The sequence below is a fragment of the Pseudoalteromonas sp. JSTW genome (assembly GCF_013423925.1).
GTDB lineage: Bacteria > Pseudomonadota > Gammaproteobacteria > Enterobacterales > Alteromonadaceae > Pseudoalteromonas > Pseudoalteromonas lipolytica.
The window spans coordinates 871,716-1,102,401 of sequence record NZ_CP058972.1; the positions used below are offsets into that span (position 1 = coordinate 871,716).

Annotated in this window: 195 protein-coding genes, 7 tRNA genes, 1 other RNA gene and 2 pseudogenes (2 of these 205 only partly in view); 148 read left to right on the plus strand and 57 right to left on the minus strand. The window is 42.2% G+C overall.

What is annotated here, in order from left to right; all coding sequences use genetic code 11:
- Both GZH31_RS04070 and GZH31_RS04075 read right to left on the minus strand, forming a co-directional pair.
- A protein-coding gene (locus tag GZH31_RS04070) for a hypothetical protein (protein WP_036970483.1) crosses the window boundary here: on the minus strand, nucleotides 1-190 show its 5' portion. It extends 2 nt beyond the left edge of the window; only the first 190 of its 192 coding nucleotides appear in the window; its start codon is at nucleotides 188-190; its stop codon straddles the left edge of the window (only 1 of its three bases is visible, at nucleotide 1).
- A gap of 52 nt (nucleotides 191-242) precedes the next feature.
- Nucleotides 243-416 (minus strand): DUF1328 domain-containing protein, encoded by a 174-nt coding sequence (locus GZH31_RS04075; protein ID WP_036970480.1) that lies wholly within the window; start codon nucleotides 414-416, stop codon nucleotides 243-245.
- 532 nt (nucleotides 417-948) lie between these two features.
- On the opposite strand from GZH31_RS04075, the gene GZH31_RS04080 reads away from it, so the two are divergent.
- The 5 genes from GZH31_RS04080 to GZH31_RS04100 all read left to right on the plus strand — a co-directional run bounded on the left by GZH31_RS04080 (nucleotide 949) and on the right by GZH31_RS04100 (nucleotide 5,754).
- Entirely contained in the window at nucleotides 949-1,197 is a 249-nt protein-coding gene (locus GZH31_RS04080) for an OadG family transporter subunit (RefSeq protein WP_065978414.1), read from the plus strand.
- A 15-nt stretch (nucleotides 1,198-1,212) separates the two neighbouring features.
- Nucleotides 1,213-2,991, plus strand: a complete 1,779-nt coding sequence (gene oadA, locus GZH31_RS04085) for a sodium-extruding oxaloacetate decarboxylase subunit alpha (RefSeq protein ID WP_036970475.1) — start codon at nucleotides 1,213-1,215, stop codon at nucleotides 2,989-2,991.
- Between the two features lie 10 nt (nucleotides 2,992-3,001).
- Nucleotides 3,002-4,132 carry a sodium ion-translocating decarboxylase subunit beta gene (locus tag GZH31_RS04090; RefSeq protein WP_036970471.1) on the plus strand — a complete coding sequence of 377 codons (1,131 nt, stop codon included), beginning with the start codon at nucleotides 3,002-3,004 and terminating at the stop codon, nucleotides 4,130-4,132.
- 105 nt (nucleotides 4,133-4,237) lie between these two features.
- A complete protein-coding gene (locus GZH31_RS04095; RefSeq protein ID WP_162898025.1) occupies nucleotides 4,238-4,414 on the plus strand; it encodes a hypothetical protein in 177 nt (58 codons plus the stop codon).
- Nucleotides 4,415-4,513: 99 nt separating this feature from the next.
- Nucleotides 4,514-5,754 (plus strand): IS3 family transposase gene (locus GZH31_RS04100; RefSeq protein WP_374027183.1). Its coding sequence is split into 2 segments (ribosomal slippage): nucleotides 4,514-4,871 and nucleotides 4,871-5,754, totalling 1,242 coding nucleotides; the frame shifts between segments, so codons are not numbered across the junction.
- Between the two features lie 34 nt (nucleotides 5,755-5,788).
- On the opposite strand, the gene GZH31_RS04105 is transcribed toward GZH31_RS04100, so the two are convergent.
- Nucleotides 5,789-7,105: a peptidoglycan DD-metalloendopeptidase family protein gene (locus GZH31_RS04105; RefSeq protein ID WP_036970468.1), complete on the minus strand. Its 1,317-nt coding sequence runs from the start codon at nucleotides 7,103-7,105 to the stop codon at nucleotides 5,789-5,791.
- Between the two features lie 395 nt (nucleotides 7,106-7,500).
- On the opposite strand from GZH31_RS04105, the gene tyrS reads away from it, so the two are divergent.
- Entirely contained in the window at nucleotides 7,501-8,700 is a 1,200-nt protein-coding gene (gene tyrS, locus GZH31_RS04110; protein ID WP_065978412.1) for a tyrosine--tRNA ligase, read from the plus strand.
- A 55-nt stretch (nucleotides 8,701-8,755) separates the two neighbouring features.
- Here tyrS and GZH31_RS04115 read toward each other — a convergent pair whose 3' ends face one another.
- From GZH31_RS04115 to folE2, 4 genes are all read right to left on the minus strand, one after another.
- Entirely contained in the window at nucleotides 8,756-9,709 is a 954-nt protein-coding gene (locus tag GZH31_RS04115; RefSeq protein ID WP_180311412.1) for a regulatory signaling modulator protein AmpE, read from the minus strand.
- 1 nt (nucleotide 9,710) lies between these two features.
- The gene (gene mtnN / locus GZH31_RS04120) at nucleotides 9,711-10,418 is read right to left on the minus strand and encodes a 5'-methylthioadenosine/S-adenosylhomocysteine nucleosidase (RefSeq protein ID WP_065978410.1); all 708 of its coding nucleotides are present in this window, start codon (nucleotides 10,416-10,418) and stop codon (nucleotides 9,711-9,713) included.
- 103 nt (nucleotides 10,419-10,521) lie between these two features.
- Complete coding sequence (locus GZH31_RS04125) at nucleotides 10,522-11,121, minus strand: DUF2726 domain-containing protein (RefSeq protein WP_036970456.1); 600 nt, start codon at nucleotides 11,119-11,121, stop codon at nucleotides 10,522-10,524.
- Nucleotides 11,122-11,201: 80 nt separating this feature from the next.
- On the minus strand, nucleotides 11,202-12,122 hold the full coding sequence (gene folE2, locus GZH31_RS04130; RefSeq protein ID WP_075593840.1) for a GTP cyclohydrolase FolE2: 921 nt from the start codon (nucleotides 12,120-12,122) through the stop codon (nucleotides 11,202-11,204).
- 174 nt (nucleotides 12,123-12,296) lie between these two features.
- Between folE2 and arcB the strand changes: the two genes are divergently transcribed.
- The gene (gene arcB / locus GZH31_RS04135; protein WP_075593841.1) at nucleotides 12,297-14,624 is read left to right on the plus strand and encodes an aerobic respiration two-component sensor histidine kinase ArcB; all 2,328 of its coding nucleotides are present in this window, start codon (nucleotides 12,297-12,299) and stop codon (nucleotides 14,622-14,624) included.
- A gap of 6 nt (nucleotides 14,625-14,630) precedes the next feature.
- On the opposite strand, the gene arcA is transcribed toward arcB, so the two are convergent.
- The 5 genes from arcA to trmB form a co-directional block, all read right to left on the minus strand.
- A complete protein-coding gene (arcA, locus tag GZH31_RS04140) occupies nucleotides 14,631-15,347 on the minus strand; it encodes a two-component system response regulator ArcA (protein WP_036970449.1) in 717 nt (238 codons plus the stop codon).
- Between the two features lie 105 nt (nucleotides 15,348-15,452).
- Nucleotides 15,453-15,974, minus strand: a complete 522-nt coding sequence (locus tag GZH31_RS04145; protein WP_036970447.1) for a YfiR family protein — start codon at nucleotides 15,972-15,974, stop codon at nucleotides 15,453-15,455.
- Complete coding sequence (locus GZH31_RS04150) at nucleotides 15,974-17,596, minus strand: ATP-binding protein (protein ID WP_036970444.1); 1,623 nt, start codon at nucleotides 17,594-17,596, stop codon at nucleotides 15,974-15,976. The genes GZH31_RS04145 and GZH31_RS04150 overlap by 1 nt, the downstream gene beginning before the upstream one ends.
- A gap of 118 nt (nucleotides 17,597-17,714) precedes the next feature.
- Nucleotides 17,715-18,743, minus strand: coding sequence for a methyltransferase (locus GZH31_RS04155; RefSeq protein WP_065978407.1), 1,029 nt, complete (start codon nucleotides 18,741-18,743; stop codon nucleotides 17,715-17,717).
- A gap of 17 nt (nucleotides 18,744-18,760) precedes the next feature.
- On the minus strand, nucleotides 18,761-19,486 hold the full coding sequence (trmB, locus tag GZH31_RS04160) for a tRNA (guanosine(46)-N7)-methyltransferase TrmB (RefSeq protein WP_074989461.1): 726 nt from the start codon (nucleotides 19,484-19,486) through the stop codon (nucleotides 18,761-18,763).
- Between the two features lie 372 nt (nucleotides 19,487-19,858).
- Here trmB and mutY point away from each other — a divergent pair, with 372 nt between their 5' ends.
- Both mutY and GZH31_RS04170 read left to right on the plus strand, forming a co-directional pair.
- A complete protein-coding gene (gene mutY, locus GZH31_RS04165) occupies nucleotides 19,859-20,935 on the plus strand; it encodes an A/G-specific adenine glycosylase (protein ID WP_371915640.1) in 1,077 nt (358 codons plus the stop codon).
- A 15-nt stretch (nucleotides 20,936-20,950) separates the two neighbouring features.
- The gene (locus GZH31_RS04170) at nucleotides 20,951-21,223 is read left to right on the plus strand and encodes an oxidative damage protection protein (protein WP_036970432.1); all 273 of its coding nucleotides are present in this window, start codon (nucleotides 20,951-20,953) and stop codon (nucleotides 21,221-21,223) included.
- Nucleotides 21,224-21,248: 25 nt separating this feature from the next.
- On the opposite strand, the gene GZH31_RS04175 is transcribed toward GZH31_RS04170, so the two are convergent.
- On the minus strand, nucleotides 21,249-24,011 hold the full coding sequence (locus GZH31_RS04175; protein ID WP_075593842.1) for an ATP-binding protein: 2,763 nt from the start codon (nucleotides 24,009-24,011) through the stop codon (nucleotides 21,249-21,251).
- Nucleotides 24,012-24,276: 265 nt separating this feature from the next.
- Here GZH31_RS04175 and GZH31_RS04180 point away from each other — a divergent pair.
- The 8 genes and pseudogenes from GZH31_RS04180 (at nucleotide 24,277) to GZH31_RS04215 (ending at nucleotide 30,942) form a co-directional block, all read left to right on the plus strand.
- Nucleotides 24,277-24,352: transfer RNA gene (locus tag GZH31_RS04180), tRNA-Phe, on the plus strand.
- Nucleotides 24,353-24,426: 74 nt separating this feature from the next.
- Nucleotides 24,427-24,502, plus strand: a tRNA-Thr gene (locus GZH31_RS04185).
- Between the two features lie 35 nt (nucleotides 24,503-24,537).
- Nucleotides 24,538-24,613, plus strand: a tRNA-Phe gene (locus tag GZH31_RS04190).
- A gap of 57 nt (nucleotides 24,614-24,670) precedes the next feature.
- A tRNA-Thr gene (locus GZH31_RS04195) sits at nucleotides 24,671-24,746 on the plus strand.
- A 27-nt stretch (nucleotides 24,747-24,773) separates the two neighbouring features.
- Nucleotides 24,774-24,849 (plus strand) — tRNA-Phe (locus GZH31_RS04200).
- Between the two features lie 305 nt (nucleotides 24,850-25,154).
- Nucleotides 25,155-26,583 (plus strand): annotated as a pseudogene (locus tag GZH31_RS04205) (efflux transporter outer membrane subunit).
- The gene (locus GZH31_RS04210; RefSeq protein ID WP_075593843.1) at nucleotides 26,564-27,862 is read left to right on the plus strand and encodes an efflux RND transporter periplasmic adaptor subunit; all 1,299 of its coding nucleotides are present in this window, start codon (nucleotides 26,564-26,566) and stop codon (nucleotides 27,860-27,862) included. The pseudogene GZH31_RS04205 and the gene GZH31_RS04210 overlap by 20 nt, the downstream one beginning before the upstream one ends.
- Entirely contained in the window at nucleotides 27,862-30,942 is a 3,081-nt protein-coding gene (locus tag GZH31_RS04215) for an efflux RND transporter permease subunit (protein ID WP_065978401.1), read from the plus strand. Before GZH31_RS04210 ends, GZH31_RS04215 begins: the two co-directional genes overlap by 1 nt.
- A gap of 335 nt (nucleotides 30,943-31,277) precedes the next feature.
- On the opposite strand, the gene ssrS is transcribed toward GZH31_RS04215, so the two are convergent.
- A non-coding RNA gene (ssrS, locus tag GZH31_RS04220) (6S RNA) lies at nucleotides 31,278-31,461 on the minus strand.
- A 194-nt stretch (nucleotides 31,462-31,655) separates the two neighbouring features.
- Here ssrS and GZH31_RS04225 point away from each other — a divergent pair.
- The 5 genes from GZH31_RS04225 (at nucleotide 31,656) to nagP (ending at nucleotide 37,436) form a co-directional block, all read left to right on the plus strand.
- A complete protein-coding gene (locus tag GZH31_RS04225) occupies nucleotides 31,656-32,219 on the plus strand; it encodes a UPF0149 family protein (RefSeq protein ID WP_036970422.1) in 564 nt (187 codons plus the stop codon).
- Between the two features lie 20 nt (nucleotides 32,220-32,239).
- Entirely contained in the window at nucleotides 32,240-33,559 is a 1,320-nt protein-coding gene (pepP, locus tag GZH31_RS04230) for a Xaa-Pro aminopeptidase (protein WP_075593844.1), read from the plus strand.
- A gap of 15 nt (nucleotides 33,560-33,574) precedes the next feature.
- A complete protein-coding gene (gene ubiH, locus GZH31_RS04235; protein WP_180311413.1) occupies nucleotides 33,575-34,756 on the plus strand; it encodes a 2-octaprenyl-6-methoxyphenyl hydroxylase in 1,182 nt (393 codons plus the stop codon).
- Nucleotides 34,753-35,919 carry an FAD-dependent monooxygenase gene (locus tag GZH31_RS04240; protein ID WP_036970414.1) on the plus strand — a complete coding sequence of 389 codons (1,167 nt, stop codon included), beginning with the start codon at nucleotides 34,753-34,755 and terminating at the stop codon, nucleotides 35,917-35,919. The genes ubiH and GZH31_RS04240 overlap by 4 nt, the downstream gene beginning before the upstream one ends.
- A 212-nt stretch (nucleotides 35,920-36,131) precedes the next feature.
- On the plus strand, nucleotides 36,132-37,436 hold the full coding sequence (nagP, locus tag GZH31_RS04245; RefSeq protein WP_036970411.1) for an N-acetylglucosamine MFS transporter NagP: 1,305 nt from the start codon (nucleotides 36,132-36,134) through the stop codon (nucleotides 37,434-37,436).
- Nucleotides 37,437-37,542: 106 nt separating this feature from the next.
- Here the strand turns inward: nagP and mutH are convergent, their stop codons facing one another.
- Nucleotides 37,543-38,214 carry a DNA mismatch repair endonuclease MutH gene (gene mutH, locus GZH31_RS04250; protein ID WP_036971710.1) on the minus strand — a complete coding sequence of 224 codons (672 nt, stop codon included), beginning with the start codon at nucleotides 38,212-38,214 and terminating at the stop codon, nucleotides 37,543-37,545.
- Between the two features lie 540 nt (nucleotides 38,215-38,754).
- Between mutH and rppH the strand changes: the two genes are divergently transcribed.
- The 12 genes from rppH (at nucleotide 38,755) to GZH31_RS04310 (ending at nucleotide 49,011) form a co-directional block, all read left to right on the plus strand.
- Complete coding sequence (rppH, locus tag GZH31_RS04255; protein WP_036970409.1) at nucleotides 38,755-39,273, plus strand: RNA pyrophosphohydrolase; 519 nt, start codon at nucleotides 38,755-38,757, stop codon at nucleotides 39,271-39,273.
- Between the two features lie 36 nt (nucleotides 39,274-39,309).
- Nucleotides 39,310-41,586, plus strand: coding sequence for a phosphoenolpyruvate--protein phosphotransferase (gene ptsP, locus GZH31_RS04260; protein WP_036970406.1), 2,277 nt, complete (start codon nucleotides 39,310-39,312; stop codon nucleotides 41,584-41,586).
- A 75-nt stretch (nucleotides 41,587-41,661) separates the two neighbouring features.
- A complete protein-coding gene (locus GZH31_RS04265) occupies nucleotides 41,662-42,471 on the plus strand; it encodes a sulfite exporter TauE/SafE family protein (protein ID WP_074989477.1) in 810 nt (269 codons plus the stop codon).
- Between the two features lie 14 nt (nucleotides 42,472-42,485).
- The gene (lgt, locus tag GZH31_RS04270) at nucleotides 42,486-43,289 is read left to right on the plus strand and encodes a prolipoprotein diacylglyceryl transferase (protein ID WP_036970400.1); all 804 of its coding nucleotides are present in this window, start codon (nucleotides 42,486-42,488) and stop codon (nucleotides 43,287-43,289) included.
- Between the two features lie 13 nt (nucleotides 43,290-43,302).
- Nucleotides 43,303-44,154 carry a thymidylate synthase gene (locus tag GZH31_RS04275; protein ID WP_036970397.1) on the plus strand — a complete coding sequence of 284 codons (852 nt, stop codon included), beginning with the start codon at nucleotides 43,303-43,305 and terminating at the stop codon, nucleotides 44,152-44,154.
- Between the two features lie 26 nt (nucleotides 44,155-44,180).
- Nucleotides 44,181-45,062, plus strand: a complete 882-nt coding sequence (galU, locus tag GZH31_RS04280; protein WP_180311414.1) for a UTP--glucose-1-phosphate uridylyltransferase GalU — start codon at nucleotides 44,181-44,183, stop codon at nucleotides 45,060-45,062.
- 463 nt (nucleotides 45,063-45,525) lie between these two features.
- Nucleotides 45,526-46,110: an SPOR domain-containing protein gene (locus tag GZH31_RS04285; protein ID WP_180311415.1), complete on the plus strand. Its 585-nt coding sequence runs from the start codon at nucleotides 45,526-45,528 to the stop codon at nucleotides 46,108-46,110.
- A gap of 76 nt (nucleotides 46,111-46,186) precedes the next feature.
- Nucleotides 46,187-46,777 carry a hypothetical protein gene (locus GZH31_RS04290; RefSeq protein ID WP_180311416.1) on the plus strand — a complete coding sequence of 197 codons (591 nt, stop codon included), beginning with the start codon at nucleotides 46,187-46,189 and terminating at the stop codon, nucleotides 46,775-46,777.
- Nucleotides 46,778-46,844: 67 nt separating this feature from the next.
- On the plus strand, nucleotides 46,845-47,438 hold the full coding sequence (locus tag GZH31_RS04295; RefSeq protein ID WP_036970392.1) for a FlgO family outer membrane protein: 594 nt from the start codon (nucleotides 46,845-46,847) through the stop codon (nucleotides 47,436-47,438).
- A gap of 14 nt (nucleotides 47,439-47,452) precedes the next feature.
- Nucleotides 47,453-48,130, plus strand: a complete 678-nt coding sequence (locus GZH31_RS04300; RefSeq protein ID WP_036970388.1) for a FlgO family outer membrane protein — start codon at nucleotides 47,453-47,455, stop codon at nucleotides 48,128-48,130.
- Between the two features lie 8 nt (nucleotides 48,131-48,138).
- On the plus strand, nucleotides 48,139-48,804 hold the full coding sequence (locus tag GZH31_RS04305) for a FlgO family outer membrane protein (protein WP_036970385.1): 666 nt from the start codon (nucleotides 48,139-48,141) through the stop codon (nucleotides 48,802-48,804).
- Nucleotides 48,805-48,936: 132 nt separating this feature from the next.
- Nucleotides 48,937-49,011, plus strand: a tRNA-Arg gene (locus GZH31_RS04310).
- Nucleotides 49,012-49,128: 117 nt separating this feature from the next.
- Here GZH31_RS04310 and GZH31_RS04315 read toward each other — a convergent pair.
- From GZH31_RS04315 to GZH31_RS04325, 3 genes are all read right to left on the minus strand, one after another.
- Complete coding sequence (locus GZH31_RS04315) at nucleotides 49,129-49,764, minus strand: hypothetical protein (RefSeq protein ID WP_180311417.1); 636 nt, start codon at nucleotides 49,762-49,764, stop codon at nucleotides 49,129-49,131.
- Nucleotides 49,761-51,746 carry a DEAD/DEAH box helicase gene (locus GZH31_RS04320; protein WP_180311418.1) on the minus strand — a complete coding sequence of 662 codons (1,986 nt, stop codon included), beginning with the start codon at nucleotides 51,744-51,746 and terminating at the stop codon, nucleotides 49,761-49,763. Before GZH31_RS04320 ends, GZH31_RS04315 begins: the two co-directional genes overlap by 4 nt.
- A gap of 482 nt (nucleotides 51,747-52,228) precedes the next feature.
- Complete coding sequence (locus tag GZH31_RS04325; protein WP_075593848.1) at nucleotides 52,229-53,293, minus strand: zinc-binding dehydrogenase; 1,065 nt, start codon at nucleotides 53,291-53,293, stop codon at nucleotides 52,229-52,231.
- Between the two features lie 137 nt (nucleotides 53,294-53,430).
- Here GZH31_RS04325 and GZH31_RS04330 point away from each other — a divergent pair, with 137 nt between their 5' ends.
- Nucleotides 53,431-54,438, plus strand: a complete 1,008-nt coding sequence (locus tag GZH31_RS04330; RefSeq protein ID WP_180311419.1) for an AraC family transcriptional regulator — start codon at nucleotides 53,431-53,433, stop codon at nucleotides 54,436-54,438.
- 34 nt (nucleotides 54,439-54,472) lie between these two features.
- On the opposite strand, the gene nhaD is transcribed toward GZH31_RS04330, so the two are convergent.
- Both nhaD and GZH31_RS04340 read right to left on the minus strand, forming a co-directional pair.
- Nucleotides 54,473-55,906 (minus strand): sodium:proton antiporter NhaD, encoded by a 1,434-nt coding sequence (gene nhaD / locus GZH31_RS04335; RefSeq protein WP_036970244.1) that lies wholly within the window; start codon nucleotides 55,904-55,906, stop codon nucleotides 54,473-54,475.
- A gap of 318 nt (nucleotides 55,907-56,224) precedes the next feature.
- Nucleotides 56,225-56,953 (minus strand): glutathione peroxidase, encoded by a 729-nt coding sequence (locus GZH31_RS04340; protein ID WP_036970241.1) that lies wholly within the window; start codon nucleotides 56,951-56,953, stop codon nucleotides 56,225-56,227.
- A gap of 130 nt (nucleotides 56,954-57,083) precedes the next feature.
- On the opposite strand from GZH31_RS04340, the gene GZH31_RS04345 reads away from it, so the two are divergent.
- Nucleotides 57,084-57,983, plus strand: a complete 900-nt coding sequence (locus GZH31_RS04345; protein WP_065978389.1) for a LysR substrate-binding domain-containing protein — start codon at nucleotides 57,084-57,086, stop codon at nucleotides 57,981-57,983.
- On the opposite strand, the gene GZH31_RS04350 is transcribed toward GZH31_RS04345, so the two are convergent.
- Entirely contained in the window at nucleotides 57,966-59,156 is a 1,191-nt protein-coding gene (locus GZH31_RS04350) for a flagella assembly protein FlgT (protein WP_036970238.1), read from the minus strand. The two genes, GZH31_RS04345 and GZH31_RS04350, sit on opposite strands and share 18 nt — an antisense overlap.
- A 112-nt stretch (nucleotides 59,157-59,268) precedes the next feature.
- Here GZH31_RS04350 and GZH31_RS04355 point away from each other — a divergent pair, with 112 nt between their 5' ends.
- From GZH31_RS04355 to GZH31_RS04365, 3 genes are all read left to right on the plus strand, one after another.
- Nucleotides 59,269-59,727: an LPP20 family lipoprotein gene (locus GZH31_RS04355; RefSeq protein ID WP_065978388.1), complete on the plus strand. Its 459-nt coding sequence runs from the start codon at nucleotides 59,269-59,271 to the stop codon at nucleotides 59,725-59,727.
- Nucleotides 59,728-59,847: 120 nt separating this feature from the next.
- Entirely contained in the window at nucleotides 59,848-60,555 is a 708-nt protein-coding gene (locus GZH31_RS04360; protein WP_083422949.1) for a transglutaminase-like cysteine peptidase, read from the plus strand.
- Nucleotides 60,549-62,516, plus strand: coding sequence for a LapD/MoxY N-terminal periplasmic domain-containing protein (locus GZH31_RS04365; protein WP_180311420.1), 1,968 nt, complete (start codon nucleotides 60,549-60,551; stop codon nucleotides 62,514-62,516). Before GZH31_RS04360 ends, GZH31_RS04365 begins: the two co-directional genes overlap by 7 nt.
- Here the strand turns inward: GZH31_RS04365 and GZH31_RS04370 are convergent.
- From GZH31_RS04370 to GZH31_RS04385, 4 genes are read right to left on the minus strand one after another with little or no spacing between them, the layout of a single operon-like run.
- The gene (locus GZH31_RS04370) at nucleotides 62,513-63,100 is read right to left on the minus strand and encodes a response regulator transcription factor (RefSeq protein WP_036970232.1); all 588 of its coding nucleotides are present in this window, start codon (nucleotides 63,098-63,100) and stop codon (nucleotides 62,513-62,515) included. The two genes, GZH31_RS04365 and GZH31_RS04370, sit on opposite strands and share 4 nt — an antisense overlap.
- Nucleotides 63,101-63,134: 34 nt before the next feature.
- Nucleotides 63,135-64,556 carry an HlyD family type I secretion periplasmic adaptor subunit gene (locus tag GZH31_RS04375; RefSeq protein WP_065978387.1) on the minus strand — a complete coding sequence of 474 codons (1,422 nt, stop codon included), beginning with the start codon at nucleotides 64,554-64,556 and terminating at the stop codon, nucleotides 63,135-63,137.
- A complete protein-coding gene (locus GZH31_RS04380) occupies nucleotides 64,553-66,691 on the minus strand; it encodes a type I secretion system permease/ATPase (protein WP_118844080.1) in 2,139 nt (712 codons plus the stop codon). The genes GZH31_RS04375 and GZH31_RS04380 overlap by 4 nt, the downstream gene beginning before the upstream one ends.
- Before the next feature lie 29 nt (nucleotides 66,692-66,720).
- Nucleotides 66,721-68,724: a TolC family outer membrane protein gene (locus GZH31_RS04385; protein WP_227006835.1), complete on the minus strand. Its 2,004-nt coding sequence runs from the start codon at nucleotides 68,722-68,724 to the stop codon at nucleotides 66,721-66,723.
- 245 nt (nucleotides 68,725-68,969) lie between these two features.
- Here GZH31_RS04385 and GZH31_RS04390 point away from each other — a divergent pair, with 245 nt between their 5' ends.
- The gene (locus GZH31_RS04390) at nucleotides 68,970-84,947 is read left to right on the plus strand and encodes an Ig-like domain-containing protein (RefSeq protein WP_180311421.1); all 15,978 of its coding nucleotides are present in this window, start codon (nucleotides 68,970-68,972) and stop codon (nucleotides 84,945-84,947) included.
- Nucleotides 84,948-85,195: 248 nt separating this feature from the next.
- On the opposite strand, the gene flgN is transcribed toward GZH31_RS04390, so the two are convergent.
- From flgN to flgA, 3 genes are all read right to left on the minus strand, one after another.
- Nucleotides 85,196-85,627 (minus strand): flagellar protein FlgN, encoded by a 432-nt coding sequence (gene flgN, locus GZH31_RS04395; RefSeq protein WP_075593852.1) that lies wholly within the window; start codon nucleotides 85,625-85,627, stop codon nucleotides 85,196-85,198.
- On the minus strand, nucleotides 85,620-85,940 hold the full coding sequence (flgM, locus tag GZH31_RS04400) for a flagellar biosynthesis anti-sigma factor FlgM (protein WP_036970217.1): 321 nt from the start codon (nucleotides 85,938-85,940) through the stop codon (nucleotides 85,620-85,622). The genes flgN and flgM overlap by 8 nt, the downstream gene beginning before the upstream one ends.
- Before the next feature lie 79 nt (nucleotides 85,941-86,019).
- Nucleotides 86,020-86,724, minus strand: a complete 705-nt coding sequence (flgA, locus tag GZH31_RS04405) for a flagellar basal body P-ring formation chaperone FlgA (RefSeq protein WP_036970214.1) — start codon at nucleotides 86,722-86,724, stop codon at nucleotides 86,020-86,022.
- 142 nt (nucleotides 86,725-86,866) lie between these two features.
- Between flgA and GZH31_RS04410 the strand changes: the two genes are divergently transcribed.
- The 23 genes from GZH31_RS04410 to GZH31_RS04520 all read left to right on the plus strand — a co-directional run bounded on the left by GZH31_RS04410 (nucleotide 86,867) and on the right by GZH31_RS04520 (nucleotide 110,980).
- Nucleotides 86,867-87,799: a chemotaxis protein gene (locus GZH31_RS04410; protein WP_036970211.1), complete on the plus strand. Its 933-nt coding sequence runs from the start codon at nucleotides 86,867-86,869 to the stop codon at nucleotides 87,797-87,799.
- A gap of 21 nt (nucleotides 87,800-87,820) precedes the next feature.
- Nucleotides 87,821-88,651 (plus strand): protein-glutamate O-methyltransferase CheR, encoded by an 831-nt coding sequence (locus GZH31_RS04415; protein ID WP_036970209.1) that lies wholly within the window; start codon nucleotides 87,821-87,823, stop codon nucleotides 88,649-88,651.
- 133 nt (nucleotides 88,652-88,784) lie between these two features.
- Nucleotides 88,785-89,195, plus strand: coding sequence for a flagellar basal body rod protein FlgB (gene flgB, locus GZH31_RS04420; protein ID WP_036971676.1), 411 nt, complete (start codon nucleotides 88,785-88,787; stop codon nucleotides 89,193-89,195).
- A 2-nt stretch (nucleotides 89,196-89,197) separates the two neighbouring features.
- Complete coding sequence (flgC, locus tag GZH31_RS04425; RefSeq protein ID WP_036970207.1) at nucleotides 89,198-89,629, plus strand: flagellar basal body rod protein FlgC; 432 nt, start codon at nucleotides 89,198-89,200, stop codon at nucleotides 89,627-89,629.
- Between the two features lie 13 nt (nucleotides 89,630-89,642).
- Nucleotides 89,643-90,326 (plus strand): flagellar hook assembly protein FlgD, encoded by a 684-nt coding sequence (locus GZH31_RS04430; RefSeq protein ID WP_074988698.1) that lies wholly within the window; start codon nucleotides 89,643-89,645, stop codon nucleotides 90,324-90,326.
- Nucleotides 90,327-90,376: 50 nt separating this feature from the next.
- Nucleotides 90,377-91,720, plus strand: coding sequence for a flagellar hook protein FlgE (gene flgE / locus GZH31_RS04435; protein ID WP_074988697.1), 1,344 nt, complete (start codon nucleotides 90,377-90,379; stop codon nucleotides 91,718-91,720).
- A gap of 149 nt (nucleotides 91,721-91,869) precedes the next feature.
- Entirely contained in the window at nucleotides 91,870-92,634 is a 765-nt protein-coding gene (locus tag GZH31_RS04440; protein WP_036970198.1) for a flagellar basal body rod protein FlgF, read from the plus strand.
- Nucleotides 92,635-92,655: 21 nt separating this feature from the next.
- Nucleotides 92,656-93,444 carry a flagellar basal-body rod protein FlgG gene (gene flgG / locus GZH31_RS04445; protein ID WP_036970195.1) on the plus strand — a complete coding sequence of 263 codons (789 nt, stop codon included), beginning with the start codon at nucleotides 92,656-92,658 and terminating at the stop codon, nucleotides 93,442-93,444.
- Nucleotides 93,445-93,459: 15 nt separating this feature from the next.
- A complete protein-coding gene (flgH, locus tag GZH31_RS04450) occupies nucleotides 93,460-94,143 on the plus strand; it encodes a flagellar basal body L-ring protein FlgH (protein WP_036970191.1) in 684 nt (227 codons plus the stop codon).
- A gap of 12 nt (nucleotides 94,144-94,155) precedes the next feature.
- Nucleotides 94,156-95,250 carry a flagellar basal body P-ring protein FlgI gene (locus GZH31_RS04455; protein WP_036970188.1) on the plus strand — a complete coding sequence of 365 codons (1,095 nt, stop codon included), beginning with the start codon at nucleotides 94,156-94,158 and terminating at the stop codon, nucleotides 95,248-95,250.
- A 125-nt stretch (nucleotides 95,251-95,375) separates the two neighbouring features.
- Complete coding sequence (gene flgJ / locus GZH31_RS04460; RefSeq protein ID WP_118844082.1) at nucleotides 95,376-96,332, plus strand: flagellar assembly peptidoglycan hydrolase FlgJ; 957 nt, start codon at nucleotides 95,376-95,378, stop codon at nucleotides 96,330-96,332.
- A gap of 13 nt (nucleotides 96,333-96,345) precedes the next feature.
- The gene (gene flgK / locus GZH31_RS04465; RefSeq protein ID WP_118844083.1) at nucleotides 96,346-98,355 is read left to right on the plus strand and encodes a flagellar hook-associated protein FlgK; all 2,010 of its coding nucleotides are present in this window, start codon (nucleotides 96,346-96,348) and stop codon (nucleotides 98,353-98,355) included.
- Nucleotides 98,356-98,357: 2 nt separating this feature from the next.
- Nucleotides 98,358-99,590, plus strand: coding sequence for a flagellar hook-associated protein FlgL (gene flgL / locus GZH31_RS04470; protein WP_118844084.1), 1,233 nt, complete (start codon nucleotides 98,358-98,360; stop codon nucleotides 99,588-99,590).
- A 346-nt stretch (nucleotides 99,591-99,936) separates the two neighbouring features.
- Nucleotides 99,937-100,902, plus strand: a complete 966-nt coding sequence (locus GZH31_RS04475) for a flagellin (protein ID WP_118844085.1) — start codon at nucleotides 99,937-99,939, stop codon at nucleotides 100,900-100,902.
- A gap of 426 nt (nucleotides 100,903-101,328) precedes the next feature.
- Nucleotides 101,329-102,297 carry a flagellin gene (locus tag GZH31_RS04480; protein WP_180311422.1) on the plus strand — a complete coding sequence of 323 codons (969 nt, stop codon included), beginning with the start codon at nucleotides 101,329-101,331 and terminating at the stop codon, nucleotides 102,295-102,297.
- 163 nt (nucleotides 102,298-102,460) lie between these two features.
- The gene (locus tag GZH31_RS04485; protein WP_118844087.1) at nucleotides 102,461-103,426 is read left to right on the plus strand and encodes a flagellin; all 966 of its coding nucleotides are present in this window, start codon (nucleotides 102,461-102,463) and stop codon (nucleotides 103,424-103,426) included.
- 89 nt (nucleotides 103,427-103,515) lie between these two features.
- Nucleotides 103,516-103,935 carry a flagellar protein FlaG gene (locus tag GZH31_RS04490; RefSeq protein ID WP_118844088.1) on the plus strand — a complete coding sequence of 140 codons (420 nt, stop codon included), beginning with the start codon at nucleotides 103,516-103,518 and terminating at the stop codon, nucleotides 103,933-103,935.
- Nucleotides 103,936-103,962: 27 nt separating this feature from the next.
- Nucleotides 103,963-105,366 (plus strand): flagellar filament capping protein FliD, encoded by a 1,404-nt coding sequence (fliD, locus tag GZH31_RS04495; protein WP_118844089.1) that lies wholly within the window; start codon nucleotides 103,963-103,965, stop codon nucleotides 105,364-105,366.
- 37 nt (nucleotides 105,367-105,403) lie between these two features.
- Nucleotides 105,404-105,826, plus strand: a complete 423-nt coding sequence (gene fliS, locus GZH31_RS04500) for a flagellar export chaperone FliS (protein WP_118844090.1) — start codon at nucleotides 105,404-105,406, stop codon at nucleotides 105,824-105,826.
- On the plus strand, nucleotides 105,816-106,112 hold the full coding sequence (locus GZH31_RS04505) for a hypothetical protein (protein WP_180311423.1): 297 nt from the start codon (nucleotides 105,816-105,818) through the stop codon (nucleotides 106,110-106,112). The genes fliS and GZH31_RS04505 overlap by 11 nt, the downstream gene beginning before the upstream one ends.
- Nucleotides 106,113-106,118: 6 nt before the next feature.
- Nucleotides 106,119-108,221 (plus strand): 6-hydroxymethylpterin diphosphokinase MptE-like protein, encoded by a 2,103-nt coding sequence (locus tag GZH31_RS04510; protein ID WP_180311424.1) that lies wholly within the window; start codon nucleotides 106,119-106,121, stop codon nucleotides 108,219-108,221.
- 392 nt (nucleotides 108,222-108,613) lie between these two features.
- Nucleotides 108,614-109,399 carry a flagellin gene (locus GZH31_RS04515; RefSeq protein ID WP_180311425.1) on the plus strand — a complete coding sequence of 262 codons (786 nt, stop codon included), beginning with the start codon at nucleotides 108,614-108,616 and terminating at the stop codon, nucleotides 109,397-109,399.
- A 141-nt stretch (nucleotides 109,400-109,540) separates the two neighbouring features.
- On the plus strand, nucleotides 109,541-110,980 hold the full coding sequence (locus tag GZH31_RS04520; protein WP_074988678.1) for a sigma-54 dependent transcriptional regulator: 1,440 nt from the start codon (nucleotides 109,541-109,543) through the stop codon (nucleotides 110,978-110,980).
- Between the two features lie 107 nt (nucleotides 110,981-111,087).
- Here GZH31_RS04520 and GZH31_RS04525 read toward each other — a convergent pair whose 3' ends face one another.
- Nucleotides 111,088-111,675 (minus strand): DNA-3-methyladenine glycosylase I, encoded by a 588-nt coding sequence (locus GZH31_RS04525; RefSeq protein ID WP_036970153.1) that lies wholly within the window; start codon nucleotides 111,673-111,675, stop codon nucleotides 111,088-111,090.
- Nucleotides 111,676-111,802: 127 nt separating this feature from the next.
- Between GZH31_RS04525 and GZH31_RS04530 the strand changes: the two genes are divergently transcribed.
- The 31 genes from GZH31_RS04530 (at nucleotide 111,803) to GZH31_RS04680 (ending at nucleotide 142,197) form a co-directional block, all read left to right on the plus strand.
- On the plus strand, nucleotides 111,803-112,915 hold the full coding sequence (locus GZH31_RS04530; protein ID WP_180311426.1) for a PAS domain-containing sensor histidine kinase: 1,113 nt from the start codon (nucleotides 111,803-111,805) through the stop codon (nucleotides 112,913-112,915).
- Nucleotides 112,912-114,318 carry a sigma-54 dependent transcriptional regulator gene (locus tag GZH31_RS04535; RefSeq protein ID WP_036970147.1) on the plus strand — a complete coding sequence of 469 codons (1,407 nt, stop codon included), beginning with the start codon at nucleotides 112,912-112,914 and terminating at the stop codon, nucleotides 114,316-114,318. Before GZH31_RS04530 ends, GZH31_RS04535 begins: the two co-directional genes overlap by 4 nt.
- 164 nt (nucleotides 114,319-114,482) lie before the next feature.
- Nucleotides 114,483-114,815, plus strand: a complete 333-nt coding sequence (gene fliE, locus GZH31_RS04540; RefSeq protein WP_036970144.1) for a flagellar hook-basal body complex protein FliE — start codon at nucleotides 114,483-114,485, stop codon at nucleotides 114,813-114,815.
- A 20-nt stretch (nucleotides 114,816-114,835) separates the two neighbouring features.
- Nucleotides 114,836-116,551 (plus strand): flagellar basal-body MS-ring/collar protein FliF, encoded by a 1,716-nt coding sequence (fliF, locus tag GZH31_RS04545; RefSeq protein WP_036970141.1) that lies wholly within the window; start codon nucleotides 114,836-114,838, stop codon nucleotides 116,549-116,551.
- Complete coding sequence (gene fliG, locus GZH31_RS04550) at nucleotides 116,544-117,584, plus strand: flagellar motor switch protein FliG (RefSeq protein ID WP_036970138.1); 1,041 nt, start codon at nucleotides 116,544-116,546, stop codon at nucleotides 117,582-117,584. The genes fliF and fliG overlap by 8 nt, the downstream gene beginning before the upstream one ends.
- Nucleotides 117,585-117,587: 3 nt before the next feature.
- Complete coding sequence (fliH, locus tag GZH31_RS04555; RefSeq protein WP_075593867.1) at nucleotides 117,588-118,406, plus strand: flagellar assembly protein FliH; 819 nt, start codon at nucleotides 117,588-117,590, stop codon at nucleotides 118,404-118,406.
- Nucleotides 118,407-118,423: 17 nt separating this feature from the next.
- Nucleotides 118,424-119,758, plus strand: coding sequence for a flagellar protein export ATPase FliI (fliI, locus tag GZH31_RS04560; protein WP_075593868.1), 1,335 nt, complete (start codon nucleotides 118,424-118,426; stop codon nucleotides 119,756-119,758).
- Nucleotides 119,758-120,213 (plus strand): flagellar export protein FliJ, encoded by a 456-nt coding sequence (fliJ, locus tag GZH31_RS04565; RefSeq protein ID WP_036970129.1) that lies wholly within the window; start codon nucleotides 119,758-119,760, stop codon nucleotides 120,211-120,213. The genes fliI and fliJ overlap by 1 nt, the downstream gene beginning before the upstream one ends.
- Before the next feature lie 96 nt (nucleotides 120,214-120,309).
- The gene (locus tag GZH31_RS04570) at nucleotides 120,310-122,544 is read left to right on the plus strand and encodes a flagellar hook-length control protein FliK (protein ID WP_180311427.1); all 2,235 of its coding nucleotides are present in this window, start codon (nucleotides 120,310-120,312) and stop codon (nucleotides 122,542-122,544) included.
- 68 nt (nucleotides 122,545-122,612) lie between these two features.
- Nucleotides 122,613-123,134, plus strand: a complete 522-nt coding sequence (gene fliL, locus GZH31_RS04575) for a flagellar basal body-associated protein FliL (protein ID WP_036970126.1) — start codon at nucleotides 122,613-122,615, stop codon at nucleotides 123,132-123,134.
- Between the two features lie 9 nt (nucleotides 123,135-123,143).
- The gene (gene fliM, locus GZH31_RS04580) at nucleotides 123,144-124,235 is read left to right on the plus strand and encodes a flagellar motor switch protein FliM (RefSeq protein ID WP_036970123.1); all 1,092 of its coding nucleotides are present in this window, start codon (nucleotides 123,144-123,146) and stop codon (nucleotides 124,233-124,235) included.
- 22 nt (nucleotides 124,236-124,257) lie between these two features.
- Nucleotides 124,258-124,659, plus strand: coding sequence for a flagellar motor switch protein FliN (gene fliN / locus GZH31_RS04585; RefSeq protein ID WP_036970120.1), 402 nt, complete (start codon nucleotides 124,258-124,260; stop codon nucleotides 124,657-124,659).
- Nucleotides 124,656-125,039: a flagellar biosynthetic protein FliO gene (gene fliO, locus GZH31_RS04590; protein WP_180311428.1), complete on the plus strand. Its 384-nt coding sequence runs from the start codon at nucleotides 124,656-124,658 to the stop codon at nucleotides 125,037-125,039. The genes fliN and fliO overlap by 4 nt, the downstream gene beginning before the upstream one ends.
- Nucleotides 125,040-125,043: 4 nt before the next feature.
- A complete protein-coding gene (gene fliP / locus GZH31_RS04595; RefSeq protein ID WP_036970114.1) occupies nucleotides 125,044-125,784 on the plus strand; it encodes a flagellar type III secretion system pore protein FliP in 741 nt (246 codons plus the stop codon).
- A 39-nt stretch (nucleotides 125,785-125,823) separates the two neighbouring features.
- Nucleotides 125,824-126,093: a flagellar biosynthesis protein FliQ gene (fliQ, locus tag GZH31_RS04600; protein ID WP_036970111.1), complete on the plus strand. Its 270-nt coding sequence runs from the start codon at nucleotides 125,824-125,826 to the stop codon at nucleotides 126,091-126,093.
- Entirely contained in the window at nucleotides 126,094-126,873 is a 780-nt protein-coding gene (gene fliR / locus GZH31_RS04605; RefSeq protein WP_065978751.1) for a flagellar biosynthetic protein FliR, read from the plus strand.
- A 9-nt stretch (nucleotides 126,874-126,882) separates the two neighbouring features.
- Nucleotides 126,883-128,013, plus strand: coding sequence for a flagellar biosynthesis protein FlhB (flhB, locus tag GZH31_RS04610; protein ID WP_036970105.1), 1,131 nt, complete (start codon nucleotides 126,883-126,885; stop codon nucleotides 128,011-128,013).
- A 71-nt stretch (nucleotides 128,014-128,084) separates the two neighbouring features.
- Complete coding sequence (gene flhA, locus GZH31_RS04615; RefSeq protein ID WP_036970103.1) at nucleotides 128,085-130,196, plus strand: flagellar biosynthesis protein FlhA; 2,112 nt, start codon at nucleotides 128,085-128,087, stop codon at nucleotides 130,194-130,196.
- Nucleotides 130,197-130,216: 20 nt separating this feature from the next.
- Nucleotides 130,217-131,701, plus strand: coding sequence for a flagellar biosynthesis protein FlhF (flhF, locus tag GZH31_RS04620; protein ID WP_065978753.1), 1,485 nt, complete (start codon nucleotides 130,217-130,219; stop codon nucleotides 131,699-131,701).
- Nucleotides 131,694-132,554, plus strand: a complete 861-nt coding sequence (locus tag GZH31_RS04625; protein ID WP_036970099.1) for a MinD/ParA family protein — start codon at nucleotides 131,694-131,696, stop codon at nucleotides 132,552-132,554. The genes flhF and GZH31_RS04625 overlap by 8 nt, the downstream gene beginning before the upstream one ends.
- A 26-nt stretch (nucleotides 132,555-132,580) precedes the next feature.
- A complete protein-coding gene (locus tag GZH31_RS04630; protein WP_036971668.1) occupies nucleotides 132,581-133,291 on the plus strand; it encodes an RNA polymerase sigma factor FliA in 711 nt (236 codons plus the stop codon).
- A gap of 39 nt (nucleotides 133,292-133,330) precedes the next feature.
- Nucleotides 133,331-133,714, plus strand: coding sequence for a chemotaxis response regulator CheY (cheY, locus tag GZH31_RS04635; RefSeq protein ID WP_016708035.1), 384 nt, complete (start codon nucleotides 133,331-133,333; stop codon nucleotides 133,712-133,714).
- A gap of 17 nt (nucleotides 133,715-133,731) precedes the next feature.
- Nucleotides 133,732-134,499: a protein phosphatase CheZ gene (locus GZH31_RS04640; RefSeq protein ID WP_036970081.1), complete on the plus strand. Its 768-nt coding sequence runs from the start codon at nucleotides 133,732-133,734 to the stop codon at nucleotides 134,497-134,499.
- 15 nt (nucleotides 134,500-134,514) lie between these two features.
- Nucleotides 134,515-136,794, plus strand: a complete 2,280-nt coding sequence (locus GZH31_RS04645; RefSeq protein ID WP_180311429.1) for a chemotaxis protein CheA — start codon at nucleotides 134,515-134,517, stop codon at nucleotides 136,792-136,794.
- A gap of 75 nt (nucleotides 136,795-136,869) precedes the next feature.
- Nucleotides 136,870-138,006, plus strand: coding sequence for a chemotaxis response regulator protein-glutamate methylesterase (locus GZH31_RS04650; RefSeq protein WP_065978754.1), 1,137 nt, complete (start codon nucleotides 136,870-136,872; stop codon nucleotides 138,004-138,006).
- Nucleotides 137,999-138,763: a flagellar motor protein gene (locus GZH31_RS04655; RefSeq protein WP_065978755.1), complete on the plus strand. Its 765-nt coding sequence runs from the start codon at nucleotides 137,999-138,001 to the stop codon at nucleotides 138,761-138,763. The genes GZH31_RS04650 and GZH31_RS04655 overlap by 8 nt, the downstream gene beginning before the upstream one ends.
- Before the next feature lie 6 nt (nucleotides 138,764-138,769).
- Nucleotides 138,770-139,729, plus strand: coding sequence for a flagellar motor protein MotB (locus GZH31_RS04660; RefSeq protein ID WP_065978756.1), 960 nt, complete (start codon nucleotides 138,770-138,772; stop codon nucleotides 139,727-139,729).
- A gap of 11 nt (nucleotides 139,730-139,740) precedes the next feature.
- Nucleotides 139,741-140,511 (plus strand): ParA family protein, encoded by a 771-nt coding sequence (locus GZH31_RS04665; RefSeq protein ID WP_036970071.1) that lies wholly within the window; start codon nucleotides 139,741-139,743, stop codon nucleotides 140,509-140,511.
- A 2-nt stretch (nucleotides 140,512-140,513) separates the two neighbouring features.
- Entirely contained in the window at nucleotides 140,514-141,260 is a 747-nt protein-coding gene (locus GZH31_RS04670) for a chemotaxis protein CheW (protein ID WP_036970068.1), read from the plus strand.
- 21 nt (nucleotides 141,261-141,281) lie between these two features.
- On the plus strand, nucleotides 141,282-141,779 hold the full coding sequence (locus GZH31_RS04675; RefSeq protein WP_036970065.1) for a chemotaxis protein CheW: 498 nt from the start codon (nucleotides 141,282-141,284) through the stop codon (nucleotides 141,777-141,779).
- Nucleotides 141,780-141,795: 16 nt separating this feature from the next.
- Nucleotides 141,796-142,197: a DUF2802 domain-containing protein gene (locus tag GZH31_RS04680; RefSeq protein WP_036970062.1), complete on the plus strand. Its 402-nt coding sequence runs from the start codon at nucleotides 141,796-141,798 to the stop codon at nucleotides 142,195-142,197.
- A gap of 381 nt (nucleotides 142,198-142,578) precedes the next feature.
- On the opposite strand, the gene GZH31_RS04685 is transcribed toward GZH31_RS04680, so the two are convergent.
- A complete protein-coding gene (locus GZH31_RS04685; RefSeq protein ID WP_036970060.1) occupies nucleotides 142,579-142,887 on the minus strand; it encodes an EscU/YscU/HrcU family type III secretion system export apparatus switch protein in 309 nt (102 codons plus the stop codon).
- A 6-nt stretch (nucleotides 142,888-142,893) separates the two neighbouring features.
- Nucleotides 142,894-145,455 carry a flagellar hook-length control protein FliK gene (locus tag GZH31_RS04690; protein ID WP_257473678.1) on the minus strand — a complete coding sequence of 854 codons (2,562 nt, stop codon included), beginning with the start codon at nucleotides 145,453-145,455 and terminating at the stop codon, nucleotides 142,894-142,896.
- Between the two features lie 102 nt (nucleotides 145,456-145,557).
- On the opposite strand from GZH31_RS04690, the gene ccmA reads away from it, so the two are divergent.
- Genes ccmA through GZH31_RS04740 form a run of 10 tightly spaced genes read left to right on the plus strand, consistent with a single transcriptional unit; the run spans nucleotide 145,558 to nucleotide 153,273 of the window.
- Nucleotides 145,558-146,178: a cytochrome c biogenesis heme-transporting ATPase CcmA gene (gene ccmA / locus GZH31_RS04695; protein ID WP_118844096.1), complete on the plus strand. Its 621-nt coding sequence runs from the start codon at nucleotides 145,558-145,560 to the stop codon at nucleotides 146,176-146,178.
- Nucleotides 146,178-146,864 (plus strand): heme exporter protein CcmB, encoded by a 687-nt coding sequence (gene ccmB, locus GZH31_RS04700; RefSeq protein WP_036970055.1) that lies wholly within the window; start codon nucleotides 146,178-146,180, stop codon nucleotides 146,862-146,864. Before ccmA ends, ccmB begins: the two co-directional genes overlap by 1 nt.
- 1 nt (nucleotide 146,865) lies before the next feature.
- Complete coding sequence (locus tag GZH31_RS04705) at nucleotides 146,866-147,603, plus strand: heme ABC transporter permease (RefSeq protein ID WP_036970052.1); 738 nt, start codon at nucleotides 146,866-146,868, stop codon at nucleotides 147,601-147,603.
- Nucleotides 147,604-147,605: 2 nt separating this feature from the next.
- On the plus strand, nucleotides 147,606-147,809 hold the full coding sequence (gene ccmD / locus GZH31_RS04710; protein ID WP_036970047.1) for a heme exporter protein CcmD: 204 nt from the start codon (nucleotides 147,606-147,608) through the stop codon (nucleotides 147,807-147,809).
- Nucleotides 147,806-148,285, plus strand: coding sequence for a cytochrome c maturation protein CcmE (gene ccmE / locus GZH31_RS04715; protein ID WP_036970044.1), 480 nt, complete (start codon nucleotides 147,806-147,808; stop codon nucleotides 148,283-148,285). Before ccmD ends, ccmE begins: the two co-directional genes overlap by 4 nt.
- A gap of 1 nt (nucleotide 148,286) precedes the next feature.
- Entirely contained in the window at nucleotides 148,287-150,242 is a 1,956-nt protein-coding gene (locus GZH31_RS04720; RefSeq protein WP_180311430.1) for a heme lyase CcmF/NrfE family subunit, read from the plus strand.
- On the plus strand, nucleotides 150,239-150,811 hold the full coding sequence (locus GZH31_RS04725) for a DsbE family thiol:disulfide interchange protein (protein ID WP_065978760.1): 573 nt from the start codon (nucleotides 150,239-150,241) through the stop codon (nucleotides 150,809-150,811). Before GZH31_RS04720 ends, GZH31_RS04725 begins: the two co-directional genes overlap by 4 nt.
- The gene (locus GZH31_RS04730) at nucleotides 150,808-151,269 is read left to right on the plus strand and encodes a cytochrome c-type biogenesis protein (RefSeq protein WP_036970035.1); all 462 of its coding nucleotides are present in this window, start codon (nucleotides 150,808-150,810) and stop codon (nucleotides 151,267-151,269) included. The genes GZH31_RS04725 and GZH31_RS04730 overlap by 4 nt, the downstream gene beginning before the upstream one ends.
- The gene (gene ccmI / locus GZH31_RS04735; RefSeq protein ID WP_074988670.1) at nucleotides 151,270-152,532 is read left to right on the plus strand and encodes a c-type cytochrome biogenesis protein CcmI; all 1,263 of its coding nucleotides are present in this window, start codon (nucleotides 151,270-151,272) and stop codon (nucleotides 152,530-152,532) included.
- A 9-nt stretch (nucleotides 152,533-152,541) separates the two neighbouring features.
- Complete coding sequence (locus GZH31_RS04740; protein WP_036970030.1) at nucleotides 152,542-153,273, plus strand: VacJ family lipoprotein; 732 nt, start codon at nucleotides 152,542-152,544, stop codon at nucleotides 153,271-153,273.
- A 66-nt stretch (nucleotides 153,274-153,339) separates the two neighbouring features.
- Here GZH31_RS04740 and GZH31_RS04745 read toward each other — a convergent pair whose 3' ends face one another.
- Nucleotides 153,340-154,563, minus strand: coding sequence for an EAL and HDOD domain-containing protein (locus GZH31_RS04745; RefSeq protein ID WP_036970026.1), 1,224 nt, complete (start codon nucleotides 154,561-154,563; stop codon nucleotides 153,340-153,342).
- A gap of 376 nt (nucleotides 154,564-154,939) precedes the next feature.
- Between GZH31_RS04745 and putP the strand changes: the two genes are divergently transcribed.
- The gene (putP, locus tag GZH31_RS04750) at nucleotides 154,940-156,451 is read left to right on the plus strand and encodes a sodium/proline symporter PutP (RefSeq protein ID WP_065978762.1); all 1,512 of its coding nucleotides are present in this window, start codon (nucleotides 154,940-154,942) and stop codon (nucleotides 156,449-156,451) included.
- 136 nt (nucleotides 156,452-156,587) lie between these two features.
- On the opposite strand, the gene GZH31_RS04755 is transcribed toward putP, so the two are convergent.
- On the minus strand, nucleotides 156,588-156,896 hold the full coding sequence (locus tag GZH31_RS04755) for a YebG family protein (protein ID WP_074988669.1): 309 nt from the start codon (nucleotides 156,894-156,896) through the stop codon (nucleotides 156,588-156,590).
- 250 nt (nucleotides 156,897-157,146) lie between these two features.
- On the opposite strand from GZH31_RS04755, the gene GZH31_RS04760 reads away from it, so the two are divergent.
- On the plus strand, nucleotides 157,147-157,440 hold the full coding sequence (locus GZH31_RS04760; RefSeq protein ID WP_065978764.1) for a helix-hairpin-helix domain-containing protein: 294 nt from the start codon (nucleotides 157,147-157,149) through the stop codon (nucleotides 157,438-157,440).
- Nucleotides 157,441-157,465: 25 nt separating this feature from the next.
- Here GZH31_RS04760 and GZH31_RS04765 read toward each other — a convergent pair whose 3' ends face one another.
- The 3 genes from GZH31_RS04765 to GZH31_RS04775 all read right to left on the minus strand — a co-directional run bounded on the left by GZH31_RS04765 (nucleotide 157,466) and on the right by GZH31_RS04775 (nucleotide 159,582).
- Nucleotides 157,466-157,768, minus strand: a complete 303-nt coding sequence (locus GZH31_RS04765) for a DUF6170 family protein (protein ID WP_036970014.1) — start codon at nucleotides 157,766-157,768, stop codon at nucleotides 157,466-157,468.
- A complete protein-coding gene (gene dsbB / locus GZH31_RS04770; protein ID WP_074988668.1) occupies nucleotides 157,768-158,286 on the minus strand; it encodes a disulfide bond formation protein DsbB in 519 nt (172 codons plus the stop codon). Before dsbB ends, GZH31_RS04765 begins: the two co-directional genes overlap by 1 nt.
- 144 nt (nucleotides 158,287-158,430) lie before the next feature.
- Nucleotides 158,431-159,582 carry a chorismate mutase gene (locus GZH31_RS04775; RefSeq protein WP_036970008.1) on the minus strand — a complete coding sequence of 384 codons (1,152 nt, stop codon included), beginning with the start codon at nucleotides 159,580-159,582 and terminating at the stop codon, nucleotides 158,431-158,433.
- A gap of 333 nt (nucleotides 159,583-159,915) precedes the next feature.
- Here GZH31_RS04775 and GZH31_RS04780 point away from each other — a divergent pair, with 333 nt between their 5' ends.
- Complete coding sequence (locus tag GZH31_RS04780) at nucleotides 159,916-162,921, plus strand: EAL domain-containing protein (protein ID WP_180311431.1); 3,006 nt, start codon at nucleotides 159,916-159,918, stop codon at nucleotides 162,919-162,921.
- Between the two features lie 11 nt (nucleotides 162,922-162,932).
- On the opposite strand, the gene GZH31_RS04785 is transcribed toward GZH31_RS04780, so the two are convergent.
- On the minus strand, nucleotides 162,933-163,262 hold the full coding sequence (locus GZH31_RS04785) for a translation initiation factor (protein ID WP_036970005.1): 330 nt from the start codon (nucleotides 163,260-163,262) through the stop codon (nucleotides 162,933-162,935).
- Between the two features lie 133 nt (nucleotides 163,263-163,395).
- Between GZH31_RS04785 and GZH31_RS04795 the strand changes: the two genes are divergently transcribed.
- From GZH31_RS04795 to GZH31_RS04810, 4 genes are all read left to right on the plus strand, one after another.
- On the plus strand, nucleotides 163,396-163,701 hold the full coding sequence (locus GZH31_RS04795; RefSeq protein WP_036970002.1) for an STAS domain-containing protein: 306 nt from the start codon (nucleotides 163,396-163,398) through the stop codon (nucleotides 163,699-163,701).
- Nucleotides 163,701-165,371, plus strand: coding sequence for a fused response regulator/phosphatase (locus GZH31_RS04800; RefSeq protein WP_074988667.1), 1,671 nt, complete (start codon nucleotides 163,701-163,703; stop codon nucleotides 165,369-165,371). The genes GZH31_RS04795 and GZH31_RS04800 overlap by 1 nt, the downstream gene beginning before the upstream one ends.
- A 45-nt stretch (nucleotides 165,372-165,416) precedes the next feature.
- Nucleotides 165,417-166,076 carry a GAF domain-containing protein gene (locus GZH31_RS04805; RefSeq protein WP_074988666.1) on the plus strand — a complete coding sequence of 220 codons (660 nt, stop codon included), beginning with the start codon at nucleotides 165,417-165,419 and terminating at the stop codon, nucleotides 166,074-166,076.
- A gap of 73 nt (nucleotides 166,077-166,149) precedes the next feature.
- A complete protein-coding gene (locus tag GZH31_RS04810) occupies nucleotides 166,150-167,340 on the plus strand; it encodes an amino acid aminotransferase (RefSeq protein ID WP_036969996.1) in 1,191 nt (396 codons plus the stop codon).
- A 62-nt stretch (nucleotides 167,341-167,402) separates the two neighbouring features.
- On the opposite strand, the gene GZH31_RS04815 is transcribed toward GZH31_RS04810, so the two are convergent.
- From GZH31_RS04815 to GZH31_RS04850, 8 genes are all read right to left on the minus strand, one after another.
- On the minus strand, nucleotides 167,403-168,182 hold the full coding sequence (locus tag GZH31_RS04815; RefSeq protein ID WP_180311432.1) for a DUF3379 family protein: 780 nt from the start codon (nucleotides 168,180-168,182) through the stop codon (nucleotides 167,403-167,405).
- Entirely contained in the window at nucleotides 168,182-168,697 is a 516-nt protein-coding gene (locus GZH31_RS04820) for a sigma-70 family RNA polymerase sigma factor (protein WP_036969992.1), read from the minus strand. The genes GZH31_RS04815 and GZH31_RS04820 overlap by 1 nt, the downstream gene beginning before the upstream one ends.
- A 116-nt stretch (nucleotides 168,698-168,813) precedes the next feature.
- Nucleotides 168,814-170,460, minus strand: coding sequence for a BatD family protein (locus GZH31_RS04825; RefSeq protein ID WP_065978769.1), 1,647 nt, complete (start codon nucleotides 170,458-170,460; stop codon nucleotides 168,814-168,816).
- Nucleotides 170,454-172,322, minus strand: a complete 1,869-nt coding sequence (locus GZH31_RS04830) for a VWA domain-containing protein (RefSeq protein WP_180311433.1) — start codon at nucleotides 172,320-172,322, stop codon at nucleotides 170,454-170,456. The genes GZH31_RS04825 and GZH31_RS04830 overlap by 7 nt, the downstream gene beginning before the upstream one ends.
- 2 nt (nucleotides 172,323-172,324) lie before the next feature.
- Nucleotides 172,325-173,311 (minus strand): VWA domain-containing protein, encoded by a 987-nt coding sequence (locus tag GZH31_RS04835; protein ID WP_074988661.1) that lies wholly within the window; start codon nucleotides 173,309-173,311, stop codon nucleotides 172,325-172,327.
- The gene (locus GZH31_RS04840; RefSeq protein WP_074988660.1) at nucleotides 173,304-173,744 is read right to left on the minus strand and encodes a DUF4381 domain-containing protein; all 441 of its coding nucleotides are present in this window, start codon (nucleotides 173,742-173,744) and stop codon (nucleotides 173,304-173,306) included. The genes GZH31_RS04835 and GZH31_RS04840 overlap by 8 nt, the downstream gene beginning before the upstream one ends.
- Nucleotides 173,745-173,746: 2 nt before the next feature.
- Entirely contained in the window at nucleotides 173,747-174,691 is a 945-nt protein-coding gene (locus GZH31_RS04845) for a DUF58 domain-containing protein (protein WP_036969983.1), read from the minus strand.
- Between the two features lie 3 nt (nucleotides 174,692-174,694).
- Nucleotides 174,695-175,651, minus strand: coding sequence for a MoxR family ATPase (locus GZH31_RS04850; protein ID WP_180311434.1), 957 nt, complete (start codon nucleotides 175,649-175,651; stop codon nucleotides 174,695-174,697).
- A gap of 337 nt (nucleotides 175,652-175,988) precedes the next feature.
- On the opposite strand from GZH31_RS04850, the gene fadI reads away from it, so the two are divergent.
- The 3 genes from fadI (at nucleotide 175,989) to GZH31_RS04865 (ending at nucleotide 180,200) form a co-directional block, all read left to right on the plus strand.
- Nucleotides 175,989-177,299 (plus strand): acetyl-CoA C-acyltransferase FadI, encoded by a 1,311-nt coding sequence (gene fadI / locus GZH31_RS04855; protein ID WP_036969977.1) that lies wholly within the window; start codon nucleotides 175,989-175,991, stop codon nucleotides 177,297-177,299.
- Nucleotides 177,299-179,524: a fatty acid oxidation complex subunit alpha FadJ gene (fadJ, locus tag GZH31_RS04860; protein WP_180311435.1), complete on the plus strand. Its 2,226-nt coding sequence runs from the start codon at nucleotides 177,299-177,301 to the stop codon at nucleotides 179,522-179,524. Before fadI ends, fadJ begins: the two co-directional genes overlap by 1 nt.
- A 145-nt stretch (nucleotides 179,525-179,669) precedes the next feature.
- Nucleotides 179,670-180,200 carry a GNAT family N-acetyltransferase gene (locus GZH31_RS04865; RefSeq protein ID WP_036969973.1) on the plus strand — a complete coding sequence of 177 codons (531 nt, stop codon included), beginning with the start codon at nucleotides 179,670-179,672 and terminating at the stop codon, nucleotides 180,198-180,200.
- Nucleotides 180,201-180,227: 27 nt separating this feature from the next.
- Here the strand turns inward: GZH31_RS04865 and GZH31_RS04870 are convergent, their stop codons facing one another.
- Nucleotides 180,228-180,614, minus strand: coding sequence for an MmcQ/YjbR family DNA-binding protein (locus GZH31_RS04870; protein WP_118844102.1), 387 nt, complete (start codon nucleotides 180,612-180,614; stop codon nucleotides 180,228-180,230).
- A 189-nt stretch (nucleotides 180,615-180,803) separates the two neighbouring features.
- On the opposite strand from GZH31_RS04870, the gene yeiP reads away from it, so the two are divergent.
- From yeiP to GZH31_RS04905, 7 genes are all read left to right on the plus strand, one after another.
- Nucleotides 180,804-181,376: an elongation factor P-like protein YeiP gene (gene yeiP, locus GZH31_RS04875; protein WP_036969970.1), complete on the plus strand. Its 573-nt coding sequence runs from the start codon at nucleotides 180,804-180,806 to the stop codon at nucleotides 181,374-181,376.
- A gap of 218 nt (nucleotides 181,377-181,594) precedes the next feature.
- On the plus strand, nucleotides 181,595-182,323 hold the full coding sequence (locus GZH31_RS04880; RefSeq protein ID WP_180311436.1) for an RDD family protein: 729 nt from the start codon (nucleotides 181,595-181,597) through the stop codon (nucleotides 182,321-182,323).
- Nucleotides 182,320-183,270 carry a stage II sporulation protein M gene (locus GZH31_RS04885; RefSeq protein WP_180311437.1) on the plus strand — a complete coding sequence of 317 codons (951 nt, stop codon included), beginning with the start codon at nucleotides 182,320-182,322 and terminating at the stop codon, nucleotides 183,268-183,270. Before GZH31_RS04880 ends, GZH31_RS04885 begins: the two co-directional genes overlap by 4 nt.
- Nucleotides 183,260-184,717 carry a hypothetical protein gene (locus tag GZH31_RS04890; RefSeq protein ID WP_180311438.1) on the plus strand — a complete coding sequence of 486 codons (1,458 nt, stop codon included), beginning with the start codon at nucleotides 183,260-183,262 and terminating at the stop codon, nucleotides 184,715-184,717. The genes GZH31_RS04885 and GZH31_RS04890 overlap by 11 nt, the downstream gene beginning before the upstream one ends.
- On the plus strand, nucleotides 184,707-185,855 hold the full coding sequence (locus GZH31_RS04895) for a DUF4350 domain-containing protein (RefSeq protein WP_180311439.1): 1,149 nt from the start codon (nucleotides 184,707-184,709) through the stop codon (nucleotides 185,853-185,855). The genes GZH31_RS04890 and GZH31_RS04895 overlap by 11 nt, the downstream gene beginning before the upstream one ends.
- Entirely contained in the window at nucleotides 185,852-186,835 is a 984-nt protein-coding gene (locus GZH31_RS04900) for a MoxR family ATPase (RefSeq protein ID WP_036969962.1), read from the plus strand. Before GZH31_RS04895 ends, GZH31_RS04900 begins: the two co-directional genes overlap by 4 nt.
- A complete protein-coding gene (locus GZH31_RS04905; protein WP_180311440.1) occupies nucleotides 186,832-188,151 on the plus strand; it encodes a DUF58 domain-containing protein in 1,320 nt (439 codons plus the stop codon). The genes GZH31_RS04900 and GZH31_RS04905 overlap by 4 nt, the downstream gene beginning before the upstream one ends.
- 50 nt (nucleotides 188,152-188,201) lie before the next feature.
- Here GZH31_RS04905 and GZH31_RS04910 read toward each other — a convergent pair whose 3' ends face one another.
- Nucleotides 188,202-188,678 (minus strand): DUF4234 domain-containing protein, encoded by a 477-nt coding sequence (locus GZH31_RS04910; protein ID WP_036969958.1) that lies wholly within the window; start codon nucleotides 188,676-188,678, stop codon nucleotides 188,202-188,204.
- Nucleotides 188,679-188,898: 220 nt separating this feature from the next.
- Here GZH31_RS04910 and GZH31_RS04915 point away from each other — a divergent pair, with 220 nt between their 5' ends.
- Nucleotides 188,899-189,093, plus strand: coding sequence for a hypothetical protein (locus GZH31_RS04915; protein WP_036969956.1), 195 nt, complete (start codon nucleotides 188,899-188,901; stop codon nucleotides 189,091-189,093).
- Here the strand turns inward: GZH31_RS04915 and GZH31_RS04920 are convergent.
- Entirely contained in the window at nucleotides 189,090-191,207 is a 2,118-nt protein-coding gene (locus GZH31_RS04920; protein WP_371915642.1) for a putative bifunctional diguanylate cyclase/phosphodiesterase, read from the minus strand. The two genes, GZH31_RS04915 and GZH31_RS04920, sit on opposite strands and share 4 nt — an antisense overlap.
- 176 nt (nucleotides 191,208-191,383) lie before the next feature.
- The gene (locus GZH31_RS04925; RefSeq protein WP_118844107.1) at nucleotides 191,384-194,104 is read right to left on the minus strand and encodes an insulinase family protein; all 2,721 of its coding nucleotides are present in this window, start codon (nucleotides 194,102-194,104) and stop codon (nucleotides 191,384-191,386) included.
- A 192-nt stretch (nucleotides 194,105-194,296) separates the two neighbouring features.
- Here GZH31_RS04925 and sixA point away from each other — a divergent pair, with 192 nt between their 5' ends.
- The 4 genes from sixA to GZH31_RS04945 are packed head-to-tail and all read left to right on the plus strand — an operon-like array spanning nucleotide 194,297 to nucleotide 196,363.
- Complete coding sequence (gene sixA / locus GZH31_RS04930; RefSeq protein WP_036969950.1) at nucleotides 194,297-194,773, plus strand: phosphohistidine phosphatase SixA; 477 nt, start codon at nucleotides 194,297-194,299, stop codon at nucleotides 194,771-194,773.
- A gap of 48 nt (nucleotides 194,774-194,821) precedes the next feature.
- A complete protein-coding gene (locus GZH31_RS04935) occupies nucleotides 194,822-195,172 on the plus strand; it encodes a RidA family protein (protein ID WP_065978777.1) in 351 nt (116 codons plus the stop codon).
- A gap of 19 nt (nucleotides 195,173-195,191) precedes the next feature.
- Nucleotides 195,192-195,632 (plus strand): ASCH domain-containing protein, encoded by a 441-nt coding sequence (locus GZH31_RS04940; protein ID WP_075593883.1) that lies wholly within the window; start codon nucleotides 195,192-195,194, stop codon nucleotides 195,630-195,632.
- Entirely contained in the window at nucleotides 195,629-196,363 is a 735-nt protein-coding gene (locus tag GZH31_RS04945; RefSeq protein ID WP_074988650.1) for an SDR family oxidoreductase, read from the plus strand. The genes GZH31_RS04940 and GZH31_RS04945 overlap by 4 nt, the downstream gene beginning before the upstream one ends.
- A gap of 3 nt (nucleotides 196,364-196,366) precedes the next feature.
- Here GZH31_RS04945 and GZH31_RS04950 read toward each other — a convergent pair whose 3' ends face one another.
- A complete protein-coding gene (locus GZH31_RS04950; RefSeq protein WP_065978780.1) occupies nucleotides 196,367-197,287 on the minus strand; it encodes an AEC family transporter in 921 nt (306 codons plus the stop codon).
- Nucleotides 197,288-197,309: 22 nt separating this feature from the next.
- The gene (smrB, locus tag GZH31_RS04955) at nucleotides 197,310-197,867 is read right to left on the minus strand and encodes an endonuclease SmrB (protein WP_036969939.1); all 558 of its coding nucleotides are present in this window, start codon (nucleotides 197,865-197,867) and stop codon (nucleotides 197,310-197,312) included.
- A gap of 101 nt (nucleotides 197,868-197,968) precedes the next feature.
- Between smrB and prmB the strand changes: the two genes are divergently transcribed.
- Nucleotides 197,969-198,904, plus strand: a complete 936-nt coding sequence (gene prmB, locus GZH31_RS04960) for a 50S ribosomal protein L3 N(5)-glutamine methyltransferase (RefSeq protein ID WP_065978781.1) — start codon at nucleotides 197,969-197,971, stop codon at nucleotides 198,902-198,904.
- 61 nt (nucleotides 198,905-198,965) lie between these two features.
- Nucleotides 198,966-200,063 carry a chorismate synthase gene (gene aroC, locus GZH31_RS04965; protein ID WP_036969935.1) on the plus strand — a complete coding sequence of 366 codons (1,098 nt, stop codon included), beginning with the start codon at nucleotides 198,966-198,968 and terminating at the stop codon, nucleotides 200,061-200,063.
- 68 nt (nucleotides 200,064-200,131) lie between these two features.
- On the opposite strand, the gene GZH31_RS04970 is transcribed toward aroC, so the two are convergent.
- Nucleotides 200,132-202,138 (minus strand): fused MFS/spermidine synthase, encoded by a 2,007-nt coding sequence (locus tag GZH31_RS04970; RefSeq protein ID WP_075593886.1) that lies wholly within the window; start codon nucleotides 202,136-202,138, stop codon nucleotides 200,132-200,134.
- 129 nt (nucleotides 202,139-202,267) lie between these two features.
- Here GZH31_RS04970 and GZH31_RS04975 point away from each other — a divergent pair, with 129 nt between their 5' ends.
- Nucleotides 202,268-204,280 (plus strand): winged helix-turn-helix domain-containing protein, encoded by a 2,013-nt coding sequence (locus GZH31_RS04975; RefSeq protein ID WP_036969931.1) that lies wholly within the window; start codon nucleotides 202,268-202,270, stop codon nucleotides 204,278-204,280.
- Here the strand turns inward: GZH31_RS04975 and GZH31_RS04980 are convergent.
- Nucleotides 204,267-205,109 (minus strand): LysR family transcriptional regulator, encoded by an 843-nt coding sequence (locus tag GZH31_RS04980; RefSeq protein ID WP_036969929.1) that lies wholly within the window; start codon nucleotides 205,107-205,109, stop codon nucleotides 204,267-204,269. The two genes, GZH31_RS04975 and GZH31_RS04980, sit on opposite strands and share 14 nt — an antisense overlap.
- Nucleotides 205,110-205,210: 101 nt before the next feature.
- Between GZH31_RS04980 and GZH31_RS04985 the strand changes: the two genes are divergently transcribed.
- The 8 genes and pseudogenes from GZH31_RS04985 to GZH31_RS05020 all read left to right on the plus strand — a co-directional run bounded on the left by GZH31_RS04985 (nucleotide 205,211) and on the right by GZH31_RS05020 (nucleotide 214,022).
- Nucleotides 205,211-205,861 carry a glutathione S-transferase family protein gene (locus GZH31_RS04985; protein WP_075593887.1) on the plus strand — a complete coding sequence of 217 codons (651 nt, stop codon included), beginning with the start codon at nucleotides 205,211-205,213 and terminating at the stop codon, nucleotides 205,859-205,861.
- 187 nt (nucleotides 205,862-206,048) lie between these two features.
- Complete coding sequence (locus GZH31_RS04990; protein WP_180311441.1) at nucleotides 206,049-207,209, plus strand: GGDEF domain-containing protein; 1,161 nt, start codon at nucleotides 206,049-206,051, stop codon at nucleotides 207,207-207,209.
- Between the two features lie 973 nt (nucleotides 207,210-208,182).
- Nucleotides 208,183-209,772: pseudogene (locus GZH31_RS04995) on the plus strand (HD-GYP domain-containing protein); the annotation flags it as partial.
- Nucleotides 209,773-209,873: 101 nt separating this feature from the next.
- The gene (locus GZH31_RS05000) at nucleotides 209,874-210,428 is read left to right on the plus strand and encodes an elongation factor P hydroxylase (protein WP_036969921.1); all 555 of its coding nucleotides are present in this window, start codon (nucleotides 209,874-209,876) and stop codon (nucleotides 210,426-210,428) included.
- Nucleotides 210,418-211,560, plus strand: coding sequence for an ATP-NAD kinase family protein (locus GZH31_RS05005; protein ID WP_180311443.1), 1,143 nt, complete (start codon nucleotides 210,418-210,420; stop codon nucleotides 211,558-211,560). The genes GZH31_RS05000 and GZH31_RS05005 overlap by 11 nt, the downstream gene beginning before the upstream one ends.
- A gap of 2 nt (nucleotides 211,561-211,562) precedes the next feature.
- Nucleotides 211,563-211,838: a YfcL family protein gene (locus tag GZH31_RS05010; RefSeq protein WP_036969913.1), complete on the plus strand. Its 276-nt coding sequence runs from the start codon at nucleotides 211,563-211,565 to the stop codon at nucleotides 211,836-211,838.
- Nucleotides 211,839-211,986: 148 nt separating this feature from the next.
- Nucleotides 211,987-213,543 carry an AbgT family transporter gene (locus GZH31_RS05015; RefSeq protein ID WP_065978787.1) on the plus strand — a complete coding sequence of 519 codons (1,557 nt, stop codon included), beginning with the start codon at nucleotides 211,987-211,989 and terminating at the stop codon, nucleotides 213,541-213,543.
- A gap of 149 nt (nucleotides 213,544-213,692) precedes the next feature.
- Entirely contained in the window at nucleotides 213,693-214,022 is a 330-nt protein-coding gene (locus tag GZH31_RS05020; RefSeq protein ID WP_180311444.1) for a hypothetical protein, read from the plus strand.
- 126 nt (nucleotides 214,023-214,148) lie between these two features.
- Here GZH31_RS05020 and GZH31_RS05025 read toward each other — a convergent pair whose 3' ends face one another.
- The 3 genes from GZH31_RS05025 to GZH31_RS05035 all read right to left on the minus strand — a co-directional run bounded on the left by GZH31_RS05025 (nucleotide 214,149) and on the right by GZH31_RS05035 (nucleotide 217,025).
- On the minus strand, nucleotides 214,149-215,978 hold the full coding sequence (locus tag GZH31_RS05025; protein ID WP_036969910.1) for a DEAD/DEAH box helicase: 1,830 nt from the start codon (nucleotides 215,976-215,978) through the stop codon (nucleotides 214,149-214,151).
- 147 nt (nucleotides 215,979-216,125) lie between these two features.
- A complete protein-coding gene (locus tag GZH31_RS05030) occupies nucleotides 216,126-216,389 on the minus strand; it encodes a GrxA family glutaredoxin (protein ID WP_036969909.1) in 264 nt (87 codons plus the stop codon).
- Between the two features lie 117 nt (nucleotides 216,390-216,506).
- Nucleotides 216,507-217,025 (minus strand): TlpA disulfide reductase family protein, encoded by a 519-nt coding sequence (locus tag GZH31_RS05035; RefSeq protein WP_065978789.1) that lies wholly within the window; start codon nucleotides 217,023-217,025, stop codon nucleotides 216,507-216,509.
- Between the two features lie 268 nt (nucleotides 217,026-217,293).
- On the opposite strand from GZH31_RS05035, the gene GZH31_RS05040 reads away from it, so the two are divergent.
- Nucleotides 217,294-217,740 carry an Hsp20 family protein gene (locus GZH31_RS05040; RefSeq protein WP_036971655.1) on the plus strand — a complete coding sequence of 149 codons (447 nt, stop codon included), beginning with the start codon at nucleotides 217,294-217,296 and terminating at the stop codon, nucleotides 217,738-217,740.
- A gap of 72 nt (nucleotides 217,741-217,812) precedes the next feature.
- On the opposite strand, the gene GZH31_RS05045 is transcribed toward GZH31_RS05040, so the two are convergent.
- A complete protein-coding gene (locus GZH31_RS05045) occupies nucleotides 217,813-219,372 on the minus strand; it encodes a cryptochrome/photolyase family protein (protein ID WP_075593891.1) in 1,560 nt (519 codons plus the stop codon).
- Nucleotides 219,373-219,482: 110 nt separating this feature from the next.
- On the opposite strand from GZH31_RS05045, the gene GZH31_RS05050 reads away from it, so the two are divergent.
- From GZH31_RS05050 to nlpI, 10 genes are all read left to right on the plus strand, one after another.
- Nucleotides 219,483-220,262 (plus strand): DUF4124 domain-containing protein, encoded by a 780-nt coding sequence (locus GZH31_RS05050; protein WP_075593892.1) that lies wholly within the window; start codon nucleotides 219,483-219,485, stop codon nucleotides 220,260-220,262.
- Nucleotides 220,263-220,987: 725 nt separating this feature from the next.
- A tRNA-Met gene (locus tag GZH31_RS05055) sits at nucleotides 220,988-221,064 on the plus strand.
- 293 nt (nucleotides 221,065-221,357) lie between these two features.
- Entirely contained in the window at nucleotides 221,358-221,813 is a 456-nt protein-coding gene (gene rimP / locus GZH31_RS05060) for a ribosome maturation factor RimP (protein WP_036969905.1), read from the plus strand.
- Between the two features lie 38 nt (nucleotides 221,814-221,851).
- Nucleotides 221,852-223,351, plus strand: coding sequence for a transcription termination factor NusA (gene nusA, locus GZH31_RS05065; protein WP_065978792.1), 1,500 nt, complete (start codon nucleotides 221,852-221,854; stop codon nucleotides 223,349-223,351).
- Between the two features lie 25 nt (nucleotides 223,352-223,376).
- Nucleotides 223,377-226,034, plus strand: coding sequence for a translation initiation factor IF-2 (gene infB, locus GZH31_RS05070; RefSeq protein ID WP_065978793.1), 2,658 nt, complete (start codon nucleotides 223,377-223,379; stop codon nucleotides 226,032-226,034).
- A 110-nt stretch (nucleotides 226,035-226,144) separates the two neighbouring features.
- Nucleotides 226,145-226,549 carry a 30S ribosome-binding factor RbfA gene (rbfA, locus tag GZH31_RS05075; protein ID WP_036969898.1) on the plus strand — a complete coding sequence of 135 codons (405 nt, stop codon included), beginning with the start codon at nucleotides 226,145-226,147 and terminating at the stop codon, nucleotides 226,547-226,549.
- Nucleotides 226,549-227,493 (plus strand): tRNA pseudouridine(55) synthase TruB, encoded by a 945-nt coding sequence (gene truB, locus GZH31_RS05080; protein ID WP_075593893.1) that lies wholly within the window; start codon nucleotides 226,549-226,551, stop codon nucleotides 227,491-227,493. Before rbfA ends, truB begins: the two co-directional genes overlap by 1 nt.
- A 108-nt stretch (nucleotides 227,494-227,601) precedes the next feature.
- Nucleotides 227,602-227,871 (plus strand): 30S ribosomal protein S15, encoded by a 270-nt coding sequence (gene rpsO, locus GZH31_RS05085; RefSeq protein WP_036969894.1) that lies wholly within the window; start codon nucleotides 227,602-227,604, stop codon nucleotides 227,869-227,871.
- Nucleotides 227,872-228,129: 258 nt separating this feature from the next.
- A complete protein-coding gene (pnp, locus tag GZH31_RS05090) occupies nucleotides 228,130-230,262 on the plus strand; it encodes a polyribonucleotide nucleotidyltransferase (RefSeq protein WP_036969884.1) in 2,133 nt (710 codons plus the stop codon).
- A gap of 125 nt (nucleotides 230,263-230,387) precedes the next feature.
- On the plus strand, nucleotides 230,388-230,686 hold the start of the coding sequence (gene nlpI / locus GZH31_RS05095; RefSeq protein WP_036969883.1) for a lipoprotein NlpI. The gene runs 580 nt beyond the window's last position; only the first 299 of its 879 coding nucleotides appear in the window; its start codon is at nucleotides 230,388-230,390; the stop codon falls past the right edge of the window.

Sequence of the window (230,686 nt, forward strand, 5' to 3'; positions counted from 1 at the left end):
AGCAGTTAGTTTCTTCTGCTTTTACACCTTCTTTAACTTCTTCGCATGCATCTTCTACTGCATTTTGAGCGTCGGTTACTGCCTCATCAATGCGCTCACCAGCTTCTTCTGCTGTGTTGTCTTCACACCCCATAATAAATAAAGCTGAAAATAGGGCGATAGTAGCTGCTTTTAAAGTTGAATTTTTCATAATGAAATTCCTTGTAAATAAATTAGTAAAGTAAATTGCTGTTGGTTTGTTATTACTTAGGTACATTGCCTCTAAGAGCACCTGATATAAGTGAAATAACAAGTAAAACTAAGAATATAAAAAATATGATTTTAGCTATGCCTGCTGCGGCCCCTGCAATACCGCCAAAACCTAACACTGCAGCGATTAGCGCTATAACTAAAAAAGTAACTGTCCAGCGTAACATAATGTTCTCCTTGGTTATTTAATTTCGTTTCGGTTGATTAGACTGAAGCGAGTTCCATACCAAAGTTTTAAAGTCCTTATTTTTCAATTTGTTAGTTTTTTTTCGGTTTTTTTTGTGGCGTGTCGTTTGGTAATTATTACGAGTGATCATGTAACTTATTCATAGTGATAATTTTTCAACTTCTATGCTGAAAGTGGACGCCTGTGAGTATGTTTTCTTGGTAAGACCAATTTAACCTGTATGGCATACAAGTTACCAAACCCCTTGCTTTAGCTGATTTTTACGCTGCTACGTTACACAGTTAACTATTTTTACATATAACTTTTGACTATATTGAGTATTTTTATCGTCTATATTGGGTAGTTAATTGCCGTAATGGCTTGGTGTTAATTAATTGTTTGATGTGTTACCCTGTAATTAATTGGTTTTACCAATTGACAATAAAGCTTTAAAAATAAGTTTTGTTTGTTATTATGAGTGTATAAATATTCGATTTAAGTGTTTTTTTATTCTGAGTAGCGAGGGGAGCAGTATGGATATTGGTGGCTTACTTACAACCGCAGCCAGCTTAATGCTAACGGGTATGGTGGGTGTATTTATCTTTCTCAGTATTTTGATTTCAGCCGTACTGCTGATGTCGAAATTGTTGGGGCGATTTGAAAACTCTGCGAGCTCAGTTCCAGTCCGAACCGCAAAATTACAGCCTCAGCAAGGGGTACCACCGGCACATATTGCAGCTATCAGCGCTGCTATCGCTCAATTTAGAAATAAACAACAATAACGGAGCAGCTTGAACATGGCTAAATTAAAACTAACCGAATTAGTATTGCGTGATGCGCATCAATCTCTCTTAGCAACGCGTATGCGCCTAGATGATATGCTGCCTATTGCCGAAAAGCTTGATCATGCAGGTTATTGGTCTATTGAATCATGGGGGGGAGCTACTTTTGACTCCTGTATCCGTTATTTAGGTGAAGACCCTTGGCAGCGTATCCGTGAGCTAAAGGCGGCAATGCCAAACACTAAACAGCAAATGTTATTACGCGGTCAAAACCTTTTAGGTTATCGCCACTATGCTGATGACGTTGTTGAAAAATTTGTTGAACGCGCCCATAAAAATGGTGTTGATGTATTCCGTATTTTCGATGCGATGAATGATGTACGTAACTTAGAAACGGCGATTAAAGCGGCTGTTAAAGTGGGAGCGCACGCGCAAGGGACTATTTCGTATACGGTAAGCCCTGTTCATACGCTTGATATGTGGTTAAAACTTGCTAAACAATTAGAAGAGCTTGGTTGTCACTCTATTTGTATTAAAGATATGGCGGGTTTATTAAAACCGTATGAGTGTGAGCAACTCATTAAAGGGTTGAAAGAGACAGTTTCAATTCCGATTGCTATGCAATGTCATGCGACTACAGGGCTTAGCACTGCAACATATCAAAAAGCAATTGATGCAGGTATTGATATGCTTGATACCGCAATATCGTCAATGAGTATGACGTATGGCCACAGTGCCACTGAAACAATTGTGTCAATTGTTGAAGGCACAGAGCGCGATACTGAACTCGATTTAAATCAACTTGAAGAAATTGCTGCGTACTTCCGTGATGTTCGCAAAAAGTATGCGGCATTTGAAGGCAGCTTAAAAGGGGTTGATGGTCGAATTTTACTCGCACAAGTGCCTGGCGGCATGTTAACTAACATGGAAAACCAGCTTAAAGAGCAAGGTGCAGCAGATAAATTAGACCAAGTATTACTTGAGATCCCGCGTGTTCGTGAAGACTTAGGGTTCATTCCGCTTGTTACACCCACCTCACAAATAGTAGGAACACAAGCGGTACTTAATGTATTAACTGGTGAGCGTTATAAAACAATCACTAAAGAAACTGCCGGTGTACTTAAAGGTGAATATGGTGCGACACCAGCGCCAATGAATAAAGAGCTGCAAGAACGCGTCCTTGATGGTGCTGAACCGATTACTTGTCGCCCTGCTGATAAACTTGAGCCTGAACTTGAGAAATTAGAAGCCGAGCTTTTAAAAGAAGCCAAAGAGCAAGGCTTAGAGCTTGCTGATGAAGTAATTGATGATGTGCTTACTTATGCATTATTCCCGCAAATTGGCTTGAAGTTTATTAAAAACCGCCATAACCCTGATGCATTTGAAGCAGTTCCAACAGCTGAAACTGCCCAGACTGAAAGTAAACAACCTACGTCAGGCAAAAATGCCGTTAAAGCTGAGCAGTATAGCGTAAAAGTTGATGGGAAAGTTTACGATGTCGTAGTAGCGCAAGGTGGTGAGCTTAAAGAAGTTACTCTTAAAGACAGCGAATTAATTCCACAATCGGCATCAGCGTCAGCGGGTGAAACGCTCAATGCGCCATTGGCGGGTAATATCTTTAAAATTAAGGTAAAGCCGGGCCAAACGGTAAATCAAGGCGATGTGGTTATCATTATGGAAGCAATGAAAATGGAAACCGAAGTCCGTGCTGCACATACAGGCACTGTCGCTGAAATCTTAGTAGCCGAAGGTGACTCAGTTACCACTGGCGATGCTATGATTTCGTTAGCGTAGGGGATAGAAGATGGATGGTCTTTTAAACCTTTGGCATGCAACGGGTATAGCAAACTTTACCTTTCCTGCTTTGATTATGATTGCCGTAGGGTGTTTATTGCTGTATTTGGCAATTGCACGTAATTTTGAGCCGTTGCTGCTTTTACCCATTGGCTTCGGCGCTATTTTGACAAACATTCCAGTTGCTGGGTTATCTGACCCAGGTGGGCTTTTATATTATGTTTATCACATTGGTATCGACTCAGGTGTTTTTCCACTGTTGATCTTTATGGGGGTGGGTGCATTAACAGATTTTAGTGCTTTAATTGCAAACCCTCGCATGTTGTTATTGGGGGCTGCTGCTCAGTTTGGTATTTTTGCAACCTTATTTGGTGCCATTTTACTTAACTTTATTCCAGGTTTTGAGTTTACCCTGCAAGATGCATCCGCTATCGCTATTATCGGTGGTGCAGATGGTCCAACGGCAATATTTTTAGCGTCGAAATTGGCTCCTGATTTATTAGGTGCCATTGCAGTAGCTGCTTATTCGTACATGGCATTGGTTCCTATAATTCAACCGCCCATCATGCGAGCTTTAACAACGCCTGAAGAGCGCCAAATTCAAATGCCACAATTACGTGCTGTGTCGAAAACTGAGAAGATTATTTTCCCGCTTATGGTATTGAGCCTAACTATTTTGTTCTTACCAGCGGCAACCCCTCTTGTTGGCATGTTTTGTTTAGGTAATTTAATGCGAGAGTCTGGTGTTGTTGACCGTTTAAGTAATAGTGCGCAAAACGAGATCATTAACATTACCACTATTTTCTTAGGTCTTGCTGTTGGCTCAAAACTGGCTGCCGATAAGTTCTTAACTGTCGAAACGATAGGTATTTTAGTACTTGGTGCATTGGCTTTTGCCATTGGTACAGCGTCTGGTGTCTTTATGGCAAAAGGCCTCAATAAGATTTCTAAATCACCTATTAACCCGCTAGTAGGGGCTGCTGGAGTGTCAGCCGTTCCAATGGCTGCGCGTGTTGTTAATAAAGTAGGCCTTGAAAGTAACCCGCATAATTTCTTGTTAATGCATGCAATGGGGCCAAATGTTGCAGGGGTACTAGGCAGTGCTGTTGCAGCTGGTATTTTGTTAGCGATTGTAGGTTAATAAATCGATTACACATTTTACTTCCAACCGACTGGCGCAGTAATTTTACTGCGCTTTTTTTTGCCTATAGACTGGTTACATTACCGTCTACATTAGGAAGCCACCATGAATATATTTGTTATCTTACTTTGCTTGTTTATTGCCTTGGTTATTCTGGTGCCGTTACTTGAAAAGTACCATTCAAAACTGGGCCTTGATGGCGCAACTAAATACGCTAAGTACATTTGGCCTCTGGTGATGATCTCAATGGTTATTCAGCTTATTTATTTACTCGTAAGGTAATTTAGGGCCAAGCACAAAAAAGCCGCTACAACGTGCAGCGGCTTTGTCATTATTAATTTTGTCTCGTCCTGAAATGTGTTTACACATTTAGGACTTATTATGACCAAGTCAAATAATACACCGATCAAACGAACACAACGAGATTATTCATTAGGCTTTAAATTACAAGTTGTCGACGCTGTAGAAAAAGGCGATATGACTTATAAACAAGCCCAAAAAATTTATGGCATACAAGGTCGCTCAACTGTGCTTACTTGGTTGAGAAAACACGGTAAGATGGATTGGACTCAATCACCTAAGATGACTATGCCTAAATCACCTAAAGCCAAAGAAAGCCCCGCACAAAAAATCAAGCGTCTCGAACGAGAGCTCGAAGATGAGCACTTACGTAACCTGTTACTCAATGAAGTGGTTAATATTCTTGACGCTGAGCATGGGACAAACCTTAGAAAAAAGTATATTGCCAAGGAGCAAGAAGCCTTCAAAAGCAAAAAATAGTTAGCTTAGAACGTGCTTGCAAGCTGCTTGGGATAACGAGACAAGCAATATATCAACGAGAGAGCAGAGCTAAATTGCGTGCTATTGAACTTGCACCAGTTAAAGCGATGGTATTGGAAATACGACGCTTTATGCCGCGTTTAGGTGGAAGGAAATTATATTTTCTACTGAAACCCAAACTCATAGAGCAAGGTATAAGTTTAGGTCGAGATGCTTTTTTTAGTTACTTAAAAAGTGAACATTTATTGGTTAAACCTAAGCGTAGTTATACAAAAACGACGTTTAGTAAACATTGGATGAAAAAGCATCCTAACTTGCTTAAAGATAGACAACCATCGAGGCCAGAAGAGGTATTTGTAAGTGATATAACCTACGTTCAATCAACGCAAGGTGTTCACTATCTATCGCTGGTAACTGATGCGTATAGTCGCAAAATTATGGGATATGAACTCAGTGATGAAATGAAGGCGACAGATGTGGTTAAGGCATTAGATATGACCATCGCTAATCGTCAGTATCAATGCAGTACGATTCACCATTCAGATAGAGGGTTACAGTATTGCTCACGGGTATATCAAGTAAAGCTTAATGAAAATGGCATTACTCCATCGATGACCGATGGCTATGATTGCTATCAAAATGCATTGGCGGAGCGCATTAATGGCATATTGAAGCAAGAATTCTTACTCTATAAATGCCAAAATCTGAAAGAGCTACGTGAACTCGTCGAAGAATCAATAGTAATATACAATGAAATGAGGCCGCATTTGAGTTTAGGCATGGAAACCCCAAACCAAGTGCATAAAAAAGACCAGGAGCAAAAGCTACTGGCCTTCAATTAAAACCGTCAACGTATTTTAGGACGAGACATTTAGCTTATTTGTTTAAGGCTAATTGCATTTCACGGTTACGCTGTAATTGCGCTAAGAAGTTATCTGCAATAGGTTTAAACTTGGCTAACTCATCACGAGGCAAGGGTTCTGATTTAGGTAGTTTTACCGTTTTAGGGTTACGGTGTACACCATTTACCAAAAACTCATAATGTAAGTGTGGGCCTGTTACACGACCAGTGGCACCGACAGTACCAATTTTTTGGCCTTGCTTCACTTTCTGACCCGTTTTAACCATTTTTTTGTTTAAGTGTAAGTACTTAGTTACATACTGAGTGCCATGGCTAATAAAAACATAGTTACCGTTGTACTTACTGTAGCCTGCCTTAAGTACTTTACCATTACCAGCTGAAACAACCGGTGTGCCAGTGCGCGCGGCATAATCGATACCGTTGTGTGGCTTAACTGTCTTTGTTACAGGGTGTAAACGGCGTGGGTTAAAGCTAGAGCTAATATATTTAAAGTTAACTGGTGCACGCAAGAAGGCTTTTTTCATGCTACGGCCTTCAGGAGTGTAAAAGTTACCATCTGTATGACGAATTGCTGTGTAGCGCTCGCCTTGGTTAATAAATTCTGCGGCAATAATTTTACCGTCGCCAATGTATTCACCATCAACATAATGTGCTTCGTAAATTAAACCGAATTGGTCGCCATTACGAATATCATTGGCAAAATCGACATCCCAACCAAAAATATCAGCAAAGTTCATAATTTGACGTTCGCTAAGGCCTGCGGCAATACCTGATGTCCAAAAGCTGCTATTAATCTCTCCACCGGCTGATTTACTCAGCGTTTCTATCTCTTTACTATCGATAGAGGTGTCGTAGTTACCTTCTTCGTTTAAGGTAACGTATAAGGTATCTGTTTTTGAGATAACATAGCGAAGCTGTGCTAATGAGCCATCTTCTGCGGTTGCAAAGCTTAATACTTCGCCTGGATGAATTTTTGTCAGTTTACGCGTTTCAGCGTTTGTATTGATTAGCTTGTGTAATGTTTGTGCTGAAAAGCCTGCACGTTTAAAAATAAGTGCTAAATTATCGCCATTGCGAACTTCATGGTCGATAAGGTCGTATTCTGGAAGTTTAGCTGCTGCTTGCTCAGAATTTAATTCAGTTAGTTTTTCGTTATCGTCAACTTTAACTTGTAATTCGTAGCGCTTGCCAATCTCAAGTGCATTCGCACTGTTATCCTTTGATGCGGTGGCTTTTTCCGAAGGTAATAATGCTAAGCCAGCAATAGCAGAAACCAAACCGAGAATAAGCAGTTTGTGTTTTTTGGGGAGTTTGTGCACAACGTGAACCATAACGTGCCTTTTTCTGCTGTCAAGAAAATTAATTACTAATATTGCAGGATATACCTAAAATAGAGCAAATACCAGAGTTTTGTAGATTTAAACTGGCGCTATTTTACGCTAGAATTAGTAGGCGCGTTAAACTTTTTTGATTAAATTTGCAGCAGATGCCAAGAGTTAAACTAATTATGCATTAGTTAACTAAAGTACCTTCATTAAAATGCAATAACGCGGTATAAAGAACAATCACGCGCGCTGCCTTCGGGGCTTTTACTTAACACGGTTAAGTTAGCTTTATTTTTGTGCAGTATTTCTGGCGCTAACTAGCTAAATTTTAATGTTTTAGTTCTATTTTAACCCTAATAGGCCACCACGCCCGGTAAGCTGAATTTTTGGAGTAATACACAGTGGATTTACAAACCGCTCTAGCTGAGATAAAACGCGGTGCAGAAGAGATATTAATTGAAGACGAATTAGTTGAAAAATTAAAGTCTGGTAAGAAGTTAAAGATCAAAGCGGGTTTCGATCCAACTGCGCCTGATCTACATTTAGGTCACACAGTACTTATCAATAAAATGAAAACCTTCCAAGACCTAGGTCATGAAGTGATTTTCTTGATTGGTGATTTCACAGGTATGATTGGTGATCCAACGGGTAAAAACGTGACACGTAAACCGTTAACCCGTGATGACGTGCTTGCAAATGCCGAAACATATAAAGAGCAAGTATTTAAGATTCTTGATCCTGCTAAAACAACGGTTGCATTTAACTCTACGTGGATGGAGACATTAGGTGCTGCGGGCATGATCAAACTGGCTGCGCGTCAAACAGTAGCACGTATGCTAGAACGTGATGACTTTAAAAAGCGTTATGCCGGTGGCCAATCTATTGCAATCCACGAATTTTTATATCCACTTGTTCAAGGTTGGGACTCAGTTGCATTAGAAGCAGACGTTGAACTAGGTGGTACTGATCAACGTTTTAATTTACTAATGGGTCGTGAGTTACAAAAAGACGAAGGTCAAAAGCCACAAACAGTGCTAATGATGCCGCTGCTTGAAGGGACTGACGGCGTACAAAAAATGTCTAAATCATTAGGCAACTACATTGGTATTACTGATGAACCAAACGATATGTTTGGTAAAGTGATGTCAATTAGTGATGAGCTAATGTGGCGTTACTATGACTTACTAAGTGCGTTATCTATTGAAGAAATTGCTGCGCTTAAGCAACGCGTTGCAGAGGGTGTTAATCCGCGTGATATTAAGATTGAACTGGCTAAAGAATTAATTGCGCGTTTCCACAGCGCAGATGCAGCCGAAGGTGCACACCAAGATTTTATCAAACGATTCCAAAAAAATGCTTTACCAGATGAAATCCCTGAAGTGACTGTAACCATCGCTGAAGAGTCGGTCTTTATCACTAATTTGCTAAAAGAAGCAAACTTAGTAGCGAGTACGTCTGAAGCAATGCGAATGATCAAGCAAGGCGCAGTTAAAATTAATGGTGAAGAAAAAGTAACAGATACTAAGCTTGAAGTTGCAAAAGGCACCACTGAGATTTACCAAGTAGGTAAACGTAAGTTTGCAAAGATCACGGTTGCTTAATACTTCCATACTAAGCAAAACAAAAAACCAGCTTCGGCTGGTTTTTTTGTCGCAATTAGTTAACGAGCAATAGTGTGGCTATTTCGATTGCAACGATTGATAGCAGCCAGAATGCTTTTGCTTGATTTAAACGGTTTACAAGCACAGGAATATCATCGGCAGTGGGTAATCGTTCGGTGCCCACGCGCATTTTATTGTAACGTTCGCCTTGATAAAGTGCGGGGCCGCCAAGTTGTACGTGTAAGGCTGCTGAGGTCACACTTAATAACCAGCCTGTATTCGTTTGATAAAAATGTCTACCGTAGTATTTAATATAATGAATACTGTGTTTACTGGCATTGGTTGCCGCAATCGTGATGGCAACTAATCGAGTGGGTAGCCACTCAAGGACAAATAACAGCTTTGCGATAGGTTTTAAAAATGGACTATTTGGCTGTTGCTTTTTACGCCATGATTGGTGAATAAGCGTTAATAAACGATAAACGATTGCGCTAATAGGGCCGCCGATTAAATAAAAGAATATAACGGCAAAATAATGCCTCGCACTTTGCAGCACCAATGACTCCATGGTGGCTTTACAGATACCTGGCGATGAAAGTCGTGACACATCACGTGCAACCAAACTCGATAGTAGCTCTTTTGCGATAGCTTTTTGATTTTGTTTTATGAGTCTAGCAATACGCAGCGACTTCTTTTCTTGTAAGCGGCTACTTAGCAGTAAATATAAGATTAAGCCATTCAGTAACTCGGGGTAGAAAGCAAACTCTAAGAACAACACAACGAGAATGACAATCACTAAAACGGTCAAAGTAAAGGCAAGGGTAGAGGCAAGATATTGATAACTCGTGGGGTTTGAACGGTTATATAAACGCTCTCCCAAGGCTGCGAATATAATGCTTAAAAAAGTGTTGGGGTGATACCAGCTAACTAAGGGGGAAAAGCGCTCAGCAAGGAGCGCTATAAAAAATACAATAATGTCCAAATGGGTTTGAACAAAATGTGTAATCACCTTATAAACTCACCGAGGTCAGTTTTTCTAATAGGGCCACAACCATTTTTGATGAATTAATTGATGCTGTTTCAATGTACTCTTCAAATGACTGCGGTGATTCTTTACCCGCTATATCTGACATAGAACGAATAACCACAAATGGAGTTTCAAGTACGTGGCAAGCTTGAGCAATTGCAGCGCCTTCCATTTCTACGGCAAGCATTGTAGGAAATTCAGCACGTGTTTTTTCTATACGTACCGGGTCACACATAAACGAGTCGCCAGTACAAATTAGACCAATCATGGTCTTAACATCACTGATTTGGCTAACGCTTTGTTCTGCAGCTTCAATCAGTTTTGGGTGAGCTGCAAAACCAGCAGGCATTTGTGGTACTTGACCGATTTCGTAACCAAACGCAGTAACATCAACATCGTGGTGACGCACTTCAGATGAAATAACCACATCACCCACATTTAATGACGGTTCAAAGCCACCCGCAGAACCGGTGTTGATCACACAATCAGGTGTAAAGTTATCAATGAGTAACGTGGTCGCTACCGCAGACGCCACTTTACCGATACCAGACTGAACAAGTGTTACTTTATTACCTGCTAATTCGCCTGTGTAGAATGTAAACCCTGCTTTTGTCATCGTGCTTGGGTTTGCCATTGCCTCGCGTAAGATTTTTACTTCTGGCTCCATCGCGCCAATAATACCAACGTGCATAATATTTGATTCCTTAGATTGAATAGGATGATTATACCTAAAAATGTATAAAACAAACAAAAAAGCAGACCCGAAAGTCTGCTTTTGCCACTATTATGACAACTTATATTTCAGCAAGTGCGGTAGAGCTCGTATGAGCTTTTGCTTGAGATGGCGACAATACTGCAGGCTTTGTAACACGGTTGCGTGTTGGTCTTATCGGCGCTGCTGCAGGTTTCCCTAGCTTAAACATAATCGCATCACGGACTTCCCTTGGTTGATAACCCGATTTCACCTTCATACGAATATGAGGAATGCCAGCCGCTTCTAATGCGCCACTAACAAACCAATCTCGCTGTGCTTTATGACCGTCTTTGTTGGTATTATTTACTAAATCAACCGCTGCAACGATTGTTAGCTTTTCTTTATCGATAAGCACATAATCTAATTGCTTACCTTTTGCCTTCGTCATGGCTGCTCGCTTTGCTTTAACAGATAAGCCTTGCTTGCAGTCAATTAAATCGATTAGTTTTACGCGGCTTACAATTTTGTATTGATCGCCAACGGCACGTTCAAGAAGGTTTAAAAAAGCACTTTCAACTTGAGTAAAAACACTTTGTTTACGAGTGAAAGGGTACGGGTTTCCGCCATCATCGCTGAACTTTGACGCAACAACAGAAGCCACTACGACTAAAACTAAAATTGATAATAAAGCGAATTCCATAAGGTAACTCCACAACAACAAATTGACACTGAAATATAAAAGCAATATGTGTGCCTAAGTGTCGGGAGTTACCAAATTATTTAAGCAGTATAACCGCCAGCAACTCCTTTTACGGCAATTGCAACAGCATCATGCGCATGAAGTGATTCGTAGTGGTTGATTTGCAACCAGTAATCGGCATACTCTTGCTCTTCTAACAGCCCTTTGATTTTACGAGCGGCGTCTTCACAGAACATCAGGTTTTGGCCATTTAAACGTGCAAATTCTTGCTCGTCTTCACGTTTAACTGCCGCTTGCACAGGGGTTTTTAATTCACCTTCTAATGCATCTATTAAGCCAACCACATCAAAGCTGGTGAGAGCGTTATCAAGCTTCACTTTCACATTTGCAATTGATCGCTGAGAGTGGGGTGTGGCGACAATCCCTTCTGTTGTGCCCAGCCAGTTTAAAACCATTTGTTTATCAATTTGTTGCTCTGCAAATTTTTCATCAAATGCATGTTGAATTAATTGCCTTGCGAGTGCAGCTGAGCATGGGCAAGTCGATGAGTAAGTGACATCAACCATTAGCTCAAAGCTTAATACACCTTGATTAATTTTGGCTATTAGGTGGATTGGGTAGTTTTTCCAACCCACTTTGCCACTCAACAAAGACTCACGACGCAATGGAAGCTCAAACTTAAATTCAATTTGTGCTTGGTCACTTAAATCATCATGGCTACTAATAAAGGTATCAAGTGCCTGAGCAAGTGTTTGTGGGTTCACTTGCTGTTCAGTTGATAAGGTATCGAGTGCTAAAAATAAGCGCGACATGTGAATGCCTTTCGCATCTTCTTTATGTAAATTTACAAATGCGCGTGCTTTAGCAACTACATTTACAGGGGCAATATTGCGAGATTCAAAAATGAAAGGAAGTTCAATTTCGCCCATGCCAACCCAGTCTAATTTTCCTGTTCGTAAGGCGGGAGCCGTATCAGCAATATCTGGCATCGTGGTCTGCATGGTAATACTCATTCTTTGCAATTATTAAAGCGCGGTATTTTACATGAAAAAATATAAAAAACGCGGCGTTGATGAAAAAATTCTGTGTTTATCGCACAATATGAATATTTCATAAGGAATAGTGATAAAATTAGCTATGCTGTTTTTTTTAGATTATGTGCCTAAGCTTTATCTATGATTGATTCTTCTTTGAGTCCGTGGGCTCGCACACTCTCAAGCTTTATATCAAAATACGGTGAATTCAAAACCGCCGCAGCTTGCTATGCCCTGTTATTGGTTATGTCTTTAATATTGTCGTGTATGTTTTACTACGTGGCAGTTGGAACCGTAACCTTAGTTGATGTATTGGCTGTAATGTTTTTTACGGCTGTCGTATCGCCAATTTTAATTTCTGTATTGTTAAATTCTATTCGTCAGTTAGAAGCGTCATACAGTTACTTAGACAGTGCAACCAAACAAGAAAAGCTCTTAAACCAAACGTTAAAAGACAATATTAGTCGCCTTAATGAAGAAATTGACGAACGTAAAATGGCGTTTCATGCCAAGCACCGAGCAATTGAAGAGTTAAGACGAGAAATTGCCGAGCGTAAGAAAACACAACAAGAGTTAGCACAACAGGGCATGTTACTTCGCTCTATTGTCGACTCCTCACCCGATTTATTCTACTACCGTGATAACAATGGTGTGTTCGCTGGGTGTAATAAAATGTTTGAAGAGGTGATTGGTAAAAGTAGCGAAGACCTGATTGGCAAAAGTGTCGAAGAAATTTACCCAAGCGATTATCTACCTGAAGTATTACGCACCGACAAAAAAGTGTCGCAGACTCATCAAGCACTCACTTTAGACGTTGAATACCCTGTAGCAGGGGAGAAACGTTGGTTTGAAATGCGTAAATTGCCGTTTATTAATGAAAAAGGTGAATACATAGGCTTACTTGCGTTCGGTCGTGATATCACCAGCCGTAAAGAAGCTGCTCAAGCGCTAGAGGCAGCCTACAAAGATAAAGGGAAATTCATTGCTACTCTGAGCCATGAATTAAGAACCCCACTTAATGGCATTGTTGGTTTAACCCGCATGCTACTCGATACTGAGCTCGATAAGCAGCAACGAAGCTGGTGTAATACGGTGTTCTCAAGTGCTGAAACGCTGGGTAATATCTTCAATGATATTATAGATTTAGATAAAATTGACCGTGAGCAACTTGATATTGTAGCCGATTCAGTGAATGTTGCAGACTTTATTAATGATGTTGTGAACTTTGCGGGTTTAATTGCTGAACAAAAAGGCCTCGACTTTAATATCAAGCGTAAAGGCACGCTTGATGTGTATGCGTCTTTAGATCCGACCCGCCTTCGCCAAGTTGTTTGGAACCTTATTAATAATGCGGTGAAATTTACCCAGCAAGGTCATGTAGAACTCGAATGCCGCCGTGAAAATCGCCCTGATGGGCCTTGGTTAGTAATGCGAGTGAGTGATACAGGACAAGGGATCCCTCAAGAGCAGCTACACCGTATTTTTGACATGTATTATAAAGCGCCAGATATAAATGGCACCAACGCAATTGGCTCGGGAATTGGTTTAGCCGTAACTAAAGCGTTGGTTAGTGCCATGAAAGGTGAAATACATGTTAGCAGCACAGAGGGCGAGGGCAGTGTATTCGTGGTAGAAATCCCCCTTAAACTTTGTATTGCGCCAACCGAGCAAAGCTATGCAGTTCGCAGCTTAAACATTTTGTTAGTTGAAGATGTGCCATTAAATGCTGAAATAGCAACTAACCTGTTAGAGCAGCGTGGTCACGAAGTTATTTGGGCTGAAACCGGTGAAGATGCGCTGTCGTTTGTTTACACCGAGGATGATTTAGACTTAGTGCTATTAGATATGCAATTACCCGACATTAATGGTGATGAAGTAGCAAGGCAAATTCGTTATGATGAGCATTTTGATAACTTACCGATAGTCGCCCTTACCGCCAACGTAAGAAGCGCCGAAGAGGAGCTCGCAGGTATAAGTATTCAAGGTGCATTAGCAAAACCAATTAACACCACGAAGCTTGATAAAATGCTGGGTGAGCTATTTGATATTAAACAGCAAAAAGTACCTGACTCTGCATCTGTTAAAGCCGCTAAGCCGAAAGATCTTTCCGGTATCAAAGTAGAATTACTCGACATTGAAACCATTGAAGATTTTGTTGGCTCTATGGGGTTAGAGGTGTTTAAACGCAGCGCTGCGTTATTTGCTAAGCTTAACCCGCAGTATCAAACAGAATTAGCCGATGCTCTGGCTATAGACGACAGAGAAGAATATAAATCGGTAGCCCATAAGCTAAAAGGTGCTGCAGGTTCTGTTGGTTTAAACGATGTGCAATTACATGCTAAAAAGATGGAACACGGTGCGCTTGATGAGAGTGCAGAAGAACTGCAAGAGTGGTTAAGTGTTTTAGCAGATAAAATAAATGAAGGGCATGAAGCCCTCCAATTATTTTTACAACAGTTAGAAGATTAGTTCTAATTAGTTGTCAATTTTACCAATGAAGCGGTAGCCTTCACCATGGATGGTGCTGATAAGCTCAGATGTGCTGTTATCGCTTTCAAAGTGTTTTCTAATACGACGAATTGTTACATCAACTGTACGGTCGTTAGCACGTAGCTCGCGGCCAGTCATATGCTTAATAAGTTGCTCACGGCTAAAGATACGGCCAGGAGAATCAAGCATTAAGCGTAACGCACGGTATTCACCTTTAGGCAGACGTTTAGCATCGCCACTTGGTGATGTTAAACAACGGCTGTTTTCATCAAGTTCCCAACCGTTAAATGTAATAACACCATTTGTTTCGATATTAGCTTCTTCGCCACCTAACGCTGTACGAGAGATTAGGTTGCGCGCACGAATCGTTAGTTCGCGAGGGTTGAACGGCTTAGTGATGTAATCATCTGCACCAATTTCAAGACCTAGAATACGGTCAACGTCGTTGTCACGACCTGTTAAGAAAATCAGGCCAACATTGCGTTTTTGACGTAATTCACGAGCTAAGATTAACCCGTTTTTACCTGGTAGGTTGATGTCCATAACTACAAGGTTCACATCATCATTATTTGTAAGCTTGTCATGCATATCATCGCCATCAATGGCTTCAATAACTTTGTAACCTTCAGCTTCAAATAAACTAACGAGGTTTAGTCGAGTTACGTCTTCATCCTCTACGATCAGAATGACTGGCGTTTGCATTGTATATTAACCTTTTCGGAAATTTTATTTACAAAAATTCGGTATTATCAAGCAAAACCGAATACTAGAGATTATAGGAGTAGATCCAATTGTTAACAAGTAAAATCAATTTGGATAAAACTTAGCCATAGCTAACAATCGAGATTGCACTTTAAAGTTCTGCTGCAATACGTGCTGCTTATTGATATACAGTCGGATTTTATTCCCTTCTTGAACCAGAGAGGCTATGCCGCCGTTTTCTAAAAAACTGATACTTTCACCTATTGTTAAAGTATCCAATGAAATTGTATCGGTCCAAAGTGGAAGTATATCATTTTCTAATGTTTCATCAATGTATGTGATATCACAAAGTTGAGAAAGTTCAGAAATTTGCTGAGTTTTTTTAACTAATATCACATTAATTGGTTTGTTGTTAATTTGCAGTTCATCTCGGTCCTTCATAAATGCACCAGGACCACTATTTAAACTGTAAAAACAAAATGACACAGGGCGTGCAGTGTCATCATGTGTGAACTCAACAAACTTCGCAATTTGAAATAAAAATGCCGATTTTACTTGGTCAGGTGACTTAGCCTGCGCGGGGTATGTTATAAGCACTAATACAAATAGATAAAAGAGCGCTCTCATTAAACTGCACCTTCGTTCAATGGCAGAGTAATAATAAAGTGAGCGCCTTCATTACTTAGCTCATCGTAAATAATGCTGCCCCCTAATGCTTGGGTAACTAAATTATAAACGAGGTGCATGCCTAGACCACTTCCACCTTCGCCACGTTTGGTGGTAACAAAGGGATCAAAAATTCGTTTTTTAATCGATTTGTCTACCCCAACGCCATTGTCGAAATAATGAATGACTAAGCTGCTCTCATTACGCTCAACGTCAAAGGTTATTTCGTTATTTTGATTGTCAGTAAAAGCGTGTATCACGGAGTTACTTAACAGTTGTTGTAAGATCTGTTGCAGCGGCCCTGACTTTGTTTCGATGCTAATGTCGTGACTGCAATTAATGTTTACTTTAGGGCTGCGGTATTCAATTTCTGAACGCATTGAGAGCACAACATCACTTAATAGGTTATGTAAGTTAACCAGAGAAGTCATTTCGCCATCTTGGTTTACAGCCACCTTTTTGAAGCTCGACACCAGTTCGGCAGCGCGGTTGAGGTTACGATAAATTAAGTCGAGGTTTTCAATGCCATCATCTATAAAGCGTTTTAAATGTGCCGATGTTAAGGTTTTTTGTTCAAACAGCGTATTGATTTCAGCCAGCTTGTCACGCAACAGCGTCGACCCGGTTATCCCCAGACCAATTGGGGTGTTAACTTCGTGTGCGACCCCTGCAACCATTTGGCCCAACGAAGCCATTTTTTCGTTTTCAACGATTTGGTTTTGATATTGATGCATTCGCTCAAGGGTGTTGAGTAGCTCTTGGTTTGCTTCACGAAGGGCAATGGTTCGCTGATTTACTTTTTCTTCAAGGCTTTGGTTGAGTTGTTTTATCTCTTGTTTGTCTTTTTCATGGCGCTCAATTTGTTTTTGAGTGCGCGCAAGCATGATGTTTAAGCTGCCCGCGAGTTGATTTATTTCATCAATATTGGTTTTTTGCGCGCGCGTTTCATAATTATGATTTTTAGAAACGTCTTGCAGTAACACACTCAGCTCATCAATGGGGTTTGCAATACGCTTTTGAATACTTCGCGCAACAAAAAACACTAATACCAATACGAACAGCGTCAGTAGGATATCAATCATAATTTTATGATTAATGTATTCATTTAATCGGTCTAGACCACCGCGAATATACACATAGCCAATGGTGTTCCCCTCGTAAACGATAGGGGTAACAAGCTCAATAACCTTATCTTTAACATTAGGTACTAATAAGTCATTAATACTACCTACTTTAATTGGAACGGGCGGTGTTTTGCTGGCGTTAAAGCTACTGAAAAAAACCGGTTCATTAGAAAGCTCGTCAATAGAGTAAATATGAATGTTTTTTATTAAAGGCACTGACTCAAATGATTTTAAGCGCTCAGTTTCTGTTTCGTTATCGTCGAATAGCACGGTAACTTGTGCGTTGTATGCGACAATTTTAGATAAAATAGTAATCTTATCGATGATGAGTGATTTTTGCTCTTTTACATCAAGGTAGGTCGAAATAGAAATAGATAGCGACAAACAGAGTGCGGTAACTAACATTACTGCGTTAGTTAAAGCTTTGCGAATACTTGTTTGTGCAGAGAATATTGACATGCGCTGTCTAAAGCCAATCTTTTTAGTATTATTAGTAACTTCTTAGTCTAGCAAAGACAACAAAAAGTAACTAAATAATAAGAAAAATATTTCAACAACCAATATTAATTAACGAAAACTAAGCCGCTGAGTAAACTGAAAACTTAGTATTTTTGAAGTCAGTTGTGTATTGACCAAATTGTGCTTCAAGAATAGGAGGGTATTTCAAAAAGCTGTTCGCGACGATTGTAAGCTTACCCTGTTTAGTAAGGTGTTGTTTTGCATTAGCTAAAAACGCTTCAGCAATTGTGTAGTCGGTCGCAATGCCGGTATGAAAAGGTGGATTACTGATTATTAAATCAAATTTACCATCAATACTTTCAAGACCATCACTTAATATTGCGTCACCTTGTAAATTGTTTAACGCAAGAGTCTGTGTGGTTGCATAGGTTGCAAGTGCGCTGACATCACTGCAAGTAAACACAAGGTCAGGGTGTTTAATTCCTAGATAGGCGGCAATTACACCGGCCCCACAAGCAAAATCGAGTACTTTACCTTTACTGATATTAGGGGCGTTATTTAATAACACAGCGGTCCCTACATCGAGTGCGCCATGGTTAAATACTCCCGGTACACTGATAGCGGTAAATTCAAGATCGCCCGCTTTAACTTGAAATGGCTTGTGGTAACGGCTGATATCAAAACTATCGTTTAATGTCAGCTCAGAAAAAAGGTATAGAATACAGTGTTTGGCGCTATCGATTTTGTTACTAAAACCACATAAATCCTTAAGCTGCTTTTCTGCTGACTTAACGCCACCTTTGTTTTCACCAACAATAAGAAGCTGTGCATCTTCTTTACAAATAGCGCGAATATTATCAAGACACATTAAAGCTTCAGGCTTCGCTTTAGGGTAGTAATAGATAACTAAGTCGTAATTCCCTTCAGGAATAGTGTGATCAACCACCGCGCGTATGCCATTAATTTTACTGGCATACTGTGCATTTGCGTGGTTATAGCTAAATGCAGTTATGGCCGCATTTGGGTTTAATGCTTTTAGCTCTCGTAAAAAGCCATCTTGTTCAAAGTTAACCACTAAAATGGATTGCCCAACTAACTCTTCGTCGTTGCGAAGTAATAATAAACTGGGGTTGGTTAACTTACTCATTCTGGCTTTACCTTATGTTACTTCGTACGTTCAAACATTAAATCCCATACACCGTGACCTAGACGGTGACCGCGTTGCTCAAATTTAGTCAACGGGCGAGAATCAGGGCGAGGAACATAATCGTTTGTTTCAGATTGGTTTTTGTAACCTTCTGCAACTTGCATAACTTCTAGCATGTGTTCTGCGTAATTTTCCCAGTCTGTTGCCATATGGAAAACCCCACCTATTTTCAACTTGCTACGTAGTTTTTGTGCAAATTCAGGTTGCACGATACGACGCTTGTGGTGACGCTTTTTATGCCATGGATCAGGGAAAAACAGTTGCAGCTTAGATAAGCTTTCATCGGCAATACAGTCAGCCAACACTTCAATAGCATCGTGCTCAAATACACGTAGATTGGTAATACCCGCTTCATCGGCATCCATTAAACATGCACCCACACCTGGGCGATGTACTTCGATACCAATAAAGTTTAACTCAGGGGCATTTTTGGCCATTTCAACAAGTGATTTACCCATACCAAAGCCGATTTCTAATACGATATCGTTATCGTTACCAAAGACGTCTTTCAGGTCGAGCATGCCGTTTTTATGCTCAAGGCCCATTGTTGGCCAACACTTTTCGATGGCGGCTGCTTGGCCTTTAGTTAGGCGACCTTCGCGCTTAACGAAACTACGAATAGTGCGGATATATTTACCCTCTTGCTTTGCTTGCTCGAGGTTAGGGTTACTTGAGTCATTCATATAATTTGGCCTGATAAAAACACGGACTATAGAAAAAGGGTGCGTATTATCCCTGACCAGCGCCTTGAGTACAATAGTTAGGACCTGTTTATCTTTCGAGATTAATTTTGCTGTAGTGAATTTGATATTGAGGCATGGCGGAGTTTATGACGTGGAGAGGGGGCATAATTGGCAAAAGCGCTGTGTCGCTGTTAATTACGCGAATAAATATGCGAAGCGCTTTTGCTCTATTTAAGGACGGATTAACACTTATATTAACTCTTATTTAATCCTGTAAGGGTAACACGCCTCGATGCTGGGTTTTCACTTGCTTGGCCTAACTAACTGCAATAGACTGAGCCGCAATGAGCTTCAGCAAGTAAAGATGTTATTTTGAATTTAAGCAATAAGGAGTCAACTTGGTTTGCTAACCAAGTGGTTGACTGGTATCACCTTCATGGTCGTAAGACACTGCCATGGCAGTTAAATAAAACCCCTTACAAAGTATGGATCTCCGAAGTGATGTTGCAACAGACGCAAGTGATCACTGTTATCCCATACTTTGAGAAGTTTATGCAAAGCTTCCCTGATATTATCGCGCTCGCTAATGCTGATGAAGATCAGGTATTACATCACTGGACTGGGCTTGGTTATTACGCCCGTGCCCGTAATTTACATAAAACAGCAAAAATAGTCCGTGATAAATACCAAGGCAAGTTTCCTACAACCCTCGAAGAAGTCATGGATTTACCTGGCATTGGCCGCTCGACTGCAGGCGCTATTTTATCGTTATCGCTGGGTCAACATCACCCTATTTTAGATGGTAATGTTAAGCGGGTTCTTGCGCGGTTCTTTATGGTTGAGGGCTGGTACGGGGTTAAAAAAGTTGAAAACCAGCTTTGGTCGTTATCGTCTCAGTTAACCCCCAAAGAGTCGGTTACTGAATTTAACCAAGCCATGATGGACTTAGGAGCAAGTCTTTGCTCTCGCAGTAAGTTTGATTGTCAGCCATGCCCGTTAAAGAGTAAATGTCAGGCATTTAATCAAGGTAAAGTGAAAGAGTTTCCACACTCAAAACCTAAAAAAGCGGTGCCTAAAAAAGCGTGTCATCAACTTATTTTAGCCTGTGACAATAAAGTATTAATGGAAAAGCGGCCAAGTAGCGGTATTTGGGGAGGTTTATTTGGCTTTTTTGAATTTACCGAGTACAGCGAGTTAGAACACTTTTTAGCACAACATGGTTTAACTGGTAACACGCAAGCACTTGAGGCATTTACCCATGTATTCTCGCATTTTGAATTAACCATTAACCCACATGTGCTAACCTTACCGGCAATTCCTGATTTTATTAACGAGCACCAACTTGTTTGGTATCCGCTTGACGAATCGGTTGAAGTTGGGTTGGCTGCACCCACTAAAAAGCTGGTTAAACAATTAAGCACAATAGATTACAATAGCATCACGCAATAAGAGTAGAGAGCAATTATGGCACGTACAGTATTTTGTCAAAAGTTACAAAAAGAAGCTGAAGGCTTAGGCTTCCAACTATACCCAGGTGAGCTTGGTGAAAAGATTTTCAACAACATCAGCAAAGAAGCGTGGGGCCAATGGCAGCATAAGCAAACAATGCTGATCAATGAAAAACATTTAAATATGATGGACCCAGAGCACCGTGCTTTTTTAGAAGAGCAAATGGTAGGGTTTTTATTTGAAGGTAAAGACGTAGAAATTGAAGGCTACCGTCCACCTGAAAAATAATAGAAAAGGGCCAAAAGGCCCTTTTTTATTGCTCGGTTTCAGCTTTTTTAATTTGCTCTTTGAGAAACTGCGCTACCTTAGAGTACTCAATTTCAAAACCATCACGCAGCTCAATTAGCTCATCGCTGGTTGGCTCTTCGTTTTTGCAAAAGTGCTCAAATTCAGCGGCAAGCTCGGCGACTTTCATCGCACCAATCGTTTTCGAAATTGATTTTAGCTGGTGGCACGACGAAATAATGCTGTCGATGTCATGTTCAATGACACCCGCATTAATATTTTTAGTCAATTGATTACTTTGCTCTAAATACATTTTAAAGAAGCGCAGTTTTTTAGCCTCATCGTTATTAATATATTTAGCGAGCATGTTCATATCGATAGGCATAGCTGATTTTTTGGCTTCAACCGATGTGCTTTGTGGATTTCTTTTGTTAGACCACTTTAATAAGGTGGATTCAAGCACATTTAATTCAACAGGCTTAGTGATGTAATCATTCATACCAATGCTCAAGCAACGATCTTTTTCACCTTTAAGCGCATTTGCTGTGATTGCTACTATATACGGTTGTGCATTAATGTCTTCTAGCTGAGAAGCTTCTTCGCGAATACTTTTTACCATGTCGTAACCTGACATTTTTGGCATGTGTAAGTCGGTGAGAATAATCGCATAGTGATTTTTTCGCCACAGCTCTAAACCTTGTTGGCCATTTTCTGCCAACTCGACCCCGTAACCGAGTAAATGAAGTTGGTCAGTTAACACTTGCTGGTTTAAAACATTATCTTCCACTAACAGAATAAGCTTATTTTCCTCGCGCGCTTGTTCAACGCTTAAGTAGTTGTTAAATGTTTTTGCAGAAGTAATTTGCTTTGGCTGATGTAAGCCCGCAGCAACAAGTAGCGACATCATAAAGTTAGACTTACACAGTGGGGCAGCATTTAAATAGAAAATATTTTTATGATTAACGGCTGCTTCATCTAATTTACTGAGAACGATTACTTGTTGGTGGTTATCTTCTAGCGTGTAAAGCAGGCGGCGCAATATATAATTAATGTCCTCCATGCTTTCGATCCCATCGAGAACCCAAATAATATCTTTACTGTCTTGTTCTGCTTCTATTTTTTCGTTGCTGTCGGCAATGACGGCGGTGGCCCCCATAAACGAGAGATAGCGCGTTAATAGTTTTTTACGGCCATCATGATTCGTAACAACCACAACGCGCTGATCTTTAATGACGTGTTTATGTGCAAAATCGACTTTACCTTGCGTGCTAAAAGGAAGTTCTACAATAAATTCACTGCCGATACCCAAGTCACTGGTGACAGAAATAGTGCCCAGCATAAGCTCTGTTAAGCTTTTACAAATGGATAACCCTAGGCCTGTTCCACCGTATTCACGCGTAATTGAGCTTTCGGCTTGTATAAAGGGATTAAATATTTCGCCAAGTTGTGCGCGTGTCATCCCTTTGCCATTATCAGAAACACCAAAGCGTAAGGTGTAGTGATCGGTGGTATTTTGCACCACTTCTACTGATATTTTTACGCAGCCTTTACGGTTATCATCGGTGGTGGTGAACTTAATGGCGTTACTACATAGGTTGTACAGTACTTGGCGTACGCGAACAGTATCTCCAATCAGGTTGGTTGGAATGTCGGGGGCAATGGCAAGCTCAAGGTCAAGATCGCGCTTTCTCGCGACAGATGACAACACCCGCGCGACCTCTTCAATGGTGTCTGACACTGAAAATGGCGTATTATCTATATTAAGTTTACCCGCCTCGATTTTAGAAAAATCAAGAATATCATCCAAAATTCCCAATAATGAAAACGCTGAGTCTCTAATAATGGTGCTTAGTCTATGTTGCGCTCCATCAAGTTCTGTTTGACGCAGTAAATCAATTGTACCAATCACGCCATTCATGGGAGTGCGAATTTCATGACTCATGGTTGCTAAAAAGGTCGTTTTGGTTTCGTTTGCTTGTTCTGCTTTTAAGGTGGCTTGTTCAAGGGCCAGTGTTCTGCTTTGTACCTCTGCTTCAAGACCGCTTTGTAGTTTTTCTAAGTCTTGCTGAGCGGCTTTGTTTTCGGTAATAACCGACAACACTTTATTAAGTAATTGATTAATATTTTTAGCGACTTTATCTAAGCCAAAATCGAGCTCTTCTGACACCTGCGTTTGATAATCGGCATTTTGTGTTATTACCATTAATTCGTTGCTGAGTGATTCGCTGTTTTTCATAAAACGTTTATTAATTAATACACTCAAGGCAAATGATAAAATAACTAAAGCTAAAAGCGTTAAACCCGCGAGGGCATACGAGAGCGCGGCTGATTCTATGATTGGTTGCTGCTGTGGATGTTGTTTTACTATAAGCTCACCAACGGGTTGATCATTCAGCTCAAGCACCGTATGAATAATTGTGCCTTGAGCAAGTTGCTGGTCCACTTTACTTGAAGCGATAAGCGCCTCTTTGTTATTAGCGTAGACAAGCGATGCATCGCCATTAATTTCGTATCTATATAAGTAGTAATCAAAATCTTTATTAAGCAATAGGCTTAAATCGAGTACTTCTTTAACTTTATCTTGTCCAGGCATAGTGAGTGCGCTGATAAGTGGTGCAGATAATAACTCTGAAACTTCTATTGCAGTTAAGCGAGGGGGCTCTGTTTGCTTCGGCGCGTTACTGGTTGGGTAAAAGGAGTAAGCAACCACCGCTAATAGGGTGATAACTACGTTTGTTATTATAAAAAGAGGTAATAGGCCTTTTACAGTAGAGGTCGATTTACTCGGCATGGGTCTTATCCAATAATTTTACAGCAAAATTAAGCAGTTCCTTGATGGTAGAACAATCCTACCATCAACGAAGAAAAATTCACCACGTTTTTACCTAAGGAAACCAAATAACAATTAGAGTAAACTATCAGAAAGCGTCAGTTTGATGCTTAAATAACCGTAAAAGTATTAAAAATAGCAATCTTGATGGAAAACTGTTCAAACAGTTATAAAGCTCAAAAAAAAAGTTGACTTGCGAAGGCAAAACCCGTTTAATACGCCGCACGCCCAGATAGCTCAGTCGGTAGAGCAGAGGATTGAAAATCCTCGTGTCGGTGGTTCGATTCCGCCTCTGGGCACCATTATTAAAAATATTGGTGTTTTAAATCAAAAGATTATAACATTAATATAGTGCAGCAGCACACAGCTTTAGTGTGCCGACTTAGCTCAGTTGGTAGAGCAACTGACTTGTAATCAGTAGGTCATCCGTTCAACTCGGATAGTCGGCACCATTTATTAAAAGTCTAGTTAATTAACTAGTTTTTAAGCCCAGATAGCTCAGTCGGTAGAGCAGAGGATTGAAAATCCTCGTGTCGGTGGTTCGATTCCGCCTCTGGGCACCATTATTTGATAATTACTTTTAAAGTGATTATAGTGCACAACGCACACAGTTTTAGTGTGCCGACTTAGCTCAGTTGGTAGAGCAACTGACTTGTAATCAGTAGGTCATCCGTTCAACTCGGATAGTCGGCACCATTTATTAAACAATTAGTAAATTGTTATGCCCAGATAGCTCAGTCGGTAGAGCAGAGGATTGAAAATCCTCGTGTCGGTGGTTCGATTCCGCCTCTGGGCACCATTATTTAAAAGCCTCGCTATTGCGGGGCTTTTTTGTTTCTGTTGCAAAAAATAGTAACAAGTAATGGTCATAGGCTTTGAGTGTTAAACCGGTCGCTCCTAATACAGTTTCACTCATGGTTGCTTTTTCTCCTCAAATTGCTCCCAGCTTACGTTTGAACGTTGTAACTCTAATCTCATCGCTAAATACCTGCCGTTTATCGTACTACAACGTCAACGAGTGTAATTTTATGTAAAGTCAGTTGAGCAAAACTTAATGCAATGCTTGAATTACACTCATAAATAGTTATTTTTCAGGTTTTTATGATGAATTGGCAATGTAGGCCAAGTTTAGTTGCCTTAAGTGTGGTTTTGCTAAGTGCATGCGCAAGCCAGCCAACGAATAGTGAACGAGTACCAGAACTTGAAGCTATACCAAACGCTTGGCAACAACTAGACAGTGCTTCAAAAGTATTAGCTGTGAAGGGTAATTGGTTACAGCAGTTACAAGATCCACAGGTGCTGAGCTTAGTTGAACAGGCTTTAGCGAATAATCAGGGGATTTTACAAGCGGGTTATGATGTTGCAATTAAAGAGCAACAACTCGTTGCTGCGGGTGCGGCTTTGTGGCCAAGCTTAGACTTATCAACACGAACTAGCCGCAGTAAAGATAACCGCCCGGTAAATTACAATAATGCAAGTTCAGCATCACTTGAGCTCGGATACGAAGTTGATCTATGGGGTAAGTTGTCGGCGTCAGAGCGCCAAGCTAACTTAGAATACTTAGCAGAGAAAGCGTCGTTTGAGCAAGCTAAGCAGCAGTTAGTTGCTGATGTTGTTTCGGGTTGGTTTAATGTGATCAGCAATCATAAATTGCTCGAACTTTTTAAGCAGCGCGAACAAAATGCAGAACAAAACTTATCAATCATTGAATCTGGTTACCGCCAAGGTCTAAACGAAGCACTGGATGTTTACCTTGCTCGCAATGAGCTAAATACAGAGCGTTCAAGCATTGCAGAGCAGCAAGCTACGTTAACAAAATCAATTCGTGATTTAGAGCGTTTAACAGGGCAATACCCCAGAGGAGCGCTTACGGTTAGCGCAGACTTACCTTTACTTGATAATGCCATACCACTTGGTTTGCCGTCTGAGCTTATTACCCGTAAACCTGATTTAATGGCCAGTTGGTATCAATTACTCAGCACCGATGCCGGTCTTGCGTATGCGCACAAACAGCGTTTTCCAAGCTTGAACTTATCAGCCTCAATCAGTGATAGCACTGATCGAATGAGTGATTTATTTTCGCCTTCAAGCCTTGCTTGGTCTTTACTTGGCAGCATTTCGATGCCGTTATTTGAAGGCGGACGTTTAAAAGCGAACGAAGAGCAAGCTAGGCTCAATGTTAAACGCCAAGAACAAGTTTACTTAGCGACTCTTTATGATGCATTTAACGATGTTGAAACAGCAATAAGCCAAGAGCAAGCGCTAAAAGTGCGTTACGAAAAAACACTTGAAGCACAAAAAAATGCCATCGCGGCAGAGCAACTTGCTTTTGAGCAATATCAAAGTGGTTTGGTAACGTACACCACGGTTCTGGATGCACAAGACCGCTCTTTTAACGCACAAAGTTCAGTTATTCAAATTAAAAACCAACTTATCATCAACAGAATCAACTTACATATTGCCCTCGGGGGTGATTTTAGTGAAGCAAACACCGAAGTAGCAGAGCAATAATCATGAAAAGCAAAACTCGTAAAATATTAATTCCACTCGTAGTGATAATCGTGACGGTACTTTTAGTGATGTTTATAAAAGGGAATCCGCCGCAAGCTAATCGCTTTTCATCACCTCCTAAAGCAAAAGTGAATGTTGCTGTTGAGAGCCTCACACCGCAAAGCTTTCAAATTATGATCGACAGTTTTGGTACAGTTAAACCGCGCACACAGAGTAAGTTGGTTGCGCAGGCCTCAGGACAAATCATTAAAATAAGTGAGCAATTCCGTGAAGGGGGCTTTTTTGAAAAAGGCGATGTACTTGTACAGCTTGATGATAGAGATCACCGCGCTGAAGTTAAATCAGCGCAAGCCGCACTATTAACCGCTGAACAAAGTTTACTTGAAGAGCAAGCGCGTGGCCGACAAGCAATGACAGATTGGCAGCGCTTAGGTAAAGGCGAAGAAGCGAGTAGCTTAGTACTTCGCAAACCTCAACTGGCAGCCGCAGAGGCGAGTGTATTATCGGCACAAGCCAACCTTGAAAAAGCAAAACTTGATTTAGAGCGAACTAAAATAACCGCGCCTTATGCAGGACGAGTGTTAAGCCGTAGTGTTGATTTAGGCCAAGTTGTTAGCAATAACATGGAAATAGCCATTATTTATGCTGTAGATAGTGTTGAAATTAGGCTACCGATTAAAAATAAAGACTTACCGTTTATTAATTTGCCGGAGCAATTCCGCGATGGTGCTAAAAATAGTGCGGGTTCACTTGTCGAGTTCAGCTCAAACCTAGTAGGCAAACAGCATTGGCAAGGCCAAGTGATTCGTACCGAAGGTGCGATTGATGAAAGTGCTCAGCAACTTTATGTTGTGGCGCAAATTCACGACCCGTATAAAGCCACAAGCGATAACCAGTACCCCATTAAAATTGGTCAATATATTAAAGCGCAGATTAAAGGTAAAACCGTTGAGAATGCTTTAGTTATTCCAAACAGTGCAATTTACCAAGGCAGCTATGTGTACACCGAGGAAAAAGGGGTTTTACGTCGAAAAGACATTACTTTGGCTTGGCAAAATGCAACTCAGGCAATCGTGGCTGATGGTTTATCGGCTGGAGATAATTTAGTGCTTACACCACTTGGGCAAGTAAGTTCAGGTACGCAAGTAACGGTAATGGGCAGCGAAGCTTATCAAGCTACGCGCGCCGATACACCGCGACTAAGCCGCGAAGAGCTTGAAAAAAAAGCAAAAGAGCAAGGCATTACGGTTAAAAAATTGATTGAGCAACGCCGCGCCGCTCGTGAGCAAGGAGCGCAATAATGATAGCTTGGTTCACAAAAAATCATGTTGCAGCTAACTTATTGCTGATCAGCATTTTATTAGCGGGGTTATTTAGCGTTTCAACGCAAATACCGCTTGAGGTGTTCCCATCATTTGAATCTGATCGCATCAGCGTCAGCGTCTCATTACGTGGCTCTACACCTGAAGATGTCGAAAAAGGGGTCACGATCCGAATCGAAGAAGCGGTGCAAGATTTAGAAGGTGTAAAACGCATAACGAGCCGTTCAGCTGAAGGCTCGGCTTCTGTCACAATTGAAGTCGAAACAGGTTATGACCCGCGAGAGTTATTAGCGGATATAAAAAGCCGAGTCGATGCGATTAATACCTTTCCGGTTGATGCTGAAAAGCCAATAGTGTCGCTCGCTGAATGGAAACGTGAAGTAATAGCGGTCACCGTTTCAAGCATTTATGGTGAAAAAGAAACCTTAGAATATGCAGAAACAGTGCGCGATGAATTGTTGCGCCTACCTAGCGTGACTCAGGTTGAGCTAAGTGGGGTGCGCAATTATGAAATTGCTATTGAGGTAAGCAAAGATACCTTGCGTCAATACGATTTAAGTTTGTCGGATATCTCTTCTGCTATTCGTAATTCAAGTACCGATGTCTCAGCAGGTAACTTAAAAACAGAAGGGGGCGATGTGCTTATTCGCTCTAAAGGGCAGGCATATCGTAAAGATGAGTTTTCAAAGATTGTAATTAAGCATCAAGCAGATGGCACGATCATTCGCTTGGGAGACATTGCTAGCATTAAAGACGATTTTGAAGAAACCCCGGTACGCACGCGTTTTAATGGTAAACAAGCCGCCTTTATTGATGTTTATCGTATTGGCCCACAAAGTGCGATTGAAGTCGCTGATGCCGTGAAAAACTTTATTGTCGCACAGCAAGATAACCTGCCTGAAGGCTTCGAATTAAGCTACTGGGATGATGACTCAGAAGTGGTAAAAAGTCGTATTGCAACCCTCACCAGCAATGCGATTCAAGGTGGTATTCTGGTGCTTGCTTTGCTGACACTGTTTTTACGTCCCGCTATCGCATTTTGGGTGTTTATTGGTATACCGGTATCGTTTATGGGGGCATTTTTAGTGATGCCACTATTTGGTATCACATTAAATGTTATTAGTTTATTTGGCTTTATTTTAGTGCTGGGTATTGTTGTGGATGATGCGATTGTCACCGGCGAGAATGTCTATACCCACTTAAAAACAGCCGAAACAGGCGAGCAGGCTGCAATTCGTGGTACACAAGAAGTAGCGACCCCAGTGACATTTGGGGTATTGACTACGGTGGCAGCATTTTTACCGCTTGCCTTTATTGAAGGTGCGCGTGGTGCTATTTTCGCGCAAATCCCCGTGGTGGTTATTCCTGTATTACTGTTCTCGTTAATTGAGTCTAAGTTTGTATTACCGGCACATTTAAAGTATTTAAAGCTGCGCCACGAAAAGGGTGAGCCTACTAAGCTGGAGCGCTTACAACAGCGTTTTGCCGATGGCTTTGAGCATGCCATTATGAAATATTACCAACCGCTGCTTAATCACGCTCTTAAGAATAAACTGGCAACAGTCAGCTTGTTTGTGGGTATTTTCGTTATTATTTTAACGTTAATTACCAGTGGCTGGACAAAGTTTGTGTTCTTCCCGCGCATTCCAAGTGAAACAGTGAGGGCATCAGTAACATTTCCTGCGGGTACACCGTTTGAAGTCACTAATAAATACGTGATTAAAATGTCTGATAAAGCAAAAGAGCTGCAAGATAAGTACCGTGACGAAGACGGTCAAAGTGTTATTTTAAACATTTTGGCTACTACAGGTGGCCGTGGTGGCGCGTCTAATTCGGGGAGTGTTCGGTTTGAAATTATGCCAGCAGAAAAACGCGAATCAGACATTGGCTCTCGAGAACTTGCGAGTGAATGGCGCGATTTAATTGGTATTATCCCCGGTGCGGAAAGCGTAACCTTTCGTGCTGAATTTGGTCGAACATCGAGCCCTATCGACGTACAGCTAACAGGCAATTCAATATCGACACTTGAGCAAGTTGCAGAAAAAGTAAAGCAACGTTTGGCAACATACCCAACAGTGTACGAAATTGCCGACAGCATGTCCGATGGTAAAGAAGAGCTGCAAATTGAGCTAACAGAGCAAGGTTTAGCGCTTGGTTTGAATCGCGTTGATGTGTCGCAGCAAATACGTAACTCGTTTTTTGGTGCGCAAGTACAGCGCATTCAGCGTGGTCGTGACGATGTACGTGTTATGGTGCGCTTACCCATTGATGAGCGTCGTTCAGTAGCCGATTTAAAAGATATTCTTATAAATACACCTAGCGGTGGTACGGTGCCATTGTCGCATGTTGCCACTTTAGTGCCGGGACAAAGCCCGTCATCAATTTACCGTATTGACCGATACCGTACGCTTAATGTGACTGCCGATGTTGAAAAGTCAAACACCAACATGACAGTGCTGCAGGCAGACCTAAAATCGTACCTTGATGAACTAATGCAGCAATTCCCAGGTGCAGACTATTCGCTTGAAGGTGAAGCTAAAGAGCAGCGCGAGTCATTTGGGTCGCTTGCTTGGGGGCTGGTGTTTGTGTTTTTCATTATTTATGCGCTGTTGGCAATACCGTTTAAATCGTATATGCAGCCATTGATTGTCATGAGTGTTATCCCCTTTGGCATGATAGGTGCGGTAATGGGGCATTGGATCATGGGGATGGAGCTTACCATTATGAGCTTGCTCGGTATGCTGGCCTTGATTGGCGTGGTTGTGAATGACTCACTGGTGCTGGTTGATTTTATCAATAAAAAGCGCGAGGAGGGCGGTGACCTTCTCGAAACAGTTAAAATGGCGGGAGCATCGCGTTTTCGCCCAGTAATGCTTACCAGTTTAACCACTTTTATTGGTTTAATGCCGTTGTTATTTGAAAAAGCCACACAAGCACAATTCTTAATTCCGATGGCGGTAAGCCTTGGGTTTGGGATTATTTTTGCAACCCTTATCACCTTATTACTTGTTCCGGTTAATTACTTATTGATGGAACGTTTTCAGGGGTGGTTTAAATAGGCTTGAGACTAGGTACTCGTTATTAGATTCTAAATACAAGTACTCAGTGCTATAACGCGGGGTAAACCTGCTGCTACAGGTAAAAAGGTGGCGGCGGGTTTATTCCGCGTTTTTATTCGTAGGTAGATTCGAGCGTAGCGAAATCAAGTAAGTTAGCAAATTCTAAAGATTAAAGATAAACCGAAGAAGACCTTTAAACGCCAAAAAATTAAATGCCAAATGGTCTAGGTGAGAATTTATTCTGCGTGCAAAAAATACAGTTTAGAAAAATATAAAATGAAAGTATTGATAGCTCGTAGCTCGTAGCTCGTAGCTCGTAGCTTGAAGTAATGAAGGTGTTCCCCAAGTATGCGGTGCCCGGTGTCAGTCCTGAAACCTTGAGGTTTCAGGGCGGGAATCTGCGGTCTACCGTAGGCTTCTCGGTACATGCCGAGCTTGCACAATAGTAAACGAACAGAAACCCTAACATAAAATTTATCGGCTCAGGGACTTAACCAAGCTCCAACACCCTAGGGAACATATTCAGTATATAAGACAAGTTTCAATCATTAAACCATAGAAACCAAAAAAGCGGATCGTTCGGGTAGTTTTTCCCCACCTTTAACGAGGCATTTACTTTTCAGATTGCTTTTTGACCTCAATCATACAATTAATTGGAGTTGCGATTTATCGAGTGGTAGCATGACGTTACTGAGACGAACAAAGAAAAAGTTATGAGCACGTTACCTGATTACCAGCAAGCGCAATTGCTATTAGAAAAAAATGAAATTTTTGTCGCACCCGCCGAAGCCCATGGCGTAATAAGTGGCTTACTTGCTTGTGGCATTAATATTGAAGCCGACGAGTATTTAGGCTTATTAAGCGATGTTTTCAATGATGGTTTAGCATTCAATACCGATCTAAAAGCGTTTTTTGCCACTATATATACACAGGTTGTGGCGAGTTTTGGTGACGATGAATTTCAGTTCGATTTATTCTTGCCAAGTGATGACGAGACCCTAGTTGACGTAGCAAACGGCCTAGTGTCTTGGGTATCGGGTTTTATGCTTGGTTTCGGTTTAAAGCAAAAAGACTATGGCAAATTGTCTGCGGACGTAAAAGAAGTTATTAGCGATTTTAGCGAAATTACTCGCTTGGATACTTTATTCGAAGAAACCGAAGAAGACAGCCAAGCACTACACGAAGTGATCGAGTACGTGCGCGTTTCTGCCTTATTATGTTTTGCTGAACTCGGTAAAGAGCAAACAGATAAAAGCACTAAAAAGACCCTTCACTAATTAAATTACAGAGGTTTAGCATGTTGTCTATTGCTATCGATAAAGCTGAATTTAAAGCCCGTCGCGAGCGTTTACTTGCGATGATGGACAAAAATAGCATCGCGATTATTCCTGCAGCTGCTGAAGTTACACGCAGTCGTGATACCGAATACGCATTTCGCCAAGACAGTGACTTTTTCTACTTAACGGGTTTTAACGAACCCGATGCAGTGTTAGTGCTTTGCCCATCAAGTGACACGCCAAGTACGCTTATTTGTCGCAATAAAGATAAATTAGCTGAAATTTGGCATGGCCGTCGAATTGGCTTCGAAAAAGCGAAATCTGAGTACTTATTCGACGCAACCTGTCCACTTAGTGAACTAGATGAACAATTATTAGATTTGGTGAACGGCCAGCAGATTTTATTTTATGCACAAGGCACTTACCCACATTTCGATACGAAAATTTGGGACTTATTAAGCACGCTTCGTGGTGCACCAAAAAAAGGTTACAAAGCGCCTCACACTATTAAAGATATTCGTGGCCTAGTACACGAAATGCGTTTATTTAAATCTGACGCTGAACTAAACATTATGCGCACTGCTTGTGAAATTAGTGCGCAAGGCCATATTCGTGCGATGCAATTTGCAAAACCAGGCGCAACTGAATATCAGCTAGAAGCAGAACTGCACCATCACTACGCAATGAATGGTGCTCGCCACCCAGCATATGGCACCATTGTTGGCAGTGGTGATAACGCCAATATACTGCATTACACACAAAACGACGCCGAACTAAAAGAGGGCGACCTAGTACTGATTGATTCAGGGTGTGAGCTTGAGGGTTATGCAGCAGACATTACTCGAACATTCCCTGTGAATGGCAAGTTTAGTGAGCCACAAGCCGCGCTTTATAATATTGTACTTGCGGCGCAAGAGGCTGCATTTAGCCAAGTGAAACCCGGTGGTAGTTTATCTAAAGCCAATGAACTGGCTTCAACGGTATTAACGCAAGGCTTAATTGACTTGGGTATTTTAACGGGTGAGCTTGATGAGCTAATGGCAAACCAAGCCTGTAAAGCGTTTTATATGCATGGCCTTGGCCATTGGTTAGGCCTTGATGTGCATGATGTAGGCGAATACAAGCTTGACGAAAAAGAGCGCGTATTTGAGCCAGGAATGGTCTTAACTATCGAACCCGGTTTATACATCAGCGAAGATACCAAAGCACCTGCGCAATACAAAGGTATTGGTATTCGTATAGAAGATAACTTACTTGTCACAAAAGAGGGTCATGAAAACCTGACACTCTCAGTACCTAAAACTATCAGTGACATTGAAGCAGTGATGCAAGGCAAATAAAGGCTAGGAGCAAACGTGGCAGAGCAGTTTGATGTTGTCATTATCGGCGGTGGTTTGGCTGGCGCAAGTTGTGCATTAGGCCTAAAACACAGCAATAAACAGTTATCAATCGCTGTGATTGAAGCAAATGAAGTAAGTGCAAACTATCACCCAAGCTTTGATGATAGAAGTATTGCACTGGCTCAGCAATCGGTTCAATACTTACAATCCATTAATGCATTTGATTGCCAAGCGCAATTTGCTGCTGCAATTGAAAAAGTAACGGTTTCTGACCGTGGTCACTTTGGTAAAACCCACATTGATTGCCATGAATATGCGCAAGATGCACTTGGGTATGTCGTTGAGGTGAATCCATTTGGTCGCAGCTTGCACCAGCAGTTAACTCGCACAGATGTGAGCCTGTTTTGTCCTGACACGGTTGCTAAAATTGAGTACCAAGCCGATGCTGCGAACGTTACTTTAAGTTCGGGCGAACAGCTGAGTGCAAAACTGGTGGTTATAGCCGACGGTGCTAATTCGAGTAGTCGAAAGCTGGCTAATATTGAGTTTAATACGCGCCCTTATCAGCAAGGCGCGATCATTGCCAATATTGAAGTGGCGGGTGGTCATCATCACCACGCATTTGAACGCTTTACCGAGCATGGCCCGATGGCGCTTTTGCCCATGAGCAATAACCGTTACTCGTTAGTATGGTGCATGGAGCTTGAGCATATAGATGCGCACATGGCGCTTTCAGATGATGCATTTTTAGCTGCCTTGCAAAAGTCGTTTGGCTATCGTGCCGGCACGTTCAGTAAAGTTGGTATGCGTGCCAGCTACCCGCTGGTGTATGGAAAAGTAGACGCGCTAAGCAGCCATCGCACTGTACTTATAGGTAATGCTGGTCATGCTATTCATCCCATTGCGGGGCAGGGCTTTAATTTAGGTTTACGTGATGTGCAACTACTTTGTGATATGGCGCACCGCAGCGATTTAGGTGATTACGCTTTTACCCGCTACTATAGCCAAGTGCGCAGTCAAGATATTGCCACGGTTATGACTTTAACTGACAGCTTGGTGCGGCTATTTTCAAATTCATCGCGAATGCTTGCGCTTGGTCGTAGCATTGGTCTTTTCTCTATGGATTTATTCTCCTCGTTAAAAACCCCGTTAGCCAAACAGTTAATGGGTCAAGTTAAGCAAGGTAAACGGATATGAAACAAGCACAGGTTTGTATTGTTGGCGGTGGCTGTGTAGGCCTTACGCTTGCACTTGGTTTAGCTAAAGCCAATATTAGTGTGGTGGTGATTGATGCCAGTGAAAAGCAGGCGCTTCCGGGGGATGAGTATGGCCTTCGCGTTAGTGCGCTGAGTCTGGCGAGCCAAAGTTTGTTTGAGTCACTGAATGTGTGGCCTGAAATTATTAAGCAACGCGCCACGCCTTATACCTCGATGGATGTACGCGATAAAGACAGCTTTGGCAAAATTCATTTTGATCACAATGATCTCGACTTACCGCAGCTTGGTCATATCGTTGAAAACGACATTATTCGCTACGCTTTAATTAGTGAACTTGAAAAGCAAAGTAATGCCAGCTTATTATTCGAAACCCGTTATCAACAAATACATCAAACAGAATCCGATGTCTTTATTACACTTGAAAGCGGTGAGCCTGTGATTGCTAAATTGCTGGTAGCAGCCGACGGAGCAAACTCGGCGATTCGAAAGCAGTTCAATATGCCAATTACGTTTAAAGATTATGATCATCATGCCATTGTTGCGACTGTAAAAACCGATGATGAGCATAATCACACAGCACGCCAAGTGTTTTTACCAACCGGCCCTTTAGCGTTTTTGCCGCTGCCTGATAAACACACGCATTCGATTGTGTGGTCAACCAGCCCTGTGCACTGCGAGCAGTTACTAGCACTTGACGATACCGAGTTTAATAAAGCACTACTGGCTGCACTGGATGGCCAATGCGGTTTATGCGAAGTTCAAAGTGAGCGCATGGCGTTTCCACTTAAAATGCGTTATGCACAGCAGTGGGTGTCGGGCAAAGTCGTGTTAATGGGCGATGCAGCGCATACTATTCACCCACTTGCCGGGCTTGGCATGAACTTAGGCTTAAAAGATGCCGCTTACCTAATTGAGTTATTAACCAATGAGCAGGGTGAGTTTGCAAGTACACGCACGCTGCGTGATTATGAACGTACCCGTAAGCTTGATGCGCAAAAACACATTGCCATGATGCAAGGACTAAAAGAGTTATTTGCCGGTGCTAATCCGCTTAAAAAGCTCGTGCGCGGTGTGGGGCTTAGCCTTGTTGATAACCTGGGACCAATTAAACACTTGTTCGCAAAAGAAGCGATTGGTAAGTAATAACTAAGCCGTTGTAAATATTTAAATAAAGCCGTAACTAGCCAGCTAGTTACGGCTTTTTTACGTTTAGCTGAATGCAAAATGATAGCGCTGTCATTTTTGTTAGTGTATGATTAAATTTTTGTGATTGGTATGGAAATTAAACAGCACAATGATGTTTTAAAGCCAGCCAAATAAAAATAATTAATTAAAATAACTAGTTGAGAAAAATTATGGAAGCAACGGTTGAGTGTGACAACAACACAAAACAAAGCATTTGGCTGCCAATGGTATTGGCAGGATCAATGTTTTTTATTCTGGGGTGTATAACGTGGCTTAATGGTGCAATTACACCATTTTTGCAGCAAATGCTTGAGCTGTCGCCGTTACAAGCTTCGTTTATTATTTCTTCGTTTTATATTGCGGTTACTGTTGCAGGTATTCCCTCAGCGATGCTCATAAGACGCGTTGGTTATAAAAATGGAATGGCGATTGGCTGTGCTGTCATGGCACTGTCGGCGTTAATGTATATTCCTGCCGCGAAACTGCAAATGATCGAAATATTTTTATTTGCACAGCTTATGATAGGTGTCGGTCAAACAATTCTTCAAACGGCTGTTAACCCCTATGTAGTAAAAATGGGCTCTGAAAAATCAGCCGCGGTGCGTGTATGTATTATGGGCTTATTGAATAAGTTTGCTGGAGTTATCGTACCGGTGATCTTTGCTGCGGTCGTTGTAAGCGGTGTAGTCGATGGTGCGGGTAAACTGTCGCAAGAGCAAAAAGACATTATGGCCAATAGCTTAATTATGCCGTATGTATTAATTGCGGGTCTTATTATGTTATTTGCTGCGTTCGCAAAATTTGCACCTCTTCCTGATTTAGTGTTTGACGAAGGCGAGTCATCAAATGGTAAAGGTGAGTTAAAAGAAACACTTGCTCATCCGCACCTTGTTCTAGGTGTTGTGGGCATTGCTTTGTATGTCGCAGTTGAAGTGATTGCTGCCGATACGATTGGCTCTTACGCTTTGCAAATTGGCGTTGCTGATTACTCCGTTATGACTTCGTACACAATGGCGTGTATGTTGATTGGCTACGCGATAGGTATTGCAACTATCCCACGTTTTATGAGCCAGCAAACAGCACTATTAATGTCGGGTATCGCTGGCATAATCACCGTGCTACTGGTGGTATTTGGTAGTAATGACTCGTTTATTATTTCTAATCTATTACTTGTGCCATTTGGAGGCCCTGAACTCCCCGATCCTTTATTGTGTATCGCGCTACTTGGTTTTGCGAATGCGATGGTGTGGCCTGCAATTTGGCCATTAGCATTGGCGGGGTTAGGCCGCTTAACTGGCACTGCATCGGGGTTGTTGATCATGGGTATTGCTGGTGGTGCTTTAGGTCCGCTGCTGATTGGTTTAGGTAACGTAGCAGGGCTGGGCGCGCAAGGTGCGTATATTGTTATGATCCCAAGTTATCTATTCATTTTATTTTATGCTCTTAAAGGCCATAAGATGAAAAGTTGGAAATAACAATACGTTAAGAATTCAAGTTAGAACAAAGCCGCGACGACCATCATCGCGGCTTTTTTACGAGTTAGCACGACAAACCGCTTATAAATACAAAGAGTTGCGACCCTTACAGCTGAAATTGGCGTTTTAAAATCTCGCCGGTAAAGCTTGTTTTTAAATAAAAGCCGCGAGGCAGGGTTTGGATCACATGCCCATTTGGCCCAATAGCATCAGTAAGCGCTTTACTGTTAGCCGCTTTTGGTCTTATTTGCATGACATCACCCAAGTGTCCCGAAATTTCATCGATACGACCCAGCGCGATAAGTTCCATTTGCTCTTCCCAGTCACGTTGCAGCTGTGCATCTTGCTCGGCACTGGGTTGCCATAAAAAACCACTGCCAATGGTACGATTAAATGGCAGAATTTCGCGTTCTCCCAAAATCGGTAACCACAACACATGATTGAGCTTTTTACGCACCGTACTTTGCTGCCATGTAAGACCTGTTACGTTCAATAACGGCGTAACAGAGACAAAAGTTGTCTCTAAGGGTTTACCCTTAAACGAAATAGGCAAGGTTTTTAACTCAATACCAAGCTCTTCAAAATCAGGAGTGGGTTTCGAGCCCGCGGTTGCCCCTAATACATATTCAATAAGCTGACCGGTCCAGCCTTTTTCACGCAGCAAGTCATCGGGTGTTTTAAATTGGTACTGCTCTGCAAGCTGGCCGAGTGTAAGCCCCGCTATTGCATTCACGCGTTGCATTAATTCGTTGATTGAGCTTGGTTTTAGTGGTCGCATACGGCGTTTATTTGATTGTGTTATTAACCTTAACATGATAGCAAATGCGCATTGCCGTGGATATCTTTGTATTTGGGTGTTTTTTGCGCATGTTGAAAGTGAGTTAAAAACAGTCAATTTGTTTTGTGGGAATAACATCTTAATATATTGAAATTTAATGACTTTTGTCGATGTTTGATTTTTGGCTGTTGTATTAATTAGACAGTTGTTTGTATAAATACAGATATATGAACATGTTTATCCACAGTTTCTGTGGAGAAAGTGCTTTTTTGAACTGACTATTGTGGATTTGTTTGCAAAATAAGCATGATTTACAAAAGTTATGCACAAGCTGTGGGTAAGGTGAGAAAAATACGGTTGTAAACTACTATTTTATTAAAAGCGCGTATTTTCGTAATAATTGCTTTCTAACATATTGATTAAAAGCGCTTGTTAAAATGCTAATTTCAAATCTGGTTTCGGCGAAGGTGTAAAGTGTTTGCTGTATCGCAGGTTATGTGGAACAATCAATAAAAATCGACTTACAAATGAGGCACTAAGGTGATTGATGCCGAAGGTTTTCGTGCCAATGTCGGAATTGTAATTTGCAATAATCAGGGACAAGTATTTTGGGCTCGACGTTATGGTCAGCACTCTTGGCAATTTCCCCAAGGTGGTGTCGATGATGGTGAAACAGCAGAGCAAACCATGTACCGAGAATTACACGAAGAAGTGGGCTTGCTTCCTGAAGACGTCGAGATCGTCGCAAGTTCAAAACATTGGTTACGCTACAAATTACCCAAGCGTTTAATTCGCAGAGACTCAAGTCCTGTGTGCATTGGGCAAAAACAAAAATGGTTTTTACTGAAATTACGTTGTAAAGACGAAGATGTAAACTTACTTAAAACTCATCATCCAGAGTTTGATGACTGGCGATGGGTGAGCTATTGGTATCCGGTGAGGCAAGTTGTGTCATTCAAGCGCGATGTTTACCGTCGTGTAATGAAAGAGTTTGCCCCGTTTGCAATGCCGTTTAATAAACGAGAACAACATAAAGATAATTGGCGACAAAAGCGATAAGGGCAACTTTATCAACTAAATGAAAGGAGCAGCATCATGTTAGCCACGCTCAGATCAATTGCTGAGGCTGTGTCGCAACAAGCGGACTTAAACAGTGCCTTAGCGTGTTTTGTGCAAATGGTAAAAGATGCCATGCAAACACAGTGCTGCTCAATTTACTTTGCTGATTATAGCCAAGACAACTTTGTATTAATGGCCACGCAAGGACTTAACCCAGATGCTGTGGGTAAGTTTAGAATTGGTTTTACCGAAGGCTTAGTTGGCTTAGTGGCGCAACGCGAAGAGCCAATTAATATAGCGTTCGCTAAATCACACCCTCGCTTTAAACTCTCTCCAGAAGTTAATGAAGAAGGCTATAACGCGTTTTTATCTGTGCCTGTGGTGCATCAAAAAAAAGTGCTGGGCGTTATTGTAGTTCAGCAAAAGTTAGCGCGTGTTTTTAGTCCCGATGAAGAATCTTTTTTAATTACTCTTTCGGCACAACTTGCATCGCAGCTTGCGCATGCCGAGATCAAAGAGATTTTAAGGCTTGATGAATTCTCGCATCAGACTTCGGTACTCAAAGGGGTATCGAGCGCGCCGGGTATTGCCATTGGTGAAGCTTTTGTGGTGTTGCCTAAACTCGATTTTAAATCGATTGAGTTGCAAAAAGACGATGACATAAGTACGCAACGTAAATTATTTACGCAGGCTGTTGCGGCAACACGCAACGAGTTTAATACGTTATCAATGACATTAAGTGATTCGATTCCGCAAGAAGCGCTTGCGGTATTCGATGTGTATCAGCAACTACTTGATGCAAAAAGCCTAGGCAAAAATGTTGAAGAGCAACTTCAACAAGGCTGGAGTGCAAAAAGCGCATTAAAAATAGTTATCGAAAAGCTGGTGGCGCAGTTTAACGCCATGCAAGATCCATACATAAAAGAGCGCGCAGTAGATGTTAAAGACATTGGTTTGCGTGTTTTACACCACTTAGTTAATACCGAGCATGCGGCAAAACCTTACCCTAAAGACACCATTTTAATTGCCAGTACGCTAACACCTGCCATGCTTGCCGAAGTGCCCAAAGGGCATTTAGCGGGGGTGGTGAGTGTAAATGGGGCAGCAAACAGCCATGCGTCAATATTAACGCGAGCAATGGGGATACCCGCTATTTGGGGTATTGAAGACGTTCCCTTACTGCAATTTGAAGGTAAGCCGATGATTTTAGATGCCTACGCAGGGCGTTTATATATCTCACCTTCGCAAATGCTCCACGATGAATACAGCCAATTAAAATACCAAGAAACATTACTGAATGATCGTTTCGTCGCAGAGCAGAACCTAGATGCGGTCACCTTAGATGGCGAGCACATTAGCTTATTGTTAAATGCAGGCCTTGAATTAAACACAGAGCAAGACAACAAACTGTTTTGTGATGGAGTGGGTTTGTATCGTACCGAAGCCTGGTTTATGCAAAAGGGGCAATTTCCTTCGCAGTCGGAGCAAGAAAAGTGGTACCGAGAAGTGCTTACCAGCTATCACCCGAATCCTGTGGTAATGCGCACCTTAGATATCGGCGGTGATAAAGTATTAGACTACTTTAATATCACAGAAGAGAATCCTTTCTTAGGGTGGCGGGGTATTCGCGTCACCTTGGATCATCCTGAACTATTTTTAGATCAACTCAGAGCGATGTTAAAGGCCAATATCGGTTTAGGTAACCTTAGAATAATGTTACCCATGATCAGTGGCTCTGAAGAAGTCGACGAGTCAATTAAGTTAGTTGAACAAGCGCTGTTCGAACTAGAAGAACAATACCCAGAGCAAGCCATTGACCGCCCAGAAATTGGCATTATGTTAGAGGTCCCTTCAAGTATATTCATGCTTGAAGAGTGGTCACAAAAAGTCGACTTTTGCTCTGTGGGTAGCAATGATTTAACTCAATATATGCTGGCCGTTGATCGCTCTAATGCGCGTGTTGCAGAGCTCTTTAACCCCTATCATCCTAGTGTGCTGCGAGTGCTACTTAAAGTTGCTCAAGAGTGCCAAAACCATGAATTACCCTTTAGTTTATGTGGTGAGCTTGGTGGTGACCCAGAAGGGGCATTATTACTAATCGCCATGGGATATCGTCGCTTAAGTATGAACCTTTCATCAATCAGTAAAATTAAATTTGTACTGCGTCGCTTAAAAGTAAGCGATATGGAGGAGCTGCTTAGCGAATGTTTATTGCAGCCTACCGCTAAGCAAGTATTGAGGCTCACACGTAACTTTATGATAGAGCACCAATTGGGTGAGTTATTTTACACCCCTAGCCAAGGGCAAGCATGAGAGTAAATTGTACTGTGAAGCGTTTATATATTCGTTTAGTATATACATATAACAAACTGAATATATGAGTGTGCTATGCATGACGTAATACTTTTAATGGTGTACTGCGCTATTTTAGGCAGTGTAGTAGGGTTTTTAGCCGGTCTGCTTGGCATTGGTGGTGGCTTAATTATTGTGCCTGTACTGAGCGCCATGTTGGTATCATTTAATGTTGCTGACTCAAGCCATGTATTAGTTATTGCCATAGCCACCTCACTTGCTTCCATTATTTTTACGTCTACCTCTTCAGCGTTGGCTCATCATCGTAATGCTAATGTGCCGTGGGAAATTGCTCCTTGGGTCATGACCGGTGTAGGTATTGGTGCACTCGTGAGTGGCTTTGCGGCGAGTTTTATTCCTGAGCAGTTATTACGTTTAGTTTTTGCCACGAGTGTGGTGTTTATCGCGTTACGCATGGTGTTATCTACACGTACCAAGGCTGCAAGTGAAAAACCATTGCCCTCAGGTCCCGTAATTGGCTTTTTATGTGCAATAATGGGGGCGTTATCAGGACTGATTGGTATTGGTGGCGGTGCACTTATTGTGCCTTTGCTGCATTATTTCTCTGTCGATATTAAAAAGGCCATTGGTTGTGCCGCAGCATGTGGTATTGTCATTGCGCTGTTTGGCTCGGTTGGTTATGTGTCTGCAGGTTGGCAAGTAACCTCCTTTAGTGATGGTTTTGCCGGATTTGTTTATTTACCCGCATTAGTCGGCATCGTTATCACGTCGTCATTAATTGCTCCTTATGGTGCAAAAGCGACGCATTATTTACCTGTGGCAACAATAAAAAAAGTATTCGCGCTATTACTTGTCATAATTGCGCTTAAAATGGTGTTTAGTTAAAGGTTTTTATTTTTATGGCTCTTCAATTTCCAGAGATAGATCCGGTTATTTTTTCGGTAGGACCGCTCAGCGTACGTTGGTACGGTTTAATGTATTTAATTGGTTTTGCTTTAGCTATGTGGCTGGCAAACCGTCAAGCTGCAAAACCTAATTCTGGGTGGACGAAAGAGCAAGTAAGCGACTTATTATTTTACGGTATGCTCGGGGTAATACTCGGTGGGCGTATTGGCTATGTGTTGTTTTATCAGTTTAGTTATTTTATTGAAAACCCGTTTTATTTATTCAGAATCGACCAAGGTGGCATGTCATTCCATGGCGGCACACTGGGGGTTATTACCGCAATTATGGTCTTTGCCTGGACACGTAAAAAATCATTGTTAGAGGTCGGCGATTTTGTGGTGCCATTAGTGCCTTTGGGCCTACTAGCCGGCCGCATAGGTAACTTTATTAATGGTGAGTTATGGGGACGCGTAACCGATGTACCTTGGGCGTTTATTTTCCCTACCGGTGGGCCAGAACCACGCCATCCGTCACAACTATACGAAGCATTTTTAGAAGGCTTGGTGCTATTTTTAATTTTGCAATGGTTTATTAAAAAGCCACGCCCAGCAGGGAGTGTCGCCGGTTTATTTTTATTAGGCTACGGCGTATTTAGATTTGTTGTTGAGTATTTCCGTGAGCCAGACGCGCATTTAGGCCTATTTGCAGGTGTGATTTCAATGGGACAAATACTCTCGCTGCCAATGGTATTTGGGGGCCTTGGTTTGTTAATATGGGCCTACATGAAGCCGCAACGACGCGTTGCAAGCAAAGCATAATTAGAGCAAGTCAATGAAACAGTATTTAGATTTATGTCAACGCATTGTTGATGAAGGCGTGTGGGTCGAAAATAAGCGTACAGGCACCAAATGTTTAACCGTTATTAATGCTGACCTTGAGTACGATGTAGCAAACAATAAGTTTCCGCTTATAACAACACGTAAAAGCTTTTATAAAGCAGCCATTGCAGAGTTGTTAGGCTACCTTCGTGGTTACGACAGTGCGGCACAGTTTCGTGATATCGGTTGCATGACATGGAATGCCAACGCGAACGAAAATAAAGCTTGGCTCGAAAACCCGCATCGACGTGGTGAAGATGATATGGGCCGTGTGTACGGCGTACAAGGCCGTAGCTGGCAGCGCCCAGATGGTACACACCTTGATCAACTTAAAAAGGTAATTACTAACTTATCTAACGGCATTGATGACCGAGGTGAAATTGTCACGTTTTATAATCCGGGCGAGTTTGAACTAGGTTGTTTACGTCCGTGTATGCATACGCACACTTTTTCATTACTGGGTGATACTCTATACTTAACCTCGTATCAACGTAGTTGTGATGTCCCACTGGGTTTGAATTTTAATCAAATTCAATGTTTTGTGTTATTAGCGTTGGTTGCACAAATCACCGGACACAAGCCCGGAAAGGCGTATCATAAAATAGCAAATGCACATATTTACGAAAATCAGTTAGAGTTAATGCGTGATGTACAGCTTAAGCGTGAGCCATTTGCATCACCTACACTTAAAATAAATCCAAATATTAAATCACTTGAAGACATTGAAACTTGGGTCACAAAAGACGATTTTGAAGTAGAAGGTTATCAGTGTCACGATGCAATTAAGTATCCGTTTTCAGTGTAAAAAGAAAAAAGTTTAAGGAGAAATCAATGAAAGCAGTGATCCCAGTTGCTGGTCTTGGCACGCGTATGTTGCCTGCAACAAAAGCGATTCCAAAGGAAATGTTACCTATCGTTGACCGCCCTTTGATTCAATATGTGGTTAATGAGGCGATTTCAGCGGGAATTAAAGAAATCGTATTAGTGACGCATTCAAGTAAGAACTCTATTGAAAACCACTTTGATACGAGCTTTGAGTTAGAAGCAACATTAGAAAAGCGTGTTAAACGTCAACTACTTGCAGAAGTACAGTCTATTTGTCCTAAAGATGTCACTATTATTCAAGTACGCCAAGGTGAAGCGAAGGGGTTAGGCCACGCAATTAACTGTGCTGCGCCAATCATTGGTAATGAACCGTTTGTGGTTATTTTACCCGATGTGATTATTGACGATGTGGCGAGCGATCTAAAAAAAGACAACCTTGCAGAGATGATTGGACGCTTTGAAAGTACTGGTCAAAGCCAAATTATGGTTGAGCCTGTGCCACTTAACGAAGTTGATAAGTTTGGTGTGGTTGACCTAGGTGATGCGAAAATTAAACAAGGTGAAAGTGCCGCTATTTTAAATATGGTTGAAAAGCCGCCAATTGATCAAGCGCCTTCAAACCTCGCCGTGGTTGGTCGTTATGTATTAAGTAAAAACATTTGGCCACTTCTTGCAAAAACCCCAGCAGGGGCAGGCGATGAAATTCAGTTAACAGACGCGATTGCAATGTTAATGGAAAAAGAAACCGTTGATGCCTACTCAATGAAAGGGAAAAGCCATGACTGTGGTAGCAAAATAGGCTATTTAAAAGCGATTGTTGAGTTTTCATTACGACGCGATGAATTTAAAGATGAGCTCACCGACTTCATAAAAATGCTGGTTAAATAATCAATTCTATTTGATTAGTTAAAAATGATGTAAAAAAAGTGCCTATATGGCACTTTTTTGTTATTTACATGTCATCCACAATTGTCGATTATTACCTAATTAAGGACTTTTCTGATATACCTTTGTATTAGCAGATTGCTAAGATAGTTATTACAGAAAAGTGCTTAGTTACCCACTGTAGAATAGCTAATTAAGCTATACTCATAAAAATACCTATAATGAAACGGATTTTTACTGCTTTAGGTTGTCGTATATGAAAACTTAAGCTGAGGGTGCTACTAAGTTTTTATTGCAGTTAGTAGAAGCACTGTACTGAAAATATAATAATAAAAAAGCAATTTGTTAGTGTTTTCTTGTTTAATATCTAAACGATATTTCAGGCTTTTTACAGGCAGGTAAGTACTAACAAACGGTCTTCTCAGATTAAGAAGCAAATATAATGGTACGTTTAAGAATCCTGCTTATGAAATATTGCTTAAAACCGTTGCGTTACAGCGCGTGCCTAATGGTGCCGTTTGTTGTATCGGGTTGTAGTAACCATTCATTACCTACCACATTATTTAATTTTTTGTCGTTTAGTCATCTATTTCAGTCAATGAATGTTCAGGCCAATGAGCAAAGCCTATTAGCAAACGTGCAATCGCTGCCTGAGCTAAGCACAGATGGCGCAGAGAGCACAGATAGCGCGTTACCTGCAGCTGGGCTGCCTACTAAAGAAGAGCCAGATTCTATGGCTAAATCAGACGAGCGTAAGAGCAGCGAACAGGTTAAACCTGAATACAGTTTTGCATTACAGCTTGTTGCAGTAAATTCAGAAAAAAACTTAGCCATTACATTTAAAAAAATGAAGGCCTTAGCCCCCGAGGTTTTTCAGGGCAAACCGCTATTAAATGTTGAAGTGGCTGATGTTAATCAAAACACCTATTACCGTTTAAAATTTGGTGGCTATAAATACCTTAAAAACGCAACCGCTGATTGTGAAGCCATTAAGCGCCAAGGGCTTGATTGTTGGGTAAGTAATTATACCGATAATCGCATTTACCTATAGCGTGCTGATATAAAGGCTAAAAGCTGGCATTTTATTTGCTGTGCTTAAGTTCTGTTTTTTTTAGCTGATGATAAATATGCCAATTTCAACGTTGTTCAAACACTTATTAATTACTGCCAGTGTGAGCCTGTTGCCTGCATGTATGATGCTGCAACAGCAACCAGAGCCGCTATATACAGAGCAACAAATACAGCAATTTGCGGCTCAATATCAATCACAGCAGCAAAGTATTGCCCGTTTAACCGAAATGGAAAATGATTTACGCATTATGACGGCCGAACTCAATAGTAAGCCAGACGTGCAAACGCTCTCTAAAGCATCTGAGAGTGATCAAACTCATTCCGATAACGCGCCAATAACCTACAATGATGCCGTAGCGCGAAATGCTCAGGCGCCTGCTGGGGCTCAGCTTGGAGTGTATTTAGACCCAAGCCAAATTAAGCGCCAAGTGTTAATAATGAAAAAACAGTATCCCGGTGCATTTGATAAACTAGAGTTTGTGTTTTTAGAACGCCCCACAAAATCACAAACACGGTATGCACTGCGTGTTGGCCCGTTTGCCAACTACAACGAAGCAACCGTGTTTTGTTACCTTGCTAAACAGCTACAACAGCACTGTTTAACCGCGCCTTTTTTAGGCGAACCACTCGACTTATCACGTCGCTAAAACGATTTATACTAAGTAGGCACAGTTATTGCTTTTAATTAACCATGTTCGATATGGGATGGCAATTATGCGTCTACTAGTGTCATTAATATTTTTAAGCTTAGCGGGTTGTAAGCTCTCTGAAGAGCCAAAACCTGTGGTAAGTACAGCAGCACCAAAAGCCGTAATGGCGCCTTATACGGTACACCAGTATGTGGCTGATTTAAGTTCGCAATTAAGCCGAATTCAAGGGGCTTTTAAAAGTAATGCACGCATTGCTGTAACCAGCTTTTACTTGGCTGATGCACTTGATTCGGGCCTTGCAGAAGGTCAGGGGGCAGGGCTTAGTCAACAAATTCAAGAAAGCTTAATGACGCAATTTGCTCAGCTTGGTTACCATACCATTGAGTACCGATTAGAAAATAATTTAAATTTACAATCATCTGCCGATAGTATGTTAAGCAGAAATACAAAAAATTTGCGCCAACGTCAGAATATTGACTTTGTGATCACCGGCACCTTAACGCGGCAACAACATGCCTATATTGTTAATGCCCGTTTAGTGGATGCAGCCGATCAGCGGATCGTGTCTGCAGCCAGTACCGAGATCCCCATTAATGTAATGTGGGGAAGTGAAAAAGTTCAGCAGCGCGGTGGCATGATCTACCGCAGTGAATACTAATTAGGAGTCCACTCATGAGACGTTTACTACTCAGCTTATGTTTACCATTAGGGTTCGGCTGCGCACAAATGATGTCACCCTCACAAACGATAGACACCAAAGAGCCACAGCTTACCCGCAGTGAGCGCGCGGTTGCCGCACCACAAACAAATGTGTCGGTTTATCAAAGTAGTCAGGCCGTTAAAAATAACACCACCTTTACCGCAGCCCCTACGCGCAAAAATATAAATCATTATGTACGTGGATTAATGCAAGACATGGCACAAAATCTTCAATACGTTAGTGATAAAACACCCCTTGCCGTATCGAGTTTCATCTTTTTAGATGATCAATACAACACATCGAGCTTACTAGGTAATCAAATTGCCGAAAGCTTCATGCACGAACTGCATACGTTTGGTGTGCCTGTTGTTGATTTTAAAACCACAGACTACATTCGTGTAACCCCAAGCGGTGATTTTGTGTTTAGCCGTGATTATTTAGAGTTGAGTCAAGATCAAAACTTTAATTACGTACTTGCAGGCACGTTAGTAAACCACCAAGGTGGTGTGTTGGTAAATGCACGTATTATTGGGCTTGCCAGCAAAGCTGTGGTTGGCTCGGCACAAGGCTTTATTCCGCAGTCAGTGGTTGATGCTCTTGATAGTAGCAACCGTACCGACGGTATTATGCTTAAACAAGCGAGTGAGTGAGGTAAGCTATGAGCAAGTTTAAACTTGTTGCATTAACCGCCGCTATCACACTCAGTTTATCTGGGTGTGAGTTACTTAGCCAAGCGCCTGAGCCAAGCAACCAGACTGCGAGCAACGCACCAACTAACTATGATATAAACACCATGATGCTACTTGCTCAGCAGCAAAATGAATCAGAGTTACAAACCAATAGTCGCCAATTTAAGCCTTATCAGCATTATAAAACGTTAGGTAATTACGTTGAACAAATGGCGCTTGATATAGCCGACACCATGCAACAAGAGTCCGAGCTTGGCATAGCCGTGACCTCGTTTGTCGATTTAAATGAAAGCCTACAACAAAGTAACCAACTTGGTAATCAAGTGGCAGAAACCTTGTATCATCAACTGCAAAAATTTGGCTACGGTGTTATTGATTTTAAGACGCGCGATAGTGTGGTTATTGATAAAACAGGTGATTTTGTTTTTTCACGCGATATCAACGAATTAACCAAGCGCCGAATTGCAAGTCATGTGCTAGCGGGCACCTTAATTTATCGCCCGAGTGGCGTTGAAGTGAATGCCCGCGTGATCAACTTAACCACCAAGCAAGTTGTCGCCACCTCAAACAAAGTAATCCCATACTTTGTGCTGCAAAATGAGTCGATACAGTCGGCAACAGCCCAGCTAAACTAACAAAAATTAATACCAACCGGCTAAAACCGTAGTCGGTTGGTATAATCTCTTGATTACCAAAGCCTTAGCCCGTTATAATTTTACGAGTTGCATACCGCTAGTGACCGTCACTAGAAAACCCAGTGCAAGTGTGGCCTCTTAGTTAAATGGATATAACGGCCCCCTCCTAAGGGGCAGTTACAGGTTCGATTCCTGTAGGGGCTACCAACAAAATCAATAAGTTATGCTTTTTTGTTTTCTCTTCTCTATCTCTGTGTAGCGTATTTGTAGCTCAAAATTTTCTAGAATTTTTTTTGATTGCATCGTTAAAACTTATTTTTAAGGCTAATCTAAAAACTTACAAACAGTCTTAATATCTAGCAAGTCAATAAAATCTTTTGCTATTATTTTTTTCTTAAGACCAACTTTAAAGGTCGCATTACTTGAGTAAAACATGTCGTAGTGATGTAAAGGGTGAATATTGGATTTACCATGTTTTTCGTAATTTTTTGGATCATGATCATATCTAAGATATCCACTTTCCATTAATAATAAATCACGAATTAGATCCCAATAACTATCGCACTTGTCTTCTTGATAATCTGAAATAGGGGTAGCAAATTCATAACTACAACTACTGTAAAATTCTTTGTTGTTAATTAATGAGATAACATCAGAGGTTAATTTTGCATCTAAATTTAGTGTGCCTTTATAATTAAAGAAATAAGCGTCATCAAAAAAAGTAACAGTAAAAGGGAACGCAATTGAAAAAATTTTATCATTTTTTACGAAAAGTAATCGTTGCATTTTATCAATAATTAATATTATGTTTCCTTTTGCATTGTCTTTATTTATCTTTGGATTTATTAGCATATATTTAATTGCATTCATAAGAAGTTCAATTAATTGAGCTTTGTTTTTTATTGGACGAAAGAACTTATCCATGTAAGACTCGTCTATGTCAAATTCATATTTTGTCATTTGCAATAGTACTTTCTATTTGCTTCGATAAACTCTTTGATATTTTCTTCATCAAAGTCAACTTTATAGTCTTCAGGCATAGCTTGGATGAATTTCTTCCTATATCTTTGCTGGATTTCTAATTCTTTGAAAATCTTTTTCATGAAATCATAGAATGATATATTTTTTTCATCTTTAATTTTAACAATTTTTCTTCTAATTGCTGCTTTCTCTTCGGGATTAGGCTCAGTAGATACTATACAGTTAAATTTGTTTATATTATTTAGTCCATTAATTTGGCAATCAAGATTTTCTAGATTGTTTACTAATAAATAAGATTGGAGGAAGGATCTAGTTAACATCGTATATAGGCTATTTCTATAGGTATAACTACTTCTTATAAACGAAGTAATACAAATAACAAATGGGAACTCTAAACCTTTTACATTATTAATATTACTTAAAAACAACTCATTAGGCGCTTTCTTCTTGGTTTCATATGATTTGTTTACTTCCCAGCCTAACTCTGATCTAACCTTAAATTGCAAAACATCAAGGTAATTATAGATATAACTGTCAGTGTCTATCATTATTATTGCGATATCATCAGGCTTTACAGTTGGATTTTTGGCTACGATTTCTTTTATTAGTCCAATGACTTGATCTTGACCATGATGTTGGACAATATTCATATTCATTAATTGCTTTTCTTCTATGTCTTCAAACCGTCTTACGCTTTCTCTAGATAAAGTTACATTTTCACCATCTCTATTAATTTGATATCCACTAGCTTTCCATTCACTATCTTCTAGCCAGTTTAATTTAGACTTTTCAAATAATCCCATGCCAATCGCATGTGCAAACATTAAAATATTTGGTGCTGTTCGATAGCACTTATTTAGTACATAATCGACATTTTCCACTTCTTGTTTAATATTATTTTCAAAAATATCTTGAAAAATATCTCCTGCTACATAAACTTTTTTCTTCGCTATTTTTTCACATAATGTAAAAAATACATCAGGGAAATCTTGCTTCTCATCGATCAAAATATAATCAAAGGCATATTCATAGCTTTCTAATTGGTTAATTTCTTCTAAAGCCTTTGTAAATATCATTTCATAAGTTGTATTACGAGACCATGGATGAAAAGTAAGTCCATAAAAATCACATATATAAGCATATAAGCCATCCTTATCTCTTTTAGAGCCCCAAGCTCTCTCTACCCAAAGTTGACTATTCCATTGGATCTGTTTGTCGACTTTCATGAAATCAAAGAACTTAGGTACCCTCTGTTTAAGATGGTCTGCAAGAACATTATTGTGGCAAGTGAAAAATATTTTTGTCTCTTTTTCTGATGAATATAACTCTTTAAGTTTATGCATTAACAATTCTGTTTTACCTGTACCTGATAACCCTTGAATCGAAACTCTTTTTTGATCAAGACTTTTATAGATAAATCGAGTCTGCTCTCCATCAAATAGCATGATACTATTTTTTACTTTATCTAATAAGTTGTCAGGTGTATCGACACCCACCTTTTCAATATCATTTATACTCCCAGTAATTAATGATATTAAAAGCTCATTTTTTCTTTGTAACTCGATAGGTAGTATATTTTGCGCAAGTAAGTACGAAAAGTTATTATCATAAGAATCAATCTCAATAGTTAGGTCATGCCTCCATTTTCTTGGCCTACCCAGATGATCTTGGTATTTGTATCTATTAGATGTTGAGTTCAAATCAAGGATGAAGTCGTCACAGTATTCTTCAAAGGACTCAAGGTCATTCCCCAAGTTGATGAACATGATTTTATGTTTAGGAGATAACACCACTACAACATTATCCTCATATTCGTATTCATTTTTACCCTCGCCCAATATTGAGCTAACTAAATATAATTGCGCTGAGGGGTTGTTAATTGCGTAATTCTCTATTTCTTCCAACAAATCATTGTTTAAGTCGGTTCTAGATATGTGGTTATAGAATAAGCTGTTCTTCATGGTAAACGTCCATTTATGTATGACCTATCCTTTCGAAATTTAAGGAAGGTACGACTTTGTAGTTTAAGTATGACACCCCATTGATAAAAAAGAAAATGTTAGACAATGCATCAATAACAAACCAATCAGTACAGTTATTTACAGAACTCCAAGTAAGAGCTTTCTTGCCATTCTGGCAAATGGGTAGCTAAAGGTTGTTTTTGAAGTTAGGTAGAGGACTTTAACTATCTAAAGCTCGTTTTATAGCTTTAGGTCTTCTGAAAAGCATCAAAACAATGCTTTGAGTATGACTTGATAGCTAAAGGTCATAATATGGCTTTATCTATTTAAAGTGATTGAGTTAGGTTTTTCTAACTGCCATGGGTAAAAGCGGGTAACGAAGGTTTTTACTTATCGGTTTTTTAGAATATCTGTTTGCTGGTTTTAGGGGCTACCAAGTTGCATATCAACCCGAATAACCCCCGTTTTAGTCATTGTGATGACTAATCTGTTACCTTTTCTAATGCACCTGTGCGCCATGGTTCGATGATAATTTTAATGTGGTCGTTTGGTTTAAATAAGGTGTCGAATGCGCCTTGTACACCGTCGATGCCGACTTTGCCGGTGCGCATTTTTTGCCACGCTATTTTGCCTGAGGCGATATTCTCAAGTGATTGTGCGAACTCTTCAGGTTGATAGTAATAAGAGAAAATAAGGTCGAGCTCTTTTACGGTTGCATACGCAAAGTTCACTTCGAGTGGTGCGGTATGAATGCCTGTTACAATAATTTTTGCTTTGGCTGGCGCACGCAAAATATAGTCGTTTAGTAGGCGGCTTACACCTGCACATTCAAAAATTACTACCTTGTGATCGCCTGCGAGTGTGGCCGCTGTTGTTACTTCGTCATCGGCCATGGGGTTTACGTAGTGTGTTGCACCAAACTCAAGGGCGATTTGTTTTTTACTCTCTTGCGGGTCAGAGGCAACAATATGTTTTACGCCTTGCAGTTTTAGAGCGGCAATAGCGGCAAGACCGATAGGTCCGCAACCTACGACAACGGCGACATCATCTTTATTCATGTTTGCGCGATTAACGGCATGCAAGCCCACAGCAAGAGGCTCGGTAATGGCGGCGGCTTCTGATGGCACGCCATCAGGAATAGGTAATAATAGCGCTTCATCAACAATAAAGTACTCAGAGTAAGCACCATATATACCGGGTGTTACTCCAACTCCAGCACCGCCTGCCGACATTAAAATAGGCACCGATGTTACGCGTGTGCCTGCAGCAAGCTCGCCTTTTGTATCTGGACCATAGCTAACAATTTCAGCGGCATATTCGTGGCCGAGTAATACTTCTTGATCGTTTCCTGCGCTTTTATCCATGATGCCAAGGTTCTTATAAATATCAAATACATCGCTCGTATGGCGAGTAATATGAATGTCTGATCCGCAAATTCCACACGCAAGACTTTTTACAAGTACTTGTCCAGGCCCAGGTGTTGGAATGGCTATTTGTTTTACATGTAGTTGGCCATTTTGCATAGCGACCGAATTCATTTGGCTCATATGTGTATCCTCAATTGAACGGGAAAGGTTTTCACCTTGTGTGCTATCTACACTAAGTAAACTGGCAGGGTATATCTTGACTTTTTACGACAAAAACATGATAAATTGCGACATAACAAAGCAATAAGAGCATTAACATGGACTATTGTGTACGTGCTGGTTCGTTAGCTGGGTATCAAGAGTTGGTGAATGAGCTGGGTGCAAACCCTATAAGCTTATTAAAACAAGCGGGTTTTTTACCTAGCCACTTGCGTGACGCTGATAACATGATTGTATACGAAAAAGTATCGCACTTATTAGAGCTAACGGCGCTGCAGCTGGCCGACCCTTTATTTGGTTTTAAGTTGGGATTACGCCAAGGGATCCGCGCGTTAGGATTAATTGGCGCACATATGGCGCAGCAAGAAAATATTGCGACAGCCCTGAGTATTGCACGTAAATATTCATTTATGCATGTGCAAGGGGCGCAGCTAGCGCTAACACATTTGACGGCAAAACAATGCGAGCTGCAAATAAGTTTAGTGATAAATGAGTTAAGCCGCAGCACTCAAGTCGTGCAATTGAGCATTGCGCTTATTTACCGTATTTTACGTGATATGGCGGGGGCTGATTTTGAGCTTCAGTGTATTTGTTTACAGCAGGCTATTAGCCACGAACAGCAAAAAATACTCCGTAAGATGTTTCAATGTGAAGTTGTGCCACAGGCTCAAAATAATGCCTTATTGTTTTCGTCGCATATTTTGATGAAAAAACCAATTCGTCCAGATAATTTAATTACCGACATTATTAATCAGCAATTTCAACTAAACAGTGCATCTGTAGTGCTACCTATTAGCGATTTAGTTAAGCACAGCATTACAATGTTATTACCGACAGGTGAATGCAATAAAGACAGCGTGGCTTTAAACCTTGGTATGCACCCTAAAAAGTTAGAGCGGTCGCTCAAAGAAGCCGGAACAAGCTTTCGGGAAGTGTTAAATGAAACACGAAAATCAATTACGTTACGTACTCTCGAAATGAGTAATATGTCGATGACCACCTTGGCATTGAACCTTGGTTATGCAGAGTTCTCGGTGTTTAGTCGCAGTTTTAAACACTGGTTCGGGCTGTCGCCTCGTGCTTTTAAGCGGCAAATAAAGAAGTAAGCCCTCGGCGCTTTACCGAGGGCGTATTACTGAGTTAGTTAAAATAACCTGTATTTAGGTATAAATGTGTGACCACCCCTGCAAAATAGCCGAGCAAAATAACCGGTGTCCATTTTAAATGGCTATTAAAGGTGTATATACCACGCGCTTGCCCCATAAGAGCCACACCCGCAGCCGAACCAATTGACAATAGACTGCCGCCAATGCCAGCGGTGAGGGTAATTAATAGCCATTGACCATGAGACATATCTGGCATCATTTGCAGTACTGCAAACATCACAGGTATGTTATCTACCACAGCCGACATTAAACCTAAGATTATATTTGCACCTGTTGCTGACCAGTTGTTATAAAGCAAATCAGACAATAAGCTTAAGTATCCGATAAACCCTAAACCACCCACACAAATCACAATGCCATAGAAGAACAGTAGGGTATCCCATTCTGCGCGAGATACGCGGCTAAATACATCAAATGGCACCACATTTCCTAAGCGCTCTAAACGTTGTTTATCACCTTCACGCTCTGCCATGGCACGTTTTCTTGCCAGTGAACCCGGTAGGGTTACACGTAAGAAATAACCAAAGAATTGTAAGTAACCAAGCCCCATCATCATACCTACAACAGGGGGTAAACCAAACGCTGTTTTAAGTACCACAGCCGTAAGAATGGTAAGTAAAAATAGGCATAAAATACGGATAGCACCGCGTTTTAGTTCCACATCTTCATCGGCTGTTTGTGGGTGTTTATTGTTAATAAAGAAAGACATCACTAAAGCAGGAATAATATAGCTGACTAACGCGGGTAAAAATAAAACGAAGAACTCAGAAAAGGCAACAACATCGGCCTGCCAGACCATAAGTGTGGTTATATCACCAAATGGGCTAAATGCACCGCCCGCGTTGGCGGCAATAACAATATTAACGCACGACATTGCAATAAAGCGGTTATCATCGGTTGCTACTTTCATTACCACGGCACATAGCAGCAATGCGGTGGTTAAGTTATCTGCCACAGGCGAAATACAAAAAGCGAGTACGCCACTGATCCAAAATAATTGTTTATAACTAAAACCGCGTGCGACTAACCAGCTACGTAGGCCGTCAAATAGGCGGCGCTCTTCAAGCGCGTTAATGTACGTCATGGCGACCAGTAAAAAGAGCATTAACTCAGAAAACTCAAGCAACGCATGACGAAATGCATTGGTGCTTAAGTCAGACATGTTTTGGGCGCTGTATTGCCACGCAATTAAGGTCCAAATAATACCGGCAGCGACAAGAACCGGTTTTGATTTTCGTAAATGGATTTTTTCTTCAAGAATAACGAGTACATAGGCAAAAATAAAAATAGCGACACAGATAATGCCGACGGGGTGGTTAAGTAGGTCAATAGCGGCTGTTGTTTCAGCGTAAGCTTGGCTACTGAATCCTACCAAGGAGAGCAGGAGTCCTAGTATCAGTTTGTTCATTGTGTGTTCCATTTAGTCATATTTAGAGTCGACGGTGTTTACTGTGTGAAGCGGTGGCTATTTTAGATTTTTTTTGTACTTTTTGTAACAAAGAAGTAATAAAAATGTAGGTATATCCAATATAAATATGAGTAATGTTTAGGTATGAAGGTGCTAAAAATAGCAGGGGAAAAGTTCGTAAGGTAAATAGGCCGCGATTTCTAATGGGCAGAATCGTTAAAGGTTTTATTTAAGGTTTATTCAGCGCGGTTTATAACGATTAAATAGCGTAAATACAAAAGGGCTACAAAGTAGCCCTTAAAGGAAGTTTTGCGTTGCTTATGCAAAATGTTTTTCTAAGTCGTCTGAGCCGCCAATGTGCTGACCACCAATAAATACTTGTGGAACAGTTTCACGACCAGACAAGGCTTTTAAGCTCGTAAGTGACGCATGTTGCCCCAATACAATTTCTTCGTACACAAGGCCCTTGCTGTCTAGCAATGCTTTTGCTTTTATACAAAATGGGCAATTAGGTTTAGTAATAATGCTCACAGGCTCTGGTTTAACTTGCGCTGGGTTAATGTAATCAAGCATGGTATCAGCATCAGAGACTTCAAATGGGTCACCTGGCTTTTGTGGCTCAATAAACATTTTTTCAATCACGCCATCTTTAACAAGCATTGAATAGCGCCAGCTACGTTTACCAAAACCTAAGTCGTTTTTATCTACTAACATACCCATGCCGTCAGTAAATTCGCCATTACCATCTGGAAGCAGGGTAATATTTTGTGCTTCTTGGTTTTGTGCCCATGCGTTCATTACAAATGTATCGTTTACCGAAATACATACGATGTCATCTACCCCATTTTTCTTAAATACGGCTGCAAGCTCGTTATAGCGAGGCAAGTGAGTTGATGAGCAAGTGGGTGTAAACGCACCTGGTAAGGCAAATAACACCACGGTTTTACCTTTAAAAATGTCGTCAGTGGTGATTGACTGCCATTGCTCACCTACACGTGTTGCAAATGTAACGTTTGGTACTTTTTGACCTTCGATATTGTTTAACATTGTTTTTAATTCCTCTTGATTTGTTGAGTGCTATTGTGACGGTTTGCTCTTAATAGTTCCAATCGTTTGTTTGTATTGATACGATAGGTAATACCAATCAGTAATAATGCTTAATCATTTTGAGACGGATATGAATTTAAAAGACTTTGAATATGTTAAAGCCGTTGCCCAATTTCAGCACTTTCGTAAAGCGGCCGATGCATGTTATGTCAGCCAGCCTACGTTAAGTGGGCAAATAAAAAAGCTTGAAGAAGCGCTTGGCGTGACTATTTTTGACCGCTCAACCAAGCACGTTACTATAACAGCGCAAGGGCAGCGGCTAGTTGACCAAATTATTGTAATACTTGAGCAAACTCAAGTGTTAAAAGAACTGGCCGCGAGTTCACATGACCCCCTTCAAGGTAAAATTAATGTGGGTATTATTCCTACCATAGCGCCTTATTTATTACCTACTTTACTGACCTCAATGAAGCATGCATTCGCTAAAACGCAGTTTTCGTTTATAGAAATGCAAACAGCACAAATATTAAGCGCCCTCGACAAGGGCGAAATAGACATTGCGATTGTTGCAGATGTGCCAGACTTAGAGAGTTATCACAAATCGGCTTTGTACAAAGAAGACTTTTTACTTGCGGTATCTGAGCAGCACGCGCTGGCAAGCCATAATGAGGTTGCATTAAAACAGTTAAATGGCGGCGAGTTACTAATGCTTAATGAAGGGCACTGTTTTAAAGAGCAAGCTGAGCAGTTTTGCTTTTCGGCAGGGGTTGAAGTGTCTAATCAATATAAAGGAAACAGTTTAGAAACCTTGCTTGCGCTGGTGGCGATGGATGATGGCGTGACCTTTGTGCCAAAATTGGCGTGTTCACCCAGAGCGGGTATAAACTATGTATCTATTGCGCCTAATCAGCAGCGTCAAATTGTGATTGCAACCCGAAAACATTACCCACATATCGCTGGGGTAGAGCAATTAGCCGCATGGCTAAATGCTCATAAGGGCTTACACGAACGCTTACTCAGCGCCCGCTAGTTCTATAATGTCGTTAATTTGAATCGCGGGCAAAGGTTGTTTATCGATACTGGTAGCAACCGCAGACTGCTGATACAGCTGTGTTACTTTCACTTGGTTTAAAGTGGTAATTTTGTGTGGCAGCTTATTACCTTGTGCATCTGTAATGTAGTTGTGATGCGCAATATTTAAAATTTGGCCTTGTTGCAGGCCATGAGCTTTGCCCAAGTTAATAATGAGCGTGTCGTTTTCAATATGTAAGATCTTGCCTTGAGTGGGCAAACACGCCATGGCTGCTTGCAAGTCGTAGGTCAGAGTTTGGTTTACATCACTGATTGCACGGCCATAATCGGTTGCCCAAAATCTATCGCTGTAAACATCGATGATATCGGTTTTTTTGTACGGCCAGACCCCTTCTGCTTGATAGCTTTTCTCCCACAGTTTTTCATAGGTTGTGCCATCAAATAAAACATAATCGACTTTGTAAGCACGTTTAAAGCTGTCGTCTTGCCAAAATGCATAGTCGTTGTTGAGCTTTTGATTAACCGACAGGTCGCGAATACGGCTAAGCAACACGTATTGCGAATTACTGCGACTGGTTATTTCTTCAAGTAGGGCATTACTGTAATCGTATTGTTGGGTAAAAAAGTGATCAACCCTAAGAGGCACGTTGTAATAGGCTGTTGGCTTGGCTGCCATTTGCGTATTACTTAAACTGGCATACAGTTGCTCACTGATCGCTTTATTAACGTCAAAAATTTGGCCCATTCTTGCTTGTTCACGATTTACTAATTGGCTTTGTGTAACCGCGATAAACTTAGTGTATTGATTTGCAGGGCATTCTTCGGCTTGAGGGAATATATCTAAGCGAAGTGTAATGGCATAGGTGTCGTTATGACGGTCTTCGCTGATTAACTCTATTTTTTGGATCTCGCCATGACTGCTGATCTTCAACTGATCTTGTGTCAAAACCCCGTCAACAAGGGTTTGAACAGACGTTACACGGGCCCCTGAAAACACCAATGCTTGGGTGATCGCATCTTTAATGGCGGCTGATTTTGCCTGACTCGTGTCGCCATTTTTCACTACGGCATGCCCTGTAGACTCAAACCATTGAGCTAAGCTATTGTTTGAAAACACAATTGTGAAGGCTAATCCGATACCTTGTAAACTGGCTATAATTTTACGTTTCATGCTGACACCTAGCACCGATAACTATTGATTAGCCTAAACGAGCAAGGAATGTACCAGAAGTGGCATTAAACGTGCATATTTGTGACAAATGAGTTTTAAGCGGAAGCAAATTATGCGAGCACTTCTATTTATTGGGCTTGTTACCTGCGCAGCATTAACGGGCTGTAGCAGTATTTTTGATAAGCATGTTGAGTATACTTACATTGAACCAGATGACTACCCAATACTAAAAGCAGTGGGTTACGCGCCTATTAGTGCGCAGCCAGGCAGCAGTGAATCGCAACGAGCGCTGCTTGCAATTAAAGCCTCTAAGCTTGAAGCCTACCGAGAGCTGGCTGAGCAAGTTTATGGGCAAAAAATTTCCGCCGGCACCACGGTGCAAAATAGTGTTGCGCACAACGATCAATTGCAAAGCCAAGTGCAAGGGGTGATCAAAGGCGCTCAGGTGATCAAAAGCTACGCTGTAGGCGATACGTATGCAACCGAATTACAGCTAGATATGAAACGCGTTCACGACCTTTATATTGGTGAAATTAAGCCGCGTGAAGTAAAAAAAGTGACTTATTATTAACCGTTAAATTCTCATAGTTGCAGCTTGGGTGCTATGCTTTTAAGACTGTCGGTTTTAATAAAAGCATACTGGTGATAACACGTTACTTAAACCAAGCTGTTCTGTTCTTTGGCATGGCCTATGCTCAGTAAAGGCATTGTGAGTGCATGCCGCTTTGCTTGGCGCTATCGCTTTTTTTCGATCCTCTTTTTTTTGGTTTTATGCTTAACAAGCGTCGCGCTTGCTGAGCGTTTGGTGATTGAGTTTTCAACCTTTATCCAACAAATGCAACAGCGTTATGGTGCTAACCGAGTGACTGTCGCCAGACAGTGGCAGGGCATGCTGCAACATGCTGCAGGCTTACCCGAGCAGCAACAAATTTTAGTTGTGAATGACTTTTTTGCCCGCACACTTCGTTATCAAACTGATATAGAACTTTGGAAGCAAAACGACTATTGGGCGACCCCTCTCGAGACCATGGGCAAAGGGTTGGGGGATTGTGAAGATTATGCGATTGCCAAGTATGTGAGTTTACGTGCGCTGGGTATCAGTGACGACAAACTTAGGCTTATTTATGTTAAAGCCCAACTCCCCGGTACTCGGCAAACCCAAGCGCATATGGTGCTCGGTTATTTTACTCAGCCTAATGCCCAACCCCTTATTTTAGACAGTTTGATTGTTAAGGTGCTGCCAGCAGCCAAACGCACAGATCTTAGTCCCGTTTTTAGTTTTAATAGTAAAGGCCTTTGGGCAAATAATTCGACGCAAAGTGTGGCAGATCCAACCGCGAGACTATCGCGTTGGCGTCATATTTTAGAGCAAACGCGTAAAGAAGGAGTTAAATGGTGAGCGTATTTAAAGTGTTAAAACGCAAAAGAAATAAAACCATTACCTTAAAACAGGAATTGTGGATTGCCATTTTAACGGTGATCATTATTGGTTTTGTAAGTAGTTTGCTGATTAGTACCAGCTCGGCGAAAGAATACTTTACCACTGAGCTTAGAATGAAAAATGTCGATAATGCTAACTCGTTGGCATTAATGCTGAGTCAAATGAATAAAGATCCGGTGGAAATAGAGTTACTTATTTCGGCTACTTTTGATACCGGGTACTACCATCGTATTGAGCTCAAAGACCCCCAAGGCGACACCATAATAAAACGCATTTACCGTGGTGAGCTAACCCTAAATGCACCCCGTTGGTTTCGTCATTTATATTCGCTAAATGTGGCGCCGGGCATCGCACAAGTCAGCGATGGCTGGCAACAATTTGGTACGTTATATGTAGAAAGCCACAGCGAATATACGCAAGATGCACTGTGGCAAAGCGCCGTACATTTATTTTATAGCTTTTTAGCGGTTGCGGTGTTTGCATGTATTGCTGGTGCTTATTTCTTATCAAAAATATTAAGCCCATTGAGCGATGTAATGAAACAAGCGGTGGCGCTGGGTGAAAAGCGCTTTATTAAATCAAAAGTGCCAAGAACCTACGAGTTTGCCAAGCTTGTCACGTCAATGAACCAATTATCATCTCGCTTTAGTCGCACAGTCAAAGAAGACCGCCGACGCCTAGAAGAAATGCGCTTTAAAAGTCAGCACGACGATTTAACGGGGCTTGCTAATCGTGAGTATTTTAATGCAACGCTCGATACCTTTTTACAAAACTCACAATCACACGGTGCTTTATTTCTGTTTAGAGTGATTAATCTTGATGCATTATCTGACCAAGTGGGACGGGTTGAAATGGTGTCATTTTTACGCCGTTTTTCAGAGTCGTTAGTGGCGTTTTTAGAATCAAATGAAGACAGTTTTCGTGAGAGCCAAATTGCACGTATGTCGCATGTCGATTTTTTAGTGTTATTTAGCGATGTCAGCGAGCTAAAAACACTCAGCGATAATGTGCTAAATATACACAAACAGTTAGTGGCAGAGTTTGCTCAAGTTGAGCTTGGGGTGTCTCATAGTTGTAGCCTTATTAAAGCCGATGATACTCGAGGAGAGTTACTAACACGCGTTGATCAGCTATTAAAAATTGCTATTGCCCAGCCAGGATGTAATGCATGCATTAACGACAATGTGCCGGTCCATCAAGAACATATTGATGCCGACCAATGGCGCACAACAATCGAAACTGCACTTAAAGAGAATCAACTTGAAATTGCCTTATACCCGGTCAGTAGCTTTAGTGGCTCGTTACTCCAGCAGCAAATTTCATTGAGTTTACTGTTAAACGGTGAAAAATACCGCTTTGGATTTTACTACCAATGGGCACATCGCTTGCACTTATTAGCAAGGCTTGATTGGAGTTTAATGAAACTGATGATCCTTGAATATGGTGATAGTGAGGATGAATCAATACTTGCCATAGAGCTGAGCGCCGATACTTTGCGAGATGACATGGCTGTGGCCTCTATTTTAACAGGGCTTTCTGCTTACCCGAATTTAGCTAACCGCTTATGTTTTGAGGTAAGAGCGGGTTTTGCAGTGAAAGAGTTTAGTTTGTTTAGAAGCTTTTGTTCGCAAGTACACTGTATTGGCGCCAAAGTTGCGCTTAAAAGAGTGGGGGCTGAGTTTACTAAGCTCACTAAAATACAAGAACTTGGCCTTGAGATGATTAAAATTGACGCGGTTTATTGCCACAATATTAGTTTTAGTGAAGACAACCAAACGTTCTTACGTGGCGTATGCTCTTTAGCTCATTCTTTAGGTATTAAAGTGGTTGCAGAGGGAGTTAAAAACCCGAGTGACCAAGCCATACTGCACAGTTTAGGATTTGATGGCTTAGTCGCAATTGAGGAACGTGTTGGTTAATGGCCTTTTACGGCCAACATTAATTGCATACGATCGCGTACTTTTAATTTATTAAAAATAGAGCTCATGTGCTCTTTTACAGTCCGCTCTGTAATATGTAAGGTTTGCGCAACCTGTTTATTGGTTGCGCCAGTGACAACGTGATCAACAACTTGTTTTTCACGTTTAGTTAAACAGCTCAAATCGCATTGATGTTGGTAGCTAATAGGTTGATTTGACAAAACACCGACCAGATTCGACAGTAACTGCCCCGGTAACCAAATACCGCCTGAACACACGGTTTCTGCTACTTGCTCGATAATCACCTTACTCGCAAATGCCTCTATGTAACCACGTGCACCAAGTTGAAGTGCTTGACACAACTGGGCTATATCAAGTTGTGTGGTCATTACGATAACGGGTATGCGTTGGGCGCTGTACTTCTCAACGAGAGACGGCCACTCAGGTCCATCGGCTAACAACCAAATTAATGTGTCTGCAATTAATTGCTTGGGCGACGAGGTATGAACGGCACAATCTGGAAACGCACTTTGCCAATGAGGCGATTGCAATTTATCTTGTGTAATAAAAATACTGCGGCGCATGAATACTCCGTAAAAATGCTGTAATTATCTCGTCTTACCTTTCGGTCATCGCTAAAGACGTTGCACGTAAAATGGGTTTGAAAAGGTATTCTAGTACGGTTTTTTTGCCGGTTATTATATCTACCTGAGTGGTCATGCCCGGAATAATGGTCAGGTTTTCTGAAAAATGATTACGGTTCGTTTTTAACTGCACAATGTAAAACGTATTATCTCTTTCATCGGTGACGGTATCAGCACTGATATGTGTTACTTCGGCTTCTAAGCCGCCATAAATAGCAAAGTCATAGGCACTGAATTTGATCATCGCAGTTTGGCCTGGACGTAAAAAAGCGATGTCTTTCGGTAAAATTTTTGCTTCGACAACGAGCTGATCATCAAGTGGAATAATTTCAAGAGCATCACTGCCCGGTTGTAAAATGCCCCCGACGGTATTAACCAGTAAACGTTGAACCGTGCCATTCACGGGGGAGCGAATTTCGGTTTGTGTTACTTTGTCGGCAAGCCCTGATTCGGTTTCTTTTACAGCATCAAGACGAAGCAAAGCTTCTGATAACTCGTTGCTCCAGCGGTTGATCATGGCAAGCTCAACTTCGGTCACTTTGTTTTTAGCTTCGTTAATGGCTGACATGGTGCGGTTTATGGCGGCTTTGGTTCTGTTTATTTCGCCTGTGTGTTCTACTATTTGGCGCTCTAGGCGAATAATATCAATATCAGAAACGGCACCAGAGCGTAATAATGGGCGTGTGACAGACAACTCACGATTGGCCAAACTTAACGAGTTAGTGTGTTGCTGAAGTGCTGCTTTTGCTTCGGCATAATCTTGACGGCGTTGCTCTAGTTGCCGCTTGTGTATAGTAACTTGCTGTTCGAGTTCTTGATTACTGCTCTCAAACATGGCTTGTTCGTGGGCGATTGCCTCAGGGGCTTTTTCCATAATTTCTGGATCAAACGCGAGAGGTCTTTTTTGGGTTAACGCTTTAAGGCGTTCTACCTTTGCTGTTAACGACAGTATTTTTGCTTGGTTTTCTCTAAATGAAGAAATAAAGCGTGTTGGATCTATCTTTATTAATACATCGCCTTCGTTAACTATTTGGCCTTCTCTGACATAGATTTGCTCAATCATGCCGCCATCATAAGACTGCACGACTTGCAGTTTATGCGACGGGATAACGCGTCCTTCGCCCCGAGCTACTTCGTCGAGGTGCGCAAATGCGGCCCACATAATTAAGGCTAACAGGCTGAAACAAATAATATAAAGCAGTACTTTAGCGCTAGCAGGTTGCTGTTGCATTTTTTCCCATTGTGCATCTACAACCCAGTCTTGACTGGTTGGGGGTGATAACCAACCTGAAAATAACTTTGAAAAGATCGAAGGGCGTTTTGTTTTTTGTTTTTCAAGTGCTTTGTTTAAGCGCTCAAACGAGCGCTGTTCAATAGGTAGGTTATTATCGCTCATGATACTTTTCCTACTGTTTGATGATTTAACGCTGATAACACTTGAGATTTAGGGCCATCGGCAACCACTTTACCGTTATCGAGCACAATGACACGGTCGACCAGTTCGAGTAACGAGGTTCTGTGAGTTACAACGATTAAGGTTTTTTCTTGGCAACTGCGTTTGATGTTATTAATGATCTTAGTTTCGCTGTTGTGATCAAGCGCCGAAGTTGGTTCATCCATCAACAGTATTGGCGGGTTATTTAACAGTGCTCGGGCAATACCAACCGCCTGACGTTGACCCCCAGAGAGTAATCGGCCTTGCTCACCAACTTGCATGTCGAACCCATCGGGGTGAGAGTTTATAAGTTCAAATAACTGACTTTGCTGGCATGCCGAAAGTATTTGCTCATCTTTAGCGTGCCACGCACTGAGGGTGATGTTGTCTTTTAACGAACCAAAAAATAATGAAATGGTTTGGGGCACATACCCAATGTTGTGCCTAAGCTCTGCGGGGTCTATTTGGTGGATGTCGTTATTATCAATTGAAATCGTGCCCGCTGTTGGCTCATACAAACCTAAAATTAGTTTTTCTATGGTGCTTTTCCCTGAGCCATTGCGCCCTAAAATAGCCACTTTTTCACCGGCTTTTATTTTAAAGCTAACCCCACTGAGCGCTTCGTTGCTTTCATCGGTATATTTAAAGCGTACGTCGTTAAATTCTATGTCGCCAAGCAACACTGGATGACTTAACCAATGTTTGCCTGCGGGGCGTTCAACGTCTTTTTCCATGATTTCATTTAACGAGTGCATTGCAATTGCGGCATGATGAAATTGCGCGAGCACGGCCGCAGATTGACTAATAGGAGCCATGGTACGTGACGACAATAAGTAGGCGGCAATTAGCCCCCCTTGGGTTAAATCACCTTCGATAATTAGGTGTACACCTACTAACATAATCACCACACCAACACACTGCTGAACCCACGAGCCAGCATTGGCTATAGAAGATGATATTAAGCGACTTTGGGCATTGACTCGGGCTATAAAAATCGTTGATTTTTCCCAGTTTGACTGGGTTTTACATTCACTGTGAAAGCTTTTGACATCTTCAATGTTTGTTAAGCTTTCAACCAAAACAGCATTGCGCATAGAGCTTGCTTTCATGGTTTGTTCTGACAGGCTCTCGAGTTTTCGATGGGCAGCCAGCGCGTAACTCATTAATAGTAGTGCCCCAACGATAATAGGTAAGCTTAATTCAACGCCAATAATCGCGATGACTGTGAGGTAAAGCAGTACGAAAGGTAAATCGACAAGGGCAATTAAAGTAATGGAGCTAAAAAAGCTGCGCACTGCCTCAAATGATTGAATATTACTGGCAAACGAGCCTGCTGACGCAGGACGGTTTTTTAACTTCATACCCAACACGCGTTCCATGATCACTGCCGACACTTTGACATCAATACGACTGGCTGCCAGCTCTACAAAATAACTGCGCACGAGTCTGAGAATAAAGTCTGCGGTAAGGGCAATTAGTACGCCTGTGGCAAGCACCCATAACGTTTCAGTGGCATGGTTAGGCACAACGCGGTCATAAACATTCATGACAAACAATGGCATTGCAATGGAAAGAATGCCCAAAGCAATGGCAGAAATAATGACATCTTTGTATAAGCTTCGACACTCTTTAATGACACCCCAAAACCAGCCGTCTTTCGACAGTTTTTGCAGTACGGGGGAGCGCGCATCAAAGGCAAACTCGGGTTGTGCATAAATGATCATCGATGTACTGGTTTTATAAAGCTCTTCAAGGCTTAATGTCACAGCAGAGTCTGGCATCTCGGGGTAGATCACTTCGACTTTATCATTTTGAGTGTCGAGTTTTGTAATGACGCAAGCCTCATTGCCTTGCAAAATTAATACGGCGGGTAACAAAGCAACGTTTAAGTCGCAAAGTGCTTTACGCACAACCTTGGTTTTAAAACCAATACGTTTTGCTGCTCGCGAGAAACCCGATGGCGTTAATAAGCCATCCTCAAGGGGAAGCCCACTAAGCAGTGTTTCACGAGAAAACTCTCGATCATGATAGCGGCATAAAATTTCTAGGCAGTCTACAAGACTGCCGCCGTGGTCGAGTACATCGTTCTCTTGCATAAAATGTCCATTATTAATAAACCTAAAGTTTAAGACCAGCCGTCTTTCATGGCGGGTGGCCGATTACCTTTTTCGGTTATTACCGCTTCAATGCGACGATTTGCTGCGTTTGCGCGAACAGAAATCTCATTTATTCTTGGCTGATCAATTCCATAGCCTAATGACTTCACTCTTGTTGGTGATATACCGTATTGTTGAATGAGTATTTCAGCGACCGAAAAAGCACGTTTTTCTGACAGTTTTTTATTGTAAAGAGCAGGGCCTTCTAATGAAGCATGGCCTTGGATTTCGACATTTTTACTGGGGTGTTCTTTTAAGAAGTCTGCCAGTCTTGCAATTTCTTGCATATATTCAGGGCGTACAACACTAGAGTCGGCAAGAAAGGGAATACCTATTTCGACATTGCTAGTGTTGCTACGGTACTTTGTACAGCCTCTTTCATCGACCTCCGTAAAAGCAGGAGTTGATGGGCAATCATCATTTTCGTTAGCAACGCCGTCGTTGTCATCGTCAACGAAGGTGCTTGCGGGTGTTGTTGGAATGGTGAGATAACTCGGCATGGCTGTCACACTCATATACGCGTTATCTTGTTGCTTCTTTTTTTGTAAAAAGGCTTGTCGACTCAGGGTCGCTGCAACATCAAATTTAGGGCAAATACTGTCAGCACTGAGTGCGATAGGGTCGTCGGTTAGCTCACTGATTGCAGGGAATTTATCTGATTTTACATTGAGGGTTTCAAGTAATTTCCCCATTTCGGCTAGCATCGTTAGTATGGCTGCTTGTCTATCGTAAAGGGCTGCAGTGTAAGAGCGATTAGATTGAAATGATTCATTCTCTGCATCAAGTACATCGAGCAATGTGCGCTGACCGATATCGAATTGGTCTTTGTAGGCGTATTTAACTTTTTGCGACGATTCTTTATGGTTAGCGAGCGAAGGTATTTTGCTTTGTAGGACTTGTACACTGTTGTAGGCGATTTGTAAGTTCTGCCTTATTTCTATACATGTTTGATCGCGTTGATATTTAGCAACGTTCACTTCTTGATAGGCTTGGTCTAGATTTGCGCTATCGAGTCCGCCGTTATAGAGGTTGTATCTCACGTCAATACCAACACGTGCCTCAGAGCGGGTTTCGTTTAACCCTAACTCGTCTCGGTCTTGCATGCCGTAGCGTGCTGATAAATCAACATTCGGATGAAAGGCCGATTTTTGCGAGTCTGCATTAGCTTTTTGTGCTTCGATATTGTAAAGCGATGCATAAAAATTTGGGCTGTTTTTATAGGCGATATCAAGGGCTTGATTTATTGTGATGGGGATTGCGTCATCACTCAACTTTGCCTTTACCGTACCTTGAGTCGGAAGCTCGCCAATAATACGCAAATAGCGTGCACTGACATCATGCAAGTTTTCATATTCTGTCATCACGTTTGACTGCGCTAATGACAGACGACCACTAATTTGTTCAAGATCGGCTGCACGCGCAACGCCAGCTCCCACACTTTGTTCAATCTGCTGATAAACCGATTCATGTTCTTTAAGGTTAATTTCAGCAAGTTCAACAAGCTCAGTAAACTTTTGTACGTCTAAATAAGCGATACTTGCAGCGAGTGCTGTTTTTTCGGCTTGATCTAATAATTCGAAATAACGTATTAATTGGATTCGTTCAAAACGTTTTACGTTATTTGAGGTTCTGAAACCATCGTAAAGCATTTGCCCGAGCGTTAATTCGGCAGTGTTACGGTTATATTCTTCTTCAATACCGTAATTGCGCTTTTCGTACCCAGCACTGGCCGACACATCCACTGTGGGTAAATAGCCAGAACGTGCCGCATCAATACCATGCATAGATGCTTTAAATGCATGCCAAGCTTGTTGCACTTCAGGGTTGGTTGAAATTGCTTTATCTGCCACATAATTTAGAGGCATCACTGAAACTTGTTCTGCATTAGCATTAAAAAAGCTGCCGTTTGCAGCAAATAATAAAGTGAAAAATACAGAGAGTTTCTTGGTAGTGAACTTTTCGCTAATAGTCATATCATCCTCTTTTATCGACTAAATTTAATTCACGCTAAGTTAGTTTTAGTCAACAAATTTAGATACTGCAAATACTTCTTTTGTATTATTTTTCGGATGTTTGATCCTATTTTACGTGTACCTGTACTTTAGTCCTATAGTATTAGCTTTGTGTAAAACCTGTACCATAGTCCAGTAACTAAGTGCTGTTTCTCTACTAGATTTACGTTATACGCGTGCAATTTAAATATGTTGAGGAATAGCAAATGGATGCGAACCAATTATTAGTTATTGATGTACAAGGCTCTGCCGGTATTATTCAAGCCGATGGGTCAATTAAAGCACTGAGTGTGGGTGATGTTATCACTGTGGGTGATACCGTTATCACCGCGGATAAGTCAACATTGTTAATTGACGTGCAAGGTGAGTCTTTATCTATTCCTGCTAATAAAAAGGTCACCATTACGCCGGACCTACTCGCAAAAGAGGTCAAAGATAGCTCTGAAAATACGGTGTTTGATGACAGTATTGACGACGCCATTGCAAGCTTGAATCAACCAAATCAAGCAGCCCCAGACCCGCAGCAAGGTGGTGACATAAGCGACTTTTTAGATGCGCTTGAAGGCGGTGGCGATATTCTCGATAGTTTAGAAGCCACTGCCGCTGGTGGTACAGGGGGAGCGACCTCAGGTGGCGGTACTTCATTTGTAGAATTAGCACGTATTGCAGAGGGCATTGACCCTTCAAGTCTCGCATTTGATGATAGTTTTAATAGCGATAGCAGTGGTATTTTTTCGCCGCGTGATACAACCGATGGTGTTGTCCCAACAGACACCTTAACGGCAACGGTTAGTATTGATGACCCAGGTGTTATAAATAACTCTCAACCTGTGATCACAGGAACCACTGAAAATCTTGTTGGTGAAACAGTCACTGTGACTGTCACCGATGTGAATGGTAATAACCAAGTGGTTACGGTTGTTGTTCAACCCGATGGTACCTTTACGACTCCACCTTTGGATCCACTGCCTGACGGCCCTATTGTGATTGAAGTGGTTGCTATTGACCCAAATGGCGACCCTGTTAGTGACACGATTGGTGCGAATATCGATACCATCGCGCCTGTTGTTACCATTAATGAATTGCCCGACTCTGCGTCACAAACGATGGTGATTAATGGCTCTGTATCAGGCATTAGCGCAGGTGATGATGTCACAATTACGGTGACAGACAGCGCAGGCCAAGTACAAACATTTGTCACCCAAGTTGATGAGCAAGGTAATTGGAGTATTACCACTGAAGCGCTTGCTGAAGGTTTATATACCGTATTGGCTTCGGCTGTAGATGCGGCAGGTAACGAAGGCACCGATACAGAAAATGGACTCGTTGATTTAACGGCACCGGTGATAAACATAGACCCAATTGGTGAAACTAATGACACAACCCCCACGATTTCAGGCAATGTGAGTGGGGTGACTGTTGGCAGTGAGATCACGGTGGTGATTACTGCAGCCGATGGCGCTATTCAAACCGTGATAGCGATTGTTGCTGACGACGGTAGCTGGGCAATTGATGTGCCAGTTGCGTTGGTTGAAGGCGAGTTTACTGTGACAGCCACTGTTTTAGACGCAGCGGGTAACGAAGCACAAGCAAGCACCACTGGTATTATTGATGTAACCGCCCCGATAATAAATATTACCCCAATTGATGATACGCAAGACACCACGCCAACCATAACCGGTAATGTAGTCGGTGTGGTTGAAGGTAGCGTTGTGACGGTTGTGGTAACCGATATAAATGGCCAAGTACAGACTTTAACCGCCCTCACCGATGCTAATGGTAATTGGATTCTCGATGTTCCAAGTGAACTGGCTGAAGGGCCGTTTGAGGTGACTGCAACTGTCAGCGACTTGGCAGGAAACCAAGCACAGGATAGCGCAACAGGGGTGATTGACTTAACGGCACCAGACATCACCTTAACTGCCATTGCCAATACGAATGACACCACGCCTGTGTTTGTTGGTCGTGTTGAGGGTGTGCCAGAAGGCACACAAGTGACTATTCAAGTTGTGGGTAGTGATGGCCAATCACAATCGCTTACAGCGTTTGTGTTAGCTGATGGCAGCTATAGTGTGGAGGCGAGCACAGCATTACCTGAAGGCGGTTTTACTGCGATTGCAACAGTATCAGATCCGGCGGGAAATTCTGCGACGGCTAATACTTCTGGGACAGTGGCGTTTTCGCCTATTTCAATCACGATCGATTCTATTGCAGATAGCAACGACACCACGCCATTACTAAGTGGTCAAACTGAGGGAGTTGCGCCGGGCACAACTATCATGCTGTCTGTTACAGCAAGTGATGGTAGCGTATTTAATTTATTAGCAATTACACAAGCTGACGGAAGTTGGTCTATTCAAATGACTCAACCTCTTCCTGAGGGGGATTTTACGGTTGTAGCAACCGTGCTAGACCCACAAGGTAACGAAGCGCAAGCTACTGCAATCGGTAATGTTGACCTAACAGTCAGTATTAACTTTATTATTGATACCAATGACACAACCCCCAGCGTATCGGGTTCGACCCAAGATGTTGCCCCGGGCGCAGTGGTTACCGTGACCTTTATAGGCAGTGATGGCGCGACAGAAACAATACAGGTTATTACCGATGCAAATGGTGATTGGTCTGTAGAGGCCACCATTCCTCTGGTCGAAGGCCAATTTACCGTCACGGCAACCGTTACGGATGAGGTGGGTAACACGGCCACAGCCAGTGAAATTGGTGAAATTGACTTAACCGATCCAACTATTTTCATTGATCCCCTTAATGATACCAATGACACAACGCCAACAATTTCAGGGTCAGTACTTGATGTACCCGCAGGTACTACCGTTTCATTGCTTGTGACAGACAGCAATGGAGTAACGCAAACACTAACAGCTACAACCGATGCGCAAGGTAACTGGCAGGTCGATGTTGCCAGCGAATTAGCCGAAGGCGATTACACTGTCACAGCAAGTGTCAGTGATGAAGCTGGGAATACCAGCACCGCCACTGCAACAGGTACTATCGATTTGACCGCGCCTATTATCAACATTGATACAATGGCTGATAGTAACGACACAACCCCGACAATATCAGGCACGACGCAAGGACTTGATGCAGCAACGACAGTCACGGTAAGTGTGACAGACAGTGCAGGCAGTGCACAAACATTCACAACAATTACTAATGCCGATGGTAGCTGGTCAGTTACAGTCACTGATGAATTAGCGGAAGGTGAATTTACGGTTGTTGCACAAACACAGGACAAAGCGGGTAATAGTGCTGAAGATACTGAAACAGGTGTTATTGATTTAACCGCTCCGAGCATTGCGATAAACGAATTTACGGATTCAAATGATGTTACACCCGTTATATCGGGTGTTGTTTCGGGCGTTGAGCCCGGCACTTTAGTCACTATTACGCTTGTTGATAGCAATGGCAATCAACAGGTCTTAACTGCGGTTGTAAATGCTGACAACACGTGGCAAGTCGGTGCAAATCAGGTCTTAGCAGAAGGTGAGTTTACAATCACCGCCACGGTGAGTGACCCTGCTGGTAATCAAGCAATTGATACAGCAACAGGCGTTATTGATTTAACGGCTCCTATTATTGCTCTTGACTTCCTTGGAAGCAGTGCAGACAACACCCCGACTATCACGGGGACGGTGCAAGGCGTTAATGCGGGTACAACCGTCACGCTTGTGGTCACTGACTCTAATGGCAATAGCCAAACGTTCACGGCCTTAACCAACAGCGCAGGTGGCTTTAGTGCGGATGTACCAAACGGCCTAGCAGAGGGTGAATACACGGTAACTGCTTCGGTGGCAGACGAAGCTGGCAATCAAGCGCTTGATACCGCAACGGGTAATATCGATTTAACCGCGCCAATTATTGATCTTGACCCCTTAGGGAGCAGTGCCGACAACACCCCGACCATTACAGGTACGGTACAAGGTGTTAATGCTGGAACAACAGTCACGCTCGTGGTCACTGACTCCAACGGTAATAGTCAAACATTTACAGCGGTAACCAACAGTAATGGTGGCTTTAGTGCAGATGTGCCTACAAGCCTTGCTGAAGGTGAGTATACCGTAACAGCCTTGGTGGCAGATGATGCAGGCAACCAAGCCTCTGACACTGAAACAGGTCAAATCGATAGTTCTTCACTGACTATTTTAATAGACGCTGTCGGTGAGACAAATGATATAACCCCCACTATTTCAGGGTCTACATTAAACGCGACAGCGGGAGATCAAATCACCGTGGTGATTACGCCTGAATCTGGCGTGGCTCAAACCTTTACCACACAGGTTGATGCAAATGGTAATTGGACCATTACAGTATCGCAAGCGTTAGCTGAGGGTGAGTTTACCGTTGATGCAACGCTGACAGATCAATTTGGTAATACAGCAAGCGACTCAATTACAGGGGTGATTGATATTACGGCTCCTAGCGTGACAATTGATACGATAGGCTCAATAAACGACAGCACACCAGTGATTTCGGGTACATCACAAGGTGCCGTGAATGGCAGTACAGTGACTGTGACAGTGGTTGATTCGCAAAATAATAGCCAAGTGTATACCACCACAGTAGATGCCAATGGAAATTGGTCTGTGCCTGTAACCAGTGCAGTCGCGCAAGGGCAATTTACAGTGACGGCCAGTATCACTGATAATGCGGGTAATACAGGCACAGATACCGAAATTGGTAACTTTGATGGTGTGGGTCCGCTATTAACGCTTGATTTCGATCCGCTTACAAATGATACAACCCCACTTATTTCGGGTACTACAGATGCAGTTGCTGGCACGGTTGTGTCGGTTGTTGTTACAGATAGCAATGGAACGACGCAAACTCTTTCGGCTGTTGTAGCTGCTGATGGTACGTGGTCTATCAGCCCTGATACGCCTTTGGCTGAGGGCGCATTTACAGTCACAGCCAGTGTCGCGGATGAGTCAGGTAATCAAACTCAAGTAACGGATACTGGGGTGATTGATATCACTGCGCCGACCATTTCGATTGATAATCTGGGCACAGTGAATGACACCACGCCAACGATCAGTGGTCAAACAAATGAACCTGCGGGCAGCATCGTAACTGTGGTGGTCACTGATGGTGTCGCAAGTTATGAATTTACAGCAATTGTGAATGCCGATGGCAGCTGGTCAGGCGATGTACCTGCTCAGTTAGAAGATGGTAATATTAGTGTTACTGCTACTGTGACCGATGCGGCGGGTAATTCAGCGCAAGCTAACAGCGCCTTTATTCTTAATAGCTCTGCACCGAGTATTGCGATTGATGCCATTAATGATACCAATGATACAACACCGACAATTAGCGGTACGTCTGATGCCCCTGATGGCACGCTAATAACAGTCATCATTGAAGACAGTGATAACAATAGCCAGTCTGTTACTGCGACAGTGCAAAATGGCGTATGGAGTGTAGAACCAACACAAGCACTTAGTGAGGGGAGTTTCACTGTGTCGGCGTCGGTCACTGTGGATGGCTTAACCAGCGATGCCAGTGCACAGGGTTTAATTGATATAACCCCTCCGACAGTCACTATTGATGCACTTGCAGATACCAGTGATGTTACGCCATTAATTTCAGGCCAAACATCGGGTTTAGTGTCGGGTAGTATTGTAACCGTGACCATTACAGACAGTAATGGGGATTCGCAGGTTGTTTCAGCGACGGTGGCACAAGATGGTTCGTGGTCTGTGGCGGCAAGTACAGACTTAGCCGAGGGTCAATATACAGTAACCGCGGTGGTTGCCGACAGTGCAGGTAATCAAGCAACAGACACCGAAACAGGCATTATTGATTTAACAGCCCCAACAATCAGCATTGATAATATTGCCGACACAAATGATGTAACGCCCGTGTTGTCTGGTCAAACAACGGGCGTACCCGCAGGCTCACAAATTACCCTCTTGGTGACAGATAGTAACGGTAATACGCAAACCCTGATTACGACTACCTTAGCAGATGGTTCATGGTCAGTTGAGGCTGATGTGATTATTGCCGAAGGCGCATTCACCGTTGAAGCAACAGTAAGTGACGCGGCAGGTAATACAGCCACTGATACCGCGACTGGTGTTGTGGATACTACCGCACCTACTATCACGGTGGATGCACTTGCACCAAGTTCAGATGTAACACCTGTGATCAGTGGTATGGCAGAAGGAGTTCCTGCGGGCACTGTTGTCAGTATAGTGATCACAGACAGCCAAGGCGTACAGCAATCACTCTTTGCAACCGTTAACAACGATGGTAGTTGGTCTGTAGAGGCGTTAGATGCGGTAGCTGAAGGTGAATACACCGTTGTTGCAACAGTGCAAGACGCAGCCGGAAATCAAGGTACAGACACCGAAACAGGTCTTATTGATATCACAGCACCGACAGTGGTCATCGACCCACAAGCTGTGACAAATGACACAACCCCCGTCATTAGCGGACAAACCTCAGGTGTGCCAACCGGCACCGAAGTTAGGCTGACAATTACAGACAGTGCGGGCAATGTGCAAACGCTGGTGGCAACAACGGGAGCCGACGGTAGTTGGTCAGTTGCTGTATCTCAAGCATTAGCGCAAGGCAGTTATACCATTGACGCTGAGGTGTCAGATGCTGCTGGTAACACAGGAAACGACACGGCCTCAGGCGAAGTAGATATCACCGCGCCAGTTGTCAGTATTGATGCGATTGCCGACAGCAACGATGTAACACCAGCAATTAGTGGCCAAAGTACAGGCGTGCCTGCGGGGACGCTTGTTACGTTAACCATCACCGACAGTGCGGGTAATGTTCAAACAGTAACAACAACTGTACAAGCCGATGGTAGTTGGTCAGCTGAAGCAGCAACGGCACTCGCCGAAGGTGATTACACCGTTGTTGCAACCATTGTGGATGCCGCAGGTAATACAGGCTCCGACACCGAAACCGGCACAATTGATGTGACCGCGCCAACCATCACCATTGATGCGCCAGCGCTGACTAATGACAACACGCCCACAGTCACTGGCTCATCCGATTTAGCCAATACGAATCTTGATGTGACCTTTACTGATGCCAATGGCACCAGCCACACAGTGACAGTGACCACCGATGCGTCAGGTAATTGGAGTGTCGATGCAGCGCAAGCATTGGCCGATGGCAACTACAGTGTGACAGCGAGTATTAGCGATTCAGCGGGTAATAACAGCAGCGCCACAGACAGTGGTGTAGTTGATACAATTCCACCAGAGCTTGCCTTTGTGCCAACCTTCTTACTGGGTCAATTGGTTACTTTAAGTGGTACCTCTGATTTACCGGCTGGTAGCACGGTCACTATTACCCAAAACTTGGTTGGCGGTGGCGTAGTGACATACACTGCGACAACTGATGCCAATGGTGATTGGTCATTGACCGGCTTAACTGTACCACTGCTCAGTTTAGCGTCTATCACCGCAAGTGCGTCTGATGAAGCCGGCAATGTACGCACGATTACCTCAACCGATTTTGATGGTACACCGCCGACTTTAACCGTGAGCGTGGATGCACTGACAAACGACAACACCCCACTTATTAGCGGGACCACCGATGCCGGTGAAGGGGCACAAGTCAGCGTGGTTGTGACCGATGCCAATGGTGCAACAGAAACACTGACCGCCATTGTTGATGCTAATGGTAATTGGAGTGTGAGCCCAACCACCGCCTTAGCCGATGGTCAGTTTAGCGTTGAAGCCAGTGTCCGCGATGGGGTTGGTAACTTAAGCGAAGAAACCGTGACCGGTGTTATCGACACCCTTGCGCCAACACTGACCTTAACTGGTGTGGGTGAGGGCAGTGATGTCACTCCGGTGTTAAGTGGTACCAGTAATGAAATTGGTGCGACGGTTACTATTTCTGTCACGGATAGCAACGGCACAGTACAAACTTTTACTGCCATTGTTGGCAGCAACGGAACCTGGAGTAGAGAAGTTCCTAATGGTCTTGCTGAGGGGGATTATACCGTCACGGTGACAGTAAGTGATGATGCAGGTAACACCAGCAGCGTGACTGCAACAGGTAATATTGATACCACCAACCCGGTTGTTACTGTGAATGATAATGGCCTAGGTAATGACGATACACCAACCTTAAGTGGTACCTCAACCGAGCCTGCGGGAACACTGGTCAGTATTATTGTTATTGACAGTAATGGGGATACACATAACTTTACCGCGACTGTAGCTGCCAATGGGTCGTGGCAAACAGATGCCTCTGTATTACCTGACGGCGATTATACTATTACTGCAACGATCACCGATGCAGCAGGCAATGTTGGCACAGACTCAGGCACGGGTCGTATTGATACAACGCCACCATTATTAACCATTAATAATCTAGGGACGGTCAATACAGATACGCCAACAATCAGTGGGACTTCGTCAGAACCGGCTGGCACAGTTATTTCTTTAGTTGTAACTGATTCAAGCGGAAATACGCTGAACTTATCAGCGGTGGTTGATGGAAATGGCGACTGGTCTGTTACTTCATCGTCACTAACAAACGATGATTACACGGTTGTGGCAACGGTTGAAGATGCTGCGGGTAATACCGCAACAGCCTCTGAAAGCTTTACACTCGATACCTCTGCGCCAAGCATTGCGATAGATGTTATTGGTGAAACTAACGATCCAACTCCTACGATTACGGGCACAACTGATGCCGCTGATGGCAGCACGGTGACAGTTGTGATTGATGATGGTGTCAATCCGGTAGAAACATTAACCACAACGGTCACTGGCGGGGTTTGGTTTGTGACAGCAAACAATGCGTTACCAGAAGGAAGTTTTACAGTTACCGCAACGGTGACGGTTAATACTATTGATGGCACGGCAACACGCACAGGAACAGTCGATCTTACTGCGCCTAGTATCACCATAAATGATATTAACGACACCAATGATACCACTCCAACGATTAGCGGTACGACAGACGCAAGTGCAGGCAGTTTAGTCACCTTGACTATTACTGACTCTCTTGGAAATACACAAACAGTTGTCGCGACAGTATTAGCCAATGGTAGTTGGTCTGTTGCCGCTTCGACTATATTAGCCGAAGGTACATTTACAGTCACAGCTTCTGTTACAGACGCTGCTGGTAACACAGGCACAGACAATGCGACAGGTAATGTAGATATCACCGCACCTGTTGTCAGTATTGATGCGATTGCCGACAGCAACGATGTAACACCTGCAATTAGTGGCCAAAGTACAGGCGTGCCTGCGGGGACGCTTGTTACGTTAACCATCACCGACAGTGCGGGTAATGTTCAAACAGTAACAACAACTGTACAAGCCGATGGTAGTTGGTCAGTTGAAGCAGCAACGGCACTCGCCGAAGGTGATTACACCGTTGTTGCAACCATTGTGGATGCCGCAGGTAATACAGGCACCGACACCGAAACTGGCACAATTGATGTGACCGCGCCAACCATCACCATTGATGCGCCAGCGCTGACTAATGACAACACGCCCACAGTCACTGGCTCATCCGATTTAGCCAATACTAATTTAGATGTGACCTTTACCGATGCCAATGGCACCAGCCACACAGTGACAGTGACCACCGATGCCTCAGGTAATTGGAGTGTCGATGCGACGCAAGCATTGGCCGATGGTAACTACAGTGTGACAGCGAGTATCAGCGATTCAGCGGGTAATAACAGCAGCGTCACAGACAGCGGCGTGGTTGATACAATTCCACCAGAGCTTGCCTTTGTGCCAACCTTCTTACTAGGTCAATTGGTTACTTTAAGCGGTACCTCTGATTTACCGGCTGGTAGTACGGTCACTATTACCCAAAACTTGGTTGGCGGTGGCGTAGTGACATACACTGCGACAACCGATGCCAATGGTAATTGGTCATTGACTGGGTTAACTGTACCACTGGCCAGTTTAGCGTCTATCACCGCAAGTGCGTCTGATGAAGCCGGCAATGTACGCACGATTACCTCAACCGATTTTGATGGTACACCGCCGACCTTAACCGTGAGCGTGGATGCACTGACAAACGACAACACCCCACTTATTAGCGGGACCACCGATGCCGGTGAAGGGGCACAAGTCAGCGTGGTTGTCACCGATGCCAACGGTGCAACAGAAACACTGACCGCCATTGTTGATGCTAATGGTAATTGGAGTGTGAGCCCAACCACCGCCTTAGCCGATGGTCAGTTTAGCGTTGAAGCCAGTGTCCGCGATGGGGTTGGTAACTTAAGCGAAGAAACCGTGACCGGTGTTATCGACACCCTTGCGCCAACACTAACCTTAACCGGTGTGGGTGAGGGCAGTGATGTCACGCCGGTACTCAGTGGTCGTAGTAATGAAGTGGGCGGCACCGTCACTGTGACAGTCACCGACAGCAATGGGGCAGAGCAAACACTCACCGCCACCGTAAATAGCAGTGGTGATTGGAGCGTTGAAGTACCGACAGCCCTAGCCGAAGGCAGCTACACGGTTGCCGTGACCATCAGTGATGATGCAGGCAACACCAGCAACGTTACCGCCACAGGCAATATCGATACCACCAACCCTGTTGTTACTGTGAATGATAATGGCCTAGGTAATGACAGTACACCCACCTTAAGCGGTACCTCAACCGAGCCTGCTGGCACGGTCGTGAACCTCAGCATTGTTGATAGCAATGGTGATTCACACAGCTTGACCGCGACAGTCTTAGCTGATGGGTCATGGCAAGCCACATCAAGCAGCTTGCCAGATGGTGCATACACTGTGACGGCAACCATCACCGATGCTGCGGGCAATGTTGGCACAGACACAGGCACCGGCAGCATTGATACCTTACCGCCTAGCTTAGCAATTGATAGCTTGGGAACAGTGAATGATACCACCCCAACCATTAGCGGTACGTCTAACGAGCCTGCGGGCAGTGTGGTGAACTTAAGTGTCTCTGATGGCACCAACACCTACACCTTCACCGCGACAGTATTAGCGGATGGCACTTGGAGCGCCGATGTCCCTAGCCCACTGGATAATGGCACCTTCACGATTGATGCCAGCATTACCGATGCGGCAGGCAACGCCACCACCGCAAGCGACAGTGCACTGCTTGACACCACTGCTCCGAGTATCACGATTAATGTGATTGGTGAAACAAATGACACCACACCGACCATCAACGGCACCAGTGATGCAGAGAATGGCAGTGTGGTGACGGTTGTGATTGATGATGGGATAAACCCTGTCGAAACAATTACCACCACCGTCAGTGGGGGTACGTGGAGTGTCACAGCGATGACCGCATTACCAGAAGGTGAGTTTACCGTGACCGCCTCAGTGCTCGAAAATGGTAACACTGGCACCGCCACACGCACCGGTATTATTGATACCACCATGCCAGCGATTGACATTAACGAACTGGGTATTACAAACGACACCACCCCGACGATTAGCGGCACAGCCAGTGCGCCACAAGGCAGCACAGTCACCGTGGTGATCACCGATGCAAACAACAACAGTCACACCGTGACCACCACCATGCAAAGTGATGGTAGTTGGTCAGTGGCAGCCAGCACGATTATAGCGGAAGGCGAATACACCGTTACCGCGACAGTCAGCGATCAAGCTGGTAACCCAGCATCAGCAAGTGCCACCGGTGAAGTGGATATCACCGCGCCTGTTGTTAGTATTGATGCGATTGCCGACAGCAACGATGTAACCCCTGTTATTAGTGGCCAAAGCAGTGGTGCGGCAGCAGGCTCTCAAGTCTTGTTAACCGTGACTGACAGTGACGGGGCGACACAAAGCGCCACAGCCATTGTGCAGGCTGATGGCAGTTGGTCAGTTGAGCTGAGCTCAGCACTGGCGGAAGGAAACTACACCGTTGTTGCGACACTGAGTGATGCCGCCGGTAATACGGGCACCGACACTGAAACCGGCACAATTGATGTGACCGCGCCAACCATCACCATTGATGCGCCAGCGCTGACCAATGACAACACGCCAACGGTGACAGGTTCATCAGACTTAGCCAATACTAATTTAGATGTGACCTTTACCGATGCCAATGGCACCAGCCACACAGTGACAGTGACCACCGATGCGTCAGGTAATTGGAGTGTCGATGCAGCGCAAGCATTGGCCGATGGTAACTACAGTGTGACAGCGAGTATCAGCGATTCAGCCGGTAATAACAGCAGCGCCACAGACAGTGGTGTAGTTGATACAATTGCACCAGATATCCGTATTATTCCTTCATTCTTATTAGGAAATTTAGTTGGCTTATCGGGCACATCAGATTTGCCAGAAGGCAGTGTGATCACAATTACTGAACATTTAGTAGGGGGCTTAATAGGTGCGAATTATACCGCCACGACTGATGCAAATGGTAATTGGACGCTTGCCAACATTACTGTCCCACTTATTAGCCTGGCTTATGTTACGGCAAGTGGCACAGATGCGGCGGGTAACACTGCTACTGTGAGCACATTAGAATTTGATAATGTGGCGCCTGAGCTGACGGTTACTGTTGATGCATTAACAAATGATACAACCCCAACCATTTCGGGCACAACGGATATGGGAGAAGGCACGGTGATCAACATCACCGTTCAAGATGCCAATGGTGATTCACAAACCTTTACTGCAACTGTGCAAAGTAACCAAACTTGGTCTGTCGATGTGCCCACAGCGCTAGCTGAAGGGACCTTTACAGTAACGGCATCGGTAAGGGATCAGGTCGGTAATTTAACTACAGAGCAAACATCGGGTGTGTTAGACAGCATTGCGCCAACCTTAGTTGTTAACGCGGTTGATGGCACCTCTGACGCGCGTCCAACTATTTCAGGTAGTAGTAACGAAATAGGCGGCTTAGTTATCGTTGAGGTTGCAGGACAAACCATTACCACCACAGTAGCATCAGATGGTACTTGGCAGTTTATAGTACCGGTTGATATTACCGATGGCAGTTACACTATTACGGCGACCATAACGGATGATGCTAATAATACGCAAACTGCAACGGCATCTATAACGGTTGATACCGTCGCCCCCGTTGTGGCGATAGATACACTGGGACTTGGTAACTCAAGTACGCCTGTTATTTCGGGCACATCGACAGAAGCCACAGGTACTCAGGTTTCTGTTACGGTGACAGATAGCAACAACGATATACAAACATTATCGGCAACCGTCCAAAGTGATGGGTCATGGCAAGTAACACCGAGTACTATGCCAGATGGCAATTATAGTGTCACAGCGACTATCACAGATGTTGCAGGTAATGTTGGTACTGACACCGAAACGGGGTCAATTGATACTCTTACACCTGAGTTGGTTCTTGATGGTTTAGGGACTATTAATGATTCAACACCAACAATTAGTGGTAGCACCAATGAGCCTGCAGGCAGCACCGTAAATATTAGTGTGGTAAATGATGGGAATACATACAGCTTTACTGCAACTGTTCAGGCTGATGGGTCATGGTCAGCAGATGTTCCAACAGCATTGGCTGATGGCTTACTGACTATTACAGCGACAATTACCGATGCTGCAAACAACACGGCAACGGTAACAGACACGGCAACGCTAGATACCAATGCACCTACAATTTCGATTGATGCTCTTGCAGTCACTAACGACACCACACCGACCATTTCGGGAACAAGTGATGCAGCTGACGGTATTCAAGTGACCATTACTGTTGTCGATGCACTTGGTAATAGCCAAACAGCTATCGCCACTATTAGCAGCGGTACATGGACTGTAGACTTAACAACGCCACTCAGCGAAGGAAACTATACTGTTACAGCAAGTGTATCTGAAGATGGACTCACTGGTACGGCAAGTCGTCAAGGTGGCATCGATCTCACTCCGCCAGCGTTAACAGTTGACTCTCCAGCAATCACGAATGACACCACACCAACAATCAGTGGTACAAGTGATGCACCACAGGGTAGCGTGGTGACGATAAGTGTCACCGACAGTGCGGGCGATATTGTGACAGCATCTGCGGTTGTTGGCACATCAGGTGCTTGGTCTGTTGCATTAGGTACAGCATTAGCTGAAGGTGCCTACACGATTTCAGCAAGCGTTTCTGACACTGCTGGTAACACCAGCTCAGCCTCTGCATCGGGTGTGATTGATATTACACCTGCGAATGTGGTCATTGACACTGTGGCTGTTTCAACCGATTTAACGCCAGTGATAATGGGCAGTGCAACTGGCGCAGTGGCAGGCAATCGAGTAGTCGTTACGTTTGTAGACTCTGCCGGCGTAAGTCACAGTGTCGAAACGACACTAGATGCAAGTTTAAATTGGCAAGTTGAAGCGACTCAAGCACTCGCTGAGGGAGCGTATACAGTAACCGCAGTCGTGACAGATACCGCAGGAAACAATGGCAGCGCTTCAACGACATCTGCGGTTGATACCACAGCACCTGTCGTTAGCATTGATCAAAGTAGTTTAACTTTAACGAACGACTCAACCCCTCTTATTAGTGGTACGTCTGATGCGGCCAATAGCACTATTACAGTCACCTTTATCGCAGCCGGTGGAGCACAGCACAGTGTTACAACGACCACCGATGCGAACGGTGACTGGCAAGCAGCAGCAGATCAAGTGTTGGCCGATGGAGTTTATTCTGTTACTGCAAGTATCACGGATACTGCGGGTAATACCGGAACAGACAGTAAAACAGGTGGCGAAGTTGATACCGTAGCCCCAGAGCTCACCATTGTGCCATCGTTCCTATTAGGTCTGTTGGTCTCTTTATCTGGTACATCTGACTTACCTGAAGGCAGTGTTATTACGATAACAAACTACCTCGTCGGTGGAGTGGCTGGTGTGCCATATACAGCAACCGTTGATGCCAATGGTGATTGGCAAGTATTGAACTTGTCGGTGTCATTATTGAACTTAGCTTATGTAGAGGCAACAGCGACAGATGCCGCCGGTAATACCACGACTATTAGTACAGACACTTTTGACAATTCTGCCCCTGAATTGACATTAGATGTACCCGCTATCTCAGCAGACACAACGCCAGTGATAAGCGGCACAAGTACTGTGGGAACAGGGCAAACTGTGACACTGATTGTGCAAGGTGCCGATGGTGCTTCACAAACGCTAACGACCTTAGTGAACAGTAATGGCACTTGGTCAGTGGAAGTATTATCTGAACTTGTTGATGGCACTTACACCGTAACGGCAAGTGTCACAGATGCTGAAGACCGCACTACAGAGCAAACAGCCTCAGGTATTATTGATGCTGGATTGACTATAACCATTGATGATGGGTTACAGCTAACCAACGATGACACCCCGCTCATTACGGGTAAATCAATTGCACCAAACAGTGAAATAGAAGTGGTGTTTGATAATGGCACTACGCAACAAACGAAAACGGTTACCTCATTAAGTGATGGCACTTGGAGTGTAACACCAGACAGTGCGTTAGTGGATGGCACTTACACGGTAACCGCAACGATTGTTAGTAGTGGCGTAACAACAGGTGCAATTTCAGGATTAGAAATTGATACGATTCCGCCGACACTTGAAAATATAGATGTTAACTCTTTACTAAACTTAGGGCTTGTCATTACTGGCTTTGACGGCACAACGGATGCAGAAGATGGGGCTATCGTGCAATTAGATAACGCCCTTGCTTTAGGGATCACCTTATTAAGTGAAGGCGGCTCGGTTGTACAAAATGGACAGTGGTCAATAGGTATCGTTGATATTAACCTGCTTGATATATTGGGTTTAGGCCTAGCAGATGCACGCTTTAGCATTACAGATTCAATTGGTAATGTGCGCGTTGTTGATATTAACGGCAATGATATTGAAATTAATGGAGAGCCCGCAAGCACTGGTGGTGCGGGGCCTGAAGAAATGGCCTTAGGAGCTGACAGCATTGAGGCTGACGAGCAAACTGCAGAAAGTATTGATCTCAGCCTTGTTCTATTAGATGCAAGCCCAGAGCCAACCTCAAGTGGTGGCATTGCTGCGCTTGACGTGACTATCGAAGATGTCTTAAGTGATAGTGAGCAAAGTAATTTACTTGCCCTTGATAGCAACAGTGAAAGTCAGAGCTTAGCATTTACAGGCAATTCAGAAGTCACGTCAGAGCCTGCCAGTAATATCCAAAGTGAGTCAGATGAGCTAATCAAAAAACTCATTGAGGGAGGCAATAACTCAATTGATATTTAGATAAATAGTTAAGCTTAAATAAGAAAAGCGCGATAATTATCGCGCTTTCTTTTTGAATTGGGTAGTTTGTAAAACGAGAAACGAGAAACGAGAAACGAGAAACGAGAAACGAGAAACGAGAAACGAGTAACGAGCAACGGGTAACGGGTAACGAGCAACGGGTAACGGGTAACGAGCAACGGGTAACGAGCAACGGGTAACGAGCAACGGGTAACGAGAAACGAGTAACTAGAAACGAGTAACGGGCATTATGCTTTAAGGTTATGCACTATTTTTTTATCGCCTTGAATCACACTGCCACCTTGATCGTAGGTCATCGATGAAGGTGCGCCAATCAAGATATCTTTGAGCTGCTTAACACTAAGCTGGGCTTGATGAGCTGCATGTGCATTCACATCATTTTTCTTTTTACAGGCTGCAAGAAGAGAGTTTACTTTAGAAATGAGTTCGTTTACTTCATCATCTGGCGAGTCATTTTTGCTAACCAGCGTTTGCACTTCTTTATCTATTGACTGAATTTGCTGTAGTAGAGAGACTTTTTGTTGGGCAATACTTTTTAGCCCCTCACCACGTTTTGCAGCAATGGCTGTTAATTCATCATCCAAAAGCACAGCAATAGACTCTAAACAAGTGACTTGTTGTGTTAATTTGCTGGCGATTAAATGATTATGATCAGCCATACACATCAAACTCAAATGCGGCGATATTTTTAGCTAACTTTTCAGCATCAATTTGGTATTTACCTTCGCTGATTGCTTTTTTTAACTCAGCCACTTTATTGCTATCAAAGCCAGACGACTGTTCAGCTTTATCTTGTAAAGATTTAAGTTGTTTAGCCTGAGGCGTTAAGCTTACCGAATCTGCACTTGCTTTTGGCGCTGTCGATTTTGCCGCTGCCGCGTTAGCGTTATCTTTTTGTAAATCAAGATTTTTTTGCTTGGTATTCGTCAACACAGAAGTTTGTTGTTGACCATTATTGACATTGCTTACCATAATTTTTGACCTATACATTACCCAACATATGCCTATATATCGGCGGGCACAGCGGATACTTTAGCATAAATATAAAAAATTAAATATTCACTTGCACAGACTCAACACCATCCACACGTGCATTTAATACTTTACCTGATTTTTTGTTTTTTACACGTACTAATTCGTCTAATGTGCCATCTTCAAGCGCAATACCTGTTGTTTTGATCCTCAAGCCACGCAGTGAAGCATAAATAGTCACATTGTCGCCTTTACACACCATGCAAACATGGCTCATTACAATAGGCACACCACTGCGAATATTGCGCTTGCTACGACTGCCGACAAGCATTGATTTTTCTTGAACATATTGCGTTCTTACAAACTGCTTAGGTTTCATCTCTAAGCGCAAATGCTCTGCTCTAATTACTTCACCGCGTGCTAAATTGGTTGTTACGACAACAACGGGTTCCAGCTCAATAATGCGAACATGCACATATTGAGTCCAACTATTTATGTCATCGCATTTAAGTTGTACGGTAACCTGCCGATTAAAAGGAGGTTCTGTCGGTAATGTTTTATTTAATGGCGATTCACACAATCTTTCTGGAATACGGCTATCAAGTGGTAATGCACTTACTTGCGGTGCCGTATCGAGATCGGGGATCTGCTCGCTGACAAAATCAATAGCGATTTGTTGAAGTTGCTCGTTATTATACACTTCAGCTTGTAGATGCGTGGCAAATAACAAGCTAGAAAGAAAATAAAAAACACTGTATCTTCGGCTTTTTTTTAACAAACTCATATTGTTTCGACTATGCTTATTGTTGAAAACAAGGTATAAATATTTTGCGTCAAAAAACAGACGCTTCGTAACCTTATGTAGCTTTAACACAAAGTAAGCAATTATTGTTCCGGCTCTGGTTGTTTATCTTTAGGAGATTGAAATGGCAGGCATTTTAGACTCAGTAAACCAGCGTACACAGTTGGTTGGGCAAAACCGCCTTGAATTACTATTATTCAAACTCAGAGGGCGACAACGCTTTGGTATTAACGTGTTTAAAGTAAGAGAGGTTCTACAATGTCCACCGCTTACAAACATGCCAAAATCGAATGCTTATATTCGTGGTGTTGCACACATTCGTGGTCAAACCATTTCTGTTATCGATTTATCAATGGCTGTTGGCGGTCCTGCCATTGAAAATATCAAAGATAGTTTTATTATCATTGCGGAATACAATCGTTCAGTGCAAGGGTTCTTAGTCGGTGGCGTAGAGCGCATCGTTAATATGAACTGGGAAAAAATTATGCCGCCACCTTCAGGTGCAGGGCGTTACTCTTATTTAACCGCGGTCACTGAAATAGAAAACGAACTGGTAGAAATCTTAGACGTCGAGAAGATCCTTAACGAAATTTGCCCTGTTAACACTGAAGTAAGTGCGGATGTGATTGGTGAGGGAGAAATCCAAAAAGATTTAGGGGAGCGAATCGTTTTTATTGCTGATGACTCGGCCGTTGCGCGTAATCAGGTAAAACGTGCGTTAGAACCTCTCGGTGTACAAACTGAACTCGCTAAAAATGGTAAAGAAGCTTTAATACGCTTACGTGAAATAGCAGAACTTGATTGTGTAAATAATATTACTGAGCGAGTTGGCTTGTTAATTTCAGACGTTGAAATGCCAGAAATGGATGGCTACACCTTAACCGCAGAAATTAAGGCCGATCCAAAATTATCACCTTTGCATGTAATCTTGCATACATCACTCAGTGGTGTTTTTAATCAAGCGATGATAGAAAAAGTGGGTGCCGATGATTTTATTGCAAAATTTAACCCAGACGAATTAGCGACTGCCGTTAAAAAGTGGGTTCATTGTGATTAATTATTTATAGGTGGTATTACTTTGGAAAATAAGCACTTACAACAAAGCGAATACGATCAGTTCCGCTCTTTTTTAGAGCAACAATGTGGCATTGTACTAGGCGATAACAAACTTTATTTAGTGAAAAGTCGCTTGGCGCCATTGATGGCGCGTTTTAATGTTGAGTCATTGTCACAGTTGGTAAGTAAAACCTTGAGTCCTCACGAGAGGCAGCTTCGTGCCGCAGTGGTTGATGCAATGACAACAAACGAAACTTTGTGGTTTCGTGATCAATACCCATTTGAATTGCTTAAAACTAAACTTTTCCCTGAATTCAAAGAATTGCGTCGTCCAATTAAAATTTGGTCAGCGGCAAGTTCATCAGGTCAAGAACCGTATTCTATTGCCATGTCGGTTGCTGAGTTTCAATCTAAGCAACCTGGCGTTTTAAAAATGGGCGCACAAATTATCGGCACAGATATTTCTAATACTATGCTTGATATGTGCAAAAACGCAGAATATGACTCACTGGCTTTGGCACGTGGCCTGTCTGTTGAAAGACGTCAAAAGTTTTTTAAAGACAGTGGTAACGGTATGGCTCAAGTAGTTGATCCAATAAAGAAAATGGTCAGTTTTAGGCATTTAAACTTATTGGATTCGTATGCCTTGATGGGTAAATTTGATATTATTTTTTGCCGTAATGTATTGATCTACTTTGCACCCGAAGTAAAAGCAAAAATTATCGCGCAATTTGCGCAAGCACTTAATCCAAAAGGGTACCTGTTTTTAGGCGCTTCAGAGTCAATGGCTGGCCTTAGTGACAGTTTTGATATGGTGCGATGTAATCCGGGTATCATCTACCAGAAAAAGTAATCTTTCCTTAGCAACCTAGTTCTTAGGTTGCTAATTTCATTATATATCAACACCTTAATTATAAAATAATCATGCTTAATTTTTGGCTTACCTTTTGCATTAGCTAAGGAGAGTCAAATTTTTGGAGATGGTTATGGCTATCAGTTTTGATAAAGCATTCGGTGTGCATCCTCATGCCATGTTGATCCGTTCACAACGCGCTGAGTTATTAGCGACAAATATCGCTAATGCTGATACGCCGGGCTATAAAGCGAAAGATGTCGATTTTGCATCCGCATTAAAAGCGGCAAAAAGCAACCAGCACGGCGGCAATAGCATGGTAAGAACGGATGAGAAACACCTTGCCGGTGGCAGTCGATTTGTTGGTAATTCAGAAATGTTTCGTACGCCAAATCAAGCAGATACAGGTGATGGTAACTCTGTTGATATACAAGTGGAACGAAACTTGTATGTACAAAACTCATTAGAGTATCAGGCAAGCCTGCAATTTATGAGTAGTAAAATTAAAGGCCTTAAAAAAGCCCTCGGTAGTCAAGGAGCTTAATCATGAGTTTATATAATGTTTTTGATATTTCGGGCACGGGTATGAGCGCACAAAATGTTCGCTTAAATACCACAGCAAGTAATATTTCGAATGCAAATACAATTAGCTCAAGCCAAGACCAGACATACCGAGCGCGCCATCCTGTGTTTGCTGCTGAACTTACAAAAGCGTCAGCATCGCAAAGTAATCCGCAGGGCTCTTCTGTTGGCGTTAAAGTATTAGGCATTGTAGAGAGCGATAAGCCGCTACAAATAGAATACAACCCGAATCACCCCAGCGCGGATGAAAATGGGTATATCTATAAACCAAATGTCAACGTTGTAGAAGAAATGGCTAATATGATTTCTGCCTCTCGCTCTTACCAAACAAATGTGCAAGTTGCTGATGCAGCTAAGCAAATGTTAAGTAAAACACTGTTGTTAGGACAACGGTAATCGAGGATAAGTTATGAGTAACGACATCAGCTCTGCATCATCATCCTATATGGATAGCTTGCGTTGGAATGAGACAAACACGCCAACAGCAAAAGAAGACAGTAATACACTGTCTCAAGAAGATTTCTTTTCGTTGTTAACGCAGCAGTTGTCGTTTCAAGATCCGAGCAATCCTGCTGATAACGATCAAATGATTGCGCAAATGACGAACTTTACCATGGCAGAAGGTATTTCAAATTTAAACACAAAATTTGAGTCACTCACTGCATCCATGACATCAAATTCGGCATTACAAGCGTCAACGTTAGTGGGTAAGCAAGCATTGCTTGAGTCAGAGACTATTGACTTTGATGGCGAAAATTTAGCTAAAGGTTCCGTTGTGGCAGAAACAACTGTTGAATCTCTTACGTTAAGAATCACTGATTCGACGGGACAATTAGTTCGCACTATTGATTTAGGATCGAAATCTGCCGGTGCTCACCGTTTCGAGTGGGATGGTAAAGATGGTGAGGGCAATGTTCTTCCTGAAGGCGAATACAATATTAGCGCTGAAGGCTTCGTAAATGGAGACTACAGCAGCATGCCTCTGGCAACCTTTAAGAACATTGAAAGTGTCAATATTAATGGCAGCAGCGGCATTATCGTAAATACAAAAGAGGGTGCGGTTAGGCTAACTGATATAGCTGAAATCGCATAATTAAAAAGGTTTGGGTTAGCTTAGGCTAAGAGATAGGTTAGAGGTGAGTTATGAGCTTCAATATTGCATTAACAGGTTTAGCAGCCGCACAAAAAGATTTAGACGTAACGGCAAATAATATTGCCAACGTAAACACAACGGGCTTTAAAGAGTCGCGTGCTGAGTTTGCTGATGTGTACGCATCGTCAGTATTTAGTTCTGGTAAAACAAAAAACGGCGACGGTGTTAAAACAGCAACGGTTGCACAACAGTTTCACCAAGGGTCGTTATCATTCACAAATAACTCACTTGATTTAGCAATCACAGGGGAAGGTTATTTTGCGATGAGTGATGACATCGCATCACAAGACTTTACATATACGCGTGCGGGTGCATTTAAATTAAATGCAGATAACTTTGTTGTTGATGCCAATGGTAACTACTTGCAAGGTTTCCCTGTTGACCCATCAACGGGTAATACGACGTCGGTAAGTTTAAGTACTACTTCACCGATTCAAATTCCTGATGCTTCAGGTTCGCCTCGTCATACGAGTAATATCTACAGCTCAATGAATTTAGACGCACGTGTCGATACGCCAACAACGACAACCTTTGATCCAACTGATAGCACGAGCTATAACTCGTCTACTTCAACAACTGTTTATGACTCATTAGGTGAGCCGCATGTTGTACAGTTATTTTTTGTAAAGCAAGACCCTACAGCAACGCCAAATACGTGGGAAGTGTACGCCACAATGGATGGTCAAGCGTTTGATGCTTCAGGTGCTGCAACGGGCACAGGTGCACACACGCCAATTGATACACTTGAGTTCACGGCGGCGGGTTTACCGAACGTAACCGCTCCAGAAACCACATTTGATGACATTATTTTGCCTTCAGATGCTTCGACAGGTTTATCGACACTACTTGGTAATGGCGCACAGTTCCCGAATGAAATCACGGTTAATTGGCGTGATGAAGCAGGCACCGCTAATAAAGTGCCTACGCAATACGCTAGTAACTTTGAAGTAAAAGCACTTGAGCAAGATGGTGCGACAGTCGGTCGTTTAGCGGGCATTGATATTGGTGCAGATGGAAAAGTAGTTGCTTCATACAGCAATGGCGATACTTCATTCTTAGGCCAAGTGGCTATGGTGCGCTTTTCAAACTCTCAAGGCTTACAACAAGCAGGTGACACTTCTTGGAAGAAAAGCCTAACCTCGGGCGAGCCTATTGCGGGTGAGCCCAACTCAGGCACATTGGGTTCAATTAACTCATCAGCACTTGAGCAATCAAACGTTAACTTAACGAATGAGCTGGTTGACCTTATCAGCGCACAGCGTAATTTCCAGGCGAACTCACGTGCCTTAGAAGTTAACTCAACATTACAACAAAATATCTTACAGATCCGTTAATTTTAGCGGCTCTAAGCTTAATCCGACACGAAAGGCTGCCCCCTCTATTGGCAGCCTTTTTTTATTTTCCTTTTCTTATTTCCGCGTCAATTTTACTTTGGCACTTTTATTGCATTTCATAGTTATCGTATTTTTAGTGAGTCAATGTTATGGACAAAATGGTCTACATTGCCATGTCTGGTGCAAAGCAAAGCTTGCGTGGCCTTGAATTAAAGGCAAACAACTTAGCAAATGCAAACACCACTGGCTTTAAAGCTGATTTTGCACAAGCACGCTCAATGCAAGCATTTGGCGAAGGCTTGCCATCGCGTGTATTCGCAATGCAAGAGCGCCCAGGTTCTAACATGGAGTCGGGTGGTTTTGTTGAAACAGGCCGAGAACTTGATATTGCCATGAGTGATCGGGGTTGGTTAAGCGTACAAGATGCATCGGGCAATGAAGCCTATACCAAAACAGGCACGCTGAATATTACTCCCGATGGCGCATTGATGACCAGTCATGGTCGTCAAGTTATTGGCGAAGGTGGCCCCATTATTTTGCCTTTACCAATCGAGAAGATTGAATTTAGTTCTGATGGGTCAATTCAGGTGCGTCCACAAGGGGCACCTGCAAACTTTTTAGAAGTGGTTGATCGTTTAAAGGTAATCGAAGCCGATAACAATCAACTAGAAAAAGGCAATGATGGCTTATTTAGGCCAAAGCCAGACATGTTGGTAAATGATTTATGTGGGTTTTGCGACATTTCAAATAATGTAAAAGTGCTTTCGGGCACCCTTGAAATGTCGAACGTGAACCCCGTACATGAAATGGTCGATATGATCAGCAATCAACGCCAATTTGAATTACAAGTTAAATTGATGAAAACAGCGGAAGAAATTGATGAACGTCAAGATCAGCTGTTACGCATTGTTTAAGATGACTGAGAGGGTAGAGTTATGAATCCTGCATTGTGGATCAGTAAAACCGGGCTTGACGCCCAACAAACCGATATTTCGGTGATCTCAAATAATCTCGCGAATGCCAGCACGGTCGGTTACAAAAAAAGCCGCGCCGTATTTGAAGATTTACTGTATCAAAATATTAATCAGCCAGGTGGTCGTTCCTCACAAGACACTGAAATGCCATCAGGTTTGATGTTAGGCGCGGGTGCGAAAGTGGTTGCTAACCAAAAGAACTTTTCACAAGGTAACATGCTTACCACTGAAAATTCATTGGATTGGATGATTTCAGGACCGGGCTTTTTTGAGGTCTTACTCCCAGATGGCAATATCGCTTATTCGCGTAATGGTCAATTTACCACCGATGAAGATGGCCGCATTGTTACCGCGGGAGCCGGTTTTCCTGTGCAACCAGAGATGAATGTGCCAGACGATGCACAATCAATTACGGTATCACAAGATGGTGAAGTGTCGGTGCGTATCTCAGGCCAAGCTGACAATGTTGTTATTGGTCAGCTAACTATCAGTGATTTCATCAATCCATCTGGCCTTGAGCCTATGGGTCAAAACCTTTACACCGAAACGGCTGTAAGTGGGGCTCCTGTGCAAGGTAATCCCGGTATTGATGGTTTAGGAACTGTTGTACAAGGTTCACTTGAAACTTCAAATGTGAATGTAACAGAAGAGCTCGTTAACCTCATTGAAACACAGCGAATTTATGAAATGAATTCAAAAGTGATTTCGGCTGTTGATGAAATGCTTAGTTACATTAACCAACAGTTATAATGGGTAGGAGGCAGCATGCGTAACATTATCTTAGTCACATCAACAGCGTTATTGCTCGGTGGTTGTATGGCAACACAAAATAACCATGTGGTTCAGGATGACCCTTACTATGCGCCAATGTACCCAGAGCCTGCAGCAGAGCAAATGGTACCCACTGGTTCATTATTTGATAGTTATTTATCAAATGACCTGTATTCAGATAAAAAAGCGTTGCGGGCAGGCGATATCATCACGGTTAAACTGCAAGAATCGACTCAGGCAACCAAAGCGGCGAAAACCGAAACCGATAAAGAAACCGACGCAAGCCTTGACCCAGTCATTGGTTTAGGCGGCAATCCTGTGAATATAGGTGGTGATAGTATCCAATTTGGTATTGGTTCAGATTCATCATTTAAAGGTGATTCTAAATCGAATCAATCGAACAGCTTATTTGGTGATATTTCAGTTAATGTTATGCGAGTTTTGCCGAACGGTAACTTAGTGATCCGTGGCGAAAAGTGGCTTACTTTAAATACCGGTGAAGAGTTTATTCGTCTTGAAGGTTTAGTGCGTCCCCAAGATGTGACAGCAGATAATACGGTGACTTCAAACCGAGTTGCGAATGCGCGCATTCAATACTCAGGTAAAGGTCAACTTCAAGAAGCGCAAAGTGCGGGTTGGTTAACTCGCTTCTTTAGCAGTTCTATTTTCCCATTTTAGAGGATACAAATCATGAATGGGTTTAAATACATTATTGCTCTTTGCTTAATTAGCGTACAGTTTTCTGTTCAGGCTGAGCGAGTTAAAGATGTGTCTATGGTTGAGGGTGTACGCTCAAATCAATTAGTCGGTTATGGTTTAGTGGTGGGTTTACCTGGCACGGGCGAGCAAAGTCGTTTTACAGAGCAGAGCTTTAAAGCGATGTTAAATAGCTTCGGTATCACGCTTCCTGCGAACTTAAAACCAAAGATTAAAAATGTTGCAGCCGTTGCTGTACATGCCGAGTTACCCGCGTTTAGAAAACCAGGTCAAACCATTGATATTACCGTGTCTTCAATTGGCAGTGCAGGAAGCTTACGCGGTGGTACGTTATTACAAACCTTTTTGAAAGGGGTTGATGGTAATACGTATGCCATTGCACAGGGCAGTTTGGTCGTGGGGGGCTTAGGCGCAGAAGGTGCTGATGGCAGCCGAGTGATTATAAACACTCCCACCGTTGGCCGAATTCCGAATGGGGCAACGGTTGAGCGCGCTGTTAAAAGCCCGTTTATGCAAGGTGACTACATCACCTTTAATTTGAATCGTCCAGATTTCACAACGGCAAAGCGCCTAGAGCAAACTATTAATGATTTAGTTGGGCCAAACAGTGCTCAAGCAATTGATGCAGCGTCTGTACGTGTCATTGCACCGCGCGATGCATCGCAGCGCGTATCGTATTTATCAACGCTTGAAAACTTAGAGTTCACACCGGCTGATACTGCGGCAAAAATTATTGTCAATTCACGTACGGGCACCATTGTTATTGGTAAAAACGTAAAATTACAGCCAGCTGCAATTACCCACGGTGGATTAACCGTGACCATTGCTGAGCAGCAAAACGTATCGCAGCCGAATGCACTGAGCGAAGGCGAGACGGTGGTGACAAACCAAAGTATTATCGATGTTAATGAAGATGACTCTCGTGCTTTTGTGTTTAATCCAGGTATTAGCCTTGATGATTTAGTGAGAGCGATAAACGAAGTTGGTGCCGCCCCAGGTGACTTAATGGCTATCCTTGAAGCGTTGAAAGAGGCGGGAGCCATAAACGGGCAACTTGTTATTATATAATCAATTAAAAACGCGCTGAGCTCAGCGCGTTTTTTCATTTCTACCTCCCCTCAATCTGATAAATCCTCTTTTGGCGTAATTATTGCATTTGATTATGCATTATTAATTATTGTGTCAAAAAGCTGATGGATACGAATCATCTCGACAAGCAAAACTTTTTTGATTTAGGCAACTTAGACTCATTGCGTCAAAGTGCTCTAAAAAGTGATGCCTCTAGCGATGCGTCAAAAGAGGCGCTGAAAAAAGCGGCGGCACAATTTGAATCTATCTTTACGCAAATGCTGCTTAAAAGCATGCGTAAGGCTAATGAAGCCTTTGAAGACAAAGACAGTCCGTTTAACTCGAGTGGCGTAAAATTCTTTGAAGAAATGCATGATCAACAGCTTTCTGTTGAGTTGTCTTCTAACGGCTCACTGGGTTTGGCTGATCTTATTGTGCAGCAGCTATCGCCCGACGGTAAGAAATTTACTCCTGGTTCCGTGTTAAGAACAACCGCGGAGTTTGATAGCGATAAGCGTGTTCGCGGTAATCAAGAAGCTAAGCCAGAAACACACTCAATGGCTGAAGTTGCCACTGATGAGCAATCAGAAAACCGCTTTGAAGATGCTGAGTCTTTCATTAGCTCTGTTTGGGAGCACGCAAAAAATGCGGCTGAAAAAATTGGTTTAAACCCTGCTGTTATGGTTGCTCAAGCTGCGCTTGAGACAGGGTGGGGTAAGCATATTATTAGTAAAGCGGATGGCACCAGTAGTAATAACCTTTTTAACATTAAATCTGATAAGAGCTGGCAAGGTGACAAAGCAAGTAAAGTTACGCTTGAGTTTGAGCAAGGTGTGCCTGTTAAAAAGCATGCAAGCTTCCGTTCTTATCAGTCAATTAAAGACAGTGTGAATGATTTTGTTGATTTCTTAAATGAAAACCCACGTTATCAAGACGCACTAAAAAACACCGCAGAACCTGCAGCCTTTTTAGATTCGTTACAAAAAGCAGGTTATGCAACTGATCCAAATTATGCCAACAAAATTAAGCAGGTATTGAAGCGTGTTGAGCTTCAAAGCGTCGCTGCTTCATTGGTACGTTAAGGAGTAAGTCCTCATGTCATTCAGCTTATATGACATAGCAAATTCAGGTGTAAGAGCGAATTCTGAGCTTTTACAAACGACCAGTAAAAACATAGCCAATGTAAATACAGCGGGTTATGTTCGTGAGCGCACTGAGTTCAGCACCATGATCGACAACCAAGTTGGTCGGGGTGAAACGTATCGTTTACTCAATGAGTTTGCTCAAAAACAGCTAAATCGTGATACGTCAAATAAAGCATTTTTTGATCAGTTTGTAACAGAAGCAAGCCGAGTCGATAGCTTGTTTTCTGAAGAGTCGAATAGCTTATCAACCAGCATTAACTCGTTTTTTAATAATGTTCAAGAAAGCTTAAATCAGCCTTCATCGACGGTGGCGCGTTCGCTGGTTATGACAGATGCACAAAACCTCATTGATCAAATGGACAGGCTTTCAAGCATCGTGGTTGACCAGCAGACTGTTGTGAATGAGCAATTAGAAATTTTCTCGGACGAAGCAAATAACTTAATCCAAAGTATTAGCGAATTGAACTCTAAAATTGCCGCGGTGCATGGCACTGATCGTGAGTCAGCGTCTAGCGGACTGTACAACGAGCGCGACAAAGCAATTCGTGACTTATCAGAACTCATTGATGTAGAAACTCTCAACGGTAATAACGGTGAGAAACAAGTCTATTTGGGATCTGGTCAAGCATTAGTGATGGAAAGCGGTACATTTAACCTGTTTTCATTTACTGGCGATCCCGATCCTAGCTTCAAAGAGCTACATTTAGATGTTAATGGTGGCAAAGCCGTGCCGCTTGAGGTTGATGTAAGTAAACTTAAAGGCAAAATAGGCGGCTTACTGTCATTTCGTGATGACATTTTAGTGCCAGCCCAGAATCAATTAGGCCAAATGGGCTTAGCCCTTGCTGATGCCTTTAATCAGCAAAACCGTCTTGGTATGGACGCAAATGGTGAAATTGGTGGTGATATTTTTGCCATTCCAACGGTGAATGGTTTTGGTTATCAAGCTAATACCGGTTCATCGACCATGACGGCAACACTTGAACCTGGTAAGGGCAGTGAGTTGCCTGCCAGTGATTTTATAGTTACTTACACCAGCGCATCGACAGTTGAAATTCAGGCAATCGATAATAAAGGTGAACCGGTAGGCACCGCATCAACAGCAAATGTGGTTGGCGGTGTGATTGATTCATCAACGATCACCGGTGGCGAAGCCTTCGGTTTACAGCTAAATGTGTCTGGTACCGCAAACGCAGGCGATCAATTTCAAATTAAATTAAATTCACAGGCAGCAACAAGCTTAGAATTGGCAACAGAGCGTCCAGAAGATTTAGCGCTGGCTTCACCCATTCGCACCGCAAATGATATTAATAATAACAGCGACGCGAGTATTTCAGCTGGAACTGTATCAGATATTGCCAATTCAAGTGGAATTGCGGTAGGTCCACCACCGAGCTTAGCAAACGGTGATATTACCCTGGTAAAAACCGCCAATGCTAACGAATATCAAATTACCGACGGCAATGGCACCAGTACTTTTACGATTACGCCACCTGCAGAAAATATTCTTGCGCAAGCGGGAGCACCTTACGATACTTACGGGTTTGATTTTAATATCGAAGGTACACCTGCAATAGGTGATACGTTTACTGTTGAGTTCAATGAGGGTGGTTTCGATGATAACCGTAATGGTTTATTACTTGCCGACCTACAAAATGGTGAGTTAGTGCGTCAAAACGTTGAAGCGAGTAGCACGGCTGATAATCATCAAACATTTAATCAGGCTTATTCGGGGATCGTAACCGATATTGGTGTTATTACTAGTCAAGCGCAAACGAACGGCGCAGCATTTAATGCGCTCGCAGAGCAGTCAGAAGCGTGGTACGAATCTCTGTCAGGTGTAAACCTCGATGAAGAAGCAGCCAATTTACTGCGGTTCCAACAATCGTATGCAGCATCAGCACAAGTACTTGCAACAGCGCGTACTATTTTTGATACCTTATTAAGTGCGGCGAGGTAATTATGCGTATTTCAAATAACATGATGTATAAGAATAACCTTAACTCTATTCTTAACAGTCAACAAAATGTCAGTAAAGCACAAGAGCAAGTCAATACGCAAAAGCGCGTATTAACAGCCGCAGATGATCCTTCTGCTACAGCACGTGCATTGCTTTACAGTGACCGCATTCAGGGTAACGAGCAGTACAGCAAAAACATTACAATGCTAACGAGTCGATTAACCACAGAAGAAAGTGTACTGCAGAATATTAAAGGTGCACTTGAATCTGCCTATACCTTATCAATCCAAGCAGGTAATGGCGCTTATAGTGATATTGACCGCGAAGGCATTGCTGAAGAAGTAAAAGCACTGCAAAGTACCGTGCTTGATTTAATGAATGCGAAAACAGAAGACGGTAAGTATATTTTTTCTGGTTATCAAGATAATACCCCTGCTTATTCTTATGATAGTACATCGGGTAGTTATCAATATGGTGGCGACCAAGGCCAACATAAGATAAAGGTCGCAGAAGGTGTTGAAATAAAATCAAGTGACAATGGCTATGATACTTTTGAAAAAGTCGATGCACGTTTAAATGTGGTGTCGAACGATGGTACAGTTTCAGGCGGCATAACCAGTTCTAAAATATATGTCACTGAGCAAGCTGAGTTTGATAAATTTCACAAAGCCAATTACAACGCAGATCCGACGGCAGCAGCCAATGCGAATACCCTGAGCTTTATTACCACAACTGGCACCCCAAATACTTTTGTGGTCGAGCTTGGCGGAACCGCTATTGACAGTGGTAGTTTTGAAAACGGTAAAATAATCTACCAAGGTATGGAAATTTCTGTTGAGCCAGTTGCTAATGGGCAGATTGACGTTCAATTAGAAGCCCCACAAAAAGAAAACGCCCTCAATACTTTAAATAGCTTAATTGCGGGGCTCACCAATCCTGATTTAACTCAGGATGAGTTTGACCAAGTATTGGCTGATGCAATAGTGCAATTAGAGAATGCTAAAAATAAGGTGTCGTTGGTTCAAGCTGGCCTGGGTGGCAGGTTAAATACGGCAGAAAAAATAGAGCAATCAAATAGTGATTTAGATATTAGCAATAAAGCAGCGAAAGCAGAGCTTGTTGAACTTGATATGGCAGAAGCTATTACTGAACTCACTAAGCAAGAAACGGCGTTGCAAGCATCCCAAGCAACTTTTGGTCGTTTAGCAAACCTTTCGCTATTTGATTATTTATAATTTCCCCCAAGCTAAGCTCATTTTTTGAGCTTAGCTTTTAAAAACCACTTTTAAAATATCCCTTTCTACGTCATTTAAGTATTCGTTTTTATTTCTTTAGACTTAATGTCACCCAATTTTTTACTGCTTGTTTGCTGTGGTTTAATTTTGAACAGTAAAAAGTTGATGTTTTTTACTGTTTAAATTCATAGTATTAGAAATATTTTTAAATTTTTTATAAAAATAGCTAAAGGATTTTTTGAGCGGACCGATAACTTAATTAACCAAGCAGCGTAGCAAATAACCGCTACCGCTTAATTAGAGTAAGTTTGAGAGTAAATGATAAGTTTACTTCGGGAGAAATATCATGGCACTTTATGTAAATACAAATGTTAGTTCATTAAACGCTCAAAGACAATTAATGAATTCAGGTAACTCACTTGATACTTCGTTTAAACGTTTATCATCAGGTTTTCGTATCAACAGCGCAGCTGATGATGCAGCAGGTCTACAAATTTCTGACCGTTTAACATCACAGATTAATGGTCTAAACCAAGGAAATCGTAACGCGAATGATGGTATCTCTCTAGCGCAAACAGCTGAAGGTGCGCTTGACGAAGTAACATCAATGTTCCAACGAATTCGTACTTTGGCGCAACAAGCATCAAACGGTTCAAACACAGATGAAGACCGTTTGGCTATTCAAGAAGAAATTCGTTCACTATCTTCTGAGGTTAATCGTGTTGCTGCTGATACAACGTTTGGTGGTCAAAACCTACTAGATGGTAGCTACGAAGCAAACTTCCAAGTGGGTGCTGATGCGGTGCAAACTATCGGTTTTAGTATGCAAAATGTAGGCGGAACTGCTAACACAATGTCTGCAAACGGCGGTTTCACATTATCAGGTATCGCAGGTATTGCATCTGCAATTTCAGGTAGCGTGCTTGCTTCAAGTGTTGCAGGTGTGAGTGATGCAGGTGGTACGGCAGCTGCTTCAACATACACTTATTCAGGTGTATTTACTGAGACAGGTATTAGTGTATCTACTCAAGGTAATGCGCAAGCTGTGTTAGCAGGTATGGATGCAATGATTGCGGTCGTAGATAAGAAGCGTGCGGAATTGGGTGCTGTACAAAACCGTTTTCAGTCAACAATTCGTAACCAATCGAATATCTCTGAAAACCTAAGCGCTGCACAGTCTCGCATTAAAGATACAGACTTTGCTCAAGAGACAGCTAACTTAACGAAGATGCAAATCTTACAACAAGCTAGCCAAACAATCTTAAGCCAAGCAAATCAACGTCCACAAGCGGCATTAAGTCTTCTAGGTTAATAGTTAGCTTAAAGAATATGAAGTCAAAATATTGACTTAAAGAAAAAGCGCCTTTGTCTAATGGGGTATTAACAAAGGCGCCAAGATAGGATTATAAAGCGGAGGCGCTCAAAATCCTGACAGTAGTGTTCTAACATTTGTAAGAACATAAATTACTAAGCACAGATTATGCCATAGTTTGTGTTGATTTAACCCACTCTTAAACTTATCTCTTTATAAGGCTCCTTTGGAGCCTTTTTTCGTTCTCTTTATTATCTTTTTAAATAATTGGCCTACTAATTGCTCTACTTATCTCAAGTTAACTAACTAACCCGCAAAGTGGCAGTTTTTTGCCCCAGGCGACTTAGGTTTGCCGCTGTAACGAGTCACTTTGTCAAAATCACTTTTGAAGTGACTAAACTTTGACAGATAAGAAGAGAGTTTATTATGGCTTTATATGTAAATACTAATGTTAGTGCGTTAAACGCACAAAGACAATTGGACAGAACAGGTACTGATTTAGATACTTCATTTAAACGTCTATCTTCAGGCTTACGTATTAATAGTGCTGCTGATGATGCAGCAGGTTTACAAATTTCTGACCGTTTACAATCGCAAATTCTAGGCCTTAATCAAGGTAACCGAAATGCGAATGATGGTATTTCACTTGCGCAAACAGCTGAAGGCGCGATGGATGAAATTACATCTACATTTCAGCGTATTAGGACGCTTGCTCAACAAGCTGCGAATGGTTCAAATACGGATGAAGATCGTTTGGCAATTCAAGAAGAAATTCGCCAGTTATCTGATGAAGTTAATCGTATTGCTACAGATACAACTTTTGGTGGTCAAAACTTACTTGATGGTAGTTATGAGGCTAACTTTCAAGTGGGTGCTGATGCAGTACAAACTATCGGCTTTAGTATGCAAAATGTCGGTGGAACAGATAATTCATTATCTACGAATGGTGGTTTTACATTATCAGGCATCGCCGGAATAGCATCAGCAGTATCTGGTAGTGTTTTAGCTTCAAGTCTTGCAGGAGTCAGTGATGCAGGTGGTACAGCAGCTGCTTCAACGTATTCTTATGCTGGTGTGTTTACAGCGTCAGGTATTAGTGTGTCAACGCAAGGTAATGCACAAGCTGTATTAGCTGGTATGGATGCGATGATTGCTGTTGTTGATAAAAAGCGAGCTGAACTTGGTGCGGTACAAAACCGTTTCCAATCAACGATTCGTAACCAAGCTAATATTTCAGAGAATTTATCAGCTGCAAAATCGCGTATTAAAGATGCAGACTTTGCTGCAGAAACTGCGAATTTGACGAAAAATCAGATTCTTCAACAGGCAAGTCAAACAATCTTGGGTCAAGCAAATCAGCGACCTCAGGCTGCGTTGAGCTTACTTCAAGGATAAAAAATTAAATAATATTTAAAATATTTACAAATAAAGCTAAAGCTTTCGCTTTATCAGACGATAAATGAGTTAGAGAACTATCAATCTAGGACTCTAAGTCGGTTGAATAGCAGGGTAGGGGTATCCCGCTATTCTTCTATAAAATGATAAAGCGGAGGCTAATATGGCTTTATACGTAAATACTAATGTGAGTTCATTGAACGCACAGCGCCAGTTAATGAATTCTGGCAACTCATTAGATACATCATTCAAACGTTTATCATCTGGTTTACGCATCAATAGTGCGAAAGATGATGCGGCTGGTATGCAAATTGCCAACCGTTTAACAGGCCAAGTTAATGGCTTAACTCAAGGTAACCGTAATGCCAATGATGGTATTTCACTTGCGCAAACTGCTGAAGGTGCGCTTGATGAAGTAACATCAATGTTTCAACGTATACGTACACTTGCTCAACAAGCAACAAACGGTTCAAATACTGATGAAGACCGTTTAGCGCTTCAAGAAGAAATTCGTTCTTTATCTTCAGAAGTAAACCGTGTTGCAGAAGATACAACTTTTGGTGGCCAAAACCTTCTGGATGGTTCTTATGAAGCAAACTTCCAAGTCGGCGCAGATGCAGTTCAAACAATTGGTTTTAGCATGCAGAATGTTGGTGGAACAGCCAACACGATGTCTGCAAACGGTGGTTTCACGCTATCAGGTATCGCTGGTATTGCATCTGCAATCTCTGGCAGTGTATTAGCGTCATCGGTAGCTGGTGTGAGTGATGCAGGTGGTACTGCTGCCGCTTCAACTTATACTTTCGCTGGTGTATTTACAGAAACAGGTATCAGTGTATCGACACAAGGTAATGCTCAAGCTGTTATGGCTGGTATGGATGCGATGATCGCGGTTGTTGATAAGAAGCGTGCTGAACTTGGTGCGGTACAAAACCGTTTCCAATCAACCATTCGTAATCAATCAAACATCGCTGAAAACTTATCTGCGGCACGTTCTCGTATTCAAGATACAGACTTCGCAACAGAAACAGCTAACTTAACTAAGATGCAAATCTTACAGCAAGCTAGCCAGTCAATCTTAAGTCAAGCAAATCAACGTCCTCAAGTAGCGCTTTCTCTACTAGGCTAATTTACTTGATTTATAAGCCACTTTAGACAGAGGTATTTTTTCCTGAAGTGGCTTATACTTGATATGAGTTAACATTTTGAGGTGTTATGATGATAGATCTTAATTCAACTCAAAGGTCTAATGAAAACCTTTCAACAACGAATAGTGCCAACAACACAAAAGCAGAGTTAGATAACGCAAAACTCGCGAAAGGCACGGAACTTGCTGGAAGAGAACCAATAGACATAGAAAGACAGTCTAAGACTGAGCAAAAAGATAAAAAAGATCTGATTGCTGAAGTGAAGCAAAACTTAGAAAAGCTGAATGAGTATATTCCCGTTACTTCGACAAATTTGATTTTTGAATTTGATGAATTGGGTGACCCCCCAGTAATCAAAGTTCTTGATAAACAGAACGATGAAGTAATTCGAGAAATCCCTACCGAGGAATTTCGAGAAGTGGCTAAAGCTTTGGAAGAATTTGCCGATAAATTAAGCAATAAAGGTTTGCTCTTCGATAGAACTGCATAGAGATTTAGATATTTTAGGAGTATTAGTATGGCTTTAATTACATCAGCAGGGGTTGGTTCTGGCCTTGATCTAGAAAGTATTATTAGTGCAACACTGTCAGCTGAAAATACCCCTAAATTACAAGCTTTTGCTAGAAAAGAACAATCTTTGCAGGTCGAGCTTTCTTCACTTGGTGAAGTAAAGTCAGCAATGTCTACGCTTCAAGATACAATTGAAAAGCTAGCAGACATTGATAATTTCAACAAGCGTATTGCTAACATCAAACAGCCTACGAGTGATGATGGCGATTTAATTTCGGTTACACCTACTTCTGACATATCACCCGGTGATTTTAATATTGAAGTGGTTGAACTTGCTCAAGGTAGTAGAGCAACATCTAATGCTGGTCTATTTACGTCAACAGATGATGTAGTGACAGCATCAGGCGGTACATTATCATTTGCCGCTGGCGATAAGAGCTTTGATCTTACACTTGATGCGGGCGCCACGCTTGCTGATTTACGAGACGCAATTAACAGTTCTGATAATAATTTTGGTGTGACTGCTAATATTATAAATACTGGAACAGAATCAAAGTTAGTGCTTAGCTCTAGTGTGTCTGGAACTGGCAATGATTTAGTTATTACTAACGATAATGCTGAACTCGATAATGTTTCAACAGTTGCAAACGCTGGAGGAGCTGGTGGTATCGCTATTGCTGCGGGTAATGAAGCACGCGATGCAACAATAAAAGTTGATGGTATCACTATAACTAACGACACCAATACTTTTAAAGATGCTGTACAGGATATGACAATTGTTGCTAAACGTCAGAGTGTTGATGGCGAAACAGCGAAACTATCCGTTGAGACTGATAGAGAAAGCGTAACAGCTCTAGTTGATGAGTTTATAAAAAACTATAACAATTTAATCGGTCAAATAGGTTTACAGACTCGAATTGGCAAACCATTAAACTCAGATTCTACAATTCGTTCTTTTGATTCTCAGTTAGTAAATGCACTATCAACTCCCTTGACCGATGCAGGTCCATTTTCAAGCATATTTGATATAGGCTTAGGAATAGATAAAGAAGGCTATCTTGAGAAGTCTAGTTTAGTTCGCAGCCTAAATGAAGCGATGGATGAGAATTATGATGATATTGGCAAGGCTTTTGCAGGTGAAAATGGAATAGCAAAACAACTAGAGTCATTGTTTGATAACTATCTAGATTCTAAAGGGATCATGAATCAGCGAGAAACTAACTTAAACTCGCAACTTGATGACTTAGAAGATGATATTATTAATCATGAATACAGAATGGAAGAGTTAGAGGCTAGACTTCGTCAGCAATATGCGGGTTTAGACGTATTGTTAGCGCAAATGCAGTCAACACAAAGCTATTTGAGCGCTCAATTATCAAGCCTTCCAGGGTTTAAGAAGTCATCTTCGTAAACGCTGCTTTTCTCTTTTTTAGATATAAAGGTGTACCATGTATAACGCTAAAGTTAAAAATTACCAAAAAGAGGCACTTAAGACTCGTGTGGCGGGTGCTGATCGCTATGAAATAATCCAGATGTTAATGGCTGGTGCTTTAGAAAAAATGGTACTAGCTAAAGTTGCTATAGAGAAAAAAAATCTAGAAGCTAAGAGTGAGCACTTATCTAAAGCCTCAGCAATTTTTGAAGCATTACGTGGATGTTTAGATTTTGAAGTGGGTGGAGAGGTTACTGAAAACTTATACGCACTTTATTCATACATGATTGACAGACTCATTGATGCATCAATTAAAAATGATATAGAAATTATTGATGAAGTATCTGGGTTATTAAAAGAAATTAAATCTGCATGGGATGCGATCCCAGTTGAAGTTCGCAATAAAACGTTTTCAGAAAACAGTGCTCATGCAAGCTAATATTCATGATTTGCAAGCTCAACTTGAAAAGGTTGAGTCAGCGTTGAGCGAAGAAAACATTGAAAGCTGTGTTGAATTAGTCAATGAGTTACATTTGATGCTCGAGAGTTTTTTTAACTCAGATAGTGACATCCCATCTGAAGTTCATCCTCAATTAAATCAGTTGTTACAGAAGTTAGATGGATACAGTTCTGATATTCTTTTAAAGAAGAACGAAGCTAAAAGCCAACTAACGAGTATCGTTAAAAATAAAAAGAAAGTAGGCCTTTATAACCAAATAAAGTAGGAACAGATGAAAAGCACTTTGGGTTTAGATAAAGAATTAGATCACCTTGCAGATAAATTGACAGAGGTAAGGGCGCATGAAGAGCGTGAGCAAAAGTTTGCTTCAGAAGCAAATGAAAGATTTGTACTAAACCTAGAAGTCTTTAGGAAATATTATCCTGATATTTTTAACGTTGTAAGTAGCTATAAACCCAGAGAAGATTTCTGCCTTCATGTCACTAAGTCAGGCCATGGTAACTTTAAACCAAAAGACTCTGAAGTTGTATTATATAGTGATAATCCAAAAGCCCAAGCTAAAGAACAAGTAGATAAATACACCTCGCAAGCAAACTTTGGTCGTGCAGACTATTTTTCAACTCAGAAATGGGATACAAGTCCTGATGACGATCGTCTGCACATGAAATATATGTCTAAATTAAGTGGTATTTTAAGTGAGCGGAAGAAAGAGCGTTCGCATAAATTAGCATTTAGTCTCCCTACTCATTATCCTACGGCACTCATCTTTGGCATTGGTTTGGGGTATCACATTCCTGAATTAATGAAAAAGCACAGTTTTGACTATGTTTTTATTTGTGAGCCTGACTTTGAGCTATTTTTTGCGAGTTTGTTTTGTATTGATTGGCAAAAAGTCATTCATGATTTAGATAATGCGGGAAGCTCACTTTTTTTAAGTATTGGCGTTGATTATGAGTCGTTTTTTGAAGAGGTATACAGGATATCTCTCGAAGTAGGTTCTACTGCTGTAGTAAATAGCTTTTGTTTCCAACATTACCCTTCAAAAGAAATTAATGAGTTAATTAAATCTTTTTTCAAAAACTACTACCAGCTTCACCAAGGCTTTGGTTTTTACAATGATGGAATTACAGGGCTAGCCCACAGTATTTACAATGTTGAAAACGGAATAGAATTTTACTTTAAGAATGAAAAAGAAAATCAGTTTTTAGATGATGTTCCAGTATTTGTAGTAGGGAATGGTCCTTCTTTAGACCAATCTATTGATCTAATAAGAGAAAATCAAGATAAAGCCATCATATTTGCTGCCGGAACTGCACTCCAAAGTTTATTAAAAGTAGGCATAACACCAGATTTTCATGTGATTGTTGAAAGGCCTAAATCTCAATATGATGTGTTAGTAGATATACTGCCAAGAGAAGAGTACAAAAAGCTAAATCTTTTATCAGTAGATGTTATTTATCCTGAATTACCAAAGCTTTATAAATGGGCAGGTTTAGGTCTAAAAGGGCCTGAAGCATCTACCGCATTTTTGACACTACATAGTTTTTTAAAATACAGACAACCAATTACAGAACTACCAGCAAGTGGACCTTTTGTTTCTAATACCGCTTTTTCTTTTGCAACTACGTTAGGGTTTAAAAATATTTACCTAATAGGTGTCGATAATGGTTATTCGTTAAGTGGTCAAACGCACTCGAAGCTAAGTATTTACTCTGATACAGGCCTTAAATCAAAATACAGTGCCCCAGCTGGTGCTGATATTGATTTTGAAGCGAATTTAAATTATGCCGTTAAAGCAACACCTTTAATGGCCATGTCGAAAAACAGTCTTGAAAGATTAGCAAGGCAGTTACCTAAATCCGTGGCCGTGTACAATGTAGGTGAGGGTGCTCGAATTTCAGGAACTCAACCGTTATCTGAGGATGATGTAATTTTATCAAAAGTGATCGATGATAAAGATATGATTATCGAAAAGATAAAGTCATCAAACTTCCAAAAAGTAAGTTTTGATGATTTTGAAGGTAAACTTAACTTTGATGAGTTTGAGTCTCTTTGTGATCATTTAATTGAATTAGCGAGTAGTCATTACTCATCTCGTGAAGAAGCGAGTAATTTAGTTAATCGGCAGCAACGCGTAATATACGCTTATAAACGCTCAGCCCACCCCCATATTTTTAATTTGCTGAAAGGGACTATGCTGTACTTTTTCTGCCCCCTTCTGACTACTTTGTATTATTTTGAAGATGAAAAAATATCAAAAGATTACTTTTCTCGGATTAATAAACTTTGGATTGCTTTCTTAATTGAAGTGAAAGGTGATTTTAGAGTGAACTGGAAAACCAAATGTAAAACAGTGCACGAAGCACATAAGTAGAGAAATTATAAGTAATATGCTTTTCTTAAATTAACTTATTGCTTCAAGAGTGCACAGTTAAAGTCTTTAAGATCGTTACTATGATCTATCAATAGGCTATAACTTATTTTCAATAAAGTTTGTCGTTAAATACACGTGGTATAGCTTTTTAACAATTAGCTTTACTGATTTGCTCGAACTTTAGCAATGCGACTTTCTTTTACTTAGGAGGATGTTCATAGCTAGCCTGGAATTAGTCTCGATCGCCTATCTGATATCAATCTGTAAAAATCCAAAATCATTTTGCGGTTTTCTTACCTCAAAATACCTCTCTTAGTTAAACGATTTGGTATAAATTCCAATTTGCCACTTTTTTGCTTATAATTTAAGCAATCGGTTTGTCGGAGGCCGCTATGAAAATTCAATCACCCAATACCGGGTTACTCAATCAAACTCAGCAAGCAAATAACAAGCTTGCTGAACAATTAGCGACAGGTAAAAAAGTAAATTCTGCGACGGACGATGCCGCTGCACTGCAAATTATTGATAGGCTAACCTCTCAGCAAAATGGTTATAGCCAAGCTATTAGCAATGCTTATGATGGTATTTCTTACTCGCAAGTGACTGAGTCTAACTTGTCGGGCGTTAACGATGCGGTGTCGCGAATCCGCGAGCTGTCTATCCAAGCAGGCAATGGTGCACTGACAGACAATGACAGAGCAGCATTGCAAGAAGAAGTAACGCAGTTGCAAACGCAGATCACAGAAACATTTGAAAATGCCACTTTTGGTGGTAAGCCATTGTTTGATGGTGAGCAAGTATCATTTCAAGTGGGACCAGATGCCAATACCACCCAGTCAATTACGCCGAGTAACGGCAGTATCGCCTCAGTGATTACGGGTATTGATATCTCGACACAAGCAGGAGCACAAGCTGCGATTGACATAAGCGACCAAGCGAGCGAAGAAATTAACACGCAACGTACTGAGCTAGGTGCATTTCAAAACACTTTAGAAAGTACCATAAAAGGACTGGGTAACCAACGCGAAAACATCGCAGCAAGTCAAAGTCGAATTGAAGACACTGATTATGCAAAAGCGGTGTCTGATCAAATTGCTAATGATATTTTATCGCAGGCATCCGTTGCACTGCGTGGACAAGCAAACCGTTCTGCGGAATCAATTTTGGGTTTGCTTTAACCCTTTAGTATTGGTTATAGCTGCTAAGTGACTATTTTTTGGCGTTGATGTCAAAAAGTTGCCGCTTAGCGCTTGCATCCCTCTTAAACTCGCTTACAATTTAGAAACTAACTAACCCGTAGTCACTGTGGTTCGCCAATAATGATCTTAATTTTAGACAATAATAATAATCGTGCGATTGGTTTAAATGCAGCCCTCACTTTTATCGGAGAAGCTGTACAACTCGTTGATGAGTCAACACTTCAATCATTTTGTGAAAAGCATCAACAACAAGAGTGCATGGTTATTCTTGGTGCACTTCAGCAATTAGATCATGAGTCTGTCATTAAGCAGTTTCCTGCGATCCCTTTTCTTTTGATTGGTGAAACATTAAAGCCACTTTTAAGCATTGCGAATGTTGTAGGCTTAATTTGTGAGCCATTTAATCATGATGTGACTACGCAGCTTTTACATGATTGTCAGCAATATCAACGTATGTTGCCGGGCGATCATAAACAGTCAAAATCGAATAAATTGTTTGATGGTTTGGTTGGTGAAACAGATGCCGTTAAAGATGTGCGTTTTTTAATTGAGCAAGTTGCTAAAACCGATGCCAATGTGCTGATACTCGGTGAATCTGGAACGGGTAAAGAAGTGGTTGCGCGAAATGTTCATTTGCTATCTAAGCGCAGCTCTGGCCCATTCGTACCCGTTAACTGTGGTGCCATTCCGGGTGAGTTATTAGAAAGTGAATTATTTGGCCATGAGAAAGGTGCATTTACAGGTGCAATTTCGGCGCGAAAAGGGCGTTTTGAATTAGCCCAAGGTGGTACGCTCTTTCTTGATGAAATAGGTGATATGCCGCTACAGATGCAAGTAAAGTTGCTGCGCGTTTTACAAGAGCGAAGCTATGAGCGGGTCGGTGGTACGAAACCAATTCAAGCCGATGTGCGTATTATTGCAGCGACCCATCGCAATTTAGAAGAGATGATAGAAAAAGGCGATTTTCGTGAAGATTTATTCTACCGTTTAAATGTATTTCCTATTGAGAACCCGTCGTTAAGCGAACGCGCTGATGATATTCCGCTCCTGCTTAAAGAGTTAATGCGTCGTGTTAACGAGCAAAGTGGCACGACGGCGAAGTTTACAGAGCGAGCAATTCAAAGCTTAAAAGAGCATGCGTGGCCTGGGAATATTCGTGAACTGGCAAACTTGGTTGAGCGTATGGTGATCATGTTCCCTGATAAAGTGGTTGATGTGCCAGATTTACCTGCAAAGTATCGTTACATAGAAGTTGAAGCCTATCAGCCTGAGTACCCTGAAGAGTTGATGGAACGAGATGCATTTAACGATATATTCAGCACTGGCTTTAGTGATTATGAAGATGAAGAGCCGCAAACGCCCGCTACACATGTTGACTCGGGTTTATTACCAGATGATGGCATTGAGCTTAAAGAATACTTAGCAGAACTTGAAATTAGCCTAATTAGTCAAGCGCTTGAGCGTTATGACTATGTTGTAGCGCGTGCTGCCGAAATTTTGGGCGTGCGCCGCACGACACTTGTCGAAAAAATGAAAAAATATAACTTATCGCGAGACTAGCGCTTGTTTGTATTATGTAGGTCGATGTTTACGGGAATACCTGAATTAACAGGCTAAAGTACGACCTACTTGATATCGCAATACCTTCCTTTATTTAAATCAAGCGCTTAATATTGCTCGATTATCTGGGCTTTTCTAAAACAATCATTACAGTGATCGTTAACCATGCCACAGGCCTGCATATGGGCATAAACGGTTGTTGGACCTAAAAATTTAAAACCACGTTTTTTTAAATCTTTTGCAAAGGCTGTCGAGGCTTCAGTAATGGCTGGGTAATCTTCAAGTTTATCGACATTATTCACCAAAGGTTTCCCCCCAACGAACTGCCATTGGTAATTTGAGAAGCTACCAAACTCTTTTTGTATCTCAATAAATCGCTTGGCATTATTAATCGTGGCGGCAATTTTTAAGCGATTGCGAATAATGCCGTCATCTTGCATTAGGCGTTCAATGTCGCTGTCATCCATTTGTGCAACGTCGTCAACAACAAAATTTTTAAAGGCGCGACGGTAGCCATCACGCTTTTTTAAAATTGTGTACCAGCTGAGTCCTGCTTGTGCAGATTCTAAAGTAATGAATTCAAAAAGGCGGTGGTCATCATAAATTGGCACCCCCCATTCTTCGTCATGATAGGCGACATAATCATCTTTGCTGGTATCGAGCCATGGGCAGCGGTTGTGGTGATGGTGTTGCATCGTTCCCTCGCGATTGTCATTTTTTTGTCGTTATAAAATTAACGCTAAACTGCTGAAATAAAACAATAATAATTATGGTACGGATTGTGCATTTACACAGCTAGACACGATTTTTTGAGTATCGATTATGGCCTTAGCACATGTACTAAAACCACAATTTATCACAGCTAATCAATATAACCCATGTTTACAGCAAGAAGAGTATGTGGGTGAGTTGAGTGAACTTCGTCAGCAAGCAAGTTGGTTGAGCCATTTGGTTGATACCATGCCTGCGGGGGTTGTGGTATTGGATGGCCGCGGCATGATTGCAAAAGCGAATCAAATCGCTATCGATATGCTTGGTGAGCCTCTGGAGGGGGAAAAGTGGTTCAGCGTTATTCAGCGCTCTTTTCGTCCTAAACAAGATGATGGTCACGAAGTCTCACTCAAAGATGGTCGCTTGATTAAGCTTGATATAACGGCTCTGACGCCAGAACCGGGGCAATTAATTTTAATGACCGATTTGACCGAAACACGCCGACTGCAAAAGCGTGTTGCACACATGCAGCGCCTGAGTGCGCTGGGTAAGATGGTCGCATCGCTTGCGCATCAAGTAAGAACACCGCTTTCGGCTGCTATGTTATATGCGGCTAATTTAGGCTCTAAACGCTTACCTGAAAGCTCGCGTGGTAATTTTCATAACAAGTTAATGTCACGATTAAAAGATTTAGAAACCCAAGTGAATGATATGTTGTTGTTTGCTAAAAGTGGCGAACAGCAAGTAGTTGAGCGTGTATCAATGCAGCAATTACTTAATGAAGTAAAAGCGGGGGCTGATGCTATGGTGGCGCAAAACCACAGTAAATTAACCGTTAGTTTGCCAGAGCCCGATATTGAAATTGTGGGCAATAAAACAGCGTTAGCCAGTGCTGTTCAAAATCTTATTCATAACAGTATTCAAATTATTGGCCAGCACGCAAAAGTGTCACTCAGCGCTCAGCGTGATGAGAGGAGTGAACACTGTGTTCGTATCAGCGTCAGCGATAATGGCCCTGGAGTCGATATTAGCCAAGCCGAAAAATTATTTGAACCCTTTTACACAACGAAAAGCCAAGGTACAGGGCTTGGGCTTGCAGTCGTAAGCTCAGTCGCTAATGCGCATCAAGGACGGGTCGAAGTGGCTAATAATGCCCATGGGGGGGCATGTTTTAGTTTAATCCTGCCCATTAGTGCAGAAACTACGTCAGTGGAGGCAAGATGAATACGAACTCTATTTTAGTCGTTGAAGACGACGCAGGCTTACGCGAAGCCTTAATTGATACATTGGAAATGTCAGGTATTGATTGCATCGCTGCCGACAGTGCCGAGCAAGCAATGGTATTGCTAAAACAAGGAACGTATTCATTGGTGGTAAGCGATGTACAAATGGGCGCGATGAGCGGCCTTGATTTATTGCGTAGCATTAAACTTAATTACCCTGAACTACCAGTATTAATGATGACAGCATACGCCACCATTGATGATGCGGTTGAGGCAATGCGTTTAGGGGCCATTGATTATATGGCTAAACCATTTGCACCCGAAGTTTTACTGAATATGGTGAGTCGTTATTTACCCGAGAAAGAAAAAGAAACCGATGGGCCGATTGTCGCGGATCCATCCAGTATTAAATTACTTGAGCTGGCCAGTAAAGTGGCACGTTCAGATGCCAGTGTCATGGTGCTCGGACCCAGTGGTTCGGGTAAAGAAGTGCTGGCGCGCTTTATTCACGATAAATCAAGTCGCGCAGATGCCCCTTTTGTAGCGATTAACTGTGCCGCTATTCCTGAGAACATGTTAGAAGCGACCTTGTTTGGTTATGAAAAAGGTGCATTTACTGGGGCGATTCAAGCGTGTCCGGGCAAATTTGAACAAGCACAAGGTGGCACTATCTTGCTTGACGAAATCACCGAAATGGATTTAGGTCTGCAAGCTAAGTTACTGCGTGTTTTGCAAGAGCGTGAAGTTGAGCGTTTGGGTGGTCGTAAAACCATTGAGCTCGATGTTAGAGTACTCGCAACCAGTAACCGTGATTTAAAAGAAGCTGTTAGCGAAAATTTATTCAGAGAAGATTTGTATTATCGCTTAAATGTTTTTCCTTTAATGTGGCGTCCGCTGTGTGAGCGCCCAGGTGATATTATTGTCCTTGCAGAGCATTTAATTGAGCGTCATTGCATCAGAAGTAAAGAGCCTATCGCATTATTAACTGAGCAAGCTAAGCAAAAACTGCTATCGCATGCTTGGCCGGGAAATGTCCGAGAACTTGATAATGTGATTCAGCGTGCACTGATACTATGTGATGGTAATAGCATTCATGAAGACGATATATTTATTGAAGAGCTCTTAGTGGTTAAAGCACAGACTGTAAAAAGTGCACCGGTGCAAAATGCCCCGGTTTATAAAGAGCAAGTGGTTAACCCCACGCATGACGAAATTCCATCTGTGAACGAGCAGGGAAATTATAAAGATGAGCTTAAAGACAAAGAGCATCGCATTATTTTAGAAACCCTAGCTAGGTGCCAAGGAAAGCGCAAAGAGGTTGCTGAAACATTAGGGATTAGTCCACGAACACTTAGATATAAACTAGCTCAAATGCGCGACTTAGGTATTGCATTACCCGCTTAAAAGCATCCCCCCTTAACTGACAAGCTCACTCCGTGTGGGCTTGTTTGCTGTCAAAACTCTGACAAACAAAATAACCATCTAACACATTGATTTATAGTGTTTTATTTTGTGGCACGTTTTGTGCTTTATCTGTATATAAGTAAACTGCATTGTCAGAGAGTATTATGAAAGTTCAAAACAGCGCATTATTTCAAGAAATGCAATCTATGGCACTTGAAGCTAGCCGTAGTCAATCCGTTAATAATTTACCAACTCAGGCTCAGCCAACATCATCGGCGCAATTTGGTGACTTACTTACAAGCGCGCTAGATACCGTTAATGGCCTGCAGCAAGAAGCAAAACAAAAAGTAACAGCACTTGAGATGGGAGACCGCAGTGTATCCCTTGCTGAAGTAATGATTGCTTCGCAAAAGTCTTCGGTTGCTTTTGAAGCAACGGTGCAAGTTCGCAACAAACTTGTCGAAGCATATAAAGAAATCATGAACATGCCTGTTTAACTAGGTAGTGGAGAATTATTGTGGCGCAATCTAATCAATCAACTGATCTAGCCCTCGCAGGCGGCGGTGTCGATACTTCAGACACGGATGATCAACAAGAGCAAAAGTCAGGCTACCTCAGTGCCCTCAATGGCGTTGATGTATTACGTCAGGTGACGTTGGTCATTGCACTGGCTATTTGTTTGGCAATCGCAATTTTTATTATTATCTGGGCTCGTCAACCAGATATGCGACCGCTGGGTAAAATGCCAACCGAAGAGCTTATCCAAACGCTGGACTTTTTAGACGCACAGAAGATTGATTATGAACTTGATGGTAATGTCATCTCAGTTGAAGAAGGCGAATACCAAAATATTAAATTATTGATGGCCCGTGAAGGTCTTGAGCAAGCGCCAAGCTCAGGCACCGACATCATCATGCAAGATATGGGCTTTGGTGTTAGCCAACGCTTAGAACGTGAACGTTTAAAACATGGTCGTGAGCAGCAACTTGCTCGCACAATCGAAGAGCTAAAAAATGTCACTCGCGCCAAAGTGCTTTTAGCAATTCCAAAAGAAAACGTATTTGCTCGTCGTGAAAAATTACCATCAGCTACCGTTGTACTGACTCTTAAACGTGGCCGTATGTTAGATGGTGAAGAAATCGACTCAGTTGTTGATATTGTTGCCTCTGCAGTACAAGGTCTTTCACCTGAGCGTGTTACGGTGACAGATCAAAACGGTCGCTTACTTAATTCGGGTTCACAAAATTCACTGGCAGCGCGTTCTCGCAAAGAATATGAAATTGAGCGCAAGCGTGAAGAAGAATACTTAAATAAAATCGACAGCATCTTAATTCCTGTCGTAGGCTTAGGTAATTACACTGCGCAAGTTGATTTAAATATGGACTTTAGTGCGGTAGAAGAAACACAAAAGCGCTACAACCCAGACTTACCTGCAGTGCGCAGTGAAACAACATTTGAAGAAAATAACATTGGTGGTCTTGCTGTGGGGATCCCAGGTGCCTTGACTAATCAACCGCCTGTTAATTCAAATATTCCTGAAGTTGCAGGACAAGGGGGCGCTGGTAGTGCAATGAACCCAAGTCGTTCGCACAAAGAAGCAACCCGTAATTACGAGCTAGATACCACTATTTCTCATAAGCGTCAGCAAACAGGTGTTATTCGTCGTATTAGTGTATCTGTTGCGGTTGACTATGTGCCACAAGTGGGTGAAAACGGCGAGACAACAATGGTTCCTCGTTCTGTTGAAGCGCTGTCAAATATCCGTCGCTTGCTACAAGGCGGAGTGGGGTTTGATATGCAACGTGGTGATGCGCTTGAAGTTGTTACTGTTCCGTTTGTACGTGAAGACACCGCTGCGGCCATAGAAGTGCCTATTTGGGAACGAGACTGGTTTATGAAGATATTACGTTTATCATTAGGTGCATTAGTGATTATCGTACTTATCATGGCGGTTGTGAAACCTATGCTGAAACGCTTAATTTACCCAGATGATACACTTGAAGAGTATGATGAAGATGCACTTAGCTCTGGTGTAGATATTGGTGATAGTACGCTAGATATGCTAAATAAAGACTTTGACTCTGCTGCTGTAGGATTCTCAAGTGATGGTACACTACAGCTGCCAGATTTACATGGTGATGAAGATTTACTCAAAGCAGTTCGTGCATTGGTTGCTAATGAACCAGAACTGTCTTCTCAAGTAGTGAAAGCGTGGTTAACTGAAGATGACTGATCAAGAACAAAAACAACTCCCACCGGCGTTTGATGTTGATAAATTAGACGGTGTTGATAAAGCAGCGATTTTATTGCTGAGTTTATCGGAAGAAGATGCTGCGCAAATTCTAAAACACTTAGAGCCTAAGCAAGTGCAAAAAGTGGGCATGGCGATGGCTGCATTAGACGATTTATCGCAAGCGAAAATCAGCGCCGTTCATAACTTGTTTATTGAGCAAATTCAAAGCTTCAGTACCATAGGTTTCCAATCTGAAGACTTTATTAAAAAAGCGCTTACGGCCGCACTTGGTGAAGATAAGGCCGCCAGCCTAATCGACCAAATTGTGATGGGTTCGGGAGCGAAAGGTCTTGATTCACTTAAGTGGATGGACTCGAAACAGGTGGCTAATATTATTCGTAATGAGCATCCGCAGATTCAAACCATTGTGCTTTCTTACTTAGAGCCTGAGCAATCAGCCGAGATTCTGTCGCAATTCCCAGAGAAAGTGCGTCTTGATTTAACGATGCGTATTGCGAACCTTGAAGAAGTTCAACCAGCTGCATTGCAAGAGTTAAACGAGATCATGGAGAAACAGTTCGCCGGCCAAGCAGGTGCACAGGCAGCGAAAATGGGCGGCTTAAAAGCAGCGGCAGATATCATGAACTACCTTGATACCAATATTGAAGGTCAGTTAATGGATTCGATTCGTGAGCATGACGAAGAAATGTCGCAACAAATTCAAGACTTGATGTTCGTATTCGAAAACTTAATGGATGTAGAAGATCGAGGTATTCAAGCGATTCTGCGCGAAGTACAGCAAGATGTCTTAATGAAAGCGATTAAAGGCACAGATGAGGCACTGAAAGAGAAGATCTTAAGTAATATGTCTAAACGTGCAGCGGAATTACTGGCCGACGACTTAGAAGCTATGGGCCCTGTGCGTATTAGTGAAGTAGAAGCGGCACAAAAAGAAATTTTGTCTACAGCACGTCGTTTAGCTGACTCAGGCGAAATTATGCTTGGCGGTGGCGGTGGTGAGGAGTTCCTGTAAACCATGACAAAGCCTTCCTTTCATCCCGGACGCCCAGTTCATGCAAGTGACGCAGTCGATGAACTACTCGAGAACTGGCCGATTCCTGATGTAGCGCAAGATACCCGAAAGTTTGCTGGGCGCTCAACAGCTTACGGTACCCCTTTGGCTGATCTGTACCGTAAAGAGCAAGAAAAAAAAGACGTTGAAGAAGAGCCAGAAGAACCTGAATTTCCACCTTTGACGATGGCTGAGCTTGAAAAAATTCGTCAAGATGCTTTCGACGAAGGCTTAAAGCAAGGCCATGAGCAAGGTTACATTGATGGCTTTGAAAAAGGCGTGGGTGAAGGAAAAGAAGCGGGCTACAAAGAGGGTGTTGAGCTGGGTAAAGCACAAGGCCAAGAAGACATAAAACCGATTTTAGAAGAGCAACTGACTACGCTAAGAAGTTTGCTTGATAGCCTAACTCAGCCCTTATCAAAAGTGGATGAAAGTGCTGAAAAGCAACTTGTTCAACTGGCCGTTATGCTTAGCGAATCGCTTATTTATCAAGAAATAAAAACATCACCAGATGTTATTTTGCACGCACTTAAACACGCTATTGATGCACTAGCAGACGAGCAAACAAGAGTGCGTATTCATCTACACCCAGATGACATTGCGCTGATCACTGAAAGTTACGGTGAGCAAACTATTACAGATAATCACTGGCAATTAGTAGCAGAACCGACACTTGAACGCGGCGGCTGCGAAATAAAAACCCCGCAATCATCCATCGATATGACCGTAAAAACACGCGTCAAAGAAACATTGGAAAACTTCTTGCATAATAGTGGTATCTAACTCTTTTTAGGCTCACTATGAGTAGTCAATCAATGACCCTTAGCGACCGTTTAAAACGGTACGAAAAGCATATTAAAGTTTCTAAACCGGCCGTTGCGGGTATGTTGACGCGCGTAGTCGGTTTGACGCTTGAAGCAAGAGGTTTGAGAGCGCCAGTAGGCAGCCAATGTAAAATAGAAACTATCAATGGGTTTGTCGATGCTGAAGTGGTTGGTTTTAACGACCAAACGCTTTATTTGATGCCAAACGACCATATTTCTGGAGTACTCCCCGGTGCAAGAGTGATCCCACAAGTTAATGAAACGGGTTTACCTGTAGGGATGGGCTTATTAGGTCGGGTTGTTGACGGCTTAGGTCGACCGTTGGATGGGCTGGGTGCTGTTAATGCTGAGCACTACCTCAAGTTTGCGCAAAATACGATTAACCCCCTTTCAAGAAGACCAATTAGTCAGCCGATGGATGTGGGTGTTCGTGCGATAAACTCTGTGATTACGGTGGGTCAAGGCCAGCGTATGGGCTTGTTTGCAGGCTCTGGTGTTGGTAAGTCGGTGCTGCTAGGAATGATGACTCGTGGTTCAGAGGCTGACGTCATTGTTGTTGGTCTTGTGGGTGAGCGTGGCCGTGAGGTCAAAGAGTTTATTGAAGAAATACTAGGAGTAGAAGGGCGTAAACGTTCAGTGGTCGTTGCTGCTCCTGCTGATGCATCTCCCTTGATGCGTTTAAAAGGCTGCGAAAGTGCAGTAACCATTGCAGAATATTTTCGTGACCAAGGGCTTAATGTGCTGTTACTGCTCGACTCTGTAACCCGTTATGCTATGGCACAGCGTGAAATAGCGCTGGCAGTGGGTGAGCCACCGGCAACAAAAGGCTACCCACCCTCGGTGTTTGCTAAGTTACCAGCATTGGTAGAACGCGCGGGGAATGGCGGCGAAGGGCAAGGATCTATCACAGCCTTTTTTACGGTACTGAGTGAGGGGGATGATATGCAAGACCCTATTGCTGACTCGGCTCGAGCTATTCTTGATGGACATATTGTGCTCTCTCGAGAGCTTGCTGATAGCGGCCATTATCCCGCAATAGACATTGAAAAGTCGATCTCGCGGGTGATGCCGCAAGTGGTGTCAGAGGCGCATATGCAGCAAGCACGTGTGCTTAAACAGGTTTATTCAATGTATCAGCAGAATAAAGATATGATCACGCTTGGAGCATATCAAAAAGGCACTGACCCGATGCTCGATCAGGCCATTAATATGATGCCAAGAGTCAATCAATTCCTACAGCAAGGCATGAAAGATGTGATCAGTTATGATGATGGCCTTCAAGGCCTTGCGCAGTTATTAGGGCAAGCATAATGGCAAACAGTAAACTTGATTTATTATTAAAGCTTGAAAACGATAAAGAAGAATCATTGCGCATGGATTACTTAAAAGCACAGCAGCACTTGCAAAGTAATCAACAAAAACTGCAAGGTTTAAACAACTTTCGATTAGAGTACTCACAGCAATTGCACTTAAAAGGCCGTTCTGGTTTATCAAGTGCAGGGTTTAGTCAGTACCATTCGTTTATAGCAAAAATCGAAGAAGCCATTCGCCAACAAGCCAGTACTGTTAATACGGCAAAACAAGTTGTATCGCAAAGAAAAACACTGTGGCTAAAACAGCAAGTTAAAGCAAAAGCAGTCGCTAAATTAATTGAGAAACACGCGTTAAAACAGGCTGCGATAGTGGCTAAAAATGAACAAAAAATGTTGGACGAGTTTGCCTCTAATCAGTTCTTCCAGCGTCAACTGAAAAACCCAACCTTATAATACTGATTTTTAGGCATGTAATTTGCAGTTATCTGCTTAACAGCGTTAATTTTGGCACTTGCGGCGGCAAATTGCCTCTTTATATTTAGGTGAATTATGGCGATCAGTGATATTAATTTGCAGGTTAAAACTGAGCACGATACTGGTTTTTTAAGCAAAGAATCAGAGGCAAATGATCACGCATCAGGCCTAAGCTTTTTAACTGAATTGTCTGAAGCAAGCGAAGCGGTACACTCTAAAACTGTCGCTAATAAACAGAGCGACAATAGTAACGTAATGCAAAGTGAGGCTGAACAAGCAGGCGGTGTCGTCGCGAATAATACACAGAGCAAACAGGTTTCTGATAAGCAGACGCATGATGATGAAGCCACAGACGTTGCCTTCATCGAAGGGGAAGACAACCCACTGCTCTCACAAATTAATGCATCACACGCAATGAGCACGCGTGTAAACGTGCTCGCAGACAAATATGAATTTAGTGGGATTGTGGTTGATAAAAAGCCCACCCCAATTGATGATATTACGCCCGTTATTCCTTCGCCTTTAAGTGCGTCTTTAGCAGATGATGACGCGTTGTCGGACAGCGAAAACTCAGTTGCCAATCTATTAACTAAGTCTAAAGTTGCTACCGCGATTGACAATCAATTGAAACCGATTGGCGAATTGCCACCGAAAGATTCAGTCACGCCAATTATTGATAGCCCGTCTGTACTCGATGACACTGAAAATGCGGCAACAGTAAACACTGCCAAGCAGTCTCAAGTTATCACGGCAAATACTACTGAGCAAAATGCAGCGATGAAACAGGCCGCACAGGCTACAGAACTGTTGAGCAGTGTTAGTAATGATACGAAGGCCGCATCGTTAGGTTCAGTGGTGACTCCCAGTGGCGAAGTGCAAGAATCGCCGATTGTAGATGCTAAGTTAGCACCGACTAACAACGCTGCTGAAAATGCGAAAAATATCGCTAGTAAGCCAGCGATAGATACTGACAATACTGTTACTAAAATGGCGGCGACAAATTCAGCTGATAGCGTGATGAGTGAGAAAGCGGCAAACGAGTCAGTCACGAATCAATCAATCGTCAGTTTGTTGGCAAAAGTACAAAGTGGTGATGGTCAAGCGGTCAGTCAATTTGCCAAAGAATTGACTTTAACGTCAACGCAGCAGGTAAAACTTGAGCAGCAAATTAATCAATTAAAGGCGGCAGGTGAGCTAACCTCAAATGACGTTGATAAGATTAAAGCGCTACTTAGCGAAGCGATGAATACTCATAGTGAAAAAACACAGACACCGCAGCCGGCATTAGTCGCAGACGCAGCGAAAGCTGCACTAAGTAATGCTACAGAAAGCAAAGTGTCTGGCAGTAAAGTCCCTGACAGTAAAGTTCCGGCTGTAATAGAAAAACAAATTGCCACATTAACGAAAGATGAGCAGCAAGCATTGCTTAATAAAGTAAACGCACAGTTGCAATCTTTAACACCAGGCACTCAACAATATGAAAAATTAGTGGCGGTGCAGACTCTTTTATCTGACGCGGTTACCCCCGTGAAAGCGGATGCTGTAACACCCACATTAACGGCGACAACAGAGCCTGACAGTAAAAGCCCTAAAGCTGAGCGCAGTGAGCAATTATCAGTGCTAAAAAATGCCAGCGCTGTAAACACAGACACTGAAGCAACATCAAAGCTTGATACTTTACTCGACACTGAGCGCCCAAAAGAGGTGTCGACAGCACGAGTCGTGCAGCTTTTCAATCAATTGACGGCACCGCTTAATCCCTCTCAAACAGGGGCTTATGAGGCGGCCTATCAACAATATGAACAAGCCTTAGATGTGCATAGTTTTCAAACACAGGCTCAACAGCAGCCACAAAGTAAAACAGTGAGCCTTGACCCTGGGGTGATGCAAGCAATTAATATTATAAAAAGTGATGCGGCAAAAATGCTCCAAGAGCGAGTCAGTGCCCTGTTAAATATTAATAACAAAGAAGCTGAAATACGTCTTGATCCGCCTGAAATGGGCAGCATGCAAATTCGTATCCGCAGTGATGCTGAGCAAGCACAAATTAACTTTGTTGTGCAAAATCAACAAGCCAAAGAAGCTTTAGAGCAATCGATGCCACGTCTGCGAGAAATGTTAGCGCAACAGGGGATTGAGCTAGGCGAAAGTAGTATTCAGCAAGGTAACCCTGAACAACAAGGCAGCCAGTCAGAGCAAGGGCAGCTTGCAGGGCATCATAATGACGAAGAGGTTCAGCAAGACGTCACGACGCAAAGCGTAGAAACTTCTCGACAACAATCGTCATCATCAATAGATTACTATGCATAAGTCCTGCTATTATAAGAAATAATACAGTTACAGAGAATGAGTTTACTGTAACGCTTAAGGAAGTGATTATGGCCGAAGACGCAAATTTAGAAATAGAAGATACCGGTAAAAGTAAAAAAAAGCTGATTATAATCATTGCTGCAGTTGTTGTGATTTTAGCCGCAGGTGCAGGGTATTTTTTATTTATGGGCGATGATGCCCCACAAGAAAGCCTTGCTGATGAAACAACGGTTTCTGAAACGGCTGCTCCATCAAGCTCTGCGAAGGTCGGTTCGGCGTTATATGTCGCGATGCCGCGTCCTTTTGTGTTTAATGTGCCAGGTGCCAGTCGTGATCGAATTGTACAAATTAAAGTGCAGTTATTAGTACGCGGTGAAGTAAACGAAGAAACGGCAAAGAAACATATTCCACTTATCGAAAGTACTTTATTAGGGGTGTTGTCTACGACCACAGCTGATGAACTTGGCACCAGTGAAGGTAAAGAGTCAGTGCGTGTGGCGGCACTAGAAAAAGTTCAAACTGCCTTAAATGATGTTGAAGGCAGTAAAGTGATTGAGCGGGTGTTGTTCACCGGCTTTGTGATGCAATAAGGGGTCAGCGTGAGCGATTTATTATCCCAAGACGAAATTGATGCGCTCTTACACGGCGTTGATGAAGTCGAAGAGGAAGATATTCACGACGGTGGTGATTCAGACGGTAATACACTTCAGTATGACTTCTCATCACAAGATCGTATTGTCCGTGGTCGCATGCCGACCTTGGAAATCGTGAATGAACGTTTTGCCCGTCATATGCGGATCAGCTTATTTAACATGATGCGCCGTACCGCAGAGGTATCAATAAACGGCGTACAAATGATTAAGTTTGGCGAGTACATCCATACCTTATTTGTACCAACAAGTTTAAACATGGTGCGTTTTCGTCCTTTAAAAGGCACTGGCCTGATCACCATGGAAGCACGCTTAGTGTTTATTTTGGTCGATAACTTTTTTGGTGGTGACGGGCGTTATCATGCAAAAATAGAAGGCCGTGAATTTACGCCAACAGAGCGTCGTATTGTGCAAATGCTACTCAAAATAATCTTTGAAGATTATAAAGAAGCATGGGCACCGGTTATGGATGTGTCGTTTGAGTACCTCGACTCTGAAGTTAACCCTGCGATGGCAAATATTGTTAGCCCAACAGAAGTGGTGGTTATTAGCTCGTTCCATATTGAACTTGATGGCGGTGGCGGTGACTTTCATATTGCCTTGCCGTATTCAATGCTTGAGCCAATTCGTGAATTACTTGATGCCGGTGTTCAATCAGATACTGAAGACACTGATTTGCGTTGGAGTAAAGCTCTCCGTGATGAAATTATGGATGTCGAAGTCGATTTATCAACTCAGTTATTAGAGGTTGATTTAACGCTTGCGCAAATTATGGAATTAAAAGCGGGTGATATTATTCCCGTTGAAATGCCTGAACACATTACGGTCTTTGTTGAAGAGCTGCCGACCTTTAGAGCTAAAATGGGCCGCTCTCGAGACAATGTGGCATTACAAATTAGTGAAAAAATTAAACGCCCTGAATCAGTTAAGTCTGAACTCCATGTGTTCACTAAAGGTGGCAAAAAACTGGATTCGGATGCAGAATTAGCAGAACTAGAAGAAGATCTTCACCTCTCTGAAGGTGTCGATTTAGACTGGTAGTCGATTTATAAGGTTAAATATAATGAGTGATGATCAAGATACAATGGACGAATGGGCAGCGGCATTAGCCGAGGCCGAGGAAGCCGAAAGTGCAACAAGTAATGCCTCAGTTGCTGAGCTTGACGAGCTGAAAGATGAGAAGCATGAACTCTCAGGTGATGAAAAGCGCAAACTTGACACCATTTTAGATATTCCAGTCACCATTTCGATGGAAGTTGGTCGTTCTAAAATCAATATTCGCAACTTATTACAATTAAACCAAGGCTCTGTTGTTGAGCTTGATCGTGTCGCTGGTGAGCCACTTGATGTGTTAGTTAATGGCACCTTGATTGCGCACGGCGAGGTGGTGGTTGTTAATGACAAGTTTGGTATTCGTCTTACAGATGTGATTAGCCAAGTTGAGCGAATTAAAAAGTTACGATGAGCGCATTTATAGCTTTATCTAGTGCCAGTAGCACTGTTTTTCCTACAGCATCACCTACGGCAGATTTGCTGTCTATGGTGATGTCTTTGCTTTTAGTGTTAGTGGTTATTGTGGTATTGGCGTTTTTTGTCAAGAAGCTCAACCCTAATTTAGCAAACAGTGAAGAGTTTAAAGTTGTTTGCAGTTTACCGCTTGGTTCGCGTGAACGCTTGATGGTTATTGAAATTGATAATGCTCAGCATTTAATAGGTGTTACGCCGCACAGTATTAACTACTTGCATAAGCTAGAAACTCCCTTAAAAGAAAAAGAATTACCGGAACTTGCCAAGCGCTTTGGCAAGTTGTTGAACCCACAATCACCCCCTAATAAAAAGAATTAACGCTATGATCAAGTGGATACTTATTTTAGCTACCGTGTTATTCCTGCCATCTGTTAATGCAGAAGGCATCGATGCACTCACTATCACGACCAACCCCGATGGCTCGCAAGACTACTCGGTAACTTTGCAAGTACTTGCAATAATGACTGCGCTGAGCTTTATTCCTGCGGCAGTGATTATGATGACTTCATTTACGCGTATTATTGTAGTGCTGGCAATTTTGCGCCAAGCAATCGGTTTACAACAAACTCCTTCGAATCAAATATTGCTTGGTATGTCATTGTTTTTAAGTATCTTTATTATGGCGCCAATTTACCAGCAAGTGAATGAGCGTGCGATAGAGCCATACCTAAATGAACAAGTCACCTCAGTGCAAGCGTTAGAATTGGCAAAAGAACCAATGAAAGCCTTTATGCTTTCGCAAGTGCGCCTTAAAGATTTAGAAACATTTGCAAAAATAGCGGGTTACGATAAGTTGGATTCTCCTGAAGACACGCCTTTAATCGTGCTGATCCCCGCATTTGTGACCAGTGAGCTACAAACCGCTTTTATCATAGGTTTTATGTTCTTTATTCCATTTTTGATTGTCGATCTCGTGGTTGCATCGGTCTTGATGGCCATGGGTATGATGATGTTATCGCCGATGATCGTCTCCTTACCATTTAAAATTATGTTGTTCGTACTGGTTGACGGGTGGAGCTTAGTAATGGGGACGCTTGCGAAGAGCTTTGGGCTTGGTGTGTAGCAATGCGTAACATAGCGTGTAACAGTTAGGAGTCATACGATGGAACCGGAAATTTTTGTCGATATTCTCAGCGACGCTTTATTTTTAGTGATCAAGCTGGTGTCAGCGATTGTTGTGCCTGGCTTGCTGGTGGGGCTTGTCGTTGCGGTGTTTCAAGCTGCAACATCAATTAACGAGCAAACACTCAGTTTCTTGCCTCGTCTACTCATTACAATCAGTGCGCTTATATTGGGTGGTCATTGGTTCACTCAAGAACTCATGGATTATTTTACGCGGCTTGTTATGTCGATTCCGGAGATTGCGGGGTAAATGGAGTTTCCATTTGCGGTCATCTTACAGTGGCTCAGTGACTTTTTACTGCCATTTGTACGCATTAGCTCCATGATTATGATCATGGCAGGCTTAGGTGCGAAGAATGTGCCAACGCGTATTAAGCTGGGTTTAGCGGTCGTGGTGACCTTTGTGGCTGTGCCTATGCTGCCGCAGAGCACGTTTACAAACCTGTTTTCGTTTGAAATGGTACTGGTTGTTATCCAACAATTATTGATTGGTGTGGCAATTGGCTTTGCTTCGGTATTATTGCTGAATACTTTTGTACTTGCTGGTCAAATATTGGCGATGCAAACAGGCTTAGGTTTTGCCTCTGTTGTTGATCCCTCGAATGGCTTGAGTGTACCCGCGGTGGGCCAGTTTTACCTGATTCTAGCCACGTTACTATTTTTTGTCTTTAATGGGCATTTGATGATGATTCAAATGGTCATACACAGTTTTGAAGTCTTGCCTATTGATGGTACTTGGTGGTCGGTTGACCACTACTGGGATATCGTTACATGGGGTGGGTGGATGTTTACCACCGCGTTAGTTCTGGCTCTTGCTCCATTGACAGCGATGCTTGTGATCAATATGTCATTTGGGGTCATGACACGTGCTGCTCCGCAATTAAACATTTTTTCGATAGGCTTCCCTTTTACTCTTGTCGCAGGGCTTGTGATTATTTGGGCTACGTTAGGCAATTTTATGACTCAGTTTGAGTTTCAGTGGTTAAAAATGGTTGAGTTAATGTGCAGCCTTGTTGGCTGTACACCTTAGGAGCGCGCCATGGCTGAAGATTCAGGTCAAGAGAAAACCGAAGAACCCACCGGGAAAAAAATAGAAGACGCCAAGAAAAAAGGCCAAGTTGCCCGCTCTAAAGAGTTGGGAACGATGTTCGTATTAATTTTTTCGGCTATTTCATTGCTGTTGTATGGCCCTGAAATTGGCAAGGGCTTATATAATGTGATGGGACGATTATTAAGCCTTAATCGTAATGAAACTTACGACACCACCAAAATGTTTTCAGTGTGGAGCATTGTCTCTGATGCCTTGTTGTTCCCGATGGCGATGTTTGTTCTCATTATTGTAATAGCGGCATTTATCGGTAACACGTTACTGGGCGGCTTTAACTTTAGTTGGCAAGCTGCAGCGCCTAAAGCCAGCAAAATGTCACCGGCTAAAGGGATTAAACGTATGCTTGGTCCCCAAGCAGGCGTTGAGCTGGTTAAGTCGATATTGAAGTTTGCGGTGGTTGCAGGCTTTGCAGTATTTTTAATTAATACCTTTTTTGATGAAATATTACATCTAAGTATTGAAAGTGCGCCGGGGAATTTCATTCATGCCCTTGAGATTCTAGCTTGGATGTTTTTAGGCCTGACTTGCACGCTAATTATTATTGCAGCGATAGATGCGCCTTATCAAAGCCACAAGCATCACAAAGAGCTTAAAATGACCTTGCAAGAGGTAAAAGACGAATATAAGAACTCAGAGGGTGATCCACAAATTAAAGCCCGTATTCGTCGTACTCAGCGTGAAATGTCGCAAAGGCGTATGATGCAAGACGTGCCAGATGCCGATGTTATCGTGACCAACCCGACTCACTATTCGGTTGCCCTAAAGTACGATACCGCCAAAGCAGGTGCGCCAATTGTACTTGCTAAAGGGGTCGATGAGCTTGCTATGCAAATTCGTAAAGTGGGTAAGGGTAACGATGTGCCTATTGTTGAATCACCCATGCTTACCCGTGCGCTTTATCACACCACCGAGGTGGGCCAGCAAATACCTGATCAACTGTTTACCGCAGTAGCGCAAGTGCTTGCCTATGTATTTCAATTAAAACGCTTCCAAAAAGGGCGTGGTAAACGTCCTGTTCCACTTAATAAAAAGCTCCCTATCCCAGAGGCTTATAAATATTAATTAGCCGTTTAATAACTTGGAATAGTTATTGCAAATTCCGTGTAGTGTCAATTTTTTGAAATTGTTGAATTATGGAATTTAAAGCGGTATTACAACAACTTAATAAAGATAAAAAAGAGTATGCGAAGGGGCTTGGAACACCATTACTGGTGCTTGCAGCCCTTGGCATGGTTATTTTACCTCTGCCTCCTTTTCTTTTAGATATTCTTTTTTCGTTTAATATCGCGCTTGCGCTGGTGGTGTTACTCGTTACGGTTTACACCATGAAGCCCCTTGAGTTTGGTATGTTTCCGGCCGTGCTGCTAATAGCCACAATTATGCGTCTTGCATTGAATGTTGCCAGTACTCGGGTGGTACTCCTTGAAGGTCATAATGGCGGGGATGCTGCTGGTAAAGTAATTGAAGCGTTCGGCTCGGTGGTTATCGGCGGTAACTATGCCGTTGGTCTTGTTGTGTTCCTTATTCTCATTATTATCAACTTTGTGGTTATCACCAAAGGTGCAGGGCGTATTTCAGAGGTGTCAGCGCGTTTTACACTTGACGCTATGCCAGGTAAACAAATGGCGATTGATGCTGACTTAAACGCAGGTTTTATTAGTGCAGAGCAAGCTCGTGAGCGCCGTGAAGAAGTAACCCGTGAAGCCGACTTTTATGGCTCAATGGACGGTGCCAGTAAATTCGTAAAAGGTGATGCTATTGCCGGTATTGTGATCCTTGTGATTAATATCGTGGGTGGTTTATTTGTCGGCATGATTCAACATGACTTAAGCTTCAGCCGTGCAATGGAAGTATATACGTTATTAACCATTGGTGATGGTCTCGTTGCGCAATTACCTTCATTACTTCTTTCAATTGGTACTGCGATTGTTGTGACGCGTCAAAATGAGTCGCATAACATGGGCGATCAGTTTAAGTCGCAGCTAGGAAACGAAAAGTCGTTATTTATCGCTTCAGGTATTTTGATCACCATGGGCCTTGTGCCAGGCATGCCTCATCTTGCATTTTTAAGCTTGGGCGCATTGTTAGGTTACCTTGCTTACTTTACCCAACAACAAAAAATTAAAGCAGAAGCAGAAAAAGCTGAATTGGAAGCAAATGGTGGCGCGCCAGGCACCGGTGTTGCTAACAAGCAAGAGCAAAAAGAATTGGGTTGGGACGATGTACAGCAAGTAGATGTGATTGGTTTAGAAGTCGGTTATCGCTTAATTCCACTGGTTGATCAGTCGCAAGGGGGAGAGCTACTTAACCGTATTAAAGGTGTGCGTAAGAAACTCTCGCAAGAACTCGGTTTCTTGGTACCGCCCGTGCATATCCGTGACAACTTAGAGTTAGACCCTAACGCCTACCGTATCACAATGATGGGTGTATCCAGTGGTGAAGGTGAGCTTAAGCATGGTGACGAACTTGCTATAAACCCAGGGCAAGTATTTGGCCCAATCAAAGGTGTTGAAACAAAAGATCCTGCTTTTGGACTCGATGCAGTATGGATTAAGCCAGACCAGAAAGATGAAGCCCAATCATTGGGTTACACCGTGGTTGATGCAGCTACTGTCGTGGCAACCCATATTAGCCAGCTATTAACAAACAGCGCAGCATTACTATTAGGTCATGAAGAAGTACAGAACCTACTTGATATGTTAGCGAAAAGTCATCCTCGTCTTGTCGAGGGACTGGTTCCTGACGTATTACCATTGACCACGGTTGTAAAAGTGCTGCAAAACTTACTTAACGAAGGGGTCGCAATTCGTGATATGCGTTCAATTGTTCAGACCCTTGTTGAATATGGCCCACGTAGCCAAGACCCAGATGTACTAACGGCTGCAGTGCGAATTTCACTGCGCAGATTGATTGTTCAAGATGCGGTTGGTATGTCATCTGAAATCCCTGTCATAACCTTGGCGCCTGAGTTGGAACAGATGTTGCATCAGTCACTTCAAAATGCAGGTGACGAAGGTGCCGGAATAGAGCCAGGACTTGCAGAGCGACTTCAGCAATCATTAAATGAAGCGCATCAAAACCAAGAAATGGCCGGCGAACCTTCGATATTACTAACGTCAGGAATGTTACGCACTGTGTTATCTCGTTTTGTTAAGTACACCATCCCAGGTTTAAGGGTAATGTCTTACCAAGAGGTACCAGACGAAAGACAGATTAAGATTGTCAGCTCAGTAGGCCAACAATAGGATAGTAAAGGGGTTGTACCATGAAAATTAAACGTTTTTTTGCTAAAGATATGCGCACCGCACTAAAAGAAGTGAAAGATGAATTAGGTGTTGATGCGGTTATTATGTCTAACAAAAAGTTAGCGAATGGTGTTGAAATTGTCGCCGCTGTTGATTATGACAAAGCAGCCCCAAAAGCCGAAGCGAAACCGGTGCCTGCACACACAGCGCCACAACAGTCGCATAATTTCGTAAAACCAGAACCTATGCGCGCTAAACCTGAGCCACAAGCCCAAGTTGCAGACAGCCTACAAGCGTTACTAGAGCGTCAAGCCCCACGCCCTCGTTCGCCAGAGCTTGCTTCAATGTTTAATCAATCTGGTATTGAAACGAGTGAACATTATCAGCCAAAAGCACACAGTTTTGCGCCGCAAGAGCAGCCGCAATATTCAGCAAAACCTCGCTATCAAGAGCAAGCTGCACCGCGAGTGCAAACACAAGCACATAGCCTAGGTTTTGATGATGATTTAGACACAGGCTTCGACGATTTAGATTCACCAGCAGAACACAAAACGGCCGCACCCGCAAACCACTCAGAAATGGCGACGATGCGTGAAGAAATGAATGCCATTCGTCAATTACTTGAACATCAAGTATCTGGTTTGATGCAGCAAGACATGGCGCGTCGCGATCCTACCCGTGCTTGTATGATTGATCGCCTAGCCGGTATGGGCATTGAGCGTGATGTTGCGGAGCAAATGGCGTGTTTTATTCCTGATGACGTTTCGCGTCAACAAGCGTGGCAAGCTTTGTTGCAAATGGTTGAAAACCAAATGCATACAACAAATAATGAAATTTTACGTCAAGGCGGTGTGTACGCTTTAGTGGGTCCTACGGGGGTGGGCAAAACCACCACCGTGGCGAAATTGGCAGCCCTTGGTGCACAAAAATATGGTGCAGATAAAGTCGCGCTTATTACAACAGACACTTACCGTATTGGAGCGTATGAGCAGCTAGCCACTTATGGCCGCATTATTGGCTGTGGTGTGAAACAAGTTAAAGACGCAAATGAATTAGCTGAAGTGTTATACCATTTACGCAATAAGCGTCTAGTATTAATAGACACTGCGGGTATGAGTCAACGCGACTTACGCTTAACTGAACAACTTAATACATTAATGCGCAATCAGCGTGTCGACATTCGCAGTTATTTAGTGTTAAGTGCAACAGCGCAAATTAATGTGCTACAAGAAACCGTTCGCCACTTTAAAAAAGTGCAACTAAGTGGTTGTATCTTCACTAAGTTAGATGAATCACTTAGTTTAGGTGAGATTATTAGTATTGCGATTCAAAATCGCTTGCCAATAGGGTATCTTACTAATGGTCAGCGTGTTCCTGAAGATATTCGCGTTGCGAATGCAGAAAAACTAGTAAAAAAAGCTGAGCAATTATATTTAAAACGAGCAAAAGCACAACATTCACGACGTCAAGCAGTAGCGTCGAACACAGTAGGGATGTATGATTAACACAGTATTAGATCAAGCAAGCGGCCTGCGCAAAATGAATCAAAATAATAATAGTGGCGTTAAAGTTATCGCTGTCACTGGCGGCAAAGGTGGTGTGGGTAAAACGAATGTGTCACTCAATACCGCGATCGCATTAGGTCAGCTGGGAAATCGTGTATTAGTATTAGATGCCGATTTAGGGTTGGCAAATTGTGACGTAATGCTTGGTTTACGTGTCGAGAGAAACTTATCTCATGTTTTATCTGGTGAGTGTGAACTGGATGAAATTCTTGTCGAAGGCCCAGCAGGTATAAAAATTGTGCCAGCGACTTCGGGCTCGCAAAGTATGGTTGAGTTAACACCGTCAGAACATGCGGGGCTTATCCGCGCATTTAGCGAGCTAAATACTGAGTTTGATATTTTAATTGTCGATACCGCTGCGGGTATTTCAGACATGGTATTAAGCTTTTCGCGTGCAGCGCAAGATGTTGTTGTTGTTGTATGCGATGAACCTACCTCAATTACCGACGCTTACGCCCTAATTAAAGTGTTAAGTCGTGAGCATGGCGTTTACAAATTTAAAATAGTTGCCAATATGGTGCGCAGTATGCGTGAAGGGCAAGAATTATTTGCTAAACTCTCAAAAGTAACGGATCGATTCTTAGATGTGTCTATGGAACTTGTCGCAACCATTCCGTATGACGAGAATATGCGCAAATCGACCCGCCGCCAAAAAGTGATTGTGGAGTTATTTCCAAACTCACCAGCCGCTGTGGCATTTAAAACATTAGCAACGAAAGCAGTTAAGTGGCCAATTCCAAATCAACCGTCAGGTCATTTAGAATTTTTTATTGAAAAACTAGTAAACGGTTAACTATGACAACATCGGTGAATAAAGCGATGGGATATCAATCAGCACAGAATTTAAATGCGATTGTTGAAAAACATGCCTCTTTAGTCAAAAAAGTGGCGTGTCATCTAATTGCTCGTTTACCTGCCAGTGTGCAACTCGATGATTTGATTCAGTCAGGTATGATTGGCCTTATAGAAGCGTCGAAAAATTTTGATGCGAGTAAAGGGGCCAGTTTTGAAACATTTGCGGGTATTCGAATTCGAGGGGCTATGCTCGATGAAATCCGTCGAGGTGATTGGGCTCCCCGTTCAGTTCACCGTAATGCACGCCTTGTCGCTGAAACGATTTCGGATTTAGAGAGTATTTTAAACCGCGAGCCAAAAGACACAGAAGTTGCTGAAAAACTTGATATTACACTGGATGAGTACCATCATATTCTACATGATGTAAATTCCAGTAAGGTACTGGGTATAGAGGATTTAGGCGTTGATGAAGACGTCATCACACCTATGGGGCATGATTTAGCACTAGACAAACCGTTTAATAATGTTAAAAATGAACGGTTTAACCAGTCTCTATTGACGGCTATCCAATCGTTACCAGAAAGAGATGCACTCGTTTTGTCTTTGTATTACAACGATGAAATGAACTTAAAAGAAATAGGGCACATACTCGATGTTAGCGAATCGCGTGTGAGTCAAATACATGGTCAGGCGATGATTAAGCTCAAAGCAAAAATCAATGACTGGATTAATTAGTAGTAAGTAAATAAGGTTCAAACCTCACCGGAGGATGTTTTGGATAAAAACATGAAAATTCTTGTTGTTGATGATTTTTCTACAATGAGACGTATCATTAAAAACCTGTTAAGGGATTTAGGTTTTACCAATGTGCAGGAAGCTGATGATGGTTCAACAGCATTGCCGATGTTGCAAAATCAAGAGTTTGATTTTGTTGTAACAGATTGGAATATGCCTGGAATGCAAGGTATTGATCTATTACGCGCAATTCGTGCTGATGATAGCCTTAAACATATCCCCGTGTTAATGGTGACAGCTGAAGCGAAAAAAGAACAAATTGTTGCTGCTGCTCAAGCGGGTGTTAATGGCTATATCGTCAAACCATTCACTGCTGCGACACTGAAAACCAAATTGGAAAAAGTGTTTGAACGTTTAGGTTAATCTAAGGGGAGAGGCTTATGTCAGCACTTGCTGCGCCTCAAATAAGTTTAGAGCAAGCTCGTCAACTTGTTGAGTATCTTGAAAATGGTGAACAAGAGAAAGCTGATAAGCTGATACTTGAAACAGCATCAAAAGAACAATCAGAGTTGTTTGCTGAAGTCGGTAAATTGACACGACAACTTCATGAAGCACTAAAAAACTTCGATCTTGATACTCGACTCACAGATTTAACAACAGAAGCAATCCCGGATGCAAAGCAGCGCTTGAATTATGTCATGGAAATGACTGAAAGCGCGGCCAATAAAACGATGGATGCCGTGGAAGCGAGTTTGCCTATAGCACAACAGCTCGCTGATGAAATTGCCACGATTAAACCAACGTGGGATCGTTTAATGAATCGAGAAATTGAACTCGGTGAATTTAAAACGTTATGCCACAGCTTAGATAAGTTCATGAATAACTCGCACACCAAAACAGATGAGTTACAAGGCTTGATGACCAACGTGCTAATGGCGCAAGATTATCAAGACTTGACGGGGCAGGTAATACGCCGTGTTATCGAATTAGTGCGCGAAGTAGAAGACAGTTTAATCAATCTCTTAACTGTATTCGGCAGTCAAGACGATGGTCAAATAAAACAAGAAAAACAGGCCATAGACAAAGCACCTGCACAAAGCGATACGCTGGCAGGTCCAGAAGGGCCAATTATTGATAAAGAGTCACGCGATGATGTTGTTTCAGGACAAGATGAAGTTGATGACCTATTATCAAGTCTGGGCTTCTAAGAGGAGAGTAGCTGCATGAGCTTTGAAGTCGATGAAGATATTTTACAGGATTTCCTTGTTGAAGCAGGGGAAATTTTAGAGCTTTTGTCAGAGCAATTGGTCGAGCTTGAAAATAATCCAGATGATAAAGACTTACTAAACGCTATTTTTAGAGGCTTTCACACCGTAAAAGGTGGCGCAGGCTTTTTAAGCATGACTGAACTTGTTGATGCGTGTCATGGTGCTGAAAATGTGTTTGATTTGTTGCGCCAAGGCGTGCGCAGTGTCACACCAGAACTTATGGATGTTATTTTACAAGCCCTCGATACAATCAATGAAATGTTCGCGACAATTCAAAATCGTGAACAACCAGAGCCAGCAGATCAAGCCCTCTTAGACGTCCTACATAAATTAAGTCAACCACCAACAGCAGAAGAGCTCGCTGGTGAAGACACAACCGTAACAGACGAAGTAGCAGAAGAAGTCACTGTTGAGCCTGAACCGGTTGTTGATACACCCGAAGTTACTGCTGATGTCTCTAGTAATATTGATGACGACGATCCGTTTGCATTTGATATGTTATTTGATGGGGGATTGGGTGATACCCAAGCTCAACCACAAAACATAGATGAAATTACTGAAGATGAATTCGAAAGCTTGCTCGATGAGTTGCACGGTAAAGGCCAAGGGCCTGCATCAATCACATCAGACACCATGAGCAGTGACAGCGATGATATTACCGATGATGAGTTTGACAGCTTATTAGATGAGCTTCACGGCGTTGGCAGTTTTGGTGAAGTAAAAGCCGACAAAATTACCAGCCAAGCTCCCGCTGAGCCAAGCGCTGTGGTCGAGCAAAGCCCCCCTGCAGTCAGTAATGAAGGCTCTGATGATGAAATTAGTGATGATGAGTTTGAAGCATTACTTGATGAATTACATGGCAAAGGCAGTGCGCCGCAATCATTAGAGACAGATAAGCCGCAAACGCCAGAAACAACCAAAGTTGAGCCAACAAAACCTGCGGCCCCAGTGGCTGCAAAGGTTGAGCCTGCTAAATCTGCGCCACAACCTGCAACGAGTAAGCCTGCGCCAACTGAAAAAGCGCCCGAGAAACAGGCTGCTGCGGCGGCGAAAAAAGCGCCGCCTCCCCAAGCTGAAACAACCGTGCGTGTCGACACTAAACGGTTAGACCAAATTATGAACATGGTTGGTGAGTTGGTGTTGGTGCGCAATCGCTTAGTGAGCCTTGCAAATAACACCAACAGTGAGGCGATGGGGAAAGCCATTTCGAACCTAGATGTCGTCACGGCAGACTTGCAAGGTGCGGTAATGAAAACCCGCATGCAGCCAATTAAGAAAGTATTTGGTCGTTTCCCGCGTGTTGTTCGTGATTTAGCACGTAGCTTGAAAAAAGACATCAACTTGCTATTAGTCGGTGAAGAAACCGACTTAGATAAAAACTTAGTTGAAGCCCTTGCTGATCCACTTGTTCACTTAGTGCGTAACTCTGTTGACCATGGTATCGAGATGCCTGCGGTGCGCGAAGCGGCCGGTAAGCCTCGTACAGGGACAGTTACGCTTTCAGCATCGCAAGAAGGCGATCATATTCTGCTAACCATTCGTGATGATGGTGCAGGTATGGATCCTGAGAAGCTGAAAAAAATAGCAATAAACAAAGGGGTTATCGATCACGACCAAGCGAGTCGTTTATCGGACACTGAAGCGTATAATTTAATATTTGCACCTGGTTTTTCAACCAAAGAGGAAATCTCAGATATTTCAGGTCGTGGTGTGGGTATGGATGTGGTGAAAACCAAAATCACCCAACTAAATGGCTCTGTGAACATTCAATCTGAGCTAGGTGTTGGAACCATACTTGAGATCAAAGTACCTTTAACACTGGCAATCTTGCCGACTCTGATGGTTATTGTGGGTGAGCAAACTTTTGCTTTACCACTGGCTGGGGTGAGTGAAATTTTCCATCTTGATTTAACAAAGACCAACGTTGTCGATGGGCAACTGACAATTATTGTCCGTAAAAAAGCGATTCCATTATTTTATTTACAACATTGGTTAGTGAAAGGAGCCAATCGCCAAGAGCGTAAAGCAGAAGGTCATGTGGTTATCGTACAGATTGGTACTAAGCAAGTGGGCTTTGTCGTTGACTCATTAATTGGTCAAGAAGAGGTGGTGATAAAACCTCTCGATGCTTTACTGCAAGGTACACCAGGTATGGCAGGCGCAACAATCACTTCTGATGGTGGCATTGCACTGATTTTAGATGTACCAAGTATGCTAAAACATTACGTTGGCTAATAATAGTTAGGCTCAATAATTTTAAAGTGCAGCTAATATGCTGCACTTTATGGCATAAATAACAAGAGAGTGCTAATGGCAGTCAAAGTATTAGTTGTTGATGATTCAAGCTTTTTTCGTCGCAGAGTAAGCGAAATATTAGAGCAAGACAGCGACATTCAGGTAATAGGGTTTGCTGTAAATGGCCGCGAAGCAGTTGATAAAGCGCGTGAGCTAAAACCAGACGTTATTACAATGGATGTTGAAATGCCGGTACTTGACGGCATTAGTGCTGTTAAAGAAATTATGGCAGCAACGCCTACGCCAATATTAATGTTTTCTTCGTTAACCCGAGATGGTGCAACAGCCACGCTAGATGCACTGGACGCGGGGGCGCTTGATTTCTTGCCTAAAAAGTTTGAAGACATTGCAAGAAACAATGAAGAAGCGATTGCCTTACTACAAAATAAAGTAAAGGAAATAGGGCGTCGCCGTATTTCTCGTTTTACACGTCCTTTGACTTCACCTCGTCCGGCGTCCCCGACACCTGCAACTAGCACGCGAACTGGCGGCATTGTTCAGCCAGATCGTAGTTTTAGCCGTTCAACTCCCGCAGCGCCTTCGCCGTCGAGTAATGTTAGAGCGTCAGGGAAGCAGTACCAAGTTGTTGCAATTGGCACCTCGACAGGTGGCCCCGTTGCGCTGCAAACAATATTAACGCAACTACCTGCTAATTTTCCGCACCCCATATTACTTATTCAACATATGCCGGCTGCATTCACGCCAGCGTTTGCTGCACGTTTAAATGGCCTGTGTAAAATCAATGTGAAAGAAGCACAGCAGGGTGACAGACTGATGCCTGGCACTGCGTATTTAGCACCGGGTGGTCAGCAAATGCTGATAGAGGGACGTGGCTCTGCACGCACACTGCGTGTGTTTGAAGATGACAGTCCGCGTATTACCTATAAACCCAGTGTCGATGTGACATTTGCCAGTGCTGCAAAAGCATTTGGTGGTGATGTATTAGCGGTGGTGCTGACTGGTATGGGGGCTGATGGTCGTGATGGTGCTCGCATGCTGAAGCAAGTGGGAGCCACTATTTGGGCACAAGATGAAAAAACCAGTGTGGTTTATGGTATGCCACAGGCCGTTGCTAATGCGGGTTTAGCCAGTGAAAACCTAGCTCTTAATGATGTTGCTACACGCTTAATACGTGAGACTGGCTGTGGATAAGCTGTCTTTTCTTGGATTAATCGTTGCTATTTGTGCCATAACCTTCGGCTACGCGCTTGAGGGAGGGGTTGTCAGTGCTTTGTTCAATGGTCCTGCCTTAATTATTGTACTTGGCGGAACTTTAGGTGCGGTCATGCTGCAAACACCAGGCAGTGTGTTTACTAAAACGCTGAAAATTAGTCACTGGGTGTTTTTTCCGCCTTACCATGACGTGGACGCCGCGATTGAACAAGTGAAGCGGTGGTCACAAAAAGCGCGTCAAGAAGGGTATTTAGTTTTAGAGTCTGAAGCGCTTGCGCACCCAGACCCCTATGCTGCAAAAGGTTTAAGCTTGCTTGTTGATGGCGCCGGCGAAAATAAGCTCAGAGATACGCTAGAGATTGATTTAATGCTTGAACGCGAACGTCTGTTAGAAGTCAGTCGCGTGTATGAAGCAATGGGCGGCTATAGCCCCACAATTGGCATATTAGGGGCCGTGCTTGGCCTTATTCAGGCAATGCAATTTATTACTGACCCAGAAAAGTTAGGCGCAGGCGTTGCAACGGCGTTTATTGCGACGATTTACGGCGTCGGTTTAGCTAATTTATTGTTCCTGCCAATGGCAAATAAGCTAAAACAACAGATTGAACAAAAAATGCTGTATCACGAATTACTTGCTGAAGGCATTATTGCGATTGCTCAAGGCGAGAGCCCACTCAATATTGAACTTAAACTTGAGGCGTACCGTGTTGAACGTCCAAGCTTAGTCAGTGAGTAAGTTTTTATGATGCGCCGTCGTATGCGTCATACCACTCAAAAAAGCCAGCACACAGAGCGCTGGTTAGTCTCTTATGCGGACTACATGACTATCATGTTCGCTTTTTTTGTTGTTATGTACGCTATCGCTATTAGCAAGAATGAAGATTTTCAGATTTTGTCTGATTCGCTTGAGCAGGTGTTTGAAAAGTCAGCTCGCAAACAGGAGCAGGCAGGCACAGGCGTCAATGGGACGGGTATTTTAACTGACCGTGTGACCCCTGAAAACGACATTTTGTACGGTGAAAGTATACGTAAAGATGAGCAAGGCCCCGAGTTACTCGACGGTCAAAGTGAAACCAGCAATATAGATAAAAAGCACTTAGGTAAACCCCTTGATAGCTTGCTTACCAAGTTACAATCGGCATTAATCGATGAAATTCGGGATGGTGAGGCTAGTTTAGAGCTTCATCAAGATTGGCTTATCATAGAATTGAGCTCAGGCATGTTATTTTCATCGGGTAGTGCAGTTGCACAACAACGAGCAAAGGAAGTGGTTGCTCTAGTTAAAGAGATTATTGCCCCTGTTGATAACTATATTCGCGTTAGAGGCTACACGGATAACGAAGGTATCCGTAATGAAATGTTTCGTTCTAACTGGGAATTATCTGTTGCACGTGCCACGTCTATACTTGTTGAGCTTGAAAGTTTAGGAATAAACCCTGCACGAATGGCAATTGAAGGGTATGGCCAGTATTCACCGTTTGCCAGTAATGATACAGCACAAGGTCGAGCCGAAAATCGTAAAGTCGTGGTGGCATTATCTAAATACGGTTTACCGCCAGAGCCAAAGCAGAATAATGATCAACCAATGGATGTCGCACCTGAAGAGCCTGCTGAAATTGAGTTGCCAAGCAATGATAACACCATTAAAGTGATTCAATTACCCCATGGTGGGATTCGAATTACCACGCGCAATGAACAATAATAAGGTGTGATGTGAAAATTTGGACAGTAGCGAATCAAAAAGGTGGAGTAGGGAAGACAACAACAGCTGTTAGTCTTGCTGGTATTCTAGCATTACAAGGAAAGCGCGTTTTACTCATAGACACCGATCCGCATGCGTCACTTACTTATTATTTTGGCATTGATTCAGAAGAGCTGGAAGTCAGTGTTTATGATATTTTTGCCCGCGGCAATAGTATGGCAAGTGAAGAAATTTTACAGGCGCTGTGCCCTTCAACGCTTGAAAACCTTGATATAATGCCCGCGACCATGGCCATAGCAACGCTTGATAGAAGCATGGGCAACAAAAATGGCATGGGCCTTATTTTAAAAAAAGCACTGGCTAAAATTAGTGAGCATTATGACTACGCTATCATTGACTGCCCGCCAGTCCTTGGGGTGCTAATGGTTAATGCATTAGCTGCCAGTGAGCGAATTTTGGTTCCTGTGCAAACTGAATTCTTGGCATTGAAAGGGCTTGATAGAATGATGCGTACTATGGAGTTAATGCAAACTTCACAGTCGAAACAATACCAATATACAATTATCCCTACTATGTACGACAAGCGGACTAAAGCATCACTTGAAGCCTATAAAACGTTGCAGGATAATTACAAAGACAAAGTGTGGTCTGGTGTAGTGCCGGTGGATACAAAATTTAGAGATGCGAGTTTGGCACAACAAGTGCCGATTCAATTTTGCCCTCGTTCACGCGGGGTTTTTGCATATCGCGCGTTACTTGATTTCTTAATTGCACAAGGTTAACGATGAGTAAGCATTTATTTGCCAATGAAAAAGTGATGACCCAATACTTGGGTGCCTTGCTGTGCGAAGATGAACCTGCTGAACAAAATCTAGAGCCTGTTGCAAAATTACTGGAGCAAGTAAAACAACCAAAAGTAGATATTGCTCCGCCAGAAGCGGCACCTGAACCCGAAATACCCCTAGTTGAACCGACTAAAGAGCTTGAGAAAACCGAGAACCAAGCTAATATCAAAGATATAGTCGAGAAATCTAGCAATGACATTGCAGCTAAAACGTCATCTGAACGTCAAGAAGACTATTTTGATGGTGAGTTTCAGGCTTTATTTTTTGAGGTGGCAGGGTTAACCCTTGCAGTGCCGTTAAAAGCATTAGGCGGTATCCATCAGCTTGCAGAGGTAAACCAATTATTTGGTAAGCCTAAGTGGTTTAAAGGGGTCATGCTTAACCGCGATGAAAAACTGAATGTGGTAGACACCGCTCGCTGGGTTATGCCAGAAAAGTATAATGAAAAGCTAGAACAATCACTAGATTATCAGTATTTAATCACCTTAGGTGATAGCCAATGGGGATTGTTGGCTGAAAAGCTCGTAAATAATATTACGCTTCGCAAAGAAGATGTAAAATGGCGAGCAAAATCAGGTAAGCGGCCTTGGCTTGCTGGGGTTATCAAAGAAAAAATGTGTGCCTTGATTGATGTTGAAAATTTATATCAATTGCTAGAGCAAGGCTTAGACAGCCGTGAGCAGTAACTATTATTACGGAGTAATAGCATGAGTGAAGAAAGACTACTGTCAGCGAATAAAAATGCTGATAGCAACGATGAAGTGTTACAGTGGGTAACCTTTAAACTTGAAGCAGAAACGTACGGCATTAACGTAATGCAAGTACAAGAAGTACTTCGCTATACCGAAATTGCTCCTGTACCAGGTGCGCCTTCTTATGTACTGGGCATTATTAACTTGCGTGGTAATGTTGTCACGGTTATCGATACGCGTGCACGTTTTGGCTTAATGGGTGCAGAAGTAACAGACAATTCGCGCATTGTTATTATTGAAGCAGAAAAACAAGTTATTGGTATTTTAGTCGACAGTGTGGCTGAAGTTGTTTATTTACGCAGCTCTGAAATCGACAGTGCGCCAAATATTGGCACTGAAGAGAGCGCTAAGTTTATCCAAGGCGTTTCAAACCGTGATGGTGAGTTATTGATCTTGGTTGATCTGAATAAGCTATTAAATGACGATGAGTGGGACGAGCTGAGCGCACTATAAAGCGTTTGGAAATTATATGCTGTTATACTCCTTGTTTGGTGCCTCAATCCTACTTGTATTAGTGTGTTTGGGGCTTATTTTTGTTAATAACAATAAACAATCCGCGGCTATTCAAGCAAAGCAAAAACAACTGCAAGAAACTCAACAACAACTGAGTATTCTGCGTAGTGAAGTGGCTGAAATGCGCGCAGGAATGCTAAGTATTGGCAAACGTGTTGTCGCAGTGGAAGAAAAAAGCCAAGAGCTTGAGCAACTGCAAGACGCACAAAAATATGATGATCCTAATGCGAAAATCTATTCGCGCGCGGTCAAAATGGTTGAACTGGGTGCTGATCTCGAAGAGATTATTCACGAATGTGAACTACCCAGAGCTGAAGCTGAGTTACTTATGTCGCTTCATAAACAAAAAGGTGCTTAAGAGCACCTTTTTGCCAACTTGCACTAATGCTTAATCATTTTGAGGGATTAAACCTATCGCTAGCTGCGTTAAAAATGTCTGATTTACGACTGCATGGGTGCAGGAGGTAGGGCAGGAGCAATTGCCGAGAACAACTAAATAACGACATTTTTGCCTTGCCATCGACACCATTTTTTACCTGATATAGATTATACCATTCCGCAAAAATACTTAATCATTTTGAGTGATTAAACCAGTCGCTACCTGCGTTAAAAATTTCTGATTTAGAACAACTAAATAACTAAATTTTTGCCTTGTTATCAACGCGGTTTTATTGCCTCAAAATAGACCACTTAATTAAGCGTAATGGTATTACTTAATGATGTGAAAGGACGTTCCTTTTTAAGCCTGAATATTTAACTTGCCTTGAAAATCTTGCCAACCAGGGGGGAATTTACCGCGTAAAACATACGAAAAGGCAATAAGCTCAGCAATCACATAATAAAGCTCCTTCGGTATCTCTTCACCTAACTCAAGATGTGACAGTGTTTTTGCTAAATCAGCATCTTGATGAACTAAAATGCCTTTTTGTTCGCCAAGCTTCACAATTTCTTCTGCCAGCTCACCAAATCCTTTACAGGTTACTTTTGGCGAGTTTCCAGCTTCGTAGAGAAGACCAATGGCTGACTTATGTGTGTATTGTTCGCTCATTGAATATTAAACCTTAATGTTGATGATGGCATGCGATTTATAAAATGCCTGATGAGTCGTTGCACCTTGTTTTAAACTTAACTCTCCTACATTTAAACCATGACTAGCGAGCTTATGGCGCAGTGTATCTAAATGCGGGTGCGCTAGAGCGGTTACCTCTTGCGACGATGCAAGCAATTGGCAATCGACCGCGGTATCCATAACCTCAGCCGTTACTTGCAGTTTACCAAGCGTTGCAAAGTCAAAGTTTAACCTAACAAACCACACATTCTTGCTCTCGAGTTTATTTTTACTGGGTTTTTTGTATTGCCCAAGACTTATCTCTGTTTGCCCTGTTTCTGGGGGGAGTTTCATGGGTAAGAAAAATTGCGCGAGGGCGCTGGCATCTTGTTGCTGGTTAATCGGTGTTGCTTGCACTTGAGTGAGCGCTGTTTTTACTTGGCTTAGTTCTGCGGCCATGGCTTGCAAGCTAGGTTGTTGAAGCTGTTCGAGTAACTTATTACTGTTCACGGCTTTAAAGTTAGGTACTAACACTTGTAAAAGTGCATCAAGCCCTGTTTGATTATTAAAACTAAGGTTTGTAGGGGCTTGGCTTACGATGGGGGCCGCGAGTGTGGTTATAGCTAATTGTTCAAGCCCTTGAGTAAAACTGGCTTGTTGGCTTTGAGGTGTCAAACTTGAGGGCCTTATAATGCTCAGTAACTCACGCTCAATGGTTGAAGGGTGTACATTTTGATTTGATATCATTCTATTAAATGCTTGATTCACCAATCTATTTAAATCGACTGAGGGGGATTTGTTCTGCTCACTTAGTGCATTGATTTTTTGACTCAGCTGTACAGGAAGATCACTGACTGCGCTACTTTTGGTGTTAGGTAAAGGCAGTAACTTTGCAATTAACGCCGCCTCTAAAGGCCTAATGGGTTGTAATGGTTGCGCTAAGTTAGGCTCTTTCAACGCTAAATAAGGTGGCTGCATTTTTAATGTATTACCCGCATCTGTCAGCAGTTTGTCTAACTTGGGGTGTATCAGCGTTGGTTGCGTTTTGAGACTTGCTACATTACTTGGCGGCTGGGTTAGTGTCACATGGTTTGCTGCAACAGATTTAGCGTGAGGCTTTATTAATGGCGACTCTGTCCCCTGAGTTTTATTAGCCTCAGCGGGGATTAGTTTTTGTAATTCAATTGCTTGTTGACTATTGATGCGTGGAAAAACACTTGCTTTAATCAATTGAAATAGCTGAACAAGTGGCGCCGATTTAGTAAAGCTAACAGGCAGCATCGGGTTTTCGGCCAGCGCTTGTATTGTAGCTGTTGTCCCTGAAGTGTTGGCTAAGGGGGCATGAGTCTTTGGTGCATCAGCCACAGCGGTTGCTGATGTTGACTGATGGAATCGTGTTTCGGTTGGCCTGTTATTTTCAAAAGCCGCGAGTTTGACAATATCGAGTCGTTTAGCATTAAAGCCAAGCTGACTGATTGAGTCGGTTTTAGTATTCAATGCAGCATCAAGTGAATTATTTGTGGCTTTATTTGCAGCGGGTAGTTTTTCGAAATAACGAACAGCATCGGTTATGCGCGTTTTTAGGTCGGCAAAACTGCCTTTTAACCATGAGCGAATCGGTGAGTCTGTGGTGCTTAGTGGCGTTAATTCAACATGCTGTTTAGGGGAAGCATTGCGGTGGCTTTGCAGTGCTTGAATAAAGGTCTCTGCGAGAGAATTTTTAAGTGTTATTTGCTGTGCAGGCGCTTGGTTAATAAGCGTGATAGTGTCTTTAATTGCCTTAGGTGTCATTATTAAACTAAGCGGGCTTAACTGCCATTGAGCTTGAATATTTTTTACTTGCTTAGAGGGCAGTGTATTTAATGGCACCGTTAAGGAGGACGTTGGCTTTTCAGGTAAGTTCAACTGCACTTTTTGCCCAGATAGCTTTAGGTTTAGCTCAGGTGTGAGTTTTGCCAAAAGTTCAGCGACCTTTTGCTGGCTAATGCTTTGTTGGTGAAGTGAATCACCAAAACGGTTAATGATTGTCAGCGAAAATTCGTTGTGTTTATTGCTGGCAGGCACTATCACAGCCTTGAGTGGGGTTTCTGTTTTTAAGAGTGCTGCAAGGGTGTTATTGAGTACAAATTCAGTGTTGAGTACGGGTAATTGCAAAGCCGGCTTTGTTGCAGCAAGGTTTGCAGGTAAGGGGGCGGTTGTACGTGAGTCACCCTGTGTTAACAGATTAAGTAAAGCGTGTAACTGAGGCGCTTTACTCAGCGTCATTGTTACGGGTAAGGGTGATATTGTCAGTTGTTTACCATCGCTGCTTAATTGAATGGTTGCGGCTAAAAATTTCTCAAGTTGTGGGTTCGCTTGTTCTGTCGATAAGCGTAAGGTTTGCCAGCTGTTATTAATTAATACATCCATTTGCACAGTATGTTTAGTTACAACAATATTGCGTGCTGTTAAGTGCTGATCTGTGAGTGCTTTTAACGCGTCGTTGGGGGGTTGTTGACCAGCCGAATGTATGCCTTTTGGATCAAGGTTTAGGTGAGTGGTGAGAGTCAACTGGCTTTGTTTATTCATTATTTTAGATCAAATATAAGTTAATCGTTATAAAGCAATATTCGTATTACCCTATCATTATGGTAGACTAACGCCTAATTTTGGGTATAGAGAATCATCATCTTGTTACACATTAAGGCCGTCACCTGCATCAAGCAAGATCGTTGTTTGTTTGCGGATCTTAATTTCAGCTTGAAATCGGGGCAAATTATGCAGTTAGCTGGTCCGAATGGGGCTGGTAAAACATCATTATTGCGTATTATTGCTGGTTTCGCTATGCCAGATGAGGGCGATGTTTTATGGCAAGACCGTTCGATTGCAAAATACTACGATGAGTATGCGCAATCGCTTTTATTTATCGGTCATAAAACAGGTGTGAATAGCCAACTGACGGCGCTTGAGAATGTGGCATTTTGGCTAAAGATTAATGGTTACGATACACAGCAAGATCTCTATCCTATCTTAGCCAAAATTGGTTTAGTAGGACTTGAAGATGTGCCAGTACGCATGCTCTCCGCAGGACAGCAACGTCGTGTGGCTTTAGTGCGACTATGGCTAAACAGTGCAAAGTTATGGATTTTAGATGAGCCATTTACAGCACTTGATAAAAGCGGTGTGGCATTTTTACAAGCACGATTCGTTGAACACTTAAATGCTGGTGGGGCTATTCTTCTCACTACGCACCAAGATTTAACGACACAGTTTAGTGACCTTAAAACGGTGACTTTGGAGTATCGCCACTGATGGTAAAGCAGCACTCTTATTGGCAACTGTTCTCTGCGGTTTTTTCAAAAGATCTTAAATTAGCGTTTCGTCAGCGTGCTGAAATCGTTAATCCTATTCTATTTTTTCTGATTGTTATCACTCTTTTCCCTCTGGCGATTGGACCTGAACCGGGTTTATTAGCACGAATGGCACCGGGTATTATTTGGGTCGCCGCATTACTTTCAACCATGCTTGGTTTAGACAAACTTTTTCGTGATGATTACCACGATGGCACATTAGAGCAGCTTATAGCTTCGTCATACCCGTTACCTTTGACAGTATTGGCTAAAGTGGCTGCTCATTGGGTGATTACGGGGCTGCCTTTGGTATTAATGACGCCAGTTTTCGCTTTGTTATTAAATTTAGAAAGTTCAGCACTTCTTGCTACAGTGCTAACCCTGTTATTGGGCACACCTTTGCTAAGCTTTATAGGCGCAATCGGTGCTGGACTCACGGTGGGTTTACAAAAAGGCGGCATTTTAATGAGTTTACTTGTGTTGCCTTTGTATATCCCAGTATTAATTTTTGCAACATCTGCTATCGACACCAGTTCAATGGAGCTTGCGTATAGTGGACAGCTTGCAATCCTTGGCGCCATGCTAATCGTTGCGATTTTAGCTGCGCCAATTGCCATATCGTCAGCATTGAAAGTGAGTGTAAGTTAATATGTGGAAGTGGTTACATCCCTACGCAAAAGCAGATCGTGCTTACCAATTGTGTAACACCTTACTGCCTTATTTCGCCGTCGTGACGGTGGTGTGTATGATTGTTGGATGGGTCTGGGGGCTGGCTTATGCACCTGCAGATTACCAACAAAAAGACAGCTACCGAATTATTTTTATCCATGTCCCATCTGCAATCTTATCGATGGGTGCTTATTCTTCTATGGCGATTGCCGCAGTGATCGCATTAGTATGGCAACTACGTAATGCTGAACTTGCAGTGATTGCAATTGCGCCTGTTGGAGCGTGTGTAACAGCAATCGCATTAATCACTGGAGCAGCTTGGGGTAAACCTATGTGGGGCGCTTGGTGGGTGTGGGATGCACGCTTAACGTCAGAGCTTATTCTGTTATTTTTATACTTAGGTGTGTTGTCGCTATACCATGCTTTTGAAGATAAGAAAGCCGCAGGGCGAGCCGCGTGTATTTTGGCCATTGTTGGGGTAATAAACCTCCCTATCATTCACTTTTCAGTTGAGTGGTGGAACACCCTTCACCAAGGTGCCACAATCACAAAGTTTGATACAAAAGCGATTGACCCAAGCATGTTTTGGCCATTAATGGTGAATATTGTTGCGTTTGCTGCCTTTGTCGGGACTGTGACGTTGATCCGTCTTAAAAATGAAATATTACAGCGTGAAAAGCACCGTCCGTGGGTGCGTCAAATGCTTGAGCGAGGTTAATCATGCAGTTTGATTCTTTTGCAGATTTTATTGCCATGGGAGGCTATGGCTTTTATGTGTGGTTGTCATTTGGCAGTTGTGCATTAATTTTACTTGGTATTTTAGTGAGTTCGTTAAACGATACGAAACGTATTTTCTCTTCAGTTAAGCAACAAGCACAACGAGAAGAGCGCATTAAAAAAGCGAAGCAAGAGGCAGGGCAATGAATCCAAGACGTAAAAAACGCTTATTAGCTGTTGTCGCCATCATTTTCGGTGTGGGCGCAACGATTGGTTTGGTGCTATATGCACTACAAGAAAACATTAATTTATTTTATACGCCGAGTGAGCTTGTTGATGGTAAAGGCCCTAACAAAGAAAAGCCGCACATAGGTCAAAAATTGCGTATTGGCGGTATGGTTGTGCCAGGCTCTGTTGTGCGTGATGAATCAAGCCTTAAAGTCAGTTTTAAACTGATTGATACAGGCCCAATGGTGACAATTAATTACCAAGGCATCTTGCCAGACTTATTTCGTGAAGGCCAAGGGATTGTAGCCCAAGGGGTGCTTGTGAATGCCAACGAAATTGATGCGTTTGAAGTACTCGCTAAGCATGATGAAGAATACATGCCTGCGGAAGTTGCTGAAGCAGTGAAAGGTATCAAGCACGAAAAACCGACCTATAACTTAGAAAGCGGTAATTAATATGATCCCAGAACTCGGTTATTTTTCACTCACACTGGCCATGGTGCTCAGTGTCTTATTGTGTATTTTTCCATTGTGGGGGGCTCATACTGGTAATTTACGCCTGATGCGTGCGGCGCCCTCACTGGCAGTGGGCCAGTTTGTGTTTGTACTGCTCTCTTTTGCTGCGCTTATTTATGCCAGTTTAACTGATGATTTTACCGTTTCTTACGTAGCCTACCACTCAAGTAGCACCTTACCTTGGTATTACAAAATTACCTCGACGTGGGGGGGCCATGAAGGCGCTATTTTGTTGTGGTTAGTGATGCAAGCAGGGTGGACTGCGGTTGTTGCAATGCGTTCTAAATCATTGCCTTGGGTATTACGTGCGCGTGTACTGGGTGTTTTAGGCTTTTTAGGCGTGGGCTTTATGCTTTACACCTTGTTAATGTCGAGTCCATTTGAACGATTACTGCCTTATTTCCCTGTTGAAGGGCGAGATTTGAATCCACTTCTTCAAGACCCTGGCATGATTATCCACCCGCCATTACTTTACATGGGCTATGTGGGTTTATCAGTGTCATTCGCGTTTGCGATTGCTGCACTCCTTACCGGCAAGCTTGATAATACGTGGGCAAAATGGTCTCGACCTTGGACTATGACAGCGTGGGGCTTTTTAACGTTTGGTATTACTATCGGCAGTTGGTGGGCATACTCAGAACTAGGCTGGGGTGGCTGGTGGTTCTGGGATCCAGTGGAAAATGCCTCGTTAATGCCGTGGCTTGTTGCCACCGCGTTATTGCATTCATTATCGACCACAGAAAAGCGTGGTGTATTTAAGTCGTGGACAGTACTACTGGCAATAGCTGCGTTTTCATTGAGCCTATTAGGCACCTTTATTGTGCGTTCAGGCATTATTGTTTCGGTGCATGCGTTTGCCTCAGACCCTAATCGCGGTATGTTCATATTGGCCTTTTTAGCGATTGTTGTTGGTGGCGGGTTGAGCCTGTATGCACTGCGCGTTTCTCAAGTGAAAAGTGAAGGGCGATATAAGTTTGCATCACGCGAAGTGGCACTGTGGCTTAATAATATCTTTCTCGTTGTAGCGACTTTAATCGTTCTGTTAGGTACGTTGTTACCTATGATCCATAAAGAGCTTGGTTTAGGCAGTATCTCTATTGGTGAACCATTCTTTAACAAGATGTTTGCTATTTTACTTGTTCCATTCGCTATTTTAATGGGAATTGGGCCGCTACTACGATGGAAACAAAATAAGTGGTCAATGCTACAAAATAAGCTTGCGTTATCAGCAGTAGTCAGTGTTGTTGCAACTGCTGCATGGCTGTACTCAAGCTATGATGTAGTGGCGCCAATCACGTTTATAGCCACAACGCTGGCGATATGGATTTTTGTCACAACGTTTGTCGATTTAGTGTCAAAAGTGACTATTCACATGACATTGTCTGAGGGCTTTAAACGTCTAGGTTTGAGTTATTGGGCGATGGTATTGGGTCATGTTGGTTTAGCATTTGTAATTGCAGGCGTTACCTTAACCTCTGCGTACTCAGTTGAGCGCGATGTATCGATGAAGCCGGGTGATAAAGTCGCGCTTAATGAATACCAGTATCGTTTTGACGGTGTTAAAGCAATCCGTGGTGCGAATTACAGTGGTCATGCAGGTGTGGTGACCGTGTTTAAAAACGACAAGCAAGTAACCGTCTTACATGCAGAAAAGCGTCGTTACGACATTGGCATGCAATTTATGACAGAAGCTGCGGTTGATGCAGGGTTTACTCGTGACTTGTATTTAGCGCTTGGTGAGCAACTTAGCCAAGGCGCGTGGTCGTTGCGTATTTACCACAAACCGTTTGTTCGTTGGATGTGGCTTGGTGGTATTTTAATTTCACTCGCGGGTTTCTTAGTCTTAGGCGATAAGCGTTACCGTCAAAAATCATTGAATGGGGAGGCCGCAGCATGAACCGAAAGTTGTTAGCATTAGCGCCTTTGCTGGTTTTTGTTTTACTGTGCGTATTTTTGTACCAAGGCTTATTTGCTAATCCACGTGAATTGCAAACAGGGCGTATTGGTCAAGCGATGCCTACTTTTAATTTGCCTGATTTAATGGATGAGTCTAAACGTTGGACAGACACTGATTTAAAAGGTGAAGTGTATCTTCTTAACGTATGGGGCACATGGTGCCCAACCTGTTTGGCTGAATTAGGCTACTTAACTGAGCTCAGAGAACAAGGCGTTAAAATTATCGGCTTGTACTATGAGCAAGGTTATGACCCTGACTTTGACGGTCAATTTGATATTAATGCGTTACGTGACGATGTCACGAGTATGCTCAATCGTGCTGGCGACCCATACCAGTTTAATATTTTAGACTTAAAACGCACCTTGGCTCTCGACTTAGGTGTATCGGGTGCCCCCGAAACCTTTTTAGTTGATAAACAAGGTACTATTTTACTTCACCATACTGGCGATATTAACCCGCGTGTATGGCGAGCTAAGTTTGCACCGTTAATGCAGGAGCTACAGCAATGAGGTGGGTGATTTTTTTAGTAAGCTTGCTGATCACGGTGAGTGCTTTTGCAGAGCAAGATAAATATCAATTTGATAATAACGAACAAGCAGCGCGTTTTAGTGAGTTAACGAAAGAGCTGCGTTGTCCTAAGTGCCAAAATCAAAATATTGCCGATTCAGATGCCGTTGTCGCAAAGGATCTCCGTGATAAAGTGTTGGCGCTCGTTAAAGATGGCAAAACCAAAGAGGAAGTGATTGATTACATGATTGATCGCTATGGCTATTTTGTTCACTACGATCCACCTGTTACACCAGCAACTTTAGTGTTGTGGGTGTTACCTGTATTGATTGTGGTGCTGGGTTTTGGCTTTATTGTTTTGCGTCAACGTAAAGCGTCGGTTAAACAAACTTGGACAACAGAAGACGAAGCGTTACTCGCTAAGTTAATTGAACAAAATCAACGTCAGGAGCAAAACTAAATGGCATTAATGTGGGCTTCTTTTGTTTTACTCACACTGATTGCATTGCTGTTTGTTGTGGTGCCGTTTTTTAAACGCGAACGTATTCAACGCCTTGATCACAATGCAAACTCGGAATTGATCCGAATTTATTACCAACGTTTAGAAGAATTGAAAGCTGATTTAGACAACCAGCGTATTGATAAAAATATGCACAGTGAATCGGTTATTGAGTTAAAGCGTCGTTTATTAAACGAGCTTTCGCCAGAAAAAGCACTGAATAGTAAAGGTAATAATCGTATTTTTGCACTAACCGGAACCGTGTTTTTAATTACATTAACGGTTATTTTCTACAGCTACACCGGCAGTCAGCAACAGATTAAAGGCTGGCACGATGCCATGGCAAACTTAAAGTCATATGGTGAGCGTGCAGTAATGCAAAGTGGTGAGCCTTTGACAGCAAATGAGCTACAAGCGTTTGCGTTAGCACTGCGTACTAAGCTTGATCAAAGCGGTGACGATGAAGTGGCTTGGATGCTGCTTGGACGTGTTGCTATGTCGTTGAATGAGTTCGACATGGCGATGCAGTCATTTGATAAAGTGTTGAAAATGAATCCTGATAACAAACAAGTGCTGATCAGTTACTCTCAGGTACTTTTAATGGAAGGCAGTGACGCAAACATGTCACGTGCTGCAACAATGTTATCTCGCGTGCTCAAGGCTGAGCCCACCAATATCGATGCTATTTCATTGTTAGCACTTATTGCTTATGAGCGTAAGGATTGGTTGCAAGCTAAAACTGCATTCGAAGTGTTACTTGCTAGTATGGAGCAAAATGATCCCCGTTATCCAATGATTGCACAGCGTATTGCTGAAATTGATGCACATTTAAATAATGAGCAACAAGTCGCAAGCGCTGGTGCAGTCAATGATAGCAACAGTGAGATTAAAATCACGGTCAATTTAGATGAATCACTTAGCAATAAACAACCTGAAAATGGCACTTTGTTTATTTTCGCAAAAGCAGCCAGTGGTCCACAAATGCCATTAGCCGTTGTGAAAATGACCGAGTATAGCTTTCCACTTGAGGTGACCCTCAGTGATAGTAATGCCATGGTTGATGGTTTAAATTTATCGAGTGTCGATAAAATTATTTTAACCGCGCGTTTATCAAAAGATGAGACTGTGGTAACTTCTAGCGGCGAGTTGGAAGGTAATTCGGATGTCTTAGAGCGTAAAAACGTTAAAGAATACGCGTTGCTAATTAATGAGTTAATACCGTAAGGATAGCCGATGTTTAGGCACAGTATATTTTTTATCTTTTTTGTAGTGCTAGCAGGATGCGCACAAATTCCTGAAGAAAAAGTTGATGAGCGTGACCCGTTACAGTCATTTAACCGTCCAATGTACGATTTTAATATGGACGTACTCGACGCGTACATTCTTCGCCCTGCAGCGGTTGGTTATGTGGCCGTTACGCCTATGCCTGTTAGACGCAGTATTGTGAATTTTACCGATAATATCACTGCACCAACAGACATGGTAAATGCGGGTCTTCAAGGTAAGCCTGGTAATATGGGAATTAGTCTGGCACGCTTTTTAGTCAATTCAACGGTCGGTTTGTTGGGTCTCTTCGATGTTGCTTCATCACTGGGGTTAGAGATAGTGGATGAAGATTTTGGCCAAACACTGGGTGTTTGGGGAGTTGGTGATGGTGCCTACTTAATGATCCCAGGCATGGGACCAAGTACAGCCCGTAATTTAACTGGTGATGTTGTCGATAACGTCGTATTACCAGAAATAGCCCTGACTACACCGCAAACCGTCTTGGTTTTTGTTTTAAAAGCAGTGGAGGCCCGTGCCTCATTGATAAACCAAGAAAGTTTATTAAATGAGTCGCTCGATCCGTATATCTTCGTAAAAGATGTCTATTTTCAGCGCCAGCTCTATGAGCTTCACGATGGCAATCCCCCCATCGAAAAAGAGCCTGATGACTTTGATGAAGACTTCTTAGAAAATCTTTAAAAAGTATCCTATAAAAAATGCCAGCATGAATGCTGGCATTTTTTATGGAGATGAAGCGGGGTGGTATTAGTCGCCAAACACAGCCATTTGTTCATTCGCCCAGTTAACAGCGTCATGGTATGCATCGGGAACTTCTTCAGGCTTCAGACCAAGTGCTTGCTGTATTTCATTGGCATTTTGCCAATTAGCTTGCTCATATTGTTTTACCAAGCGTAAATAACTGGCTAAAAGGCCTTCGTCTTTAAGAAGCGCAACTTTAATGTCGTTTGCCAACGGCAACTTATTCATTACGCTAGACATCTCTTCATCTAAAATAGCGTCCATTAAGGACATCATACCGGTTAAAAATGCCATTCCTGTATCACGGAATTTTCCGTGACTGATTGCCAATAACTCTGCAAATCGAGCACGAGTGAGTGATAATCGAATAAGCTCTGCAGGCTTATCAGCAGCCACTTGTGCAGCAAAAAGTAGCGATAAGAAGCGTTTAATTTCTTCACTTCCCAATACAATAAGTGCTTGTTTAATAGTGCTTATTTCTGCACGGCGTTTAAACGCGGCTGAATTTGAGTAACGTAATAATTTATAAGATAAATTAACATCACGCTCAAAGACTTCAGTGATTTTCTTAAGGTTTAGATCAACACTCGATGTTTCGTATAAAAGCTCAGCAAGTGCCATCTCTGACGGAGGCAGCGTTTTACTTTGTACCATTTCAGGTTTTGAAAAAAAGAAACCTTGGAAATAACTAAACCCTAGGTCGAGAGCAAGTTGATACTTTTCGTGGGTTTCTACTTTCTCAGCAAGTAATTTTATATGAGGGAAAGGCTTTATTGCCTCAATTACCTCTTTAATTGACTCGGCCTCGGAGCTTAAAAAGTCGATTTTAATAATATCGATAAACGGATAAAAATGACGCCAAACAGGTTGATGAATATAGTCATCAAGGGCAAGTGTATAGCCTTTTTCTTTTAAATCTTTGACTAAAGCAAGCAGGCGTTTTCCCGGTTGAATTGTTTCAAGGATTTCGACAACAACGTGGTCTTTACCTAATAACAGCGGATAGCCTTTTTGTAAGGTGTCTAAAGTAAAGTTAATAAAAGCGGGTTTATTGTCGGTTAAATCTTCTAAGCCGAAATTAAACTGGCTCCCTTCAATAAGCCGTGAAGTTGCTTCATCGCCATCGATGTCTGGAAACACATTATCTACACCATCCCGAAAGAGGAGCTCGTAGCCTATGAGTTTCTTTTCCTTATCTAAAATCGGTTGGCGCGCAGCGTAAAAATACATAATTGAAGCAAGTCCACATCTGTTAATTCATTTCCTTCCCGCAATATATTGCATTGAGCTTAAAATAGCATTAGTTAAATAAATTTTATGCGGGAAACGTAATTTTATTCTCTTGTTCAAGACCTTAAGACTAAGATAAATTGTGCTTAAATTCTATAACTTGAATTAAATATCAGAAAAATTGTTAGCAAACCGTTGTTATTGTAAATTATACAGCTCATCGGCTTAATTGGAGTTGTGGGGCACAAGCATGATATAGTCGTGTGTGATACCGGCTTTTATCCCAATAATGTCTTAAAACTAAGTAACTTGCGAGTCATTATTTGGATTAGAAGCCTACATTGATTAATTTTTGGAGGCTGATTTGGAAACAGGAATGATAATTTCGTTAGCATTGTACTTCATTGTTATGTTGGGAATAGGGCTTTATGCCTATAAGCAATCAACTGACGATGTATCGGGTTATATGCTAGGTGGGCGTAATTTATCACCCAGTGTAGCTGCGTTATCGGCAGGTGCGTCTGACATGAGTGGTTGGCTGTTAATGGGCCTGCCAGGTGCAATGTATTTATTTGGTTTAAGTAAAGTTTGGATTGCAATAGGACTCGTATTAGGTGCTTGGGCAAACTATTTCCTCGTAGCGCCGCGATTACGTGTGTATACCGAAAAGGCGAATGACTCGATTACTATCCCAGACTACTTCGCTAATCGATTCGATGATAATAAGAATATTCTTCGCGTTATTTCTGCCATTGTGATCATTGTCTTCTTTACTCTTTATACCTCATCAGGTGTTGTTGCCGGTGGTAAATTATTCGAAAACTCATTTAATATGAGCTACGAAATGGGGCTCTATATCACCACGGGTGTTGTGGTTGTGTATACCTTGTTTGGTGGATTTCTTGCAGTAAGTTTAACAGACTTTGTGCAAGGCTGTATTATGTTTATCTCGTTATTAGCTGTGCCAATTGCGACTTTTACAATGCTTGATCAGCCTTTCATGGACACCTTGGCTAATGCTCGCTATGACCTATTATTAAGCTCACCCAAAGAAACAGAAATTCATGCACTTAACATGATGGATTGGTTTGCAGGTGGCTCGACAATTGCGATTATTTCGGCAATGGCTTGGGGCTTAGGTTATTTTGGTCAGCCACATATTATTGTCCGCTTTATGTCAGTGCGCTCTGTCAAAGATATGCCTACCATGCGTCGTATTGGTATGTCTTGGATGACATTGTCTGCAATTGGTGCTGTATTTACTGGTTTATTCGGTGCGGCTTATATGCTTGAAAACCAAATGCCAATCGACGATAAAGAAACAATTTTCTTAGTTTTATCTGAACTCATTTTCCACCCACTGATCGCAGGTTTTCTCCTAGCCGCAATTTTAGCAGCGATCATGAGTACTATTTCTTCGCAGTTATTAGTGTGTTCGAGCTCTTTGACTGAGGATTTTTATAAAATTTACCTGAATCGCGACGCGTCTCAAAAAGAGTTGGTATTAATTGGTCGTGTTAGTGTGATGTTGGTTGCCGTTTTTGCTATCTACTTAGCTTATGACCGTGATAACTCTATATTAGATTTAGTGAGCAATGCATGGGCAGGGTTTGGTGCTGCATTTGGACCGTTAGTGTTGCTTAGCCTTTATTGGAGACGAATGAACCTACAAGGGGCAATAGCGGGAATGGTTGTGGGCGCTGCGACAGTGCTGTTTTGGATTTATGCACCGATTACGATTGATGGTGAAAAGTTAAGTGCCATTATTTATGAAATTGTACCGGGCTTTATCTTATCAAGTATTGCCATTGTGGTCGTTAGCTTGAACACATCAGAGCCAAAACAAGAAATTACACAATTATTTGATGAAGTTGAATCGTCACTTTAGGACGCTAAGTGTCATTCTTTAGAATGTAATTAAAAAGGGCAACATAAGTTGCCCTTTTTTGTGTTAATTTTTTAACTCTACTTTAAGAGTGACCGGTTACTTTGATGAATAATATCCGCTGCTAAAGTAAGGGATATTAACTGGCTGCTTTTTCTTTTATATCAGCGACTTTATCTGTGTCTGCTGATTTGGCTTTTTTCGGTTTGCTAGGCAGTTCTTTAGCGCCTTTTAGGACAGCCATAAATTGGTCTTTTTCTTTTGCTATTTCAAGGGCTAGAGATTCAATTTGTTGCTCACTTAATGGTACATCTACCTTCTCAAGCATGAGCTCTAACGACTCAGCGATGTCGAGCATTTTATCGTACGCATCAGCTTCTTTTTTGGTAGTAAACGTCATGCGCTCGACTCCGTTTCTTTCTACAACATATTTAACAACAACAGCCATGATTTCTCCTGCATTCAAGCGTGGCATTTGCAGCGTGTAATCGCTACTTTGATTACTGTTTTTATATACAGTAATCGTTTGGGGCCGAATTTGCAAGCTGCGTGTGTGTATTTTTTATGACATTAATTTGACAAAAAGGCATAAATTGACTTTATTTAGTTTGTCACCAAATTAGTGACGAATGTAATGGAATTAGTGTTCGGTGACGAGACTATTTAACAGTCCACGTAAGGACATCATGGAGGAAACAATGAAGTTATTATCAAGTTTACTATTTGCAGCAAGTCTTGCATTACTGCCGGCGACTCAGGCACTCGCTGAAAAACCAGCTGAGTCAGTGCAAACAAAAATTCAAAAAGTGAGTATCAATAAAGCCACTGTAGAGCAACTTTCTCAGTTACCTGGCATTGGTAAATCGAAGGCTCAAGCCATTGTTGAGCATCGTAAGAATCAAGGCCCATTTAAATCAGTTAAGCAACTGAAAGAGGTTAAGGGGATTGGTGATAAATTATTCGCTAAAATAGAAGGAAAAATTTCGCTTTAACTAAATAGTAATTTAAACAGGGCGTCTATTCGCCCTGTTTAAACTCTTGTATCGCTTTTCGCAGGTGAGGTTGAGCGAACATATTTTCAACCGGCGTTGTGATTAATGGGTAGCTTAATCCCGCTAATAATAACCAAGGTAAAAGCATCCAACCTTCAAAGTAGGCAAGGCCTAGAAACAAGGGCGCTAAAAATGCCAGTTTGCACACAGATAAAACGATTTTATGCATTGGGCTTAAGTGGCTCAGTGCAATTGCTATTATCTGCTGACGCTGCCTTACTTTAAAGGTCTTTAATTCAGGAATTTGACTGCTAAAAAAGTAAATCATTACAGTGACTTTTTGACTAGTAAGCGGCTTGCTAAAACCCCGACAAAAACAATTGAATATGCGGCAAAGATGACTTCCATCCATGCGGGCATACTCATTGACGCAAATTGCCAATCAATGTTGCCACAGTCTCCTGTTGCTGCGAAAAAGTGCGGGATCCATTCATGTAGGGGCATGAAACTAGGAAAATTTGGCTCAAACGCACAGCTAAATGCAAATGGATCTGTGTTGTTTTGCATAGCAATGTGCTCTTTTGCGATAAAGTAGCCCCAAATGGCAGAGACTCCCCACGTTGCAAAGGCGATTAATCGGTAGGTTACAGCGTGTGGGTTTATTGCTCCAATGATACCCGCGGCTAAGAGACCAAGCATCGCTGTGCGTTGGTATATGCACATAATACAGGGTTCTAGACCCATATTATATTGAAAAAACAGGGCTGTTATTTCAAATGCGAGTGCCGTTAAGGCTAATAATACCCAAGGGGTTCTTTTGTTTGCTAACTCAGCTAACCAACTCATGAAAAATCTCATTTCTAATTGTTTTCAAGATTATGCTTAGGGACTGCGCAGGGTGCAAGTGCCTGCGATGAATATTCGTAAAAACAACGCAGATAAATAGTAAAGGAGCCAACGGCTCCTTTACTTAATGTGTATGAATGAAGGTTAAACACTCACAGCTTGTAGAGATTCACTTTGATAACAACCCAGTACGCGTGTGTATTGGGTATGCTCTTTTAGCTCTTCTAGCGCTTGTTTTACATGTGCATCATCTAGGTTTGCTTCTAAATCAACGTAAAACACTTCTTCCCATGGATTTCCTGGCACTGGTCGAGACTCTAGTTTTACAAGGTTAATTTGATGGTGTTTAAATATCATTAAGGCATCTGCAAGCGAACCTGCTTGCTGTTTAGTTGCCATAATCAAACTTGTTTTAGTGGGGATTTGTTTAGAGACTTGCAATGGTTTACGTGCAACAACAATAAAGCGGCTGTGGTTTTCACTTTGGTTTGCAAGTCCAGACTTAACAACCTCGAGGCCAACATTTTTACCCGCTTGAGCAGAGCCAATGGCCGCACTATTCGGGTTCTCAACTGCGGATTGTAGCGCGTGAAATGTCGAATCACAGGTTTCATGTTGGATATCACCGAGCCCTTGCACAAAACGACTGCACTGTGCGAAAGGTTGTGGATGCGCATATATTTTATTGATGTGTGAAAGCTCAGTGCCCGGTATTGCAAGTAAACAATGCTCAACACTGTGAGTGACTTCACCTACAATAGAAACTTGGGCGTGTTGTAATAAATCAAAGACTTCATTGATACTGCCCGAACTTGTGTTTTCAATTGGTAACAAGCCAAAGTCGGCTTGGCCATTTTCAACTTTCCCCGTGATTTGCTCAAAGCTCGAGCAGCCTATTTCTATGACCTTACCCGGGCGGCGGCTAAAGTATTTATGACACGCTAATTGGCTGTATGAGCCCTGACCACCTAAATATGCCACACGATGCGTTTCGCTCATTGCATCTGGGTTCAGGCTTTTTTGTAACATGGCCTGTTGATTTAATACGGAGTCTTCCAAAATAGTCTGGAACACATTATTAATGTAGTAGGCGTCTAACCCCAGCGACTTTCCATAGCTTATTAGCTTTTCAAGCAATGCTTGTTCGCGGGCTTCATCGCGAATCGGTTTATTGTTGGCAATTTTATATTCAACAACACTGTGACTAATACGTCGTCGTTTTGCGAGTAATACTAATAAATCGGAATCTATTTCATTGATATCGTGTCGTAACGCATTTAATGCATCGTTGCTCATGTTGGTTTCCTCATTCCAAAACAGTGCACAAACAAAAAAGCCTCCCAAGAGGGAGGCTTTAGCTATTCGGTGAATTTATCTCGCAAACAGTTAAGCCTCCTCTATCTAAAGAAGCTAAAAAACGAAAAATAAGTGCGAGAAATAATGTGTTTCATCCAGTTAATGTAAGAAGTGTCGTTTATAAAGTCAACAGCATATCGAAGGAATTTGCAAAACACATGGATTAGTTATGAAAATTCATCAATCTTCATAAAAAATTTATAAATCTAAAAATGAATCTGGTATATTTGTTTTTGGATAATAAATAATAACAATTATTAATAAGGTAGTCCTGTGGTGTATCGACGCCCGCCATCTCGTTTTGGTGTGAATTCGTTAAGTATGAAGCTATCGCTGCTGATTTCTGCAATTTGTTTAATTGCGGGTATTTGTGCAGCGGCATTAATGCTTAAATCAGAAGAAAAGCAGCTCGTTTTTGAAGAACACGAACTTTTAAAGCATTCGAGTGAACGCTTAAGTCGTCAATTTAACGGCTTGATAAAAACAAAAACAAATATTGCTGAACAAGCGAATAATGTCGTTACTAGCCAGTTATTACTTAACGAGTCTCACTTGCAAAGTAATCACAATGCCGATATTAAATTTGCTGTTGATGGCAGCATACGCAGTACGTCTGCAGATGGACTCTCCGCCGCTTTTATTCCTCAAGATAACTATTCCGCTTTTTATAAAAGGCTGATTAACGATTCCGAGTCATTATGGAAAATAGTGTCACCGACACTTATTCAAGATTTCTTTAATTTTTATTTAGTCAGTAAAGATAATTTTATACGTATCGCGCCACCAAACTGGGCACTCAATGTACCTGCTGAGTTTGATTTTACAAAAGGCGAAACATTTAACTACGCACAAGAAGCATTAAACCCAAGCCGAGAAGCAGTCTGGTCAAAAGTTTACTACGACACCATTTGGCATAAATGGGTGGTGAGTGTATTGGTTCCGGTTTACCACAATAATGAATTTTTTGGTGTCACAGGCAGTGATATTGCGCTAGAAACCTTACTTGCTCAATTACCAATTGGTGATCGCGAGCAACATTTATTTGTGTTTGATGCAAAAGGACAGTTACTTGCGCATCCCGACTTAGATAAATCGACATTAGAAGAATATGGTCGCGAAGGTAAAAAACTACTGACAAAAGACTTTGTTAATGCGGATTTACAAACGCTCGTCTCAGAGACTATTCGTTCTAAATTACCTGAATCTGCAAATTCATTTGTGCAAGGCGGCGAAACACACATTATCAATATTCGTAAAGTAGAAGGCCTTAACTGGTACATTGGTATTTATAAAAAGCGTTCTTCGGCGTTGTCTGCCTTAGAAGAGTTAAAAGTTAAGTTTTTTGGACTGTTTATTTTATATGCCATCTTAGTCGCACTGTTGTTACATCAAGCGCTTTACCAGCTTGTTCTGCGCCGTATCCACTCGTTAGTTAATGCCGTTGTCAGCTTTGGCAAAGGGCAATTGCAAACAGAGTTTCCGTACGCAAATAAAGATGAGATTGGCACCCTCAATGGCTCATTTAAAGATATGGCGATAGAAATCAGAAAGCTAATTGATGGTTTAAATCAGCGTATCAGTGAAAAAGAAATTGCCGAAAAAGCGGCTAACCGATTATCAAAAGCGGTGGCATTCTCTGGAACCGGTGTTGTCATCACCAACCAAGATTTTGAAATTGAGTACGTCAATCCGAAAATGGTTGAGATGACTGGGTTTGAAGAGCGCTACTTTATTGGCTCGCCTTTAATGAGCATCATATCGCAAGAAATGGCCATTTTGGTTGACGACATAGATGTTGATTTAAGAAGCCGAAATTATTGGCGTGGCGATACACTGTTACAAGCCAATGAGCGCCAATCTGTATGGGTGTCATTAAGTATTTCGCCGATTCGTGAAGATGGCGGAAAAATTACCAGTTATGTTGCATCAGCGCAGGATATTTCGTTTGTAAAAGAAAGCCAACGTAAGATGGAGCAGTTAGCTTATTTCGATACACTAACCGGACTTGCCAACCGAACGTTCTTTAGAATGCAACTACGTAAATCGATGGCGCTTGCAGAGCGTGGACATTATGCGTTTGCGTTATTTTATTTTGACCTAGATGAATTTAAGCGAATTAACGACACTTTAGGTCACGATGCTGGTGATCGGTTATTGGTCGAAGTGGCTAACCGTTTGAAAAAACGTTTACGCACAGAAGATACGATTGCCCGACTCGGAGGCGATGAATTTGCCGTACTGTTAAGTGGTATTGAGCATCAAACACATGCAATGGAAGTGGCAAATACGATTCAAAGAACGCTCAATGAGCCAATCAAACTTGGTAATAATGAAGTGATTATCAGTGCGAGTATAGGCATTACAATGGCACCATTTGATAGCCAAGAAGAAGATCAATTACTTAAACATGCCGATTTGGCTATGTATGAGGCGAAAGCAAAAGGACGAAATACTTTCCACTTCTACAGCCAAGAATTAAACGCCGCTGCGAATGAGCGGTTGTTCATTGAAAATGAGCTACGTAATGGCATTCGTGAGCGTCAGTTTGAGGTTTATTATCAACCTCAAGTTGATAGCCGAAATCAGCAAGTGGTTGGCTATGAAGCGCTTATTCGTTGGTTCCACCCTAAAGAAGGCATGATCCCACCGACTAAGTTTATTCCGATTGCAGAGGCAACCGGTTTAATTGTTGAATTAGGGGCGTGGGTTCTTCAAGAAGCGTGTGAGTTTGCTGCGCGTTTAGCGAGTAAAAACCTAAAAAATAATATTTCAATCAACTTATCGGCACGCCAGTTTAAAGACGCTAATTTGGTTTCGACACTCGATAAGATCATTAAACAAACAGGGGTTGAGCCTAAGCGACTTCATTTAGAATTAACTGAAAGTATGTTGATGGGGCATGTTGAAGCGGCAATTTTGCAGTTGCATCAGCTTAAAGCATTGGGCGTATCAATCTCTATTGACGATTTTGGCACAGGTTATTCATCGCTGAGTTACTTGAAACGTTTTCCTGTTGATATTCTCAAAGTCGACCGCTCATTTGTAAAAGATATCCCTGAGGATACCAATGACATGGAAATCACCGCGGCGATTATTGCTATGGCGCAAAAGTTAAAGCTTAATGTTGTTGCTGAAGGTGTCGAAACGATAGAGCAAGTTGAGTTTTTACAAAACAACAACTGCTATATTGTACAGGGTTACTATTACAGTAAGCCGGTGTCCGAAGCGCAGCTGCCAGCACTTTTTGAGCGCTTGAGCCATATAGAAGACGTTAATTAAAAGGGGGCTTTTTAGCCCCCTGCGATTTTAACTTTAAATTTGAGCGCTTCGAGAATCGCTTTAAGCTTTTCTCGGTCGTCGCCTTGAACCTCAATAATACCGTCTTTTACTGCACCGCCTTGGCCCATTTTACTTTTAATGGTTTTGGCGAGCTTTTTAAGATCATGTTGTTCAGCGTCAATGCCAACAACAAGCATGACACCTTTGCCTTTACGTCCTTTGGTTTGACGTTCAATGCGAAGGAAGCCATCTTTAAACACCTTACTTTGCAAAGGCTTTGTTTCTTTAGGTTGCTCAATGCGTCCAGTGGCTGTTGAATAAACTAGATTATTATCGCTCATAGTGATACTCGTTATAAAAGCTTGCCTAAATGATAACAAATTTCCTCTTAAGTGTTTTAATTTTTGGCTTATTTCTTCTAAGCAGTTATATTTAGATATGTCTTAGAAAAGATTTGTTTATTAGGAGTTTATTATGAGTTTGACGCGCAGCACTTCTGCTGATGGCGCTATTTTAACTGTACAAATCAAAGGAAAGTTTGATTTTAATCTGGTGCAATCTTTTCGTCAGGCATACGCTGACTTAAGCGATAACATAAATAAGATTGTAATCGATTTAAGAGAAACTGATTACATGGATAGCTCTGCGCTGGGTATGTTACTAAATATGAAAAAAAACCTTACGGGAAAAGTTGATAATATTCAAATTAGTAATTGTCAGCCGCAGCTAAAAAAGATTCTGCAAATTTCTCGTTTCGATAAAAAGTTCGACATTGATTAATGCTTAATATCCTGGTTGTTGACGATCTTGCTCTAAATCGTCGCATGTTAACCGTGATGTTAGAGCAACAAGGCTATCGAGTTTATAACGCTGAAAATGGCTTGATGGCGCTAAAATTACTGGCAGAGCACAGTATTGATATTGTGCTACTTGATGTCATTATGCCGGTTATGGATGGCTTTGAAACAGCTGCAATAATAAAAGAGCGTTTTAGCCAAGTTTATCTCCCCATTATTTTTATTACGTCGCTTGAAGACGAAGCCAGTTTTGAACGTTGTTTAGCGGTAGGCGGAGATGATTTTCTTCATAAGCCGTTTCAAGAAGTGATTTTAAACGCAAAAATTAAGGCGCACAGCCGAATAAGAAACTTAAGCCAAAAGGCGCGAGAACAAAATTTACAACTTGAGTATCACCAAAATCAAGTTGAACGCGAACACGAAATCGTTGAGCATATCTTTAATAATGCGTTAGAAAATCAAAAGCTATTTACGCAACACCTCGATTTTCATCTTTCACCCGCTGCCATGTTTAATGGTGACATGTTTCTCGTCGCGCAAAGTCCCATAGGCAGTTTATATTGCATGCTTGGGGATTTTACCGGCCATGGCTTAGCGGCTGCAGTTGGGGCCCTGCCAGTATCACGAGTGTTTTATACCATGGTGAGTAAAGGCATGTCAGTGAGTGATATTGCTGCTGAAATTAATGCTGTTTTGGCTAATTTATTACCTGGGCACATGTTCTGTGCTGCGACAATATTAGAGCTTAGCCATTCTGGACGCAGTTTATCTGCGTGGCTTGGCGGCTTACCTGACACCTATATCATTAACGATAAAGGCGAAATTACACGTACCTTAGAGTCCCAGCATATGGCACTGGGAATACTTGAGGGAGATGAATTTGAACGCGGTCTAATACATATCGAAGTCGAGCCAACCTCACGCGTTGTGATGGCTACCGATGGCATTATTGAAACGGCCAATCCTCAAGGTGATTTTTTTAGCGAGACGCGTTTTAAAGAAGCCTTGTGTTCAAAAGAAAACATTACAACAGCGCAGGTGTTAGAGCGGGTAAATAAATTTGCGCAAGGTAACGAACAACAAGACGATTTGAGTTTAGTGCTATTAAATTGTTTACCTGTTCCTGAACCAGAACAAGCGGCAGAGCCTTTTTCTCCTTTACCGTTTAACTTTTCTTTGAGCCTGAATTCAAAGCAAATAAAAAGCACAGATCCGGTGTTAGAGGTTGTGGATGTGCTCACCCAAGTAGCGGGCTTGAACGCGCATCGCGCAAATATATTTTTAATATTGTCTGAGGCATACAATAATGCTTTAGATCATGGGGTGTTAGGTTTAGATTCTGAGATTAAAAATCAAGAAGATGGTTTTTTAGTTTATTACCAAGAAAGAGACACCGCACTTGCCACTCTAAGCGACGCTTTAATTATTATTGATATTCGTTATTGCCCAGATAACTTAGCGTTGTATTTTACGGTGTGTGATTCTGGAAATGGCTTTGCTAAGGCACATGCCTCAGATCAAAGCTTAATGCGAGAGCATGGTAGGGGGTTAAGTTTACTAGGTGAAATAGCCTCTCATATTTCATTTAATGCCGCTGGGAACCAAGTCGAAATTTGTTATCAATTATCCTCATCAAGCACTAGCTCACACTAACAACGCATGTTATGATTCTGCCATTATAGATGTTTGGATGGCTAAATGATTTCAACTTACTTATCAATTGCGCAGCTTGATTTACCAGAAAACCTTGTTGCTGAGCAATTATCGTATCTAGAACAATACCTAGCAGATGCAGAGTTACCAGAAGTACGCTGGCAGTATCAAATCCCTGAATTAGGTGAAGGTGGTGCCTGTAGTCTGTTTGGTTATTTACAGGATGAGCCATTCAAGCTGAGTGATTATGTCGCTAATAACGCAGAGAACACTGCTAAGCTGGCAAAACTACAACAAATTATTGATTTTGTTGTTGAAAAAACTCAGGTGGACTGGTTTGGTATTTATCAAGCGACAGCAACGGATGAAGGTAAGCAGTTATTAAAATTAGTTTACCATGGTGCCCCAAGTCGTCCTTTGTTTCCTATAACAGAGGCCTTTGCTAAAGGCAGTAACAATGTGCAAGTCGCGTTATCTAAGCGTGGCCGAGTTATTAACAATGTTGCTGATTACCTTGCCAAGGGCGGTGAATATTATACGTGTGATCCCAACGTGAAAGCAGAGACATGTTTGCCGCTACTTTCACAACAAAATGAGTGCTTAGGTATTATTGATGCTGAAGCATTTAATAATGATTTCTTTGATAAGCAAACCCTTGCTTTACTGGTGGCTTGCTGTATCAAAATTCCTCAACTCTTGGTCTAATTTAACTAGTAATTAGGCTGGGTTTTTATGTTAAGCTAGTGGCAACGCTAACCCCTATAAAAAGAGATAGTCAATGTTCTCAGAATTAAAACCATTACCAACAGACCCTATTCTTGGCCTAATGGCGGCCTTTAAACAAGACACAAATCCAAATAAAATTGATTTGGGTGTCGGTGTTTATAAGGATGAGCAAGGCAATACGCCTGTACTTAAAGCGGTTAAAAAAGCGGAAGCGTTTCGTTTAGAAAACGAAACCAGTAAATCGTACATTGGCTTGGCGGGTAACTTAGATTACTGCCAAAAAATGGAAAACTTATTACTGGGCGAGCATCCAGCACTATTAGCAAACCGTGTACGCACAGCACAAGCACCCGGTGGTACAGGTGCGCTTCGCGTTGCGGCTGAATTTATCAAGCGTTGTAACAAAGACGCGACAGTGTGGGTAACAACACCAACATGGGCAAACCACATTAGCCTATTTGAAGCGGCTGGTTTAACAGTTAAAGAATACCCTTATTACGATTACGAGAATAAAGACCTGTTATTCGATGAGATGATCAATACCTTAAAGCAAGTGCCAAAGGGTGATGTTGTGTTATTCCATGCATGTTGTCATAACCCAAGTGGTATGGATTTAAATGCAGAACAATGGAGCACGGTTGCAGACCTTGCTGTCGAAGTTGGTTTTACACCTCTTATCGATATCGCTTACCAAGGGTTTGGTTCAAGCTTAGAAGAAGATGCTGCAGGCTTACGTAAGTTAGCAGCAGCCGTCGATGAGATGATCATTTGTTCTTCTTGCTCGAAAAACTTTGGCTTATACCGTGAGCGTATTGGTGCATGTTCTATCATCGCCAAAGATGCGGCAACGGCCGATGTGTCAAATTCTGTGCTATTAAGCGTTGTGCGTAGTATTTACTCAATGCCTCCTGCTCACGGTGCTGATATTGTAAGCACTATTTTAAGCAGCACTGAACTGACACAAATGTGGCATGATGAGCTTGATGAAATGCGTAACCGTATTAATGGTTTACGTACTCTAATTAAAGAAAGCCTCGCAGCGAAAGGCATTGCGCAAGACTTCTCATTTATTGACCGTCAAAACGGGATGTTCTCTTTCTTAGGCATCAATAAAGAGCAAATTGATCGTTTACAAAAAGACTATTCAATTTACATTGTTGGCTCTAGCCGAGTAAATGTTGCTGGTATCAGTGATACAAACATTGACTACTTTGCTAACGCAGTTGCTGATGTATGCAAATAAGACATTAATGTATGTCAAAAAAAAACCGCACGACGTGCGGTTTTTTTCTATCTGCTGTTTCGCTAATGTAGCCAGCGAATGGCACTGTTGAGCATACTGTTATAGCTATCAAGCGGTGCGCCGATACTGGCAATGAGTATTGTATCTGCTCGCTCACCTCGGTTTATATGTCCAGCAAAGCGTTCGTCGCTGAAATCTTCAGCGCCAGTGCCAAAGGGCTGTTCATCAGATGGGACAATAAAAACTGTCATTGGGCCAAAATCAGATTCAAATACTAAATGCAGGCCTTTTTTACCTTGGAAATCACAAAACGTAAGGTACGTTACTTTACCTGGTAGCTCATCTAAGTGCCCGCCGATCGTGGCAAACTTTTTGTTCACATAGGCAAGATCAATTGCCTCGTGTTTATCAAGCGATCCAATCTCATGGTATAAATGTGCAAAAGCATGTTCACCGACACTGTAGAGAGTATGTTGTTTGTTGGTGACAAAGAAAATACTTACGGCAATCAAAAACGACGCTGCTGCGACTAAATAAAGGCGCTTAAAGGCGAATCGAGATTTTGCCTCAATAATTGTGTCAAGTGGTTGCTCAGCCGTTTGCTCCTCAGCCGTTTGCTCTTCAGCACGCTGCTCCTCAGCGGCATAGGTGTTTTCAATAATGCGTGCGGCAAGGTTTTCGGGCACGGGTACATTTAATGCGCTGTGAATTTCATCATCAAGTGCTCGCACATCATTAATAAATGCGTGTTTTTCTGTGTCCTGCTCGGCAAACGTTTCAAGGTCCTTATCAATCGTGCTTGGTTCGGCGAGGATGCGGCGGCGAAACTCGAGTTCATCCATTACTTTGATGCTCCTCTAAGTTGGTCATCATCACTGCTTAAAGCCTCTTTAAGCTGGTTTCTGGCACGAAAAAGACGTGTCATAACGGTATTTTTATTTAAATCGAGGATCTCGGCAATCTCATCGCCAGAACACCCCATTACAACTTGTAAGAGTAATGGTTCTCGATATTCATCTGCTAACTTTCCGATCTGTCGTTGGATCACTGTTTGTTCCATTTCAGCGTCTAAGGTTGTGCTTCTTTCATCTACTAGCGTCTCGTTTTCAACGTCGGCGTAGTCAAATTGTTTACGCTCAAAACGACGGGCGTTTTCGCGCCTTAGTATGGTTAAAAGCCAGGGTTTAACCGCGTGCTGATCTTGAAGCGAATCCAAGGCACGCCAAGCTCTCAGGAAGGTTTCCTGCACTAAGTCTTCGGCAACACTTTGATCACGACACAACCAATATGCAAAGCGAAAAAGCTCACTGTGGTAGATATGAACCAGCGCTTCATATCGCTTCTGTTTTTCTGTCATAGTAATTAAGACCTGCCTATCAGAAAAAAAATTTCTGATATTATTCATTATTTTTAATAACAGCTAACCTCAAGATTAGCTGTTATTTTTCATTATTTTATTACTATTAATTGATTTTAATCGTAAAGATTTTTCAATGTCTGATTTTGCGCCGCCGATTTAGGGTGTTTTTCAGCCTGGTTAAGCTGATTAACAATCAGCACTAAATCAGGTTTTTCATGCGATGAACTATAGAGTTTTGCACGTAATTTGGCAATTTCAGAGTTTAATGATTCATCGTTTAGTGTGGCTAGCAGTGAGTCTAAAGCCCCCGTTGTTTTTCCTGTGTGGTGTTTTGCATAGCGACTTAATGCACTATAAAACGCAGTGTATTTACCTTGCTTAGCTAACTTTTTAAGCTCGGGTAATGAGGATGAAGTCGTCGCTGAAGTGTGCGTTGACTCTCCTGTTGATTGAGGGCGTTTTTTAAAATACAGCACCAGTGTCACTAACCACAGTATGTAACCGGCAACGGCAATAATTATCAGCCAAGTTGGCGTACTTAACTGAGTAACGACAGCAGGTGTGCTGTTATTTAAGCTAGGCGTGGCTGCTTGCTCTGTAGGCGCTGTAACAGCTGCTTGAGGTGGCGTGAGCGGGTTAGTGCTTGGTACGACGGTAATCGAGCGTGCTGGGATTGTTGCATAGCTTATACGATTAATTTTAGTGTTGAACCAAGGCAGCTTGATTTCGGGCAGTGTATACGTTCCCGGGGTTTGCGGTAATAAAGCATAAGAGGCTGTTTGCTGAGAAATGACGCGGCCATCGCGAACAAGGTGATTGTTCTCTTTTTCGTCAGGGTAGCTTCTAAAACCTTGCACTTGCGGCATATCGATATCAGGAAGTTGCTCTTTAGTCACGCCCAGTGCCGTTAAAGTAATGGTCCGCGTAATCGGGGTGCCAACTTCTACAGTGTCATCTTTTGGTTGCCATTGCTCATCAAGGTTAACCAGCTCACTTGGCAACCAAGCACCAGAGTAGTTATCAGGAATCGGTTTGATTTCTGCGTCAATATCTTCGCCCATCGCAGAGATTTCCATTTGGCGATAGTTTTGACGAATACGGCCATTAAACACAGGGGCTGTTATGGTGTGAATGCCACTTTTTTGTGGTTGCACTAAGTATTCTCGGGTGATCACTAAATACCGTTTACCGTCAATCAGTTCATAGCTTTCTGATTGTTTGTTAATAGGGGTTAGTTCAGCATCTGCCATGACTGGTGTCGTTAAGTTACCATCGAGCAGTTCTTTGTTATTGTCTAAATACAGTTTAACTGTGTAAACACCCGCTTCTTGTACATATAAGTTGTTTGGCTTGAGACTGGTTTTTATAAACGCATCTTTATTTTGCTCTGACGATTGGCTGCGTTTAGAAACGCTAAGTTGAATTGGTTTTGAACTTACACCTGCCACCGTAAAAGCAGGAATAGTGTAGGTGCCTTCCTTACGCGTCATGAGTTTTACAGACCAATTAGTTTGTTTACTAATTTCGCCGTTAATAATGTTTGTGCGTGAGCTCACACTGGTTGGCCCAACGACAAAGTCTTTTAATAATACAGACGTGTCGGGTTGTTCACTGTTAATCGTGTCGTCTGCAGAAATAGTGAGGATAAAAAATTCGCCCGCAAGGACGGGGTTTTTATCAACACTGGCCTGTAGTTGGGTGGCGGCCCAAAGCGGCGCTGCCGCGATTAGCAATAAACAACATAATAATCGCATTACCATGATTTTTCGGCTCCTCGTGGACGACGTTGATAGTTTCGTTTTTGTGCTTCTAACTGCATTTTATTTCTTAATAAGATAGCGGGATCATCGGGAACTTTACGCAGCAACTGATTCAGTTGCTGGGCTTTCTCTTTTTCTTCATTTGTTAGTTCAGCCGCTTGTGCCTGCATAGCTTGTTGTTCAGCTTCTTTTTTAGCTTGTTCATCACTTTGCATTGGCTCTGGCTGCGCGTCTTTTTGCTCGGGTGTTTGCTCAGGCTTTTGTTCACCAGAGTCGGATGGTTGCGCTGATTCAGATTGCATTTCAGGTTTATTTTTTTGCTCGCTGTTTGACTCGCTTTGCTCACCTTTCTGATCCGATTGTTTATCTTGCTCAGAGGGTTGTTCACCTTCTTGTTGCTCGCTCTGTTCGCTGTTTTCACCTTGCTGCGAATTATCGCCTTGTTGCTTTTGCTGGTCGTCTTGCTGACCATCCTTGTTTTGTTGGTCAGAATTTTGCTGTTGATCTTGTTGTTGCTGTTGTTGATTTAATAACTGCTCAACAAGTGCTTGATTTTCTTGTGCCTCAGTAAAATCATCTTGTAACTGTTGAGCTTGCTTATAGGCATCAATGGCTTGTTCTAGCTGCCCAGCTTTAGCCAGAGCATTACCGTAGTTATAAAGGCCTGTTGCAGACTTATCTTGGCTAAAAGCATCAACCGCAGCTTGGTAATTACCTTGCTGATAAAGTGCGGCTCCTTTTAGCTGGGTGTTATCTGTATTAACGGCCTGATCAAACTGCTTTTGCTGATAAGCATCCAAAGCGCGTTGATCTTGGTTTTTAAACACTGCTGGTAACTCTGCGGCGTGTATTTGCTGTTGTGGTAGTAGCATAATAAACATAAAACCAAGCACTAGGCTGCTGCCCCGGATTAAAAAGAGTGCCAGTGGCATTAAAATCAGTAAGCCATAAATACCTGCATCGATACGCCATAACGTTTGGCTTTGTTTTTCGTCTTTGAGACGCTCTGCGTTGGCGCTGGGGGCGAAGGCTTTTATGTCTTGGTTACTGGTTTGATATAACGCAAATTTGCCGCCACTGTTACGAGCAATTGCTGTTAAGCGGCTGATATTAAGAGTGGGAATGACGATTTGCCCCTGTGAGTCTTTCAAAAAGCCGCCTTCAGGTAACTTAATGGGGGCGCCTTGTTCAGTGCCAACGCCGTAGACATTTAAGCGGTAGCTCGATTGAGCAGTAAAGCGACTAATGTCATCGTGATCGAGTTGATCAATGCCATCGGTTACCAAAATAATGTCACCGTCTAAATACCCGGCTTGCTTTAGTAAATCATCGGCTTTTTCAAGGCCATCAATCACGTTTGACCCTTTGCTTGGCATAATATCTGGACTCAAACTTGGAATTAGATTCGCTAGCGTGCTGGCATCATTAGTTAAAGGCGAAATAGTAAATGCTGACCCCGCATAGGCCACAAGTGCAGTATCACCCTCTTTAAATAGCTCAATCATATCAAGTGCTTTAAAACGCGCTTGTACTAATCGGCTGGGGGCTATGTCGGTACTGAACATTGAGTACGACATATCCATGACGATAACGCGTGCATTTTTTGCTTGAAACACGGGCACCTGTTTTTTCTCAAAGCTTGGGCCGGCCGAAAAAACAATCGCAAGCAGGCTAAATAACGCCACCAACCAGAGTGGTTGTTTTTGTTTGTTGTGACTTTCGCTCATAACAAATTGTGCAAGGTGCGGTGCAATTAAATCAGCTGGAGCATGCTTTTTATTTCGTACAAATAGCACGCTAAAAATAATCAATGCAGGCAGCAATAACCAAAGTAGGGTAGGGCGAATAAACTCAAAATCCATGCTTAGACCTCCCGTTTAAATTGGCGAATAAAATTAACAAGCAAGGCAAGTGCAATAATGCCCAACGCTGCAAGTAAGGGTAAATAAAACAAGGAGACTTGCGGGCGGAATGTTTGTTCATCACTGCTGATAGGCTCCAGTTTATCGAGCTCTTTATAGATTTGCTGAAGCCCTGCGACATCCTTCGCTCTAAAGTAGAGACCACCGGTTTGTTCTGCAATGCGTTTTAGTAAGCCCTCATCTAGATTACCGCCACTCATTCCGCCCATGTTAAATAAGCTAAAACCGCGAGGGTTATCGGAACCTACGCCTATGGTGTACACTTTTATTCCCTCTTCACGGGCAAGTAACAGCGCGTCATCAGGGTCAAGGTTGCCTGCAGTGTTTTGGCCATCTGTTAACAACACCACAATACGGTTACTTTCGTCTTTGTTGGCAAACCGTTTTACCGACAGCCCTAAAGCATCACCAATCGCTGTGGCACGGCCAACTAACCCAATTTGGGCTTCGCTGAGCATTTGGCTTACTGTTTTTACATCGCGGGTTAGTGGGGTTTGTAAAAAGGCGGTATCACCAAATAAGATCAGTCCTAAGCGGTCGCCTTGGCGTTGCTCTATAAAGTCACTGAGTACCGCTTTTACCATGGTCAGCCGGTCAACATATTGTCCTTGATACGCCATATCTTGCTCTGTCATCGAACCTGATAAATCAACTGCCAGCATGATATCGCGGCCTTCATTTGGTAAGGTAATTGGTTCATCAAGCCATGTTGGATTGGCAATAGCGATAACCAATAGCGCCCAAATTATCCACTCGACTATCGATACCTTGCGGCCGTGGTCTTGTGCGGCTTGATTATTAAGGCCTAACTTAGCAAATCCAGGGATACGCAAACGCAAGTTACCTTGTTGCTTTAGCGGCTTTAAGCGGCTTAATAACCAAGGTAAAGGTAATAAAATAAAGCACCATGGCCAGCTAAACTCAAACATTAATAGACTCCTTGAGTTTAAAATTATTGATGGCATGGCGTAATTTTACACCCAGCTCGGCATGGTTATTGTCTGGTTGATAAAGTTGCATTAATTCATCATAGCTAAAGGTGTCGCCGCTAAGCTGTGACAAACTCTGTGACCATTGTGCCACAGGCTGAGCAGCTAATTGTTCTGTGTAGTAGTGACGTGTTAAGCGTTTTAAAATGATATGCAGCGCCTGCACGTCGTCATCTGCGAGTGTGCGACTTAGTTCAATAGCCTGTTTTTTGGCTTTTTTAAATTGGTTATTTTTATATAACTGCACCAAGCCAATAATCAAAAGCACACAGACTATTGAGATTATTAGCCACCAAATAGGCGCAAGTGGCCACCACGCAACCTCTGCGGGTGCAATGACATCATGTAAGCCATCGAGCGGATTTGTTTGCATTATTACTTTCTCACTAATTGCAGCTCAAGCGGTGTGGCTGCACTGAATGAAATTAAACTCAGCCCCGATTTCTGTAAGCGTTTTAGTCTTTGAGTAAAAGAGTGCTCGGCTGATTTTGCGAAGCGTTCACGGAATTGTTTGTCCATTAAGGGTAGGGCTAAATCTTGGCCATTAGCAGACACAGTGACGGTTTGCTTAAATGCCGGCAGCTGATGCTCAAACGGGTCACTGATATGACAACCAATTAGTTCGCAGTGTCTACTGAGCATTTCAAGCTGTTTAAAGCTTGCTTCATCAAGAGCATTAAAGTCTGAGACAATATACACAAGGCTTCCTGGCTTTGCTAAGTGATTTAATCGTTTGAGATTATCGCTGAATAAGCTGGAAGCTGTTTTGTCGATATTGTTAAGTGCGTTGCTGTGAATATCGCATAAATTATGGCAAAGCTTTAATACTGCTTTTTCACGTGATGTAGGTTTTAGCTCATGATGGCTGTGTTGGTTGAACACCAAACCACCTATGCGGTCACCTCGTTGGCAGGCCGACCATGCTACCAGCGCACTGATATGCGCAGCTTGCACCGACTTTAATAATAACCGAGAGCCAAATAGCATCGAGTTTGAAAAGTCAGTAAAGACAAAAACAGGACGCTCTTTTTCTTCTTGAAACAGCTTTGTGTGGGTTTCGCCAGTACGTGCTGTTACACGCCAGTCGATAGAGCGTATATCATCACCAGCTTGGTAATGGCGCACTTCGGCAAATTCCATCCCACGCCCCTTATGAGGCGCAAGATATTGCCCAGCTAAGCTGTTTTTGATTTTTACTTTGGGCGCAAGTTCAAGCAAGCGAGCCTTAGCTTTGTAATACATCAACTCTTTGAGTGATAAATTAACGCCTTGACTATGACTTGCAGCTAACCACGCCGCTGTATCAAATTGGCTCGACATAGTTTATGGCACTGCAACCAATTCTAGGATGCGACTGATAACGTCATCCTTACTAATACCATCGGCTTGGGCTTCGTAGCTCAAAATGATGCGATGACGTAACACATTGTGAAGAACCGCTTGGATATCATCGGGGGCAACAAAGTCGCGACCTTCAAGCCATGCATGTGCACGGGCACATTTATCAAGCGCGATTGTGGCACGCGGACTGGCACCGTATTCAATCCAGCGGCCAAGTTGTTCATCAAGTTCTGATGCTTCACGGGTTGCAACAATTAATTGCACTAAGTACTTTTCAAGCGGTTCAGCAAGGTATAAGCCTAAAATTGCTTTTCGGGCGGCAAATAATTCGCTTTGGCTAATTTGCTCTGTACTCGCTTGTTGTTCAGAAATTGCTTCGCCACGCGTCAGACGCAAAATATCAAGCTCATGCTCAGCGCCCGGGTAATCAATGCTTAAGTGTAATAAAAAGCGGTCTAGTTGTGCTTCTGGCAGAGGGTAAGTCCCTTCTTGCTCTAATGGGTTTTGCGTTGCCATCACCATAAACAAGTCTGACAACGGGTAAGTGTTTTTGCCAACGGTTACTTGGCGTTCTGCCATCGCTTCGAGCAATGCAGACTGCACTTTTGCAGGAGCACGGTTAATTTCATCAGCCAAAATCAGGTTATGGAATAACGGCCCTTTTTCAAAGACGAATTCGCTTGTTTGCTGACGATAGATATCGGTGCCTGTGACATCTGCTGGCAACAAGTCAGGGGTAAATTGAACCCGTTGGAAACTGCCTTCAACGCCTTTAGCTAGCGCGTTAACAGCACGCGTTTTAGCAAGTCCTGGCGGGCCCTCAACCAATAAATGACCATCCGCTAAAATAGCGATTAACAGTGCTTGAGTTAATTGGGGTTGGCCGATAATTTGCGTGTCTAAGTATGATTTTAATTGTGAAAATGCGTTAACTGCCATAATAAAAAGACTGTCCTAAAAGCGTGAGTCAAAGTTCATTTTTGTGAAGCGCCAATAAACACTATTCAGTGCCGATAAATTATCCAAGCGATACTGTGATTGGGGCGCTATCAACAAGTTATAAGGATTCAAAAGTCATAACACAAGTGTTAGACAGAAAATCCTAAAATAGTTCGTTATTTTTTAAGGATTTTTAGCCTAGCATATAAATGGTGCTATTTTTTGTAAATAGGTCGAAAAAAGCCTATGGTTGGTAACTTACTATTGGCATTCATACACGGGTTGTTTTAGAATCAGGAAAAACAAACAGGTCAGACCTGTCAGCGGGAGAGCATAAATGTCTGAGCAAAACATACTTAAAACAGCAAAGGGCGATCGTATCGCTATCGTTAGCGGCTTACGAACGCCATTCGCAAAACAAGCCACAGCATTCCATCATGTACCAGCCCTTGATATGGGCAAGTTAGTTGTCAACGAAATGCTTGAGCGCCTTAACTTCGATAAATCTGAAATTGATCAATTGGTATTTGGGCAAGTAGTGCAAATGCCAGAAGCCCCGAATATTGCCCGCGAAATAGTGCTTGGCACCGGTATGCCTGTCTCTGTTGATGCGTATTCGGTATCACGTGCGTGTGCAACAAGTTTCCAAGCAATTGCCAACGTAGCCGAGTCAATTATGGCGGGGTCTGTGCAGGTTGGTATTGCTGGTGGTGCTGATTCATCGTCTGTATTACCAATCGGTGTGAGCAAAAAATTAGCGGGCAGCTTAGTTGATTTAAACAAGGCGCGTACGTTCGGGCAGCGTTTAAAAATATTCTCTAAATTGCGTTTAAAAGACTTAATGCCGGTACCGCCAGCCGTTGCGGAATACTCTACAGGTTTATCTATGGGTCAAACAGCTGAGCAAATGGCTAAAACGCATAACATTAGCCGTGCTGACCAAGATGCACTTGCACACCGTTCACACACGCTTGCGAGCCAAGCATGGGCCGACGGTAAATTAAAAGACGAAGTGATGACGGCACACGTTGCACCGTATAAGAGCTTCATCGAGCAAGATAACAATATTCGTCATAACTCAAGTATTGAAGGTTACGCTAAATTAAAACCAGCCTTCGACCGTCAACACGGTTCAGTGACGGCGGCAAACTCAACGCCATTAACTGATGGGGCCGCTGCGGTGCTTATGATGAGCGAAAGCAAAGCAAAAGCACTGGGTTACAATATTTTAGGCTATGTCCGTAGTTTTGCGTTTTCGGCAATCGGTGTGCACGAAGACATGCTTATGGGCCCAGCCCATTCAACACCCATCGCGCTTGACCGTGCGGGCATCACATTAGCTGATTTAGATTTAATTGAAATGCACGAAGCATTTGCAGCGCAAACACTGGCAAATATGAAAATGTTTGCATCAGATAAGTTTGCCCAAGAAAAGCTGGGTCGCAGCAAAGCGATCGGCGAAATTAACATGGACAAGTTCAATGTGTTAGGTGGCTCACTTGCTTACGGTCACCCATTTGCGGCAACAGGTGCGCGCCTGATCACGCAAAGCTTACATGAACTTAATCGTCGCGGTGGCGGCCTTGCTTTAACGACTGCCTGTGCAGCGGGTGGCTTAGGTGCAGCCTTTGTATTGGAGAGTGCGTAATGACAGATTCAGTATTTAGTTTATCGGTAGGTGATGACGGTGTTGGCGTTGTGACAATTGATGTGCCGGGTGAAAAAATGAACACCCTGCGCAGTAGTTTCGCAGAAGATTTAAAAACACTCTTAAAAGACGCACAACAACAAGCTGTTAAAGGCATGGTATTTATTAGTGGTAAAAGCGATAACTTTATTGCCGGTGCCGACATTAAAATGCTTGATAGTGCAAACAGTCGTGAAGATGCATTAGCGCTGAGCGAGATGTGTCAGCAAGCGTTTTTCGATATGAAAAAACTACCATTCCCAACAGTCAGTGCCATTCATGGTGCGGCGCTTGGTGGGGGATTAGAGTTTGCATTAGCGTGTGATTATCGTGTCTGTTCAGACAGCGACATCACGAAGCTGGGTTTACCCGAAGTACAACTAGGCTTATTACCTGGGGGTGGGGGTACTCAGCGCTTACCTAAATTAGTTGGCCTGCAAAAAGCGCTCGAATGGATGCTAACAGGTAAACAAGTACGTGCAAAACAAGCGAAAAAAACAGGCTTGGTAAATGATTGTGTTCCGCACAGTGTATTACTTGAAGTTGCAAAAGAGTTTGCCCTTAAAGGGAAAGCGAAAGTAAGCAAGCCTAAATTAGACCGTTTGAGCCAATTGTTAGAGTCAAACCCGTTTGGCCGCAATATTATTTTCAAAAAAGCCCAAGAAAATGTGCTTAAGAAAACAGGCGGTCATTACCCTGCGCCTTTAGCAATTATTAAAGCCGTGCGTGCGAGTGTTGAACTTGATCAATTAAAAGCATACAAAACAGAAGCAGAAGGCTTTGCAACGCTTGTTATGAGCGACGAGTCTAAAGCGTTGCGTGGTATTTTCTTTGCAACCACTGAAATGAAAAAAGAGTGGCGTAATGATGACGCACCAGCCATTAGTAAAGCCGCAGTTCTTGGCGGCGGATTGATGGGCGCGGGTATTGCCCACGTAAGTGCTGTTAAAGCGGGTGTGCCTGTGCGTATTAAAGATGTGGCTGAAAAGGGCATTAGTAATGCAATGAACTACAGCTACAAGATTTTAGACAAAAAGCAAAAGCGCCGTATTTTATCAAAAGCCGAGCTGCAACAAACCATGAGCCGTATTACAGGCACGACAGATTACAGCGGCTTTAAACACATTGATATTGTTATTGAAGCTGTGTTTGAAGATTTGGCACTTAAGCAAGGTATGGTGGCCGATGTTGAGCGTGAGTGCCAAGACACCACGATTTTTGCAAGTAATACATCGTCATTACCGATTGCACACATTGCCGCTAATGCTGCACGCCCAGAGAATGTAATAGGATTGCACTACTTCTCACCTGTAGAAAAAATGCCATTGGTTGAAATAATTCCTCACGCTGGCACGTCTGAAGACACCATTGCGCGCGTTGTTAATTTTGCTCGTAAGCAAGGTAAAACGCCGATTGTGGTGAAAGACATGGCGGGTTTTTACGTAAACCGTATTTTAGCGCCGTATGTAAACGAAGCGGCTAATTTACTGCTTGCGGGTGAACCTATTGAGAAGATTGACCAAGCGCTTGTTGAGTTTGGTTTCCCTGTGGGTCCATTAGCTTTACTTGATGAAGTTGGCATTGATATTGGCTCTAAAATTGCGCCAATTTTAGAAAAAGAATTGGGTGAGCGTTTTAAAGCCCCTGATGCCTTTAATCGTTTAATTGATTCTAAACGTTTAGGTCGTAAAACGGGACGTGGTTTTTATCTTTACGACAAGAAAGATAAAAAAGTGGATGAGTCAGTTTACGAGTTATTGGGTGTGACTCCTTCGCCACGTCTAAATAAAAGCGAAATAGCCAAACGCTGTGTGGCACAAATGCTAAATGAAGCGGTACGTTGTTTAGATGATGGCATTATTGCCAGCCCACGTGACGGGGATATTGGGGCTATTTTTGGTATCGGCTTCCCACCGTTCTTAGGCGGCCCATTTAGCTATATGGATAAGCTAGGGGCGGCGCAAGTGAGCTCTGAAATGGCAACATTTGCAAACTATAACCCTATTTTTACGCCATGCGATACATTAAAGGCAATGGCTGAGAATAAGGGGCGTTTTTATCAAAGTGCTGAAGAGTCTGTTGTTGAACAACAGGAATCACACCTAGACCCTGTCGAAGTAACGAAAGAAGTGGTTGAAGATGAGCAAGCCTTAGAAGAGCCAAATGCTGAAACAACTAAAAGTTAAGCTGCGTAGTTAACGAGTGACTTTATACTAAAAGCCCTGTTCCTATTGAACAGGGCTTTTTTGTTGCTGTATTGGCTATAAGTTGTATTTAAAGTAGGGGAGTGATTTGCTATAACAGACTTTATTTAGCAAACGACTAATCACCATGACTCTCACCACTGCGCGATTAACTTTAAGACCTTTAAATGCCGATGACTGGCCATTATTTTATGCATTACACAACGATATTGATGTGATTGAAAAGTGCTTTGATAAACCCTCTGAAGCACACGTACGCGCTAAGTTTAATGAACGCTTAAAGCCTTGGTCACCAGGTGGCAATACGCCGTTGTGTTTGGTGATAGTCGAAACCTGCACGGGCAAAGAAGTCGGGGTGACAGGGTTTACGTCATCCACTGTGCCAAATAGCCAAGAAGTAGGCTATTTGCTACTGCCAAACTTTCATGGCCGTGGTTATGCTACTGAGTCATTAAAAGCGGTGCTTGATTATGCTATTCGCGAACACCGCGTTTGTGAATTTAAAGCCGTGGTCACTGAGGGCAATGTCGGTTCAGAAAAAGTGCTGGAGAAATGTGGTTTTCAGTTAATTGAAAAACAGCCTGATGCTTATATGATAGGGGGTATTTTGTATACCGATCATCATTTTTATTTGAATCGCACTGATCACACCCTGTGATCAGTGCTGATGTAACTAGCGAAGAGGTTAAAGGTGCATCTCAATCGCTTTTCTGTCTTTTTCAGGCATGTTTGCGACCACTAGATTAAACGAATTATCAATCATACGTTCAATCTCCCCTTGTGGTACTGTGCCATCTAAAATAACGGTATTCCATAAACGTTTATTCATGTGATAACCCGGGACCACGGAAGGGAAAATATCTCGCAATGCTTGGGCTTCATCAGGATCGCATTTTAAATTTAACCACCAAACAAGGTTACCTTCATCGTCAATTTGGCCTTCTTTTCCCTCTACGAGAGTGGCAAACATTTTATGGTTAACCTTATAAACATCGACATCTTGGCCAAATGGTTGGGTGATCATCACCAATGGCTTTTTCATTAAATATTCGTGTACTGTGTGTTGATTCATGATCCAATCCTTGAAGTCATTTTTCGTAGTTATAAACATAGCAGAATTTTTAAGTTTGGAGATATCTATTTTTATAATTTGCTGAAAACTAGGATAAATAATGCGGGTGATGGAAAACTGCAAATTTTTATTGAACAAAAGCCATTACGTGGTAAATTTCTGTCATCAAAAAACGATAGGAATACACCCATGCCTAAGGCAAGTGAAGTAAAAAAAGGCGCAGCGATTGAATACAATGGCCGTGTTTTAGTAGTAAAAGATATCCAGCGTTCTGTGCCGCAAGGTCGAGCTGGTGGTAGCTTATACCGTATGCGTTTATACGATGTTGTTACTGGCGGTAAAGTCGATGAGACGTTTAAAGACAGTGACATGTTAAAGCTTGCTGATTTGACGCGTCGTGAAGCAATGTTTTCTTATATTGATGGCGAAGAATATGTGTTCATGGACAATGAAGATTACACGCCTTACAACCTTAATAAAGACGCAATTAGCGAAGAAATTTTATTCGTTAACGAAGAAACACAAGGTGTGCATGTCATTGTGATTGATGGCGCGCCTGTTGGTATCGATTTACCTTCAAGTGTAGAACTTGTTGTTGAAGAAACTGACCCTTCGATTAAAGGTGCCTCTGCGAGTGCACGCTCGAAGCCTGCGCGTTTAACTACTGGGTTAACGATTCAAGTACCAGAGCACATTTCAACGGGCGATCGTATTCGTATTAATACTGCTGAACATAAGTTTATGGGTCGAGCAGAAAAATAATTATCAGATCATCTGTAAAAGCCGACGTTATGTCGGCTTTTTTGTTAAGTTAAAATTAGGGCTAAGTTCACTTTAAACATCAGCCTATGTTCCTTTTTTTAGGCTAAAAGGCATTGAAAAAAGACTGGAAAACGCGCATCATGGTTTACTTAACTTATTGCTTTTTAAGGTTCTGCCCTAATAAGCAAAGACGATAATAACGACTAGTAGTAGATTGCATGTTAAACCACGGATTGGAAAACAGAGAGTACATTAAACTCCCAGAAGGTGTTGATATTGCTATAACACCAGCAGGTGTTGTGGCGCGTAGTTACGCTTATATTATCGATCTTATTATTCGTGGCTTGATCCTGCTTGCCATATCAACGCTCTTTTCTTTTTTTGGAGACGCAGGCGAAGGCCTTGTTCTTATTGCCTACTTTCTTATATCTTGGGGATACAACATCCTTTTTGAAATGGAAAATGGTCAGACCCCCGGTAAAAAACGCCTCAAAATACGTGTAGTACAAGACAACGGTTTGCCAGCGAGCTTTTCGCAAATAGTGGTACGCAACTTATTACGTCCTGCAGATATGCTGCCTATTGGTTATTTTTTAGGACTCATCGTGATGATGTTTAATACGCGATTCAAACGGATCGGCGATTGGGCAGCAGGCACCTTAGTTATTTATGATGATGAGCTGCAAGAGCGCCCATTACTGCCTAAAGGTGATGTAAGCATTCCTGCGGTCAGCTTGACGACCGAAGAGCAATTAGCGGTGCTTGCTTTTGCTGAACGACACAATGAGTTATCCGCTGCCAGACACCTAGAGATTGCCACTATACTTGCTGAGCCTTTAGCCAGTAATGAAACCGATATTGAGGAGCAATTAGCCAGTTATGCCCGTTATTTTGCTGGGCAACTACACGATAATCATGACCACCCACACGTGGAGAGTCAGCAATGAAACAAACCCAATTTGTAAAATCGAACACACAAAGCTGGGATGAATTCAAAGCGTTATGTGAAATGGAACGTTCAGAGTCGTTGCCCATTCATTTTCCAAATCTGTATCGCAAGATCTGTAATGATTTAGCCATCGCTCAAAGCCGTCAATACAGCCCCATACTCGTTGAACAAATAAATCGTTTAGTGCAGTTAGGCCAAAAACGTTTGTATTTGTCTCGTAGCAATCAGTTTTCTGAGCTATGGCATGTCGCACGAACAGCGTTTCCTCGGGCTCTGTATGAAAACCGTGTGATGTTAGCTGTTAATTTGCTGGCTTTTTGGAGCTTAGCTTTAATTGCCTTTATTTGGGTAAGACTGGACCCAGATGCAGCGTATACTTTTCTAGGGCAAGGTACGTTGCTAAACATAGAAAAAATGTATGACCCAAGTGGAAGTGTGCAATCTGCTGAGCGGGGAGCATCACAAGATTTATTAATGTTTGGGGTGTATATCTACAACAATATAGGGATCGCATTTCAAATGTTTGCAGGGGGAGTGTTGTTTTGTGTAGGAGCTGCATTTTTCTTGTTATTCAACAGTTTTTATTTCGGGGCCATTGCCGCACATATTGTAAATGTTGGGTTTGAAGGACCGTTTTTCTCGTTTGTTATCACCCATGGCTCTTTTGAACTGACAGCGATTATCATTGCCTCTGCAGCAGGGTGCCGAATTGGCTACGCACTCCTTAACCCTGGCCAATTCACGCGTGCTTATGCCATAAAACAAGCCGCACAAAAAGCTTTGCCCTTAATTGTAGGGGCCTTTTTAATGCTGGTGATAGCTGCTTTCATAGAAGCGTTTTGGTCTCCGCGCGATATTGCGAATGAAATAAAATATACAGTGGGCAGTGGGTGTTGGGCGTATGTGCTGTATCGTCTCTATAAGGGAATGCGTTATGGAGCTTAATCGCCTGAGTTTTAACCCTCGTAAACGTGATGCTTACGAAACCTTTGATTTAACAGTGTTATTAGTTAAATCGCACTTTTTTTCTTTGTTTTTTATGTATTTATGCATGGCCTTACCACTATTTATAATTGTGGGCGTGTTACTTAATTGGAGCTGGAGTGCTTTTTTAATATGGTGGCTTAAACCTTTATTCGAGCGCCCGATACTCGATTACATGTCAAAAGCGGTTTTTAATCAACCGGTCTCGATTACCCACAGTTTAAAGTCGTTAAAGCAATTAAAGTTGGCAGAGATGCTAGTGCATTTAAGTGTCTTAAGGTTCAGTCCTAATCGTGCTTTCTTGGCGCCAGTTGAACAACTAGAGCAACTGTCTAAAGAGCGAAAAGCGAAGCGTAAACAGCTGTTGTTCGCTTCAACAAAACCCAAACAAACACTTTGGATGCTATTTTGTGTCCACTTTGAATTTATTTTGTTGATGGGGTTTTCTGTATTAACGATTGCATTAGTGCCGTATTCATTTACAGCTGAAGAAGCGATGTATCAGATTTTTGAGGCCCCTGAATGGTTAGAAATTGCCTTTAATGCTTTATATATAGTAAGTATTGCACTCGTTGCGCCTTTATTTGTCACGGGGGGCTTTTTAGCTTATTTACACCGTCGAGTTGAGCTTGAAGGGTGGGATATTGAGCTTGCTTTTAAAAATATTCGCGCACGTCTAAGCGGTGTATTGTGTTCACTGGCACTGCTTTTCTTATCCAGTGTTACTATTGCTCCGTCTGCCAGTTACGCCGATGAAATTGATAAACAACAGGTAAAAGAGCAAGTCACAGCGCTTTATAATGAACCTAATGTGATAGAGACAGAAACAACGTGGACGCCTATTTTTGAACCCAAAAAAGCCTCATCGAGTGACTTATCATGGTTATTTAATATTTTTGAAGCCATAGGGCAGGTTTTTGGTGTATTGGGATGGGTGTTAGTGGCGTTATTAGTCATTTGGTTAGTCTATTACTTAATGAAAAAACGCGGTTTTTTTGCCAATTTAAGCCTGCCTGAACGTGCCAGACATAAAGAAGAGCCCGTGATCCCCAGTTTGTTTGCTGAAATTAAAGCACAGGATTTACCTACAGATTTAATTGCCTCGGCATTGCGTTGTTTTAATGCAGGGCAACACCGTTTAGCGCTGGCTTATTTGTTACATTACTCGCTTAGTTGGGCGCAGCAGCAACATCAAGTGAGATTACATCGCTCAATGACTGAGCGTGAATGTAAGCGTGCGATAGATGCCAAAGTACCGACGCATATACACGATATTTTTACGCGCTTGTTTACAGCGTGGGTGAGTGTTGCTTGGGGGCACCAAACACCCGATCTTGATTTTATTGCTCTTACAGAGGAAATAAAAGCAATGACAGCCAGCAAGGAGGAAAGTACTCATGAAGCTTAAATATGTACTGATTGCTGGTTTGGTATTGCTTGGTTTTATTATTGTTGCGGGGGTTGCGTCGCTGGAGTGGGAGAAAAAAGAATTCGAAATAGGTTTTCACTCTGATGTGGCTAAAGATAATTTCACCATGGCGCAGCGATTGTTAAACGCAAATGGCATTAAATGGCTTAAAGATAAACACCTTGCTGCACATGCCGATAGCGAACAAATACGCATTGACCCACACACTATTTTAATTGTCGATGAAGCGGTGCTTGCCGATTCGTATCAATTAGTTCAGCAGCTCGCTGAATGGGTGGCTGAAGGTGGGCGATTGGTGTATGTATTAAATCGACAGCGCGATGAGTTGGCACTTGATAATACATTGTTTTTTAATCAACTAGGGATCACCGTTTCAGCGAAAGACAGTGCCTTTGACTATGACTTTGCAATGCTTAAAGAAGGGTCTAAAAACAGCACCTTGGCTATAAATGAAGACACCGTGTTAGCGCTTGAACTAAGCCGTGCATTTACGATTGAACATTGCCCAGGTGTCAGCACAAACACAGAACAGGGCGATACTGTTATGTGTGACCTCGCTTTTGGGCAAGGCCGCGTTATTGTAATGCCGTCATTGGCACCATTTACAAACTATCGATTACGCCACCTTGACCATGGCAGCCTCCTACTTTGGCTTAGCAAAGGGGCTGATAAAGTGACGTATGTTCCTTATTTAACATACCCTAATTGGCTGGCAAAAATATGGCACTGGAGCTGGCAGTTTGTTGTGAGCCTTTTATTATTGGTTGTGTTTACAGTGTGGCATATCAGTAGTCGAATTGGTCGAGCCTATGCCCCTGACTTCGATATTAAAACCAGTTTTAATGCGCATATTCGTGCAGTGGCTAATTTCTACATGCAACACGGACACGAAGCGTATTTATGGACAGCGCTTCGTAAAGACTTTAATGCCAAAGTAGAGATGCGAGTCCCTAATTTTAAAATGTTAAGTGATGATAAACAGGCACAAATTATTGCTAATTTAACGCACTTCGACAAACAACAAGTGACCCAGCTGCTTGTAAGTGAATTACCCACATCACGCGAGCAACGATTAGAATATATCAAACGATTTAAACAATTAAGGAATGCATTATGAGCACGGAACTGGAAAATAAACGCATGAGCTTGATAGATGCAGCGGAGGCTGTAAAACAAGTAAAGCAAAACATTTCACGTGTCCTCGTTGGTCAAGATGCCATTGTTGAAGATGTGCTAACCGTTTTATTTGCAGGTGGTCACGTACTGCTTGAAGGTGTGCCAGGGCTTGGCAAAACGTTACTGGTTAGGGCATTGGCAAAAAGCTTAAACGTGGATTTTTCGCGCGTACAGTTTACGCCTGATTTAATGCCATCAGATGTTGTTGGTCATAGCTTATATGATATGAAGTCGGGTGAATTCAATATTAAAAAAGGACCCGCCTTTACCAATATTTTATTGGCAGACGAAATTAACCGTGCACCCGCAAAAACCCAGTCCTCATTACTTGAAGTGATGCAGGAGCAACAAATAACGATTGATGGTGAATCGCTTTCTATCGATTCTCCTTTTATGGTTTTAGCAACACAAAACCCGCTCGATCAAGAAGGGACTTACCCGTTGCCTGAAGCGGAATTAGACCGATTTATGATGAAAGTTGAATTGGGTTTTCCTTCGCATGAAGCGGAAGTTGAGTTGTTAAAACTTAACACCAAAGTGGTGTCGAATGAATCAACGGTTGAGCAACTGCCAGCAGTACTTGATGCCGCGCGTATTAGTGAAATTAAGCAGCTATGTGCAGATAGGCTAGTTGACGAAAAAATTCTTAATTATGCTGTCGATATTGTTCGTAATTCACGAACTTGGCAAGGTGTATTGCACGGCGCAGGTTTACGAGCATCAATAAACCTGATTAAGGCTGCAAAAGTAATCGCATTGATGAATGGGCGCGATTTTGTGATCCCAGATGATGTAAAATCAGTCGCCCCTAATATTTTAAGACACCGTTTGATCTTATCGGCTGATTTAGAGTTAGAAGGGGTGTCGTACGACGAAGTTATCAATGCCATATTAGCCAGTGTTGAAGCACCTCGCTCATGATTCGAATTAAGCTTAGACCTGCCAAACGCCTTGTTTTACTGCTATGTGCAGTCGTGCTGATGGTGCTTGTCTGTGCTATAGCTGAGCTTGGTAGCGTAATAATGACGGCGTTATTATTGGTGCCTGTCGTGATTACATGGATTGACTTAATGTTGTCAAAGTCGCAGCCGCTGTTATCAACAGAATTGTCGACGAGCCAAAATATGGCATTGTATCGTTGGCAGCCAGTTCAGCTTACTATCAATAACACCGCTAAGCAGCCTCTGCTTCTCGATGCCAGTCTGCATTTAAGTCAGGCCATAGAGCTTGCTGAGCCGCAACAGACGGTATTTTTAACAGCGATGCAGCAAGCACAGCTGAGCTTTAATATTCGTGCTCATAAACGCGGTGACGCTGACATAACCGCTATTGAACTCAGAGTTGGCTCGTCTTTTGGGCTGTGGCAATCTAGCTGGTTAGTCAAGCAAGAGACTCGGTTAAAAGTGTACCCTGATTTTAGTCGTGTAACCTCAAAGCAACACCTTAATGGCGTAACCAATAAGCCAATTAATGGCTTAAAGTTAACCAAAAAGCGGGGTGAAGGTATTGAGTTTCATCAATTAAGGGAATACCGGCAAGGTGATAGTGTTAGGCAAATTGACTGGCAAGCGACCAGTAAACGTCGTAAATTAATTTCTCGTGAATACCAAGAAGAGCAGAATCAGCATGTGATTGTGATGCTTGATGCATCTAAAAAAATGGCGATTGAAGCAAACGAAGGCACTCACTTTGATCATGCATTAAATGCACTTTTATTGCTCGCTCACACTGTGTTAAAACAAGGTGACTGGTTTAGTATGCAAAGTTTCAATCAAGCCTTGCGTTGGTTACCAGATGTTAAAGGGGCGCAGAATGTCTCGCGGGTGATGAATCATTTTTATGATTTATACCCCGATAATAGCAGCAGTGACTATTTAGTTGCGGTTAATCAACTTATTGCTAAGCGAACTAAACGCTCTTTAGTGCTCTTGGTGACAACGTTAGATGAGCAGAGTATTGATGAATTGCTCCCAGCCATAAAAATGCTGCAAAAGCACCACCTTGTAGCGCTTATCAATATAAATAACCGTGCAGTGGCTGAGGTACTCGATGAGCCAATCGAGAAGTATGAAGATGCAACTAGTTATTGTGCGGCACTTGCTTTACTTAATGCACACAAAGCCAATATGGCAAAGCTTAAAAAGCAAGGTGTCATCGCTATTGATTGTAAGCCTGTGCAACTACTGCCACATGTGTTGAATACGTATTTAAATGTGAAGCACTCAGGTGCTCTCTAGCAGGAATAAAAAAGGCATTGAATTCAATGCCTTTTTTACGTTTGTAACGATTATTTTTGCTTGTCTATTGCTTCGTTGATTTTATATTGAAAGTAAATCACGTTGAAGAAAAAGGTTAAAATACCATTTAGTTTGACAGGTTCATCACTGCTTTCGTTGATTAACTCAGTTAAAGAAGTACGCAGTGAAAAGATAAGAATGATCGCGACAACAAAAGAAATAAGCGACACAACACCCCCAAGTTCGGGGCTAACTCCCGCAATCGATAAAATAATATTCACCGCGTATAAACCAACATAGCCGTAAATTATACCTTGGCTAACTTGATGTTTAGCGAGTGAATTTGCAAGATTTGTGCGATTTACTAGCCAATAAACACTGTAAATGCCCAGTGTAAAAACACTTAAAAAGAACACGCCCCAGGCAGAGAAACGATCAAAGTTTAAGATTGGTTTATTACCACTGCTGTTTGCATCTGTTAGGGTAGCTTCGGGCGCTTGGTATAGATTGCTGGTTTCATTAGACATAATATATCCTCATATTTTATTGTTTTTTCCTTAGGTGCCACAGGCACGTTCCTATATTATATCCTCGACTTTATTCTGTATATCATTTCACGCATTTTTTAACGCTTTGCAATTGATAGTAATAGAATATAACCCGTCTTTATAGTGGCTATTACAGCTTCATGGTTTAAACCTGTGCTTAAATTATATACACTGCGCGCTGTTTTTAATGAGGTGCTGTGTGCTGCTAATTCTACTGAGTTGTTTATTTGTATTGGTGATGTATTTAGAGTCGCTTTCGAAGGGAATGCCTGTAAAACGTTGGATGTTTTTAGGGGGCGTGCTTGGGCCCATTGCTTGGTGTTTGTTTAATGTGCACTACCGCCGTGCTTTTGTTCGCCATGTTGGCCGTCAGGCATGTGGTTGGCGCCCTTAATTAACGTTTACACTCCTGATTAAACTTGGAGCTGATTTAGTGAGTTGGCTTTTCAAAAATGCGGTAAATTCAGGGTGTGACAATGGTTTTGAGTAATAATAACCTTGCACCGTTTGACACTTTAATTCTTTTAACATCTCTACTTGTTTAGCTTGTTCAACCCCTTCGGCAACAACATGTAACTCTAGGTTGTGTGCGATGGTAACGATTGAGTCAACCATGTTCCGGCCCCGCTCAGTCTGCATATCATCAATAAATGCTTTATCAACTTTAAGCGTGTTTAGTGGAAACTGTTTTAGATAGGCGAGGGATGAATAACCGGTGCCAAAGTCATCCATCGCTAAGTGAATGCCTCTAGCACTTAATGAGCGCATGACTGCAATGGCTTCTTGCGGGTCATCCATTACGGTGCCTTCGGTAATTTCGAGTTCGAGAAAATAAGAGGGCAACTCGTTCTTTTGTAATATTAAATCAATGCGAGTGGTTAAGTCGGGTAAACTAAATTGCTTAGCGGATAAGTTCACCGCAACACGGCCATTAAAGAGGCCTTGATCTATCCAGTTTTTCACATCGCGACAGGCTTTATTTAAGACCACTTCACCAATTTCAATAATTTGCCCTGTTTCTTCGGCAATCGGAATAAAGACGCCCGGGCTTATAATCCCCTTTTTAGGAGTGATAAAGCGGACGAGTGCTTCCATGCCATCGAGTTTACCGGTGTGAATATTCATTTTCGGTTGGTAATAGACTTCGAAATGATCCTCTTTTAATCCGTAGCGCATTAAGTTTTCAATTTGTAAGCGCTTTACCGCCTCACGGTTCATTGTGTCATTAAAGAATAAGTAGCTGTTGCCTTTTTTCTTTGCGTGATACATCGCAGTATCGGCATTTTTTAGCAATAGCTCGGGGGTATTACCGTCTTCTGGAAACAGCACGATTCCGACACTTGAGGTAATTACCAGCTCATGGCCTGCCATATTAAAAGGGGTGGCAATTGCGGCTAAAAATAGTTTAGCCATCCGTGTGATGGTATGAATGTCGTTAGTGCCCGACATAACCAGTGCAAATTCATCACCACCCAATCGATAAAACACATCTTTCTCGCGAGTGAGTTTATTTAAACGCATTGCCAGTTTAGCTAGGAGACTGTCACCTAGTTGATGACCTAATGAGTCATTAATTTTTTTAAAGTTGTCTAGGTCAAACACTAAAAGAGCATGGTGATTGTCTTGCTTTGCGAGTTTTTTTAAATTGGTGAAAAATAAGTTTCGGTTAGGCAAGCCGGTCGTCCGGTCTCTGTTTGATAGGTTATGTAATTGAGACTCCGCTTTTTTACGCTCGGTTTGATCAGAATAGACAACCACGTAATTACAAATTTGATTATGCTCATTTTTAATTTCATCAATTGAAATTTCAATGGGTAATAATTGACGTTGAGCATTTTTAAGTTTGACTTCTTGTTGCCAATGTTCGGTGGCTTTTACGGTGGCTTTAATTTCGTCGACATAACTTTGGTCGTAGCCAAGCAGTGCAAAATCTTTCTTTAAATACTGTTCACGGCTGCCGCCAAACAGAGTTAAAAAGCTCGGGTTTAAATCAACAAGCTTAAAGTTTTTGTCGTAGATAGCAATTGCATCAGTCAGCGATTCAACACATTTAGCAAATAGGTTTAAACGGGCTTCTGTTGATTTTAGCTGTGAAATATCTCTGACAGTGCCTGTCATTCGTAAGGGGTTTAGGTTGGTATCTTTTTCGATAATTTTTCCACGGTCTAATACCCAGTGCCAGCGATCAAAACTATCTTTAATTCGGTAACTTGCTTCGAAAAATGCAGTGTGTTCTGCAAAATGTCTTTTGAGTGCATTTTCAACGTGTGGTAAATCATGTGGGTGAATAAGGTCTCGATTAGGAGGGAAGCCGTTGGCGTTATTCGTATCTGTGGTGTATTTATCGTTGATACGTATTACTTCGCCCGTTTTTATGTTCCAGTCCCATAGGGTATCACCACTGCCTTCTACGGTACTTTTTAGTCGATGTTCAGAGATTCGCAGCTGATGTCGAGAACGCTTTAGTTTGTAAATGACAAATAGCAAATATGGCAGCAAGAGCATCATAATTGTGCTTGGGATCAGCAACAGTGTACTTTGCTCAAGCTCTATCGGGCTTGCAGAAGCAGAAAAAACATCCGCCATACTCATTATTAAAAAAGTAGAAATCATTTTTATTATTTTTATCATTAATGAAATACCTTAATTCGCACCAGATAATTTAATCTAAGCTCACGAACGAGTCAAAGAGAATGAGAAGAAAGGTTGGCTTTTGCTGGTTTTTTGAGCTTTGGCTCACTTAAAAGTTCGATTCTAGGCCGGTTTTCAGAAAAGATCTCAATAATATATTGCTGCATATCCTCAAGACTCAGCGCATCAAGCTCAGCGATCAGTTGTTGTTGCATATTAAACTCAGTATCGCGGTTACCAATTGCCAGCCATAAACGTTGTGAGCGAAGTCGTAAGTTTTTGTCTTTTTCTGCAATATGTGTGACGAGTCCCGCTTTTGTTTGAAGCCATTGCTGCTCATCAACAGTGGGGATCTGTGCGACAAAATTACTAATAAATTGCTGGTGGCGTTTGAGTATCTCATCAGCGTTGTGTTTAGGCGATTGCACATAAAACGCAATGCCAGCGCGTGTGTTGAATGGGGCATAACCAGCACCCACTAAATAGCCAAGCTGCTGTTTTGTTCTTAGCTCGTTAAAGTAGTCTTGATTGATAAGGTGATTAAGCACCATCATTTTAACTTTTTCTGTGGTGTCATCGGTTAATGCTTGGTAATAAAGCACCATCGCGTGGTCGTTGCAATTGAGTGTGATACGTTGGTGTTCTACTTCGGTAACATCGTTTAGTGGCCGTGTTAAATCGATAATAGTGGTACTGCCAGCGAGGTGATCAACGATTTGCTTTTGAAATTTAAGTGCATCGCTGCGCTGCCAATTGCCATGTAAAAATGACTCAACATGCAAGGCTTTAAAAAACTCAGTTCTAAAGCAGTTGAATTGGTGGAAACTGGTATCTTTTAGCGCCTGAGCAAGTGCATTGGGCTCAGGGTTCCACGGCATAATTTGCGCCCCTAAAATACTGAATAGCTCACTGACGGGTTTGTTTTGATTACTGTTACGCCAATGCCTAACAAGCTGTTTTTTATACTCGGCAAAGCGCTTTGCGCAAATATCGACATTAAACAGTGCTTCGAGTAATTCGTTGACTAAAGTGAGCTGACTTGAAGATAAACCGGCTGTGTGCAGTGTAAGCCCTCCCTGATGCGAGGTTAAATGATAGCTCAGCCCAGCCAGTTCGGCTGGATAAAACTGCTCTGCCACACTGTCCATAAAAAGGTCTGCAAACAGGCGCGTTAGCGCCATGTGTTTTACGTCTTTAATTGCGTAGTGAGAATCCATCGCTAAATAAAAATGCCCTTTAGCAACGCGGAAAGTCGCGTCTTGCTTAAACCAAAAATCAAACCCTTCTTGTTTCACAAGTAGTTCAGGCGCTTTTTTGGGAGTGTCTAGCGGTAACAGTTCAACCTCTTTGGTTAAATAAGGGTTAGCGCAAGGCAGACACATTTCAGGTAAGGGCGTGTTTATTTCACTTAATGCTTCTAACCAGCATGGCGATATATCTTCGATTTTATAAGGTGTATTGTACCAAGCGGTAGTATGTTCTGGCTCAACATCGGGGTGAATGAGCACCAATCGCATATTATCTGGGGTTAACCATTGCATCGCAATTTCATGGGCGCAACGATTAAAGCCTTCCATTAAATAATCGCCTTGTACGTAATTTTCTTCATCGTAATGCTGCATGTTAATGCTTAAATTACTAACCCAGTCGATGAGGCGTGCTTTTTCTTGGTTATCAAAGGCAATTTGTAACAGGTTCTTTTTATCTTGATAAAGCCTGGGAAGTTTGGCGCAGTTTTGATTAATTAAACAGATATACTCGAATACCATTTCGACAATATCTTCATAGTATTCAATACCTTCATCTGTAAGAGCTACGCTGATATTAAAATCTTTAAAGTTACTGCCATTAATACCGCCACCAGCAGAAAGAGCATTGATCCAACCTTGTTCTTTTAAAATTGAATACAACGAGCCCTTGCCCTCATAGCCAAGCAAGTGAGCAATAAAACTAACCGTTTTATGGCGATAAAAATCGTCAATGTTGGGCATAGCAAAACTGATGATGAGCTTTTGCATATGTTTGTGCGGTTCAATGTGTAAAACTTTGCCCAAATCTTGTTTGCGATAAAGGGGAGGCTCGATGATCTCTTTACTCTTTGCTTGCCCTTTAATATCGCTAAAATACTGCTTAACCCAGTCAGTCATCGTGGCAATATCGGCGTTACTGCAAATAACTAAAGTCATCCATTGTGCTTGGTAATGACGGTTGAAAAATGCGCGCAGTTCTTCGCTAATACAGCCCTCACGGTCTGCTAATGTGTGTTGATTACCCACCGAAAACTTAGCAAAAGGGTGTGCTGGGTTTACCGTTTCTTTATGCGCTTGATAAATACGGCGTCCGTCGTCTTTAATTTTTAATTTAAATTCAGCGTCAATTGCATTGCGCTCTTTGGTGGTTTCTTTTGGACTGAGTAAGGGGGCAATAAAAAAACGACTAAATTGCGCGAGTGCATCTGAAAACTGTTGATTATTGATGTCAAAAAAGTAGCAAGAATGCTCGGTGCCAGTCCAGGCGTTCGTGCTGCCACCTGATTGTGAAACAAAGTTCGAAAAGGCACCAGACTCGGGATATAAATCAGTCCCTAAAAAAAGCATATGCTCTAAAAAATGAGCCAGACCTTGTCTATCAAGGGGATCGTCGAAGTGACCCGCATTAACAGCCATAGAAGCCGCTGATTTTGTTGACTCTAGGTCTTGCACTAAAAGCACTTTTAGACCATTGTCCAGTGTTAGGGGCTGGTATGTTCTGTTATCATTGCGGCTGATATTCAAAAGATTCTCCTGAAAGAATGCGTTAATGTCCTAACAACAGATGATAATCTCAGGAACGCTAAAGGCACAGCAACGAAAATCTACCTGAATATCATAAGCGGATGTTTAATCTATCTTGTGATGATATTCTAATATAGCTAACAATCAAGCAAACTGGCTACTGTTTTATATTCTTTAATTGGTTGATTTTTTATGAAAACAATCTTAATCATGCGCCATGGCGAAGCAACGCCTATGCAAGCAGATGATGCAGCAAGACAATTGACGCCAACGGGTCAACAAGAAGCCAGTAGGATGGGGAAGTGGTTAGCATGTCATTATAAACCAGACGCTTTGTTGGTAAGTCCGTACTTACGTGCCCAGCAAACGGCTGAGAATGCAACACACAATATTCCGTTACTCTACAAAGAAACGTGTCGCGACATTACTCCCGACGGTGTACCACAAGTGGCTACTGATTATTTAGAAACGTTAATCGCGATGCATCCACAGTGTAATACTTGGCTAGTCGTCGCTCATATGCCGATCGTGAGTTATTTAGTTGATCAATTGAGCCCTGGTAATATGCCTATTTTTAATACGGGTGCTGTAGCAGTCATTGAATATGATGAAACGAAACAGCGAAGCCACTACTTAAGTATTCACTCGCCAAATAACGTCGAAATATAGCAGTATGTCTGTTAAATTACTGTCACTGTTAACTATTTAATACATACTATGACAATTGAACGATTACAAACAGGTGCGCGAATGAGCCGCATCGTTAAGCATAACGGCACGGTGTACTTATGTGGGCAGGTGTGCGCTGATGCAGAAAAAGGCATTGCTGAACAAACGCAAACTATGCTCGATAAAGTTGAAACTCTGCTAATTGAAGCCGGTAGCAGCAAAGAGCATATGTTAAGCGCCACCCTCTATCTTAAAAGCATGGAATACTTTGCCGATATGAATGCAGTGTGGGATGCATGGGTACCTGAAGGCCATGCCCCCGCGCGTGCCTGTGTTGAAGCTAAAATGGCGCGTGACGCGCTACTTGTTGAGATTTCAGTTGTTGCAGCCGTTAAGTAACGAGCAACGAATTAACAAGATGATTGCTGATTTTAACCAGCAGTCATCTCGTCAAATTAGTACTTTGCCTGCTTGGCATTTTTGCGATAATGAGGTGGATGCCAATGAATGCGCTGACCTTGTTCTGCAAGGAGTCAAGCGAGCGACCACCTCATCACTGTATTGGTTTGAAGCTAATAACGAGGCGCTCCCTCGGGTTGGTGACTTGGCTATTTTTACGAACTGGCAAGGGCGGCCGCTTGGCATTATTGAAACCACCTCTGTTGTTATCACCCCTTATAATCAAATTACCGAAGCGTATGCCGCGTTAGAAGGCGAGGGCGATAAAAGTCTTCGTTATTGGCAACAAGTGCATTGGCCATACTACCAGCGAGAATTACACGGCACAGCTTATTCACGTCATCCTGAGATGCCCTTAGTGTGCGAGCAATTTCAGTTAGTTTTTAAGGAGTCATCATGAGTTCAAATCCCGTTGTGCTTATTACTGGTGGTGGGCGTGGTATTGGCGCAGCAACAGCTAAACTATTTGCCAAGCATGGCTATGATGTGTGCATTAACTATAAATCAGACCAACAAAGCGCCGAACAAGTTGCCAAAGAAATCGAAAAGCAAGGGGTTAAAGCGCACACCTTTCAGGCAGATGTGGCTGATGAGCAACAAGTAATGGCTATGTTTGCTGCACTTGATAGCACGGTGTCACGCTTAGATATACTGGTTAACAATGCTGCGATGATGAAGCCACAAATGTCACTTTTAGAAATGGACGCGGCGCGTATTAATGCTATTTTGAGCTGTAATGTGACAGGGGCATTTTTATGTGCGCGAGAAGCTATAAAGCGAATGCACAAAGGCAGTATTGTTAATGTGTCATCGGGGGCTTCACGGACAGGTTCAGCGAATGAGTATTTAGATTATGCTGCCTCAAAAGGCGCACTTGATACCTTTACCATAGGCCTTGCAAAAGAAATCGCCAGTATGGGAATTCGTGTTAATGCTGTAAGGCCCGGCTTAATTTATACCGACATGCACCGTGATGGTGGTGAAGCTAATCGCGTAGACCGCTTAAAAAGTAAATTACCACTCGGGCGAGGCGGTGAGGCTGATGAGGTCGCCAAAGCCATTTATTTTTTGGCCTCAGAGCATGCATCGTTTACCACAGGCAGTTTTGTGGATGTATCTGGTGGGCTGTAAGACTTAAAGTAAAATGCTTAACCAAACAGTAAAACTTATAACGCTCAGTGTGGTTGATATGACGACAGCACTTGCGAGCGTTGCTTGATGTTGTTTTATTTGGTTCGCTATTAAATACGCATTCACTCCTAATGGCGACGCACTGAGCAATACCAGTACAGTCATCAAAGAGTGTTCAAGGTTGAAAACCTGAGTTGCAAAAAAGTACACACTACATGGTAAGACTACGAGCTTAATGATGGTTGCGATAAGGGATGCTTGCCAGTTATCTGCCACCTTATAAAACGCTAAATTTGCGCCTAACACAAACAGTGCGCAGGCAATAGCTGGCTTGGCAAGTAAGCTCAAACCATTCACCAAATCGTGATAAAGCGTTACACCCAATAAGTTAATCGCAAGGCCGCTGCTTATACTTAGAACCACAGGATTCAGTAACATATTTTTCGCGAAGGCTCGCCATGAAAAGGTTTGCTGCGATTTTGCACTCAATAGAAAAGTCAGTGTAAACAGTAAAGCGCTGTGAAAGGTAATGATCATAAACACAATCCCAACCATTTGCTGCCCAAGTGCGGCGATAATAATTGGTAGCCCGACTAGTACGGTATTAGAGTAGCTACTACCCAGCGCAAACACGGCATGGCGAGATGCGGCTGATTGCTTATAAATTACATAGCGATCAAGTAAATACCCGAGTGCGTAGATTGCTAATACCGGAATATAAAAGCTTAAAAATCCAGCAATACTAACGCTACTATGTAAATCTGCTTGCGCCATATTGACAAATAAAAATGCCGGAACGCTAATATAAAAAGTAAATTTACTGAGGCCTGCGATGTGTTCTTTCGATAAAAATCGGCTACGACTACTAATGTAGCCACTTAGCACGATAAAAATCAGTGGAAAGATGATCGAAAAAATATGCACTTGTGGCCTTATTAAAGTGACGTTAACGTCGGAATTCGTCACTTTGCGGAAGGTTAATTAAAATAAGTACTGCGCCTTTACCGCCAAATTCAAGCGGGGCTTGGTGCATAGCAATAACATCGGGATGTTGCACTAAATACTGCGGTACTTTGTGTTTTAAAATACGCTCACCAATCCCATGCACGATACACGCGCAGTAGTAATGTTGTTTTTTACATTCGTGAATCAGTCCTGCAAGCTCATCTTTGGCAAGTTCTTTATTTAACCCATGTAAATCAAGGGTTAGCTCAGGTACGTAGTCACCACGACGCAGTTGTTTTGCCAAGTAGGAATCATGCCCTGGTTTGACATAGCTTACAGTGCCGTGCGTATCAATATCTGGCACATATTCGTCTGAAAAGAAAAATTCTGACTGATGTTGCTTTTTTTGCTGGGAAAATTGCTTCGCTTGTGACACTTTAGGCTTGTTAGTAAATCGGATAGTGTCTTGTTTAAATGCTTTGGCACCACTGATACTCTGACGAAATAAGTCTATATCGTCAGTGCTGATGTGATTGTTGTCGTGGGGATCTTTTTTCATGGCGGCAGTCTAAACAAAAAAACGCTAAAAATCGAGTAAAAAGCAATTGAAAAGACGGTACAATACGCGTCAGAACAGACTTTGAAAGTTAAGGAACATACATGAACCATTTCCAAATAGAAGACGCAATTTTAGACGAGGCAATTGCTGAACTTTCAACGTTGCACGATTGGTTACGTTGGACAACCAGTCAATTCGCGAGCAGTGGTATTTTCTTTGGCCACGGCACAGATAACGCATGGGATGAAGCGGTCAGCTTATTGCTACCAGCACTAAGTTTACCTGTTGATGCACCTAAAGAGCTAATGCATGCGCGTTTAACGAGCACTGAAAAAAATCGTTTAGCAGCATTAATCGCTGAACGTATTAACGATTGCACGCCAGTGCCTTATTTAACAAATATTGCCTGGTTTGCCGGCATGCCATTTTATGTTGATGAGCGTGTATTGATTCCGCGTTCACCTTTTGCTGAGCTAATTAACAACCGGTTTGCTCCTTGGCTTGAAGAGCCTGAGTCGGTAACCCGCATTCTTGATTTATGCACAGGCTCTGCATGTATCGCCATTGCGCTTGCACAAGCTTTTGAAGACGCGCAAGTTGATGCAGTCGATATTTCGTATGAAGCCTTAGAAGTTGCTGATATTAATATTAGTGATTACATGCTTAATGAGCGTGTATTACCTATTCAGTCAGACGTATTTAGCGGTGTGCCAGGACAAAAATATGACCTGATCGTTGCTAACCCGCCTTATGTTGATGCTGAAGACATGGCCGACTTACCGCGCGAATTCCACCATGAGCCAGAGCTTGGTTTAGCATCGGGCCATGATGGACTTGACGTCACTCGTACCATTTTAGCTGAAGCAGCAGAGCATCTAACTGATAACGGTTTGTTATTTGTCGAAGTTGGTAACTCTATGGTACATATGGATGCACTGTACCCAGGCGCGCCGTTTGAATGGATTGAATTCGAACAAGGTGGCTTAGGCGTATTTGTGATAAGCAAACAACAGCTTGTTAATTATTTCGCCGATTAATAGCGAATTTAAAAGCCGAGCCTTAGGGCTCGGTCTCAGTAGCCAGGAATGAGGAAAGTTAATGGCAGGTAATAGCATAGGGCAGTTATTTAAGGTGTCCACCTTTGGTGAGAGCCACGGCGTTGCATTAGGCGGCGTTGTTGATGGCACACCAGCAGGCCTTGAAATTAGTGAGGCCGATTTACAAATTGACTTAGATCGTCGTAAACCAGGGCAAAGTCGTTATACAACACAGCGCCGTGAAAGTGACGAAGTCAAAATTCTTTCAGGTGTATTTGAAGGTAAAACCACAGGCACAAGTATTGGTTTACTGATTGAAAACACCGATCAACGTTCAAAAGACTACGGTAAAATCGCTGACGTATTTCGCCCAGGTCATGGTGATTACACCTACTGGCATAAATACGGTATCCGCGATTATCGTGGCGGTGGTCGCTCATCAGCTCGAGAAACCGCGATTCGTGTGGCGGCAGGAGCGATTGCTAAAAAATATTTAAAGCAATTTCATGGTATTGAAGTACGTGCATGTTTAAGTCAGCTTGGGCCTATTAAAGCCGAAAACTATAACTGGGATGAAGTAGAAAACAATGCGTTTTTCTTCCCCGATACCAGTAAATTAGACGCGCTTGATGAGTACATGCGTGAGCTTAAAAAGCAGGGTGATTCGGTAGGCGCTAAAGTGAAAGTAGTCGCTAAGAATGTGCCTGTTGGCTTAGGTGAGCCAGTATTTGATCGTCTTGATGCTGAGCTTGCGCACTCACTTATGAGCATCAACGCGGTAAAAGGTGTTGAGATTGGTGATGGCTTTGATGTCGTTGAGCAAAAAGGCTCAGAGCACCGTGATGAGCTGACCCCAGATGGTTTTACATCAAATCACGCGGGGGGAGTGCTTGCGGGTATCTCGACAGGACAAGATATTATTGCGTCTATCGCGCTAAAACCAACGTCAAGCATTACGATTCCGGGTAACAGTATAAATACCAGCAACGAAGCCGTTGAAATGATCACCAAAGGTCGTCACGACCCGTGTGTGGGTATTCGTGCAATCCCCATCGCCGAGGCGATGATGGCGATTACCTTAATGGACCATTTATTACGCCAGCGTGGCCAAAACCCCCATGTTAGCCACGAGCATGGGCCAATCAAAGGCTCAATCTAAAAGTATCTATTTAGAAAAAGTAATGAGCGCGATAGCTTTCAAGCCATCGCGCTTTTTTGTGTTTTAATTTAAAATTTTAACAGAGGCAACAAGCTGTTTTTTTGATCAGTCCATTCTGCAAGTTGATAATTCCCGTAGTGCTTTATAGGCGATAAGTCACTAATAGAAACATCATTTAAAAAAGTGTGATTACTGGTTAATACCACCCAGTCAGAGCCCAGAGATTTTAAGCCACGCCCTTGATAACTGTACTTTATTAACGTTTTATCAAAATGCTGGCTGTGTGCTTGTAATACGGGCAATAAATCGATGTGGTTATTGGAAATATGCACGATCAGCACGCCATTTTCATTGAGTCTTTGCCAATAGAGCGACATAGCTTCTCGAGTGAGTAAGTGCGCGGGAATAACATCACTTGAAAAAGCATCAATGATTAACACATCAAATGTTTCTTGATGATTTTTTTGAAGCGCAATTCGACCATCACCTATGGTTACTCTCACATTGGCTTTACTGCTATTTAAATAAGAAAAATAATTCTTTGCCATGTCATGCACTGCAGGATTGAGTTCAAAAAAATGGAGGCGGTCACCTTGACCCACAAACTTTGCGAGTACACCAGCTCCTAAACCAATGACACCTATGTTTAATGCGCCCTGTTGTTTTAAAATCGTGAGAGATTTAGCAACACCCGTATGTTGATGATAATAACTTTGACCAAGGAATTGATTATTATCAAGTGGCTCTGCGCCATGGATGGTTGTGCCATCTATTAAGCGCCTTTCTTTTATTGTATTGGTATTAATATCTTTTACTGTGAGGTAACCGTAAAAATTGCGGCTCGTAGCAACATTATACTGATTAAAGTTTACGGCTAAGAAACAATAGCATGAGAGCCATACAACAGCGGTTGCAACGAGGGTGTACTTAATGTGTTTATTACCTGTTTGGGTTTTAAATTGGCAATAGCAAATAAAGCTAAAAATAACAGCTAACCCCAGTAGATACTCATCAAGTTGCACGAAAAGTAAAGGAGCAATCATGGTACTGCTAAGTGAACCTAGCACACCTCCTAGGGCAATATAAAAGTAAAAAGTGGTTAATTGAGCGTTATCAGGGGCTGTACTTCTTAGTTCACCATGACACACCATGCAGGCGGTTAATAAGATAGCGCAATACATAATGAGTTGAGCTAGTGCGCTAAATTGGCTGCCAAAATAAAACATTAACAGTCCAGCAAACACTGCAAATACAAACGTATACGCCCACACATAACGCTGATAATTTACTTTATTGGCAAACGTATAACTAAAAGTGAGTAGGTAAATCACCAGTGGCAAGGACCAAAGTAATGGCATTGGTGGAATATTAGTACTGATCATATGTGTTGTTGACACTAACATCGCGGTACTTAAGGCACTCAAAATAATCCAGATTGATTTTCCTTGTGATAGCTTTGCACTATTCGCTAACTGAGGTTTTCGGGCTACTTTAAGGTCTTTTTTTAGCAAAAACGCCATTATTAATAGTAATAAGGCACAGTAGCAGAGTAGCCCAAAAAGCCAATATGACTTTTGCTGCTCTAGCGAAAACAGTAATTCAAATATAAATGGGTAACTCATTAACGCCATTAAAGAGCCTAGGTTTGAAATAGAATACCAATGGTACGGAACATGTCTTGCAAAGACTTGGATATACCAACGCTGTAAAAGCACACTGGTTGCGCTAAGTAGCATAAAAATAGGGCCTATTTCTCGCAATAAATGCACAAATACAGCGAGAGTTGGAGGCCAATCAGTGAAGTGAAAAATTTCGTTTTGTAAGTAAATAACCAGTGTTGCAATGATAACCAATAACAGGTGAGTAACTACTTGTAATGTAATCGTGTACCGACTGATATAGTGTGCATAAAAATAACCAAGCAATAGCATTGTTTGATAAAACACTAAGCTGGCTGACCAGACAGAGGCACCTCCACCAAAGTGAGGTAAAAGTTGCTTTGAGAGCAGAGGCTGAATTTGAAAAAGTAAAAAAGCACTGATGAAAATAGTGGCGATTGATAAAAGTTTATACATTGTTTTTGTTACCTATTGAAAGATGAAAAAACAATCTACGAGTTTGAGTAAAGCCACAATGGAGTAATGCTTGAGTTTCTCTTAAGAAAACCTTAACCTTTGATTCGTCAATATTTATTGGAGCAGTAAGTGGCGAGTTATCGAATCGGTAAATTTGTGATTGATGAAAGCAGATGTTTAATTTCATCGCAAGAATATGAGCAAGTTGTCGAGCCCAAAGTCATGGATGTATTACATACCCTTTATATTCATCAGGGGAAGGTCGTAAGCCAAGAAATGATCTTCGCTGCGGTTTGGCCTAATTCAATATTTAATCCAAGCTCAGTACAGCGTTGTATTGCGTTATTACGAAAAGCCTTAAAAGAAGATGCCAAGAACCCTCAATTTATAATTACTCATCCAAAACGGGGTTATAGCTTGGAGCAGGTTGAATTGAGCCAATCAACTAAAGCAACTAAAGCAAAAACGCAATGGTTGCCGTTGCTACTCGTGGTACTCGTTTTTACAGGCGTTGTAGTTTGGCAAATGATTGCTGATAAGCAAGCGCATCCAAGTTTTAGTCAATTAATGCCACTGACGTCAAGCGAACTGAATGAATCTAATTTATCTTTATCGCATAATGGTAACCACTTAGCCTTTGTTCGAGGTGATAAAGGCAACCAACATATCTGGTTAAAGGAATTAGCCACAGGTCGAGAAGCTAGGCTCACGAAGTTTGCTGCAAGTTATTTTGCCTTAGGGTGGTCTTCACAAGACAATGCGTTGGCGTTTGTCGAAGCGAGTGAGCATAATCAGTCACTCCAAACTTTATCGCTTGATTTATCGTCATTTGTGGCACGTGAGAAAACGACTGTCAATCGCTTTACCGAGACGACACTGACGAGCCATCATATTTATTGGGGAGCTGGAGAAGTACTCTATTTTATCGAGAAAAATAAACAAAGTAATGACACCCAACTGGTTTCACTGGATATAAACAGTAAACAAAAAAAGCGATTACTAGCGGCTTCTGAGCAAGATTGGTTACTTGTTCATGCGTTATCAAATGATGGTAGTAAAGTCGCGTTAGGTTTTGAAGCAGGACAAAATAAATACCGTATCGATGTGCTTGAGCTTGCTAGTAATACAGTGAAAACCATTGCAGTAATAGAAAACGGTATTCAAGGTTTGAGTTGGCATCCAAACAATCAAGCGTTATTAATAAGCCAACGTAACCAACTTATAAGTTTAGATCTTGAAGGTGAGCTGCAGCTTATTCCGTTTAATAATTATCAAATAATTCGCGATGCCCAGTACACTTCATCTGCTGAGTCAATTTTAATGGAATTAGTGAATGTGGATGTTGATATTGTCAGTCAAACACGAACAGATCCAAATACACTTACAAAGCGGGTGGATACTTCCTCGGTTGACTTTCTGCCAGTGTTTTCACCGGATTCAACAAAATTTGTATTTGAGTCACATCGCTTTGGACTAAAACAATTATTTTTGTATGAAAATGAAAAACAGAAATTAGTCTTCGCAAATCCAGATAACGAAGAGCTGTTTGGTACTGTATGGCATAAAAATGGTCAGCAAGTATTCACTGCAAGCAAAGATACCTTATATAAAATTGATATTGTCAGTGGGACCTATGAAGCTATTCCACATCCTCATCACTCATTTTATTTACGCGAAATGTATCATAATGAAGAATCCATTTTAGTCTCTTACCGCGCAAAAGATGGGGTTACATTTCACCCAGCTAAATTTGATTTAAATGATCTATCGCTGACGCCATTTTCTGGTTCTGGTAAACGCTTGAGTTGCTACGGTATGGACTTAGATGATAAAGACCAGATTTATTTTTCAAATAGTAATGAAGTTTTTCGCGTAAATTCTGACGGTGATATTGAGTTAATATGGCAGTCTCAACAAGATGAAATTATTGGAATTGCAGTTGAAAAGCAGCAATTAGCTATCACCTTAGAACAGCCGCATAGTATCAAATATCAAACGATTGATTTAGTTTCATCTGATAGCGAAAGTTGGCAATTAACAGCCCCAAAACAGCATATGCTGATTAATGCGTCACACGATTTGAATGAGTTTTTATACTTAACCGACCCTAAACGTACGCGCAAATTAGTCAAACTACTTTAATATGTTCTATCAGAGACTTAAGTTGCTCAAGGCTGACGGGGTTATGAGCATGATTACCATGCAAAAGCACTATATCAATCACTGGTAAGAGGGGGAGTGTTTCATCGGTAATTTCTTCTACGCTCTTTTGCATACTAATGCGTGCCATGCTCCCTATTGCGAGATTTTGCTCAATTAAACCATGTAAAGCCCCCACAGAGCCGCAGCAGGCGATAATATTAAAGTGTCGCTCTGCTTTCAGTAGACCTTCGATGCTGGCTTGGTGAAATTTACAGTCGCGTTGAAATAAGGCCAGTGGCAAGGGGGTTGCAGGGTTTAATTTAAAAGACGGACTTTTCACCCACACTCCTTGGCTTGATTGTATTAGGTAACCTTCCTCTGAGTTTGGTGAACGGGTCGCAATCACTAAATCAAGTTGACCTTGGTCAAGCTTAGCCCTTAATTCACTGCTAGGTGCGCAGCTAATTTGTATATCCAGCGCAGTATTTAACATGCGCAGTGAATTCACGAGTCGCGGTAAAATTGAATGGGCGTAATCATCAGGGCAGCCAATACGAATTCGACGGTTTCCAGTGCCTGCTTGAAGTTGCTTAAAGGCCTCATCGTGAAGATTGATTAACTGCTTTGCATAACTTGCTAATTGATGACCTTGTTGGGTAAGCACTAACTGTCGTCCTTGCTTCTCAAATAAAGAACTCCCTGTGTCTTGTTCTAGTTTTTTCATCTGCATACTTACCGCAGATTGGGTTCGGCAAATCTGTGCGGCTGCGCGGGTAAAACTGCCCGTGTCTACAAAAGCACAAAAAGTTCGTAAGGCATCAATATCCATGATGTATCAGTTTCTCTTATGGGTTGTATAAAAACAATTGGCGAGTAATTCGCCTTTTGCTGCTCTATAGTGGTATTAATCTAATCGTTAAGGGATGAAAAATGCAATTATTTATTGGTAATAAAAATTATTCGAGTTGGTCATTAAGAACGTGGTATTTATTAAGTAAATTCAATATATCATTTACCGAGCAGCAACTTGTTTTAGATACCCCAGACTTTTATGACAGATTAAAAACGAAATTTCCTGTACAAAAAGTCCCTGCATTAATCGACGGTGATTTAGCAGTGTGGGATTCACTCGCGATTTGTGAATACATCAACGATGCTTATCTAAATGGCAGAGCATGGCCTGAAAACTTAAATAAAAGAGCTCACGCAAGAAGTGTGGCTGCAGAAATGCATAGTGGCTTTCTCGCACTCAGAAATGAAATGCCCATGAATATTCGAGCTAAAAGACATGTTGAGCTGTCAGAACACGCAAAGAAAGACATTGCGCGCATTGATGAGATATTTTCGATGCGACCACAATCGTCGTCCAATACATGGCTGTATGGTGAGTTTTCAATTGTTGATGCGATGTTTGCGCCCGTGGTACTGCGCTTTAAAACTTACCAAGTAACATTATCAAGCCCTGCACAAGCTTATTGTGACCAGGTACTATCGTGTCCTGTTTTGAATAATTGGATTGCACATGCACTGCAAGAAACAGATATTGTTACAAGTGATGAGGCAGGAGAGGATATTATTTAATCACCGCGCACAAAGCGATAATTTTATGCTTTGTGCCATTTTCGCAACTTTGTGTTGGTGCATGTGTGTAATTTATATACAAAAGAACGAGTTTAATTGTAAGCTCTTCACTCTATAATGGAACGGTTGCTCTTTATTTAAACACCTCATTACTCGCCTTTTTCCGTTCCTGCGTAGGTATATAATTATGAGCACATTCGGTGCAAAGTTATTAAATCAAGATATGTCAATTGCACGCTACTTTTGTCGGTTCAACTCTATGCAAGTTGAGCAAGCATTTACTCAAAGTAAGCTTGAGCAAGATAAAAAAACTGCACAGTTTCTTGCCTGTATCACCGCCATTATGATTATGCTGGTGACCTATTCCGATAAAATGATAATTCAACCCAGCTTTTGGCCCGGTATTGCATTATTTAGCCGGACTATTTCTGTTGCAGTTTGTGTGATCACTGCACTTGGGGTGTGCTATATCCGGATGCCACAGCAATTATCGCAGGCGGTGGCTGCGTTTATGACATTCTTATTTTTTAGTATGCAATTTATGGTGTTCACCTTTGAGCGCCATTATGTCCTGCATATGTTTTTTGATGTGATTATTTTGATCACTATGTATTTCTCTACTTTATTGTCATTAAAGAATGCCACCTTAATCGGTGTGTCTTACAGTGCATTTGCAATTACCGTTATTTATTTTAATAAAGATGTAAGTAGCCATACTTTTTATATGGTTGGGTTGGCACATGTATCCGCTAATTTTGCAGGGGTCGTTATGTCGGCTCATGAGCATTTAATCCGTCGGCAGCTTTTTGTTCGTAACACTCAGCTAAGTCAACTTGCAGATGAAATGAAAAGACAGGCATTTAAAGATGCACTCACACAGCTGCCTAACCGGCGTGCGTTTGATAACAATTATGAGGGATATCAAAAATTAATTAAGCAGCAAAATAAAACGAAACATGTGTGTGTCGTTTTAGCTGATATTGATTACTTTAAACGCGTAAACGATACCCATGGACATGAAATGGGGGATACCGTGCTTAAGCACTTTTCGACTTTTTTAACGAACTCTCTGCGCAGTGCTGATGATGTCTATCGATTTGGTGGTGAAGAGTTTGTCATTGTACTGCCGCTTTGTTCATTAAAAGATGCCACTGCGCTTATAAACGGCATGATAGCAAGGTTAAATGCCGAGGAGTTTAAATTAGGTAGTTGCTCTTTATCGATACAAGCAAGTTTTGGTATGACCATCATGCGTGAGGAGCAGCAAAAATCAGTGATATCACGAGCTGATTTGGCTTTGTATCAAGCTAAGGAAGGCGGAAGAAATCAATTGGTTATTAAAATTTAATCGATACCAAGGTGCGTTTAATTTAGTCAATAAATTGTAATTATCCAAAGATACTTGTATATATTATCTGTACTTCTTTTTTCTTATATTCATTCAATAAAGAGAGCATGCAAGGAGATGCATAATGCTATCACGCCATAAAAAAGGCTATAAAATATCAATTAGAGCGAGTGTTCTCTTAGTCTTTGCGCTTGCCAGTCTTTTAACGGGAATTGTGGCGATTAGCTTGCATTATTACTTCAGCGAAAAGTTAGTATTGCACACCAAAGCTCAGCAATTTAAGCAAACAAGCCAGCAGATTGCTGATCATATCACACGTATAAATCAGCGTGCAGATAACACCCTCAGCGTGATGGTTCATGACACACGCCTATTTTCACAAAGCCAAGGTAACTATGAGATTTTTCGAAATGTACTCATAGAGGTGCTTAGTCGCCACACAGATTTTTATTCACTTATTTTAGGGCGTGCGAATGGTGATTTTCTCCAAGTTATTAATCTAAAAGGGTATGCAAATTTACCCGCCAGCTTGAATATAAAAGATGAGTATAAATGGCTGGTCATTAAAGTATCGGGGGAAGGTGAAGAGCGTCGTAAGTCGATGTTATTTTTAGACTCACAACTGACAGTCCGTAAAGCAGAAGAACAACAAACCGATTTTGATCCACGAACGCGAATATGGTTTCAAGACGCAGAAAGTGGGGTTGTTACCAAATCTGAACCGTACATGTTTAATGTTTACCACGTACCGGGTTATACCTATTCGATTAAGTCAGATGATACCGGCGATGTGCTTGCGGTGGATATAGCAAGTTCGAGTTTAAGTGCGTATTTAACTGAGCAACAGACTAAAATGCAGTTTTTGGTTTCCGCCGAAATGTATGTCTATCAGGGTAGTGGTGACATTATTGCCAGCAGTAGAACGCAAAGCCATCAGCATACCTTTGACGATTTATCAGCGCTTATTAAGCTTGATGACCAAAGAACAGGCCTTGCAAATAAGCGTCATCAGTTTGGCAAAATGCTGGATGTACATGAAAATGGGATAGAAAAATACATGTTTGTCGTGCCCTTACCATTAAGCGGTGACATGCAAGCTGACAATGACGATTTCTTCACTGTATTGGTAGCAAAAGAAGATGTACTTGCGGTCATTCGTGAAAAAATTCGGATTTCTATTTTAATAACGAGTTTATGTTTATTACTGCTACTGCCAGTATCGTGGTTTTTTGCATCATCAATTGTGAATCCAATTTTAAAGCTTGTTGGTGAGAACAAAAAAATTCAGCAGCGCGAGTATAAAAATGTGTCTACTCTGTCAAGTAGCATTCTCGAAATTCATTATTTAGCCAATTCAATGGTTGATATGAGCCGTTCTATAGAGAAACACGAAAACTCACAAAAAGCACTTATGGAATCGTTTGTTGAACTTATAGCCCAAGCGATTGATGATAAATCACCTTATACAGCAGGGCATTGTGAGCGTGTTCCTGAGCTTGGCATTTGGCTTGCAAATGCTGCATCTGATTCAACAGATCCCGCCTTTGCAGAGTTTGCATTTAAAAACGAAGATGAAAAACGTGAGTTTAGACTGGCAGCGTGGTTACATGACTGTGGTAAAATTACCACGCCAGAACACATTGTAGACAAAGGCACCAAACTAGAAACCATTTATAATCGTATTCATGAAATCCGTACACGTTTTGAAGTGTTGCTGCGCGACGCTAAAATAAACTACTACGAAAAGCTGCTTGAAAACCCAACACACAGGGAGACACTGCAACAGCAGTTAGACGCTGAAACAGACAAATTACATGCTGACTTTGCTTTCATTGCTACTTGCAATGTGGGAAGTGAGTTTATGGATGATGAGCAACTTGCACGCTTAAAAGACGTTGCGTGTATTAAGTGGCATCGGCATTTCGATGCAACGCTTGGTTTATCGCCTCTAGAAGAAATGCGCTTTGCAGATTTAAAGGGGCAATCTTTACCTGTTGAAGAAACGCTGTTAAGTGATAAACCCAGTGACCTAATTACGCACCACAAGGCTGTGGAATACGATGCTAATTTAGGTATAAAAATGTCGGTTCCTGAATACAAGTATAATTTAGGTGAGTTATATAACTTACAAATTAGAAGTGGAACACTTACCGCAGAGGACCGATTTAAAATTAATGAACACGTTATCAGCACGATTCGTATGCTTAATAATGTGCCATTCCCCGAAGAGCTAGCCCGTGTGCCGCGCTATGCATCGACCCACCACGAAACCTTAAAAGGCACGGGGTATCCGCGTAAATTATCAGCGGATGACTTATCGATACCTGAACGAGTGTTAGTACTTGCTGATATTTTTGAAGCACTCACTGCAGCAGATAGGCCATATAAAAAGGCCAAACCATTGAGTGTTGCTATTGATATTTTAGCTAAAATGGTCGATGACGATCATATTGATCGTGACGTATTTAAACTGTTTTTAAGTTCAGGTATTTACCTTGAATACGCAAAACGCTATTTGAGCCCTGAACAAATAGATAACGTCGATATCGCAAAATACCTCTAACCGAGAGGGGTTGTTTTTACTTTAGGCTGAAAAGTCCGTACAATTCGCCTCGTTTTTGGTGCGTTGTTGTAACGCTTTTAACGAGATGAATGTAAGCCAGTATGCATCAGATTGCCGATTTAATCGCTATTTTTGACAGCACTTTTTATCAAAGCCATAACACGCGCTTAATTAAAGGTGCTGACGAGCCTATTTACCTGCCTGCAGATGAGCAAACGACTTATCATCAAATTGTCTTTGCGCATGGTTTTTACGCCAGTGCACTCCACGAAATTGCCCATTGGCTGGTGGCAGGTGAAAAACGCCGCTTACTTGAAGATTATGGCTATTGGTATTGTCCAGATGGTCGTGATAAACATCAGCAAGCTGAGTTTGAAGCGGTAGAAGTTAAACCCCAAGCAATAGAATGGGCGCTTAGCGCTGCGGCAGGGTTTGACTTTAATGTTTCGGTCGATAATTTAAATGGCGAACAAACGTGTCGTTTTGCTTTTCAGCAGCGTGTTCACCAGCACCTATTAAGTTTACTAGCGTCTGGTTTTAATCAACGAACTTACGCACTACTAAAAGCACTCAGTGATTTTTATAAGACCCCGTGGCCACTGACAAGTGCACAATTTGTATGGCAACATCCAGGAGAGTTATCTGATGCAGTTTAAGTTAGGTTTAATTGTAAACCCTGTTGCAGGGCTTGGTGGCAGTGTAGCTCTTAAAGGCAGTGATGGTGCAGATACAGCAGCGAAAGCCATGGCACTCGGCGCAGAACCCAAAGCAAATTTACGCACCCGTGCAGCACTTGAAGCATTACTTGCGTATCAAGACTCGCTCATTATATACACCGTTAATGGTGAAATGGGGGAGCGAACAGCCACCCAATTAGGCTTTAATACCCAGGTTATTTATCACAGTGGCGACGTTACGACGCCGGATGACACCGAGCAAGCTGCAAAGCGTCTCGTAGAACAAGGCGTAGACCTTATTTTATTTGCAGGCGGTGACGGAACAGCCCGAAATATTTGTCATGCTGTTGGCGACACTACACCCGTGTTGGGCATTCCCGCAGGCTGTAAAATTCATTCAGGTGTGTATGCTATTACCCCAAAAGCTGCGGGCCGAGTGGTTGAAATGCTTGTAAAAGGTGAGTTGGTGAGCTTAGGCGATGCAGACGTGATGGATATCGACGAAGCCGCATTTCGCGAAGGCACAGTAAAAGCAAAACGGTATGGTGAAATGCAAGTGCCGAGCGAAGTACGTTACGTGCAAGCGGTTAAAAATGGTGGTAAAGAAACCGACGAGTTAGTGCTTGCTGATATTGCAGCTTATGTGGTGTCTGACATGGATGAAGATACTTTATACGTCATGGGCAGTGGCTCAACAGTTGCTGCCATTATGGAAGAAATGGGCCTAGAGAATACCTTACTCGGTGTTGATTTAGTGGCAGACCAAGCGCTGATTGCTCAGGATTTAACTGCACAGCAATTACTGGAGCTAACACACGGTAAACCGACTAAATTAGTGATCACCCTGATCGGTGGTCAGGGCCATATTTTTGGTCGTGGAAATCAACAGCTCAGTCCAGCACTTATTCGTGCTATCGGCCGCGATAATATTATTGTGGTCGCAACCAAAACAAAATTACAGGCCTTGAATGGCCGCCCATTGATTGCCGATACTGGCGACAGTGAGTTAGACGATGAATTAAGTGGTTATATTAGAGTAACCACAGGTTTCAATGACCATATAATGTATGCAGTAGGTCATCAAGATGGGCTGCACCCAGAGGAGAGATAACCATGAGTTTAGTAAATTATATTGATGCAGCGCAGCAATATTTTGATGATTTAGTTGATAAAGCAACCGATGATGAGTTATTTGCTGGTGGCTATTTACGAGGCCATTTTGATTTGGCGGTAGGGTATGCGCAAGTTGAAGAATTAAACTTATCAACCGACGAGCTTAATAATCAAGTCGAGTCGAGCCTGGTTAAAGCATACCGTAATGGTGAGCTTAACGAAGATGATAAAGCATTAGTGGTTCGTTTATGGGATGAAGTAAAAGCATTAGCCTAATCGGTGTTGATGTTATTTAAATAAGCGGCTTTGGCCGCTTTTTTTATATAGTTGAAGTACCCAAATCGGATAGCTTAGTTAACTTAAAATTTACCTCTTAACGCGGATGCGATAAGGTAAGCAAGAAATTTTTCTAGGGAATTCGAAAATGAATAATAACAATGATGTGCAGGCACCAAGCGGAGCAATCGCACGTTTTTTAAATACCATTGAAAGGGTAGGCAATAAGCTTCCTGATCCGGCCATTATCTTTTTAGTGGCCATGTTACTTATTTGGCTGCTGTCGTGGCTTTTTTCGGGCATGACATTTGACGCCATAGACCCACGAACAGGCGAGGCCATTGTTGTCCATAATTTGTTGGCGGGTGATTCCTTAGCCACCTTTTTATCGTCGATGGTAAAAACCTTTACAGGCTTTGCTCCTTTAGGTGTTGTGCTTGTTGCAATGTTAGGTGTTGGGGTTGCTGAGCATTCAGGCTTTATCAATACGGGCTTAAAGCTAATGCTAAAAGTCACTCCTAAGCAGCTATTGACCCCGTCTATTATTTTAGTGGCGATTGTTAGCCACACCGCAACTGATGCTGGCTACGTGTTAGTTATCCCGCTTGCGGGGGTTATTTTTTATGCGATGGGTCGTCATCCTCTTGCGGGTATTGCTGCGGCTTTTGCGGGCGTGAGTGGGGGCTTTAGTGCTAATTTCATTCCATCAGGTATCGATCCATTACTGCAAAGCTTTACCCAAAGTGCAGCACAAATTATTAATCCTGATATGGCGATTAACCCATTAAATAACTGGTTTTTCACCTCAGCTTCAAGCTTATTCATTATTCTATTAGGCTGGTACATTACCGATAAAATTATTGAACCACGCTTACAAAATACCCCACTTGATGGTGACACCGAAGACTTACCCGCTTTTGATGAAGCGCGTAGCGATGAAAAGCGTGCGTTTTATATTGCAAGCACAGTGATGGTAGCAGGCCTTGCTTTACTTTGGTTTGTATCCGCTCCCGCAGACTCAGCTATGCGCAGCCCCGATGGCTCGCTGACTAACTTCCGTTCACCTTTGATGCAGTCTATCGTGCCACTAATTTTCCTACTGTTCTGGATACCTGGTGCAGTTTATGGCTTTGTGGTTGGCACGTTCAAAAGCTCTAAAGACATGATTGATGCCATGAGTAAAGCAATGGGCGGCATGGCGTATTACATAGTAATGGCGTTTTTCTGTGCGTTATTTATCGCGGCATTTAGTAAATCAAACCTTGGGGCATTACTGGCTATTGAAGGTGCACAGCTGTTAAAAGCCATGCAATTACCCAGTTCTGTAACCGTGATTGGTATTATTTTCTTAACTGCGTTCGTAAACTTGTTTGTGGGTTCAAGCTCGGCAAAATGGGCATTACTTGGGCCTATTTTTGTGCCTATGTTAATGCAATTAGGCATATCGCCAGACTTAACCCAAGCAGCGTACCGTGTGGGTGATTCAAGCTCAAACATTATCACCCCGTTAATGCCTTACTTCCCATTGGTTGTCGTGTACTGCCAGAAGTATGTTAAAGGCACAGGTATCGGCACCTTAATTGCCATGATGCTGCCGTACTCTATCGCGTTCCTAATCGGCTGGAGTATCTTCTTACTAGCATATTGGGGCTTAGGCATCCCACTCGGCCTACAGTCAAGCTACGTGTACCCAGCGGGTTCATAACCATAAAAATAACAAAGCCTCAGCCATCCAACTGAGGCTTTTTTGATGTAACCTATTAGTAGAGGAAATCGTGTGAAATTTAATGTTGAGTGGCAATAGCTTTGGAAAAAACTTACTAAGACTTTTTAATTTTAATACCTGTTATTTTTATGTTTATCATCCGCTACTTCCAAAGTGGGATGAGTCTTGAGAGCACATTTGAACACATTACTGTTTATCAATTACCCTTTTTCTTCTTTTGCATTTTTTTAGGTTCGCTTTTCTTGGCATTTTTAGTATCAATCTTAATTAAATATACAGCGGTTGAAATCGGTGATGGTTATCTCAAAGGAAGGAATTATTGGTTTATTAAAAAACGTATTCCAATCAAGTTTATATCGAAGCTTTACTTATTTCGAGACAACGGTATTGAAGCCGTCGTGGCAGATGCAGGGCAGTATGGCAAAGTTTATATTCTACCCATACCGAAAATTAGATGAATTGATGGCAGGTAGTTAAGCCGTGACTTTAAAAACTGAATGGTGATAGCTGACAGCTTTACTTCAGACACAAAAAAACCTTGTCACTCTCATGACAAGGTTTTTTTAGTCGTTAGCTTTAAACGCTTAGTTTGCTGTGAAGCTTACTGGACGACGCTCTTTACGAGGGCCGCTACGTTTTTCACCACGGTCTTTGTCTTTGAAGCTACGCTTTTTATCACTGCGCTCACCTGCTGGGCGTTCGCTGCGCTCTGGGCGCTCAGAAGCGGCTTCAGCTTTGGTGAGTGTCATTCCCATTGGGCGTTTACAAATAAACACTTTTTGGAAGTGATCAAGCACATCTTTAGGCATGTTTTGCGGTAATTGTACCGTACTGTGACTGTCGTGCAGACGAATGTCACCAATAAACTTGCTTGAGATATCTGCTTCGTTAGCAATCGCACCAACGATATTTTTAACTTGTACACCGTGCTCACGACCTACTTCGATACGGTATGTATCCATAGGGCCCATGCTGCGGCTGTTACGTTCACGCGGCTCACGTGGTTTACGTTCGCGAGCAGGGCGATCACCACGGTCAGCACGTTCGTTACGACGGCGATCACCACCGCGTTCTGTACGTTCGCCACGCGGTTGAACTTTAACTTCTTCAACCTTGATTGGTGATTGTTGCTGCGCTAAACACAGTAAGGCACCTGCTAAGTCTTCGAAGCTTAGTTCAAGCTTTTCAGCCATGTTGGCCGCTACTTGGTTAAAGAACGTGATGTCTTTATTTTCAAGTGCAATAGTCAACTTGTCTTGCAATGCTTTGATGCGTTTTTCTTCAACAACTTTCGCTGTTGGTAAATCTACTTGTGCAATTTCAGACTTCGTATGACGAATGATATTTTTAAGTAAATAACGCTCGTTGTGTTTTACGAAAAGAATCGCTTTACCTGAACGACCCGCACGACCTGTACGGCCAATACGGTGAACGTAGGCTTCAGAGTCTTGTGGAATATCGTAGTTAATTACCAAGCTTAAACGGTCAACATCTAGACCACGCGCTGCAACGTCGGTTGCAATTACGATATCAAGTAAACCACTTTTCAAACGCTCTACAGTGCGTTCACGTGCTTGTTGGTTCATGTCACCATTAAGTGGTGCGGCAGAGAAACCTTCGCGCTCAAGTAATTCAGCTAATTGTACTGTGTCATTACGTGTACGTACGAAAACAATCGCACCATCGTATTCTTCAGCTTCTAAGAAGCGCACGATCGCTTTGTTTTTGTGTACGTGTGCATTCCAAAATACTTGCTCAACAGTCGATACTGTTGAGTTACGCGCTGAAATATGAACTTGCTCAGGCTCGTTCATGTATTTGCTGCTGATATTTTGGATTTGCTTAGGCATGGTTGCAGAGAAAAGACATGTTTGCTTTTCACGCGGTGTTTTTTCCATGATGCTTTCTACATCATCAATGAAACCCATGCGTAACATTTCGTCCGCTTCATCAAGAACAAGGGCTTGTAAGCTCTCGAATTTGATTGTGCCACGGTTAATGTGGTCGATTAAGCGGCCTGGCGTTGCAACAATGATTTGCGCGCCACGACGAAGTGCACTTAATTGGATGCTGTAGCTTTGGCCACCATAAAGGGCTAAAACTTCTACACCACGAGTATGCTTAGCATATTGTTCGAATGCCTCAGCTACTTGGATCGCAAGTTCACGCGTAGGCGTTAGAACAAGGATCTGTGGCTGTTTCACAGACGGGTCAATATTATTTAGTAATGGCAGTGCAAATGCTGCTGTTTTACCTGTACCCGTTTGCGCTAGTCCCAGTACGTCCTTTCTTTCTAGCAATAACGGTATACATTGAGCTTGGATTTCAGATGGAGTCTTGTAACCTAGCTCTTCAACTGCTTTTAAAATTGCAGGAGAAAGATTTAAAGATTCAAACGTGACTGGTTCTGACATTAATACGCCTCAACGAATTTAAAGAGGCGCGCATTGTATAGGAAATACAATGCAATTGCTTGTATAAATTACAACTAATTTGTATGTGGTTGATGTTGGTCATAATTTAATCAGTTGTAATTTACCAAAATCAACCATGTTTACAATTTATTGATATAACCCTAAATTTTCTTTAGCGTATGCTTCGAATTCTGTGAAGCCACCAATGTGAGTTTGGTCAATAAAAATTTGTGGAACGGTTGGGCAAGGTTTGCCAGCAGACTTTTCTAAATCTGCTTTGCTGATACCTTCTTTAATGATATCGATATAGCGAAATTTAAAATCCTCACGCTCGTTCGCTAGTTTTTCTGCTACGTCTTTTGCGCGTACACAGTATGGACAGCCCTCACGGCCAAAAATTACAGTCAACATATCGCTCTCCTCGATGTAAGTGTGTTGGTCTAGTTATCATATTAACGAATTAGATTCATAAAAACAGTGCATAAAATCGATTACTCTATTCTGTTTTTTCTCTGAGTGCCTCTTAAGTCACTTTCGTGTTCGTATGCGCAGCCCAAATTCTGTGGAATACCCCATAGAATGAGCTGTAATCGCGAGTTGCTCATTAATAACATAATACGTTGGGTAGGCACTGACTTTGTAATCTTGTCCTGTATACCGTGTCCCTAATAAAACGGGCATCGTTAAGTCTAGTGAATCTGTAAACTGCGTTATCTCGTCAATATTTTTATAATCAAGGGCAATGGCAACCGCATTCAGCTCGCCTTGTTGATAGGCTTTTTCGAGATTAGGCATACTGTAGCGACAAATACTGCACCAAGGGGCAAAAAAATACAGCACTGTGTTTGTGCCTTTTAAATCGGCAATGGTGACGCGTTGCTGTGGGTTGTCGAGTGTCGCTAAATTGAAATAGGGGGCGGGAGTGTGGTCTGTTGGTAATAAATTTCGTTGCCGAAATAGCGTAACGGCATACAAGATGATAGCCATCAACAGCAGGTTTTTAGTCAAAGCGACTATTTTTTTTAAAACTGAGGGTATTTTTTTCATTTTTATTTTGTACGTGCTTAGCCCTTTAAAATCAACTTATTCAGACCAGAATAAGCCTCAATAAATTTCAAAAAGAGAAAAAAATTGCAATTTTTTTTGTAAAAAATCTTGAAAAGATTTTGCTTGCCCATAAATCGTTTAGTGAGGACGCCTGATGGGTCCCAAACAAACCAAAGTAATTGAAATTTATATAATTAATTTAACTTTGTTAGCACTTGTTCAAAAGAAGAGGACTAACAAAATATCGCTTAAATATGAGGATATTATTATGCGTACAGTAGACTTATCACCACTTTATCGTTCATTCATTGGCTTCGATCATTTAGCATCATTAATGGATGCGGCAGCACGCACAGACAAGCAGCCAAGTTTTCCTCCATACAACATCGAAGCATTAGATAAAGACAAATACCGTATCACTATGGCCGTTGCCGGTTTTAGTGAAAGTGAACTGACCATTGAGTCAGAAAACAATACATTAAAAGTCAGCGGCACAAAAGCTGACAAAGAAGACAATGCAGAGCGTAAGTTTATCCATCAAGGAATTGCTGAGCGCAACTTTGAACGTAAGTTCCAACTAGGTGACCACGTTAAAGTACTCGGTGCAGACCTTGAAAATGGACTTTTAAGCATTGATTTACAGCGTGAAATTCCTGAAGCACTCAAACCACGTAAAATTGAAATTGGCAGTGGTAAATTGCTTGAGAATAAGTAATTAAGCTGTAATCAGCATTGTTTCCCCTTGTTATTTGTTAGAAGTAGGCCGCCTCATTTGAGGCGGCCTTTTTTATAATTTCTCTAAATTATCGACGCACCACTTTGCGCGTTTGAGAGTGGCTTGTTGCTGCGATTCGTCTTGTTTATACCAGGTGTTATAAATCATGCCTATACGCGGATTTTTGCTAAGCAATTGTTCGTGCTCTAACATGAAGTTCCAATATAAACTATTGAAAGGGCACGCATCATCGGTGGCTTTTTCTTTCACGTTGTAATGGCAATCCTTACAATAGTCACTCATTTTATTAATGTAATTACCACTTGCGGCATACGGTTTAGTGGCAATTAAGCCGCCGTCTGCAAATTGACTCATGCCGCGAGTGTTGGGCATTTCAACCCATTCGATAGCATCAATGTAAATACCTAAATACCAAGCATCGACTTCATTTGGGTTTATGGCTGTAAGCAAACAAAAGTTACCCGTTATCATCAAACGTTGAATATGATGAGCATAGGCGGTGTCTAAACTTTGCTTAATTGCATGGTGCATACATTTCATTTTAGTGTTTGCGTGCCAAAAATAGTCGGGCAGGGCACGCTTTGCTTCAAGGGCATTTTTGTTGGCGTAGTCAGGCATATTTTGCCAGTAAATACCACGCACATATTCGCGCCAGCCCAGAATTTGTCTAATGAATCCTTCAACTTGGGCAATATCAATTTTTTGCTGCTGTTTTTCAAAAGCCTCAATCACGCGCTTAATAACCTGCATTGGGTGCAGCATTTTAGTGTTGAGAGCAAACGACAAGCGGCTGTGATATAGCGACCATTGGTGCTCAGATTGACAGGTCATCGCATCTTGAAATTGCCCAAAGTGAACTAACAAATGATCGCAAAAAAAATCAAGAAGCTGCTTTGCTTCATAACGTGTTGTTGGCCAAAGTATCGAATGATTGCACTCTCCAAATGTCGTTATGTTATGTTTTTTTATGCGTGAAAGAATGTCCTTAACATCGTGCCCAAAGCACAGTGGTTCAGGAATTGCGTTGAGATCATGTTGTTTTAACTTGTTTCTATTTTGTTGATCAAAGTTCCACTTGCCTCCGACCGGTTCATTGTTTTCGTCCATTAATATATTGAATCGTTTACGCATTGTGCGATAAAAGAATTCCATTTTTACATGCTTGTCTTTTTTAAAGTGTTGGCATATATCATTAAAGGGAAGTAAAAAATGCTCTGTGTCGTATGCGTTAATCGCACACTCACTGTTTTCTGAGAATGCCTGTAATTGCTGTTTGAGTCGGTATTCATCGGGATACTGGTATTCAATGCGTTTACATTGGTAGTGTTTCGCTAAACGAGTAAGAAGGGCGGGTAATGATTCGTCATCTTTTGTGTCATCTAAGGTAAGATGTAGCACATTAAACCCCGCGCTTTTGAGCGCCTTTGCAAAGTGTTCCATTGCTAAGAAAAAGGCGGCAATTTTTTGTGTATGATGTTTTACGTAATCGGTTTCTTGTTTTAGCTCAGCGATGACATAAAGAGTGGTGTGCTGATCTTCATCTTTATACCAGCTGTGGCTAGCATTGAGTTGATCGCCAAAAATAAATCGCAAAGTAGAGTAATGCACAATAGTAAACCCATGATAATTGATTTAAATTACTACGTAATACCGCTGAATTTAGATCGTGTTGGCCCACAACATGCTTACAGAAACACAGGATAAACAACAGGGACGATATTATGAAACCACGCTTCTTTACTTTATTTACACTGGTTTGTTTAGGGGTCACTTTGAGCAAGGCGGCCAACGCGGCAATTTATCAATGTGAAAAAAATGGCATTGTTGAGTTTAGCCAACAACCTTGCGGCAAAGATGCAAAGTTGATCACCGTTAAAGAGCAAAACCCCACATTATTAGGCTCGCCAAAACCTGTTTCTGAATCAAGCGATGTAACAGCAGAGATTGATAACTATATTCGATTAAAGCAAATAGACGCCAAAATTGCAGAACACAATAATAAAATAGACTCTTACTCAGAACGGATGAACAATGAAATTGCGGCATTAAGCAGTCAAGCCGATGCGCAACTGCACAATTTGGTCGGAGCAAAAAAAGAAGCCGCCATAGCTAAACAGATGTCTGCCGTTTCAGAACGTTATAATTTATTGATCAACAATGAGCAGCGTAATATAGACAGGTTAAGCACAGAAAAAAGCCAGTTAGTTTTGCAAAGTAACGATACAGAACAGAATGAAATTGACCATTTTATTCGTAGTGAACAGATTAAACGTGAAATCGCAGAGCACAAAGACAAAATTGACCGTTATCATGTTGAGCTAAATCAACAGATTAAGCGCCTTGAGCAACAAGCCTCTACCAGACCGACTAATCTAGTCGATGCGAGTAGCGACCAGGCTTTATCAGACAAAATGTCTGCGGTGACCAGTAAATTTAATACTCTCATTGCTGTTGAGCAGCGCCAAATCGATAGATTGAATAATGAACTTACTCAACATTAATTAGTGTCAGCCCTCAACTACGAACTAAGTCGAGTAGCGCAACGTGTATTGATTGAAATCACATTACTGTAAGCAAACAAATAGCTTTTAACAATGTTGGAAAATATACGAATTGCCTGTGACCACGCTTGTTTTAGGTGGCTGTTTAAGCCTCTTTGCTGGGACTCCAGCGTGTCGAAAAATGCGTCACACAAATGGTCTATATCGTGACTTGATACATTCAAAAAGCTTAGGTTGTTTGCTATATATTGAATGAAAGGCATCACCAAAGGTAAGTCATCAAGGTGTGACACAACCTTATTAAGCGCACAAAATAGTATATAGCTTCGTTTGCTTACACTCTCTTCGCTTGGCATCGTCATTGTTAGATTACGCTGGCTCAAATTGTGGTAAAAGGTGTGCGTAAATTGATGGAAATCAGGTTTTAGCAGTTCAACATTCTGTTGTAAAAGCCTTTTTTGAAAAATAGATAGACTCATAGGAAAATCGCTTAATAGCCAACACTATAGTTTGTTCTTCTTATAGTGTTAACTATAGACCTATTTTTCCGGAAATAGGAAATTTTATGACAAGGTTGTCATTATTTTTTTTCGTAAAAAATTGTCCAACTAATTCATGCCCGAAGGTTGCTAATTGAGCGCTACATGCTTATAATAGCCGCCATTGACTTGATGTGCTTGCCACTCAAGCAAACGATATTAAGTAATTTACTTGATATCCATTGGCGCGGGATGGAGCAGCCTGGTAGCTCGTCGGGCTCATAACCCGAAGGTCGTCGGTTCAAATCCGGCTCCCGCAACCAAATTCATGTTAAAACATCGTAAGTTGTCTTTAACATGCACAGTAATTTTTTACTGTATGAAGTCGCGCATTCTGGGTAATGCGCGTTTTGCGTTTAGGCTATTTAGTTTAATTTAGTCAGGTAATTGACCGCAACCAAGCTTGGCCCTAGGCCACACAGTTTTATGCTTTAGGTGTGACGCCCCGCTTGGTTCGGGGCGTTGTTGTATCTGATCTAGCATGATTTTATGAATCATTATTAAACTCAGTATTTCAGGGCTATATGCCCTTTTTTTGTTTGTATGGAGGATTTTCGTGACAAAACTTGAGCAAGATTTAGTAGCCATGCTCTCACCAGCCGTTGAAATGTTAGGCTTTGAGTTACATGGTCTTGAGTTTGTGCAAGCTGGTCGCCACTCTACATTACGTGTTTACATCGATCATGATGCAGGGATCACGGTAGACAATTGTGCCGACGTAAGTCGTCAAGTTAGCGCAATCTTAGATGTCGAAGACCCAATTACAAACGAATACGATTTGGAAGTGTCGTCTCCTGGTGTTGATCGTCCATTATTCAAACAAGATCACTACGAGAAGGCACAAGGAGAAGAAGTACGCGTGCGTACTAAGCTTCCACAAGATGGTCGCCGTAATTTTAAAGGCGATTTAGTATCAGTTAGCAGTGATATGATCACACTTTCAGCAGATGGGACTGAGCATATGATTATGCTAAGTAACATTGAACGTGCGAACATCATCGCAAAGTTTTAATTCGAGTGCGAAGGAATAGGGCAAGCGAGGCATAACCCATGGCAAAAGAAATATTATTGGTTGCTGAAGCCGTCTCCAATGAGAAAGCGGTTCCAAAAGAAAAGATTTTTGAAGCGTTAGAGTTCGCATTAGCGACTGCAACAAAGAAAAAACACGATGGTGAAATTGACGTTCGCGTATCAATTGACCGTAAAACAGGTAATTACGATACATTCCGTCGCTGGAAAATCGCTCCTGTGCAAGAAGATGGTTCACTTGAGCACCCGTATAGCGAAATCACGCTTGAAGCGGCACAAGTTGAAGACCCTGAATTGCAAATGGGTGATTACGTAGAAGAACAAATTGAGTCAATTAAGTTTGACCGTATTACAACACAAATGGCTAAGCAAGTTATCGTACAAAAAGTACGTGAAGCTGAGCGTGCACTTGTTGTTGAAGAATACAAAGACCAACAAGGTGAGTTAGTAACGGGTGTTGTTAAAAAAGCAACGCGTGATGCTATCGTACTTGACCTTGGTAACAATGCAGAAGCGGTTATTTACCGTGACGACATGCTACCGCGTGAAAACTTCCGTCCGGGCGACCGTATTCGTGGTCTTCTTTACGAAGTTAAACCTGAAGCGCGTGGCGCACAGTTATTCGTAACGCGTTCTAAGCCTGAAATGCTCATGGAGCTATTCCGCATTGAGGTGCCAGAAATTGGCGAAGAAATGATTGAATTACGTGCAGCAGCGCGTGATCCAGGTTCACGTGCGAAAATCGCTGTTAAGTCAAATGACAAACGTATTGACCCAGTAGGTGCCTGTGTAGGTATGCGTGGTGCGCGTGTTCAAGCGGTGTCTACTGAACTTGGTGGCGAGCGTGTTGATATCGTACTTTACGATGATAACCCAGCGCAATTCGTTATTAACGCGATGGCACCTGCTGAGGTAGCATCTATCGTGATGGACGAAGACACGCACTCAATGGATATCGCTGTTGAAGCTGATAACCTAGCGCAAGCAATTGGTCGAAATGGTCAAAACGTTCGTCTTGCTAGCCAGTTAACTGGCTGGGAATTAAACGTAATGACGGTTGATGAAATGCGTGCGAAAAATGAAGCTGAGTCAGACAAGTTAATCAACTTATTTACTGAGTACCTAGATATCGATGATGAGTTTGCAACATTACTAATCAACGAAGGTTTCTCAACCCTTGAAGAAGTTGCTTACGTACCAGCATCAGAGTTTTTAGAAATTGATGGCTTAGACGAAGAAACAGTTGATGTTTTACGTTCACGTGCGAAAGACGCACTGACAACCAAAGCACTTAAAACTGAAGAAAGCCTAGAAGGTGCAGAACCTGCAGAGGACTTATTAGCCCTTGAAGGTTTAGAGCGTCACCTTGCATTCGTTATGGCAAGTAAAGGTGTTATAACATTAGAAGATTTAGCCGAGCAAGGTATCGACGAGTTAGTTGATATCACTGAGCTTTCAGAAGAAGAAGCTGGCAAACTAATTATGGCTGCGCGTAACATTTGTTGGTTCGCAGACGAGTAATTTATTAACGGAGGTATTACACACTATGGCAGAAGTAAATGTTGAAAAACTAGCCGGAGATATTGGTACAACTGTTGATAAGTTACTACAGCAGCTTGAGCAAGCCGGTATTTCTAAAAAAGCAGGTGATATGGTGAGCGAGGCTGAAAAGTCAACGTTACTTGACCACCTTAGCAAGCAGCATGGCGGCACGGGCTCGGAAGGCCCTGCTCGCATGACTTTGCAACGTAAAAGCAAGAGCACACTGAGTGTGACTGGCTCTACAGGTAAAGCAAAGTCTGTACAAGTAGAAGTACGTAAAACACGTACTTATGTTAAGAAAAGCGCCATTGAGCAACAGCAAGAAGAAGAGCGTTTAGCTGCAGAAGAAGCTGCACGTAAAGCAGCAGAGCTTAAAGCCCAGCAAGAAGCTGAGGAGCTAAAAGCGAAACAAGAGGCAGAACGTAAAGCGAAAGAAGAAGCTGAGCGTAAAGCCAAAGAAGAGGCTAAACGCAAAGCTGAAGCTGAGCGTAAAGCGAAACAGAAGCAGATGACCCCAGAACAAAGTGCTAAGTCTGAAAAAGATCGCGCCGAAGCTGAGCGTCTGCAAAAAGAAGCAGAAGAGGCCGCATTGAGAAAAGCTGAAGAAGAAGCGAAACGTCAAGCAGAAGAGGCAAGAAAGCTAGCTGAAGAAAATGAAGCTCGCTGGAAGAAAGAAGAAGAAGAGCGTAAGCAGCGTGAAGAAAGCGCTGATCACCACCTTACGACTTCAACTTATGCACGTGAAGCAGAAGATGAGTCTGATGCTCGTGAAGAGCAAACTGCTCGCCGTGCTAAGAAAAAGAAAAAAGGTCCAGCAAAAGAAAAATTTGTTGCACCTAAAGGTAAAAAAGGCAAGCTTAAAGCGCCTACATCGTTACAGCATGGTTTCCAAAAACCAACCGCAGACGTTAAAAATGAAGTTCGTATCAGTGAAACTATCACTGTTGCTGAACTTGCATCGCGTATGGCTGTTAAAGGTGCCGAAGTTGTTAAAACAATGATGAAAATGGGTGACATGGTTACCATCAACCAAGTGATCGACCAAGAAACAGCACAGCTTGTTGCTGAAGAAATGGGACATAAGGTTATCATTGTTAAAGAAAATGAATTAGAAGAGAAAGTGCTAAACGACCGTAACGAAGAAGGCAAAGCGCTTCCTCGTGCGCCGGTTGTGACAGTAATGGGTCACGTTGACCATGGTAAAACGTCAACACTTGACTACATTCGTTCAGCGAAAGTGGCATCAGGTGAAGCGGGTGGTATCACTCAGCACATTGGTGCTTATCATGTTGAAACAAATGGCAACATGATCACGTTCTTAGACACACCAGGTCACGCCGCATTTACCTCAATGCGTGCTCGTGGTGCAAAAGCCACTGATATCGTAATCCTTGTTGTTGCAGCAGATGATGGTGTAATGCCACAAACTAAAGAAGCGGTTCAGCATGCGCGTGCAGCTGGTGTGCCTCTAATCATTGCTGTAAACAAAATGGACAAAGAAGGCGCAGATCCAGATCGCGTTAAAAACGAATTAGCACAGCTAGACGTTATTCCTGAAGAGTGGGGTGGCGACACGCAATTCGTCCATATCTCTGCAAAAACAGGTTTAGGCATTGATGACTTACTTGAAGCGGTATTAATGCAAGCTGAGATCTTAGAACTAACTGCACCATCAGAAGGGATGGCTGCGGGTGTTGTAATCGAATCACGCTTAGATAAAGGCCGTGGTCCAGTTGCATCTATCTTAGTTCAGTCTGGTACGCTTAACCAAGGCGATATCGTACTATGTGGCCTTGAATACGGCCGTGTACGTGCAATGAAAGATGAGAACGGTAAAGACATTAAGTCTGCTGGCCCATCTATTCCTGTAGAGATTCTAGGTCTTTCTGGTATCCCTGCTGCAGGTGATGAAGCAACGGTGGTTAAAGACGAGCGTAAAGCCCGTGAAGTTGCTTTATATCGTCAAGGTAAGTTCCGTGAAGTGAAACTAGCGCGTCAACAAAAAGCGAAGCTTGAAAACATGTTTACTAACATGACTGAAGGCGATGTTTCTGAAGTTAACGTGGTACTTAAAGCGGACGTACAAGGTTCAATTGAAGCAATTGCTGATTCATTAACTAAACTATCTACTGATGAAGTTAAAGTGAAGATTGTTGGTTCAGGCGTAGGTGGTATCACCGAAACTGACGCAACACTTGCAGCAGCCTCTAATGCAATCGTTGTAGGCTTTAACGTTCGTGCCGATGCATCAGCACGTAAAGTGATTGAATCAGAAAACCTAGACCTACGTTACTACAGCGTAATCTACAGCCTGATCGAAGAAGTTAAACAAGCCATGTCTGGTATGCTTGCACCAGAATTTAAGCAAGAGATCATTGGTCTTGCTGAAGTTCGTGACGTGTTTAAGTCACCTAAGATTGGTGCTATCGCAGGTTGTATGGTGACCGAAGGTATCGTTAAGCGTAGCGCACCTATCCGTGTACTTCGTGATAACGTGGTTATCTATGAAGGTGAGCTTGAATCATTACGTCGCTTTAAAGATGACGTAGCTGAAGTTCGTAACGGTATGGAATGTGGTATCGGCGTTAAGAACTATAACGATGTTAAAGTTGGCGACCAAATCGAGGTGTTCGAGACGGTTGAAGTACAACGTTCACTTTAATTTCGTCTAAGTCACTATTATAAATGGGGGCTAAGCCCCCATTTGTGTATTCGTAATTAAATTAACTTATTTATATACATCAATAAGTTATAATTTTAGAGTGAAGTATAATGAGAGAATTTTCTCGCACTGATCGTGTTGCACAGCAAATTCAAAAAGAGATTGCTGTTATTCTTCAACGCGAAATTAAAGACCCGCGCTTAGGTATGGTAACGGTGTCTGCAGTTGAGGTATCTCGCGATCTTTCGTACGCAAAAGTATTTATTACAGTATTCAATACTGATGATGAAGATAAAGCCAAGCAGAGCGCTAAAATCCTGAATGAAGCAACGGGTTATATTCGTTCTTTATTAGGTAAACGCATTCGTGCGCGCATTATGCCAGAGTTACGTTTTGTCATTGATAACTCACTGATGGAAGGTATGCGTATTTCAAATTTAGTGGACTCGGTTATTCGTGAAGATAATGCAAAGCATGTCAACGAAGATGATAGCGAAGAAGGCACTAAAGACTAATGGCTAGACGCAGTAAAGGCCGTGCAATTGACGGCATTTTATTACTTAACAAGCCGAAAGGTATCTCGTCTAATAAAGCATTGCAGCAAGCAAAGGGCATTTACTTTGCACAGAAGGCCGGGCACACCGGCGCGCTCGATCCGCTTGCAACAGGCATGCTGCCGATTTGTTTTGGTGAAGCAACTAAGTTTACCCAGTTTTTGTTAGACACGGACAAAACGTATGTCGTACGCGCTAAACTTGGGGAACGTACAACCACCTCAGATTCGGATGGCGAAGTTGTTGAAACGCGTCCAGTAGCGGTAACTCGTGCTCAACTCGAGCAAAAGATCGCAAGTTTTTTAGGTGAGTCGGACCAATACCCATCAATGTACTCAGCATTAAAATATCAAGGCCAGCCTTTATATAAATATGCACGCGAGGGCATTGAGGTACCGCGTAAATGCCGAAAAATTAATGTGTTTAGTTTAACGCTTGATGAGTTTGATGAAGCAAATAACGAAGTGCAAATGACCGCCCATGTATCGAAAGGGACGTATATTCGCACTATTGTGGATGACCTTGGTGAAAAGTTAGGGTGTGGCGCACACGTTATTATGTTGCACCGAAGTGCTGTTGGTCATTATCCGAGTGATAAAATGGTGACGCTTGAGCAACTTGAAGAAAAATTGCAACAAGCTAAAGCCGATGACGTTGCACCGTCTACTTATTTAGATGCGCTTTTGTTACCCATGGATACCGCGTTGGTTGACTTACCTGTGATTGAAATTAGTAAAGAACAAGGTATGGCATTTAGCCATGGTCAAACCGTGGTGATTGGTAAGCCCGTGCCTGATGGTGTGGTGAAAGTAATGGCTGATGGTATATTCATTGGCACAGGCGAGCGTCATAAAGACGGTCACCTAAAATCAAAGCGTGGTTTATCGAATCAACTGCCTGAGTAAAGATTACCTTGTAGTTATTGCTAAAGCTGGTAGAATACGCCCGCTCAATCGTTTTGGCTGAATTAGTGATCGGCTAAGACACAATTTAAATTAATTTTTGGAGTTACTATGTCACTAAGCAATCAAGAAAAAGTTGAAATCATTGCTAAATTTGCACGCGCTGAAGGCGACACTGGTTCACCTGAAGTACAAGTTGCACTTCTAACGTTCGATATCAACAAGCTTCAAGGTCACTTTGCTGATCACAAGCACGATTTCCACTCACGTCGTGGTCTTCTTCGCAAAGTAAGCCAACGCCGTAAACTGCTTGATTACCTTAAAGGTAAAGACATTGCACGTTACACTGCGTTAATCCAAGAGCTTGGCCTACGTCGCTAAGAACTAGATTACGAGAAAAGGGGCTATATAGCCCCTTTTTTTGTGCGCGTATGAAAGGTATACTAGCGCACAACTTAGTAGCACAGGTTGCTAAGTGTTTGAAAAATCATCATTGCCAATTGTAGTACTTAATTGATTTTACTTAAGGTTAATTAAGTACTGTAATTGGTACTTTGATGGACTATTTTTACCAATTCAGAGATGCAGCCTACGGGCTAATTTTTCTGAGTTGCTTCTACATTTAAAGGACATTTTTAAGTGCAAGCAATTATTAAAGAATTTCAACTAGGTCAACACACTGTGACACTAGAAACAGGTGCTATCGCTCGTCAAGCTGACGGCGCTGTACTTGCAAGCATTGGCGACACTTCAGTACTTGTTACTGTTGTTGGTAAGCGTGATGCACAACCAGGCCAAGACTTTTTCCCACTAACAGTTAACTACCAAGAGCGTATGTACGCAGCGGGTCGTATCCCAGGTGGTTTCCTTAAGCGTGAAGGTCGCCCTAACGATGGCGAAACACTTATTGCACGTTTAATTGACCGTCCAATTCGTCCACTTTTCCCGAATGGCTTCGTAAATGAAGTACAAGTTATCGCGACAGTTGTTTCTGTAAACCCTGAAATCCAACCTGATATGGTTGCAATGATTGGTACATCAGCAGCGCTTGCAATTTCTGGTATTCCATTTAATGGTCCTATCGGTGCATCACGTGTTGGTTTCATCAACGGCGAATACGTTCTAAACCCAACGTTAAAAGAACTTGAAGAAAGCCAACTTGATTTAGTGGTTGCGGGCACAGACAACGCGGTATTAATGGTTGAGTCTGAAGCGAACGTGCTATCTGAAGATGTTATGTTAGGCGCTGTTGTATATGGTCATGAGCAATCTCAGGCTATCATCAACGCAATCAATGAGTTCAAAGCAGAAGCGGGCAAGCCTACATGGGATTGGACTGCACCAGAAAAGAACGTTGCACTTGAAGAGAAAGTAGCTGAACTTGCTGCTGATAAAGTGGGTGAAGCATACCGCATCACTGACAAAGTAGCGCGTAAAGAAGCGTTAGGCGCAGCTAAAGACGCTGTTATTGAAGCGCTTTCTGCTGAGCTTGCTGAAGACGAAACACTTGATACTCAAGAAGTAAGTAAAGTATTTGGTTCTTTAGAGAAGAAAATTGTTCGTGGCCGTATCACTGCCGGTGAAAAACGTATCGATGGTCGTGAACCAGATATGATCCGTGCACTAGACGTAATGACGGGTGTATTACCGCGTACTCACGGTTCTGCTATCTTCACACGTGGTGAAACACAAGCACTTGTTACTGCAACGCTTGGTACAGAACGTGATTCACAGTTAATTGATGATTTAACGGGCACGCACAAAAACCACTTCATGCTTAACTACAATTTCCCTCCGTTCTGCGTAGGTGAAACAGGTTTTGTTGGTTCACCTAAGCGTCGTGAAATCGGCCACGGTAACTTAGCTAAGCGTGGTATCCAAGCTGTAATGCCAACACTAACTGAGTTCCCTTACTCAATCCGTGTTGTATCTGAGATCACCGAGTCTAACGGTTCATCTTCAATGGCGTCTGTATGTGGTACTTCTCTTGCGTTAATGAACGCGGGTGTGCCTATTAAAGCCTCTGTTGCAGGTATTGCGATGGGTCTTGTTAAAGAAGAAGAAAACTTTGTTGTTCTTTCTGACATCTTAGGTGATGAAGATCACTTAGGTGACATGGACTTTAAAGTTGCGGGTACTTCAGACGGTATCACTGCACTTCAAATGGATATCAAAATCGAAGGTATCACACAAGAAATCATGCAAATCGCGCTTAAACAAGCAAAAGCTGCACGTTTACACATCTTAGGTGTAATGGACGAAGCGATTTCTGCTCCTTCTGAAGAGTTATCTCAGTTCGCTCCACGTATCTACACGATGCAAATTCCGGCGAAGAAAATTGCTGAAGTAATTGGTAAAGGTGGCGCAACGATTCGTCAACTTACTGAAGAAACAGGCACAACGATTGAAATCGAAGACGATGGTACAATCAAAATTGCAGCAACTGACGGCATTAGCGCAAATAATGCAATCAAGCGCATTGAGCAATTAACAGCAGAACTTGAAGTAGGCACAATCTACACAGGTAAAGTTGTTCGTATCGTTGATTTTGGTGCATTCGTTAATATCCTTCCGGGTAAAGATGGCCTAGTGCATATTTCTCAAATCAGCACTGAGCGCGTAAACAACGTTACTGATCACTTAAGCGAAGGCCAAGAAGTACAAGTAAAAGTACTTGAGGTTGACCGCCAAGGTCGCGTACGTTTAAGTATCAAAGAAGCGATGGCACCGGCTGCTGAAGAAACAGCAGAAGCGCCTAAAGACGCTGAATAAGGTTTGATTTTCCAGTAATTTACTGGATACAAGAAAAAGGGGCTGTTTAGCCCCTTTTTTTATGCTTTAATGAAACTCAATCGCTTCAACTTTGTCTACAGAGAATTCAGGTATTAAGGACTTTAATGATTTTTAAACACTTAGCATTGACAGCTGTGGCTATTTTTTCTTTAAGTGCATGTCAAACAACTTCTCAGCCTGAGTCAGTCCCTATTGTTAATGTGCCGTTCACCGCACCATTAGCGTCTGATTTTCGAAATGAAATTACCATAGCCCGTTATTCAGAGCTGCTTAATCGCACCGATTTAAGTGCAGAACAACAAGCAAAACTTTATTATGATCGCGGTGTGTTATTTGACAGTTTGGGCATGTCGACATTAGCGCGTATAGACTTTAATCGGGCCATTAAACTAAAGCCTGATTT

What these genes read in the sequence shown, in the direction of transcription:
- GZH31_RS04075 (WP_036970480.1), bottom strand. Translation starts at nt 416, where the DNA reads ATGTTACGCTGGACAGTTACTTTTTTAGTTATAGCGCTAATCGCTGCA.
- GZH31_RS04080 (WP_065978414.1), top strand. Translation starts at nt 949, where the DNA reads ATGGATATTGGTGGCTTACTTACAACCGCAGCCAGCTTAATGCTAACG.
- oadA (WP_036970475.1), top strand. Translation starts at nt 1,213, where the DNA reads ATGGCTAAATTAAAACTAACCGAATTAGTATTGCGTGATGCGCATCAA.
- GZH31_RS04090 (WP_036970471.1), top strand. Translation starts at nt 3,002, where the DNA reads ATGGATGGTCTTTTAAACCTTTGGCATGCAACGGGTATAGCAAACTTT.
- GZH31_RS04095 (WP_162898025.1), top strand. Translation starts at nt 4,238, where the DNA reads ATGAATATATTTGTTATCTTACTTTGCTTGTTTATTGCCTTGGTTATT.
- GZH31_RS04105 (WP_036970468.1), bottom strand. Translation starts at nt 7,105, where the DNA reads ATGGTTCACGTTGTGCACAAACTCCCCAAAAAACACAAACTGCTTATT.
- mtnN (WP_065978410.1), bottom strand. Translation starts at nt 10,418, where the DNA reads ATGCACGTTGGTATTATTGGCGCGATGGAGCCAGAAGTAAAAATCTTA.
- GZH31_RS04125 (WP_036970456.1), bottom strand. Translation starts at nt 11,121, where the DNA reads ATGGAATTCGCTTTATTATCAATTTTAGTTTTAGTCGTAGTGGCTTCT.
- folE2 (WP_075593840.1), bottom strand. Translation starts at nt 12,122, where the DNA reads ATGCAGACCACGATGCCAGATATTGCTGATACGGCTCCCGCCTTACGA.
- arcB (WP_075593841.1), top strand. Translation starts at nt 12,297, where the DNA reads ATGATTGATTCTTCTTTGAGTCCGTGGGCTCGCACACTCTCAAGCTTT.
- arcA (WP_036970449.1), bottom strand. Translation starts at nt 15,347, where the DNA reads ATGCAAACGCCAGTCATTCTGATCGTAGAGGATGAAGACGTAACTCGA.
- GZH31_RS04145 (WP_036970447.1), bottom strand. Translation starts at nt 15,974, where the DNA reads ATGAGAGCGCTCTTTTATCTATTTGTATTAGTGCTTATAACATACCCC.
- GZH31_RS04150 (WP_036970444.1), bottom strand. Translation starts at nt 17,596, where the DNA reads ATGTCAATATTCTCTGCACAAACAAGTATTCGCAAAGCTTTAACTAAC.
- GZH31_RS04155 (WP_065978407.1), bottom strand. Translation starts at nt 18,743, where the DNA reads ATGAGTAAGTTAACCAACCCCAGTTTATTATTACTTCGCAACGACGAA.
- trmB (WP_074989461.1), bottom strand. Translation starts at nt 19,486, where the DNA reads ATGAATGACTCAAGTAACCCTAACCTCGAGCAAGCAAAGCAAGAGGGT.
- GZH31_RS04170 (WP_036970432.1), top strand. Translation starts at nt 20,951, where the DNA reads ATGGCACGTACAGTATTTTGTCAAAAGTTACAAAAAGAAGCTGAAGGC.
- GZH31_RS04175 (WP_075593842.1), bottom strand. Translation starts at nt 24,011, where the DNA reads ATGCCGAGTAAATCGACCTCTACTGTAAAAGGCCTATTACCTCTTTTT.
- GZH31_RS04210 (WP_075593843.1), top strand. Translation starts at nt 26,564, where the DNA reads ATGAAAAGCAAAACTCGTAAAATATTAATTCCACTCGTAGTGATAATC.
- GZH31_RS04215 (WP_065978401.1), top strand. Translation starts at nt 27,862, where the DNA reads ATGATAGCTTGGTTCACAAAAAATCATGTTGCAGCTAACTTATTGCTG.
- GZH31_RS04225 (WP_036970422.1), top strand. Translation starts at nt 31,656, where the DNA reads ATGAGCACGTTACCTGATTACCAGCAAGCGCAATTGCTATTAGAAAAA.
- pepP (WP_075593844.1), top strand. Translation starts at nt 32,240, where the DNA reads ATGTTGTCTATTGCTATCGATAAAGCTGAATTTAAAGCCCGTCGCGAG.
- GZH31_RS04240 (WP_036970414.1), top strand. Translation starts at nt 34,753, where the DNA reads ATGAAACAAGCACAGGTTTGTATTGTTGGCGGTGGCTGTGTAGGCCTT.
- nagP (WP_036970411.1), top strand. Translation starts at nt 36,132, where the DNA reads ATGGAAGCAACGGTTGAGTGTGACAACAACACAAAACAAAGCATTTGG.
- mutH (WP_036971710.1), bottom strand. Translation starts at nt 38,214, where the DNA reads ATGCGACCACTAAAACCAAGCTCAATCAACGAATTAATGCAACGCGTG.
- ptsP (WP_036970406.1), top strand. Translation starts at nt 39,310, where the DNA reads ATGTTAGCCACGCTCAGATCAATTGCTGAGGCTGTGTCGCAACAAGCG.
- GZH31_RS04265 (WP_074989477.1), top strand. Translation starts at nt 41,662, where the DNA reads ATGCATGACGTAATACTTTTAATGGTGTACTGCGCTATTTTAGGCAGT.
- lgt (WP_036970400.1), top strand. Translation starts at nt 42,486, where the DNA reads ATGGCTCTTCAATTTCCAGAGATAGATCCGGTTATTTTTTCGGTAGGA.
- GZH31_RS04275 (WP_036970397.1), top strand. Translation starts at nt 43,303, where the DNA reads ATGAAACAGTATTTAGATTTATGTCAACGCATTGTTGATGAAGGCGTG.
- galU (WP_180311414.1), top strand. Translation starts at nt 44,181, where the DNA reads ATGAAAGCAGTGATCCCAGTTGCTGGTCTTGGCACGCGTATGTTGCCT.
- GZH31_RS04285 (WP_180311415.1), top strand. Translation starts at nt 45,526, where the DNA reads ATGAAATATTGCTTAAAACCGTTGCGTTACAGCGCGTGCCTAATGGTG.
- GZH31_RS04290 (WP_180311416.1), top strand. Translation starts at nt 46,187, where the DNA reads ATGCCAATTTCAACGTTGTTCAAACACTTATTAATTACTGCCAGTGTG.
- GZH31_RS04295 (WP_036970392.1), top strand. Translation starts at nt 46,845, where the DNA reads ATGCGTCTACTAGTGTCATTAATATTTTTAAGCTTAGCGGGTTGTAAG.
- GZH31_RS04300 (WP_036970388.1), top strand. Translation starts at nt 47,453, where the DNA reads ATGAGACGTTTACTACTCAGCTTATGTTTACCATTAGGGTTCGGCTGC.
- GZH31_RS04305 (WP_036970385.1), top strand. Translation starts at nt 48,139, where the DNA reads ATGAGCAAGTTTAAACTTGTTGCATTAACCGCCGCTATCACACTCAGT.
- GZH31_RS04315 (WP_180311417.1), bottom strand. Translation starts at nt 49,764, where the DNA reads ATGACAAAATATGAATTTGACATAGACGAGTCTTACATGGATAAGTTC.
- GZH31_RS04320 (WP_180311418.1), bottom strand. Translation starts at nt 51,746, where the DNA reads ATGAAGAACAGCTTATTCTATAACCACATATCTAGAACCGACTTAAAC.
- GZH31_RS04325 (WP_075593848.1), bottom strand. Translation starts at nt 53,293, where the DNA reads ATGAGCCAAATGAATTCGGTCGCTATGCAAAATGGCCAACTACATGTA.
- GZH31_RS04330 (WP_180311419.1), top strand. Translation starts at nt 53,431, where the DNA reads ATGGACTATTGTGTACGTGCTGGTTCGTTAGCTGGGTATCAAGAGTTG.
- nhaD (WP_036970244.1), bottom strand. Translation starts at nt 55,906, where the DNA reads ATGAACAAACTGATACTAGGACTCCTGCTCTCCTTGGTAGGATTCAGT.
- GZH31_RS04340 (WP_036970241.1), bottom strand. Translation starts at nt 56,953, where the DNA reads ATGTTAAACAATATCGAAGGTCAAAAAGTACCAAACGTTACATTTGCA.
- GZH31_RS04345 (WP_065978389.1), top strand. Translation starts at nt 57,084, where the DNA reads ATGAATTTAAAAGACTTTGAATATGTTAAAGCCGTTGCCCAATTTCAG.
- GZH31_RS04350 (WP_036970238.1), bottom strand. Translation starts at nt 59,156, where the DNA reads ATGAAACGTAAAATTATAGCCAGTTTACAAGGTATCGGATTAGCCTTC.
- GZH31_RS04355 (WP_065978388.1), top strand. Translation starts at nt 59,269, where the DNA reads ATGCGAGCACTTCTATTTATTGGGCTTGTTACCTGCGCAGCATTAACG.
- GZH31_RS04360 (WP_083422949.1), top strand. Translation starts at nt 59,848, where the DNA reads ATGCTCAGTAAAGGCATTGTGAGTGCATGCCGCTTTGCTTGGCGCTAT.
- GZH31_RS04365 (WP_180311420.1), top strand. Translation starts at nt 60,549, where the DNA reads ATGGTGAGCGTATTTAAAGTGTTAAAACGCAAAAGAAATAAAACCATT.
- GZH31_RS04370 (WP_036970232.1), bottom strand. Translation starts at nt 63,100, where the DNA reads ATGCGCCGCAGTATTTTTATTACACAAGATAAATTGCAATCGCCTCAT.
- GZH31_RS04375 (WP_065978387.1), bottom strand. Translation starts at nt 64,556, where the DNA reads ATGAGCGATAATAACCTACCTATTGAACAGCGCTCGTTTGAGCGCTTA.
- GZH31_RS04380 (WP_118844080.1), bottom strand. Translation starts at nt 66,691, where the DNA reads ATGCAAGAGAACGATGTACTCGACCACGGCGGCAGTCTTGTAGACTGC.
- GZH31_RS04385 (WP_227006835.1), bottom strand. Translation starts at nt 68,724, where the DNA reads ATGACTATTAGCGAAAAGTTCACTACCAAGAAACTCTCTGTATTTTTC.
- GZH31_RS04390 (WP_180311421.1), top strand. Translation starts at nt 68,970, where the DNA reads ATGGATGCGAACCAATTATTAGTTATTGATGTACAAGGCTCTGCCGGT.
- flgN (WP_075593852.1), bottom strand. Translation starts at nt 85,627, where the DNA reads ATGGCTGATCATAATCATTTAATCGCCAGCAAATTAACACAACAAGTC.
- flgM (WP_036970217.1), bottom strand. Translation starts at nt 85,940, where the DNA reads ATGGTAAGCAATGTCAATAATGGTCAACAACAAACTTCTGTGTTGACG.
- flgA (WP_036970214.1), bottom strand. Translation starts at nt 86,724, where the DNA reads ATGAGTTTGTTAAAAAAAAGCCGAAGATACAGTGTTTTTTATTTTCTT.
- GZH31_RS04410 (WP_036970211.1), top strand. Translation starts at nt 86,867, where the DNA reads ATGGCAGGCATTTTAGACTCAGTAAACCAGCGTACACAGTTGGTTGGG.
- flgB (WP_036971676.1), top strand. Translation starts at nt 88,785, where the DNA reads ATGGCTATCAGTTTTGATAAAGCATTCGGTGTGCATCCTCATGCCATG.
- flgC (WP_036970207.1), top strand. Translation starts at nt 89,198, where the DNA reads ATGAGTTTATATAATGTTTTTGATATTTCGGGCACGGGTATGAGCGCA.
- GZH31_RS04430 (WP_074988698.1), top strand. Translation starts at nt 89,643, where the DNA reads ATGAGTAACGACATCAGCTCTGCATCATCATCCTATATGGATAGCTTG.
- flgE (WP_074988697.1), top strand. Translation starts at nt 90,377, where the DNA reads ATGAGCTTCAATATTGCATTAACAGGTTTAGCAGCCGCACAAAAAGAT.
- GZH31_RS04440 (WP_036970198.1), top strand. Translation starts at nt 91,870, where the DNA reads ATGGACAAAATGGTCTACATTGCCATGTCTGGTGCAAAGCAAAGCTTG.
- flgG (WP_036970195.1), top strand. Translation starts at nt 92,656, where the DNA reads ATGAATCCTGCATTGTGGATCAGTAAAACCGGGCTTGACGCCCAACAA.
- flgH (WP_036970191.1), top strand. Translation starts at nt 93,460, where the DNA reads ATGCGTAACATTATCTTAGTCACATCAACAGCGTTATTGCTCGGTGGT.
- GZH31_RS04455 (WP_036970188.1), top strand. Translation starts at nt 94,156, where the DNA reads ATGAATGGGTTTAAATACATTATTGCTCTTTGCTTAATTAGCGTACAG.
- flgJ (WP_118844082.1), top strand. Translation starts at nt 95,376, where the DNA reads ATGGATACGAATCATCTCGACAAGCAAAACTTTTTTGATTTAGGCAAC.
- flgK (WP_118844083.1), top strand. Translation starts at nt 96,346, where the DNA reads ATGTCATTCAGCTTATATGACATAGCAAATTCAGGTGTAAGAGCGAAT.
- flgL (WP_118844084.1), top strand. Translation starts at nt 98,358, where the DNA reads ATGCGTATTTCAAATAACATGATGTATAAGAATAACCTTAACTCTATT.
- GZH31_RS04475 (WP_118844085.1), top strand. Translation starts at nt 99,937, where the DNA reads ATGGCACTTTATGTAAATACAAATGTTAGTTCATTAAACGCTCAAAGA.
- GZH31_RS04480 (WP_180311422.1), top strand. Translation starts at nt 101,329, where the DNA reads ATGGCTTTATATGTAAATACTAATGTTAGTGCGTTAAACGCACAAAGA.
- GZH31_RS04485 (WP_118844087.1), top strand. Translation starts at nt 102,461, where the DNA reads ATGGCTTTATACGTAAATACTAATGTGAGTTCATTGAACGCACAGCGC.
- GZH31_RS04490 (WP_118844088.1), top strand. Translation starts at nt 103,516, where the DNA reads ATGATAGATCTTAATTCAACTCAAAGGTCTAATGAAAACCTTTCAACA.
- fliD (WP_118844089.1), top strand. Translation starts at nt 103,963, where the DNA reads ATGGCTTTAATTACATCAGCAGGGGTTGGTTCTGGCCTTGATCTAGAA.
- fliS (WP_118844090.1), top strand. Translation starts at nt 105,404, where the DNA reads ATGTATAACGCTAAAGTTAAAAATTACCAAAAAGAGGCACTTAAGACT.
- GZH31_RS04505 (WP_180311423.1), top strand. Translation starts at nt 105,816, where the DNA reads ATGCAAGCTAATATTCATGATTTGCAAGCTCAACTTGAAAAGGTTGAG.
- GZH31_RS04510 (WP_180311424.1), top strand. Translation starts at nt 106,119, where the DNA reads ATGAAAAGCACTTTGGGTTTAGATAAAGAATTAGATCACCTTGCAGAT.
- GZH31_RS04515 (WP_180311425.1), top strand. Translation starts at nt 108,614, where the DNA reads ATGAAAATTCAATCACCCAATACCGGGTTACTCAATCAAACTCAGCAA.
- GZH31_RS04520 (WP_074988678.1), top strand. Translation starts at nt 109,541, where the DNA reads ATGATCTTAATTTTAGACAATAATAATAATCGTGCGATTGGTTTAAAT.
- GZH31_RS04525 (WP_036970153.1), bottom strand. Translation starts at nt 111,675, where the DNA reads ATGCAACACCATCACCACAACCGCTGCCCATGGCTCGATACCAGCAAA.
- GZH31_RS04530 (WP_180311426.1), top strand. Translation starts at nt 111,803, where the DNA reads ATGGCCTTAGCACATGTACTAAAACCACAATTTATCACAGCTAATCAA.
- GZH31_RS04535 (WP_036970147.1), top strand. Translation starts at nt 112,912, where the DNA reads ATGAATACGAACTCTATTTTAGTCGTTGAAGACGACGCAGGCTTACGC.
- fliE (WP_036970144.1), top strand. Translation starts at nt 114,483, where the DNA reads ATGAAAGTTCAAAACAGCGCATTATTTCAAGAAATGCAATCTATGGCA.
- fliG (WP_036970138.1), top strand. Translation starts at nt 116,544, where the DNA reads ATGACTGATCAAGAACAAAAACAACTCCCACCGGCGTTTGATGTTGAT.
- fliH (WP_075593867.1), top strand. Translation starts at nt 117,588, where the DNA reads ATGACAAAGCCTTCCTTTCATCCCGGACGCCCAGTTCATGCAAGTGAC.
- fliI (WP_075593868.1), top strand. Translation starts at nt 118,424, where the DNA reads ATGAGTAGTCAATCAATGACCCTTAGCGACCGTTTAAAACGGTACGAA.
- fliJ (WP_036970129.1), top strand. Translation starts at nt 119,758, where the DNA reads ATGGCAAACAGTAAACTTGATTTATTATTAAAGCTTGAAAACGATAAA.
- GZH31_RS04570 (WP_180311427.1), top strand. Translation starts at nt 120,310, where the DNA reads ATGGCGATCAGTGATATTAATTTGCAGGTTAAAACTGAGCACGATACT.
- fliL (WP_036970126.1), top strand. Translation starts at nt 122,613, where the DNA reads ATGGCCGAAGACGCAAATTTAGAAATAGAAGATACCGGTAAAAGTAAA.
- fliN (WP_036970120.1), top strand. Translation starts at nt 124,258, where the DNA reads ATGAGTGATGATCAAGATACAATGGACGAATGGGCAGCGGCATTAGCC.
- fliO (WP_180311428.1), top strand. Translation starts at nt 124,656, where the DNA reads ATGAGCGCATTTATAGCTTTATCTAGTGCCAGTAGCACTGTTTTTCCT.
- fliP (WP_036970114.1), top strand. Translation starts at nt 125,044, where the DNA reads ATGATCAAGTGGATACTTATTTTAGCTACCGTGTTATTCCTGCCATCT.
- fliQ (WP_036970111.1), top strand. Translation starts at nt 125,824, where the DNA reads ATGGAACCGGAAATTTTTGTCGATATTCTCAGCGACGCTTTATTTTTA.
- fliR (WP_065978751.1), top strand. Translation starts at nt 126,094, where the DNA reads ATGGAGTTTCCATTTGCGGTCATCTTACAGTGGCTCAGTGACTTTTTA.
- flhB (WP_036970105.1), top strand. Translation starts at nt 126,883, where the DNA reads ATGGCTGAAGATTCAGGTCAAGAGAAAACCGAAGAACCCACCGGGAAA.
- flhA (WP_036970103.1), top strand. Translation starts at nt 128,085, where the DNA reads ATGGAATTTAAAGCGGTATTACAACAACTTAATAAAGATAAAAAAGAG.
- flhF (WP_065978753.1), top strand. Translation starts at nt 130,217, where the DNA reads ATGAAAATTAAACGTTTTTTTGCTAAAGATATGCGCACCGCACTAAAA.
- GZH31_RS04625 (WP_036970099.1), top strand. Translation starts at nt 131,694, where the DNA reads ATGATTAACACAGTATTAGATCAAGCAAGCGGCCTGCGCAAAATGAAT.
- GZH31_RS04630 (WP_036971668.1), top strand. Translation starts at nt 132,581, where the DNA reads ATGGGATATCAATCAGCACAGAATTTAAATGCGATTGTTGAAAAACAT.
- GZH31_RS04640 (WP_036970081.1), top strand. Translation starts at nt 133,732, where the DNA reads ATGTCAGCACTTGCTGCGCCTCAAATAAGTTTAGAGCAAGCTCGTCAA.
- GZH31_RS04645 (WP_180311429.1), top strand. Translation starts at nt 134,515, where the DNA reads ATGAGCTTTGAAGTCGATGAAGATATTTTACAGGATTTCCTTGTTGAA.
- GZH31_RS04650 (WP_065978754.1), top strand. Translation starts at nt 136,870, where the DNA reads ATGGCAGTCAAAGTATTAGTTGTTGATGATTCAAGCTTTTTTCGTCGC.
- GZH31_RS04660 (WP_065978756.1), top strand. Translation starts at nt 138,770, where the DNA reads ATGATGCGCCGTCGTATGCGTCATACCACTCAAAAAAGCCAGCACACA.
- GZH31_RS04670 (WP_036970068.1), top strand. Translation starts at nt 140,514, where the DNA reads ATGAGTAAGCATTTATTTGCCAATGAAAAAGTGATGACCCAATACTTG.
- GZH31_RS04675 (WP_036970065.1), top strand. Translation starts at nt 141,282, where the DNA reads ATGAGTGAAGAAAGACTACTGTCAGCGAATAAAAATGCTGATAGCAAC.
- GZH31_RS04680 (WP_036970062.1), top strand. Translation starts at nt 141,796, where the DNA reads ATGCTGTTATACTCCTTGTTTGGTGCCTCAATCCTACTTGTATTAGTG.
- GZH31_RS04685 (WP_036970060.1), bottom strand. Translation starts at nt 142,887, where the DNA reads ATGAGCGAACAATACACACATAAGTCAGCCATTGGTCTTCTCTACGAA.
- GZH31_RS04690 (WP_257473678.1), bottom strand. Translation starts at nt 145,455, where the DNA reads ATGAATAAACAAAGCCAGTTGACTCTCACCACTCACCTAAACCTTGAT.
- ccmB (WP_036970055.1), top strand. Translation starts at nt 146,178, where the DNA reads ATGGTAAAGCAGCACTCTTATTGGCAACTGTTCTCTGCGGTTTTTTCA.
- GZH31_RS04705 (WP_036970052.1), top strand. Translation starts at nt 146,866, where the DNA reads ATGTGGAAGTGGTTACATCCCTACGCAAAAGCAGATCGTGCTTACCAA.
- ccmD (WP_036970047.1), top strand. Translation starts at nt 147,606, where the DNA reads ATGCAGTTTGATTCTTTTGCAGATTTTATTGCCATGGGAGGCTATGGC.
- ccmE (WP_036970044.1), top strand. Translation starts at nt 147,806, where the DNA reads ATGAATCCAAGACGTAAAAAACGCTTATTAGCTGTTGTCGCCATCATT.
- GZH31_RS04720 (WP_180311430.1), top strand. Translation starts at nt 148,287, where the DNA reads ATGATCCCAGAACTCGGTTATTTTTCACTCACACTGGCCATGGTGCTC.
- GZH31_RS04725 (WP_065978760.1), top strand. Translation starts at nt 150,239, where the DNA reads ATGAACCGAAAGTTGTTAGCATTAGCGCCTTTGCTGGTTTTTGTTTTA.
- GZH31_RS04730 (WP_036970035.1), top strand. Translation starts at nt 150,808, where the DNA reads ATGAGGTGGGTGATTTTTTTAGTAAGCTTGCTGATCACGGTGAGTGCT.
- ccmI (WP_074988670.1), top strand. Translation starts at nt 151,270, where the DNA reads ATGGCATTAATGTGGGCTTCTTTTGTTTTACTCACACTGATTGCATTG.
- GZH31_RS04740 (WP_036970030.1), top strand. Translation starts at nt 152,542, where the DNA reads ATGTTTAGGCACAGTATATTTTTTATCTTTTTTGTAGTGCTAGCAGGA.
- GZH31_RS04745 (WP_036970026.1), bottom strand. Translation starts at nt 154,563, where the DNA reads ATGTATTTTTACGCTGCGCGCCAACCGATTTTAGATAAGGAAAAGAAA.
- putP (WP_065978762.1), top strand. Translation starts at nt 154,940, where the DNA reads ATGATAATTTCGTTAGCATTGTACTTCATTGTTATGTTGGGAATAGGG.
- GZH31_RS04755 (WP_074988669.1), bottom strand. Translation starts at nt 156,896, where the DNA reads ATGGCTGTTGTTGTTAAATATGTTGTAGAAAGAAACGGAGTCGAGCGC.
- GZH31_RS04760 (WP_065978764.1), top strand. Translation starts at nt 157,147, where the DNA reads ATGAAGTTATTATCAAGTTTACTATTTGCAGCAAGTCTTGCATTACTG.
- GZH31_RS04765 (WP_036970014.1), bottom strand. Translation starts at nt 157,768, where the DNA reads ATGATTTACTTTTTTAGCAGTCAAATTCCTGAATTAAAGACCTTTAAA.
- dsbB (WP_074988668.1), bottom strand. Translation starts at nt 158,286, where the DNA reads ATGAGTTGGTTAGCTGAGTTAGCAAACAAAAGAACCCCTTGGGTATTA.
- GZH31_RS04775 (WP_036970008.1), bottom strand. Translation starts at nt 159,582, where the DNA reads ATGAGCAACGATGCATTAAATGCGTTACGACACGATATCAATGAAATA.
- GZH31_RS04785 (WP_036970005.1), bottom strand. Translation starts at nt 163,262, where the DNA reads ATGAGCGATAATAATCTAGTTTATTCAACAGCCACTGGACGCATTGAG.
- GZH31_RS04795 (WP_036970002.1), top strand. Translation starts at nt 163,396, where the DNA reads ATGAGTTTGACGCGCAGCACTTCTGCTGATGGCGCTATTTTAACTGTA.
- GZH31_RS04800 (WP_074988667.1), top strand. Translation starts at nt 163,701, where the DNA reads ATGCTTAATATCCTGGTTGTTGACGATCTTGCTCTAAATCGTCGCATG.
- GZH31_RS04805 (WP_074988666.1), top strand. Translation starts at nt 165,417, where the DNA reads ATGATTTCAACTTACTTATCAATTGCGCAGCTTGATTTACCAGAAAAC.
- GZH31_RS04810 (WP_036969996.1), top strand. Translation starts at nt 166,150, where the DNA reads ATGTTCTCAGAATTAAAACCATTACCAACAGACCCTATTCTTGGCCTA.
- GZH31_RS04815 (WP_180311432.1), bottom strand. Translation starts at nt 168,182, where the DNA reads ATGGATGAACTCGAGTTTCGCCGCCGCATCCTCGCCGAACCAAGCACG.
- GZH31_RS04820 (WP_036969992.1), bottom strand. Translation starts at nt 168,697, where the DNA reads ATGACAGAAAAACAGAAGCGATATGAAGCGCTGGTTCATATCTACCAC.
- GZH31_RS04825 (WP_065978769.1), bottom strand. Translation starts at nt 170,460, where the DNA reads ATGGTAATGCGATTATTATGTTGTTTATTGCTAATCGCGGCAGCGCCG.
- GZH31_RS04830 (WP_180311433.1), bottom strand. Translation starts at nt 172,322, where the DNA reads ATGGATTTTGAGTTTATTCGCCCTACCCTACTTTGGTTATTGCTGCCT.
- GZH31_RS04835 (WP_074988661.1), bottom strand. Translation starts at nt 173,311, where the DNA reads ATGTTTGAGTTTAGCTGGCCATGGTGCTTTATTTTATTACCTTTACCT.
- GZH31_RS04840 (WP_074988660.1), bottom strand. Translation starts at nt 173,744, where the DNA reads ATGCAAACAAATCCGCTCGATGGCTTACATGATGTCATTGCACCCGCA.
- GZH31_RS04845 (WP_036969983.1), bottom strand. Translation starts at nt 174,691, where the DNA reads ATGTCGAGCCAATTTGATACAGCGGCGTGGTTAGCTGCAAGTCATAGT.
- GZH31_RS04850 (WP_180311434.1), bottom strand. Translation starts at nt 175,651, where the DNA reads ATGGCAGTTAACGCATTTTCACAATTAAAATCATACTTAGACACGCAA.
- fadI (WP_036969977.1), top strand. Translation starts at nt 175,989, where the DNA reads ATGTCTGAGCAAAACATACTTAAAACAGCAAAGGGCGATCGTATCGCT.
- fadJ (WP_180311435.1), top strand. Translation starts at nt 177,299, where the DNA reads ATGACAGATTCAGTATTTAGTTTATCGGTAGGTGATGACGGTGTTGGC.
- GZH31_RS04865 (WP_036969973.1), top strand. Translation starts at nt 179,670, where the DNA reads ATGACTCTCACCACTGCGCGATTAACTTTAAGACCTTTAAATGCCGAT.
- GZH31_RS04870 (WP_118844102.1), bottom strand. Translation starts at nt 180,614, where the DNA reads ATGAATCAACACACAGTACACGAATATTTAATGAAAAAGCCATTGGTG.
- yeiP (WP_036969970.1), top strand. Translation starts at nt 180,804, where the DNA reads ATGCCTAAGGCAAGTGAAGTAAAAAAAGGCGCAGCGATTGAATACAAT.
- GZH31_RS04880 (WP_180311436.1), top strand. Translation starts at nt 181,595, where the DNA reads ATGTTAAACCACGGATTGGAAAACAGAGAGTACATTAAACTCCCAGAA.
- GZH31_RS04885 (WP_180311437.1), top strand. Translation starts at nt 182,320, where the DNA reads ATGAAACAAACCCAATTTGTAAAATCGAACACACAAAGCTGGGATGAA.
- GZH31_RS04890 (WP_180311438.1), top strand. Translation starts at nt 183,260, where the DNA reads ATGGAGCTTAATCGCCTGAGTTTTAACCCTCGTAAACGTGATGCTTAC.
- GZH31_RS04895 (WP_180311439.1), top strand. Translation starts at nt 184,707, where the DNA reads ATGAAGCTTAAATATGTACTGATTGCTGGTTTGGTATTGCTTGGTTTT.
- GZH31_RS04900 (WP_036969962.1), top strand. Translation starts at nt 185,852, where the DNA reads ATGAGCACGGAACTGGAAAATAAACGCATGAGCTTGATAGATGCAGCG.
- GZH31_RS04905 (WP_180311440.1), top strand. Translation starts at nt 186,832, where the DNA reads ATGATTCGAATTAAGCTTAGACCTGCCAAACGCCTTGTTTTACTGCTA.
- GZH31_RS04910 (WP_036969958.1), bottom strand. Translation starts at nt 188,678, where the DNA reads ATGTCTAATGAAACCAGCAATCTATACCAAGCGCCCGAAGCTACCCTA.
- GZH31_RS04920 (WP_371915642.1), bottom strand. Translation starts at nt 191,207, where the DNA reads ATGATGCTCTTGCTGCCATATTTGCTATTTGTCATTTACAAACTAAAG.
- sixA (WP_036969950.1), top strand. Translation starts at nt 194,297, where the DNA reads ATGAAAACAATCTTAATCATGCGCCATGGCGAAGCAACGCCTATGCAA.
- GZH31_RS04935 (WP_065978777.1), top strand. Translation starts at nt 194,822, where the DNA reads ATGACAATTGAACGATTACAAACAGGTGCGCGAATGAGCCGCATCGTT.
- GZH31_RS04940 (WP_075593883.1), top strand. Translation starts at nt 195,192, where the DNA reads ATGATTGCTGATTTTAACCAGCAGTCATCTCGTCAAATTAGTACTTTG.
- GZH31_RS04945 (WP_074988650.1), top strand. Translation starts at nt 195,629, where the DNA reads ATGAGTTCAAATCCCGTTGTGCTTATTACTGGTGGTGGGCGTGGTATT.
- smrB (WP_036969939.1), bottom strand. Translation starts at nt 197,867, where the DNA reads ATGAAAAAAGATCCCCACGACAACAATCACATCAGCACTGACGATATA.
- prmB (WP_065978781.1), top strand. Translation starts at nt 197,969, where the DNA reads ATGAACCATTTCCAAATAGAAGACGCAATTTTAGACGAGGCAATTGCT.
- aroC (WP_036969935.1), top strand. Translation starts at nt 198,966, where the DNA reads ATGGCAGGTAATAGCATAGGGCAGTTATTTAAGGTGTCCACCTTTGGT.
- GZH31_RS04970 (WP_075593886.1), bottom strand. Translation starts at nt 202,138, where the DNA reads ATGTATAAACTTTTATCAATCGCCACTATTTTCATCAGTGCTTTTTTA.
- GZH31_RS04980 (WP_036969929.1), bottom strand. Translation starts at nt 205,109, where the DNA reads ATGGATATTGATGCCTTACGAACTTTTTGTGCTTTTGTAGACACGGGC.
- GZH31_RS04985 (WP_075593887.1), top strand. Translation starts at nt 205,211, where the DNA reads ATGCAATTATTTATTGGTAATAAAAATTATTCGAGTTGGTCATTAAGA.
- GZH31_RS04990 (WP_180311441.1), top strand. Translation starts at nt 206,049, where the DNA reads ATGAGCACATTCGGTGCAAAGTTATTAAATCAAGATATGTCAATTGCA.
- GZH31_RS05000 (WP_036969921.1), top strand. Translation starts at nt 209,874, where the DNA reads ATGCATCAGATTGCCGATTTAATCGCTATTTTTGACAGCACTTTTTAT.
- GZH31_RS05005 (WP_180311443.1), top strand. Translation starts at nt 210,418, where the DNA reads ATGCAGTTTAAGTTAGGTTTAATTGTAAACCCTGTTGCAGGGCTTGGT.
- GZH31_RS05010 (WP_036969913.1), top strand. Translation starts at nt 211,563, where the DNA reads ATGAGTTTAGTAAATTATATTGATGCAGCGCAGCAATATTTTGATGAT.
- GZH31_RS05015 (WP_065978787.1), top strand. Translation starts at nt 211,987, where the DNA reads ATGAATAATAACAATGATGTGCAGGCACCAAGCGGAGCAATCGCACGT.
- GZH31_RS05020 (WP_180311444.1), top strand. Translation starts at nt 213,693, where the DNA reads ATGTTTATCATCCGCTACTTCCAAAGTGGGATGAGTCTTGAGAGCACA.
- GZH31_RS05025 (WP_036969910.1), bottom strand. Translation starts at nt 215,978, where the DNA reads ATGTCAGAACCAGTCACGTTTGAATCTTTAAATCTTTCTCCTGCAATT.
- GZH31_RS05030 (WP_036969909.1), bottom strand. Translation starts at nt 216,389, where the DNA reads ATGTTGACTGTAATTTTTGGCCGTGAGGGCTGTCCATACTGTGTACGC.
- GZH31_RS05035 (WP_065978789.1), bottom strand. Translation starts at nt 217,025, where the DNA reads ATGAAAAAAATACCCTCAGTTTTAAAAAAAATAGTCGCTTTGACTAAA.
- GZH31_RS05040 (WP_036971655.1), top strand. Translation starts at nt 217,294, where the DNA reads ATGCGTACAGTAGACTTATCACCACTTTATCGTTCATTCATTGGCTTC.
- GZH31_RS05050 (WP_075593892.1), top strand. Translation starts at nt 219,483, where the DNA reads ATGAAACCACGCTTCTTTACTTTATTTACACTGGTTTGTTTAGGGGTC.
- nusA (WP_065978792.1), top strand. Translation starts at nt 221,852, where the DNA reads ATGGCAAAAGAAATATTATTGGTTGCTGAAGCCGTCTCCAATGAGAAA.
- infB (WP_065978793.1), top strand. Translation starts at nt 223,377, where the DNA reads ATGGCAGAAGTAAATGTTGAAAAACTAGCCGGAGATATTGGTACAACT.
- rbfA (WP_036969898.1), top strand. Translation starts at nt 226,145, where the DNA reads ATGAGAGAATTTTCTCGCACTGATCGTGTTGCACAGCAAATTCAAAAA.
- truB (WP_075593893.1), top strand. Translation starts at nt 226,549, where the DNA reads ATGGCTAGACGCAGTAAAGGCCGTGCAATTGACGGCATTTTATTACTT.
- rpsO (WP_036969894.1), top strand. Translation starts at nt 227,602, where the DNA reads ATGTCACTAAGCAATCAAGAAAAAGTTGAAATCATTGCTAAATTTGCA.